This is a genomic window from Chloracidobacterium sp. (assembly GCA_016715795.1).
GTDB lineage: Bacteria > Acidobacteriota > Blastocatellia > Pyrinomonadales > Pyrinomonadaceae > OLB17.
Genome location: JADJXP010000002.1, coordinates 2,010,360 through 2,241,045, shown reverse-complemented (window position 1 = coordinate 2,241,045; position 230,686 = coordinate 2,010,360). Strand labels below are relative to the sequence as shown.

General features: G+C 56.1%; 202 protein-coding genes, 1 tRNA gene, 1 other RNA gene, 8 pseudogenes and 2 riboswitches (2 of these 214 only partly in view). Of the genes and pseudogenes, 113 read left to right on the top strand and 99 right to left on the bottom strand.

Annotated features, from left to right (window positions below; translation table 11 throughout):
* The 3 genes and pseudogenes from rsmI to IPM59_15325 form a co-directional block, all read right to left on the bottom strand.
* Positions 1 to 461, bottom strand: a pseudogene (rsmI, locus tag IPM59_15335) (16S rRNA (cytidine(1402)-2'-O)-methyltransferase); it reaches 490 nt to the left of the window's first position.
* A gap of 113 nt (positions 462 to 574) precedes the next feature.
* On the bottom strand, positions 575 to 1,174 hold the full coding sequence (locus tag IPM59_15330; protein ID MBK9216935.1) for a hypothetical protein: 600 nt from the start codon (positions 1,172 to 1,174) through the stop codon (positions 575 to 577).
* 295 nt (positions 1,175 to 1,469) lie between these two features.
* Positions 1,470 to 1,877, bottom strand: a pseudogene (locus IPM59_15325) (S8 family serine peptidase).
* Between the two features lie 104 nt (positions 1,878 to 1,981).
* Here IPM59_15325 and IPM59_15320 point away from each other — a divergent pair.
* Entirely contained in the window at positions 1,982 to 2,170 is a 189-nt protein-coding gene (locus IPM59_15320; GenBank protein MBK9216934.1) for a hypothetical protein, read from the top strand.
* 115 nt (positions 2,171 to 2,285) lie between these two features.
* Here IPM59_15320 and IPM59_15315 read toward each other — a convergent pair whose 3' ends face one another.
* The 3 genes from IPM59_15315 to IPM59_15305 form a co-directional block, all read right to left on the bottom strand.
* Positions 2,286 to 2,474 carry a hypothetical protein gene (locus IPM59_15315; protein MBK9216933.1) on the bottom strand — a complete coding sequence of 63 codons (189 nt, stop codon included), beginning with the start codon at positions 2,472 to 2,474 and terminating at the stop codon, positions 2,286 to 2,288.
* Positions 2,467 to 2,799, bottom strand: a complete 333-nt coding sequence (locus IPM59_15310; GenBank protein ID MBK9216932.1) for a hypothetical protein — start codon at positions 2,797 to 2,799, stop codon at positions 2,467 to 2,469. Before IPM59_15310 ends, IPM59_15315 begins: the two co-directional genes overlap by 8 nt.
* 285 nt (positions 2,800 to 3,084) lie before the next feature.
* Positions 3,085 to 3,624, bottom strand: a complete 540-nt coding sequence (locus IPM59_15305; protein ID MBK9216931.1) for a DUF2085 domain-containing protein — start codon at positions 3,622 to 3,624, stop codon at positions 3,085 to 3,087.
* A 77-nt stretch (positions 3,625 to 3,701) separates the two neighbouring features.
* On the opposite strand from IPM59_15305, the gene IPM59_15300 reads away from it, so the two are divergent.
* A complete protein-coding gene (locus IPM59_15300; GenBank protein ID MBK9216930.1) occupies positions 3,702 to 3,851 on the top strand; it encodes a hypothetical protein in 150 nt (49 codons plus the stop codon).
* Positions 3,852 to 3,868: 17 nt separating this feature from the next.
* On the opposite strand, the pseudogene ppsA reads toward IPM59_15300, so the two are convergent.
* From ppsA to glpX, 5 genes and pseudogenes are all read right to left on the bottom strand, one after another.
* Positions 3,869 to 6,312 (bottom strand): annotated as a pseudogene (gene ppsA / locus IPM59_15295) (phosphoenolpyruvate synthase).
* Between the two features lie 147 nt (positions 6,313 to 6,459).
* Complete coding sequence (locus tag IPM59_15290) at positions 6,460 to 6,951, bottom strand: hypothetical protein (protein MBK9216929.1); 492 nt, start codon at positions 6,949 to 6,951, stop codon at positions 6,460 to 6,462.
* Complete coding sequence (locus IPM59_15285) at positions 6,920 to 7,381, bottom strand: hypothetical protein (GenBank protein MBK9216928.1); 462 nt, start codon at positions 7,379 to 7,381, stop codon at positions 6,920 to 6,922. Before IPM59_15285 ends, IPM59_15290 begins: the two co-directional genes overlap by 32 nt.
* On the bottom strand, positions 7,362 to 8,132 hold the full coding sequence (locus IPM59_15280; protein ID MBK9216927.1) for a hypothetical protein: 771 nt from the start codon (positions 8,130 to 8,132) through the stop codon (positions 7,362 to 7,364). The genes IPM59_15285 and IPM59_15280 overlap by 20 nt, the downstream gene beginning before the upstream one ends.
* A gap of 18 nt (positions 8,133 to 8,150) precedes the next feature.
* Positions 8,151 to 9,189 (bottom strand): annotated as a pseudogene (gene glpX / locus IPM59_15275) (class II fructose-bisphosphatase).
* Between the two features lie 220 nt (positions 9,190 to 9,409).
* Here glpX and IPM59_15270 point away from each other — a divergent pair.
* The 6 genes and pseudogenes from IPM59_15270 to IPM59_15245 all read left to right on the top strand — a co-directional run bounded on the left by IPM59_15270 (position 9,410) and on the right by IPM59_15245 (position 16,927).
* Positions 9,410 to 9,706, top strand: coding sequence for a ferredoxin family protein (locus tag IPM59_15270; protein MBK9216926.1), 297 nt, complete (start codon positions 9,410 to 9,412; stop codon positions 9,704 to 9,706).
* Positions 9,707 to 9,928: 222 nt separating this feature from the next.
* Positions 9,929 to 11,072, top strand: a pseudogene (wecB, locus tag IPM59_15265) (UDP-N-acetylglucosamine 2-epimerase (non-hydrolyzing)).
* Positions 11,073 to 11,167: 95 nt separating this feature from the next.
* Entirely contained in the window at positions 11,168 to 12,874 is a 1,707-nt protein-coding gene (locus IPM59_15260) for a glycosyltransferase (GenBank protein ID MBK9216925.1), read from the top strand.
* Positions 12,875 to 12,974: 100 nt separating this feature from the next.
* Positions 12,975 to 14,441 carry an NAD(P)/FAD-dependent oxidoreductase gene (locus IPM59_15255; protein ID MBK9216924.1) on the top strand — a complete coding sequence of 489 codons (1,467 nt, stop codon included), beginning with the start codon at positions 12,975 to 12,977 and terminating at the stop codon, positions 14,439 to 14,441.
* On the top strand, positions 14,438 to 15,403 hold the full coding sequence (locus tag IPM59_15250) for a polysaccharide deacetylase family protein (protein MBK9216923.1): 966 nt from the start codon (positions 14,438 to 14,440) through the stop codon (positions 15,401 to 15,403). Before IPM59_15255 ends, IPM59_15250 begins: the two co-directional genes overlap by 4 nt.
* A 9-nt stretch (positions 15,404 to 15,412) precedes the next feature.
* Positions 15,413 to 16,927 (top strand): hypothetical protein, encoded by a 1,515-nt coding sequence (locus IPM59_15245; protein ID MBK9216922.1) that lies wholly within the window; start codon positions 15,413 to 15,415, stop codon positions 16,925 to 16,927.
* Here the strand turns inward: IPM59_15245 and IPM59_15240 are convergent.
* Positions 16,918 to 18,285 carry a hypothetical protein gene (locus tag IPM59_15240; GenBank protein MBK9216921.1) on the bottom strand — a complete coding sequence of 456 codons (1,368 nt, stop codon included), beginning with the start codon at positions 18,283 to 18,285 and terminating at the stop codon, positions 16,918 to 16,920. The genes IPM59_15245 and IPM59_15240 overlap by 10 nt on opposite strands.
* A 105-nt stretch (positions 18,286 to 18,390) precedes the next feature.
* On the opposite strand from IPM59_15240, the gene IPM59_15235 reads away from it, so the two are divergent.
* The 4 genes from IPM59_15235 to IPM59_15220 all read left to right on the top strand — a co-directional run bounded on the left by IPM59_15235 (position 18,391) and on the right by IPM59_15220 (position 21,804).
* The gene (locus tag IPM59_15235) at positions 18,391 to 19,908 is read left to right on the top strand and encodes a glycosyltransferase family 39 protein (protein MBK9216920.1); all 1,518 of its coding nucleotides are present in this window, start codon (positions 18,391 to 18,393) and stop codon (positions 19,906 to 19,908) included.
* Entirely contained in the window at positions 19,905 to 20,105 is a 201-nt protein-coding gene (locus tag IPM59_15230; GenBank protein ID MBK9216919.1) for a hypothetical protein, read from the top strand. The genes IPM59_15235 and IPM59_15230 overlap by 4 nt, the downstream gene beginning before the upstream one ends.
* Positions 20,106 to 20,597 carry a peptide deformylase gene (gene def, locus IPM59_15225; GenBank protein MBK9216918.1) on the top strand — a complete coding sequence of 164 codons (492 nt, stop codon included), beginning with the start codon at positions 20,106 to 20,108 and terminating at the stop codon, positions 20,595 to 20,597. It begins immediately after the preceding gene.
* A gap of 103 nt (positions 20,598 to 20,700) precedes the next feature.
* On the top strand, positions 20,701 to 21,804 hold the full coding sequence (locus tag IPM59_15220) for a hypothetical protein (protein MBK9216917.1): 1,104 nt from the start codon (positions 20,701 to 20,703) through the stop codon (positions 21,802 to 21,804).
* Between the two features lie 34 nt (positions 21,805 to 21,838).
* Here the strand turns inward: IPM59_15220 and trmB are convergent, their stop codons facing one another.
* From trmB to ssrA, 9 genes are all read right to left on the bottom strand, one after another.
* Positions 21,839 to 22,465 (bottom strand): tRNA (guanosine(46)-N7)-methyltransferase TrmB, encoded by a 627-nt coding sequence (gene trmB / locus IPM59_15215; GenBank protein ID MBK9216916.1) that lies wholly within the window; start codon positions 22,463 to 22,465, stop codon positions 21,839 to 21,841.
* A 3-nt stretch (positions 22,466 to 22,468) separates the two neighbouring features.
* Positions 22,469 to 23,209: a rhomboid family intramembrane serine protease gene (locus IPM59_15210; GenBank protein ID MBK9216915.1), complete on the bottom strand. Its 741-nt coding sequence runs from the start codon at positions 23,207 to 23,209 to the stop codon at positions 22,469 to 22,471.
* 13 nt (positions 23,210 to 23,222) lie between these two features.
* Complete coding sequence (fabG, locus tag IPM59_15205) at positions 23,223 to 23,975, bottom strand: 3-oxoacyl-[acyl-carrier-protein] reductase (protein MBK9216914.1); 753 nt, start codon at positions 23,973 to 23,975, stop codon at positions 23,223 to 23,225.
* A gap of 17 nt (positions 23,976 to 23,992) precedes the next feature.
* Positions 23,993 to 24,307 (bottom strand): type II toxin-antitoxin system PemK/MazF family toxin, encoded by a 315-nt coding sequence (locus tag IPM59_15200; protein MBK9216913.1) that lies wholly within the window; start codon positions 24,305 to 24,307, stop codon positions 23,993 to 23,995.
* Complete coding sequence (locus IPM59_15195) at positions 24,294 to 24,491, bottom strand: hypothetical protein (GenBank protein MBK9216912.1); 198 nt, start codon at positions 24,489 to 24,491, stop codon at positions 24,294 to 24,296. The genes IPM59_15200 and IPM59_15195 overlap by 14 nt, the downstream gene beginning before the upstream one ends.
* Before the next feature lie 39 nt (positions 24,492 to 24,530).
* Positions 24,531 to 25,250, bottom strand: a complete 720-nt coding sequence (gene rph, locus IPM59_15190; protein ID MBK9216911.1) for a ribonuclease PH — start codon at positions 25,248 to 25,250, stop codon at positions 24,531 to 24,533.
* Between the two features lie 82 nt (positions 25,251 to 25,332).
* The gene (locus tag IPM59_15185; protein MBK9216910.1) at positions 25,333 to 26,190 is read right to left on the bottom strand and encodes a glutamate racemase; all 858 of its coding nucleotides are present in this window, start codon (positions 26,188 to 26,190) and stop codon (positions 25,333 to 25,335) included.
* Positions 26,191 to 26,235: 45 nt separating this feature from the next.
* Positions 26,236 to 29,715 (bottom strand): VCBS repeat-containing protein, encoded by a 3,480-nt coding sequence (locus IPM59_15180; protein ID MBK9216909.1) that lies wholly within the window; start codon positions 29,713 to 29,715, stop codon positions 26,236 to 26,238.
* Positions 29,716 to 29,818: 103 nt separating this feature from the next.
* Positions 29,819 to 30,194, bottom strand: a transfer-messenger RNA (tmRNA) gene (gene ssrA / locus IPM59_15175).
* A gap of 129 nt (positions 30,195 to 30,323) precedes the next feature.
* Between ssrA and IPM59_15170 the strand changes: the two genes are divergently transcribed.
* The 3 genes from IPM59_15170 (at position 30,324) to IPM59_15160 (ending at position 34,129) form a co-directional block, all read left to right on the top strand.
* Complete coding sequence (locus IPM59_15170; protein ID MBK9216908.1) at positions 30,324 to 31,727, top strand: hypothetical protein; 1,404 nt, start codon at positions 30,324 to 30,326, stop codon at positions 31,725 to 31,727.
* Between the two features lie 64 nt (positions 31,728 to 31,791).
* Positions 31,792 to 33,225, top strand: coding sequence for a hypothetical protein (locus tag IPM59_15165; protein MBK9216907.1), 1,434 nt, complete (start codon positions 31,792 to 31,794; stop codon positions 33,223 to 33,225).
* An 88-nt stretch (positions 33,226 to 33,313) separates the two neighbouring features.
* Positions 33,314 to 34,129 (top strand): hypothetical protein, encoded by an 816-nt coding sequence (locus IPM59_15160; GenBank protein ID MBK9216906.1) that lies wholly within the window; start codon positions 33,314 to 33,316, stop codon positions 34,127 to 34,129.
* A gap of 9 nt (positions 34,130 to 34,138) precedes the next feature.
* On the opposite strand, the gene IPM59_15155 is transcribed toward IPM59_15160, so the two are convergent.
* From IPM59_15155 to IPM59_15115, 9 genes are all read right to left on the bottom strand, one after another.
* Positions 34,139 to 35,530, bottom strand: coding sequence for an amidophosphoribosyltransferase (locus IPM59_15155; GenBank protein MBK9216905.1), 1,392 nt, complete (start codon positions 35,528 to 35,530; stop codon positions 34,139 to 34,141).
* 5 nt (positions 35,531 to 35,535) lie between these two features.
* Positions 35,536 to 36,156, bottom strand: coding sequence for a molybdenum cofactor guanylyltransferase (locus tag IPM59_15150; GenBank protein MBK9216904.1), 621 nt, complete (start codon positions 36,154 to 36,156; stop codon positions 35,536 to 35,538).
* Positions 36,153 to 38,495, bottom strand: coding sequence for an FdhF/YdeP family oxidoreductase (locus IPM59_15145; protein MBK9216903.1), 2,343 nt, complete (start codon positions 38,493 to 38,495; stop codon positions 36,153 to 36,155). Before IPM59_15145 ends, IPM59_15150 begins: the two co-directional genes overlap by 4 nt.
* 124 nt (positions 38,496 to 38,619) lie before the next feature.
* Positions 38,620 to 38,976 (bottom strand): gamma-glutamylcyclotransferase, encoded by a 357-nt coding sequence (locus IPM59_15140; GenBank protein MBK9216902.1) that lies wholly within the window; start codon positions 38,974 to 38,976, stop codon positions 38,620 to 38,622.
* 38 nt (positions 38,977 to 39,014) lie between these two features.
* Positions 39,015 to 39,887 carry a formate dehydrogenase accessory sulfurtransferase FdhD gene (gene fdhD / locus IPM59_15135; protein ID MBK9216901.1) on the bottom strand — a complete coding sequence of 291 codons (873 nt, stop codon included), beginning with the start codon at positions 39,885 to 39,887 and terminating at the stop codon, positions 39,015 to 39,017.
* Between the two features lie 43 nt (positions 39,888 to 39,930).
* A complete protein-coding gene (locus IPM59_15130) occupies positions 39,931 to 40,746 on the bottom strand; it encodes a glycosyltransferase family 25 protein (GenBank protein ID MBK9216900.1) in 816 nt (271 codons plus the stop codon).
* Between the two features lie 13 nt (positions 40,747 to 40,759).
* Positions 40,760 to 41,515 carry a glycosyltransferase family 25 protein gene (locus IPM59_15125; GenBank protein MBK9216899.1) on the bottom strand — a complete coding sequence of 252 codons (756 nt, stop codon included), beginning with the start codon at positions 41,513 to 41,515 and terminating at the stop codon, positions 40,760 to 40,762.
* A 2-nt stretch (positions 41,516 to 41,517) separates the two neighbouring features.
* The gene (gene fahA, locus IPM59_15120; GenBank protein ID MBK9216898.1) at positions 41,518 to 42,849 is read right to left on the bottom strand and encodes a fumarylacetoacetase; all 1,332 of its coding nucleotides are present in this window, start codon (positions 42,847 to 42,849) and stop codon (positions 41,518 to 41,520) included.
* A 77-nt stretch (positions 42,850 to 42,926) separates the two neighbouring features.
* Positions 42,927 to 43,832, bottom strand: coding sequence for a hypothetical protein (locus IPM59_15115; GenBank protein ID MBK9216897.1), 906 nt, complete (start codon positions 43,830 to 43,832; stop codon positions 42,927 to 42,929).
* A 124-nt stretch (positions 43,833 to 43,956) separates the two neighbouring features.
* Between IPM59_15115 and ruvC the strand changes: the two genes are divergently transcribed.
* On the top strand, positions 43,957 to 44,454 hold the full coding sequence (gene ruvC / locus IPM59_15110; protein MBK9216896.1) for a crossover junction endodeoxyribonuclease RuvC: 498 nt from the start codon (positions 43,957 to 43,959) through the stop codon (positions 44,452 to 44,454).
* Positions 44,451 to 45,206, top strand: coding sequence for an SH3 domain-containing protein (locus tag IPM59_15105; protein ID MBK9216895.1), 756 nt, complete (start codon positions 44,451 to 44,453; stop codon positions 45,204 to 45,206). Before ruvC ends, IPM59_15105 begins: the two co-directional genes overlap by 4 nt.
* A 115-nt stretch (positions 45,207 to 45,321) precedes the next feature.
* Here the strand turns inward: IPM59_15105 and IPM59_15100 are convergent, their stop codons facing one another.
* From IPM59_15100 to IPM59_15080, 5 genes are all read right to left on the bottom strand, one after another.
* Positions 45,322 to 46,227, bottom strand: a complete 906-nt coding sequence (locus tag IPM59_15100; protein ID MBK9216894.1) for a pseudouridine-5'-phosphate glycosidase — start codon at positions 46,225 to 46,227, stop codon at positions 45,322 to 45,324.
* Between the two features lie 144 nt (positions 46,228 to 46,371).
* Positions 46,372 to 47,223, bottom strand: a complete 852-nt coding sequence (gene lepB, locus IPM59_15095) for a signal peptidase I (protein MBK9216893.1) — start codon at positions 47,221 to 47,223, stop codon at positions 46,372 to 46,374.
* Positions 47,224 to 47,242: 19 nt separating this feature from the next.
* Positions 47,243 to 47,971: a ribonuclease III gene (gene rnc / locus IPM59_15090; GenBank protein MBK9216892.1), complete on the bottom strand. Its 729-nt coding sequence runs from the start codon at positions 47,969 to 47,971 to the stop codon at positions 47,243 to 47,245.
* 95 nt (positions 47,972 to 48,066) lie between these two features.
* The gene (locus IPM59_15085; GenBank protein MBK9216891.1) at positions 48,067 to 49,338 is read right to left on the bottom strand and encodes a hypothetical protein; all 1,272 of its coding nucleotides are present in this window, start codon (positions 49,336 to 49,338) and stop codon (positions 48,067 to 48,069) included.
* A gap of 320 nt (positions 49,339 to 49,658) precedes the next feature.
* Positions 49,659 to 51,269 carry a hypothetical protein gene (locus tag IPM59_15080; GenBank protein MBK9216890.1) on the bottom strand — a complete coding sequence of 537 codons (1,611 nt, stop codon included), beginning with the start codon at positions 51,267 to 51,269 and terminating at the stop codon, positions 49,659 to 49,661.
* A gap of 179 nt (positions 51,270 to 51,448) precedes the next feature.
* Here IPM59_15080 and IPM59_15075 point away from each other — a divergent pair, with 179 nt between their 5' ends.
* From IPM59_15075 to IPM59_15065, 3 genes are read left to right on the top strand one after another with little or no spacing between them, the layout of a single operon-like run.
* Positions 51,449 to 52,945: a HAMP domain-containing protein gene (locus tag IPM59_15075; protein ID MBK9216889.1), complete on the top strand. Its 1,497-nt coding sequence runs from the start codon at positions 51,449 to 51,451 to the stop codon at positions 52,943 to 52,945.
* 33 nt (positions 52,946 to 52,978) lie between these two features.
* Positions 52,979 to 53,362 (top strand): four helix bundle protein, encoded by a 384-nt coding sequence (locus tag IPM59_15070; protein ID MBK9216888.1) that lies wholly within the window; start codon positions 52,979 to 52,981, stop codon positions 53,360 to 53,362.
* A 34-nt stretch (positions 53,363 to 53,396) separates the two neighbouring features.
* Complete coding sequence (locus IPM59_15065; GenBank protein ID MBK9216887.1) at positions 53,397 to 54,761, top strand: sigma-54-dependent Fis family transcriptional regulator; 1,365 nt, start codon at positions 53,397 to 53,399, stop codon at positions 54,759 to 54,761.
* Positions 54,762 to 54,832: 71 nt separating this feature from the next.
* Here the strand turns inward: IPM59_15065 and IPM59_15060 are convergent, their stop codons facing one another.
* A complete protein-coding gene (locus IPM59_15060) occupies positions 54,833 to 56,956 on the bottom strand; it encodes a VCBS repeat-containing protein (protein MBK9216886.1) in 2,124 nt (707 codons plus the stop codon).
* 25 nt (positions 56,957 to 56,981) lie between these two features.
* The gene (locus IPM59_15055; GenBank protein MBK9216885.1) at positions 56,982 to 57,908 is read right to left on the bottom strand and encodes a hypothetical protein; all 927 of its coding nucleotides are present in this window, start codon (positions 57,906 to 57,908) and stop codon (positions 56,982 to 56,984) included.
* Positions 57,909 to 58,015: 107 nt separating this feature from the next.
* Between IPM59_15055 and IPM59_15050 the strand changes: the two genes are divergently transcribed.
* From IPM59_15050 to IPM59_15005, 10 genes are all read left to right on the top strand, one after another.
* A complete protein-coding gene (locus tag IPM59_15050) occupies positions 58,016 to 58,573 on the top strand; it encodes a sigma-70 family RNA polymerase sigma factor (GenBank protein ID MBK9216884.1) in 558 nt (185 codons plus the stop codon).
* Between the two features lie 5 nt (positions 58,574 to 58,578).
* The gene (locus tag IPM59_15045; protein MBK9216883.1) at positions 58,579 to 61,128 is read left to right on the top strand and encodes a protein kinase; all 2,550 of its coding nucleotides are present in this window, start codon (positions 58,579 to 58,581) and stop codon (positions 61,126 to 61,128) included.
* A 63-nt stretch (positions 61,129 to 61,191) separates the two neighbouring features.
* Positions 61,192 to 61,818 carry a DUF4126 domain-containing protein gene (locus IPM59_15040; protein ID MBK9216882.1) on the top strand — a complete coding sequence of 209 codons (627 nt, stop codon included), beginning with the start codon at positions 61,192 to 61,194 and terminating at the stop codon, positions 61,816 to 61,818.
* Positions 61,819 to 61,821: 3 nt separating this feature from the next.
* Positions 61,822 to 62,010 carry a hypothetical protein gene (locus IPM59_15035; GenBank protein MBK9216881.1) on the top strand — a complete coding sequence of 63 codons (189 nt, stop codon included), beginning with the start codon at positions 61,822 to 61,824 and terminating at the stop codon, positions 62,008 to 62,010.
* 288 nt (positions 62,011 to 62,298) lie between these two features.
* Positions 62,299 to 62,970 (top strand): carbonate dehydratase, encoded by a 672-nt coding sequence (can, locus tag IPM59_15030; protein ID MBK9216880.1) that lies wholly within the window; start codon positions 62,299 to 62,301, stop codon positions 62,968 to 62,970.
* Between the two features lie 77 nt (positions 62,971 to 63,047).
* Complete coding sequence (locus tag IPM59_15025) at positions 63,048 to 64,967, top strand: PEP/pyruvate-binding domain-containing protein (protein MBK9216879.1); 1,920 nt, start codon at positions 63,048 to 63,050, stop codon at positions 64,965 to 64,967.
* Between the two features lie 103 nt (positions 64,968 to 65,070).
* Positions 65,071 to 65,580: a tetratricopeptide repeat protein gene (locus IPM59_15020; GenBank protein MBK9216878.1), complete on the top strand. Its 510-nt coding sequence runs from the start codon at positions 65,071 to 65,073 to the stop codon at positions 65,578 to 65,580.
* 4 nt (positions 65,581 to 65,584) lie between these two features.
* Positions 65,585 to 65,983, top strand: a complete 399-nt coding sequence (locus IPM59_15015; GenBank protein ID MBK9216877.1) for a hypothetical protein — start codon at positions 65,585 to 65,587, stop codon at positions 65,981 to 65,983.
* Between the two features lie 181 nt (positions 65,984 to 66,164).
* On the top strand, positions 66,165 to 66,728 hold the full coding sequence (efp, locus tag IPM59_15010) for an elongation factor P (GenBank protein ID MBK9216876.1): 564 nt from the start codon (positions 66,165 to 66,167) through the stop codon (positions 66,726 to 66,728).
* A 95-nt stretch (positions 66,729 to 66,823) separates the two neighbouring features.
* Positions 66,824 to 68,143: a 3-deoxy-D-manno-octulosonic acid transferase gene (locus IPM59_15005; protein ID MBK9216875.1), complete on the top strand. Its 1,320-nt coding sequence runs from the start codon at positions 66,824 to 66,826 to the stop codon at positions 68,141 to 68,143.
* A 5-nt stretch (positions 68,144 to 68,148) separates the two neighbouring features.
* Here the strand turns inward: IPM59_15005 and IPM59_15000 are convergent, their stop codons facing one another.
* Both IPM59_15000 and IPM59_14995 read right to left on the bottom strand, forming a co-directional pair.
* Positions 68,149 to 68,580, bottom strand: a complete 432-nt coding sequence (locus IPM59_15000) for a DUF4440 domain-containing protein (GenBank protein ID MBK9216874.1) — start codon at positions 68,578 to 68,580, stop codon at positions 68,149 to 68,151.
* A 58-nt stretch (positions 68,581 to 68,638) separates the two neighbouring features.
* Positions 68,639 to 69,433: a peptidoglycan-binding protein gene (locus tag IPM59_14995; protein ID MBK9216873.1), complete on the bottom strand. Its 795-nt coding sequence runs from the start codon at positions 69,431 to 69,433 to the stop codon at positions 68,639 to 68,641.
* Positions 69,434 to 69,732: 299 nt separating this feature from the next.
* Between IPM59_14995 and IPM59_14990 the strand changes: the two genes are divergently transcribed.
* The 9 genes from IPM59_14990 to IPM59_14950 all read left to right on the top strand — a co-directional run bounded on the left by IPM59_14990 (position 69,733) and on the right by IPM59_14950 (position 80,967).
* Entirely contained in the window at positions 69,733 to 70,905 is a 1,173-nt protein-coding gene (locus IPM59_14990; protein MBK9216872.1) for a hypothetical protein, read from the top strand.
* 140 nt (positions 70,906 to 71,045) lie between these two features.
* Complete coding sequence (locus IPM59_14985) at positions 71,046 to 72,098, top strand: flippase-like domain-containing protein (GenBank protein ID MBK9216871.1); 1,053 nt, start codon at positions 71,046 to 71,048, stop codon at positions 72,096 to 72,098.
* Positions 72,095 to 73,459, top strand: a complete 1,365-nt coding sequence (locus IPM59_14980) for a CDP-alcohol phosphatidyltransferase family protein (GenBank protein ID MBK9216870.1) — start codon at positions 72,095 to 72,097, stop codon at positions 73,457 to 73,459. Before IPM59_14985 ends, IPM59_14980 begins: the two co-directional genes overlap by 4 nt.
* Positions 73,456 to 74,928, top strand: coding sequence for an aldehyde dehydrogenase family protein (locus IPM59_14975; protein ID MBK9216869.1), 1,473 nt, complete (start codon positions 73,456 to 73,458; stop codon positions 74,926 to 74,928). Before IPM59_14980 ends, IPM59_14975 begins: the two co-directional genes overlap by 4 nt.
* Positions 74,929 to 75,035: 107 nt before the next feature.
* Entirely contained in the window at positions 75,036 to 76,712 is a 1,677-nt protein-coding gene (locus tag IPM59_14970) for an isocitrate lyase/phosphoenolpyruvate mutase family protein (GenBank protein MBK9216868.1), read from the top strand.
* Positions 76,709 to 77,119 (top strand): sulfopyruvate decarboxylase subunit alpha, encoded by a 411-nt coding sequence (locus IPM59_14965; protein MBK9216867.1) that lies wholly within the window; start codon positions 76,709 to 76,711, stop codon positions 77,117 to 77,119. Before IPM59_14970 ends, IPM59_14965 begins: the two co-directional genes overlap by 4 nt.
* Complete coding sequence (locus tag IPM59_14960) at positions 77,116 to 77,589, top strand: sulfopyruvate decarboxylase subunit beta (protein ID MBK9216866.1); 474 nt, start codon at positions 77,116 to 77,118, stop codon at positions 77,587 to 77,589. Before IPM59_14965 ends, IPM59_14960 begins: the two co-directional genes overlap by 4 nt.
* Position 77,590: 1 nt before the next feature.
* Positions 77,591 to 78,319 carry a phosphocholine cytidylyltransferase family protein gene (locus tag IPM59_14955; protein MBK9216865.1) on the top strand — a complete coding sequence of 243 codons (729 nt, stop codon included), beginning with the start codon at positions 77,591 to 77,593 and terminating at the stop codon, positions 78,317 to 78,319.
* Between the two features lie 71 nt (positions 78,320 to 78,390).
* The gene (locus tag IPM59_14950; GenBank protein ID MBK9216864.1) at positions 78,391 to 80,967 is read left to right on the top strand and encodes a glycoside hydrolase; all 2,577 of its coding nucleotides are present in this window, start codon (positions 78,391 to 78,393) and stop codon (positions 80,965 to 80,967) included.
* Between the two features lie 22 nt (positions 80,968 to 80,989).
* On the opposite strand, the gene IPM59_14945 is transcribed toward IPM59_14950, so the two are convergent.
* Positions 80,990 to 82,726: a bifunctional transaldolase/phosoglucose isomerase gene (locus IPM59_14945; protein MBK9216863.1), complete on the bottom strand. Its 1,737-nt coding sequence runs from the start codon at positions 82,724 to 82,726 to the stop codon at positions 80,990 to 80,992.
* A gap of 417 nt (positions 82,727 to 83,143) precedes the next feature.
* On the opposite strand from IPM59_14945, the gene IPM59_14940 reads away from it, so the two are divergent.
* Positions 83,144 to 84,055 (top strand): tetratricopeptide repeat protein, encoded by a 912-nt coding sequence (locus IPM59_14940; protein MBK9216862.1) that lies wholly within the window; start codon positions 83,144 to 83,146, stop codon positions 84,053 to 84,055.
* Here the strand turns inward: IPM59_14940 and IPM59_14935 are convergent.
* The gene (locus IPM59_14935) at positions 84,032 to 85,624 is read right to left on the bottom strand and encodes an AMP-binding protein (protein ID MBK9216861.1); all 1,593 of its coding nucleotides are present in this window, start codon (positions 85,622 to 85,624) and stop codon (positions 84,032 to 84,034) included. The two genes, IPM59_14940 and IPM59_14935, sit on opposite strands and share 24 nt — an antisense overlap.
* 149 nt (positions 85,625 to 85,773) lie before the next feature.
* Here IPM59_14935 and IPM59_14930 point away from each other — a divergent pair, with 149 nt between their 5' ends.
* From IPM59_14930 to IPM59_14885, 10 genes and pseudogenes are all read left to right on the top strand, one after another.
* The gene (locus tag IPM59_14930; protein MBK9216860.1) at positions 85,774 to 87,378 is read left to right on the top strand and encodes a tetratricopeptide repeat protein; all 1,605 of its coding nucleotides are present in this window, start codon (positions 85,774 to 85,776) and stop codon (positions 87,376 to 87,378) included.
* Positions 87,378 to 89,006, top strand: coding sequence for a tetratricopeptide repeat protein (locus tag IPM59_14925; GenBank protein ID MBK9216859.1), 1,629 nt, complete (start codon positions 87,378 to 87,380; stop codon positions 89,004 to 89,006). Before IPM59_14930 ends, IPM59_14925 begins: the two co-directional genes overlap by 1 nt.
* A 29-nt stretch (positions 89,007 to 89,035) precedes the next feature.
* Positions 89,036 to 90,370 (top strand): hypothetical protein, encoded by a 1,335-nt coding sequence (locus IPM59_14920; GenBank protein ID MBK9216858.1) that lies wholly within the window; start codon positions 89,036 to 89,038, stop codon positions 90,368 to 90,370.
* A 106-nt stretch (positions 90,371 to 90,476) separates the two neighbouring features.
* Positions 90,477 to 91,781 (top strand): aspartate aminotransferase family protein, encoded by a 1,305-nt coding sequence (locus IPM59_14915; GenBank protein ID MBK9216857.1) that lies wholly within the window; start codon positions 90,477 to 90,479, stop codon positions 91,779 to 91,781.
* Between the two features lie 37 nt (positions 91,782 to 91,818).
* Positions 91,819 to 92,757, top strand: a complete 939-nt coding sequence (locus IPM59_14910) for an alpha/beta fold hydrolase (protein ID MBK9216856.1) — start codon at positions 91,819 to 91,821, stop codon at positions 92,755 to 92,757.
* A gap of 13 nt (positions 92,758 to 92,770) precedes the next feature.
* Entirely contained in the window at positions 92,771 to 94,492 is a 1,722-nt protein-coding gene (locus IPM59_14905) for a hypothetical protein (protein MBK9216855.1), read from the top strand.
* Positions 94,493 to 94,999: 507 nt separating this feature from the next.
* Positions 95,000 to 95,206 carry a hypothetical protein gene (locus IPM59_14900; GenBank protein MBK9216854.1) on the top strand — a complete coding sequence of 69 codons (207 nt, stop codon included), beginning with the start codon at positions 95,000 to 95,002 and terminating at the stop codon, positions 95,204 to 95,206.
* Positions 95,203 to 95,688: a hypothetical protein gene (locus IPM59_14895; GenBank protein MBK9216853.1), complete on the top strand. Its 486-nt coding sequence runs from the start codon at positions 95,203 to 95,205 to the stop codon at positions 95,686 to 95,688. Before IPM59_14900 ends, IPM59_14895 begins: the two co-directional genes overlap by 4 nt.
* A 4-nt stretch (positions 95,689 to 95,692) precedes the next feature.
* Positions 95,693 to 97,072: a dihydropyrimidinase gene (gene hydA / locus IPM59_14890; GenBank protein ID MBK9216852.1), complete on the top strand. Its 1,380-nt coding sequence runs from the start codon at positions 95,693 to 95,695 to the stop codon at positions 97,070 to 97,072.
* A pseudogene (locus IPM59_14885) lies at positions 97,072 to 97,882 on the top strand (hypothetical protein). The gene hydA and the pseudogene IPM59_14885 overlap by 1 nt, the downstream one beginning before the upstream one ends.
* Before the next feature lie 163 nt (positions 97,883 to 98,045).
* Here IPM59_14885 and IPM59_14880 read toward each other — a convergent pair.
* Entirely contained in the window at positions 98,046 to 98,501 is a 456-nt protein-coding gene (locus tag IPM59_14880; GenBank protein MBK9216851.1) for a hypothetical protein, read from the bottom strand.
* A gap of 203 nt (positions 98,502 to 98,704) precedes the next feature.
* Here IPM59_14880 and IPM59_14875 point away from each other — a divergent pair, with 203 nt between their 5' ends.
* The 11 genes from IPM59_14875 (at position 98,705) to IPM59_14825 (ending at position 110,637) form a co-directional block, all read left to right on the top strand.
* The gene (locus IPM59_14875; protein MBK9216850.1) at positions 98,705 to 99,277 is read left to right on the top strand and encodes a sigma-70 family RNA polymerase sigma factor; all 573 of its coding nucleotides are present in this window, start codon (positions 98,705 to 98,707) and stop codon (positions 99,275 to 99,277) included.
* Positions 99,278 to 99,284: 7 nt separating this feature from the next.
* Positions 99,285 to 102,218 carry a protein kinase gene (locus IPM59_14870; protein ID MBK9216849.1) on the top strand — a complete coding sequence of 978 codons (2,934 nt, stop codon included), beginning with the start codon at positions 99,285 to 99,287 and terminating at the stop codon, positions 102,216 to 102,218.
* A gap of 13 nt (positions 102,219 to 102,231) precedes the next feature.
* Positions 102,232 to 103,713: an NCS1 family nucleobase:cation symporter-1 gene (locus IPM59_14865; GenBank protein ID MBK9216848.1), complete on the top strand. Its 1,482-nt coding sequence runs from the start codon at positions 102,232 to 102,234 to the stop codon at positions 103,711 to 103,713.
* 20 nt (positions 103,714 to 103,733) lie between these two features.
* Positions 103,734 to 105,191, top strand: coding sequence for a CoA-acylating methylmalonate-semialdehyde dehydrogenase (locus IPM59_14860; GenBank protein MBK9216847.1), 1,458 nt, complete (start codon positions 103,734 to 103,736; stop codon positions 105,189 to 105,191).
* 13 nt (positions 105,192 to 105,204) lie between these two features.
* Positions 105,205 to 106,245 carry a methyltransferase gene (locus IPM59_14855; GenBank protein ID MBK9216846.1) on the top strand — a complete coding sequence of 347 codons (1,041 nt, stop codon included), beginning with the start codon at positions 105,205 to 105,207 and terminating at the stop codon, positions 106,243 to 106,245.
* 2 nt (positions 106,246 to 106,247) lie between these two features.
* Positions 106,248 to 107,117 carry an acyltransferase gene (locus IPM59_14850; protein MBK9216845.1) on the top strand — a complete coding sequence of 290 codons (870 nt, stop codon included), beginning with the start codon at positions 106,248 to 106,250 and terminating at the stop codon, positions 107,115 to 107,117.
* Between the two features lie 88 nt (positions 107,118 to 107,205).
* Positions 107,206 to 108,594, top strand: a complete 1,389-nt coding sequence (locus IPM59_14845; protein MBK9216844.1) for an NAD(P)-dependent oxidoreductase — start codon at positions 107,206 to 107,208, stop codon at positions 108,592 to 108,594.
* A gap of 62 nt (positions 108,595 to 108,656) precedes the next feature.
* The gene (locus IPM59_14840) at positions 108,657 to 108,875 is read left to right on the top strand and encodes an addiction module protein (GenBank protein ID MBK9216843.1); all 219 of its coding nucleotides are present in this window, start codon (positions 108,657 to 108,659) and stop codon (positions 108,873 to 108,875) included.
* Positions 108,872 to 109,174, top strand: a complete 303-nt coding sequence (locus IPM59_14835) for a type II toxin-antitoxin system RelE/ParE family toxin (GenBank protein ID MBK9216842.1) — start codon at positions 108,872 to 108,874, stop codon at positions 109,172 to 109,174. Before IPM59_14840 ends, IPM59_14835 begins: the two co-directional genes overlap by 4 nt.
* A gap of 19 nt (positions 109,175 to 109,193) precedes the next feature.
* Entirely contained in the window at positions 109,194 to 110,441 is a 1,248-nt protein-coding gene (preA, locus tag IPM59_14830; protein ID MBK9216841.1) for an NAD-dependent dihydropyrimidine dehydrogenase subunit PreA, read from the top strand.
* A 28-nt stretch (positions 110,442 to 110,469) separates the two neighbouring features.
* Positions 110,470 to 110,637 (top strand): type II toxin-antitoxin system HicB family antitoxin, encoded by a 168-nt coding sequence (locus IPM59_14825; protein ID MBK9216840.1) that lies wholly within the window; start codon positions 110,470 to 110,472, stop codon positions 110,635 to 110,637.
* A 1-nt stretch (position 110,638) separates the two neighbouring features.
* Here the strand turns inward: IPM59_14825 and IPM59_14820 are convergent, their stop codons facing one another.
* Entirely contained in the window at positions 110,639 to 111,745 is a 1,107-nt protein-coding gene (locus IPM59_14820; protein ID MBK9216839.1) for a phosphotransferase family protein, read from the bottom strand.
* A 351-nt stretch (positions 111,746 to 112,096) separates the two neighbouring features.
* On the opposite strand from IPM59_14820, the pseudogene IPM59_14815 reads away from it, so the two are divergent.
* The 10 genes and pseudogenes from IPM59_14815 (at position 112,097) to pilQ (ending at position 121,144) form a co-directional block, all read left to right on the top strand.
* Positions 112,097 to 113,251: pseudogene (locus IPM59_14815) on the top strand (ISNCY family transposase).
* Positions 113,252 to 113,554: 303 nt separating this feature from the next.
* On the top strand, positions 113,555 to 113,854 hold the full coding sequence (locus IPM59_14810) for a hypothetical protein (protein ID MBK9216838.1): 300 nt from the start codon (positions 113,555 to 113,557) through the stop codon (positions 113,852 to 113,854).
* 4 nt (positions 113,855 to 113,858) lie between these two features.
* Positions 113,859 to 115,049: an acyl-CoA dehydrogenase family protein gene (locus IPM59_14805; GenBank protein ID MBK9216837.1), complete on the top strand. Its 1,191-nt coding sequence runs from the start codon at positions 113,859 to 113,861 to the stop codon at positions 115,047 to 115,049.
* Positions 115,049 to 115,381 (top strand): nucleotidyltransferase domain-containing protein, encoded by a 333-nt coding sequence (locus IPM59_14800; GenBank protein ID MBK9216836.1) that lies wholly within the window; start codon positions 115,049 to 115,051, stop codon positions 115,379 to 115,381. The genes IPM59_14805 and IPM59_14800 overlap by 1 nt, the downstream gene beginning before the upstream one ends.
* Positions 115,350 to 115,745 (top strand): HEPN domain-containing protein, encoded by a 396-nt coding sequence (locus tag IPM59_14795; GenBank protein MBK9216835.1) that lies wholly within the window; start codon positions 115,350 to 115,352, stop codon positions 115,743 to 115,745. Before IPM59_14800 ends, IPM59_14795 begins: the two co-directional genes overlap by 32 nt.
* Positions 115,746 to 116,164: 419 nt before the next feature.
* Positions 116,165 to 117,214: a type IV pilus assembly protein PilM gene (gene pilM, locus IPM59_14790; protein MBK9216834.1), complete on the top strand. Its 1,050-nt coding sequence runs from the start codon at positions 116,165 to 116,167 to the stop codon at positions 117,212 to 117,214.
* A gap of 5 nt (positions 117,215 to 117,219) precedes the next feature.
* Positions 117,220 to 117,936: a PilN domain-containing protein gene (locus IPM59_14785; protein ID MBK9216833.1), complete on the top strand. Its 717-nt coding sequence runs from the start codon at positions 117,220 to 117,222 to the stop codon at positions 117,934 to 117,936.
* Between the two features lie 29 nt (positions 117,937 to 117,965).
* On the top strand, positions 117,966 to 118,634 hold the full coding sequence (gene pilO / locus IPM59_14780) for a type 4a pilus biogenesis protein PilO (GenBank protein ID MBK9216832.1): 669 nt from the start codon (positions 117,966 to 117,968) through the stop codon (positions 118,632 to 118,634).
* A 21-nt stretch (positions 118,635 to 118,655) separates the two neighbouring features.
* Complete coding sequence (locus IPM59_14775) at positions 118,656 to 119,402, top strand: hypothetical protein (protein ID MBK9216831.1); 747 nt, start codon at positions 118,656 to 118,658, stop codon at positions 119,400 to 119,402.
* A 59-nt stretch (positions 119,403 to 119,461) separates the two neighbouring features.
* On the top strand, positions 119,462 to 121,144 hold the full coding sequence (pilQ, locus tag IPM59_14770; GenBank protein ID MBK9216830.1) for a type IV pilus secretin PilQ: 1,683 nt from the start codon (positions 119,462 to 119,464) through the stop codon (positions 121,142 to 121,144).
* A 126-nt stretch (positions 121,145 to 121,270) separates the two neighbouring features.
* Here pilQ and IPM59_14765 read toward each other — a convergent pair whose 3' ends face one another.
* The 4 genes from IPM59_14765 to IPM59_14750 form a co-directional block, all read right to left on the bottom strand.
* Positions 121,271 to 122,698, bottom strand: coding sequence for a VCBS repeat-containing protein (locus IPM59_14765; protein ID MBK9216829.1), 1,428 nt, complete (start codon positions 122,696 to 122,698; stop codon positions 121,271 to 121,273).
* Between the two features lie 350 nt (positions 122,699 to 123,048).
* Positions 123,049 to 123,453, bottom strand: coding sequence for a PIN domain-containing protein (locus IPM59_14760; GenBank protein MBK9216828.1), 405 nt, complete (start codon positions 123,451 to 123,453; stop codon positions 123,049 to 123,051).
* Complete coding sequence (locus tag IPM59_14755) at positions 123,443 to 123,670, bottom strand: hypothetical protein (GenBank protein ID MBK9216827.1); 228 nt, start codon at positions 123,668 to 123,670, stop codon at positions 123,443 to 123,445. The genes IPM59_14760 and IPM59_14755 overlap by 11 nt, the downstream gene beginning before the upstream one ends.
* Positions 123,671 to 123,745: 75 nt before the next feature.
* Positions 123,746 to 125,779: a radical SAM protein gene (locus IPM59_14750; GenBank protein ID MBK9216826.1), complete on the bottom strand. Its 2,034-nt coding sequence runs from the start codon at positions 125,777 to 125,779 to the stop codon at positions 123,746 to 123,748.
* A 539-nt stretch (positions 125,780 to 126,318) separates the two neighbouring features.
* Here IPM59_14750 and IPM59_14745 point away from each other — a divergent pair.
* Entirely contained in the window at positions 126,319 to 130,716 is a 4,398-nt protein-coding gene (locus IPM59_14745; protein MBK9216825.1) for an RHS repeat protein, read from the top strand.
* On the top strand, positions 130,713 to 131,258 hold the full coding sequence (locus IPM59_14740) for a hypothetical protein (GenBank protein ID MBK9216824.1): 546 nt from the start codon (positions 130,713 to 130,715) through the stop codon (positions 131,256 to 131,258). Before IPM59_14745 ends, IPM59_14740 begins: the two co-directional genes overlap by 4 nt.
* Positions 131,259 to 131,633: 375 nt before the next feature.
* Here the strand turns inward: IPM59_14740 and IPM59_14735 are convergent, their stop codons facing one another.
* Entirely contained in the window at positions 131,634 to 132,011 is a 378-nt protein-coding gene (locus tag IPM59_14735) for a hypothetical protein (GenBank protein MBK9216823.1), read from the bottom strand.
* Positions 131,980 to 133,371: a phosphoglucomutase/phosphomannomutase family protein gene (locus IPM59_14730; GenBank protein MBK9216822.1), complete on the bottom strand. Its 1,392-nt coding sequence runs from the start codon at positions 133,369 to 133,371 to the stop codon at positions 131,980 to 131,982. The genes IPM59_14735 and IPM59_14730 overlap by 32 nt, the downstream gene beginning before the upstream one ends.
* A gap of 424 nt (positions 133,372 to 133,795) precedes the next feature.
* Here IPM59_14730 and IPM59_14725 point away from each other — a divergent pair, with 424 nt between their 5' ends.
* The 7 genes from IPM59_14725 (at position 133,796) to IPM59_14695 (ending at position 142,043) form a co-directional block, all read left to right on the top strand.
* The gene (locus IPM59_14725) at positions 133,796 to 137,551 is read left to right on the top strand and encodes a HEAT repeat domain-containing protein (protein MBK9216821.1); all 3,756 of its coding nucleotides are present in this window, start codon (positions 133,796 to 133,798) and stop codon (positions 137,549 to 137,551) included.
* A 94-nt stretch (positions 137,552 to 137,645) separates the two neighbouring features.
* On the top strand, positions 137,646 to 137,888 hold the full coding sequence (locus IPM59_14720) for a 30S ribosomal protein S21 (GenBank protein MBK9216820.1): 243 nt from the start codon (positions 137,646 to 137,648) through the stop codon (positions 137,886 to 137,888).
* Positions 137,889 to 137,965: 77 nt separating this feature from the next.
* Positions 137,966 to 138,718, top strand: a complete 753-nt coding sequence (surE, locus tag IPM59_14715) for a 5'/3'-nucleotidase SurE (protein ID MBK9216819.1) — start codon at positions 137,966 to 137,968, stop codon at positions 138,716 to 138,718.
* Positions 138,715 to 139,389, top strand: coding sequence for a protein-L-isoaspartate(D-aspartate) O-methyltransferase (locus IPM59_14710; GenBank protein MBK9216818.1), 675 nt, complete (start codon positions 138,715 to 138,717; stop codon positions 139,387 to 139,389). The genes surE and IPM59_14710 overlap by 4 nt, the downstream gene beginning before the upstream one ends.
* Positions 139,389 to 140,072 (top strand): VTT domain-containing protein, encoded by a 684-nt coding sequence (locus IPM59_14705; protein ID MBK9216817.1) that lies wholly within the window; start codon positions 139,389 to 139,391, stop codon positions 140,070 to 140,072. Before IPM59_14710 ends, IPM59_14705 begins: the two co-directional genes overlap by 1 nt.
* A 71-nt stretch (positions 140,073 to 140,143) precedes the next feature.
* Positions 140,144 to 140,220 (top strand) — tRNA-Pro (locus IPM59_14700).
* Positions 140,221 to 140,393: 173 nt separating this feature from the next.
* Positions 140,394 to 142,043 carry a hypothetical protein gene (locus tag IPM59_14695; protein MBK9216816.1) on the top strand — a complete coding sequence of 550 codons (1,650 nt, stop codon included), beginning with the start codon at positions 140,394 to 140,396 and terminating at the stop codon, positions 142,041 to 142,043.
* Here the strand turns inward: IPM59_14695 and queD are convergent.
* The 3 genes from queD to IPM59_14680 form a co-directional block, all read right to left on the bottom strand.
* Positions 142,033 to 142,419: a 6-carboxytetrahydropterin synthase QueD gene (queD, locus tag IPM59_14690; GenBank protein MBK9216815.1), complete on the bottom strand. Its 387-nt coding sequence runs from the start codon at positions 142,417 to 142,419 to the stop codon at positions 142,033 to 142,035. The two genes, IPM59_14695 and queD, sit on opposite strands and share 11 nt — an antisense overlap.
* Before the next feature lie 236 nt (positions 142,420 to 142,655).
* A complete protein-coding gene (gene tnpA, locus IPM59_14685; protein MBK9216814.1) occupies positions 142,656 to 143,111 on the bottom strand; it encodes an IS200/IS605 family transposase in 456 nt (151 codons plus the stop codon).
* Between the two features lie 73 nt (positions 143,112 to 143,184).
* On the bottom strand, positions 143,185 to 145,197 hold the full coding sequence (locus IPM59_14680) for an ATP-dependent DNA helicase (GenBank protein MBK9216813.1): 2,013 nt from the start codon (positions 145,195 to 145,197) through the stop codon (positions 143,185 to 143,187).
* A gap of 78 nt (positions 145,198 to 145,275) precedes the next feature.
* On the opposite strand from IPM59_14680, the gene IPM59_14675 reads away from it, so the two are divergent.
* From IPM59_14675 to IPM59_14640, 8 genes are all read left to right on the top strand, one after another.
* Positions 145,276 to 149,283 carry a M36 family metallopeptidase gene (locus IPM59_14675; protein ID MBK9216812.1) on the top strand — a complete coding sequence of 1,336 codons (4,008 nt, stop codon included), beginning with the start codon at positions 145,276 to 145,278 and terminating at the stop codon, positions 149,281 to 149,283.
* Between the two features lie 38 nt (positions 149,284 to 149,321).
* A riboswitch (cobalamin riboswitch) is annotated at positions 149,322 to 149,432 on the top strand.
* A gap of 104 nt (positions 149,433 to 149,536) precedes the next feature.
* Positions 149,537 to 150,451 (top strand): cobalamin-binding protein, encoded by a 915-nt coding sequence (locus IPM59_14670; protein ID MBK9216811.1) that lies wholly within the window; start codon positions 149,537 to 149,539, stop codon positions 150,449 to 150,451.
* Positions 150,424 to 151,434, top strand: a complete 1,011-nt coding sequence (locus tag IPM59_14665) for an iron ABC transporter permease (protein ID MBK9216810.1) — start codon at positions 150,424 to 150,426, stop codon at positions 151,432 to 151,434. Before IPM59_14670 ends, IPM59_14665 begins: the two co-directional genes overlap by 28 nt.
* Before the next feature lie 59 nt (positions 151,435 to 151,493).
* Positions 151,494 to 152,261 carry an ABC transporter ATP-binding protein gene (locus IPM59_14660; GenBank protein MBK9216809.1) on the top strand — a complete coding sequence of 256 codons (768 nt, stop codon included), beginning with the start codon at positions 151,494 to 151,496 and terminating at the stop codon, positions 152,259 to 152,261.
* Between the two features lie 54 nt (positions 152,262 to 152,315).
* Positions 152,316 to 152,462: riboswitch (cobalamin riboswitch) on the top strand.
* Between the two features lie 136 nt (positions 152,463 to 152,598).
* The gene (locus IPM59_14655) at positions 152,599 to 154,866 is read left to right on the top strand and encodes a TonB-dependent receptor (protein ID MBK9216808.1); all 2,268 of its coding nucleotides are present in this window, start codon (positions 152,599 to 152,601) and stop codon (positions 154,864 to 154,866) included.
* Positions 154,867 to 155,225: 359 nt separating this feature from the next.
* On the top strand, positions 155,226 to 155,690 hold the full coding sequence (locus IPM59_14650; protein ID MBK9216807.1) for a hypothetical protein: 465 nt from the start codon (positions 155,226 to 155,228) through the stop codon (positions 155,688 to 155,690).
* A gap of 2 nt (positions 155,691 to 155,692) precedes the next feature.
* A complete protein-coding gene (gatB, locus tag IPM59_14645) occupies positions 155,693 to 157,162 on the top strand; it encodes an Asp-tRNA(Asn)/Glu-tRNA(Gln) amidotransferase subunit GatB (GenBank protein ID MBK9216806.1) in 1,470 nt (489 codons plus the stop codon).
* Between the two features lie 9 nt (positions 157,163 to 157,171).
* Positions 157,172 to 157,888 carry an SDR family oxidoreductase gene (locus IPM59_14640; GenBank protein ID MBK9216805.1) on the top strand — a complete coding sequence of 239 codons (717 nt, stop codon included), beginning with the start codon at positions 157,172 to 157,174 and terminating at the stop codon, positions 157,886 to 157,888.
* On the opposite strand, the gene IPM59_14635 is transcribed toward IPM59_14640, so the two are convergent.
* A complete protein-coding gene (locus IPM59_14635) occupies positions 157,885 to 159,933 on the bottom strand; it encodes a response regulator (protein MBK9216804.1) in 2,049 nt (682 codons plus the stop codon). The two genes, IPM59_14640 and IPM59_14635, sit on opposite strands and share 4 nt — an antisense overlap.
* Before the next feature lie 17 nt (positions 159,934 to 159,950).
* Positions 159,951 to 161,852 carry a response regulator gene (locus IPM59_14630; GenBank protein MBK9216803.1) on the bottom strand — a complete coding sequence of 634 codons (1,902 nt, stop codon included), beginning with the start codon at positions 161,850 to 161,852 and terminating at the stop codon, positions 159,951 to 159,953.
* Between the two features lie 269 nt (positions 161,853 to 162,121).
* Between IPM59_14630 and IPM59_14625 the strand changes: the two genes are divergently transcribed.
* Complete coding sequence (locus IPM59_14625) at positions 162,122 to 163,060, top strand: FAD-dependent oxidoreductase (GenBank protein ID MBK9216802.1); 939 nt, start codon at positions 162,122 to 162,124, stop codon at positions 163,058 to 163,060.
* Here IPM59_14625 and IPM59_14620 read toward each other — a convergent pair.
* The 4 genes from IPM59_14620 to IPM59_14605 form a co-directional block, all read right to left on the bottom strand.
* Positions 163,029 to 163,661: a carboxypeptidase regulatory-like domain-containing protein gene (locus IPM59_14620; protein ID MBK9216801.1), complete on the bottom strand. Its 633-nt coding sequence runs from the start codon at positions 163,659 to 163,661 to the stop codon at positions 163,029 to 163,031. The genes IPM59_14625 and IPM59_14620 overlap by 32 nt on opposite strands.
* Positions 163,648 to 164,640 (bottom strand): GDP-mannose 4,6-dehydratase, encoded by a 993-nt coding sequence (locus tag IPM59_14615; GenBank protein ID MBK9216800.1) that lies wholly within the window; start codon positions 164,638 to 164,640, stop codon positions 163,648 to 163,650. The genes IPM59_14620 and IPM59_14615 overlap by 14 nt, the downstream gene beginning before the upstream one ends.
* 126 nt (positions 164,641 to 164,766) lie before the next feature.
* Positions 164,767 to 165,717 (bottom strand): SDR family oxidoreductase, encoded by a 951-nt coding sequence (locus IPM59_14610; GenBank protein ID MBK9216799.1) that lies wholly within the window; start codon positions 165,715 to 165,717, stop codon positions 164,767 to 164,769.
* A gap of 95 nt (positions 165,718 to 165,812) precedes the next feature.
* Positions 165,813 to 166,652, bottom strand: a complete 840-nt coding sequence (locus IPM59_14605) for a 5'-nucleotidase, lipoprotein e(P4) family (GenBank protein ID MBK9216798.1) — start codon at positions 166,650 to 166,652, stop codon at positions 165,813 to 165,815.
* A 39-nt stretch (positions 166,653 to 166,691) separates the two neighbouring features.
* Between IPM59_14605 and IPM59_14600 the strand changes: the two genes are divergently transcribed.
* Both IPM59_14600 and IPM59_14595 read left to right on the top strand, forming a co-directional pair.
* On the top strand, positions 166,692 to 166,862 hold the full coding sequence (locus tag IPM59_14600; GenBank protein MBK9216797.1) for a hypothetical protein: 171 nt from the start codon (positions 166,692 to 166,694) through the stop codon (positions 166,860 to 166,862).
* The gene (locus IPM59_14595) at positions 166,853 to 167,200 is read left to right on the top strand and encodes a DUF488 domain-containing protein (protein MBK9216796.1); all 348 of its coding nucleotides are present in this window, start codon (positions 166,853 to 166,855) and stop codon (positions 167,198 to 167,200) included. The genes IPM59_14600 and IPM59_14595 overlap by 10 nt, the downstream gene beginning before the upstream one ends.
* A gap of 14 nt (positions 167,201 to 167,214) precedes the next feature.
* On the opposite strand, the gene typA is transcribed toward IPM59_14595, so the two are convergent.
* The 3 genes from typA to IPM59_14580 all read right to left on the bottom strand — a co-directional run bounded on the left by typA (position 167,215) and on the right by IPM59_14580 (position 170,232).
* Complete coding sequence (typA, locus tag IPM59_14590) at positions 167,215 to 169,026, bottom strand: translational GTPase TypA (protein ID MBK9216795.1); 1,812 nt, start codon at positions 169,024 to 169,026, stop codon at positions 167,215 to 167,217.
* Between the two features lie 112 nt (positions 169,027 to 169,138).
* Positions 169,139 to 169,681 carry a BON domain-containing protein gene (locus IPM59_14585; protein MBK9216794.1) on the bottom strand — a complete coding sequence of 181 codons (543 nt, stop codon included), beginning with the start codon at positions 169,679 to 169,681 and terminating at the stop codon, positions 169,139 to 169,141.
* Between the two features lie 80 nt (positions 169,682 to 169,761).
* Positions 169,762 to 170,232 carry a tRNA (cytidine(34)-2'-O)-methyltransferase gene (locus IPM59_14580; protein ID MBK9216793.1) on the bottom strand — a complete coding sequence of 157 codons (471 nt, stop codon included), beginning with the start codon at positions 170,230 to 170,232 and terminating at the stop codon, positions 169,762 to 169,764.
* Positions 170,233 to 170,451: 219 nt separating this feature from the next.
* On the opposite strand from IPM59_14580, the gene IPM59_14575 reads away from it, so the two are divergent.
* Positions 170,452 to 171,228, top strand: coding sequence for a hypothetical protein (locus tag IPM59_14575; GenBank protein ID MBK9216792.1), 777 nt, complete (start codon positions 170,452 to 170,454; stop codon positions 171,226 to 171,228).
* A 1-nt stretch (position 171,229) separates the two neighbouring features.
* On the opposite strand, the gene IPM59_14570 is transcribed toward IPM59_14575, so the two are convergent.
* Both IPM59_14570 and IPM59_14565 read right to left on the bottom strand, forming a co-directional pair.
* Positions 171,230 to 171,649, bottom strand: a complete 420-nt coding sequence (locus tag IPM59_14570; GenBank protein MBK9216791.1) for a hypothetical protein — start codon at positions 171,647 to 171,649, stop codon at positions 171,230 to 171,232.
* Positions 171,649 to 172,950, bottom strand: a complete 1,302-nt coding sequence (locus IPM59_14565) for an amino acid permease (protein ID MBK9216790.1) — start codon at positions 172,948 to 172,950, stop codon at positions 171,649 to 171,651. Before IPM59_14565 ends, IPM59_14570 begins: the two co-directional genes overlap by 1 nt.
* Before the next feature lie 56 nt (positions 172,951 to 173,006).
* Between IPM59_14565 and IPM59_14560 the strand changes: the two genes are divergently transcribed.
* Positions 173,007 to 174,002, top strand: a complete 996-nt coding sequence (locus tag IPM59_14560; GenBank protein MBK9216789.1) for a serine hydrolase — start codon at positions 173,007 to 173,009, stop codon at positions 174,000 to 174,002.
* Here the strand turns inward: IPM59_14560 and IPM59_14555 are convergent.
* On the bottom strand, positions 173,986 to 177,285 hold the full coding sequence (locus IPM59_14555; protein ID MBK9216788.1) for a PAS domain S-box protein: 3,300 nt from the start codon (positions 177,283 to 177,285) through the stop codon (positions 173,986 to 173,988). The genes IPM59_14560 and IPM59_14555 overlap by 17 nt on opposite strands.
* Positions 177,286 to 177,517: 232 nt before the next feature.
* Here IPM59_14555 and IPM59_14550 point away from each other — a divergent pair, with 232 nt between their 5' ends.
* Both IPM59_14550 and IPM59_14545 read left to right on the top strand, forming a co-directional pair.
* A complete protein-coding gene (locus tag IPM59_14550; protein MBK9216787.1) occupies positions 177,518 to 178,801 on the top strand; it encodes a dipeptidase in 1,284 nt (427 codons plus the stop codon).
* A gap of 133 nt (positions 178,802 to 178,934) precedes the next feature.
* Entirely contained in the window at positions 178,935 to 179,756 is an 822-nt protein-coding gene (locus tag IPM59_14545) for a nuclear transport factor 2 family protein (GenBank protein MBK9216786.1), read from the top strand.
* A 53-nt stretch (positions 179,757 to 179,809) separates the two neighbouring features.
* Here the strand turns inward: IPM59_14545 and secA are convergent, their stop codons facing one another.
* From secA to IPM59_14520, 5 genes are all read right to left on the bottom strand, one after another.
* Entirely contained in the window at positions 179,810 to 182,617 is a 2,808-nt protein-coding gene (gene secA, locus IPM59_14540) for a preprotein translocase subunit SecA (GenBank protein ID MBK9216785.1), read from the bottom strand.
* Between the two features lie 91 nt (positions 182,618 to 182,708).
* Positions 182,709 to 183,236, bottom strand: coding sequence for a hypothetical protein (locus tag IPM59_14535; GenBank protein MBK9216784.1), 528 nt, complete (start codon positions 183,234 to 183,236; stop codon positions 182,709 to 182,711).
* 103 nt (positions 183,237 to 183,339) lie between these two features.
* Complete coding sequence (locus tag IPM59_14530) at positions 183,340 to 184,080, bottom strand: hypothetical protein (GenBank protein ID MBK9216783.1); 741 nt, start codon at positions 184,078 to 184,080, stop codon at positions 183,340 to 183,342.
* Position 184,081: 1 nt separating this feature from the next.
* Entirely contained in the window at positions 184,082 to 184,666 is a 585-nt protein-coding gene (locus tag IPM59_14525; GenBank protein MBK9216782.1) for a hypothetical protein, read from the bottom strand.
* A gap of 45 nt (positions 184,667 to 184,711) precedes the next feature.
* Positions 184,712 to 186,106 (bottom strand): hypothetical protein, encoded by a 1,395-nt coding sequence (locus IPM59_14520; protein MBK9216781.1) that lies wholly within the window; start codon positions 186,104 to 186,106, stop codon positions 184,712 to 184,714.
* A gap of 140 nt (positions 186,107 to 186,246) precedes the next feature.
* Here IPM59_14520 and IPM59_14515 point away from each other — a divergent pair, with 140 nt between their 5' ends.
* Positions 186,247 to 187,104: a DEAD/DEAH box helicase gene (locus IPM59_14515; protein ID MBK9216780.1), complete on the top strand. Its 858-nt coding sequence runs from the start codon at positions 186,247 to 186,249 to the stop codon at positions 187,102 to 187,104.
* On the opposite strand, the gene IPM59_14510 is transcribed toward IPM59_14515, so the two are convergent.
* The 18 genes and pseudogenes from IPM59_14510 to IPM59_14425 all read right to left on the bottom strand — a co-directional run bounded on the left by IPM59_14510 (position 187,105) and on the right by IPM59_14425 (position 202,116).
* Positions 187,105 to 188,136: a hypothetical protein gene (locus IPM59_14510; protein MBK9216779.1), complete on the bottom strand. Its 1,032-nt coding sequence runs from the start codon at positions 188,134 to 188,136 to the stop codon at positions 187,105 to 187,107.
* 4 nt (positions 188,137 to 188,140) lie between these two features.
* Positions 188,141 to 188,884 (bottom strand): DNA-3-methyladenine glycosylase 2 family protein, encoded by a 744-nt coding sequence (locus tag IPM59_14505; protein MBK9216778.1) that lies wholly within the window; start codon positions 188,882 to 188,884, stop codon positions 188,141 to 188,143.
* A gap of 8 nt (positions 188,885 to 188,892) precedes the next feature.
* Positions 188,893 to 190,185 carry an adenylosuccinate lyase gene (locus tag IPM59_14500; protein MBK9216777.1) on the bottom strand — a complete coding sequence of 431 codons (1,293 nt, stop codon included), beginning with the start codon at positions 190,183 to 190,185 and terminating at the stop codon, positions 188,893 to 188,895.
* On the bottom strand, positions 190,186 to 190,482 hold the full coding sequence (locus tag IPM59_14495; GenBank protein MBK9216776.1) for a hypothetical protein: 297 nt from the start codon (positions 190,480 to 190,482) through the stop codon (positions 190,186 to 190,188).
* Positions 190,409 to 190,690 (bottom strand): BrnT family toxin, encoded by a 282-nt coding sequence (locus IPM59_14490; GenBank protein ID MBK9216775.1) that lies wholly within the window; start codon positions 190,688 to 190,690, stop codon positions 190,409 to 190,411. The genes IPM59_14495 and IPM59_14490 overlap by 74 nt, the downstream gene beginning before the upstream one ends.
* A gap of 38 nt (positions 190,691 to 190,728) precedes the next feature.
* Positions 190,729 to 191,766 carry an aspartate-semialdehyde dehydrogenase gene (gene asd, locus IPM59_14485; GenBank protein MBK9216774.1) on the bottom strand — a complete coding sequence of 346 codons (1,038 nt, stop codon included), beginning with the start codon at positions 191,764 to 191,766 and terminating at the stop codon, positions 190,729 to 190,731.
* Positions 191,767 to 191,782: 16 nt separating this feature from the next.
* Positions 191,783 to 192,934 carry a pyridoxal phosphate-dependent aminotransferase gene (locus IPM59_14480; protein ID MBK9216773.1) on the bottom strand — a complete coding sequence of 384 codons (1,152 nt, stop codon included), beginning with the start codon at positions 192,932 to 192,934 and terminating at the stop codon, positions 191,783 to 191,785.
* Between the two features lie 4 nt (positions 192,935 to 192,938).
* Complete coding sequence (locus tag IPM59_14475; GenBank protein ID MBK9216772.1) at positions 192,939 to 193,142, bottom strand: hypothetical protein; 204 nt, start codon at positions 193,140 to 193,142, stop codon at positions 192,939 to 192,941.
* A 276-nt stretch (positions 193,143 to 193,418) separates the two neighbouring features.
* Positions 193,419 to 194,249 (bottom strand): 2,3,4,5-tetrahydropyridine-2,6-dicarboxylate N-succinyltransferase, encoded by an 831-nt coding sequence (locus IPM59_14470; protein MBK9216771.1) that lies wholly within the window; start codon positions 194,247 to 194,249, stop codon positions 193,419 to 193,421.
* 253 nt (positions 194,250 to 194,502) lie between these two features.
* A complete protein-coding gene (gene tnpA, locus IPM59_14465) occupies positions 194,503 to 194,949 on the bottom strand; it encodes an IS200/IS605 family transposase (protein ID MBK9216770.1) in 447 nt (148 codons plus the stop codon).
* A 142-nt stretch (positions 194,950 to 195,091) separates the two neighbouring features.
* A complete protein-coding gene (locus IPM59_14460) occupies positions 195,092 to 195,973 on the bottom strand; it encodes a 4-hydroxy-tetrahydrodipicolinate synthase (protein ID MBK9216769.1) in 882 nt (293 codons plus the stop codon).
* A gap of 73 nt (positions 195,974 to 196,046) precedes the next feature.
* Positions 196,047 to 196,685 (bottom strand): phosphoribosylanthranilate isomerase, encoded by a 639-nt coding sequence (locus IPM59_14455; protein ID MBK9216768.1) that lies wholly within the window; start codon positions 196,683 to 196,685, stop codon positions 196,047 to 196,049.
* A gap of 33 nt (positions 196,686 to 196,718) precedes the next feature.
* Entirely contained in the window at positions 196,719 to 197,426 is a 708-nt protein-coding gene (locus IPM59_14450; protein MBK9216767.1) for a 4-hydroxy-tetrahydrodipicolinate reductase, read from the bottom strand.
* Positions 197,427 to 197,474: 48 nt separating this feature from the next.
* Positions 197,475 to 197,710: pseudogene (locus tag IPM59_14445) on the bottom strand (GxxExxY protein).
* Positions 197,711 to 197,753: 43 nt separating this feature from the next.
* Positions 197,754 to 198,761, bottom strand: a complete 1,008-nt coding sequence (locus IPM59_14440) for a M20/M25/M40 family metallo-hydrolase (GenBank protein MBK9216766.1) — start codon at positions 198,759 to 198,761, stop codon at positions 197,754 to 197,756.
* A gap of 13 nt (positions 198,762 to 198,774) precedes the next feature.
* The gene (lysC, locus tag IPM59_14435) at positions 198,775 to 200,133 is read right to left on the bottom strand and encodes a lysine-sensitive aspartokinase 3 (protein MBK9216765.1); all 1,359 of its coding nucleotides are present in this window, start codon (positions 200,131 to 200,133) and stop codon (positions 198,775 to 198,777) included.
* Between the two features lie 49 nt (positions 200,134 to 200,182).
* A complete protein-coding gene (locus tag IPM59_14430) occupies positions 200,183 to 201,268 on the bottom strand; it encodes a PLP-dependent cysteine synthase family protein (GenBank protein MBK9216764.1) in 1,086 nt (361 codons plus the stop codon).
* A gap of 77 nt (positions 201,269 to 201,345) precedes the next feature.
* Positions 201,346 to 202,116, bottom strand: a complete 771-nt coding sequence (locus IPM59_14425) for a 3-oxoacyl-ACP reductase FabG (GenBank protein MBK9216763.1) — start codon at positions 202,114 to 202,116, stop codon at positions 201,346 to 201,348.
* A 97-nt stretch (positions 202,117 to 202,213) separates the two neighbouring features.
* Here IPM59_14425 and IPM59_14420 point away from each other — a divergent pair, with 97 nt between their 5' ends.
* Positions 202,214 to 205,231, top strand: coding sequence for an AMP-binding protein (locus tag IPM59_14420; protein ID MBK9216762.1), 3,018 nt, complete (start codon positions 202,214 to 202,216; stop codon positions 205,229 to 205,231).
* The gene (locus tag IPM59_14415; GenBank protein MBK9216761.1) at positions 205,228 to 205,683 is read left to right on the top strand and encodes a DUF488 domain-containing protein; all 456 of its coding nucleotides are present in this window, start codon (positions 205,228 to 205,230) and stop codon (positions 205,681 to 205,683) included. Before IPM59_14420 ends, IPM59_14415 begins: the two co-directional genes overlap by 4 nt.
* Before the next feature lie 81 nt (positions 205,684 to 205,764).
* Here the strand turns inward: IPM59_14415 and IPM59_14410 are convergent, their stop codons facing one another.
* Together IPM59_14410 and IPM59_14405 are read right to left on the bottom strand one after the other, a co-directional pair.
* Complete coding sequence (locus IPM59_14410) at positions 205,765 to 205,914, bottom strand: LITAF-like zinc ribbon domain-containing protein (protein MBK9216760.1); 150 nt, start codon at positions 205,912 to 205,914, stop codon at positions 205,765 to 205,767.
* Between the two features lie 45 nt (positions 205,915 to 205,959).
* Positions 205,960 to 206,343, bottom strand: coding sequence for a hypothetical protein (locus IPM59_14405; GenBank protein ID MBK9216759.1), 384 nt, complete (start codon positions 206,341 to 206,343; stop codon positions 205,960 to 205,962).
* A gap of 138 nt (positions 206,344 to 206,481) precedes the next feature.
* Between IPM59_14405 and purS the strand changes: the two genes are divergently transcribed.
* On the top strand, positions 206,482 to 206,727 hold the full coding sequence (purS, locus tag IPM59_14400) for a phosphoribosylformylglycinamidine synthase subunit PurS (GenBank protein ID MBK9216758.1): 246 nt from the start codon (positions 206,482 to 206,484) through the stop codon (positions 206,725 to 206,727).
* A gap of 4 nt (positions 206,728 to 206,731) precedes the next feature.
* Here the strand turns inward: purS and IPM59_14395 are convergent, their stop codons facing one another.
* Entirely contained in the window at positions 206,732 to 208,129 is a 1,398-nt protein-coding gene (locus IPM59_14395; protein MBK9216757.1) for a tryptophanase, read from the bottom strand.
* A gap of 83 nt (positions 208,130 to 208,212) precedes the next feature.
* Here IPM59_14395 and purQ point away from each other — a divergent pair, with 83 nt between their 5' ends.
* The 3 genes from purQ (at position 208,213) to IPM59_14380 (ending at position 210,381) form a co-directional block, all read left to right on the top strand.
* Positions 208,213 to 208,914, top strand: coding sequence for a phosphoribosylformylglycinamidine synthase subunit PurQ (gene purQ, locus IPM59_14390; GenBank protein ID MBK9216756.1), 702 nt, complete (start codon positions 208,213 to 208,215; stop codon positions 208,912 to 208,914).
* Positions 208,915 to 209,430: 516 nt separating this feature from the next.
* Positions 209,431 to 209,904 (top strand): hypothetical protein, encoded by a 474-nt coding sequence (locus IPM59_14385; GenBank protein ID MBK9216755.1) that lies wholly within the window; start codon positions 209,431 to 209,433, stop codon positions 209,902 to 209,904.
* Between the two features lie 162 nt (positions 209,905 to 210,066).
* Positions 210,067 to 210,381, top strand: a complete 315-nt coding sequence (locus IPM59_14380) for an MmcQ/YjbR family DNA-binding protein (GenBank protein MBK9216754.1) — start codon at positions 210,067 to 210,069, stop codon at positions 210,379 to 210,381.
* Between the two features lie 31 nt (positions 210,382 to 210,412).
* Here the strand turns inward: IPM59_14380 and IPM59_14375 are convergent, their stop codons facing one another.
* The 9 genes from IPM59_14375 to IPM59_14335 form a co-directional block, all read right to left on the bottom strand.
* Entirely contained in the window at positions 210,413 to 210,952 is a 540-nt protein-coding gene (locus IPM59_14375) for a hypothetical protein (GenBank protein MBK9216753.1), read from the bottom strand.
* 296 nt (positions 210,953 to 211,248) lie between these two features.
* Positions 211,249 to 211,659: a DNA mismatch endonuclease Vsr gene (gene vsr, locus IPM59_14370; GenBank protein ID MBK9216752.1), complete on the bottom strand. Its 411-nt coding sequence runs from the start codon at positions 211,657 to 211,659 to the stop codon at positions 211,249 to 211,251.
* A 3-nt stretch (positions 211,660 to 211,662) separates the two neighbouring features.
* Positions 211,663 to 212,652, bottom strand: a complete 990-nt coding sequence (locus IPM59_14365; GenBank protein ID MBK9216751.1) for an NgoFVII family restriction endonuclease — start codon at positions 212,650 to 212,652, stop codon at positions 211,663 to 211,665.
* Entirely contained in the window at positions 212,649 to 213,743 is a 1,095-nt protein-coding gene (locus tag IPM59_14360) for a DNA cytosine methyltransferase (protein ID MBK9216750.1), read from the bottom strand. The genes IPM59_14365 and IPM59_14360 overlap by 4 nt, the downstream gene beginning before the upstream one ends.
* 80 nt (positions 213,744 to 213,823) lie before the next feature.
* Positions 213,824 to 214,519 (bottom strand): helix-turn-helix transcriptional regulator, encoded by a 696-nt coding sequence (locus IPM59_14355; GenBank protein ID MBK9216749.1) that lies wholly within the window; start codon positions 214,517 to 214,519, stop codon positions 213,824 to 213,826.
* Positions 214,520 to 214,585: 66 nt separating this feature from the next.
* On the bottom strand, positions 214,586 to 214,987 hold the full coding sequence (locus tag IPM59_14350; GenBank protein ID MBK9216748.1) for a type II toxin-antitoxin system VapC family toxin: 402 nt from the start codon (positions 214,985 to 214,987) through the stop codon (positions 214,586 to 214,588).
* Positions 214,988 to 214,989: 2 nt separating this feature from the next.
* A complete protein-coding gene (locus IPM59_14345) occupies positions 214,990 to 215,253 on the bottom strand; it encodes an AbrB/MazE/SpoVT family DNA-binding domain-containing protein (GenBank protein ID MBK9216747.1) in 264 nt (87 codons plus the stop codon).
* 107 nt (positions 215,254 to 215,360) lie between these two features.
* Positions 215,361 to 216,368, bottom strand: a complete 1,008-nt coding sequence (locus IPM59_14340; GenBank protein MBK9216746.1) for a GHMP kinase — start codon at positions 216,366 to 216,368, stop codon at positions 215,361 to 215,363.
* Between the two features lie 42 nt (positions 216,369 to 216,410).
* Entirely contained in the window at positions 216,411 to 217,154 is a 744-nt protein-coding gene (locus IPM59_14335) for a DedA family protein (GenBank protein ID MBK9216745.1), read from the bottom strand.
* Between the two features lie 180 nt (positions 217,155 to 217,334).
* Here IPM59_14335 and IPM59_14330 point away from each other — a divergent pair, with 180 nt between their 5' ends.
* The 11 genes from IPM59_14330 to ctaD all read left to right on the top strand — a co-directional run.
* A complete protein-coding gene (locus IPM59_14330) occupies positions 217,335 to 218,261 on the top strand; it encodes an ROK family protein (protein ID MBK9216744.1) in 927 nt (308 codons plus the stop codon).
* Between the two features lie 240 nt (positions 218,262 to 218,501).
* Positions 218,502 to 219,161, top strand: a complete 660-nt coding sequence (locus tag IPM59_14325) for a cytochrome c3 family protein (GenBank protein ID MBK9216743.1) — start codon at positions 218,502 to 218,504, stop codon at positions 219,159 to 219,161.
* 114 nt (positions 219,162 to 219,275) lie between these two features.
* Entirely contained in the window at positions 219,276 to 222,530 is a 3,255-nt protein-coding gene (locus tag IPM59_14320) for a TAT-variant-translocated molybdopterin oxidoreductase (GenBank protein MBK9216742.1), read from the top strand.
* Positions 222,531 to 223,979: a polysulfide reductase NrfD gene (nrfD, locus tag IPM59_14315; GenBank protein ID MBK9216741.1), complete on the top strand. Its 1,449-nt coding sequence runs from the start codon at positions 222,531 to 222,533 to the stop codon at positions 223,977 to 223,979.
* Between the two features lie 13 nt (positions 223,980 to 223,992).
* Positions 223,993 to 224,526: a DUF3341 domain-containing protein gene (locus tag IPM59_14310; GenBank protein ID MBK9216740.1), complete on the top strand. Its 534-nt coding sequence runs from the start codon at positions 223,993 to 223,995 to the stop codon at positions 224,524 to 224,526.
* Positions 224,513 to 225,232: a cytochrome c gene (locus IPM59_14305; protein ID MBK9216739.1), complete on the top strand. Its 720-nt coding sequence runs from the start codon at positions 224,513 to 224,515 to the stop codon at positions 225,230 to 225,232. Before IPM59_14310 ends, IPM59_14305 begins: the two co-directional genes overlap by 14 nt.
* Position 225,233: 1 nt before the next feature.
* Positions 225,234 to 226,454 (top strand): hypothetical protein, encoded by a 1,221-nt coding sequence (locus IPM59_14300; protein MBK9216738.1) that lies wholly within the window; start codon positions 225,234 to 225,236, stop codon positions 226,452 to 226,454.
* A gap of 4 nt (positions 226,455 to 226,458) precedes the next feature.
* Positions 226,459 to 227,001: a hypothetical protein gene (locus tag IPM59_14295; protein ID MBK9216737.1), complete on the top strand. Its 543-nt coding sequence runs from the start codon at positions 226,459 to 226,461 to the stop codon at positions 226,999 to 227,001.
* A gap of 113 nt (positions 227,002 to 227,114) precedes the next feature.
* Complete coding sequence (locus tag IPM59_14290) at positions 227,115 to 227,966, top strand: SCO family protein (protein ID MBK9216736.1); 852 nt, start codon at positions 227,115 to 227,117, stop codon at positions 227,964 to 227,966.
* 11 nt (positions 227,967 to 227,977) lie between these two features.
* The gene (gene coxB, locus IPM59_14285) at positions 227,978 to 229,015 is read left to right on the top strand and encodes a cytochrome c oxidase subunit II (GenBank protein ID MBK9216735.1); all 1,038 of its coding nucleotides are present in this window, start codon (positions 227,978 to 227,980) and stop codon (positions 229,013 to 229,015) included.
* A gap of 13 nt (positions 229,016 to 229,028) precedes the next feature.
* Positions 229,029 to 230,686, top strand: the 5' portion of a protein-coding gene (gene ctaD / locus IPM59_14280; GenBank protein MBK9216734.1) for a cytochrome c oxidase subunit I. 10 nt of this gene lie beyond the right edge of the window; only the first 1,658 of its 1,668 coding nucleotides appear in the window; it begins with the start codon at positions 229,029 to 229,031; its stop codon lies off the right edge, out of view.

The following is a 230,686-nucleotide window of genomic DNA, read 5'->3' as shown; positions in this document are numbered from 1 at the left end:
GGCAATTCGCTGACAGCCTCGAGACGTTTGCGGCGTTCAGACCGTTTTGACGGCAGGAACCCGCCGAAGAACAGCGAATCCGTGGCAAGCCCCGAAACCACAGCCGCACTAACGAACGCCGCCGGGCCGGTACGGCAACTAACTGAGGCCCTGATCTCGATCGCACGCCCGACGATGCGAAAACCAGGGTCGTTTATGCCGGGCGTGCCTGCGTCCGAAACGACGGCTATCGAGGCACCCGCGAGCAAACGGTCGGCAAGCTCCTCGGCACGCTCGTGCTCATTGTGTTCGTGGTAACTGACCATGCGGTTCGAGATACGCAGGTGGTTCAGTAGATTGCCCGTGCGCCGCGTATCTTCGCATGCGATCAGATCTACGGTGCGCAGCACGTCGAGAGCTCGCAGGGTAATATCCTGCAGATTGCCGATAGGCGTCGCGACGAGGTAAAGCGTTCCGGGCACGGGACTAGGTTAGTTTTATTTACGACAACTCGCAATCCGGACAGCGGCCAGGCAAACAAAAAGGCCCGTATCTCGCGACACGGGCCAAAACGAAAATTGGGAGGTCTATCAGATCAGAACGGCCACCAGTTCGGCAGGTTATTGTTCCCGTTGTTACGGCCGTTGCCCCATCCACCGTTGCGGCGGCCACGATTGTTGTTGTAGCCGTACGCGTTCCCGAGCGTATTCAGGTCATACTGGATCGAGTTCCAAAGCTGGCTCAGGTTACCGTTCAGCCTGAGCCGGGCCATCTGTCGATCGACCTGCCGGCCGAGGTCGAGTACGCGGCGGATCTCGCCATTATTCTGGCGATTTCTGCCCGAATTCAGTTGATCGACGGCGTTGTCAAAATCGCGAACGGTATCCATGATGCGGTCCTCGCGATCGGTTCCGTCATAACGGTCATGCGGTCGAGCCGAACGGTCCATCTGGCGTTCAAATTGGCTGGACTTTCTCTTGAGGTCTCTGATCGTGGAGCTCAAATTGCCATAGCCGCCGTACTGGCCGTTACCATAACCGCCATTGCCCCAGCCGCCGTATTGTCCGTTGCCATAGCGGCCATTGCGGTTGTAATCGTCGTCGTCATTACGCCACTGTGCCGAAGCGATGGCCGGCAAGCTCAGGATCATCAAGGTAAATGCCATTAACCCGATAATTCTCTTAACTTTGTTCATTGTTTTCTCCCTTTTAGTAAAACTAGGCAATGATCTGGCCATTGCTCACCTGTCGTATGGCAAAGGGCGTGCCAAAGTGCTACTCGATCTCGCACTCAGAGCCAAAGCGTGTATTTAGAGCAGGTTACAATCCTATTGACCAGCCGACGGGCCGATAGTTCGTCACAAAGTCGGTCTGGCCTAGACCAAATGGTGAGTTAATGCGGCAGATGGTTTTTGGTGCTCCCGGCCAGGGCGTTCGCGGCACATATGCGGGCCGCCTGAGACCGTGCGGCCCGAAAGGCCATTTAGCTTATCACCGCTCTCGAGTGAGGCGCTCTCGAAGGGCCTTTACCGAGATACGCGGCTCATTGGCGATGATCAGGGCTGCGACGCCTGAGACATACGGCGTCGCCATCGAGGTGCCGGACGCTTCACGATAGCCGTTGTTGAGCCAGGTCGAGAGAATGTCCTTGCCCGGAGCGGCCACATGAACGGTCTTGCCGCCAAAATTTGAGAATGACGCGAGTGCGTCGTTGCGGTCGAGCGCCGCCACGCTGAGGACATTCGGCAGGTCGTAGTTGGACGGGAAATGGCCACGCTTGTCATTGTCCGAGCCATCGTTTCCGGCCGCGGCAACGAACAGGATGCCGGCATCGCCTGCCGCGCGGATCGTATCTTCGAGAGCCTTTGACCTCGGGCGCGAACCCCAGCTCGCTGATGACGCGGACGTTCACGCCCGCTTTCTTGCGGTCGATAGCGTAATTGATCGCCGCTATCGCATCGTCGGTCGAGCCAAAACCGCCGCGGCCGAGGAACTTGAGCGGCATGGATCTTGACCTTCCAATTAATGCCCGTGACGCCGAGCCCATTGTCGCCCTCGGCACCGATGATGCCTGCGCAATGAGTGCCGTGGCCGTTGTCATCCATCGGGTCCGAGGCCTGGTCTGTGCCATTGTAGCCATGCAGATCGTTGAATTGCCCCAGTTCGTCATCGACATAAGCGGGCATATTTGACGGCCGCATCCACATATTTTCCCGCAGGTCCTCGTGCGTGTAATCGACGCCCGTGTCGAGCACTGCTACGACAACCTCTTCGCCGCTGGTCGTGGTCTGCCAGGCTTCTAACGCGTCAATGTCGGCGGCGCGTGCCGCCGTCGGCACCGGTGTTATTCAACGCCCACTGCTCGATGAACATCGGATCGTTCGGGCTGTTTTTGCCTGTCTCACGATGAACGAGGTCACGCGGGCTTTCCTTAACGATCGGATCGTCGAGCTTGATCCTGATATTTGGCTCGGCGTAGGCTACCAGATCATCCATGGCGGCATACTGCCGGGCAACCTCCGCGAAGATCTGCGTTATCCAGGTCGTCGATAACTGTCAATCCGGCAACGGATTCGATCTCGTCATTGAGCCGGTCATTATTTGCTGATGCGACAGCGCGAATGCGATCAAGCGTAACGCCCGGCTTGAAACGCACCAGCACCTCCGGGACACCGGTTTTCCTCGCCGGTAGAGCCTTGGTCTGTGGCGGCGTCGGCACCGCCAGGGTCGCACGCCAACGTTCGATCTGGCCAAGCACGGCTGCGAATACAACCAAAACCACCGCCAGCGTGACGTGTATCCAAATATTATTGCGATTCATGATACTGCTCCCGAAAGTTCAGCGTAAACTCTTATTCTACGACGTAATTTGCTCCCTCAAAGTTGTGCGAACCGAAGCTGATATTTATCGCCCCGATACTCAAACTTCCGCCCGGTCGCTTGAGGCCGATCTGCCAACCGCTCGATATCATCTGTGCCGCCATCTCATCCGCCGCAGGGGCACCGAGCGATGCGTCGGGGAAAGTCTTTATCGGTAACGCCGGCCAGTGTCACCTCGGCGACGGCAGATTCGCGGGTAAAATTCATAGCTTGATCTTGCGTTTGTTTACGAACTTGAGTCAACGAAAGTTCGCCGCCGGGAGAGGTTTCTGGTTATTTCGACGATCGCCGGGACGATGAACGTAGCACACGCGACGCCTAGGATCAGACCTGTAAAAAAACGCGACGCTTGCGTATTCTCCCAAATTCCAAAGAAAGTGAGCGACCAGTCGATGCCGATGGGAATGAGAGCGAGGAAGAGCCAAACCTTTGGTAGCGGTTCGATCTCGTCAATGCGGGCCACAGCGGATAAAATGACAAAGCCGAGCAGAATGCCAAAATAGACGCCGAAGCAGCGCGAGCAGACCGCGAACTGTTCGCCTGCGATATGAACGGAACGCTCAGGGATTTGGTGACAGAGAAAACGAAAGAATGTGTAAAGCGGCGAGGCGACGGCGTCGACGGCATTCGCTTTTGCGACCGGTGCCAAGACGATCAAGAGCACCCAGACCACGACCACTGAGAGACCGACGGCCCACGCCCGCCACGCCTGTCGGCGAAATCGGGACGAGATCTCGACCGGGATGTACTCGACAGGGCGCTGCACGCCTACTAACTTAACATTATCTAGGCCGCCCGTCTCACTCGGGCAGAAGGCCTGGACTTGTAGATGACCTGCAGGAGATGCGCGGCTCCGCCGCTCTATTTGCGGAGGAGCTTGCTCCTCCGAACATCTGTAAACTCAATCGCGGCTTGCCGCTGCCACGCGTTCGGTGGCGGCAAGCCGCGCAGACCACGGCGGACGAACGGAGCAGCAAGCTGCTCCGCAAATAGGGCGGCAAGCCGCGGGACTACTTTACAGCGCGGAGCTTCGGGCTGGCGGCCTCGCCTTCGATGCCCATGGAACGTTCGGTCTCAAGTATGTGCTGGGTTGTCTGGATGACCGTATCCGGGTTTAGTGAGATCGAGTTGATGCCTCGTTGAACGAGGAAGTCAGCGAACTCAGGATAATCGGACGGTGCCTGGCCGCAGATGCCGATCTTCTTGCCGTTTTGCACGGCCGCGTCAATCGCCATCGCGACCATCTTCTCGACGGCGCCGTTCCGTTCGTCAAACAGGTGTGCGACCATCTCGCTGTCGCGGTCGAGTCCGAGGGCAAGCTGAGTGAGGTCATTAGAGCCTATCGAGTAGCCGTCAAAGACCTTGAGAAATTCATCGGCAAAAACGACGTCTGACGGCAGTTCGCACATCGCATATATCTCAAGCTCGTTCTCGCCCTGACGAGGCCATACTCGGCCATCAGTGCGATCACCTTTTCGCCCTCCTCGACCGTTCGGCAGAATGGGATCATCGGCTTGATATTGGTCAGGCCCATATCCTCGCGGGCCCGGAGCAGCGCCTGGCATTCAAGCTTAAAGCCTGCACGATAGCGGTCGTCGTAATATCGCGACGCGCCGCGGAATCCGATCATCGGATTTTCTTCCTCGGGCTCAAACTCGCCGCCGCCAATGAGCATTGCATACTCGTTCGATTTGAAATCCGACATGCGGACGATCACCGGTTTCGGATAGAACGTCGCCAGGATCCGGCCGACGCCTTCGGCCAGGCTCCGGACAAAGAACTCTTTCGGATCCTCTTCGAGGATGCGTTCAGCGATCAGATCGATGGTCCTGCGGTCGCGAAGATTGGGATAATTCACTAACGCCATCGGATGAATGCCTATGTGGTTGTTGATGATGAATTCGAGCCTCGCGAGGCCGACGCCGTCGTTTGGCAGCCGCGAAACGGCGAAGGCGTTGTCGGGATCGCCTACATTCATCATTATCTGCGTCCGTGGGCGCACCGTGTCGTCGATCCTCTGCTTTTCGACCTTAAAGTCGATCTTGCCGTAATAGATGTTGCCCCGCTCGCCCTCGGCACACGAGACGGTTACCGGAGCCCCATTCTTGATCTGCTCAGTCGCGTTGCCGGTGCCGACGATACACGGAATGCCGAGTTCGCGGCTGATGATCGCGCCAGACACGTCCGGCCGCCGCGGTCGGTGACGATGGCTGACGCTCGCTTCATTATGGGTTCCCACGCCGGATCGGTCATCGAGGTCACGAGGATCTCACCTTCCTGAAACGTGTTGAGCTTAGACGGATCGAGCAGGACGTGCGCCGTGCCGTGGCCGATCTTCTCGCCGACCGCTACGCCGGATGCGAGAGGTGCACCGTGTGCCGGTCAGCTTGTATTTTTCAATAAAATTATCTTTTCGCTGAGCATGGACGGTCTCAGGACGAGCCTGGAGAATAAAGAGCTCACCGGTGATGCCGTCCTTCGCCCATTCGATATCCATCGGTCGCGAATGGCCGGCACGCTTTGAATAATGGTCCTCGATGGCGCAAGCCCACTGGGCAAGCCGCAAAGACCTCAAAGCCCGCGAGGCAGAAACGCTTTCGCTGGCTCTCGACAACGTCGCGCACCGCAGTGCCCACGCCGTCGTCGTTAAAGACCATCTTGACCTCTTTCACGCCCAGCTTTCGCGTGACGATCGGGCGGAAGCCCAGCTTGAGCGTCGGCTTGAAGACGATCCATTCGTCCGGCGTCGCCATGCCTTGCACGACCGCCTCGCCAAGGCCCCATGCGCCGTTTATCACGACCGCATCGCGAAATCCGCTCTCGGTATCGAGCGTGAACATAACGCCCGAACATGCCGCGTCTGAACGCACCATCGGCTGGATACCGATCGACAACGCCACATCAAAATGGTCAAAGCCCTTTGCGGTGCGATACGAGATAGCACGATCTGTCCACAGGCTGGCATAGCACTGGTGGCACGCCTCGATAAGGCGGGCCTCGCCACGGACGTTGAGGATCGTGTCCTGCTGGCCTGCAAAGGATGCGTCCGGCAGGTCTTCGGCCGTGGCGGACGAGCGCACCGCAACCTCACAGTTCTTCTTACCGGAACGCTTGCCCAGGCGGTGGTACGACTCGATTATTGCCGCCTCGACATCCTTTGGAAAGGGCGTCTCGACATCAGCCGCCGGGCTTCCGCTCCGACACGCGCAAGCTCATCGAGATCGTTGATATCGAGACCCTTGAGCAGGGCCTTTAGACGCTTTCGCAGATCATTGGTCTCGGCGAAGAGATTGTAAGCATGGCTCGTCGTCGAAAAGCCGTCAACGGCCCGCACACCCTGCGTCGTCAGCTCACGAAACAATTCACCGAGGCTCGCGCACTTGCCTCCAACGAGCGCGACATCATCGGCGCTCACCTCTGAGAGGTCCAGAACGTATGGTTTTGCTTCTGCCATATTGTCAGGCCGCGGCCGCGGCAAATTCAGCTTTTGCGGTATAATATTCTTCCGGAAGGTCGCCGGTATCCTCGCGGACGAACCGCATTTGTTTCGGCTTGAGCGTTGCGATCAGCTCCCGCCGGCTTTTGGTCTGCATCGGTTTGCCTATGTAGATCTTACCGGCATTTGCCAAGCGTTTTCGCTCATCATGCCGGAGAACATCATCAACGGATATGTAAAATTCGGACCGTTGAGACGCCGCAGCTTGTAGAGCCACATACCGATCGAACCGATCCGCCACGCCGTCGGCCCCCACCAACTATACTGTCCCGGCCGCAGGTTCATCTTCCAGCACTTCATCATGAGCTGCCACTGCAACGGGGTGAGTTGGCGCGTCTGTGTGACGCCGCGTTCCATCTCCATACGCGTGTCATGCAGCGGCGTGAAGATCGACGGTATTAAAAACGCAAAAAGCCCGCGGCGTTCCATTTCATAGATAAGGTCGAGCGTAGCCATGTTGTCCTCGTCCGTCTCCTCCGGATTGCCGACGATCAGGGTCATCGCGGGGAACCAGTTGTTCTCATTAAGCACTCGCAGGCCCTCAAGCACAACGCTTGGCCAATCGTCAATTGCAAACGGCACAGCCTTCGACGTCATCACTTTCTTTGCCATCCGGACCGAACCGGTCTCGAGGCCGATAAGCGGAGCGAGGGCCTTCTTCTCCGGATGTGAGCTGAGATACGGGAAATGGATCGGGCTCTTGGGCGAAGAACAGTCGTGAAAGCTCCCTGATCAGAACCGGATCGACCACGGACGGAGCGACCGTAGCATGGCTAAGGACGTGCTGCTCAACGCCCGGCGTGTTGACGACCTCACCGTAGAGGTCGAGCAGAGCTTCGCGGTTTGGAAAATAGAACGGTGTCTCCGTATGCACTTGGCCCCAGATGAACATATCCTCCGTCGCCAGGCTGATCTGTTTGTTGCCCTCGCGAACGTTAGCTCGGACAGCGTCCATGATCTTGTCCTTAGGAAGGTCGATCTGCGGATTCAGGTCAGGTAAGCAAAATTTACACCTGCGGCCGCGCATTCGTGGTCATCTCGACGACGCCAAATGTGGTCCGCGTGTCGGGAAAGAGGATCGCATCGCGATCCTGCGGATGCACGACCGTTACCTCTTTCGGCAGTTCTTCGCCATCGATCGCTTTGGCAAACAGGTCAAGCGTGTCCTGCGATTCACTGCGGCCCTCGACGATGCAATCTATGCCGAGCTCATCGTAAAGGTCCGTTTGAATGATCTGCCATCCGCCTGACCCGCCAACGATCACCTTGAAATTATCCTGATATGGGCTTGCCTTGATCTTTGCGAATAGCTGCCGCGAATAATATGAATTTATCGGCATCTTTGACGAGCCAAAGATCGAGGTATAAACGCCGGCCGCGAACGTTACACCGAGCGGATTGTGCGTTGAAACGGCAATGACGCGGGTCTTAGGCCCGACGAATCTATCGAGATCATCCGGATAGCATGCGACGATATCATCCTTTGAATAGACACGTTCGAGCGACCTCTCAACAAGTCGGACACCGGCAGGCATGTACCTGGCAGATCCGTCGGCGTAATGCTCGACCTCACGCCATTTAGGATACTTGCGGTTAATGATGCCTTCCATCCAGATCGGCAGAGAGGCCATTGCCATCTGGATGAAATACCTGGCGTGATCGATCGCTTCGGTAAGTGGTGCCGTCAGGACGATCAGCTTTCCGCCGACGCTAGGGGCGCGGTTGGAGCCAACTGCTCCGCCATAGGCAACGTCATCGTCGGCAACGTGCTCACCCATCTTGCCCTCAAATCCTTGCTAGAATCGAATCACCGCATCAGGCCCGCCCTCGACATGGACCGTATCCACGAATCGAATGCTCTTGCTGTCTGTCGTCATCACGACAGAATGTGTCCGTTTGCCCGACCCAAAGAAGCGGACACCGCGCAAAGAGGGCGCCGTCAGTCACGCCCGTTGCCGCGAAGATGACCTTCTTGCCGGGAGCCAGATCATCGGTGTCATACACCTTGTTAGCGTCCGTAATGCCCATTTCCCGAAGCCGGGACATGACCTGCTCGACCGGCGGAACCTTTGATCGGTCAACGCCGAGCCGGTCGGGATCGAATACGAGCTTGGCCTGGATCTCGCCGTTCAGGCATTTCATCGCGCTGGCTGTGATGACGCCTTCGGGTGCCTCCGATGCCCATCAGGGCGTGGATATTCGTGCCCGCAACGGCCGCCGAGATGCCTGCGGAGAGGTCGCCGTCGGATATAAGCCGTATTCGTGCCCCCGAACCCCGCACCTCATCGATGAGCTGTTTGTGGCGCGAACGGTCGAGCACGATCACCGTCAGATCGTCGATATCGCGGCCGAGGCGTCGGGCGATGTTCTTGAGGTTGTCCTCAACGGGAGCCTCGATATCGACGGCGCCGCGGCACGAGGGGCCCACGACGATCTTGTCCATGTAGATGTCCGGCGCAGAGCAGGCCCCGCGCTCGGCGGCCGCGAGGACAGCTATCGCATTGTTTGCACCGAGCGCGCACAGATTTGTGCCCTCGAGCGGATCGACCGCTATGTCAACCTCGGGGAAATCGGCTCTTGACTCCTCAGAAAAGATGCCGCCGCCGACCTCTTCACCGATGTAGAGCATCGGGGCCTCGTCGCGTTCGCCCTCGCCAATGACGATGCGGCCGCGATCGGGACGGTATCCATTACCTCGCGCATGGCCTCGACGGCCACATGGTCGGAATACTTCCGGTCGCCCTGGCCCATCGTCTTGGCGGATTCGATGGCCGCGGCCTCAGTTACACGCAGAAAATCAAGTGAAAGGTCTCGTTCAGCTTTGATGGTTTTCATCGGACTCCGTGACAATAGAAAATTTTTGATTTTTTGAGCAAACTGAGGGTAGTTTACCACTTGTTAACAGGTTGCGGAAGCCCGACCCGCAGTGAGGGTGAAATACGCAGCGTGAGCGTGTCACCCTTGCTCACACATGGGCTTCTGCAAGGTGATTTGACATCGCAGGCCGTGAATATTACGGTTTTAATTTATTGTAACTCCTCGAGAGGAAGCCCTAATGACCTACATAGTCACCACACCCTGCATTGACTGCAAATACACTGACTGCGCCGCCGTCTGCCCGGTCGAGGCCTTTCACGAAACTCCGGACCGGCTGTTGATCAATCCCGATAACTGCATCGATTGCGATGCCTGCCTGCCGGAGTGCCCCGTAGAGGCGATCTTTTCGGACATGTCCTATCCACCCGAATACGCGGAATGGCTCGATAAAAATGCCGAGGCTGAAAATTATCCGATCATCTCAACCAAGGTCCCGGCACTGATGGGCCCAAAATGCGAGGGCCCGCCCGAATAAGGGAAGGGAAGCCGCAACCACGCTTATGAAAGTAGCTATTAGCTGTAAGCTATTAGCTACTTTGTCAATACCTGCCGCAGAAAAACATTGCAAAACGGAACACGAGAGTGTTTAGATGTATAGTTATCGCATCAACCTGGCAGTTCTCAGGGTCGAATGTCTATGTTCGATACGACAACTAACACCACCGGCAGCAGACCGCAAACGAACGTCGACTGGCGGATGAAAGTGCTCGTCCTGTTTGGGACGAGGCCTGAGGCGATAAAGCTGGCGCCCGTCATACACGCATTGCGATGGAAATTCTTCCAGACGATCGTGGTCTGCTCGAGCCAGCATAAATGTCGTGCAGCCATTCCTCGAGAGCCTCGCGATCGATGTTGACTTCGACCTCGGCGTGATGAAGCGCAATCAGACGCCGACCGAGGTCTGTTCGCGCGTCATGGCAAAGCTCGACAAGATCATCGCTGCGGAACAGCCGGATCTGATCCTCGTGCAGGGCGATACAACCACGACGCTTGCGGGCGCACTTGCGGGATTCTACCGGCGCATACCGGTAGGCCATGTCGAGGCCGGGCTGCGGTCGGGTAACCTGATGAGCCCGTTTCCTGAGGAAATGAACCGGCGCGTCGTATCACAGATCGCGGCGTTCCACTTTGCCGCAACCGAAAAGAACCGGCGAAATCTGCTCGACGAGGGCGTGACGACGGAAAAGATTTACGTAACGGGTAATCCTGTTGTTGATGCGCTCAAGCATATGCTCAAGTATCTCAAGGTCTCGCCGGAGATCGCAGGCCTGATCGATCAAACCAAGGGCCTCAAACGCCTGCTGCTCACGACGCATCGCCGCGAGAGCTTTGGCGAGACCATGACCGCGAATCTCAAGGTCATTCGCGACTTTGTCGATAGCCACAAGGACGTCTGCCTGTTCTTTCCCGTCCACCCAAATCCCAATGTGAAAGGCGTCGCCAAGGAGATACTCGGCAAGCGCGAACGCATCCATCTGCTGGAGCCGCTGGACTACTCGGACTTTCTGGCAATAATGAAGGCCTCCTGGCTGATCGTTTCCGATTCTGGCGGAGTTCAGGAGGAAGCTCCGAGCCTCGGCAAGCCGCTCCTCGTGCTTCGCGAGAATACCGAAAGGCCCGAGGCGATACGTGCCGGTGTCGCAAAGCTGGCAGGCACCAGCCCCGGCACACTAAAGCAGATGCTCGACGAGAATCACGCCGTAGATAGCTGGATAAGATCGGTCAAGGAGGTCGCCAACCCCTTTGGCGACGGCCGCGCCGCTCAAAAGATCGTCCGCATCATCGAAGAAAAACTTGCCACCAAGGCCGGCGGTCCGACTCTGCAGCAAACACTCTTTTAGGATTTTTCCCGAATTATACCTTTTCTTACCCTAGCGGCCGAAAGTTAAGGCCGCGCAAAGAGGGTTATTCAACCTCTCGCTCACGAGTGCCGACTATGACGATCGAGACAAATCCCCGACGACATCTGCTCACCATTCTGGTCGAGGACTATTTCCACGTTGGAGCGTTTGAGAACCTGATCCAGCAGCGAAACTGGTCCAATTTCGAACCGCGTTATGAGCAGAATACGCTCAAAACGCTCGACTTGCTCGACCGGTACGATACACAGGCAACGTTCTTTGTGCTCGGTTGGATCGCAGAACACAACCCCGCACTGGTGCGCGAGATCGCAGATCGCGGCCATGAGGTCGCCAGCCGCGGATACTATCATCGAAGCCCGCGAAACCTGACGCCAAACGAGTTTCGCGAGGATCTCAGACGTACGAATGCGGTCATCGAGGACGCCTGCGGCCAGAAAGTTATCGGCTACCGTGCGGCGGAAAAGCTCGCGTTCGACCAAAGCGGCTGGGTACTCGACACACTGGCTAACGAAGGTTTTGTGTATGACGCTTCGTTCCTGCCGACGTCCAAGACGGAAAAGGCAAAACGCATCGCCCATGAGATCGACACCGGCGATGGCTCCATCTGGGAATTTCCCTATGCGACCACTGACCTCGGCATCGGGCTGCTGCCGATCTCAGGCGGGAACTATCTCAGGCAACTGCCGTATACGCTGATGCGCAAGGCAGTCAGGAATTGGCACAAGAATCAGGACGATCCGTTCGTTTTCTACTTCCACGTATGGGAACTCGACCCTGAGCAGCCGAGGATCTCGGCTGCATCGAGGCTCAACCGCATTCGCCATTATCGCAAGCTCGACAAGATGGAGTGGATCCTCAATGAGAATCTAGCCCTCTACGACTGTGGCGGCGTCGCCGATCACCTCGGCGTAAAGGGTGGCCTCCGTTCGACTCCGGCTCTTGCGGCCTCGCTGACCGAGGCTCCGGCGGCCGCTGTAAGAGCAGTCGAGGATCTTCGGCCCGTGTCGATCGTGATCCCGTGCTACAACGAGCAGGAATCTCTGCCATACCTCGCAAAAACGCTCGCCTCGGTCGAAGGCCGTCTGAACAACATCGGATTCCGGTCGGAACTGATCTTCGTGGATGACAACAGCCAGGACGAGACCGTTCGGGTCATGCATTCGCTCTTTGGCGAGCGCGAGAATGTAACGATCATCCGGCACGAGGTGAATAAGGGCGTCGCCGGCGGCATCATGACCGGCATACGGGCGGCAAAGACCGAGTTCGTGTGCTCGATCGACTGCGATTGCACTTTTGATCCTCACGAGCTGGCCCGGATGATCCCGCTGATGGCGGACGGTGTCGATATGGTGACCGCCTCGCCGTATCACAAGGACGGCGGAGTGCAGAATGTGCCCGGCTGGCGGCTTCTGCTCTCGAAGGGAGCATCTGTGCTCTACCGCCGCGTTTTGCGGACCAAGATCGCGTCCTACACTGCCTGTTTCCGCGTATATCGCCGCAGCACAATGGTCAATGTAAACCCGACGGCCCCCGGCTTTCACGGCGTTCCCGAGATGCTCGGGCTGCTCGACCTGGAAGGTGGCAAGATCGTCGAATTTCCCACGGTTCTGGCCGTTCGTCTGTTCGGTGCCTCGAAGATGAATACTCTGAAGACGATCGTCGGCACCGTTAAACTCCTCTCTCGCCTTGCGATGCTCCGTATCTTTGGGAAATCTGCCTCCATTGAACCTTCTTTAACCCCAGCAGAGCTAAGCCCGGCCTCGGACAAGCTCCGCAAATAAGAACTCCGGCAGATGTGCCGATCGAACGGGGTAATGCTGCGTATCGTTAGCGATATGCGGTCACACCGCGACGGCATCCATCAAACCGGCTTTTCCAAGAATGCAGCAAAGGATCGCAATCGTCGGCTCCGGCTTTCTCGGCATGACACTCGCAATGCGCTACGCCGACGCGGGAGCGCAGGTCACTCTTTTTGAATCCGCCCCCGAGATCGGCGGCCTCGCCTCGGTCTGGGACATCGGCGACATCGTTTGGGACAAGCATTATCACGTCATCCTGGCGTCTGACAGGCACACGCGCAACCTGATCGAGGAGATCGGACTCGGCGACGAACTGCGATGGGTCGAGACGAAAACGGGTTTCTATACCGACGGCGAACTGCTGTCGATGTCAAACACGAAAGAGTTTCTCACATTTCCCGCTATCGGCCTGATCGACCGGCTGCGTCTCGGGGCAACGATCTTTTATGCGTCGAAGGTAAAGAACTGGCGACGGCTTGAGAGGCTGTCGGTCGAGAAATGGCTGACGCGCTGGTCGGGGCGAAAGACATTTGAAAAGATATGGAAGCCGCTGCTCAAGGCCAAGCTCGGCGACGCCTATAAGGAAACGGCGGCGTCATTCATCTGGGCATCCATTCAGCGAATGTACTCTGCCCGTCGATCCGGAATGAAGCGCGAGATGTTTGGCTACGTTCGCGGCGGTTATGCCCGCGTGCTCGAACGCTTTGGCGAGGTCCTGCTGGGCAAGGGCGTGGAGATCAGGCTGAACTCGCGTGTCGAATCGATACAGCGGCTTGCAAACGGTAAGGTCCGGATCTCAACAAATGCCGCGCGGCGTAATGGCGACGTCAAGCCCAACATCGTCCGCCAGCCGACAAAGTATGCGAATTTCCAGGCCGCAGTGGCTATCGCCCCTGGCTTCTCAGGGGCATTTATCGCGGAACCGCAGATGGACATCGGCGCGGTGGTGCCGTTTCCCGGCGATCGCTCTGTCACGGAATATGACCGCGTGATAATGACCTGCCCGTCAAACACGGCTGAGAAAGTGCTCAAGGGGCTTGACCCGGTCGAGCGCAGAAAACTCAGCAGCATCAGATACCAAGGCATCGTCTGCGCCTCGGTAATGCTAAAACGCTCGTTGTCGGATTATTATGTGACAAACATTACCGACGACACGCCGTTTACGGGCATCATTGAGATGTCCGCAATAGTAGATAAGGAGGAATTTAACCGTAACGCGCTCGTTTATCTGCCGAGATATATCGCACCTGACAACGAGTTGTTTGACAGGTCGGACGACGAGATCGAGGAGTATTTCCTCGATGCGCTTGAGGTGATGTATCCGCACTTTGACCGCTCAGATGTGGTCGCCTTCAAGATCTCACGGGTTCGTCAGGTATTTCCGATCCCGGTCGTCGATTATTCGACCGGCCTCGCCGACATGCGCTCATCCGTTGACGGTGTGCATATCGTCAATTCGTCGCACATTGTGAATGGCACGCTCAATATCAACGAAACCGTTCAGCTTGCTGAACGATTCTTTCGCGAGGACAGCGCAGGAGAAAGATGAAGATCGCCAGCCTGTCATTAGATCTCGATAATCAGTGGTCTTATATGAAGACGCACGGTGATGCGGGCTGGGAATCGTTCCCGTCGTATCTCGATCAGGCCGTGCCGCGAATACTGGATCTCCTCCGTGAGCGAGGCCTTAAGATCACCTTCTTCGTTATCGGGCAGGACGCAGCACTGGAAAAGAATCGCGAAGCCATCGCCGCGATCGCTGCCGACGGCCACGAGATCGGCAATCACAGTTTTAACCACGAGCCGTGGCTGCATTTGTATTCGCGAGATGAACTTGAAGAGGAATTTGACCGGGCCGAATCTGCGATCGAAAGTGTGACCGGTCAGCGTCCGATCGGTTTTCGCGGGCCCGGCTACAGCCTGAGCCCGGCCGTTCTCGATCTGCTCGGCCGGCGAGGATACGAATATGATTGCTCTACGCTGCCGACCTATCTCGCACCATTGGCAAGGGCGTTTTTCTTTCTCAAGTCGCCGACGATGGCGGCGGCCGAGCGTGAGAAGCTGAGCAAGCTGTTTGGCAAGTTCTCGGACGGCTTTCAGACGCTGCGGCCACATTTTATCGAGGCGGCGGGGCGAAACCTCGTTGAGATACCGGTCACGACCTTCCCCTTGATCAAAACGCCGATCCATGCGACCTATCTGCAATACCTGTCGGCGTTCTCGACAACGCTTGCGGCGACGTATTGGAAGTCGGCACTCGCGGCATGTTCAATAACGGGTGTCCAGCCCTCAATGCTGCTGCACCCGCTGGATTTCCTGAGCGGTGAGGACGTGCCGGAGCTGCGGTTCTTTCCGGGAATGAATGTGCCAAGTGCCAAGAAACTCGAATTCCTCGACAATGTGATCGGAGCGTACGCGACGAAGTTCGAGGTCGTGAATATGAGCGGACACGCGAAGCATTTTCGCGATAATGCCCATGCTGCAGTTCCACAACCGGAAGCTCTGCTTTAGGATCAAGTTGTGTTCGGATCTGGATACGCTCGCGATCTACTTCGCTCGGACGGAAGCTCTTCTGCCGGCTTTTGGCTCTGTTTCTCTTTTCTTTGTCTCGGGGTCATTGCCCTGCACGCCAAGCCCGTCCCGTTTGGCAACGAGTTCATTTACCTGATGCGGCTCGGGCCCTATGCGCCGGTAAACGACTGGTCGTTTGCCCACGCCGCGAACGAACATTGGCTCTTTAACCTCATTTTCAGTATTCCGGCAAACCTTGTTCCGCTCGAAGTACTGGGCTGGGCCGGAAGGGCACTTGTCTGGATACTTTGCCTTGCCGGACTTATCCGCCTCGGGCAAAACTGGAAGATCCCATATTGGTCGATCTCCTTTGCCGTCTCGTTTTGGTTGGCGATCGGCCAAGCCGTCGTCAATGCGGAGTGGATGATCGGCACCTTTGAGGCAAAGACAGTCGCTTACGCATGCCTGCTGTTCGCCCTGAACTATATTGCAAGCGAAAAACTGACGCTTGGATCGATACTTCTGGGACTCTCGTTCAGTTTCCATCCGGCCGTCGGCCTCTGGGCCATTCCGGCGGTCGGCATCGCTCTTCTTGCCGAACGCGTGGCGATTCGCGACGTAGCCAAGGTGGCCGGCCTGACGCTGCTGTTCGCTTTGCCCGGCATTGTTCCGTTGATCGGTGAGCAGATCGAAGCGCAGCCTGCGAGCTACACCGATTGGCAGTTCATCGTCATCAAGCACATGCCCTTTCATTTCGATCCGTTCTATTTCTCGACGCTCGGAATGGCACTCTTGGGGCTGATGCTGATCTTCAACGTGATCGCTCTGCGTGGAACAGAGAGCTTCGCGTTGCGTTTTCTGCGCAGTTTTCAGATCGCGATCGCCGGTTTCTTTCTGCTTGGGATCCTATTGAGGGCACTCGAACTCTACCCGCTGCTACGTCTTATGCCGATGCGGCTGTTCCCGATATTGACGCCGTTGTTCTTTATCTTCTCGGCTGTCTATTTTCTTCGTAAGCTTGACGGCCCGCTGCGCAAAGCCATTGCCCTCGCATGCGTATTGGTCATCCTCGGCCTTCTCGATCCGCTGGATGAGGGCATCGGGCGGCTGCGGGAACTCAAGGCGAGTTGGGTCGCCAGGCCCAATGACCTCGAGATGTCTTTGAGGTGGATCGCAAAAAACACGCCGCCCGATTCGGTAATTCTAACCTCGCCGATCGGCAAGGAATTCTGGTACCATTCGCAACGCTCACAGGCCGTCTCGTATATGTATCCGCGGTATGACCGGCTGTCTGAATGGCGCGGGCGGATCGGCGACCTCACCGCCAACGCGCCGATCACAGACCGCGCAAGCTCGCGCGCCGAGATCGAAACGGCATTCGCTGACCTATCGGCTGAGCAGATCGAGGCATTGCAGCAAAAGTATTCGGCGACTTATCTCGTCACCACGACGGATTATTCCTTCCCCGTAGCCTTTCGGGCCGAGACCTACAAGGTCTACCGGTTACCGCAAGCTCACCAGTGATAATTCCCGAATAACTGCATACCTATGGCCTGAGCGAAAACGAACGTTGCGAGTTGCCGCCGTTCCGACGCTCCGGCATCCGAGTCCTCGAGATAATGGGCGACAGGGAATAGCAGAAAAGGATAAAGGAACATGCACGCACGGGCCGTCTCACCGGTTCGGAAGGCCCCGGTCACGAGCATGCCTGCAAATGTTCCGCAGCCGAGAAGCGTGAGCATCAGATGCGGCCGCTCGCGGAATTTTGCGAATCCCTTAAAGAATAGAATGAGAAGGAACGGCCCGAAGAAAAAGGCGATCTCGGCAATGTCCTCGATGCGTGTGAACAGATAGTTTACAGGCTCGACAAAGAGCATAAAGCCATGCGGATTCTCAAATGCAGACGCCGTTCGAAATGCCCGCACCGCGTCGTAGCCGGTGAACCAATACAGCAAAATGTGAAATGCTGCGAGGCCGAGGACCACGACCGCCGAGCGTTTAAGGCTGCGCTTTACGAGCAGTTCAAAACCGGCCAAAACGGGGAGAATAAACAGGCTGACAAACGTCAGAAAAAACGATGTCGAAACCAGAACGGCCGCGGCCGCCGCCGAACCTCGCGATCTGCCAAAGCAAAATAGATAGAGAGCCGCGATCAAGATTGCGGCGATCAGCGCGTCGAGCGTTGCGAGATAATAGATCTGGATGACCGGAAGAAATGCAAAGATCGCCGTCACATAGCGGGCCGTATCATCATCCACCGCAGCGGCCATCAGACGATAAACAGAATACAGGCTCACCGGAAAGGCGATCAGCATTATCGCGACCGCTATGAGAGCGGGGTCACCGAAGATGCGATCCAGCGCGTAAAAGGTAAGCACAGCGCCGGGCGGATGCGTGTGGCTATGACGATGGAGCGTCGGCTGCAGTTCATTGAAACGTGCCAGAAAGTCCATCGCTCCGGTGGTCTTGATCGCGTCGTGATAGTATTCCTGCCCGTCGAGCGAATAGGGCACCAGGACACCCGTCTGAGCATCACCGGCTATGGGCGCATAGAATCCGACCGCAACACCATGTATAAAGCTCAGCCCCACTATCAACAAGATCGCAGATGCGATCACCAGCCGCAGTTCATAGCGACGGGCATCGAGAATTCTTATCAAGATGAAAAAGCCCGCCGCAACCGCACTGGCAACCACGATGTCGCGCACCGTCGGTATCCGAACGTCCATGATGCTCACCGGCCAGTAGTACGGGCAATCGAAGGCGATAAGATCGGAGCAAACGTAGCGCAACAGCCGCTGAATAACGATGGTAGCGATGATGAATATCGCACCGGCCGTCACGGCCTGTTTCCATGTAAATAGTTTTGAGGATAAGGTCATCGTTATCTGTCCGTTGGAAGTATACAGTGAAACCCGTCGTGCAAAGGCGGCGAATTCGCCGTCTTTGACCTGACCGCACGTCCTCGATGGATTATCATTGACGAAATGCCCGACAGAACCGCGAGAGCAGGGACAGGCTCATTCCCGCTCATTCTGCTTCATTTGCTTATCGTTATTCCGCTCGCATTCTCGCTCAATATCTGGGCGGAGGAGGCGGCAACACTCTACTCGACACAGCATGGATTACTGTCAGCTATCCGGCACGCGGCAATAGACGAGAGGCAGGCGCCGCTGTATTTCTGGATCATGAGCCTGTGGAGGTCGATCGACGCATCGATCTTTTTTGCCCGCCTTTTCTCGATCATTTGCAGCGTGGCGGCCATACGTGTCTTTGCCGGAACTGCCCGGCGTATGTTCTCACGCGAAGCAACGCTCCTGGCGACAGCTTTTTTCGCCATTCATCCGGTGCTCGTATGGGCAAGCACTGAGATACGCTCCTATTCGCTTTTAGTGCTGCTGTCGGTGATCTCGGTCAGGTTCTTCCTCGACATATTTTTGGAGAGCGATGGGAGGCGAAATGCACGCTGGCTCTGGCTGGCATTCACGGCGATCGTGGCTGCCTATACGAGCTGCTATCTGCTGCTTCTGTTTGCGGGCTTCCTTGCGGCCTTTCTCGTTGCCGGCAGATGGGAGCAGGCGAGGCGATACCTGCTGATCGCAGCCGTCGCGGCGATAGCGTGCGTTCCTCTCATCTTCATCGTGAAGCCGCAGCCCGGCGGTGATGCTCGATCGGCCCTTCGTCTGATCGACGGCCTTCGGATTCTTTGGGATGGTCTTTTGACGTTTATTCTGCCAACTGAACTATTCTCATCGTCTGCGGTTACGGCGGCCTCGACCACCCGGACATGGATAGTGCTGACCGGTTTGGGAACGATAATTCTTGCCGTGATTCGACGTCGGGATTCGATCTCGCGCCTAACGGCCGCTCTCGGCCCCGTTACGGGTGTCTCAGCGGCGATGTTGCTTGGGGCATGCTTCGCCAGCGGGCCGTTTAGGGAGCCGCGTGGGGTTGTGGTGGTCCTGTTTGTTCCCGTCCTCTTCTTTGCCGCATCACTCCTGACCGACCTCTTCAATAGGACCAACGAACGGACGGCGAGACTGGCGTCGCTCGCCGCAGGTTTCGTCGTCCTTGCATCATTCTCGTACGCGCTGTTGAACCTATATCCCGCCGGTGTCAAACGCGGCGATTGGGCCCGGATCGGTGCCTTCATTCAGGAGAATGAACGTCCCGGCCAGCCGATCGTCGTTTTCCCGGCCTTTGACGCAATGGCCCTGCCATACCATTATCGAGGCCTGAATCATATATTGCCGGTAGGGAATCTCTTCGAGTTTTCGACAGGAACGTCATCGGACCCGGTGTTGAGCCGTGCAAGGGAGGCCGATAGCGTCATCACACAGATCCCGGGCGACACCGAGGAGATCTGGCTTGTCACGGGCGAGATATGCCGGACGACGCGGGACTGCGCCCCGTTGGATAATTTTGTGGCGGCAAATTACACTATAGTCATCGAAAAGGATTTTTATCTCGAGAAGCTCTTTCTCTTGCGCAGAAAAACGCCATGATCGATCCCAAAACCACAAAGAAACCACTGGCGCGATGCTCGGAATGTGACGCCGAGGTCGAGTATTACAACACATTTCTCTCAGCCTCGAATAGGCCCTACGTCGTTTGCTGGCGATGCCTTGCGCGTGAAGAAAAGGGGTTCAACGCACGGCCTGACTATCACCGTGACTCACGGTGGGGTGTTATTCCCAGATAGATGGCGGTTCGACCGATCACTGAATATCCGGCAGACGTTCTGGCCAGCCGCGGCGAGCCTGTGACCGAATTCGGCCCCGATCTGGCTGAACTGTGCCGCGATATGTTTGACACGATGTACGACGCCGAAGGCGTCGGCCTTGCCGCCCCGCAGATCGGACTGGGCCTGCGGCTTTTTGTGATGGATTGCGAGGGTGTAAAGCTGATCGCTGCAAATCCTGAGATCATAGCGGTCGAAGGCGAGCAGTCCGGCCAGGAAGGCTGCCTGTCGGTCGGGAAGGTCCCGGCGGTGGTCGTGAGGCCGTTGCGTGCAACGCTTAAGGCACAGAATGCAAACGGCGAATGGTTTGAGCGCGAGGCCGAGGGCTATGCTGCACGGGCGTTTCTGCACGAGACCGACCATTGTGACGGGCGATTGTTCATTGATCATCTTGCCAGGCTGCGGCGCGATATGGTGATAAAGCGATTCAGGAAAGAGAAGCGATGGGAATAATTGATGGCATCGGCCACGCGTAAACTTTTCATCTTAGAGCACGGATCGCCCACCTAATGGCCGATCCGGTCTTTTAGTTATTTTGGAAAATGGAGGAATCGAAATGAGAAACATATTTTTTGCGGCAGTGATGGGCTGCCTTTTGGCGTTTGGCGGTATTACGGCCGCAGCCCAATGCGACCGGAACACGGCGTCGCCGATCAGGTGCGGATTCTATGACGAAGGTTATCAGGATGGCGTTGACGATGGCCGTGCCAATCGCAGTGACGATTACCGCCGCTATCGAAACAAGTATTCGAACACCAACCAATATGAGGACTTCTATCGGCGCGGCTATTCGGCGGGCTACGATAGCGTGCGGCCGAGAGTCAGGTGGACCGGAGCACAGCGCAACGCTTACGACGCGGGCTACGAACAGGGACAGAATGACCGTCGCTATTCACGCGGTGTTGAGGGCGGCGTCAGCGGACGCTATGACGCAAGCATCGGCCTCTACTATCAGAAGGGTTATGATGACGGATTTAACAACCGTCCTCGCCAATATGATGTCCCGATCGATAACAATCCCGGCTATCCGACGCCGGGCGGATCGACGGGGACCGCATCATGGCGCGGCCGCGTAGATGATCGCGTAAACCTGGTCATTCAGGGCGCAACGCTCAGAACGCAGACGATCAGCGGTAATCCAGCAAGCGTGCACTCTCAGAATATGAACGGCGTGCTGCCGCGCAGGGCGACGACGGTCTCTGCGATCAGGCGTGACGGGCGAGGCACGGTCTCGGTTATTCAGCAGCCGAATCGGGGCAACGACTACACGGCGATCGTGCAAATATATGACCGCAATGGCGGCTCTGATACGTACGGCGTCGAGATCAGTTGGTCCGGCACCGCGCAAAACGTCGAGGAACCGTATCGCTCAGGAAGTGTCCGATGGCGCGGCCGGGTGGACCAGAGCGTGAACATCATGATCTCGGGCAGCGATGTGCAGTCGCAGGACACGGCGGGCACGGGCCTATCGAATGTCAGATTTGATATTAATGGCTACCTTGCACGGCGGCCGGGATCGGTCACGGTTCGCCGGCGCGAGGGCCGCGGCACGATGAATATCCTTCAGCAGCCGTCGTGGGAGAATGATTTCACGGCGATCGTCCAGATCTTTGATCCGAATGGCGGGGCTGACGATTACGAATTGGATATCAACTGGTAACCATTTCAAGTGGGGCCGGCCAACACGCCGGCCCTTACTTTTCCTTCTTGAAAGATCTGCGATATACAGCGAGCCCTTTGTCCAGGACGGCTCGCTCACGTTCTGTCTGAACGAGAAACGGACTCATATCGATCTCAGTCTCCTCAAATTCACCGCTTGCTCGAAACAGGTCGAATATCTCATCAGCCAAAAATTCAATATCTGTTTGGACAAAAACGCTTCCGCCCGGTGCCAGGCGACGAGCAATGGTTCGGATCATTTCGCCATTCACCATACGGCGTTTTGCGTGCTTCTTTTTGAACCACGGATCAGGGAACTGAATGGCCACCGCCTGGAGCGATCCCGTCGGGATCGCCTCGAGCAGCCGATCAAGCCAGAGCATTGCGTTGCAAAAGACGTAGTGGAGATTCTGTGATCCGGCCTCGGCAGCAAGCCTGTTGGCTTCCGTAACCAGTGCTTCCCGGATCTCGATGCCAAGATAGTTCCAACTCGGCTCGGCCTCGGCCATTCGCAGTAAGAAACGTCCACGCGCACATCCGAGGTCAAGAAAGATCGGCCTCGTCGGATCGCTAAAGACCGCCGCGAGATCAATAGGCTCAGGCGAACGGCGAAAATACGGTGCCAGCGGATTGACGTGTTGATGAACTCGGACGCGCCCCATTACCTAGATCACCCTCAGGATCAGCAGGACGCTCATCAAACAGCCCGCGAGATAGGTGCCCACTGCCGCAAGCCCGGCCATCTGCGCGAATGCACCTGCTGCGCGAGGGTCCGTATATTCGTCCGACGGGATCTGAACAAAACCATAAACGGCACCCGTGATGAGTCCGCCGATATGGCCAAAATTATCGATCACTCGAAACAGGACAAGGCCGAAAATGACGATAAAACCGATATTGATCAGCAGGCTCTTTCGAAACTCCGCGGAAATAAATCTCCTGCGGCGAAACGCATAAACAAGCAAATAGCTGACCAGTCCGACAATGCCGCCTGACGCTCCGACCGAAAGGCCGTCAGGAACGAAGACGAGGCTCAGGATGCCGCCGCCGATCGCCGACAATAGAAAAACTATGGCCAGATGGGCGCGATTTGACAGCATCTCGACGATCTTGCCAAAACTGTAGAAGGCGTAGCAGTTCATCGCGACGTGCATCACGCCGCCGTGAACCGTAGCCCCGGTGAGGATACGCCAGTATTCATGGCCGATAAGAAACGCAGGCTTATCAAATCCGGCCGCCATTATCGACGGCTCAAGTCCCGCGATGAACTGAACGGCCGCCACGCCCAGGATCGCGACGATCAGCACCGTCGTGTAGATCGGCGTCGGCTGGTAGATCTCCGCAAATTCTTCGTTGATCGGCTCGTCGGGCCGGGGCTGTTCCTCTTGCTGATATGTGAAAGACATCGCGTGCGGGCGTTTACATAGCCAGGCCGCCGTCGGCTTGCACGACCTGGCCCGTGATATACGACGCCGAAGGCGAGAAAAGGAAGCAGGCTATCTCAGCCACTTCCTGCACATTGCCGAGCCGCCCGAGCGGGATCATCGTCAGATATTTTTCGCGGTAATCCTCGTTCATCTCCGCCGCCATGTCGGTCTCGATCAGGCCGAGTGCGAGTGCGTTGACGGTGATCTTGCGGCTGGCAACCTCTTTGGCAAGCGATTTTGTCAGCCCGATCATGCCGGCCTTTGAAGCCGAATAATTCGATTGTCCGAGCATGCCGACAACGCCCGAGATCGAGGTGATGTTCAGGATGGAGCCGCCATCCTCGTTGCGCATCATTGGCCGTATAGCAGCCTTTGAGAAATTCCACGCGCCTTTGAGATTTGTATCAATGACCGCATCCCAATCGTCCTCTTTCATCCTGAGAATGAGCTGGTCCCGCGTGATGCCGGCGTTATTGACGAGAAAGTCAACGGTGCCAAACGCTTCTTTCACCTGCCCGACAAACTCCGCCGCGGCCTCTGTATTCGCAACATCACACTGAGCCGCGAGCGCCTGAACGCCTAGCTTCTCAACCTCGGCCTTCAACGCCTCAGCCTCGTCTTCGCTCTTTGAATAATTGAACGCAACATTCGCCCCGCGACGCGCCAATTCCAACACGATCGCCTTCCCGATCCCGCGCGTACCGCCCGTTACAATCGCCGCTTTGCCTTCAAAGTTCTTCGTCACTAAACCCTCCGATGATGTTACAACCCTAGCCAAAACCTGACCCTATCTTCGACCTCGGTCATTTGCGACGGGATCAACGAACCTAGCTTTCTAATGAGCTTTGCGTGCGGGATCGTTACGAGGTTCTGTACGTCAAACGCACCTGCGCGGAGATAGCGGACCCGTAATTTCACCTCAAAGCGAGAACCCCTTGTGCTGGTCGTATGTGGAACAAGAGTAGCTAAGGCACGGTCAACGACTTCGGCAGCAACGCTTAGCACCAAACAGGGGCGGACTTTTGCTGCATAGCCGAGATCCACCAACCAAACCTCCCCGCGTTCAGGTTCCGGCATCCTCAGCCTCTTGTTTGTCTAGTTCAAGGAATAATTCCTCTGCCTGGAGGACCATTTCATCGTCGGAAAGGGTCGGAGTATCAACCTCGAGCGAACGCTGAAGAATAACCCTTGTGACCTCCTTTTGATCGCTAAGCGGAAGGTGGTCGAACGTCGCGAGTATCTCTTGGACCGTTTCTGTCATACGTTGATTTTATGCTTTGACCGCGGGTTTCTCAATAGTTTATCCATGCAGCGCGTAGCGCTGTATCGTGAACAACTCGTGTATCCCCTTTTCGGCGAGCACCAGCATTGCGTCCATTTGGTCGCGTGAGAAGGGCTCACGTTCGGCGGTGCCTTGCAGCTCGATGAATTTGCCCTCGCCAGTGCAGACGATGTTCATATCGACCTCGGCCTCGCTGTCTTCGGCGTAGGCGAGATCGAGTATCGGGGTGCCTTCGATGATGCCGACGCTGACGGCTGCGACTTCGCTGAGGATCGGATTTGTCTTGATGACACCGGTTTTTACGAGCTTTCGGCAGGCTAGTGCGAGCGCGACATATGCTCCCGTGATCGAAGCGCATCGCGTGCTGCCGTCAGCCTGAATGACATCACAATCAAGATATATTTGCCGCTCGCCGAGTACTTTAGTATCAACAATGGCCCGCATGCTGCGGCCTATGAGGCGTTGGATCTCGGCCGTCCGGCCCGAAGGTTTCTGCGTCTCGCGCTGCGTGCGAGTATTCGTCGCGCGTGGAAGCATCGCGTACTCTGCCGTCACCCAGCCGAGGCCCTTGTTTCGCATAAACATCGGCACTCGGTCCTCGACCGATGCCGTGCAGATCACTTTCGTCCCGCCTACCTCGATCAGAGCCGATCCCTCGGCATAGGGCGAGATGTTCGGCGTGATCTTTGTCGCGCGGATCTGGTCGTGTGTCCTTTTGTCGATTCTCTCGTAAGTCATCTAGTGCAAACAGGATTTACAGGATGAAGAGGATAAACAGAACAGGAAATTTCTTATATCCCGTTTATCCTGTATATCCTGTTTAATTCTCTAACTGATCCACGCCGTAAACCTCGATCGCTTCGAGTTTTGACGGCTTGACGCCCAGAAAACGTTCTGCCACGCGGCCGAACCTGTCGGCAGCGTCGGTCACGTAAAAATGATCAAGGTCGTCGCAGAGCGTCCGGTGGCCGGCGACCTCATTCGTGTTCGTCAAGCCTTTCTCGTGCAACAGCGCCGCGACCTCGTCGGCCGTTGCCTCGCCCGAATCTACAAGGATAACATCCTCACCGACCGTCTGCTGTATAACCTCTCTGAGTATTGGATAATGCGTGCACCCGAGCACGAGCGCGTCCGGGGCGAATTGTTTCATTCCTGCGAGATACTTTGCGGCGATCGAAGATGTCTCAGGTTCGCGTGTCCAGTTTTCCTCGGCTAGCGGGACGAACAGTGGGCAGCCGGCTTGCAGGACCTCAGCAGTTTCCGATACACGCCGGATCGCTTCGAGATAGGCTTCGCTCGCAACTGTGGCCTCGGTCGCGATCACACCGATACGCGGGCTTTCTTTGTCCCGGGTCATCTCGACCGCCCGTCGCCCGCCCGGCCCGATCACGCCGACCACATCGAGGCCGATCCTTTCGCGGATTGCCGGCAAGGCAAGGGCTGATGCCGTGTTGCACGCAACCACGAGCATCTTGATGCCCCGCGAAGCGAGAAATTGGGAATTCTCTAACGCATACCGCTCGACGGTCGCCAGCGATTTCGTCCCATACGGCACTCGGGCCGTATCGCCGAGATAAACAAAATGCTCATTCGGCAGCCGGTCGTGCAACGCGCGGTAAACCGTCAGCCCGCCCACGCCGCTGTCAAAAATACCGATCGGAAGCTCGTTCTGAGTCACCTGTCAAGGATAACTCAAAATTCGCAAACGCTCATTTGAGCACTGCTAGTTCTGAAACCTCGGCACCGGAATATCGCCGTTCTGTCCCCATTGGATCGCAAAGAAGCCCGCCGTGCTCCGCAGGATGTACCAAATTCCCGTCGAAGGCCGCCAGACGGCAATATCGGTCTTCCCATCACCATCAAAATCACCGTTAACGGGCACATCGCCGTTGGCTCCCCACTGAAAGGCCGTAAACCCGGCCGCGCTCTGGTTCAGATACCAAACCCCAGTCGATGGCCGCCATACAGCGATATCAGCGATCCCGTCACCGTCGAAATCACCCGGCGTTGGGATGTCACCCGCAAGTCCAAAATGATGAAAGATCGCATCGCAGCCAATGCACGGGTTAATCGCCCACAGGCCGTCGCGATAGATCGCCGGATCGGTCCGGCCGTCGCCGTTATAATCGGCCGGAACCAGCTTATCCGTGGCCAGGCCAAAATTCAGAACTACTCCCGAATTGTTAAATGGATTCCTGATATACCAATTCCCCTCGCTTGGCCGAAAGACAGCCTGCTGATTAGATCCGATATCCAAGAAATCGCCCACGACCGGGATGTCTGTCGGAGCACCCCACTGCACAGCGTCAAAATTGGTCGCCGGATCGCCAGTGACCAGCGAGTTGTACCAAGTGCCATTCGAGGGGCGAAAAACCGCGAAGTCCGACACATTGTCGCGCTGATAATCGCCCGGCACGATCACATCGTTACCAAGCCCGAACTGCTGCGCACGAATCGAACTGTCCGAGCTGTTGAGGATGTACCAAAAACTCGGCCCATTGGCACCTGCGGGGCGAAAGACGGATATATCTGTTTTCCCATCGTTGTCGGAATCCGCCACAGGGTCCGGAACCGGGACCGGGTCCGAAAACTCGGAGGTATCTCCCACAAACGTCGCCGGAGCGGTCACGGTAGCAAGCGTAGTTATCGCATCAAATGTGCCTATCAATCCGGCGTCAGCTTCGGTAAACGTTTGGTCGATCGCAGCATTTCCGTTGCCGTCGGTAGTCACGCCGACTCTTATCCCAAGTTCTATCACCGTGCCGTCGAGAACATGCTCGGTTACCTCCGTTATTTTCAAGCCGGATAAGGCGACGTCAACTTGGGCACCAGGAAAACTGTGATAACTGCCGGTAAGGTGATAATCGCCGTTTTCCACCTTAGAGAGCTTCACGTTTGAGGCAAAGTTCTGTGTCCGGTTGGCGCCCCCGTCTGCGTCCAAAGCGTCGTTGATGTCACGGCCATTATTGTTCAGGTCAATGAACGGAGAACCGATTGAACTAGGGAGACCCTCTAGGATCCTGAGGGACTCTAGAAGATTGTTCGTACCCGCTGCGATAATGATCGGAGATGAACTGGTTCCCGCAATATCGAGATTCGCGAAGGTATTGCCGGTTCCGTTGTCGTTATTGATCGCGGAACTAGCGCCAGGCGTAGTATTCGAGTCGGGGTCGTTAGCGGTCCTGTTTATTCTGACACCATTCACATGGTTATCGCTCGCTCCGTTTTGAAAGTAATGCCCACTTGTATCGTGTTCCTGACCTTCGGTTGGACATTCACAGGTACTGTTTGACGTCTGCGTATCCCCAACCATTATGTGACCGCTTGAGTAGGGGAACGGCCGTTCAAAGAAAATGGTACCGTATCCTCTTGCCGATCCCGGAAAGGCAGAGGCTTGCACGTCCGTAGCCTCAAGGACGATCTCGCCCGCGATAGATGTATGGACCCTGCCTGGACTTGGCCCCCCCATTTGGCCCGTCCGACAGTTCTTCCAGGAATATACGCCTGTTTGGTCGTCAAATTTGATGTAGTCGAACGACGTCTCGTCCTGGATGCAGTGAATGGCATTAGGGGAATCCGGTGGTGACCGAAGCGCCGCCGAACGAGCGGGCGTTCCCGCTCTTCCAATCGTGTTCTGGCTCGACCCTACTATCCAGATCGCGCCCGGAAAGTTCACCCCGAGCAATGCATCTGTGCCGGCTGCGTTGAGGCCAATGTAATTGTAATCAACCGTGTTCCGGCCTATCGGGTTGGTGGTGCCGAGGATCCTGACGCCCGGGCCGCCCGAGGGGACGATGAGGTTACAGCCGCCGGTGCAGGCACCGCCGAAGGTCGTGCCCTCACCTGTGCCGATCGTGTTGTCGGTGCCGGTCACGAGGATGCCGCTTGGGATGTTTCCGAGCACCTGCGTTCCTGTGGTGTCCGAGCCGATGTAGTTTCCATGAACGGTGTTGTTGGGTCCATCGAGGACGATGCCGCCCTCGGTATTCTCGAGGCCGCCGGTCGTACCTGAGATCACGTTGCGGCCCGCCGCCGTGCCGTTTCCGATGGTGGTATTAGAGGCACCACCCGTGACCGTCACGCCCCGCACATTGATGATGGCGGCGGTGCCCGCGACATTTGTACCGATAAAGTTGCCGACTACATTGTTACCGGTTGCCGCGGCACCGGTAATGTAAACGCCTCCGTTGGTCCTGTTGCCGGAGATGACGTTGCAGGCACCGGTACAGGAACCGCCCGGCGTGGTGCCGACGGTGCCGCCAACCGTGTTGTCAGGAGCACCGTCGATCCTGACGCCGTTATGGCGATTGCCGTTCGTGCCGATCGCTCCGTCGGCGGTCCCGGCGATGTTCGTGCCGATGTAATTGCCCTGAACGGTGTTCCCGGTCGCGCCGGCACCCGTGATAAAGACGTTTCCCCTGAACAGATTCGACGGCGTTGTCGAACCGCCTCCGTTGTTCGAGATGATGTTGCGTTCGCCCACGGTCGTGCCGCCGATGCGGTTGTTCGGGGAGCCTTCGATCGCCACGCCGACCGTTGTATTCCGGCCGTCCCCGCCGTCAGAGAATAGTCCTATAAAGTTCCCCGTAACGATATTCCCCGATGCCGCTGCTCCGATGATGCGGACACCGTAACCATTGCTGCCGATATTGTTGCTCGCCGCGGCGGTCGTTCCGCCGATCTGATTGTTTGGAGAATTATTGATAAACACTCCGGCCGTCAGGCCTGTCAGCCGACAGCCGATCACCGTGTTCCCACCGCCCGTTTCGAGGATCACGCCCGGACCGCCGGTCACCAAGATCGACCTGACCGTCGAACCGCCGCCGGTGATCTTTATCCCGAAACCCTGCACCTCGACCAATGGAATGCCCGCGAATCCCGGCTGCGTCGTCCCGTCGATCAGCACCGGTCCGGTAATATCGGGCAGGTCCGTCAAAAGATTGATCGAGACCGGCCCGCTGCCGACCGAGAACGCGATCGTGTCGGTTCCCGCCGCCCCATTCGCATCGATGATCGCCTGCCGGAGAGATCCCGCACCTTCGTCAGCGTTCGTGGTAACGGTGAATGTCTGCAGTGACTCGTCTAACGCAGGCAAGGCGGGATCCGAATTGCCCGGCCTTGGCAGCCAAGCCGCAGCCAGCAAGAGAATAATCGGCAAGAGCCCCCGAATGGCAACGCCAAACGCCGAAACCACGTTCTTCATAGCAGGTCCTCCCGTCGCGTCTAATTTGTAGGGTAATTGCCAGTATAGACCGATTAAATGAAAAACGCCACAGGCGAGCCGGCGGCGTTTCGAGAAGGTTAATTGGTGGAGGCGGCGGGAATCGAACCCGCATCCAAAGGTTGCGACCAGTGAAATCTACACGTTTAGTTCGTTCACTTAAGTTTCGCCGCTTATGAGCAGATGAACGAACAAGACCTCATCTGCGGCTAACCTGACTAAATTTAAGGCACCGTTCGCAGGCGGTGAACGGGCCCGAGCCTCTACTGTGTTATGCCTCGGCCGGTCGCAAGAGACGCAACTTCCGGCGAGACATCGCTTGACCTAGTTTAATTAGGCAGCGAGAGCTAATTCTTGATTAGCATTTGTTTCGCATCAAGTGTTTTTAACGAGCTCACCTGTGCAAAGCCCGACGTGCATTCAAAGATCTATACAAGCCCCTGTCGAAGCCTGTCGCCCCCACGCGGGAAGGTCAGTATACGATATTTTGATGAAGATGGGAAGGATCACGTTGACATCAGATGCCCTTGACTCGCGTGATATAATTATCAGACAGGTTCTAGCCTAATGGATTCGGAGGTTACTCGAATATGAATGGCAACACCGGCGTATTGGTGGCACTTTTTGTTCTGCTGACCATCGGCTTCGGCGGAACCGTCTTCGGCCAAAATAAGGGCACGGTGATCACCGTCAACGACATCGGCGATTCTCACGACGCCGCACCCGGCGACGGTCTATGTCGCGACGCAATCGGCAAATGCACACTGCGTGCTGCCCTCGAGGAAGCGAATGCGACGACGGCGACCGACGCTATTATCTTTGACGTACCAGTTCCAGCCGTTATCACATTAACAATTGGCGAATTGCTGGTCACGAACCAGATTGGCATCTTCGGGCGCGGTGCGCGACGGCTGTCCATAATGCGGGACACAACGCCGAATTTCCCGAGCTTTCGCATCTTCAATCTCGCAGCACCCACCTTTCTGAGGGGCATGACGATCGCGAATGGGCATTCGTTCACCAACGGTGGCGGCATCCTCGCCTCGAAAAGAGTTGATCTCAAGGATCTCGCCATCAGCGGAAACCGGGCAGAATTCGGGGCCGGTATCGCTTTCCAAGGCGACGGCATATCGATGACCACGACGATCGTCGAGAGGTGCCTGCTGAACGGGAACACCGCGACCGGACAAGGCGGCGGGATTTTTGTTGGCTCGGGCATGGGCGTCACTATCATGAGTGCAGCCGTAACGAATAACTCCGCGCAGATCGGCGGCGGCCTCGCAAATCTCGGGACGATCGCCATGGCGAACAACACGATCTCAGGGAATCACGCCACGGCGGGCGCTAGCGGCATCAAGAATCACACCGGCGGTACCGTGTACCCGATAAATACGATATTTGGACGCGACACCGGGCAATCCGTGCCGCTGGTCGAAGGCGAGTTTGATTCGATGGGTGACAATCTTGTGACAAACACCTCTGGCAGCGGTGGATGGACGTCGTCGGACATAACGAGTCCCAACAACTCGCTCGATCCGATGCTTGCCCCACTCGCGAACAATGGCGGACAGCTTGACTCGATAGCTCTGATGCCCGGCAGTCCCGCGATCGAGGCCGGTCACCCGTGCGTGACGACCGGAGGATCCGGTTGCGGATCGATGGGATACTATTTTGACCTTTATTACGACCAGCGCGGAGCCAAGCGAGGGGCCGGTTTGAACGTTGATATCGGTTCGTACGAATTTGGCTCCGGGCCCAACACCGCTGTGGCCTCACCGCGCTTCTATGGCCAGTCGCCCGCGAGTTTGGCATATTCACGCGTTATCGTGACGGATGTCGAGACTCTTGAGGAGCGAAGCTTCTTTGTGGTTCCCGGCCTTGGTACCGCCCCCATTCCGATGGATGAGGGTAGCCATTACCTGATCGACGTCCGCACAAAACGCAATATCGGTTATTCCATCTTTCGGTCGCTAAATTGGAACCATACCTATTGACCAAGCCTTCCGCCGTTGGGGCCTTGTGTCGCTCTTTGAGTTGCGACCATCGATTCGCGATGCGATGCGATCAACCATTATCGGAATGCCGCATCAAACGACCGTAATGAAGGTCATATATCTGCTCAGGCTCGGGTTAGCCGTCCTCGGATTCTGCTGCTCGTCGGCCGCCGCTCAGGACGTTACCGGCCTGCTGTTGATCGTCAACAATTCCGGCGATACACATGATGTGCAGCCGGGCGACCGTAGTTGCGCGGATACGGGCGGGCAGTGCTCTTTGCGCGCGGCGATCGAAGAAGCGAATGCCGGCACGACCCGCGACGCGATCATTTTTGACCTCGGGCCGACGGCCGTGATCGATCTGACGCTTGGCGAGCTGAGCCTGACGCAGAACCTCGACATCGTAGGTCCCGGAGCGAGGCGGCTGACGGTGCGGCGAGCTGCGGGAGCGCCGAATTTTCGAATCTTTCACATTCCGCAGGCACCGGTGTCGGTCAATATTCGAGGGCTTACGATCCAGAATGGCAACGGCCTTTTTGGCGGCGGCATTTTTGTCGAGACCAATGGCGTGCTGGGGCTGTATGATGCGCGCGTGACGGGCAATACGGGCATGGGCGGCGGCGTCTTTTCTTCGGGCAGAACGAGCATTTATCGCTGCCTGATCGATTCGAATATCGGCAGCCCCATCGGCGGCGGGATTGTAAACAGCGGCAGCGGCCACGAAATGACGATCGCCAACTCAACGATCACCGGCAACACTGCCCCGGCCGCCGGAGCGATCTACAACGAAGGCATCCTGATGCTCGCCAATAACACGTTTGTCGAAAACACCGGCACGCAGGCAGTCAACAGCATCCAGAACGTCGGCCAGGGCGCGGTCCGCGTAATCAACACCATCATCGGCCGCGATTCGGCGCTCGGCAACAGCCTGCAAGGGGCATTCGTGTCGGGCGGGAATAATATCGTCACTGCCGCCAATGGCAGCACGGGCTTTGTCAATGGCGTGAACGGCGATCAGGTCAGCAACAACGATATCATTGATCCAATGCTCGGCCCGCTCTCAGACAACGGCGGCCAGACGGACACGTTCGCACCGCTCACGGGCAGCCCGGCGATCCTTAACGGCAACGCCTGTGTTAGGACCGCAGAGTGTCCGACGCTTCCCGGAGTCCCGATACCAAACGGCCGACTCGACCAGCGCCGATTTCGCCGAAATCCGTTCAATGCAAATATCGATGTGGGTGCCCACGACACGAATGCGTCAAGCGGCACCGCCGTCGGCAGTTTTGTGCTGAGTGGCTTTGTCACCGGTCCGAAAAGCCGCTTCGCCGGCGCCATTGTCGAACTGATCCACCCGACAACTCTCGAACGCCGTTATGCACATGTTCGCCTCAACGGCGACATCTCATTCTCGAACCTGCCAGGTGACCTTTTTGTGATAAATATCCTCTCCAAACGCTCAGGCGTGGCCACGCCGCTCATCCTCGATATCAATTGAAAGTGGCCTTTACGCTCTATTGCGTTAGAGCACCAAACTGGCTTATACTCGCTCGGAAATATCCATTCAATCGGGGAACTTCATAACAATGAAATTGACGATCACGCGCGTATTCGCGGCTATAGCTTTTTTCACGTTTGCAGGTGTCGGAATGGCCGCAGGCCAGCCGGCAACAACTCCGAAACCGCCGGCCAAACATCCGCTCGATAAGGGCGATTTCAAGGTAGGCTTTTCCCCAAAGACCAAGGCGAAGGATCCGAAAAAGGACATGCCCAAGGAGGTCAAGGATGTGTTTCGGGGCATCGTCGACGAATTGAATGGCCTGCTCGCTATGCCAAAGGACGTCTATATCAACATGGATGCCTGTGGCGAGCCGAATGCGTTTTACAGCCCAAGCACGTCAGAGATCACCTTTTGCTACGAGCTGCTCGAACAATACGAGGCCGAATTCAAAACGATCGAAGAGAACCAGGAGAAGGTTGACTCGATGGTCGAGGACACGCTGGTGCAGACGCTCTTTCACGAGCTCGGCCATTGCCTGATCGACGTATGGGAGCTGCCCGCGACCGGCCGAGAAGAAGACGCTGTCGATCAGCTAGCGACGATCCTAATGCTTGACGGCTCCGACGAAGGCACGCAGAGCACGATCAACGCTGCCCTTGAATTCGAGATCGCCAGCCGCGACCAGGACCCAAATGATATGGTCTATTGGGACGAACATTCATTCAGCAAAACGCGATTCTACGACATGATATGCCTCGTTTACGGCAGTAACGAAAAGAAAAATGCGTGGATGGTCAAGCCGGATATCCTGCCGGCGGACCGTGCCGTCCGTTGCGGCGAGGAACACAAGCGTGCCGAGCGATCATGGCTCAAGCTGCTCGAACCTTACATTAAGAAATAAGTCGCTGGCTCAGCTTGCGGCGCTTTCGCTGTTTGCGATCAGCGTGGGGTATTTGCCGGTCCAGCACGCCGAGCAGGTCGCTGCCGGATCGAGGCCGATCGATTGGAGCAGGCCCGTCAATGACAGGTAGCCGAGGCTGTCGGCACCGATCTGGCGACAGATCTCGTCCACGGGCGTGTGCGAGGCGATAAGCTGATCGCGGTCGGGCGTATCGACGCCGTAGTAACAGGAATGCGTGGTCGGCGGGCACGAAACGCGCATGTGAACCTCGGCCGCGCCGGCCTCGCGGACCATCTGGACGATCTTTTTCGAGGTCGTGCCGCGCACTATCGAATCATCCACCAACACCACGCGGCGGCCGTTGATGAGGTCCTTGATCGGATTGAGCTTGAGCCTGACGCCAAACGAACGGATGTTCTGCGTGGGCTCAATAAACGTGCGGCCGACATAATGATTGCGAATTATCGCCTGCCGAAACGGTATGCTGGACTGGGCAGAATAGCCGATAGCCGCGGCCACGCCCGAATCGGGCACAGGGACAACAATGTCGGCGTCCGCGGGATGCTCGACCGCGAGATGCCTGCCCATCATATGCCGCGACTGATTCACCGAGCGGCCAAAAATGATCGAGTCCGGCCGCGAAAAATACACATGCTCAAACGTGCATACCGCATGCTGCTTCTGCTCAAACGGCATTGATGAATGCAGCCCGCGCCAGTCAATGATCACCATCTCGCCCGGCTCGACCTCCCGAACGTATTCCGCGTCGATGAGGTCAAATGCACACGTCTCGCTAGCCACGCACCACGCATCCTGATATTTGCCCAGCACCAGCGGCCTGAATCCGCGTGCATCACGCACCGCGATCAACGCATCGGTCGTCAGGAAAAGCAGTGAAAATGCGCCTTCGGTCTCGGCGAGGACTTTCTTTATCGCCTCCACGGCGTTCGTGGCCTTCGTTCGAGCGATGCCGTGCAGGATGGTCTCGGTATCAGACGTAGATGAGAATATCGCGCCGTCCTTTTCCAATTCGCGGCGGCGGGCCTCGGCAAACGGCAGGTTGCCGTTATGACATACCGCGATCAGTCCATGCTGGCATTTCACGCGAAACGGCTGAACTTCCTTGATCGTGTTCTTGCCCGCGGTCGAATATCGCGTATGCCCGATCGCCGCCGTGCCGGGCAATTTGGTCAGCACCTCGGGATTCAGCACGTCGGCGATCAGTCCGATCCCGCGCTGCTGGATCAGGTCATCGCCGTCCGCCGATACGATGCCGCACGCCTCCTGGCCGCGATGCTGCAGGGCAAACAGCCCAAGCTGCGTCAGCGTTGACGCCTCGGCATGGCCAAATATGCCGAATATGCCGCACTCCTCGCGAAACTTGTCAGGCCAGATGTCCACAAAGTCTATTTTGCCACACGCGCACGCTCAAGGTCGTCTTGAGTGTTGATGTTCAGAAAAAGCATCTTAGGATCGCCGGCTGCCGAATACTCATCAGCCGCGACGAGTCGCGTTTGCTCTCTCTCCAGAAACTGGACCAGCGGCGGCATAGAATGGCATCGATTCATCAGTCCCTCGATCTCAGCGAGCATCGGCCCGACGCGATACAACGCACAAAGCGGCTGCAGCCTCCCGTCCGGTTGAACCGCAACGATGGCATCGTGCCCGTCGGACGCGCAGCCGGCGAGAAACCTCAATAGCTCGTCCGTCACAAACGGATAATCGCACGCCAACACTAACGCCCATTCCGTTCGCGCATATGCCAACGCCGCATGCAGCCCGCTCCACGCACCAAAGCCGGGCCGCAGATCGGCGATCATTGGGCGGGCAAGCCCGGCAATAGTATCGAGCGGAAACTGCGAGCCGGCTCCGGCAACGAACGTAACGTGAACATCTGGAAATGCCTGCTCGACTGTCCGCGCCGCTCGTTCCGCCAACGTTACGCCATCGACCTCGACGAACGCCTTGTCCTTACCAAGCCGCGACGAGCGGCCACCGATCAGGATGAAACTTTCGAGATCGATCATACGCTTGGCGTGACGGATACGATCACGCATTTCGATGTCGGCGTGCCGCTGCGTTTTGCGGTGCTGCCGAGCGGGATTAGCGGATTTGCCTCAGGAAAATACGCCGCGACGCAATCCGGCGGCATTCGATATGGCACGACCGTGAAACCAAAAACCGACCGTTCGCGATCGCTAAAATGACTCGTGATATCGACGTTTTGCCCGGCCGTCAGGCCGTATTTCGCGATATCGGCCTCACCTATGAACAGCACATGCCGCCCGCCGTCGATGCCGCGATAGCGATCATCGAGGCCGTAGATCGTTGTATTGAACTGGTCGTGCGACCGTATCGTCGTCAACAGCAGCCGGCCCGGCGGCAGATCGATCTTTGAAAGCTCACTCGGCCGGAAAAGGGCTTTTCCGGACCGTGTCGGGAACCGGCCCTCATTCGGCGGATTCGGCATATAAAAGCCGCCGGGCACGCGAATGCGCCGGTTATAATCCTCACAGCCCGGCACGACGCGCGAGATCGCGTCACGAATGAGATCGTAATCGCCGCACATCGCGTCCCAATCAACGCTCGACCTATCGCCCAACACTGCCTTCGCCATCTGAGCGACGATCCAAACCTCGCTACGCAAATGCGGCGAGCCCGGCTCATAGATGCCGCGCGACATCTGCACATTCAGCATTGTGCTCTCAGTGGAGACGAACTGCTCCGTCGGAGTGCGGACACTCTTGTCCGCATCGCCGGTTCCTCCGGCGACTCGAGCTGTGGTTTCACTCACCTTACCCATTCTTACGGAATCGGACGCCGAAGCGGCGTCCATGCGGACAAGAGTGTCCGCACTCCGATCTATTTCTGTCCGGCCAAGACAGGGCAATATCAGCGAGGTTTTGCCCGGGGTCAGAGCCGTGCGGTTGAGCTTTGTGATGACCTGGACCGTTAGGTCGCAATTCGCAACAGCCGCGGCAACCGTCTCGGTGTCCGGTGAGGCGGCGACAAAATTGCCGCCCATCGCGAAGAAAACTCGTGCCCGCCCGTCGCTCATCGCGGCGATTGACTGAACGGTATCAAACCCGTCGTGCTCCGGCGTCTCAAAGCCAAACTCGCGTTCGAGATTCTTACGAAACACGGGGTTCATCCTCTCCCAAATGCCCATCGTCCTGTCGCCCTGCACATTCGAATGGCCGCGGACGGGACACAGCCCCGCTCCGGGCCGGCCGATGGCGCCACGAAGCAGGTGGAGATTTACGATGTCCTGAATGGTTGCGACCGCGTCGGTGTGCTGTGTCACACCCATGGCCCAGCAGGTGATGAACGAACCTGACTCCGCGATCATCGCGGCTACCTCGTCGATCTCGGCACGTCCTAGCCCTGACGCCTCGATGATGACGTCCCAGGAGGTGGCATCGAGCGTCGCGATGAACCTATCGTAACCTTCGGTTTTCCCGCTGATGAACTCGTGATCGAACACCGTTCCCGGTGCCGCTCGTTCACGTTCGAGGAGCGATTTCATCAAGCCTTTGATGACGGCCATGTCGCCGCCTATCCGCACCGGCAGATGCAGGTCGGCGAGCTTTGCCGGCCGCAGGCCCAACACCGACAACGGGTTGCCGTGCTGTGGATTTGGATCGACAAAACTTGTGAGCCCGACCTCCTCGAGCGGATTGATCGCGATCATCTTCGCTCCCGCGGCCTTGGCGGCGGCGAGCGAAGAGAGCATTCGCGGTGCATTCGTGCCCGGATTCTGTCCGATGACAATGACAAGATCCGTCCGCTCAAAATCTTCGAGCCTTATCGTCGCCTTGCCCAAACCGATCGACTCAGCGAGTGCGACGCTTGTCGATTCGTGGCACATGTTCGAGCAGTCCGGCAGGTTGTTCGTCCCGAACTGACGCACAAATAGTTGATAGATAAATGCTGCCTCATTCGACGTGCGGCCCGATGTGTAGAAGATGGCCTCGTCGGGCGACGCGAGCGAGTTGAGATGTTCGGCGACGATCGCGTACGCTGCTTCCCACGACACCGGCTCATAGTGCGTCCCGCCCTCGCGAAGCACCATCGGCTCGGTCAGCCTGCCCTGTTGGTTGAGCCAAAAATCCGTTTGCTCGGAAAGGTCTGCTACAGAGTGCTCCGCAAAGAACTCGCGCCCGATCCGCCGTGTCGTCCCCTCGTCAGCCAGCGCCTTCGCTCCGTTCTCGCAGAACTCATTGATCGTTCGGCGGTCCGGATCGGGCCACGCGCACGACTGGCAATCGACGCCGCCCTTCTGGTTGAGCTTGAGCATGCCCCGCGTGCCGCGAACCACGCCCATCTTGCCGAACACATGCCTGAGCGCATTCGTAACGGCATGCATGCCGGCCGAGACTCGCGGCGGTGGCGTAACTTTTAGGTGCCCAGTCTTCACAGTTTGTTTTCGGAATAACTCATAACGCTTGAGTTAAGCCACGTTGCGACACAACGTTGGCTTGAACGGACTGTTAGGTGCCGCCCGAATGATCCGAACGCACGCCGGAAATGATGTAAATGTGTGCATGAACCGTGGATCCGTCCGCGAGCGTGGCACGAACGAGCACACGCTCATAGCCATCGCCCTCAAACTCATCTAGCCGGTCCCAGTGCGTTGACAGGTCCGCCGAGGTGAAGATGAAGCCATGCACTTCATCGCCGTCGTCGGACAACACGATACCCGGGTAGCCAACCTCTGCACCCCAACCTTCTTGGATCAGACTTCCTCGAACCGTAGCGGGCTCCCACGTGCCAGGCACATCCCCGAGTATGTGCCCGTTCGGACGTCCGGGCGCCAAAGTGCCGTATACGAAAAATCGGTCTGCCATGATGTTTCCAAAGGCTCCTAACTGATGATAATCAGTTCTCAGTTATCTCGGACACTGCTTGGATGACAGTAAACATTGAACCGTCCGTCGCGCACAAACCCGATCAGCGTCATGCCGTAGGCGTTTGCGAGCTCGACGGCCAGGCTCGATGGTGCACCGACGGCGGCCATTATTGGGATGCCTGCCATCAAGGCCTTTTGCACCAGTTCAAAGCTCGCCCGGCCGCTGACAAGCAATACTCGCTCCGACAACGGCAGTCCGCCGTCCAAAAAATTGCGTCCGATGATCTTGTCGAGTGCGTTGTGCCGTCCGACATCTTCGCGGACAATATCGAGCATTCCGTCAGCCGTAAAGAGCGCCGACGCATGCAGCCCACCGGTCTCGTCAAACACCGACTGCGTTTTACGTAGCCTCGACGGAAGTGAATGGATTACATCGTCGCTAACCGTCAAACCGTTGTTCGACAACGGTTTGACGCCCGTTCGCAAAGCCTCGATCGACGATTTACCGCAAACGCCGCAACTCGACGAGGTATAGAAATGCCGCTCGAGCCGTTTGAGGTCGATCTCAACACCATCAGCCAGATCGACGCGAATTGTGTTCGAATTGAGTGCTGCGGCGCGGTCGATAACGCCCCTTCCGGTGCGTATCTTGAGGCCGCAATGACGTATCTGCCTGATCTGCTCCGGCGAAGTAATGATGCCCTCGGTAAATAGAAATCCCGCCGCCAGTTCGCCGTCATCACCCGGCGTGCGCATTGTGATCGAGATCGCGCGATGCGTCTTGTCAGCGAATCCGAGCCGTATCTCGAGCGGTTCCTCGACGGCAAGCACGTCTCTCGAATCACTCGCATCAGACTCGCCCGGAACACGGCGAACCGCCGCCTCGGATAATGCCGGAGATGTTCCCACAAGGGAATTTTACCAAACGCCGATAGATTCGCCACGCCGACGGTCAGTAGTACTTCTGGGTAAGCGATTCGAGCGGATCGTAAGGGTCGATACTTCGCTGGCCGAAGAGCTGTGCTTTCGACACATAGGCCCTAATTTCTCCCGCGAGGGCCGCGTGAATGAACAGATGGTCTGCGTTGAGCCTGATCGGCGTATTCCGCCTGATAAAGGTCTCAGCGGCCGATCTCGTTATCGTGTAAGCGTGGGCAAGAAAATTGACCGATGCAGTATGAAAGTGGTCGTTGTAAGGCCGCATATACAGGTTGCGGATCATCCTATGACTCAGCGGATAGCGGCCGAATGCGCGCCTGACGTGGAACAAAGCCTGCTGTAGGTGCCCCAGCGGCGGCCTGAAACGTCCACCGTTCCAACCCCATTGGATCAGTTCGGCGTTAGCCGGCACATTCGTGAGGATCCTTTCGATCTCCGCATCATCGACCGGAAGGGTTACGACATCATCCTCGAAGATAAGCGCACGAGCGCAGCCATCCTCAAGCATCTTTCGATAGGCTCGCTGATGACCTATCGAACAGCAGATATGGCCAAGCGTCATCGTCCGTCCCTTTGGATCGCTCCGCACGGCAAGTGCCTCATCGTATGTTCCGTCCGCGATCAGGCTTTCCTTTGAAACATCACTCTTATCGACGCTATAAACGAACTCAAACGCGGCTCCCCCAAGCTGTTCGACCGCCGATCGCTGACGACCTTCCGCTGCGGCATTAGTGATGACATACACTTTGTCGTGGAGTGTTTTTAGCAATTCGGCAAGCATATAGCCTTCAGGGCTAGCGTTTGTTTGCACGAGTTTGTGATTTGACACAAACGGCTCAGCCTCACTGTAAGGTGATCATCGTGTCTGACGGGTCAATGCTTCGTTGGTCAATGATCTGTTCTATTGAGACGTATCCGCGGACGTCATTCTTCATTGCGGCATACATCAAATTTGCATCAGCGCTGAGAGCAATAGGTGTGTTCCAATTTATCAACGTCTCGGCTCCTCGGCGCGACACCGTATAAGCATGAGCCAGGAGGTGTTTCCCCGCGATATCAAAATGCTCGTTATACGGCCGGTCATACAGGTTTCGGATCATCGTGTGGTCGTATTTCAGTATCCCAACGCTGCGGATCACGTGATAGAACGCCTGCTTCAAGATGCCGCTCCGCGGACGACGTCCTCCTAAGCTGTAGCCCCAATAGATCAGGTCGGCGTCCGACGGAGCATCGGCCACGATCCGTCCTATTTGATCGTCCGAAAACTCGCTCAGCCGCACATCGTCCTCAAGGATCAGACAACACTTGCCATCCGTCGCAAGAAACTTTTCATAGGCTGTGCGATGGCCTATCGAACAGCAGATCGCACCGAGGGTCATCGGCTTGTCCCGACGGTCGAGCTCTATCGCACGCGACTCATCGTAAACACGACGCGCCTTCAGTTCGTTGATCGATGTCGACGCCTTGTTAATACCATAAACGAATTCGAAGTTGGCCGCTCCCAACGCTCGTCGTACATTCTCGTGACGATCCTCAAATCCTTCGGCCGTAACTACCAGGACGGAATCGTGGATCTCTTTTAGGGCAGGCCAAAGCATTGCTATTGATCGGCAGGCAAGACGCGGCCGCGACATTCGCCAAAGCCAATGCGGCGAAAGCCGTCGCGTTCGCAGTAGCCTTTCATGATGACCTCATCGCCGTCCTCGAGGAATCTCCGCTGCTCGCCGGACGGCAGATCGATAGGCTCGGTGCCACGCCAGGTTAGCTCTAACAAGCAGCCGCGTTCAGACTTTTCACGGCCACTGACCGTGCCCGACGCGATCAAGTCGCCGGTCTGCAGGTTGCAGCCGTTCGACGCGTGATGCGTCAGCATCTGGCCGACGGTCCAGTAGAGGTCTTTGGTGTTTGAACGCGACAGGATGTGCGGCTCGATATTCTCGCTCCTCATCTTTTCGGTCTGGATATAGACCTCAAGATTGATGTCGAGCCCGCCGAATTTCTGGTTCTGCTCGTCATTCAGGTAATCCAAAGGCTGCGGATCGTCTGGGTCGCGCTCGAACGCCTTCGTCCGAAACGGAGCCAACGCCTCCATCGTTACGACAAACGGCGAGATCGTCGTCGCGAAATTCTTCGCCAAAAACGGCCCAAGCGGCTGGTATTCCCAAGCCTGTATGTCTCGCGCCGACCAGTCGTTGACCAGGCACACCCCAAAGATATGCTCCTCGGCCGCGCCTATCGGTATCGCCGTGCCCATCTCGTTCCCACGCCCGACAAAAAAGCCCAGCTCCATCTCGTAATCGAGGCTCTTAGCCGGAATAAACACCGGCGGCTTCTCCGCATCCGACCGATTCTGCCCATGCGGCCGCTTGATGTCCGTCCCCGACACCACGATCGACGAAGCCCGCCCATGATACCCGATCGGCACATACTTATAATTCGGCAATAAGGGATTGTCCGGCCGAAACATCGCCCCAACATTGGTCGCATGAAAGATCGAGCAGTAGAAGTCGGTGTAGTCGCTGATTGAGAATGGCATTTCAAACTCTACGCTATTCATCGGCACGAGCAGGTGTTGCGCCGCTTTGATCGTGGTCGCACTTGCAGAATCAGCGAGTGCTGCCATCGCCGCAAGGCGCAGGTGCAATAACGCCTCGGGCCCGAATACGTTAGAGATAAACGTAGGCTCGCACATGTCGACATCAAACAGAAGGTCGTCGAACCCGTGACCGAAGAGGCATTCGCGAATAGCTCCAAATAGATCAAAGACCTTGTCGCCGATCGCTACGGCAAGCCGGGGATGACCTTCCTCTTCATCGTCTGGCCAGAAGACACAAAACGGCAAATTCTGTATCGGAAAATCCGTCCCCGGATCGTTAGCGCTCTCGACCCAACTCCTCAACTCCGGGTCATGTGTCTCGTTTATCTCGTACATAAAAGATTTGCCGCAAAAAGGCGCAAAAGACGCGAAATAAGAAACCGCCTACTTGCGCCTTTCGCGCCTTTTTGCGGCTATAAAACTCCTAATTTCTGAAGATCAGCGACCGGCTCGTCGAATGAGCATGAGCCGAACGATTGCAGGCCGTATTCGCGCATGCGTTCGATCTGCCAGGTCGATAAGACGTATTCGTCACGCCAGATGGCCGCCTGGTCGTCGAAAGTAAATACCTCTTCGAATTCCTCTTCCATCACGTCCTCAAGCAGCGTCGGGCGATAGCCTTCGCGGGCGAAGCCGGTCATCAGGAACAGATTCAAAAAGCCGTGCATCGTGCCCTTCACGCTCTCCGCCTCATACGTCAGCGGCCGAAAGCACCGTATCGGATGATGCAGCCCGGCGGTCGCCTTAAATCTAACATTCGCCGCGAGACAAGTCTTGACGAATCGAATGACATCTCGCGTCGAGGGGAAGGCCTCGGGCGTCACGCCGCCCGTGCGTATCTTCGCCCGCTGCCCGCGAACGGCGAGCGTCGAGACAAGATCGGGCAGCGTTGCGTCGAGCGGCAATTCAAAATATGCCGTAATATCGCTCGGCATCGAGATGGCCGCGTTCTCGATCACTCCCTGCGAATCGGCCCGTATCTCGAGCACGTCGCACACAATACCGGGACCGTTCACCGCATTAAAATTCTTGACCTGGTCGATCGTTTTCGTGACGTCGTCCCCGGCCACGACCGCGATGCGCCAAGCGTTGTTGCCGTCGCGCGAAATAAAATCCTTTGCGCTCCCACAAAACTCGTCCAGCCGCGCCGCCGTTACCACGAATCGGCCCAGCATCCACGCGTAATTGCTGTTGCGATACGTCGCGTAGTTAATTACTGCCTCAGGCATCGACAAGCCGGCCGGCGGAAATAGTCCCGCATAGTCGATCGCACCCGCCATCAACGCCTTGATCGACGCCTGCGGCCGCGTTTCTGTCATTGAGGTGGTCATCTCGGTAACAAGTCATTTTTGCAAATAGCCTCGTCGAATTAAAGTCACGCTTGCTTTTGCCGAAAAAGGTGCGGTATCTTTGCTTCAAATTCGGCAGCGATTTTTAAGGTAAATGCGCGTTTTAGGGATCGATCCGGGCAGTGAAACGCTCGGCTGGGGCGTCGTTGACGGCAGCGGGACGAAATACACCCTCGTCGAGTTTGGCACCGTCTGCTCTAACCCAAAAGAGGCTTTCTCAAAACGCCTGCTCAACATCTACAACGGCGTGGCCGACGTAATCGAACGTCATTCGCCCGACGTGCTGTCGGTCGAAGACACGTTTTACGCGGTAAATGTCGGCGTGGCGTTAAAACTCGGCCAGGTCCGCGGCACGATGCTGCTGCTCGCGGAACAATGGGGCATTGAGATCGCCGAATATGCTCCGCGGCTTGTCAAACAAACTGTTGTCGGCTATGGCAACGCGGAAAAGCAGCAGGTCCAGCAAATGGTCAAGGCTCTGCTCGGCATGAAGGAACCGCCAAAACCGCTTGACGCGGCGGACGCGCTGGCGATAGCGATCTGCCACTTTCACCACTGCGGCCCGATCGGCCGTCTGACGGCGACACGATGAAAAAGATTGGTCTGATAATTATTGTGACCGCCGGACTTTGCGCGACGATGTCTGCTCAAAAGAAGTCCGCGGGTGTCGCCGCAAAACCTCGCGTCGCCGCGACAAAGTCAGCGGAGATCGGCCAATCGGCGATCGTGATCGATGAGACGCTGTCAGTCCTCAGAAAAAACCCGAGCCTATTCTCAGAGGCGGTCCACCGAATGAGCCGCGGCCGAAAGGTGCAGATCCTCGGCGTCACCGAGGCCGACGGTGTGAAATTTTACAAGGTTACGGTCCCGCCGAAAAACTTCGGCTGGGTGCAGGCCGATGCGGTATTTGGTAAATTTCGGGCCTCGGACGAAGATCGCCTCTCAAAGCTCGTCCAGGCATCAAGCGGCTTTGACCAGATCGAGATCGCCCAGCAATTCTTTGCTCTTTATCCTAATTCTACGACCAAACCCGCACTCTTGTTACTCTATGGCGACCTGCTTGAGGAAGCCGCCGCAAAGCTCTCAAAAGAGGCCGCGAGTCGTCTCGTCCGTCGTGAAATGGCGGCATCCGCGGCACCGATGCACAGTTACTATCTGAATTTCAGCTATCTCGATCGCTATCGTAAGCTCGGCGTGACCTTCCTTTTTGATCCCGGGACGCGGCAATACCACTATGACGGCGCAAGCTGGAAAGAGGTCGCGTCGCGGTTTGCGACATCGGCGCAGGCCGCCGAAGCAAACAAGCGTCTCGAAACATTAAAAATGCGAATGGAAAAGAAGTAGGACGGGCCAGTCGGAAACGCCTGCGTGAGCGGGCGGCCAGTTCGTCCGACTGAACCGAACCGAACCCGCCGCGCTTTCGACAACTCTTAGCGCCACCGCGGAGCTGGCCGCCCGCTTACGCAGGCGGTTCCGACAGTGCCGCCGCTATCGCCGCCGCCACGCGAGCGTTGTTCTCAAGGAGCGCAATATTCGCCGCCAGCGTTCGGCCTGCGGTCGAGCGCGACATCTCGGCGAGCAGGAACGGCGTGATGGCTTTGCCCGAAACATTCTCGGCCTCGGCCCGCCGCAACGCGTCCGAGACCATCGCCTCAAGCTCGGCGGACGGTATCGTAAACTCGACCGGCACCGGCACGGTCACGAGCACGGCACCGGCCATTTCCAATTCGTCACGGGCCCTAATGATCGTCGCCGCCTGCTCCGCGGTATCTACTCGCTGATCGACCGGCAAACTGCTCTCGCCGCTATAGAAGGCGGGCATGGTATCGCATTGCCAGCCGAGCACGGTAATGCCGTGCGTCTCAAGCCATTCGCGTGTGGCGGAAAGATCGAGTATAGCCTTCGCCCCTGAACAAACCACTGTGATCGGCGTCTGTGCCAATTCAGGCAGGTCTGCCGAAACGTCTGCCGAATAGCCGCGATGCACGCCGCCGATCCCGCCGGTCGCAAACACGCGAATCCCCGCGCGATGAGCAATGAACGCGGTCGTCGCAACCGTTGTCGCACACGTAAGGCGATTGCCGACCGCGATCGGCAGGTCGCGTCGCGAGATCTTTCTCACGTCCTTCTCACTCGCCAACCGCTCGATCTGCTCGCTCGACAGCCCGACGCAAAACTCGCCGTCAAACACTGCGATCGTCGCCGGAACTGCGCCGCCTTCACGCACGGCCGCCTCACATTTTCGGGCTGTTTCTATGTTCTGCGGATAGGGCAACCCGTGGGCGATTACAGTGGATTCGAGGGCGACAACCGGCCTCTTGTCCCGAAGGGCGTCATTCACTGTTTGGTTGATAGTGAATTCCATGCTGTATAGCGAAAATGAATTGCCCCCGGCCTCAGCCGGGGGTTAGACCACTCAGTATTGCCGGCTTTAGCCGAAATTGGGCTAAAGCCCCACTTTTTTTCGCATTTGATCCTCCACCTGAAGGTGGAGGCAATTCATCAACGACTACTTCACGAATTTCCCGATCCGGTTCAGCCGTGGGTGCGTCACGCAGCCGAAGAAATCGCCGTTCGACGCTCCTCGGTCGCAGGACCAATAGACGAACATCGCACGTCCGATTATCAACTCGCGCGGCACAAAGCCCCAGTAGCGGCTGTCTTCGCTGTTGTCGCGGCTGTCGCCCATGACAAAAAAGCTGTTGGCGGGCACGACCGACGGCTTGCCCTCGACGCCAAACTGATAGCCGCGACAAGGGTTATCGCCACGTCCCCGCGAGACCTTCATCCCCTCGCGGACGGCATTCATCGACTCGCTGGAATAAAAGACCGTGTACTTTTCGCCATCGTGGGCTTGCTCGAATTCAGCAGTTTTCAACGCCGAAAGGTTGTCCGAGGCGTCGCCCATCATACGGTGCTCTGGCAGCAGCTTGCCGTTGATATAGACCTGATTATCCTTAAACTCGACCGTCTCGCCCGGCAGCCCGATGACACGTTTTACATAATTGATCTGATAAGGTATCAGATTACGCGAATCGTCATTCTCGCGGCAGACCTTGTTGCCCGGATACTTAAAAACAATGATGTCACCGCGCTCGATCTCACGCTGAGGCAGGAACGGCAGCTCGTAGCCGCCGGGCGTAAAGATGAACTTATTGACCAGCAGATAATCGCCGACAAGGATCGTATTCTGCATCGATCCCGTCGGCACAGTCACGGCCTGCAGGATAAACGTCATCCCGAATATCGCCATGATCAGCGTGATCACGAACGATTCGAAATACTCTCGAATGGTCGATTTCGGCGGCCCTTTTGGCTTTACCTCTTTTACTGAAGGTGTTTCCGGTTTCGGTTCGGTCATGAGTTGCAATACGGTGCGCTTAGTTCTTAAGTTTTTGCTTCTTCGCAGGCATCAGCACTTTCAATGCCTCGGCCGCGGCCATCATCTCGGCCGATTTTATCGACGTGCCCTCACCGGAGGCCGTTCCGCCATTCCATGTCACCCGGACGTAGAATGTTCGAGCATGCGGCGGCCCTTCGGTATTCAATAGTTCATATCGCGGGGCTGATACGCCGTTCGACTGAACCAGTTCCTGCAGCGTCGTCTTATGGTCAAGCGAAGTTCCTGGCGTCGCCGCCTTTAGCTCCTTTGCAAACAGCGTCGCTATGAAATGCCTCGTCGATACATAACCGCCATCCAGGAAAACCGCCGCGATAACGGCCTCGAGCGTGTTCGCCAGCAGCGCCTGCTTCTTTCGTCCGCCCGTCTTTTCTTCGCCGCGCCCAAATCGGACAAAATCACCCAGTTTCAGTCGCTCAGCGACGACTGCAAGCGTCGCCGTACTGACGAGGTGATGCTTCATCAGCGTCAGGTCGCCCTCGGTCGCGTTCGAACGCGACGTATAGAGCTGTTCGGCAATCACCAAGCCGAGCACCGAGTCGCCGAGAAATTCCATCGACTCGTTCTCGAGAGAGCGGATTTCCGCCTCGCTCGCACCCGGCAGATTTTCAAACGCCCACGACCTATGCGTCAACGCGCGTTCCAACAGGCCGATATCTTTGAAGCTGTATCCGAGCTTGCTCTCAAGCCTCGCGAGCTGCGCCTGCATCGAGAGCTAATTCTAAAGACTCTGGCCCGAAAAGGAAAGCCGGACGCCAATCAGGCCGCCCGGCATAGATGAAATAGAAAATACAGTTCGTGGGGCTAGGCCTTACGCTTCGTCCTGGCAACCGGCTTTTTGACCGTTGCCTGCGGCTTTGTCACGGTGGTCGACTTGGTCGCCGGTGTGATCGCAGGCTTGGCCGCCGGGCTCGCTACCGGTTTTGTGCCGGCCGGCCCGGTGGTCATCGTCGTTGTTGTCGTCGCCGGCGTAGTTGTTGTGGCCGGCTCAGGATCGCTGATCGGCGTGATCGGAGTCTGCGGATTGATGAAAGGCTTCGCCACCGCTGTCGCGACCCACTGGTCCATTCCGGTCGTATTGCCGAACCGTACTTTATAGGCGGCCTCGACATTGGCCTTCATCTTCGTCTTGTAAGCCGCGGCCTGGCCCAGTTTCTCGGCACGGCCAAAGGCGTCGATCGCGCGTTCCGCCGTCCCATTGGTCATCGCGACCTTGGCCTTGATCTCATCAAGGAGCTGCTTGATCTCTTCCTCAGTGATGCCCGGCTTGTCCTGCTTGGCCTTAAGCACATTGATCTCCTCGACGAGAGCGTTTAACTGATCAAAGTAGTACCCGCCGATAAGTTCGTACGGGATCGGGTTCTTTGCGGTCTCTGAGACGGCCTGGCTCGCCTTGAAAAGGTGCGGCAGAGCCCCCTTCTTGTCCTTGTTTCCAACCTGGGTGATATAGCCGATCGTCAGGTTCAGCCAGCCGAGGGCATTCTCCTTATTCTTATAGCGCCACTGGAAGAGACCGAATTCCTTCGACGCCTTGCCACCCTCGATCTCCGCGATCGCCTGGCGGGCATATCTGAGCGTTTCGTTGTTGAACTTGAAATTGCCCTTGTACGATTCGTCGTATCCGATCGAACCTAACAGGATGACCACGTCAAGCTGGCCCGGCTCGCCTGCAAGGATCTCCTTTCCGACCGCATAGGTCTCATCAAAATTTGGTGCCTTGACGCTGTCATTAAACCGCTTGTAGAGCTTTGCCTTTCGGTCATCTTCGCGGGCCTTGCGAAGCGCGGTCTCCATGCCCGGAAGATACTTATTAAGGTACTCCGTAAGGTCCTTTGTCGTCTCGCAGCTGCCGTACTTCTCAACGAACGCCTTCGCACCGTCGATAATGCGGCCCTTCTCATCCAGCGAGGCCGTGCCATACGCAGTAAAGTCCTGTCGGACCTTATCTCCCGCAGCGTTTCTGGCCTCAGCCTGTGCCTCACCACACACATCCTGAGCAAAGCCCGTCACAGCTCCAACTGCAAGTAAAACGGCCGTCAGCAGGCCAACATTCGCAAATCTAAAGATCGTTTTCATCTACTTCTTTCCTCGGGTGGATCCCAAAAAATTCTAACTGATGGGCGGGAAGGATCGCTCCTTCATTTCCGCGCAAATCAGATGTTAGCCCTGTCAAAATAGTTGCTATCAGTTCGCCAGGGCACAACCCGTCTCTAAATAAAATTTCCAATCAAAAGAAAACTTTTGAAAAGCTAATATAATCCCGTAAGCCGCCTATCCTGTCAAGCCGCAACACGCTTTCCGTAAGGCAAGTTTCAAGTCTCTGCGAAACTCTGTGTGGAACCATCTTCCAGGCAGACGACGCTGAGACAAGAACGCGGAGATCGCTGAGAAGAGATCTACGGCTTCTGTGGGCTCGTTTGCGGTTTTTCCTTATCGTACGTGATCACGACCGGCGGAAATACGGGCTTGGAATCGACGGTCCTTGTCACGAGCTTTTTCGGGGCCGTGTCACGCGGCACACTCGGGACGACGATGACGTTGCCGGGAACGGCATTGGTATCAGTGGCCCCATCCGTATCGTCCTCTTCATCGCCGAGCTTTGCCGTCATCGGATCGAGCCCGCGTTTAGGCTGGATATTGAATTCGGTCATCGCAAGGTTGCGGTTCGTTCGGACTATGTGGTTTCCCAGAGCTCGATAGATCTGAGCCGCGACTGCGGCGGCCTTGCGTCCGCGCTCACTCCGGCCGCGTGTGATGACCACGACGGCGTATTTCGGCTGCTCGATCGGTGCTACTGAGGCAAACAGGCCGACCCACGTTCCTTTGCTGATGCAGGAGCCTGTCTTGCCGGCAACGCCGAGCGACTGGTCCATATTGCGGCGCGCCGTGCCGTATTCCGCAGCGCCCATCATCCCCGGAATAACGCGGCGAACGCTCTTTGTCGGAACGTCCACGTTGTCTCTATAAAAGGTCTTGAAATTTGCCTTCTCGATCGAGTTTCGCGGAACTCGCGGCAGCACGCGATGGCCGCCATTCGAAATCGCCGAGACCATCACCGCAAGCTGAACACCCGTCACCTCAAAGTCGTCGCCGTGCGAATATATCCGCGGATTGCTGTTGCCGTAGGGCAGCTTTCCGGCGTATTCGCCCTCAAGGTTGATGCCCGTCGGCTCGCCTAAGCCGAGCTGCTTGGCGTAAGCGATCATCTTCTCATTGCCAAAGCTCACGCCCGCCCGCTGGAAATATCCGTTGTTAGAGAATGCAAGTGCATCGTCGAGGCCGAGCCGCGACGGCGTTTTCAGCGCTCCTGACTCCTTGTCGATGACGCCCTCGTTAAGGCCTGCAACGCCCGTTACGAGCTTGATCGTCGAACACGGCTTGATACCGCTGCGAACGGCCCAATCCTGATTGATGATCGTCACAACCTTGCCGGTCTGGGCCTCCATCACGACGACCGAGCCGGCATGCTCGCCGAGCGCCGTCACCGCGGCGCTGCGAATATTTAGGTCTTCACCCTCGGTCACGTCCTTTGTAATGTTCGCGACCGTCTCGGTCCGCAGGCCTTTTTCAAAGGCTATCGCCCGCGCAATTGCCTCGCGGCGGGCCTGTTCGCGGCGGCGACGTTCCGCCTCGATGGCCGCACGGCGTTCGGCCTCTTTGCGGCGGCGTTCAGCTTCGGCTTTTCGCTGTTCGGCACGCGAGGGTTTGCCCTTTACGTCCTTTTTCGACTTAGCATCGGCCAGCCGTTCTTTTTCTTTTTGGCGCTTTTCGCGTTCCCGGTCACGTGCGTTCTGCTTCTTATCCTTATTGTCCCGCGCGTTCTTCGCGGACTGCCGGGCGCGTTCGCGTTCCTTCTTAGTATCTCTCGCGTTCTTGGCGGTCTTCGCAGCCGTTGCCTTTTTCCTGTCGTCCCGGGCCTTTCGCGACTGGGCCGTGGTTGAGCCGGAGGCGAACAACAGGCTGACGAGAGTCAGGAAAAATGCGGCAAGAGACACTCTCGGGAACATAAATTTCATGCTTTACCTCGGATCGGAAGAGTTTTATCTTGATTATTTGAGACCGCCGGGAACCGATAAGCTTAGCCGTCTCAGGCGTTTTCCGGAAAAACTATCGTAAACTATAGCATCCAATAATTGACGAGGCAAGCGCTTTTTATAGATGCCATAATGAACACTTACTGAATCGAATGACCTTCTTCAATACCTTTCGGGGCCGCCTACTGCTCATCCTTGCTCTGCTGCTGATAGCCACGCTCGGCGTGCAGTACTACCTAAATCTGCTGACACAGGAGGAGAACAACGAGCTGCTCGAAGCACAAGCACAGGCCCTGGTCGCCGGTATTACGCTCGGATTTACGTCGATACCGATGAAGGACAAGCGCGTGCAGGACCTCGTTGATGAGACCGATCAGTCATATTTTGACGTAGCCACGAAAGAGCGGATCAAGGACATTATTATCATCGACAGCGACTTTCAGATCATCGACAGCCTCAATCCCGATTACCTGCCGACGACGGATAGTAATGACGAACTCGTCTTCAAGAAGATCGGCGATATTCGGGGCCTGCCGCCGCTCATGGAGAGCTCGCGTATCGGTGAAGATCTGAAGTATTTTCCAAATCCGCTGACCGCCGAGAACAGGAATCAGACCGATGAGGCACATGCCATTCCCATCGAGACCAGCCAGGGCCGATGGTATGTGATGGTGCTGCTAAAAAATGACCGCACACAGGCCGCTTGGCGTGCCGCACGGCCGCTGGTCTATACGCTCGGCGTTTTACTCGTCTCATCGATCATCACGTTTCTGCTCGTTTGGCGATTCGGCCGCCCAATAACCGATCTGTCAAACGCCGCCCGCGAGGTCGCCAGCGGCAATCTCGGCGTCCGCGTACCTGACGCAAGGCGAAATGACGAAATGGGCCGTCTCGCTCAAAACTTTAACGAGATGGCTGCCGAGCTCGAGAAGAAGCGCGAGCTTGAGGCCCAGCTCCAGCAGGCCGAAAAGAGCGCCGTCGTCGGCCGCCTTGGCTCTGCCATCGCTCACGAGATACGCAATCCGCTCAATTACATCAATCTGACGCTCGATCATATGCGGCTGAAGTTTGCCCCGGGCGATGACGAGGACAAGGCGATCTTTGAAAAACTGACATCGCAGCTAAAGGCCGAGGTCGCCCGCATCGACCAGCAGATATCAGATTTCTTGAATTATTCACGGCCAGCAAAGGCTGATCTTCAGCCGACCGATGCCCGCAGCATCATCGAAGAAAGTCTCCGCATCGTCGAGCCGCAGGCCGCCGAAAAAGGCATCAAGATCGGCATCGTTGAGCACGAGAACGTGCCGCAGGTGATGGCCGACGCCGAGTTTTTGCGTTCGGTATTTAACAACCTCTTTATCAACGCCATCCAGTCGATGGAATCCGGCGGCGGGCACCTGAACATCAAGATATCGCCCACCGACGACGGCCGCAGCGTAGCGTTCGAGGTCGCGGACACCGGCGGCGGCATCAGCCCCGAGAACGTCTCAAAAATATTCGAGCCCTATTTCTCGACAAAAGAAACAGGCACCGGTTTAGGCCTCGCCATCGTCCAAAAGATCGTTGAGGTTCACCAGGGCACGATTGACGTGGAATCGGTCGAGGGTGAAGGGACAAGATTTACGGTAAGATTACCGATAAGTTCTTAGGGACAAGGGACGAGGGACTAGGGCTCATATATTATGAACGAGGGCGGGGATTACAAATCACTGATCGTGTGGCAAAAAAGTATCGCGCTCGTAAAGTTGATCTACCAGATCACGGCCAAATTCCCAGCCGACGAAAAATTTGGATTGACCTCACAGATGCGTAGGGCCGCAGTATCCATTCCTTCGAATATTGCTGAGGGACAGGCACGCCGAACAACAGGTGACTATGTTCGATTCGTTTCCACTGCTGAAGGTTCACTCGCGGAATTAGATACTCAACTCATCATCGCAATTGATCTTAATTATGCTGACAAAACCGCCACACGCGATTGTCTTGGACTTATGCTAGAGGTGCGCAAGATGCTCAACTCGTTGCGACGCTCACTACTTGCGCGTGCCGCAACCGGGAACCATTGAGCCCTCGTCACTTGTCCCTTGACCCTGTTTTCTTATGGCACGTAAATCAATACTCGTCGTCGATGACGAGAAGAATCAGCGCGAAATCCTCGAAACGATCCTTTCGGGTGAGGGTTATGATGTGACGACCGCGTCCTCCGGTGAGGCGGCGATGAAGTTTGTCGCTGATCGCCACTTTGACCTCGTCCTGACCGACCTCAAGATGACGGGGATGAGCGGGCTCGACCTGCTCAAATCGCTCACCGACTACGACAAATCGATCATCGTCATCCTGCTCACTGCTCACGGCTCGGTCGATTCGGCGGTTGACGCGATGCGGCTTGGGGCGTTCGAGTATCTGCAAAAACCCTACGACAGCGAAAAGCTGCTCAATACCGTGTCGCGGGCGTTAAAAAAGCTCACCACGCTCGACGCCGAGATCATCTCTGTCTCGCCCGAGATGGACAAGGTCAAAAAGCTAATCCTTAAGATCGCAAAGTCCAATTCGACCGTGCTCATCCGCGGCGAATCAGGCACGGGAAAGGAACTGATCGCCCGCTCGATCCACGCAAACAGCCCGCGTTCGAACGAGACGTTCCAGGCCGTAAACTGCGCCGCGATCAACGAAAACCTGCTCGAAAGCGAGTTATTCGGACACGAAAAAGGCTCGTTCACCGGGGCCGTCTCGGACAAAAAAGGACTCTTTGAGATCGCCCACGGCGGCACACTTTTCCTCGACGAGATCGGCGAACTCGACATCTCTCTGCAAGCCAAAATATTACGAGCGCTTCAGGAAAAACAGATCCGCCGGGTCGGCGGCACTCGCGAACTTAACGTGGACGTCCGCGTGGTCGCCGCGACGAACCGCGACCTGCTCCACATGGTCGAGGAAAAACGCTTTCGCGAGGACCTGTATTACCGCCTCAACGTCCTCTCGATCGAGCTTCCCGCCCTGCGCGAACGCCGAACGGACATTCCCGTGCTGATCGACTATTTCGTCAAGAAACACACTCGCGGCACTAGCCGAAAGATCGTGATCCAGCCGGACGCCCGCCGCATCCTCGAAGATTACGCGTACCCCGGCAACGTCCGCCAACTCGAATCCGCCCTCGAACGCGCAATTCTCCTCTGCGAGGATGACAAGGTCACCATAGACGACCTGCCGCCTGAGATGACCAACGGCACCGGCCGGCCCGCCTCATCCGGTAATGGCGATCTGTTCGCTTTGCCACCCGAAGGCGTCAATTTTGAAGACGTCGAACGCAGCCTCATCATGCAGGCAATGTCGCGCACCGATAACAACATAACGAAGTCCGCGAAACTGCTCGGATTGACGTTTAGGACATTACAATATCGGTTAGAGAAGTTTGGCTATAAGAAGGAATCAGGAGAAGGAGACCCAAATCTAAACCAAGATTAGCATCTCCGAGCCGTAAGGGCCGACGGCCTGTTATCCAGGCCATCGGTCGTCGTACGGTCTATCGGTCAAGATCAGGGCACGAACGCACTGGGCGTTGGCCTATCGAATCCGGTCCCGAAGGCTACGTTTAGCAATCCGGCTGTGGTTTGCAGTATCCACCATTGTCCCCCGCGGTAGATAGCGATATCCGTCCTCCCGTCGCCGTCAAAGTCTGCCGGCGAGGCGACATCGGTGTCAATTCCGAATACGGTCGATTGATATCCTGACTGACTGCCCAGTATATACCAGTGTTTTCTTACCCCCACGCCCGGGATCAGTGCGTTTCGCACAAGCGCCAGATCGATCCTTCCGTCGCCGTCATAATCACCAACGACCGGACGATCGCCCGCGATGCCGAACGCTCGACTCTCCGTACCTCCGGATGATCTCACGATCCACCACACACCGTTGCGATATACGGCGAGGTCAGCCCTTCCGTCTCCGTCAAAATCCGCTGGAACCGGCTTGTCACCGGCAGCCCCCCATTGCGACACGGTCATAACGACCGTAAAGAGATTGAGCGAAAACCACGTTCCGGTATCAGGCCTGAAGATCGCCACCTCGGCCCGGCCGTCGCCGTCGTAATCCGCGGGCGTCGGAATATCGCCTGCCATACCAAATTGGAACGCGATGAATCCCTGATGCGACCGCTGCAGATACCAAGTGCCATCTCTGAAGACTGCGACATCCGTCTTGCCATCGCCGTCATAATCCGCCGGGACGATCTTGTCCGTTCCAATGCCAAACTGAACCTGCGTATAGCCCTGCGAAGATCGAGCCAGGTGCCACGTTCCATTGGTACGATAGACCGAGATATCGGCGCGCCCGTCGCCATCGTAATCGAAGGGCGTTCGCTGGGTCACTGCCGCCGTTGGAAAAATATATGCTCCCCCGTTACCGATCGAGCCCGACGCGACCGAACTATCCGAGATCGCAATACTGCCGCCTTGTCTCGAGTAGTAGTTTGGCGATGCACTTGGATCCCAGAGCATCGCATTTTGCACCCACGTTCCGCCTTGAAGGGCAAAGATATACGCTCTGCCTCGCGCCTCCCCATTGATCATGGTCCCGGGTGCTCCGATCGCTACGACCTCGTTGACCACGTCAACGGCGCTCCCAAATTTTTCGTCTGCGGCGCCAATGCTCGAAATGATCTTTTGGCGGAGGGGCCAGTTCTGACCAGAACGTTCGAAGATGAGGGCCGATCCCCGATTTGTGTTGCCGCTGACCGTGTCGCCCGGGGCACCAACCACGACGAGATTGAAATGGATAGCAACGCTGCGTCCAAACTCGTCACCGGCCGAGCCGCCCGGGTCAACGATCTTTGCCCTTTCGGTCCAGGTGGGAAACCGGTCGAAGATATACGCGGCGCCTCGATGGCTGCTCGTGGCTCGTGCCCCTACTACGATCCTCTCGCTATGCATCGAAACTGCCCCGCCAAACTCCGCGCCATGGGTTGGGTCGCTCGGCGATATGCGCATTTCCTGTGACCAAATGCTGCCCGTCCGCAGATATACATAAGCCGCGCCACACTGGATATTATCAACAGATTTATACCTCGCCCCGACTACCAGGCGATTGTTCTCAAGTGCGACCGACTCTCCGTAGCCGTGTCCAAAAAGCGGCGTCGGCTCGTCATTCGGTACTAGTATCTGCTGTAGGACCCAGTTGCTGCCATTGTTGATATAGACATATACAGTGTCCTTTTTCCGTCCGTCAGTTCCTGGCGAACCAATCACCACAGTGTTCCCGTCGATCGCGACCGAAAGCCCAAAAGCGTCGTTCGGTTCCGGCCCCACATTGTTGGTCAACCTGGCTTGTTGAACCCAGTTTCCGCCAACACGAACAAAAATATATGCTGCACCTGCATTAACATCGCCCGTGTACTGAATCGGTGCACCGACGACGGCCGTATCACCGTCGATGTCGATCGAGTACCCGAACGTGAACCGATCACTCGGAGCAAATTTTGCGAAGTTGTACAGGTTCTCGGGCTCACGGCCGATGCGTTCCTCATGCAGCTTCTCAAGCGCGGGCAGCAACGACGCGTAGCGAGCGTCTTTCTTTATTTCGTTATACGTCAGGCTCTGCCCGATTGAGACATGCACACCGAACACAAAGATCATCACGATCATCAGGCTATATTTCTTCAACACTTCTCTTCCTCCTTACGATTACCCGTTACCAGTTCAGCGGGCTTGTGGACGACCGCGAACGGCTGACCTCCCAATAATTCGAATTGCCCATTGAGCCGATCATGTTTGTCCGAGCGATATTGCCATTCATCACTATCTCGTTCAGCAGGCGATCCTTTGCCCTTGAATCGGAAGCGCTCACGCGCCCTGTCCCGGCGGATGCCTGGGGTACGACGTAGCGCTGTCGGTTCTGCGAAATGATCTGTTGCTGCTGGACCGGTGAAAGCTGATTCCAGTTGGCCCTCGTAACATCCCAGATGATCGTCATGGCAGCGAACAGGGCCTTCTGGTCGAGCGGAAGCTGCGAATAACCGTTCGTGACCGTTTTGCGAAACTGCGTCTTTTGAACAGCCGGTATAGCACCGTGTCCTGCAAGTTTTCGCTGAAAATCGAAGTACGCGATAGTTGCATCCAGATCTTTGTCCGTCAGTGCCATTCGAGATGACTGGTCGAATGCCAATACCTTGATATAGCGACGAAGGATCTTGATCGCCGCCGGCATTTCGGACAGTGGCAGGCTCAGCGAAGCTTGATGCAGCTCTCCAAGAAGCCGATTGCGCACTTCAGCGATCTTTAGCGGGTCCGTAAGGCGGTAGGCCCCTTGCATCGAAGAATTTATCTCCCGGATCTGCTCGATCTCGCCCCTCGGATCGGCAGTGAACGATCGCATGATATCGTTCTTCAACTCCGTCTCTTCGGCAGGCTTGATCTGCGAACCAGCAAGAAAATTGATGAACTGCACGCCAACCCGCACGTGGCCGTCGGTCAGAGTTTGTCCGCCCGCGGTCGCGATCGGCCGCCCGTCGATCTTTGACTTTGACGAGTTCTTCTGTCCGAGGGCCGAACCTGTGACCATTAGCTGGAATGCGACGACCACCGCAGCGATGAAGCGGATTCTGGTAAAATGTTTCATAATGAACCTCTAGAAAATTTGGATTCACCCTATAAGCGACGAAAATTGTGGTACGAGATCAAAAAAAGATTGTTGTCGCATTGGATTAGGCTCTTTTGGGAGGATGTTTGGCTAGCAGCGAGATAACCAGACTGCTGAATGAGGCCCGCGCCGGCAACGAGGAAGCGCTCAATGAGGTCTTCCCGTTCGTCTATGACGAGTTAAGGCTGCTTGCATCCAACTACCTCAGTCGCGAGAGGGTGGGACATACGCTCCAGGCGACGGCCTTGGTTCACGAGGTTTACCTAAAACTCACGAATCAGACCGAGTTTGACTGGGATGACCGATCTCATTTCTTCGCGATCGCCGCGCGATCGATGCGTCAAATACTGGTCGATCACGCTCGAGCAAGATCTCGAAGCAAACGCGGCGGCGGTTCAAGGCCTGTGGCGATCGATGCAGAATTGGTGCCGGCTATGGTGCGCGACCCTGAATTGGCGATCGGCATCGACGAAGCGTTAACAAAGCTTGAGGAGTTGGATCCCCGGCAAGCGAAGATCGTCGAACTGAGGATCTTTTCCGGACTTGGCGTGCCTGAAACCGCAAAACTCATCGGTGTCTCCGAGCCTACAGTGAAGCGGGAATGGGCCACGGCGAAGCTCTTTCTCCGGAAAGAGATAGGGTAATCAGCATGGAACCCAAACGCTGGCAGCTGATCAAGGACATACTCGCTACGCTGCTCGAGGTCGATGAGAGTGAACGTGGTTCGAAGCTGGATGCTGCATGCGGGGATGACGATGAACTCCGAAGCGAAGTACTGGCGTACATCGCACTGTCGGAGGATGACCCCGAGACCAGAAGCACTCAGGTCGGAAAGTACCAGTTGATCGAGAAGCTCGGCGAAGGCGGCATGGGTGAAGTGTGGCTTGCTGCCGACCGTGCCGAAGGTTATGAGCGCCAGGTCGCCGTCAAGCTGATCAAGGTTGGCCCGGGCGCCACGAAGATCCTTGAGCGATTCCTCACTGAACGTCGCATTCTTTCGGGATTGTCACATCCAAACATCGCCCGTATGCTCGACGGAGGACGTTCCGACGACGGACAGCCCTACCTCGTGATGGAGTATGTTCAGGGTGTGCCGATCAGTGATTATGTCGCACGCGAGCGGCTCGAATGCCGAGATATTGTCAAGCTCTTCATCCTCGTCTGCCGTGCAGTTGCGCACGCGCATTCAAATCTGATAGTTCATCGCGACCTCAAGCCGTCCAACGTCTTGGTGACAGCCGATGCGGAGCCTAAGCTGCTCGACTTTGGAATCAGCAAGATCCTCGACATCGACGTTGCGGGAGAAGAAAGTGGAGTTACATTCACGCGGATGCTGATGACACCCGCATACGCATCGCCCGAACAACTGAGGGGTGAATCCCCGTCAACCGCGGCGGATGTTTATTCGCTGGGTATTGTTCTGTTTGAACTAGTCACCGGTTCACGGCCCTTCGGAATGTCGAGCGATAATCCGGTCCTGATGTATGACCTCGTTCGGAGCCACGAGCCAGAGCGTCCATCCTCTGTCCTGTTGCGCGAAAGCGGCCTCGTTCGCAACCGGCCCACGTCGAGTCGGGATGCCGGCCCAGTTCCCTCTCCAATCGCGTCAAAGGACCTTGAGGGCGATCTTGACAACGTCGTCCTGAAGGCGATCGATTTCAATATCGCACAGCGGTATCAGACGGTACAGGAATTCTCAGACGATCTGCAGCGGTATGTCGACGGCATGCCTGTCCTCGCTTCCGCGGGGAGTCGAACGTACAGACTAAGAAAGTTTATCGGCCGCCATAGGTCGCTCGCCATTGCGTGGGCGGCCTTTGTCCTTGTTCTGCTCGGAGCCACGGCGACGACAAGCTGGCTGTACGTCAGGGCCGGGAATGCGCAGATCGTTGCCGAGCGGCGATTTAACGATGTTCGGAAATTGGCCAATTCGATCGTTTTTGAACTGCATGATTCTATTCTGGATCTGCCGGGTTCCACTCCCACGCGCGAGGTGCTTGTCAGCCGTGCGCTCGAGTATCTGGACGAACTCTCGGCCTCGCATCCCGATGACCCAAAGTTACAAATGGAACTCGCCGATGCGTACGAGAAGATCGGAGATGTTCAGGGCGGATTGTTCGAGTTTCATCTTGGTCAACGGGAGAAGGCCGCCGAGAGTTATCGGAAGGCCTTTGCTATCCGTGAGCGCCTCGTGTTGTCTGCTCCGAACTCGCTTGAGTTTCGCCGCAAACTCGCTGCGAGCCTTTTTAAATTGGGCAACATGCTATGGGTCGAGACAAAGATGAACGAGAGCCTTGAAGCCTATCGTCAAGCCCTCGACATCTACGACAGTCTCGGTGGTCAGCCTGATGCCGAGGTCCTCGTCGAAACGGCCAAGACACTGACCCGTATCGGTTATGTCAAGGCGGCCGGAGGCGACCTGGACGGAGGGGACGCCGCCCTCGAACGCGCCTACAAGCTGTTGAATGAGGCCCGGACACTTCGTCCATCAGACATATCAGTGCTAATGGCGACTGCGGGCTCTCTCGAAGCGTCGGGAACTATTGAGAATGCCGCAAAGCAGAATTTTGATTCTGCCCGTAGCCTTTACGCCAACGCCCTTGTGATCTGGAAAGAACTATACACAGAACGGCCAAATAGCGTTATTATTAAACGGGGCTTGGCCCGATCCTATCACAACCTTGCGCTCGCACAATACAACATCGCGTGGAAAAGCGGGACGACCGCTGGGAAGGTCGATGCGCTCAAGAGCGTCAATACTGCACATTCGGCTTACGCCGAAATGGCTACGTCCGATCCGTCCAATCAGGAGCTTCGCCGCCAGTTGTCAGACAGCATTTCACTTAAGGCAAAACTCCTTATCGAAATGGGGCAGATCGAGACTGCCAGGTCAATGCTCTTGGATTCGCGTGCCGAACTTGAGAGCATGTGGTCCGCTTCGCCCGCCGATGAAACGCTCCAGATCAACATAGCCTCAATGAGTGAGGAGCTTGGATATAGCCATCTTGCCTCCGCCCGAAGTGGCTCGCGTGTTAGCAGAGAGCACACTCTAAGGGCGAGGGATTACTTTGAACAAAGCCTCAAAACATTCCGGAGCTTCCGTGATGCCGGAAAACTGGTTGGAACTCAGGCAAAGAAGGCCGAACTTCTCGAAAGGCAGATCGCCGAGTGCGATGAGCTATTGTCACGGGCACCGTGAAGTTCGAAGCATGCTATTCCGAGGCACTGATAATCGTGTAGAATTGCTGACGAGGTAAGCGTTATGGAGTGGTTCGCGACCTTGAGTCTAGCACTCGGCTCGGCCTGGACGAGCGGGATCAATCTATACGCGACCGTGACCGTTCTCGGCCTGCTCCAGAAGTTCGGTGCAACCAAACTGCCCGGCGGGCTCGACGTGCTGGATAACTGGTGGATCATCGGTTTTGCGGGCGGGCTGTATCTGGTCGAGTTTTTTGCGGACAAGATCCCTTATGTGGACAGCGTTTGGGACGTTGTTCACACGTTCATCCGTATTCCGGCCGGTGCGGTCGTCGCGTATGCGGCGACAAATCAACTCGATGAGAGCATAACGATCCCGGCGGCGCTGGTCGGCGGCGGGCTGGCGTTTGCTTCGCACGGCACAAAGGCGGCGGCACGCGTCGGGGCGAATTTCTCGCCCGAGCCGGTATCGAATTGGGCCCTGTCATTCGTCGAGGACGGCATCGTGCTGATCGGCGTGGTTCTCGCGGTCTTCGCCCCGATGGTCATCGCTGCGGTGTTGATAGTCTTTCTATTGTTCTTTCTCTGGTTCTTCCCAAAGGTCATGCGTGCCGTGCGAAAACTCTTCCGAGCCGTCGCCGCCTTTTTCCGCGGCGAGAGCTTTGCCGATGTCGCACGCAAGGCAAACTGACGCGTGGAACGCCTATTCCAAATCCTCGCCGTCGTCCTAGCCGCCGCCGCGGGCGTGCTTTTCTGGCTCGGCAATACGGACGGCCTCTTTATCGCAGCTGTGCTGGGAGCAGTCTGTTTCTTCCTGAGCGTTCGATTCCAGATCAAGGAGAGCAACAACCGGCGTACGGCCGAAACCGAAGAAGACTCTTGACTTCTCGTTGACGATGTGATACGTTGTTTCACTGTCGCAATGCACGATTTTTGCCGTAAGAAAAGTTTTTTTCAAAAACAGTGGAACAGGCGACAAAAACGCCCGTAACTATTGAAAACACAGACACTTATGTGTCCCACTTAGGTCTGGGACAGTAGCGGGACACTTTGGCGATGCAATGACCGTAAGTATTGCAGCCAGTATGCTTAGTCCTATACGGTGAAATTGTGGCGACATGCGACACCGAGGGAGTTGTTCGCCGGTTTGAACGCCGTTAGAATAGGTCAAATGAGCAACATCGAGCATCTGCTCGCCAATAACAAACAGTGGGCCGAGAGGTCGCGGGAACAAGACCCGCGTTTCTTTACGCGTCTCGCCGATCAGCAAAATCCCGATTATCTCTGGATCGGCTGTTCGGACAGCCGCGTGTCGGCCAACGTGATAGTCGATCTCGCACCGGGCGAGGTTTTCGTTCACCGCAATGTCGCAAACCTCGTGAATCACACCGATATGAACTGCCTGTCGGTGATACAGTTTGCGGTCGAGGTGCTGCAGGTCGAGCACATTATCGTGTGCGGCCATTACGGCTGCGGCGGTATTGTGGCCGCCATGGACAGCGAACGTCACGGCCTGATCGACAACTGGCTGCGGCACATACGCGACACCGCGAACCTGCATGCAGATCGCCTCGAAGCAATATGCGATCCAACCGAGCGAAATAACAAGCTCTGTGAACTGAACGTCGCCGAGCAGGTGGTCAACGTCGGCGAAACGACGATCGTGCTGGACGCGTGGGAACGCGCCCAGCCGCTCTCGATCCACGGCTGGGTCTACAGCCTCGCTGACGGCCTCATTCGCGATCTCGACATATCGATCGAAAGTGAGGCCGAGCTTCGCGGCCTGCGCAACCGTTTTCTATTCACCGATAAACGCCCGAACGCCGATGGAGCATCAAAATAGGGAGTATGCTGTTTCCAAAAAGAATTGGCCACGAATGCACGAATAAATCTCTTATTCGTGCATTCGTGGCTTACCTGATGCCGTCATTGTTGGTTGCCGCGATGGCCGCGACAACAACGGCTCAAATGTCGCGCAAGCCGACGCCGACGCGCGAGCCGGCCGGTGCAATGGCAAAGCGGCCCGACTCAAAGGCAAATTCTCTGCCGAAGATCGAGTCGCGAAACGCCTTTAACTCCATTGCCCGCGTTTATCATCAGGACACGCCCTACGCGATGCCGCACGTGATGTTCGTCATCGACCGAAAGGCGGGAAACAAGATCTACTTTATCAACTCGCAAAAATTTCGATTTCACAAGGATTTTCTGCTGGCGACGTATCTCATCCCTCGCGGCACCGAGATATTCAAACCTGTTTACATCGACCAGGATCGCCGTTTTCTCGTCGGCACCATCGCGTGGCAGGCGCCGGTCGAGCGTTTTACGTGGGAGCTTTGGGAAGGCGACCTCGCATCGGGCGAGATGATCAAGGCCGCGAACGACGTCATTAACAACCACTTCTACGAAAAGGTCGCCTACAAGCCCAACTCGATCCGACAGGAGGACGCCTCTGCCGATCTCGGCATCGAACGGATCTCGCAGGATGAGCTTAATCGCAACCAGGCGTATCTCGCCCTCAACACAGGCACGGCCGTCGGGCGCATACACATCATCGACAAGCTCGACGACACGGTCGAGATCGGCGACAACGAGATCGTCGTGCTGCGCGAGCTGCCGATCACGCTGCCGCCGGTGCGCGGCGTCATCGTCGCAAAGCCCTCATCGCCCTTGTCGCACATCAACATCCTCGCAAAAGGCTGGAACATCCCAAATGTCTATATCAAGGACGCCGATAAGCTGTTTCGCCAATTCGACACATATGTGATGCGGCTCGAGGCGAGCCTGACTGATTACAAATTCGACATGGCGTCGTCCGATGACATCAAGCAGCGATTCTCTTCGCCCGATCAGCAGATTCCGCCGGTCGATCTCAAGACGACAAGCCTGGCCGGGTTAAAGGAAATGCGAACGGCGGACAGCATCAAATACGGTTCAAAATCGGCCAACCTCGGCGAGATGATAAACAAAAAAGTCGCCGGGATCATCATCCCTGACGGATTCGCCATCCCGTTTCACTGGTACGACGAATTCATGCGGCGCAACGATCTGAACAAGATCATCGAGGACAATATGGACAACAACGATTTTGTCCATAATCCGCGTGTGCGGCGGCAAAAGCTCGAGGAGTTTCGCAGCGCGATACAGAACGGCAAGTTTGACGACGAACTGCGCTCCGCGATCATCACCAAATGGAAGACACAGCTTTCGTCAAAGCCTGTATTTGTCCGCAGCTCGTCAAACAGCGAAGATCTGCCAAATTTCTCAGGCGCCGGATTGTATTCCAGCGTTCCAAACGTGATCGCGGAAGACAAACTGATCGAGGCCGTAAAGAAGGTCTGGGCCAGCTTGTGGAAATTCGAGGCATACGAGGCGCGGGTGCGCAATTACGTCAGCCAGACCGACGTTTATATGTCGGCCCTTATCCAGATCGGCATCGATATGGAGCGGGGCGGCGTGATGATCACAAAGGACCCGTTTGACCCGAAGAGCAAGGACTCCGTCTATATCTCGGCCGTCTGCGGGCATAATTCAAAGGTCGTCGATAACGCAGGCATTCCCGAGCAGATACTCTACAACCCGAAGTCGAACGCCGTTGTCCTGATGACGCTGTCTCAGCAGGAAAGCGCTCTCGCCTTCGACCCAAAAGGCGACCTCAAAACGGTGGATAAATGCGCGGGGGCGAGAAAACGTGTTCTCACCGATGCTCAGGCACGCAGCCTCGCCCGCGTCGCCGGCAGCATCAAACGCGCCTTTGGCGGCAAGCGCGAACAGGACATCGAGTGGGGCATGATCGGCAATCGTATTTACGTCGTTCAGTCGCGGCCATACATTGATAAGTAAATCTGGCAGTGCCTTTGTTTGGATTTATTCGTGCATTCGTGGGCAAAGTTTCTTGAAAACATATTAGCCACGAATGCACGAATTAAGACACTACTGTAAACCTATGAAAAATCTCATTCTGGTTGCCGCAGCTTCGCTGCTCACCGCGTGCATGAACACGCCGCAGCCGATCCCGCAGAACTCGAATTCAACGACTCCGACGAACGAGCGTTCGCAGACCTCCATCGCCCACGGCCCCAATGAGCGCCAGCCGCCCGCGGCAAACTCCGCCGGAGCTCCTTCGAAATGGACGCAGAGCGGTGACGCGATCGACACCTCGACGTTTGACGCCGCGATCGCAAAAGCCGAGAAAGCCGCCGGCGACCAGCCGTCTGACACGGCAGCAAAAAAAGGCCTTGCTGAGGCCTATCTCGCTCGGGCTAATGCCCTGACCGGTGCGCGGCAGTACGCCTCGGCCCTTGGCGACTATCGCCGAACGCTCAAGCACGACCCGACGAACGCCGAGGCAAAGGACTGGGTCGATCAGATCATCAACATTTACAAGTCGATCAACCGCGGCTATCCGGCCGAGGGCGAAGAGCCGCCACCGCTGCCGTTTACAAAGGGGAAGTAGAGCGATGAAGAAGATATTGCCGCTCATGTTCGCGTTCTTGATCGTTGGCCTGTTCACATTGCCCGCTGTCGCCCAGAAGGCCAGTCGTATCACGTTTAAGCCCGGCGCTCGCTCGGCCGTCGTCAGCGGTCGTTTGTCGAGTTTCAGATCGGTTCGCAAATATGCCATTCGCGTCCGAAAGGGCCAGCGGCTGACGACCGAGCCGATCGGCGACGCAAATCCGGTCTCGATCTGGATCACGTCGCCGGACGGAAGTTCATTTGGCGACGACCTCGACCTGTCGTGCCACGCCCGCCGCGAGGTTTTTCCGACGGAGCGCGGCGATTACATTCTGACAGTCCAGGAATGCCAAAAGGCCGACCCGTGGAAGGGGCGATTTCGGTTCCGGGTAACGGTGCGCTAGAGTCTCCTCTTTGCGATCTCCGCGAAAACCTCCGCGATCTCTGCGTGGATCCCAACCGCAGCCAGATTCCACGCAGAGAACGCAGAGATTTTCGCAGAGAGACGCAGAGAAGAAATCAGGTGTGTGCCTAGACAGTTGACGGTCAGGAAACTACACTAACCCTTTTGTAATATTTAAGGTTATGGCAATTTCGGCAAACGACATACGCAAAGGCATGGTAATTCTTCACGAGGGTTCGCCCGTGAAGGTCATGGAATTTCACCACCACACGCCCGGCAACCTGCGGGCAATGGTGCAGGCACGGCTGAGGAACCTACTCACGGGCAACTCGTTCGAGTTTCGCTTTCGCTCGAACGACACGCTCGAAAAGGTGACACTTGAGCAGCACAAGATGGACTACATGTATTCGGACGGCTCGCATCATCATTTTATGAACAACGAGACCTTCGAGCAGGTGGCCCTCACGGACGAGGATCTCGGCGATGCCGCCCAATGGCTGATCCCGAATCTCACCATCGAGGTCGAATTCTACGACGGTACGCCCATCGGCGTCGCTCTGCCCGCCTCGATGGAACTGACCGTGACCGAGACCGAACCCGTGATGAAAGGTGCGACCGCGTCAAACTCCAACAAACCTGCAACCCTCGAGAACGGCGTAACGCTTCAGGTGCCGCCCTTTATCGTCGAAGGTGAAAAGATCCGCGTCAATCCCGCTGAATCGCGGTACATGGAAAGAGTCAAGTAAGCCTGTGAAATGGTGAAAGAGTGAAAAAGTGAAAAGGAAGGAGGAAGACTTCGGCTTTTTCACCTTTTCACTCTTTCACTTTTCACTTTCCGCCAATGTACCTTCTTTACGGCATCATATACACGCTCGGCTTCGTCTTGATGGTGCCGGTGTTTCTTCTTCGCCGAGGGAAGTATGCCGCGGGCTTCAAACAGCGTCTTGGCTTTCTTCCAGCATTCGATCGGAAGGGCAAGAGAGTCGTATGGCTGCACTGCGTCTCGGTTGGCGAGGTTAACGCCGCGCGGCCGCTGGCCGAGAAGATAAAGCAACGCTTCGCCGACTATTCGCTTGTCGTATCGACAACGACGCGAACAGGGCAGAAGGTCGCAAAGGAAGGTTTTGCGGGCGTTGCCGATCTGGTCTTTTACTTCCCTTTCGACTGGCGAAATACCGTTCGGCGTTCGCTGCGGCGCATCAGGCCATCGGTCGTGCTCGTGATGGAGACCGAGATCTGGTTCAACTTTTTCCGCGAGGCTTACAAATCAGGTGCCCGCGTTGCCATCGTCAACGGTCGCCTGTCGGAACGCTCGCTCAACCGCTACACAAAGATCAAGCGGTTTATGAAGCGCGTCCTCAACTATCTCGAACTGGCCCTGATGCAGGACAAATCCGACGCTACGCGCCTGATGGCACTCGGTGCCCGCGGCAGCAAGGTGCGCGTGACGGGCAATCTCAAGTTTGTTCACGATCTCGACGATAAGGCGACGGCATTGACCGCCGAGTTGCGCGAACGCTTTGGGATCACGCCCGACGAGCCGCTCATCATCGCCGCAAGCACGCACTCGCCTGAGGAAAAATGGGTGATCGAGGCGTTTCGCGAGGTCTGGAAATCATCGAGTGAACATCTGCCTCGGCTGATGATCGCGCCCCGACATCCCGAACGCTTCGCCGAGGTTTCGGGGTTGATCAAAGCGAGCGGTTTCTCTTGGGTCCGTCGCAGTGAACAGCCTTCAGGCCGCGACCACACGGCCGAGGTCATATTGCTTGATTCGATCGGCGAACTGCGCGCGGCCTACCCGCTTGCTGAGATCGTCTTCGTCGGCGGCAGCCTGATCCCGCACGGCGGCCAGAGCATCTACGAACCCGCCGCCGCCGGGCGCGCCATCATCACCGGTTCGCACACCGCGAATTTTGCGGCCGCGGTCAAGGAGTTTCTATCAAAGGACGCTTTGAGGCAGATCGGGCGAGTTACAGAAAAGGATGGGTCAGGAAAACTCGCGGATGAATTCCGCGCACTTCTATCGGATGCTGCTCGACGTGATATTTTGGGCCGAAATGCTCTGGCCGTGATGAACGCAAATCGCGGTGCTGTCACCAAGACAATCGAATATCTCGAACCGCTCTTCACTGCGAAGGAGCGTCCCAAGTACCGCTAGTAGTGTCAACTGGAATGGTCGGTAACGATTCGCCAGCCTTCTTTGAGTTTGCGAAAGAGCAGCGTGAACTTGCCTTTCGGATTGTCCTTTTCGCGTTCCAGCGACCAACTGCCGACGACAAACGCGGCACTGCTCGACAGCACAGTAATATCGAGATCCGAAAATGTCAGCTTGCCCATCATGCCGGGCGATCCGTAGGTCTTGCGATAGTTGTCGAGCGTCGGCTCCCAGCCGTATGTGATCCTGTCGCCAGACACGAACTTGAGCTTATCCGATTTCCAATAGCCCTGCATGAATGCCTCAAGGTCGCCATTGTTCCACGCCGTGACCTGCTCGTCCATGACCTTGCGGATGGCGGCTGAGGCTCCAGATCGTTGGGCCGACACGACCGCAGAAAGCATCAATATGAGGGTAAGTGTCAGTAATTTAGTACGCATATCTCAAAAAAATGGCCGGCGGCATATCGCCCCGGCCCGCTTCCCAATTGAACCCATTTTATTGGGCCTTACTCGCAGCTTTGGCCGCGTCGTACGCCGCCTGCGCGGCCACCTGTTCCTTCTGCTTGTCCGTCAGCGCGATTCCCATCTTGTCGAGTGTCGCGGCATTTAACGTCTTGGTCACTTTCATGCCCTTCGCCTCCTGAAAGGCACCTAGCCCTTCGCGCGTCAGATCGTCAAGTTTGCCGTCCTCACCGCCCGTTAGCATCTTTCCGTCGCGCAGTATCTGCTGCGCCGCCTTGATCTGGTCGTCATTCGCACGGAACGGCGCCGGGCGCTTCGGATCGGCGGTCGCTGACGGATTGCTTACCGTCTCGTGGCCGACAATAGTGCCGGCTTTGGAATCGGTCGGCGTAACGGCGCCCGTCTTGCTTGCCTTGGAATCCGTCGGCGTAACGGCTCCGGTTTTGCCTGCTGTTGATTCGACCGGCATGACGATCCCTGTCGCCGCTGCTTTCTGTTTGTCGGTAAAGGCAATGTTCATCTTGCCCAGCGTTGCCTGATTAAAGTTCCCCGTGAGCGCAAGCCCATTCGCCTTCTGATAGCTCTTGATCGCGGCGCGGGTCTCATTATTGTATAGGCCGGTGGCCTCGCCGTTGTAGAGTTTCTGCTCCTTGAGAAACTTCTGCCCCTGCATCACCTGCTCCTTGGTCGGACGAAACGCCGCTGATTTGGCGGCTGTCTCAGTTGAGGTCTTTGCATCGCTGCTTCCCTTGGTCGAGCCGCCTTGGGCAGCCGCCGCCGAAACAAACAGAATGGAAACAATACCGGCAAAAAATAGCCTTTTTAGCATCGCAGTTGGTCTCCTTAGTTCCAAATATTCTGCAGAAGCCCCGTCGCCGAGGTGACATCGTCCTGCGTTCAAAACCGAATCGAAGTTAGGTTGTGAGAGAAGTATTATCCTATTCGGGCAACATGTCAAGAACATGGCCGAGAGGGTAGTGCATCAGTTTGAAGTGGTTTAATGAAACACGACAGAAACAACCCTTACTAAAACCGCAAAGGAGGCTTACTGCGATGCGAGGCCGTCGGCCTTTATGCTATAACTCAGTTGGGGAACAGGATCGATAGTAATTACAAGGAGAAGCAGCGATGAAGATTGTCCCCGTATTTATTTCTATTACCGTTTTCCTATTCCTTACGGGCGATGTATTGGCGCAGCGTGAGGACTACAACGTCCGTGAAGCCAGAGCGACGGCAAAGGTAAAGACCGACCTGAATAAGATCCGGAGCCGAGTTCAGACGAAGAAGTTGACGTTCAAGGTTGGCTATACCCACGCTCTTGAGCGCGGCGTGGAGAATATCACCGGCGGGAAGAAGCCCGATGTCTCGTCGGTGCAGGCCCGGAAACAGTATTCGTTGGCCATGGACGTGTTGAAGATCGATCGTGATGCGCGGTTGGCGGCCGGAAAGCAAATATTACAGCTTCCTTGTTCGGCGAATTTGAAGGCATGGGACTGGCGAAAGCAAGGCAAAATCACGCCGGTCCGCTCACAGAAATGCGGAAACTGCTGGGCGTACGCGTCGTTGGCGGCGTATGAATCAAGCTACCTCATCAGGAATAATAAGTCGGTCGATGGCTCTGAGCAATATGTCGTATCTAACAACAATAACGGTGCCGGCGTCTGCGAGTTTCCTCCCGGCGGACGCTCGGATCTTGCAAGTGAATTCCTGGTCCTGAATGGGACCACGTCCGAGACCATAATGCCCGACCTTGGGATCACCGGCACTGCCGACGCTGGCATTGCGTCGCCATACGATGCCCTTGTTTGGGGTTGGGCAAGTCCCGATGCTCCGGGAGCTCCGGGCGTTCAGAACATAAAACAGTCGCTCTGCGAGCACGGGGCGGTGGCTTCGTGGGTAGATGCCGGCGGCACTTTCGGGGCCTATATCGGCGGAGATATTGCGGCCAACGACGTCTATAATGATGACGATGACAAAGAGGCCGGCCACAAGGTCGGCGGGCATTATGTCGCCATCATCGGTTGGGACGACACCCGCGGCGCCTGGCTGATCAAGAATTCCTGGGGGCAGAACTGGGGATTTGAGGCAGGATGGGGAGATGAGCGCGGTTACGGCTGGATAAAGTACGGCACGCATGGCATTGGAAGCTGGGTTTCCTGGGTCGAGGCCAGAGGCGAAGGCTATAAGCTGCCGCCGCGGTATTTCGAGGTAATGCCAAAGAAGAAATTGCCGACGCCGATTTTGAAGCCGATGATTATTAAACCCGTGGTCAAGCCAAACATCGTCGTAAAACCGAATTAGGGTAGACGTAGGAGTCGGGTTTCCGGCGTATCACTTAAGAGAATCGGCTTCTAACTGATACAATCTATTGCGGTCACGCCTTGCTGCACGCGAAGTAAGGCCGACGGCTATTTTTGCGTTTTTTCTGAAAACGCTTTTCGATGGCGAGAGTTTTAAGACATATCAAGGCCCTTCAGGTCCTGTTCCTGGTATTAGGGCTGATCCTGTTCTATTACGTCGTATCATCGGTCGGTCTGCGCCAGATCGCTGACTCGCTGCGGTTGATGGGCTTCGGCTTTGTGATCGTGATGGCGATCTCGGCCGTGCGGCACTGGCTGAGGTCGATCGCCTGGCTGTACTGCATTGAGGAAGATCACCGCAATATCCGCATCATCGACCTGTTCAACATAAGGCTCGCGGGCGATGCCGTAAGGTTATTGAGCTTTACGGGGCCGTTCCTGGGTGAGACAAGCAAGGCCGTGCTGATCCGCAAGCGGCTGCCGATGGTCCACGGCATGTCGTCGATCATCATAGAGAATCTCGCCTACACCGTCAGTGTTATTCTCGTCGTCATCAGCGGCCTCGCCCTGCTCCTGGCCAATTATTCGACGAAGACGAGCGTCAAGATAATGTCTGCGTCGCTGGCCATCGGCATGGTGCTGTCGATCATCGGCGTCCAGTACGTCATTTCAAAACGCATCAAGGCCTTTACGCGGCTTGGGCATTGGCTTGCTCGCAGGACTGATATTCAGTGGTTCAAAGACCGCACCCACAGCATCGGCCATACCGAGGACAAGGTCCACGAGTTTTACCAGCGAAAGAGCGGCGCGTTCTATGCCGTCTTCTTCCTTGAGATAGCGGCTAATCTTGTGAATGTTGTCGAGGTCTATCTTATTCTCTACTTCATCGGCGCCGCTGTCACACCGCTCACCTCGTATATCGTCGAGGCAATGATGAAGGTCGTCAATATATTGTTCTTCTTTGTGCCCGGCCAGGTCGGCGTCATGGAAGGCAGCAACGCGATCCTGCTCAAGATGCTCGGAATGGGCGTGTCGGCTGGCGTCACTCTCTCGCTGATCGAGAAGATCAGATCGATCTTCTGGGCGGCATACGGCCTGTTCATCTGGATGTACGCCTTTCAGAAAGGACGCTCTGACGCCAAGAAAGCCGTAGCCGTCAGCGAACTAGCCACCGAGGAGGCATTGAACAAATGACATCAACTGCCGTCCTGTTCGTTAATTCACAAGAGCAATTCGAGGGGCAAACGCTTGCTTGCTTCCGGATAACGGACGTGCCGCTGGTTAAGCGTAATGTGATCGACCTCCGGCGGGCCGGTTTTGCGACCATCTTCGTCGTAATGGATGAGCGGACGGCGGAGCTGGAAGCGGTGCTCGACGACATAAGGCGGACGAGTTTTCAGCGATGCACTTTTTCGGACACAGACTGGCGCGATGCGATACGAACGACCTGTGATGACGACGTGCTTGTATTCACATCGGACCGGTTAAGCGAATACCGCTTATTGCACAATTTTGCCACCATGACGCCCGGTAACGGGTTCGATTCGGTGATCGCCGTCGATATAAAGGACATCGATTCTCCGTCTAATGCCGAGAGGCGATTTCATCTGAACGACGGGCAAGTGATTACCGATGAGGAGTTTGCGGCTATTCCGATCGCTCGAGAACTCGGCCTCTATCGGATGCCGGCGGCGGATGTCGCATCGTTCGAGTCGCCAGAACCGGAGTATATTGCGGAGCGTGCCGCGGCGTACCGAAAGAACGGCCGCGTGGAACTCTTCGAAGTAGGTAACGGGTTTGTTGAGAAGATCGAATCGCGCGACAGCGTCCGGCGTGCCGAGCGCCGCCTGATCCGTTACATCTGGAAGTCAACAGACGGCATGTATGCGCGGCGCAATAAGCGCATCCTGAAGCCGATATTGCCCTACATTTTCAAGACGCCGATCACGCCAAATATGGTCTCATTGATCGGTGTGATCGTCAGCATTTATTCAGGCTACCTTTTCTCTCGCGGCGGATATTTTTATGGCGTCGTGGCGGCGCTTGTGACCTATCTGTCAGCGTTGCTCGATCATGTGGACGGTGCGATCGCCCGGATCAAGTCAAAGGAATCCGACTTTGGCGCCCATTTTGATACGTTGTGCGACTATGTGTTCTACGTATCGTTCGGTCTCGGTGTGACAGCTGGGCTTTATCGGGCCAGTGGCAACCCTTTCTACATCTGGTTGGGCGTCGCGGCCCTGTTTGGCACCATCACCAGCCTGATAATGACGAGCTACGCGCGCAATACGAGGGCGACCAATGCCAGCACGTATGCGGCCGAGGCGCACAAGAAATATGAGACACGGTCCCAGGTGACACGCATCGGGCGAAGGATCTATTTTGTTATCCGCCGTCCGGTCGTGCCGTATTTCATCATCTTCTTCTCGATCGTTCATTTGCTCCCGTTCGTCCTCTTTATGACGGCGCTCAGCGCCAACCTCTTCTGGATGTTCCACGTTTATACCAATACACTTTTCAGCCCGGTGAAAAAGCTCAAATCTGACCGCGAATGAGTGATTACAATAATTTTATAAACGGGGCATGGGAAGCATCAGCCTCGGAACAGACCCTTGACAACGTCAATCCGGCAGATACGTCGGACGTGCTTGGCACCGTCAGATCGGCAACCCGCGATGAGGCCCGTCGTGCCGTCGAGGCCGCCGAGGCTGCCCGCCGTGATTGGAAGGCGACTCCGCCGCCGGTTCGAGGCAAGATACTTTTCAGGGCGGCCGGAATCCTTGACGACAACCTCGAGGACCTGGCTCGGATCATGACTCGCGAAGAGGGCAAGACGCTGACCGAGGCCCGCGGCGAAGTGCGGCGCTCGATCAACATCATGGAATATATCGCCGGTGAGGGCCGACGCATTGCGGGCGAGACGATCTACTCTGAACTGCCGTCAAATTTTGCGTACACGATCAAGCAACCGCTCGGCGTAATCGCGTGCATTACGCCGTGGAATTTTCCGGTCGCTATTCCTGTGTGGAAGATCGCGCCCGCACTCGTAGCAGGGAACACGGTCGTTTTTAAGCCAGCGACGGCACTGCCTGCGACCTCGACGCGGCTCGTTGAGATATTTGAGGAGGCAGGCGTTCCGGCGGGTGTCCTGAATTTAGTGATCGGCTCAGGCTCCGAGGCCGGAGACGAGATCGTCGGCCATCCGGCCGTTAGCGGCGTTTCGTTCACGGGATCGAATGATGTCGGCATCAAGCTGTATGAGCAGGTCGCCCGTCGCGGGGCCAAGGCCCTTTGCGAAATGGGAGGCAAGAATCCGATGCTCGTTATGGAGGATGCAGATATAAATCTGGCCGTGGATGCGACCGCGAAAGGGGCGTTCGGAGCGACGGGCCAGCGTTGCTCAGCAACGAGTCGGGCGATAGTTGTCGATTCCATTGCGGATGAATTTGTCGAGAAACTCGTCAAGCGGGCGGACAGCATCGTAGTTGGCAACGGAGCTGACGAGGCTACGCAGATGGGCCCGGTCGTAGATAGACATCAGTACGAGAACGTCCTTCGATACATTGAATCGGGCCGTGAGGACGGCGCCGAGATGCTGTGCGGTGGGGCGATGAATGGCGAGGGGGCAAACGGCTACTTTATTCGTCCGACAGTCTTTGATCGTGTTACGAGCGATATGCGCATCGCCCGCGAAGAGATATTCGGGCCCGTGCTTGCCGTTATGCGCGTGGGCGATTTTGACGAGGCGATGTCGGTGGCAAATGACAGCGAGTACGGCCTGACCTCGGCGATCTTTACTAAGGATAATTCGCGCGTGTTCCGCTTTGTCGATGAGATAGAGACGGGCGTGACGCACATCAACTCCGCGACGGTCGGCGGCGAGGCACACATACCGTTTGGCGGCATCAAAGCAACCGGCGTCGGCAGCCGTGAGCTGGGCTCGATGGCACTGGATTTTTATGTCGATGTTAAGGTCGTTTACGTTGATTACACGGGCGAGAAGCGAACGGCGACGTTCTACTAGTCATGTCGAATTGGATTTGAGGCCATCGAGACGGTATCATTAAAAGTTTGGACTTCCTCAATGCGGCCCGTCCTAGACGGGCGTATTCCGTTAGTAGGTAAAATAAGATGACTAAAGCAAGACAACTGCGTGAACTGCTCGCGACTCGCGAGCCGGTGCTCGTTATCGGGGCACACAACGGCCTGACGGCAAAACTCGGCGAGGAGGCGGGTTTTGACGCCATATGGGCGAGTGGATTCGAGATCTCGGCCTCACATGCTATGCCGGATGCAAATATCTTGACAATGGCTGAGAACCTCGCCATTGCCCGGAGCATGAATGATGCCATCAAGGCCCCGGTCATTGCCGATTGTGACAACGGCTACGGCAACGCGATCAACGTGATGCGAATGGTCGAGGAGTATGAAAAGGCCGGTATTGCCGCCGTGTGTATAGAGGATAATGTCTTCCCAAAGCGGTGCAGCTTCTACGACAGCGTCAAGCGTGAACTTGAATCTGTCGAGGAGTTTGCGGGGAAGATCCGTGCCGCCAAAGAGACGCAGAAGGACCGTGATTTCGTCGTCATCGCCCGCACCGAGGCGTTGATCGCAGGCTGGGGTATGGAAGAGGCGCTCAAGCGCGGCCGTGCATACGCTGACGCCGGTGCTGACCTCGTCCTGATCCACTCAAAGGCAAAGCTGCCGGACGAGATCATTGAATTTGCCAAGCAGTGGGACCGCGAGACGCCGCTCGTGTCCGTTCCGACGACCTACAACACGATCTCTGCTCCTGAACTCGCAGAGAATGGTTTCAAGGCGGTCATTTTTGCCAATCACGGCCTGCGCTCGGCGATCAAGAGCACGCAGGCGACGCTCTCGAAGCTCCGCGAGACACAACGCCTCTCAACGATCGACGAGAATATCGTGCCTATGAAAGAGGTCTATCGGCTGATGGGTGTAGACGAACTGCAGGCCAATGAGGCGCAGTATCTGCCGACGACCTCGCAGAATGTCTCGGCCGTGATCGTTGCGGCGGGCCAGGGCTTTAAGGAGCACCTGATGCCGCTCATCGCCGACCGGCCCAAGTCGATGCTCGAGGTCAAGGGCAAGACCATTCTCCAGCGACAGATAGATTCCCTGATCTCATACGGGGTCCGCAATATCTCTGTCGTTCGCGGCTATAAAAAAGAGATGGTCGATATCGCCGATGTTCGGTACTTTGACAATGACGATTTTGCTAACACGACCGCGCTAGGGTCGTTCTTTACCGCTGAGCAGGTGTTAAAAGGGCGCACACTTCTGCTCTACGGTGACATCGTTTTTGACCGAGGCATCCTCGAACGGCTCCTTCGCTCGGAGGCTGACATAACCGTCGTTGTTGATCACGCTCAGTCGGGTGCCCATGGCTCGCTCAATGGCAGCAGCCCGAGCTACCCGGAAATGATCCAGACTCAGCGGCAGCTTAAGAGCGAGGGGCTCTTCCTGCCGGACGACAGCCTTAACACAGCGCTGAAGGCCGGCCGCAAGCTCGACAAGTCGCACGCCAATGCCGAATTCATCGGCATGGCGCTGTTCTCAGAAGAGGGCATCGAGCAGTTCAAGGCTGCCTATCATGATGCGAAAGCGCGTAATGCGGAAGGGGCGTTTCACGAGGCAGAAACCTTTGACAAAGCCTCGTTTAGCGACATGCTTCAGGAGTTGATCGATCGCGGCATTGCGATATCGTGCCTCGATATCTATAAAGGCTGGGCCGAGGTCGATACGTTTGACGATTACAGGAATATGTGGGTGGAGGTCGAGAATTGAGCCACGGCGAAGACACCGGTCATCTTTATCACGATTTCAAAGCCCAGGGATACGACTTCTTTGTAGGCGTGCCGTGCTCGTTTCTCAAGGGCTTTATCAAAGAGATGGAGGCCGATGAGACAACGGAATTTATTCCCGCAACGCGCGAGGACGTCGCCCTGAGTATCGCCGCCGGTGCCTATATGGCGGGTAAAAAGCCGCTCGTCTATATTCAAAGTTCCGGCCTCGGCCATCTCGTGAATGCGATAACCTCGCTGCTCACGCCCTACGAGATACCGATCCACGTTCTGGTGAGTCTCAGGCGCGCGCCGTTTGAGCATTTTGAGATGTATCGCATCTCGCGCGACCTGCTAAAGCTGATGAATTACGACAATTACACCATCGTCGAGGAGGCCGAACCGAAATGAAGAGGATCGATGCCATCAGGCAGATAATGGAAACGGTCACCGACGAACTCGTGGTTGCGACGACCGGCATGATCGCTCGCGAGGTATTTGTCGCGAAGGATCGAGCGGCTAATTTTTATATGTGCGGCTCGATGGGCTGTGCCTTATCGATCGGCATCGGGCTGGCGATGAATACCGACAGACAGGTGATCGTCATCGATGGCGACGGCGCCGCCCTGATGTCGCTCGGCAGCCTGCCGGTTTCCAAGTATCTCAAGCTCGATAATCTCAAGCACTACATCATCGACAACGGCACCTATGCATCGACGGGCGATCAGCCAACGTGCTCGCACGCCGTTGATTTTGCCGCTATCGGCCACAATGTAGAGGTCATCCACGTGGAGCCGGGCAATGAAAAAGGAACGCCGCGCATTCCCTACGAGCCCGAAGAAATGACACGCCGCTTCCTGAGCGCTGTTGCCGCAAACTAACGTGAAAGCCATCCTTCTGGCCGCCGGACGCTCGACGCGGCTGTATCCGATTACCCTGGCCACGCCGAAATGCCTCTTAGAGGTCGGTGGCCGAACGCTGCTCGAATACCAACTCGACGCGCTCGAAAAATGCGGCGTCGATGAGGTCGTGGTCGTAACGGGATATTGCCGCGAGATGATCGAGGCGAAATTTGCCGAGGTCGGGCCGCGCTATTCGTTTGCGGTCAAGTTTGTCTACAACGAGTTGTTTGCCGAGACGAACAATATCTATTCGCTGTGGACCGCAAAAGACGCTGCACGCGGCAGCGAGTTTCTCGTAATGCACGCTGACGTTCTGTTTCACGCGGACATTTTGGTGAATTGCTGCGAGCAGGCCGGAGACATCGTTCTTGTAGCTGACAAGCATCTGCATGAAGAAACGATGAAGCTAGTCGTCGCAGACGGCCGCGTCACCAGCGTTGGCAAGCATGTTAAGTTTGACGAAGCCTCGGGCACCTTCCTCGGCATCGCGAAGTTCTCATCTCAAGGTGGCGAAGCCATGTTTGACGAGCTTGACCGCGTGATCGAGGCGGGCGAAACGAATGCGTATTTCACCCGTGCCCTGATGGGCCTGATCGCTACCGGTGAGGAGATCGGCGTTAGCTGGACGGAAGGCAAGGCGTGGATCGAGGTTGATTTTCCCGAAGAACTCGAACAGGCGGAGAACGTCCTTCCTCAGATCATTCGGTAGCATGCCTTTTACCGTGATTGGAAATCTGCTCAGTTTTGGCGTTTAATAATTTGGTCTTCTTTCAAGTCCAGATGGCTAAGGTGCGCCGAATATTCATCTTCTTAATACTGACGGCGGCTCTGTCGGTGATTTTTGCAGCCAACACGAGAGCGCAGCGGCGCTTTTATATCTCGCCTGACGACCATACGGATTACTTTTGGGTGGCCGACGACGTGGCATACCGACAGGCATTCCTGTCGATGATCGATTATTACCTCGACAAGATGGACCAGACGGCGGCCAACCCCTCGGACACGCAGATGCGGTGGAATTGCGACGGCAGCCTGTGGATGTGGGAGTACGAGAAGAATCGCACGCCGCAGCAGTTTGAGCGGATGATGTCGCGCGTTCGCGACGGGCATATGAGCGTCGCTCTGAATGCTCTCGTCCTGGTGCAGGGCGGTTCGCCGTCCGAAGCGGTACTGCGCGGCATGTATTATCCGGGCCTGATCGAGCGACGGCACAATGTAAAATTTCCTCTCGCGATCGCGATGGAGGGCCAGACAATGCCCTACGGCTTGACCTCGCTCTGGGCAGGATCGGGCGCAAAGTATAGCTGGAAGGGCGTCTGCAACTGCGCGACACATGTTTCAGGCCTTGAGAACCGTGACCGCGAGATCTATTACTCAGGGGGACGCGACGATAGCAGGATATTAATGAAATGGAACTCGCTATTCGTCGGTAACCAGCATTTTGGCGGCTATGCCGAGGCGTTCAATCCGATGGCGGCGATCACGTTTGCCGAGACGAATTCGAATTTTCAATCGCGGTATCCGTTCGCTGCGGTCGCCGCGTTCGGGCGCGGTTGGGACGAACTCGAATACAAGAGCGATGAGTTCGTGACCGTCGCACAGCAGAATTCGAATGCCAACCGTCGCATCATCGTCTCGAACCAGGAAGATTTCTTTCGAGATTTTGAGAAGTCGTTCGGCGACGGACTCGAAACTCATGCCGCTGCCTACGGCAATGAATGGGACGCTCTGACAGCGTCACTGGCGGAGGTCTCGGCCCGCGTGAAACGCTCGACCGAGAAGCTGCGGACAGCCGAGGCGATGGCGACGCTCGTATCATTGAATCAGCCGTCATTCATGACATCTCGCGTCGCCGCCCGCGACAAGGCGATGCTCGACATGGGCCTCTACTTTGAGCATGACTGGACCGCCGACGGTGCGATCCCGCGCGCAACGCGGGCTAACTGGAACCGCCAGGTCGAGGGTGAGATAACGGCATACGTCGATAAGCTGTACGAAGACGCGCGATTCGAGATGGCAAAGCAGATCTCACGCGACGGACAGTTTCAGCGGTTCTACGTCTTCAACCCGCTGAACTGGACGAGGACCGACTTCGCTGATGTGCCGTTTCGCGGCAACTACAAGGCCCGCGTGATCGATGTCTCGACAGGGCAGGAGGTTCCGTCGCAGGTTGTGAGGACGGGCAATCAGCTGACCCTTCGCGTGCTTGCGTCGAACGTCCCGTCCGTGGGCTATAAGGTCTTTGAGATCCGCGAAGGTGCAGCGGCGGAGTTTTCCGGCGGCCCGACGGCGGTTGCATCAACGATCGAGAACGCAAACTATCGTGTCACGGTCGCAGGCGACGGTGCGATCACGAGCATCGTGGATAAAACGAGAGGGAATCGCGAGCTTGTTCGCAACATCGGCGGCCGCGTGGTCAATGACCTCGGCGGCAACCGAGCGGGCGCCGTTGTCATCGAGAACGCCGGGCCAGTCAGCGTTACTCTGCGTGCGACCTCTGCCAGCCCTATCGCTCACACGACGCGGGTCACGCTCTATCGAGATGTTGACCGAGTCGATGTGCAGAATGAGATCACGGCGAATTTTGGCGATGTAAAGACGTGGGCATACTCATTTGATATCAATACGCCGGACGTGTGGCACGAGGAGGTCGGCGCGGTCATTCGCGCGAAGCTGCTCGCAAACGGCGGCCATTACAGCCCGCGAAATGCGCGTTACGATTGGTTGACGATGAACCATTTTGCCGACATGACCGATGGTACGGGCGGCTTTGGCATTACGCTCTCCAACTGGGACAACCAGTTCATGCGGCTCGGAGCGAGCAGCATATCGACGCTCGATACCACGACGCCGCAGCTAAATGTCCTCGCCGGCGGCCAAACCGACGGCAGCAGCCTCGGCATTCCAGGCCAGGGCGGCGACCGGTATTTCAAGCAGCGGTTTGCCCTTCGGACGCACGGCGCATTTGATCAGACGGCGTCGATGAAGTTCTCACTCGAACATCAAAATCCGCTCATCGCGACCATGATCGACGGCCTCGGAACACGGACAAGGCCATATCCGGCCAGTAGTTTCTCATTCCTGAATATCTCGGATCCCAAGGTCCTGCTCTGGGCGCTGAAGCCCGCCGAGGATGGCATCAGCCGCGGTATAGTCGTTCGCGTGTGGAACCAGTCTAATTCACCGCTCGGCTACACGCTCAGCCTTTCGCAACCGATCACCTCGGCTGAGCGGCTCACCCATATCGAGACGACGCTCTCACCGGCAACGGTCGTGTCGGGCCAGTTGAGCGCGACGATCAACCAACAGCAGATTCAGACGCACCTGTTCCGATTGAACGCCGCGAAAGGCCACTAGGGAATAACATCTGCGGCTGAATTCAAATCAGGCTTAATAGGCGTTGAAGACCCGCTTCAACTTTTGCCCCAATATGAACACGCAATACGCGGCGGCCGCGGTCGATGAGGACTTGGAGATCACCTCGAGCCTGGGCGGCTTTGACGACGCCGAACGTGTATTTCTGCCCGGGCACGGGCAAATCGGCACTGTCGTCGGATGTTATCTGGAGAAATACGCCGTTGTTTGCCCCACCCTTGTAGGCTTGGCCGGTCGAGTGCAGGAACCGCGGGCCAAAGCCGAGACAGGTGGCAACGCGATGCGAATCAAGGACCTTTTCGCGGAATGCCTGAAGCAGGGATTCGTGTTCGGCGGTCATCTCGATAAAGGCGAGCAGAGCGAAGTAATCATTAGGCTCGATATTGTCGAGATGGGCGTTGAGTATCGCCGTGGCGGTCGGTTCGCTGACGGTCGCGGTCAGATCGGCGGCATATTGGTCGCTTGCAAAGAACGATAGTCCGTCCCCCTCGAAGAACGGTGATTCATCGGGCAGTTTCCCGCTCTGCTCGTATTCGTCTGTGATCTTTCGGGCCTCGATCTTTGCGGATTCGACGTCGGGTTGGTTGAACGGGTTGATGCCCATCACAGCACCGGCGACGGCGGTGGCGAATTCCCATCGGAAGAATTCCTGGCCGAGCGTATCGGTCGCTGGTGTTTCGATCTGTATGACCGGATGACCGGCGGCGACGAGCTCTCGTGCGTCATCGGCAAAGCGGTCGTCGCCTGTTAGGGTGATGTATGCGAACAGGCGGTCATCGCCGTAGACGTCTGACAAGCTAAAGCTTGAACTCAGAACAGGTTCGCGGTCGACCGGGATGATCGCGACGCCGTTCTTACCTGTCGATTCGGCTACGAGCTGTTCCATCCATGCGCCGAGGTCGTAGATCTCGGGTGAGGTGAAGATGGTTAGTTTGTCGCGGCCGTGGCGGTGGCAAATGCCGAGTATCAGACCGAGTAGAGCCGCGGGATTCGAGGGCGAATCTTCCGCGTCGGTGCCCTTACTGCGCGTGGGCTTCTGCAACGGGTTGCGGCACGCTTCGATCATCGACTTTGTTTCCTTCAAGAACTGCTCTACATCGAGCCCCATCGAGGCGGCGGCGACCATACCGAAGGCCGACAAGGCTGAGAAGCGGCCGCCGATCTCGGGCTTGCCGTAAAAGATGTGGCGAAACCCATCGTCGCGGGCGACTTGCTCCATCTTTGAGCCGGGATCGGTGATGGCGATGAACTGCTTTCCGGCCTGCTCGCGTCCAACGCGCGTTGCGAGGAGCTCGAAGAAATACTGCTTGAAACAGTTCGGCTCCAGCGTCGAGCCCGATTTACTCGCAACAATGAACAGAGTCCTTTCCAGATCAAGCTTGTTTTCGACCGTCTTGACTTGAGCGGGAACTGTCGAATCAAGGATATGAAAATGCGTCTTGCCAAACGTAATCGCCAGCACCTCAGGGCACAGCGACGAGCCGCCCATGCCCATCAGGAGGACGTCTGTAAGACCGGCGCCGTCGATATCGGCCGTCAGCTCACGATATTTCGCGAGATCGGCCAATTCCTCATCGACAATATCGAGCCAGCCGAGCCATTTGGCCTCGTCATCGCCGGTCCAGATCGAGGCGTCCTTGTTCCAGATGCGAGTGATCTTGTCGGCGGCCTGCCAGGCGGCGACCTCGGTCGTGAGGGCCTCGTGTATCGACGCGGGCAGCCTGTAGTCGAATGTATTCAATTCCATAGGGCAATTCTTACGCAAGATGCCGCATCAGGCAATCTGACCGGCCGTTCCGGAACGTTCCGCCGTGTTCCGTCCGTGTTCCACTATGTGGCGGAACGCTGTAACTGTTGACAGCAAACACAGTTACAGTAGTTTTTTGCGCGTGTTCCGCGGATCTCGCGCAAAAATATGATTTGTACGACACGTGTATTACTGAGCGGCCAGACGCCGATTGTGTCGCGATGTTGCACATGTGCAAGAGCGTAGCACAAAAGGCCGTAAAAATCAAGAACTTTTCAAGCAGCCATTGTCCTAATGAGCTGGATCAGGCCTGTTTTTGAATGTAGCTAATAGCTATTAGCTGATAGCTATTAGCTGCCTCTCCGGCAAGAGGGTCGCGGCAGACGGCCCGCATCTGTTAGAATCACCGCCATGAAACACATGTTAGCGGCTCTTGCTCTTGCTCTATTTGCCGGCGGACTCGCCTATGCCCAGCCCTGCGCAAAGGAGGCGAAAGAGGTCAAACCGCCCCTGTCTGACGAGACGAGACTTGAGTATTCACAAAAACTCGAACGAGCAGGGATAGAATATGCCACGAAACCGACGGCCGATAATCTTATATGGTTCGCACGACGCAAGGGCTATCTTGGACATTACAAGGACGCGGTCGAGGTACTTACGATCGGTATTTCCAAATTTCCGAATGACGCGAGGCTCTACCGTCATCGCGGGCATCGGTACATCACCCTCCGTTGCTTCGATGCCGCCATTGCAGATCTTGAAAAGGCCGCGAAGCTCGTAAAAGGCAAACCCGACGAGGTTGAGCCCGACGGATTGCCAAATGCTCAGAACGTCCCGACCAGCACACTGCAATCTAACATCTGGTATCACCTCGGCCTCGCGTATTACCTCAAGGGTGATCTCAAGCGAGCAATCAATGCCTACAAGGAATGTCTCAAGGTCTCGACCAATCCGGACATGCTCGCCGCGACCTCGCATTGGTATTACATGACGCTCAGGCGGACCGACAATTTTAGAGAAGCGGAGAAAGTGCTCGAACCGATCAATGGCGATTTCGAGGTGATCGAGAATGACGACTATCTCAAACTGCTCCGCCTCTATCGCGGCGAGGTCCGGCCCGAGATGCTGCTTGAGATGCTCGACGACAAGGCCGATACGCTCGCCAATGCGTCACTAGGCTACGGCGTCGGTAACTGGTATCTCTACAACCGCGACAGCATCCGAGCGCGGCAGATCTTTCGAAAGATCGTGAACGGCAACCAATGGGCGAGCTTTGGTTACATCGCCGCCGAAAAGGAACTAGAGCGTCTCGAGAAGCTTTGACAATTCCCGTTTGAGGAGCTTGCCCGTAGGGCCTTTGGGAATGTCCGGTACGAAATGGACTGTCTTGGGGCATTTGTAGTCGGCGAGATGTTCACGGCAAAAGGCCGTCAGATCGTCGGCGGTGGCGGTTGCATTGGCCTTCAGCACTATAAACGCCGCTACTTCTTCTCCGTAAAGCTTGTCGGGGACGCCGACGCATGCGGCGGCCGCAACCGCCGGATGCCGATACAGAACGTCATCGATCTCACGCGGGTAGATATTCTCGCCGCCGCGGATGATCATGTCGGATTTGCGGTCCGCGATGTAGTAGAAGCCGTCTGCGTCGCGATATCCGATGTCGCCTGTGTGAAACCAGCCGCCGCGAAAGGCCTCAGCCGTTGCCTTTTCATTCATGAAATAGCCCTTGAAGATATTCGCTCCGCGCATCACGATCTCGCCAAGCTCGCCGTCAGGGACCTCAATATTGTCGTCATCAACTACTTTCATTTCGTTGCCTATCGGCAAACCGCAAGAGCCCGGGCGGCGATCTTCGTTCGGCGGATTGAACGTCGACCGGCACGTCGATTCCGACAGGCCGTAGCCTTCGATAACGAGAACGCCGAAGGTTTGCTCAAATTTCGCTAATACCTCGACGGGCACCGGTGCGGAGCCACACATGGCGAAACGGAGCGAGTCGGAACCGCCTGCGTGAGCGGGCGGCCAGTTGGTAGAATCTGGCGCCGGGAACTGGCCGCCCCCTGACGGAGGCGGTTCTGACTTTGCGAGGAGCATCGACAGCATTGTCGCGACCGAGCCAAACGACGTAATCTGATATTTTTCGATGATGTCCCAAAATCGTGAAGCAGAGAATTTCGGCGCGATGACGGTTGAGCCGCCTGCGTAGAGAGCGGATATCGTAGTAACCGAGACGGCGTTCATATGGAAAAGCGGCATCACGGTCAGCAGCCGGTCATCGGGGCCAAAGCCCATCCATTCGGCGATCTGGCGGGCGTTGGCGATCAGGTTGCCGTGGGTGAGAAGACAGCCCTTTGGCTTGCCGGTGGTCCCGGAGGTGTAGATGATGATAGCGTCGTCGTCGGTTTGGATATCGACAGGTTCGAGATCGTCGGCAAATGTTCCGGTTGCGGTTTTTACGTCGTCAAATAGGACTATCGGCGGCAGAGCCGTTTCGGGTAGGCCCTGTGTTGTGATCGTTGAGCCCTTACTGACGTGCGGGCTTCGGACATGCTCGCCGTCAACAAGCAGTAGTTTCGATCCGGAGTTATTGACGATCCATGCAATCTCTTCGGCCTTGAGAAGGGAATTGACCGGCCCCGCGATGGCGCCGATCGTCCAGCATGCGAAGTACGCGATGATGTATTCGGGTGAATTTGTAAGCAACAGACTGACAACATCGCCCTTGCGAATACCATTTGCGCGGAGCATATTTGCTGTTTGGCCGACGGCTCGATCAAAGTTTCGATATGTCCACGACCGGTCGTCCTCCGCAGCAAAAAGGAAGGGCTTGTCACCATGCTGTAAGACACGGGTTTCCAACAGTTTGCGGACATTCTCTTTGCGTTCGGCCACTGCTTTTTATAAGATTAACATGTAATCAAGGGGTCCAGCATAGGCCTTTCTCCTCACCATGGCGGGCTGATCCGACATTAATCCTGTTTTGGCAATTTACGGGGACATCGCCTCTCCGTCGATATTGCTGAACTCTAATTTTGTGAATTATGCGACAAGTTTCAATAGCACTTTCTTTCATTATCCTTACGACCGCGGCAAGCCAAGTATGCGCCCAAGCCTACGGAAAGCTGGCAGATGACACGATCAAATACGTCAAGGCCGGAACATTCGGTAAGCCCGACGTGGCCAAGAAGACCGAGAAACTGGCCATCGGCCAGGTACGCGTGCACTTCAAGACCGTGACCTCACGAGCAGCGGCAAACGGCCGCAATGCGGCTGACGTGACCGTGTATCTAGACAGTGACCTCACGACCGGCGATCTCGAAGAGATCACGAATGAGTTTTACCGATCGCTGACGGCTAGTCTAAACAAGATCGGTATCGCGACAACATCGTTCGACGCCGTTAAGACGGCGGAATATTACCTAGACCGTCTCGCGAAACGTGCCGACGACAAGAATGCCGATTACGACGGCAAGAATGGCCAGGCTTGGGTGTCAGTGAATGCCCATGACGGGCCCGTGCTGTTTCGCTGGCGTCCGCAGGGCACGCCGGAGATCGTAGGCTTTGGCCAGCTCAAGAAGATGGCCAAGACGGGCGAGACAGCCGGTGGCGACCTGATGATGATCGACGTCGTACTGGATTTTGCGTCGATAATGCTTTCAGCAGACATCAAGCAGGATCGGCAGGGTTGGTTCTACGGCGACCCCTATTTTCATGCCGATTACAGCATTGGCGGGTTGATGAATGTGCCGGAAAGCTACGTTTTCATGGTCAATGCCAAGAACAAGTTTGACACGTATCGGAGTGAGCTGCCGGTGGCCGAGCGGTTCGGCTTTGCCGACAAGCCGCGAGAGGACGCGAGCAAGGCGGCATACAGCACGGCGAAATACTTTAACGGCGAGCGACACTCTTTCACGCCGCTCGTGATCACGGCAAAACGAGACCTGTACAAGCTTGCGGCGAAAAAGGTTCTTGCCAGATATGCCGACATTCTTGCGGAGAAATTCCGCGTTCTTCGCAGCGGTGAAAAACCGTCTGACAAACTCGTTGCGGACAAACCGCAGGACAACACAACCTTGCAGCAGGTCACCGAGCAGGCGAAGAAGAATAACGACACGACACCGATCACCACCGGAGAGATAACGGCGGCTGCGGCAGACGCTGAGAAGCAGGGCAAATATCAACTTGCAGCGGATTATTACGCCCAGTTGATCAAGCTCGATCCGAAGAGTGCCGATCACTATTTCGCACGCGGAGCATTGTTGCTAAATCATCTCGGAAGGCCGAAGGACGCGATCAAAGACTTTGACCAAGTTATAAAGCTCAGCCCGAACGAGGCCCTCGCCTACTACAATCGCGGCACGGCCTATGTAAAGACCGAAGACTGGAAGAAAGCGAAAAAGGACTTTGACCTTGCGATATCAGGGCGGCCGGATTACGTCGATGCATATCTTAACCGCGGGATCGCACTGATCTACCTAAAGGACCTCGATGCGGCGCTGGCTGATTTCGAACGTGGGATACAACTAAATCCCCGGATCCCAAATCTATACCGTGCGAGGGCGCTGATCTATAAGTCGAAGGGTAATGCCGCGCTCGCGGCTGCCGACGAACTACGGGCCGCGCAGCTCGAGAAGGGAAGATACTGATGAGATTCAAGCAGGCCATTGCGATCGGATTTGTGATAACCGGCACCGTCATTGGGATCAGCGGGCAGACGGCCGAGCAGCATCTGCAGAAGTGTGATGCGAGTTTTGAAAAAGGCAAATATTCTGACGCTTTAACAGAATGCACCAAGGCTCTTGAAGCAAAGCCCGGTTTCGAGGAGGCTCTGATCACGCGTGCCGGAACCTACAAGACCCTGCGGAATTATCCGGCGGCGATCGCAGATTACACCGAACTGATCCGCGTTTCTAACGGGATGGCGATGGCATATTTCTATCGTGCGGGCCTGTACGCGAAGACGGGGCGGAACAACGAGGCCGTCGCTGACCTGACATCATCGATCACGAAGGATCCAAAGGGCCTCTTCGCTGCACGTTCTTACTATGAACGCGGCCTGATCTACGACAAACTCGGTAAGAGCGATGCGGCCCAGGCTGACTATTGGTCGGCGGTCAAGATTAAGCCGGACTACGCTCAGGCAAAGGCGAAGATCAAATATCCGTTCGGCGACAAGACCTTGACCGAAGCGGCGAATGACATCGTCCCGGGTGTGAACGCACCTGACAATATACAGCCTGCAAAGCCAACTCCGTCTCCGGTCGCGACCGCAAAGGCAATACCATCTGTTTTGCCAAAGATCGTGCCTGCCGGTGTTCCTGCGGCCTGGAAGCGAATGGTATTGACCGGAACGGGATTAAGCGTCGCGTCGCCCGTACCGTATGTACTCAAGGTGGACAAGCCCGATCCGGGGCTTGAAAAGATGACGGCACGTGTTCGCTGGGAAATGTTGGACGGCAGCCTGTGGGCGACCGTTCAGTATCTAAAATGGGATCAGGGATTCACAACAATTCGCCAGACTCTCGAAAGTATGGTAGATATAGTTTTCGAAGATCCAACGGCGGGTGCGAAGTTCATAAAAGATACGACATTTCTTGGCGAACCTGCCGCAGTCATCGATCAAGAGCGTTACAATTCGTACAGCAAGAAACAGGTCAGGCAAAAGATGATCAACTTCGGCACGGCAAATACCTACGTGACACTCAACTTTGTTCACGATGCGGGTGACAAGGCAGCGGCGGCAAAGGTCGAGCAGATCATCGCGTCATTCAAAAAAGAGGGCGAAATCGCCGTCGACGTGCCGAAACTTCCTCCGGCGATCTGGAAGACCTTTAATTTTGGAGGGCTGCTATTCGACTTTCCTGCCCAAGTAGCCGAAGGCCCATGCGGCCAGTCTGCCACTTCAAAGGGACAGACCGTTTGCGGGTCTTGGGGCGATAAGGACAAGGAGAATCTCACCATCGATGTCTCATATCGCAACTACGGCGGCCTCACCGCTCCTGAGGTGAAGAAGTTTGCGGCCGATTATCTGGACTCTATGAAGCAGATAATGGCCAAAGATACGAGCTGGAAGGAGTTTAAGAACGAGCCGTATCCGATCAACGCCGGAGAGGCCGTCAAGATCTCGGCCACACAGGCTTACGATGGAACGAATATCATTTTCGTCGCTCGCGGAACAGAGCGGTGGCAGGTGCGAGTTTGGCACTTTAATCGCTGGGACGGTGTGCGCGATGCGCACAAGCGTATTGTAGCTTCCATAAAATTCAAACAGTAGTTTTGGATATCAAAGGACATTCGGCTTCTATGAAAAGTCTTCTTCTTCGATCTGCTGCCGCTATTTTTGCGCTCGTCTTCGTATGTAGCGCGCAAACGGCGACCCCGACACCCACGGCGATGCCGGTTTACAAGACATACGCTGACGCAATCGCTGCCGGTAAGGCGGCTGTAGAGAAGAATACTTTTCCCGCTGCCGAGGCGGCCTATGATCAGGCGGTCAGCCTCGCGTCGAACGACGATCAGCGATATGACGCACTCGTAAAACGGGGCGGTGCACTCGAGAAGGTCATCCGTACCGTCACCACACGCACTGGAAAATACGGCGGGACGACAAAGACGCTTGTATCGTTTCCGGAGGCTGTCGCCGCCTATCGCAAGGCCGCAGACCTCGCGGGCATTACCGTCGAGAAAAAGGCCGAGGCGATGATGCTGATCGGTGATATCTATTCGAGTACTTACAAGAGCGAGTATTTACCGAAACCGTTGTCCGGAGGCAAGGGCTGGAAAGAGACGGCCCGCGACGAATTTACCAAGATCATCAACCTGCCGGGCATCTCGGGCAATATGAAGGCCCGAGCTCTTAACGCTCGGGCAAACGCGTATAGCACAAATAAGATGTTTGGCCGATTCGATGACCAACAGGTCCAGGCGGCGGCGAAGGACTTGGATGCAGCGATCAAGACGGAGAAGGCCTCGGACAAGATCAAGGCCGACGCGCTCAAAGACCTTGCTGAACTCGGAAAGCGGATCAGTGACGTGAGTACGTATTTTGGCGCCAACGAGATGATCACAAAGCTTCCCGCAGCCGAACCAGAACAAAAGATCGACGCCTACGATACTCTTGCTGTCCTGTATATCGACAACGCGAAACTCACCGAGGCCCGCAAGGCTGCAAACGACGGATTGGCCGTGCCTAAAGCTGCACCGGCGGACCGTGCAAAGCTCTATCAAGACCTTGCGGTAACGCAGCTCATCGACCCCGCGAACAAGAGTGCGGACGGGCAAAAAGCCCTCAAGCTAGCGAATGCTGAGCTTGATAAAGCCGTTAAGGCCCGCGAACTCAAGCCGACTGATCGGGCCAAGATATTGATATCGTTTGGCGAATACTTCCAGATGATAAACGCTCCGTGGCGAGTCGAAATGGCTGTCGCCCAGTATCAAAAGGTGCTTGCCCTTAAAGGCCTAACGAACAAGGAACTTGCCATGGCACAATACGGCATCGGCGAGGCATACCGACTGGCGGGCAAGAAAGCTGAGGCAATCGCCGCCTACGAAAAAGTAAGCAGCGAGAACGGGCAATATCACAACTACGCCCGGCAGCGCATCACGGAGGTCAACTCCCCCGCGAAGACCCCAAAGTAGGCGAGCCCGACGATAAATTCCAATCTCGATAGCAACGAAACGTGCAAAAATGGAGTAGAATTGACTACCGTTTTTGTCATATTTCGTGTTTTTGTGAGCAAAGATTATGAGTCAAGCAGAACAGAGATCGTCGCTGAAGAGTGCGATTGAGAAACATCGTGAGTTCCTTTTTCCGGCCGTGCATATGTATTACCAGGAGCCGATTGCCATCGTTCGCGGTGAGGGCGAGAAGGTGTGGGACGACGCCGGCAACGAGTATCTCGATTGCTTTGGCGGAGTCCTGACGGTGAGCCTTGGCCACGGCGAGCCGCGCGTTAACAAGGCATGGATCGATCAGGTGAACACATTTGCACACGGTTCGACGCTCTACGCCAACGGGCCGCAGGGCGACCTGGCGGAGAAGCTGGCTGAGATAACGCCGGGCAAGCTGAAGAGGTCGTTCTTCACCAACAGCGGCACTGAGGCTGACGATACGGCCGTGCTTGCGGCAAAGCTCGCAACGGGCCGCCACGAGATAGTCGTGCTCAGGCACAGCTACGCCGGCCGCTCGGCGACGGCGCTCTCGACGGTCGGACAGTCAAACTGGAAGCCGATCGGCTCGCAGATGGCGGGATTTGTTCATGCCCACGCACCATATTGTTACCGCTGTCCGTTCAATGCGACGCCCGATAATTGCGGCCTCGCGTGCGCGAACGACGTTGAGGAACTGATCAAGACCACGACGACGGGCGAGATCGCGGCGTTTATGTCCGAGACGATCCTCGGCGCCGGCGGATTCATCGTGCCGCCAAAGGATTACTTCAAACGGGTCCACGAGATCACGAAGGCTCACGGCGGCCTCTTTATTTCTGACGAGGTTCAGACTGCGTGGGGCCGCACGGGCGACAAATGGTTCGGTATCGAACACTACGGCGTTGAGCCCGATATGATCACATCTGCCAAGGGCATGGGCAACGGTGTGCCCATCGGCTGGACGATAGCGACCGAGGAGGTCGCGAACGCGTTTCCGGGCCTTACGTTCTCGACCTTCGGCGGAAATCCTGTCTCGACCGCCGTCGGCCTTGCCGTTATAAAAGTGATCGAGGAAGACGACCTCCGCACAAACTGCCGCGTGGTCGGCGACTATTTCCACGACCGTCTGCTCGAACTCCAGCAGAAATACCCCATAATCGGCGATGTTCGCGGAATGGGCATCATGCAGGCCATCGAACTCGTGAAAGACCCAAAAACCAAAGAGCCAAATCCCGAAGCTGTCCTGAAAGTCTTTGAAGAGACAAAACGCCGTGGCGTCCTCATCGGCAAAGGCGGCCTCTACGGCAATGTCATCCGCACCGGAATGATGCTGAATACGACAACAGACACAGTTGATCGGCTTGTCGAGGCATTAGATGCGGGGTTTTCTCTTTGCTAGTTGTCGTGTCGAATATCGAAAATGGTAACTTGAACTGATGATCAGAAATTTTCTTATTTCTATTGCGTTGATGTCGGTGCTCGCAGTCGTTGCTAATGCACAGAAGGCGGCGACGACAAATGGAATTGTCGGTAAGGACCATTATGTTTCAAGCAATGGTTTGAAGGTTTATCTGTGGGAGAAATACCACAAGGATTTTTCGAAGACTCTCGCGAAGACTAAGAAGATCGTGCTGTTGGTTCACGGAGCAACGTGGACGGGACGGCCGGATTTTGACTTGCAGATACGCGACTATTCGCTGATGGATTTTCTCGCCAGGAACGGCTATGACGTCTGGGCGATCGACATTCACGGCTACGGCAGGTCGGAAAAGACCGACAAGGATTGGTCGGACACGTCGTCGGCCGCCGGCGATATTGGCGCGGCTGTCGAATACATCACAAAGCTCCGCGGTGTCGAGAAAATGAATATCCTCGGCTGGTCGTGGGGAACGCAGACAACCGGCCTTTTCACGATGCGGCATCCGGAAAAGGTAGAAAAGCTGATCCTGTTCGCGATGGCATGGAAGCCGCCGCCGGGAATGAGACTTCCCGCGCCGCCAACCGAACAATACCGCAAGACTGACGAAGCCGGTGCGAGGTCGGATTTTATTCCCGGGCAATTTGAGCCCGATGTTGTTGACCTGTATGTCAAAGAAGCCCTGAAAGAAGTACCGAAAGCCCCGAACGGCGTGAGAGTCGATATGCTGACCAAACTGCCGCTTATAGACCCTGCTGCGATTAAGGTTCCTACGCTAATTATTCGTCCTGAAAAGGATTTCCTGGGTACCGAAGCACAAACGCTGGAATTTTTTGAAAAGCTCGGAACCAATTACAAAAGCTACGCCTTTCTTCCCGACGGCGGCCACGCAATTTTGCTTGAGAAGAACTACAGAAAGTTTCAAAATGTGGTGCTCGGATTCCTGAATCAACCTTAACTCAGCTGCGAATATGAAACGCTGCCCTGAATGCCGGCGAAACTACGCCGACGACACTCTGCTCTACTGTCTCGAAGATGGAGCTGCGCTTGTCCAGGGTTCCGTACCGTCGCCCGATGAACCAGCCACGGCGATCCTGTCAGACCGAGCGGCGTCAGCGGGCGGCCAGTTCGATGAGGCAAAGACCCGTCCGTTTATCCACACGACCGAAGCGGCGGCGGAGCCACAAAAAAGTATTGGTGAGGCTTCGGAAAAGCGGAGCCTTTCCGCAAATAGGGCGGCGAAGCCGCTGTTGACTGCGTTGGGGTTGGCGGTGATCGTGCTTGGCGGGTTTTTTGGCTATCGATACTTTGCTTCAAACACCAAACAGATCGAATCTATCGCTGTAATGCCTTTTGTCAATGAAAGCGGCAATGCGGATGTCGAATACCTGAGTGACGGTATGACCGAGACACTGATAAGCAGCTTGTCCCAACTGCCAAATTTAAACGTCAAGCCTCGATCTTCTGTGTTTCGTTACAAAGGCAAGGAGACCGATCCGCAGACTATCGGCAAAGAGCTGAATGTTCAGGCGATCTTGAACGGGCGCGTGGTGCAGCGTGGGCAGGACATCTCACTCTTTGTCGAGTTGATAGATATTTCGCTGGATAAAGTTGTTTGGAGCGAGACCTACAACCGCAAGCAGTCGGATCTTGTCACGCTTCAGGCGGACATTGCCCGCGACGTGTCGGTCAAGATCAAAAACAAACTTACAGGCGAAGATGTAACGAAGGTAACCAAAACTTACACGACTAATCCGGAAGCGTACCAACTCTATCTCAAAGGCAATTTTTATCTGTCAAAATACACAGAAGACGGTTACAAGAAGGGCATTGAATTTTATCAACAAGCAATTGCCATTGACCCGAACTATACGCTGGCATACGTGGGCATGGCGAACGCTTACGCATTTTCAAGTGGATACTATTTGCCTGCCACCGAGGCAGAGTCAAAGACGATTCCAGCGACGATAAAGGCACTTGAATTGGACGATACGCTTGCCGAGGCCCACTATCTACGTGGGAGAAGTGCGTTCTGGTACGAGTGGGATTGGGCGTCGGCCGAAAAACATTGGAAGCGAGCCAACGAACTTGATCTGGCATATCCCGTTTATTATCCGGTGTATCTTTCAGCGATGGGCAGGCTGGAGGAATCCGTCAAAGCACAGGAAGTTGTGATGCAGCGAACGCCGCTCGACTTGCTCGCAAACCTGGACATGGCGGGTAACTTGTTGGCGGCGGGCATGTACGACCGGTCGATCGAACAGAGTCGAAAAGCGCTTGAGATAGACCCTGATTATTGGGGGTCTTATCAAACTCTGGGCTTGGCATATGGGCGGAAGAAACAATATCCGGAAGCTATTGCGGCTCTTGAAAAGGCTCGCTTGGTAGATGCAAATCCGTCAAGTTTGGGATACCTCGGTTTTGTCTATGCTATGGCGGGAAAACAAGCGGAAGCCAAAAAAGTGCTGGAAGAATTGAAGGAATTATCAAAGCATCGATACGTTTCTCCATACAACATCGCCTGCGTTTACGCCGGACTAAATGACAAAGATCAGGCCTTTGAGTGGCTTGAACGGGGATATACGGAACGCACCTTTTATATGGTGCTGCTAAAGACGGAGATCACTCTGGATAATTTGCGCAACGACCCGCGATTCAAAGATCTGTTGAAACGGATGAATCTGCCGGAATGAATCATCAGGAAAATCGGGGGAGGTTTACAATGGGACTGAGAATTATGAAATTACTCGTAAGGTTTGAAGTGTGGAATCGCAAAACGTCCGTACTTGGTATTACGGCGTTGAAAAGCATGGATTCGTATATGTGAACACCGAATTCATTGAAGTACCGTAATTAGTGAAAATACAGTACTCAAAAACAGACGATTTAATATGCGTTCACATCATCCACGCCCCGGCGGCGGCCCTTGGTGGCGATTCGAATTGGCTGCTTGACGGCGCCAGCCATAGAGGGATTGATCCTGACGAAGTCGGCGACTGGACGGTAAATTTAGTCATTGAAAAAAAGATATGAGCACTCTAATCAAGAACGGGCGAGTTGTGACCGCGGGTGACGACTATGTCGCCGATATCTTCATCAACGGCGATGCGGTGACCACAATTGGGAAATCGCTGCTGGGGGATTGATCGCAGCTTGCGGTTTACCGTCTAAATCGCGCTGTCTTGAGTTAGAATAATCCTATGAGAACGCCCGAAGAGAAACTGCTAAACCCGCGTCCCGGAAGCAAGATCGCCGAGGCGAGGGACTACGGCATCGATCTTACGCTGTTGGTCTCGAACCTGCGTCTGACCCCGGAAGAACGGTTGCGAAAGAATGATGACATCAATAATGGTTTAGATGTCCTTGCCGATGCAATCCGTAAAGCGAAAGCAAAGAAGAATAAATGAGCCTGTTGGTCGAAGCCATCATTACACTTGCACAACATCGTGTTGATTTTGTTGTCGTTGGCGGTATGGCGATTCGTAGTCATGGTTCTTCTTACCTGACACAAGACCTAGACATTTGTTACTCCCGCGAAAGAGAGAATCTAAAAAAAATAGCTGAAGCCTTAGCGCCATTTGAGCCAAGGCCGAGAGGAATTCCTGATGATCTCCCATTCGTCTGGGATGTGGCAACGTTGTACAACGGGACAAATTTTACGTTTGACACCACTCTTGGAAACATTGATCTGCTGGGCGAGGTAAAGGGCGTTGGAACCTATCTCGATGCGGTCAACGACAGTGTTATCGTCGATATTGATGGGAACGAGGTTAGAATCCTCTCGATTGATGGCCTGATCCGTGCGAAAACCGAAGCTGGCCGCGAGAAAGATACTCCAGGGCTTAAGGAACTATACGCGCTTAAACAAGCATTCTCGGACGAAGACTGAGTTTATGAGAACCTTGATCAAAAACGGACGAGTGGTCACTGCGGTTGACGATTACATCGCCGACATCTTTATCGATGGCGAGACGGTGACGACTATTGGCAAGTCCCTCGATGTCGAGGCCGATGTCGTTATCGACGCATCGGGCAAGCTTGTCATTCCCGGCGGGATCGATCCGCATACGCATATGGAATTGCCGTTTGGCGGGACTCAAAGCTCCGACGATTTTTTTACCGGTACGCGGGCGGCTGCCCATGGCGGGACGACGACGATCATTGATTTTGCGGTGCAGACGAAGGGCGAATCAATGACTGCGGGTGTCGATGCGTGGCGTAAGAAGGCGGAAGGGAAGACTTGCATCGACTATGGTTTTCATCTGATCACGACCGAGTTTGAGGACGGCAGCGAGAAAGAGATGTATTCGCTGATGGACGAAGGCATCACTTCGTTCAAGCTGTTCATGGCGTATCCGGGCGTGTTTTTGGCGGACGATGCGACGATATTTCGGGCAATGTCTGCGGCGGGAAACAGCGGCGGCCTCATCTGTATGCACGCCGAAAATGGGATCGTCATCAACGAGATCATCAAGCGGTTTCTCGCCGACGGACGAACCGCTCCGAAATATCACGCGGTTACTCGCCCAACCATCGCCGAGGCCGAAGGCGTACATCGCGCTATCGCGATAGCCGAGATGGCTGAGTCGCCGGTTTACATCGTGCATCTGTCGTGCACGGACGCGCTAAACCAGGTGCGGCAAGCTAGAGATCGGGGAATTCCGGCGTTTGCCGAAACCTGTCCGCAATATCTGTTTCACAATATCGACGATTACGGCGACGGCTGGGACGGGGCGAAGTACGTGATGACACCGCCGCTGCGCGAGAAGCATAACTGCGGTGAGCTTTGGAAAGGCCTCAAGATGGACGATCTGCAGGTGATCTCGACCGACCACTGTCCATTCTGCATGAAAGAGCAAAAAGAGCTCGGCCTCGGCGATTTCACAAAGATCCCGAACGGCGCTCCCGGCGTTGAAAATCGCCTCGCCCTCATCTACAACGGCGGCGTTGTCGAGAATCGAATTTCGCTCAATCGCTTTGTTGAACTCACCTCGACTACCGCCGCCAAGATGTTCGGCATGTTCCCGAAAAAGGGAACTATCGCGGTCGGCTCGGACGCAGACATCGTCATCTTCGACCCGAACGACGAGACGACATTTGGCGTCGAGCACGAACACATGAACGTCGATTATTCCTCCTACGAAGGCTGGACGATCAAAGGCAAGGTCGAAACGGTCCTCTCACGCGGCCGTGTCGTCATCCGAAACGGCGAACACACCGGTAAACAAGGCGACGGCCAGTTCATCAAACGCGGCGAGTGCGTGAGGATCTGATGATCCACGCCGACCGTGAACTTGCTCAAAGGCTCGAACGTGCTGAGGCACGCGCGAATGCTGATTTTATCGAGACACGGGCACGTCTGCGACCCGATAGCGGTGCCTGTTGGATCGAGGTCGGCGGGGCGTATGCGATGTTTGATGGAGTTGATTCGCCGTGTACGCAGACGTTTGGCCTGGGCATGTTCGAACCGACGACCAACAAAGTTTTTGACGAGATCGAGGAGTTTTTTTTCTCCCGCGGGGCGGCGACGCACCACGAGATCAGCCCGCTGGCCGATCAGTCGTTGATGTCGATGCTGATCGAGCGCGGTTATCGTCCAATCGAGCAGTCAAATTTGCTCTTCTTAGATCTCAGCACAAGGGAAACCTCGCAAACTGATGGATTGATCGTAACCCGTGTCATTGCCGACGACGAGGTTGAGCTGTGGGCCCGAACCTCGGCAGCGGGCTGGGCGACCGAGCACGAGAGCCTGGCGGAATTCATTGTTCAATTTTGGCCAAGTGAGCGCGCAATGTGCCGGTTCGTTCCCCTGGCTTGCCGAGATCGATGGTCAGGCGGCAGGGACGGGAATCATGTTCGTGTACAAGGACACAGCGCTTCTTGCCGGCGCGAGCACTGTGCCCGAGGCACGCAATCGCGGTTGTCAGAATGCTTTGTTGTCGGCGAGGCTTGAATTAGCCACCAACAACGGCTGCACCCTCGCTATGATGGCTGCCTCGCCCGGGAGCCAGTCGCAGAAGAACGCCCAGAAGAACGGCTTCAACATCGCCTACACCCGTACGAAATGGCAGTTATTGAGCTAGAATAACGTCCTAAGCTTTTCACGTTCAAACGTGCGGTCAGCACGATCTTTTCGTCGCGCATTTTTTTACTCTCTCCGGTTAGAGAGAAACTTACCACAACGCCACAGAGAACACAGAGACCCCGGCTTGATTCCGAGGTTCCCTGTGACTCTGTATTGCTTCCTTATTGCTTTGGCTCAAGCACGATCTGCCGGGCGAGACGGTCGCCCAGTACTTCGCGGATCTGCAATCGGTCGCGATAGCCCTGCATTTGCGCGGCATCGTTGCCGACGACCGTTTGTGCCAGATTGTCTGCCTTGTCTTCATTGGCCTCCATGGTCGCGAGATCCTTGTATTCGGTCAGTAGGAGCAGGTTCCAGTCATTCGGGCTATGGCTCTCGGTCGAGATCACCATATATGACAGGATTATGCCGGCCTTTTTCATGGCTTCCTGGTTTCGTTTCCAGTCGGTGGCGAGATAGTTCATGTATGCGGACCCCATGCCCGGCTTTATCTGAATGACGCCGATCGTCCAAACCGAGCCGTCGTGATACGGCCGCTTGACCTGTGCGGATGTGGCGATGCTCATCGTCAGCATAAGGACGAAGAGCGAACAGACTAGAATAATGCTACGCTTCATAATGATCTCCTTTTCTTATTCAATTTGAGTGCAGAGACTGAGGCTTGTTCTGAGAGGCCGCCGCACTCGTTTCAAGCAGCCGCTCTGCCGTTTATTGTTTCCTGCTTATCTAAACGAGAAACGCTATCAAAAAGGGGCATGACCCAATTCTTTTTTTTCGAGGTGTCGTTCTATAATCACCGTAGAAATTCCTGAGAAAATAGATGGCCATCGACGATTCGCATGAGATTACCCTCTTGCTGGCTGATTGGGCGAAAGGTGACGATCAAGCCCTCGAGCAGCTAATGCCGCTTATTTATGACGAACTGCGTCGCATGGCAAGAAATCATATGCGGCGTCAACCGTCGGGCCATACGTTTCAAACCACTGAGTTGATACATGAGGCGTATCTCAAACTTGCCAAACAGGGCGAACAGAATTGGCAAAACCGCGCGCATTTCTTCGGCGTCGCTGCCTCTGCGATGAGGCATATACTGGTCGATTACGCGCGTTCAAAAAGCAGCCAAAAACGCGGCGGCTGGCAGGAAAAAGTGACGCTCGCGGAGAATGCTCGCGTTGCAACGGATCATTCGAAAGACATTATTGCCCTCGACGATGCTCTAAAGAGTCTCGCGATCCTCGATGGGCGCAAGAGTCGCGTCGTCGAATTGAAATATTTTGGCGGCATCACTAATGAAGAGGTCGCCGAAGTCCTAAAAATTTCGACCGACACCGTCAAACGCGACTGGCGTTTTGCCCGAACCTGGCTGCTGCGTGAATTGACGGTTGAGCAGTGACCTTCGTATGGACTCCAAAAGGCTGAAACAGATCGAAGATATCTACAACGCTGTGGTGGAAAGTCCGCCGGACGAGCGTGAATCCGTCTTGAACAACATGTGCGGCGATGACGCCGCGCTGCGCGGCGAGGTCGAATCTTTTCTCAATGTTGATAGCGAGCCTGACAACTTTTTGGGATCGCGGCCCGAAGCTCTGGCTGCCGAGATGTTTGCGGAAGAGGTAAGCAGGACGGACCTAACGGGTAAGGTCATAGCCCATTACAAGATCATAAAACTGTTGGACACCGGCGGCATGGGTGAGGTTTATCTTGCCGAGGACACAAAGCTTCGTCGCAAGGCCGCTCTCAAAATACTGCCGCCGGAATTTTCGACAGACAATGAACGCAAGAAGCGCTTTGAAAAGGAAGCCCGCGCCGTTTCGGCGCTCAATCATCCGAATATCATTACGATCTACGGGATCGAAGAAACCGAAAACACAAGTTTCATGGCGACCGAGTTTGTTGACGGACACACGTTGCGTCATTTGATCGCCGACAAGCCCATGCCATGGCGGGAAGCCGTCAATATCGCCTTGCAGATCACCGGGGCTCTCGAGTCGGCACACTCGGTCGGCATTATCCACCGCGATATCAAACCCGCCAACATAATGGTCCGCGAGGACGGCATCGTGAAGGTCCTGGATTTCGGGTTGGCGAAACTGATGGCGGCTGATTCGGGAGATCATGATACCCGCGACCTGACGGCGCCAAATCGCGTTATGGGCACGATCAATTACATGTCGCCGGAACAAGCACTCGGCGAACGTATCGATACGCGGACTGACATTTTTAGTTTTGGAGTGGTGTTATACGAAATGCTGACGGGCGTGGTGCCGTTTGGCGGGGTAAGAAATTCGGTAACCAATTCAACGATCAGTCAGACGGTGCCATCGGTTTGTGAATCAAATGCAGAAATTCCAAAGCCATTGGATCAGATGATCAGGCACGCTCTGGAAAAAGACCGCAATGTGCGTTACCAAACATTCGCGGATCTGCGTAACGACCTGAAGAACCTGCTGAGCGATTCTCAGACAGGCTCGTATGATCACGCTTTCACCGGCAAGACGGTGTTACAGACCGATCCGAAGGGCCGCCAACCGACGCGACCTAACAGCGGGATAATATCGAGTTCAAAGTTGTCGGCGGCTTGGCTGATCGCGCCGGTTTTGATCCTGGGATTGGCTGCCGGTGTCTATTGGGTGTATTTCTTGTCGAAAGACTCGTCCACCAACAACTTTCAATCAACTAAGCTGGATGTCCTGACCGCGCATGGCTTGGCTGTGTCGGTTGCCATTTCGCCAGACGGCAAATATATCGCCTACGCCAAAGACGAGGGCGGACGGCACAGCCTCTGGCTGCGGCAGACGGCGAGTGCGGGCGATACGCAGATCGTTCCGCCAGGAAACGCGAAATACGATTATTTGAGGTTTTCGCCGGATGGAAATTATCTCTACTTTGTCGGTCCGGACGGTGTCGGTCAGCCGTCTTCGCTTTTTCAAATGACGACGCTCGGACGCAATCGGCGCAAAATAATCACCGGCGTTGAAAGCCAAATCTCATTTTCTCCCGACGGCAAACAAACAGCTTTTATCAGAGTTTCGGAAGCAGATAATTCGATCGTCATCGCCGACGAAGCGGGCAACGAACGCATCTTAAAGACCCGCAAATACCCCGAAGTTTACGGGGATGAAGTTTCCTGGTCGCCCGACGGAAAACTGATCGCGGTTCCGACCTTGACGCGCGGCGCGACATACGCGGGCGGAATGGCGGTGGTTGATGTGGCCACCGGCACCGAGACGCGAATTCCATTGAAGGAAGAGAAACTGCTTCGCATCAGTCAGATCGCTTGGGTGAATGATGGAAAAGGCTTGATCTATACGCCGTATGCCGCGGATATGGGGCAGCGTTACCAGATACGATACGCTTCATATCCGAGCGGCGAAGTTCAAAATGTGACTAACGATCTTTCCAGCTACGAAGATCTCAGTTTGACGGCTGATTCTCAAACGATCGTAGCGGTTCAGCGCGAATATTCGATGGGCATCTGGCTAACGATGGAAAGTGATTTTTCGAGCGCGGTCGGCATTAATTCAAAAACCGCGGCCGACGATGGCGAACGCGGCATCGCGTGGACAAAGGATGGCAAGATCGTGTTTGTTTCGAGCGAAGGCGGTGCCCAGAATATCTGGCGCATGGATGCGGACGGCGGCAATCCGAAGCCCTTAACCGAGGGTTATGCCTTCATGAAAACTTTCCCATCACTTTCGGTCGGCGGCGACCGGATAACTTTTTTCAGCCGGATAGTTGATCCTGTCACGAAAGAATTATTACCCGGCAACACGTTTTTTCAGATGGATTCCGAAGGGCAAAATGTGCGGCAGGTCGTGGAGAACGGCGATGCGGCTTTTGCGGCGGCTTCGGCGAATGAAGATTGGGTGGTTCACACGAGCCGGGCCGACGGCGTATTCCGCATCTGGAAAACTCCACTCAAAGGCGGAGAGGCCGTCAGATTAACTGATGTAGATTCAATTTCGCCGGCGATTTCCCGCGACGGCAGATCGGTCGCCTATTTTATCCGCGAAAAAGACAAACCCTTAAAGCTCGGCATCGTTTCGATCGACGGCGGCGCGCCGCTAAAAATTATTGAACTGCCCGCCACCGCGAGTATGAACCCCGGCATAGCCTGGAATAGAACCGGCAACGGCATCCTGTTCGTAAACACGCTCGGCACGACGTCCAACATCTGGACTCAACCGCTTGACGGCACGAAGCCGACGCCGCTTACCGCTTTCAAAGAATTCCAGATCGCTCAATTTGCTCTCAACCCCGAAGGCACACGTTTGGCTGTCGCGCGCGGCTCGCGAAATCAAGATATCGTCCTGATAAAAAATATACGCAAGTGAGTCTATCCGGCCTATGAACGAAACCATTCAACACGACGACGGCCGCGTAGAGCTGCAGCCGCATGTTCTAGACGAGATCGAGTCTTCGCCGCTCTATAACGAAGACCTCGCTCCTGTGCCAATCCTCAAACGCAACTGGACGACGTACAACTATGCGGCGCTCTGGATCTCGATGGCCCACTGCATACCGACGTATATGATGGCGTCGGGCCTGATCGCGGCGGGGATGAACTGGTGGCAGGCGCTCGTGACGATCCTACTTGGCAATACGATCGTCCTTGCGCCGATCCTGCTCAATTCGCATCCGGGGACGAAATACGGCATTCCGTTTCCCGTCTTTGCGCGGGCGGCGTATGGAACGGTCGGGTCGAATCTGCCTGCGCTTATGCGCGCACTTGTGGCGTGTGGCTGGTTTGGGATACAAGCGTGGATCGGCGGTGAGGCGTTGCACACGTTCTTTAAGGCGTTCATTCCGGGCTGGGAAACGCTCCTCGGCGGCCCGATCGGCGGGCACACGCCGACGGTGTGGCTGTCGTTTCTGCTCTTTTGGGCAATGAACATCGCCATCATTTATCGCGGCATGGATCTGTTGCGCGTTGTCGAGAATTGGGCCGCACCGTATGTTCTGATCATGACCGCATTGTTGCTCACGTGGATCTTGTATCAGGCGAATGGTGTCGGATTCCTCCTTAACGAGCCTGGTAAGTTTACGACGCTTGGCGAGTTTTGGAAGATATTCATCCCGAGCCTGACGGCGATGATCGGATTCTGGGCGACGCTGTCGCTCAACATGCCCGACTTTACACGCTTTGGCAAAAGCCAACGCGAACAGGTCGTCGGTCAGGTCGTTGCCTTGCCGACGACGATGACGATCTTTGCGGCGATGGGCATACTGATCACGTCGGCGGCGTTGATCGTATTTCCGTCAATGGACCCGAAAGACGCTTGGGACCCGGTGAAACTGGTGGGGCAATTCTCGCAGCCGGTCGTTGTCGCGGTGTCGATGTTTACGGTCGTTGTGGCGACGCTGTCGGTGAATATCGCTGCGAATGTCGTCTCGCCTGCGAATGATTTTGCCAACGCATTTCCCAAGCTCATCTCATTTCGCACCGGCGGACTGATCACAGGCATCATCGGCATTTTGATGCAGCCGTGGAAGCTGCTTGCCGACCCAAGCGGTTACATATTCGGCTGGCTGGTCGGTTACAGCGGCGGTTTGGGGTCGATAGCGGGCGTGTTGATAGCGGATTATTGGCTTGTTCGCCACAAGGGCCTTAAGCTCGCCGATCTCTATCGCAGCAAGGGCGAATATGGCGGCTGGAATTGGCGAGCGGTCATCGCAACTCTGTTAGGTTGCTTTTTTGCGTGGATAGGGTTGATAATTCCTACTCTCAGTGTGCTTTACGATTACGGCTGGTTTGTTGGTTTCGGTGTCGCATTTTTTGTTCATTGGGCGCTAATGAAGGCCGCACTGCCCGCTGAGGAAACAGTCTGATGGAAGAAGCAGCAGTAAAAATGAAGTATTCGACGGTCAAGAATTTTTTGAACGGAGCATTTGTAGAGAGCGGCGCATCCGAGTGGCTCGACGTGACATCACCGATCGACGGCAATCTACTCTCGCGAGTTCCGATTTCCACGACCTCTGAGCTCGATGCGGTCGTCGCTTCGGCAAAAGCCGCGGCCGACGGCTGGGCCCACACGACGATTAAAGAACGAGTGCAGGTATTCTTTAAGTATCGCCAGCTACTCGAGGAGAACCTTGACGAGCTGACGGCGCTCGTTTCTGAAGAGAATGGCAAGACGTGGGATGAGGCAAAGGCCGAGGTCGAGAAATCGATCGAGTTGACAGAGTTTGCCTGTTCGATGCCGCAGCTTGTTTCGGGCGAGATCCTTGAGGTCTCAAAGGGCGTCGAGTGCCGCACGGACCACTTTCCGCTCGGCGTCGTCGCGTCGATCGTGCCGTTCAATTTCCCGCTGATGGTGCCAAATTGGACGATGCCGAACGCTCTCGTTCTCGGCAACACGATGATAATGAAGCCCTCGGAGCTTGTGCCTATCTCGTGCCAGCGCATGGCCGAGTTGCTTAAGGAGGCGGGCCTGCCCGATGGCGTCTTTAACATCATCAACGGCGGCAAAGAGATCGTCGAGGGCATCTGTGACCACGAGGATATCGAGGCCGTGAGCTTTGTCGGCTCTACTAAGGTGGCGAAGCTCGTCTATCAACGCAGCACAAATGCGCTGAAACGCTGCATCGCTCTCGGCGGTGCAAAGAATCATTTGTTCGTTTTGCCTGACGCCAACCCAACGATGACCGCGACCAACGTTACAGCATCAATGTCCGGCTGCGCCGGGCAGCGCTGCATGGCCGCTGCGGCGATGCTTGCTGTTGGCGATGTGGACCACATCGTCAATGGAATTTGCGAGGAGGCTAAGAAGGTCGTGCCCGGCAAGAACCTTGGCGCGGTGATCTCGAAAGCCGCAAAAGAACGCATCGAAAACTACATCTCCGAGGCCGAACGCGACGGGGCGAAAGTTCTCGTCGATGGCCGCAACGCTACTGTCGAGGGCAAAGAAGGCGGCACCTACGTCGGCCCGACCGTGATCGATCATGTGACGCCAGACATGTCCGTCGCGACCGAAGAGATCTTCGGCCCCGTCATCTCGATTATGCGCACCGACACGGTCGATGATGCGATAAAGATCGAGAACGCAAATCCATACGGCAACGCTGCGTCGGTCTTTACGCAAAGCGGCGGCATGGCCCGTCACATCATGGAACACGCCTCGGCCGGAATGATCGGCGTCAACATCGGCGTGCCCGTCCCGCGCGAGCCGTTCTCGTTTGGCGGTTGGAACGAGTCCCGGTTTGGGGCGAACGACATTACGGGTAAAAGCTCGGTAGAGTTTTGGACAAAGTTGAAAAAGACCACGATCAAATGGAACCCAGAGGCGGGTGTGAATTGGATGAGTTAGAAGGAGAATCCTGATGGAATCGACACGACAGCAAACTGAAGTAAGTCCAGCCTCGATAATGCAGGTGGGATTGGGATTTATGGGGTCGAAGGTGCTTCTGACAGCGACCAATGTGGGGCTGTTCACGCTGCTTGCCAGGGGCGAAATGTCGGGAAAGCAGATCGCCGAACAACTCGGTCTTCATGACCGCGGGCTCTATGACTTCCTTGACACTCTGGTCGGACTCGGCTTTCTGCGGCGGACCGGTATCCGTGAAACTTCCGTTTATAGCAACTCGGCCGATTCCGATCTCTTTCTCGACGAGGGTAAACCGACGTACATCGGCGGGATCCTGATAATGGCCGACAACCGGCTGTACCGTTTCTGGGCCGACCTCGAGGAGGGATTGAAGACCGGAAAACCGCAAAATGAGGTCAAATCGGGCCAGGAAGAGGTTTTCAAAATGCTCTATTCCGACCCCGAACGTCTTCGCGAATTCGTCTTGGCGATGGGTGGTATACAGATGGCGAGTTTTGCCAAGTTTGCAGCCGAGTTCGATTTCTCATCGTGCAAGACTCTTTGTGATGTCGGCGGTTCGGGCGGTCATCTTTCGATTCAGGTCGCGTCCCACAACCCACACATGAAGTGCACGTCATTCGACCTTCCCGCCGTAAGACCGATCGCATCGGAGTTGATAGAACGTGCCGGCGTCGCTGACCGAGTGGTAATTGCTGATGGCGACTTCTTCAAGGATCCCCTGCCAAGAGCCGACGTCATCACCATGGGCAACATCCTGCATGACTGGGGCACCCCAGACAAAAAGATGCTGATCGGAAAGGCGTTCGATGCCCTGCCGGAAGGAGGCTCTCTGGTTATTATCGAGAACATAATCGACGATGAAAGACGAGAGAATGTGTTCGGTTTATTGATGTCACTGAACATGCTGATCGAGACGGACGCCGGGTATGATTTTTCAGGCGCAGATTTCGACGCCTTGGCCATGGACGCGGGATTCAAACAGACGCGCGTGATGCCCTTGATGGGACCGGCGAGCGCGGCGATCGCAACCAAATAGATATGTCACGAATTGTCAAAGGGGGCCTAATACAGGCACACAATGTGGGCGGCTCAGATGGGCCGATCGAGGAGATCAAGAAGGCGAACATCGACCATCAGATGAAATTCGTCGAGGCGGCGGCGGTCCAGGGCGTGCAGGTGTTGTGCTTTCAGGAGATATTTACGACGCCGTACTTTTGTGCCGAGCAGCAGACGCGTTGGTACGAGGCGGTTGAGCGAATTCCCGACGGTCCGACGGTCAAGCTGATGCAGGACGTCGCCAAGCAGTACGGCATGGTCCTTGTCGTGCCGATCTATGAGGAAGAACAGACGGGCGTCTATTACAACTCGGCCGCCGTGATAGACGCGGACGGCAAGTTTCTCGGTACATATCGCAAGACTCACATTCCGCACGTCAATCCGGGATTTTGGGAGAAATTCTATTTTCGCCCTGGCAATCTCGGCTATCCGTGTTTTGACACGGCGGTCGGGCGCATCGGTGTTTATATTTGCTATGACCGGCATTTTCCGGAAGGGGCGAGATGCTTGGGCCTGAACGGTGCCGAGATCATCTTTAATCCGTCGGCGACGGTTGCGGGTTTGAGCGAATATCTGTGGAAGCTCGAACAGCCCGCGCATGCAGTGGCGAATGGCTATTTTGTAGGTGCCATTAATCGCGTAGGTACTGAGGCACCATGGAACATCGGCGAATTCTACGGCCAGAGCTATTTCTGCGATCCGCGTGGACAGATGCTTGCCGTAGGAACTCGCGATCAGGACGAACTTGTCGTCGCCGACCTTGATATGGACAAGATCCGCGAGGTGCGGAACACGTGGCAATTCTTCCGCGACCGCCGACCCGATGCATATGACGCGATCGTGGCGGATTAGGAGATCTCACCACAGAGGCACAGAGAGCACTGAGAAAGAAAATCAGCGAATACTCTGTGTTCTCTGTGCCTCTGTGGTGAATATTCTTATGGCTGATTACTGCACACCGCTCGATATAACTCAGATCGAGCAGAACTTTGCCGAGATCAATCCGGCGATGACGGCGGCTGAGGCAATGCAGGAGGCGAATCGCTGCCTGTATTGCTACGACGCCCCGTGTACGCGGGCCTGTCCGACGCATATCGATGTGCCGTCGTTTATCAAGAAGATCGCTAGTGGTAACGTGATGGGTTCGGCCAGGGTAATCTTTGACGCGAATCCGATTGGCGCGACCTGTGCCCGCGTTTGCCCGGTCGATGTGCTCTGCGAAGGCGCTTGCGTCGAGAAAACACTCGTGGATAAGCCCATCGAGATCGGACGACTTCAGCGTTACGCGACCGATCACGCCTTAACGAACGACAAGCAGATCTTTACCAAGGGCGAATCAAACGGCAGGTCAGTCGGCATCGTTGGCTCGGGTCCTTCGGGCCTGTCGTGTGCAACATATTTGTCGCGGCTCGGTTACGACGTGACAGTTTACGAACGCCGCGAACAAGCCGGCGGCCTCGACACCTACGGCATGGCCGAATACAAGATGCCTCAATCGGTCAGCCTGAGTGAGGTCGAACATGTGGCCGCAATTGGTGTAGAATTTCGGCTGAATACCGAGATCGCCGCGGGTTCTGAGGAGATCATCGGGCTCGTAAATCATGTGGGCATTGACCTGCTCCGCGATTGGCATGATGCGATCTTTCTCGGCGTCGGTTTGGGTGAAACGAACAAGCTCAACATCCCCGGTGAAGACCTCGAAGGCGTTTACGACGCACTCGCCTTTATCGAACAGGTCAAGACACGCAATTGGAAGTCCGTCCCGCTCGGCCGCAATGTCGTCGTCATCGGTGCCGGCAATACCGCCATCGACGCCGTCACACAGGCAAAACGCCTCGGTGCCGAAAAGGTAACGATGGTCTATCGCCGTACCGAGGCAGACGCCCCGGCCTACGATTACGAACTGGAACTCGCCCGCAAGGACGGTATCGAATTTCGCTGGCAAACGACGCCCGTCGAGATCACCGGTGACGGCCACGTTGTGGCGTTGCGGTGCACGACAGCCGACGGCGAGATCACCATCGAATGCGACCAGATCATTAAGGCCATCGGACAGCAAAAGATGGCGTCGTTCTTGAGCGACGTGATCGGCGTTGAGACCGACGACAAAGGCCGCGTCGTGACTAGTGACGGCATGCAGACGTCCGATCCAAAGATCTTCGCCGGCGGCGACTGTGCCAACGGCGGTGCCGAGGCCGTCGATGCCTCGCAGATGGGCAAACTCGCGGCAATGGGCATTCACGAAGTGTTGACGGGCGAAAAGGTCGAGTTTGCCGGTGCCGTCGTTCGCGATCCACCGAAGGCACCGGTCGATACGAATCCTCATTAGTCGGCGTCCGGAAGGCGATTTAATGACCGAGCGTCATTAAGGTTGCGGTAAGATATTGAACTATGGACATACTTCTCGAAAAAGCATGTGAACTTCCGATCCCGGAGCGGATAAGACTTGTTGAAGATATTTGGGACAGCATTGCGGCCGAATCGGGCTCGGTTGAACTCACTCAAGGGCAGATGGACGAACTTGAAAGGAGGATCGAGTATCATGTTGCCAATCCCGAGGACACTGTGCCTTGGGAAGTGGTCATGGATGAGGCACTGGCGCGTAAATGATGCCGGCAATCGAATTAGGTCCGGCGGCCCGGGAGGAGTTTGACGAAGCCTCCGATTGGTATGGAGAACATGCAGCGGAATTGAGATCCGAGTTTATTTTAACAATCAACAAGACGCTGACTCAGATCCGACGCTTGCCCCTCAGTTTTCCCGTTGTGTACGGACACGAAATCAGACGGGCACTTGTTCCGACATTCCCGTTCGCTATTTTCTTCGAGCATGAAGACAGCCGGATATACATTCATGCCATCTTTCATACCAGCCGAAATCCAATGATATGGCGGGGTCGGATCAATTGAGCCTAGGGACCGAAGCATCATGGCGGATCTGAGTATAAACTTTGCGGGAATAATGTCACCCAATCCGTTCTGGCTCGCGAGCGCGCCGCCGACGAATATGGGGTCGATGGTCGAGCGGGCCTTTGACGCCGGTTGGGGCGGGGCGGTTTGGAAAACATTAGGCGAACCCATCACTAATGTCTCGTCGCGGCTTGCGGGGCTTGACCAAGGTGCGCTGCGGCTCATTGGGCTCAACAACATCGAGTTGATCACTGACCGGCCGCTTGAGGTGAACCTCAAAGAGGTTGCCGAGTGTAAGAAAAAATATCCGAAAAACGCCGTCATCGTCAGCTTGATGGTCGAGTCGAAGAAAGAGGCCTGGCAGGAGATCGTCAAGCGTTCACAGGACACTGGCTGCGACGGGTTCGAGCTGAACTTTGGCTGTCCGCACGGTATGAGCGAGCGAGGAATGGGCGCGGCGATGGGCCAGGTTCCCGAATATACCTGCATGGTTACGGAGTGGGTGAAGGAAGTTGCCGAAATTCCCGTGATCGTCAAACTCACGCCAAATGTCACGCACATCGTGCCGCCGGGCCGCGCGGCCCAGAAAGGAGGCGGCGATGCCGTCTCGCTGATCAACACCATCAACTCGGTAATGGGCGTTGACGTCGATACGCTCATTCCATATCCAAACGTCAACGGGATGGCCGCTCACGGCGGATATTGCGGCACGGCGGTCAAACCGATCGCGCTCAATATGGTCTCGGAGCTCGCGCGTGATGCGGAATTCAATATTCCCATCAGCGGCATCGGCGGCATCAACACTTGGCGCGACGCGGTCGAGTTCATGCTGCTCGGTGCGGGTTCGGTCCAGGTTTGCACTGCGGTGATGCACTACGGCTACCGCATTGTCGAAGACATGATCGACGGGCTGAACAACTACCTCGACGAGAAGGGATTTGCTTCCGTCAATGACATCATCGGCAAATCCGTAGATCGCGTGACGGATTGGGGCAATCTCGACCTTAACTACGTCGTCAAGGCCCACGTCAACGAGGAACACTGCATCCGCTGCAATCTCTGCTACGTTGCCTGCGAGGACGGAGCGCATCAGTCGTTCGAATTTGTCGAATCTAACGGCATGCGCTACCCGCGCGTGATCGAGGCTGAATGCGTCGGCTGCAATCTCTGCGCCATGATCTGCCCCTCGCCCGGCGCCATCACCATGGAACGCCGCGACGACGGCTCAAATCCTCAGAGTTGGAAAGAACGGACGGCGGGGAATTAATTGCCATCGGTTCTGGTAAAATGATCGTATGACACGAACCTTCAACGCCGTGATCCTAAAGGAAGACGATTGGTTCGTCGCGCAATGTTTAGACATTGACATTGCCTCCCAAGGCGAAACTGAAAAGGAAGCCTTGGAGAATCTTAACGAAGCTCTCCTGCTCCATTTTACGCCGCCAGTCGCCACTGTGCTCTAATCTAAATACCTGTTTCTATTGAGTTTGCCGCGATGCGTCCCAAAGCGGCGACGAATTTGTCGAAGTTCGCAAACCGCGCGTCGCTGGTGAATCCCTTTACGTAACGAGCATAGATCTGCTGGGCTATACAAGCGATCTTGAAGGTGCCGAAGACGTAGTAATAGAGCATGTCGGGAACGGCGCGTCCCAGGCATTCCGAATACATATCGACGAGCTGTTGGCGGGTGATGTTCTCCATCAGGACGCGCGGGTTGAAGGGCATATTGAGCAATTCATCGGGCGCGTCCCTGGACATCCAGTAGCCGAGTGTCGTGCCGAGGTCCATTAGCGGATCGCCGATGGTGACCATCTCCCAATCGAGCACGGCGGTGATGCGCGTGAGGTCGTCGGGGTCTAGCATCACGTTGTCGAACTTGTAGTCGTTATGCACCAGGGACGCGCGCGATTCGGGTGGAATGTTGGCGTTCAGCCAGGTGATCGTTTGCTCGAGTTCGGCGTGTTCATGCGTCTTTGCAGTTTCATAGCGCTTTGTCCAGCCCTCGACCTGACGGCGGTTGTAGCCGTCGATGCGTCCCAAAGACTCGAGACCGCAGGCTTTGTAGTCCAGGGTGTGCAAGTCGCACAGGTTTTGGATGAAGCTGTGGCAGACGGCGAGGCGGAGACTTTCGCTGGTTTCCAACGTTGCCGCTTCCGACGTTGAGCCCTTACTTACGTGCGAGCTACTGACACGTTGCGTCCCAGGAAGTTTGCCTCGGATGATCAGGCCGCGGCGGCGTTCCATTAGGTAGAATTCGCTGCCGATCACTGATGTGTCGTCGCAAAAGAGCGACGGCTTTGGCGCCGGAGAATAAACCGCGGACAGCTTTGAGAGCACGTCAAACTCTCGCCGCATGTCGTGGGCCGTCTTTACCGTGTTGCCGAACGGCGGTCTTCTCAGAACATACTCGGCGCGTCCCTGACGGACGAGATACGTCAGGTTCGAGCTGCCGCCTGGAAATTGCTCTACTTCAAATTCGCCGCCGGCATCATCGAACGTCCCGCGCAGATACTCGCCTAGCTGCGCGGCGTCGATCTCTTCGCCATGTCTCACGGGAACCGTCTCGGGCATGTTATCTATCTTGCCATACCAAATCTCTGCGTGCTTTGCGAGGAAGAAGACGTTCCACGCAGAGGGCGCAGAGAAAAGGACGCGGAGAAACGCTGAGAAGAATTCCTTTGATCTTCGACCTATTTCGGACCGGCCAAATCCGGAATAAGTCAGAAGTTATAAGGGGAAAGTGCAAAGTTCGCGTGCCCTTGTTAAGTTGTCAAATATCCACTGTTGCAACAGTGTATCATAACTTTTACGGCTTGTCAAGTGTTTTTTACATGAATGTAAGTAGCACATCATATGTCCGGTGGTTGTAGCAGGTGATATGTCCGCTTTCGGCGGCAGAGGGTAAGTAGCTTGAATGGAGCTATGAGAAGATACCCGGATGTCGCGATGGAGAAGGCGATGACAAGACAGGAGATCATATTGCGAGCGTTTGCAAAGAAGATCAGTTGGATAGAGGCGGCAGAGATATTAGATATCAGTTGCCGGCATTTACGGAGGATACGGGAGAAGTATGAAGAGGTGGGGTATAGTGCGCTGTTTGACAAGCGAGTAGGCAAAGCGAGTCCGAAGCGGATACCAGTTGAAGTGGTAGAGCAGGTGATGGGGCTTTATCGGGACAAGTATTTTGATCTGAATGTAAAGCACTATCACGAGAAGCTCGTCGAGGAGCACAAGATCGAGGTGAGCTACACATGGGTCAAGGGGCTGCTGCAGGGAGCGGGTCTGGTAGCAAAGGACAGCGTGCGAAAGAAGCACCGGAGAAAGCGGGACAGAAAGCCTCTAAAGGGGATGCTGCTGCATATCGACGGGTCACATCACCAGTGGTTTGGCGATGAGAGCTGGCACGATCTGATCGTGATACTCGATGACGCCACGGGCGAGATCTATTATGCCGCTCTGGTCGATGCGGAATCGACTTCGACGATCATGAGGGCGATCAGGCAAGTTGTTGAAAAAGAAGGCGTTTTCTGCAGTCTCTACTCTGATCGTGGAAGTCATTTCTGGCTGACGCCAAAGGCGGGAGAACCGGTGGATAAACAAACACTCACGCAGGTCGGACGTGCACTGCGCGAGCTCGGGATCACAATGATCCCGGCTTACTCGCCGCAGGCACGAGGGCGCAGCGAACGCAGCTTCAAGACGTGGCAGGGGCGTCTTCCGCAGGAACTGAGGCTTCGAGGGATATCAACGCCTGAGGAGGCAAACAGATTCTTGAAAAGAAGCTATATTCGCGAGTTCAACCGAAAGTTCACCGTCGTGGCCGCCGAGCCTGGTGCTTCGGCTTTTGTGCCATGTTTGAGGGACGATCTCGACCGTGTTTTCTCGATCCAGACCGAGAGGACCGTTAATCGAGACAACACCGTCAAATATCGTAACTTGGTGCTCCAGATCGACCGCCAAATATGGCGCTCCTCCCTCGACGGCTGCCGCGTCACCGTATATCAGCACTTGGACGGCTTTATCTCGATCGGCTACGGGCCCAGGCAGATCGGCCGATATTCAGCCGATGGAAAACCATCTGCCCGAGGTGAGCGGCTCAGACGGCCCGTTGCAGGAAACGGGCGCGCCCCTTTCCTGCAACAAACACAAACCGGACATTTGATGTGCTAACAAAACCGGACATCTTCATTTGCTATCAACAGTGTTTTTTACATGAAACGTGAAAAAGATCCTAAGACCGCACGGTTCTCTTAGCGGCTTGGCGGCTTGGCGGGAAAGCCTCTCCCGCCAAGCCGCTAAGAAAAAACATATCTGGCAAGCCGCATATGTGCTGTGTGGTTGCGGGGGTGCGAATTCTTAGTTAGTATCACCGAAACGACGATGTTTACTTTAGTTTGGAGACTTAAAGGGCTGACCGGCAGCGATGCGGGGCATTTGGAATTGGAGGGCGGCAGGTTAAGTTGGACGCCGCTCGGCGACGACGATCCGGGCTTTGACGTGCCGCTTGCGGAGGTTCAGGACATCAGCTATCCGTGGTACTACTTTAGCGGCGGTTTTAAGATGCGGATCGGTGCGGATAAATACCGCTTCTCGTTCGTCGAGCCCGCGAACGACTCGGCAGATATCTTCGGCGGGCGGCGAACAGGGAAAGAGTGGAAGAAGGCTCTGACAGGGAAGTGACCATATGGACCTGAGGCAGACAGACAATTCAAGACAAATACTCGAACGCGTCAACGCGCTCATGTCGGAGCACGTCTATCCGAACGAGCAGCGGTATCAGGACGAGATAAACGCCGGCGACCGATGGCGGCCGAGTGAACTGGTCGAGGAGCTAAAGGCCAAGGCGAAGGCCGAAGGGCTGTGGAACCTTTTCCTGCCGGACATTTCAGGCCTGTCGAATCTGGAATACGCTCCGCTTGCCGAGGCGATGGGCCGCGTCGCGTGGGCGAGCGAGGTGTTCAATTGCTCGGCACCCGATACAGGCAACATGGAGGTGCTGCATCTTTATGGCACCGACGAGCAAAAAGAGAAGTGGCTCACGCCGCTGCTCAATGGCGAGATCCGCTCGTGCTTTGCGATGACCGAGCCGGACGTGGCGTCGTCGGATGCGACGAACATTGAGGCCTCGATAGTTGCGGACGGTGACGAATATATTATTAACGGCCGCAAATGGTGGTCGACCGGCGGCGGTGACGCACGGTGCAAGCTCGCGATATTCATGGGCAAGACCGATCCGTCGGCCGCGAAACATATACAGCAATCGATGGTCCTGGTGCCGATGGACACGCCCGGCGTCACGGCCACGCGGATGCTAAGCGTATTCGGCTACGATGACGCGCCGCTCGGCCACGCCGAGATCGAGTTTGATAATGTTCGCGTTCCGCGTGGGAATCTGCTTCTCGGTGAAGGCCGCGGGTTCGAGATCGCGCAGGGAAGACTTGGGCCCGGACGCGTTCACCACTGTATGCGGCTGATCGGGACGGCCGAGCGTTCGCTGGAATTGATGTGCGAGCGGGCAAAGAAGCGAACCGCTTTTGGCAAAGCGGTCGCCGAGCAAGGCGTCGTCCGACAATGGATAGCTGAGGCCCGCTGTGCGATAGACCAGGCACGCCTGCTCGTTCTGAAAACAGCGTGGATTATGGACACGCATGGCAACAAGGCCGCCCGCCGCGAGATCGCGATGATCAAGGCAGTCGTCCCGCAAATGGCCCTCAAAGTGATCGACCGCGCGATCCAAACCTACGGAGGAGCAGGCGTCTCGCAAGACACGCCGCTCGCGGGCTTCTGGATCTACGCGCGATCTCTGCGTATCGCCGACGGCCCAGACGAGGTGCATCTTGAATCGGTAGCGAAGATGGAGTTAAATACAAGATAATGAGCCTTGACGAGACAATACAAGATATTTGCGGGCAGATCGTTCGGAAGTTTCGGCCGCATAAAATCATTCTCTTTGGTTCCCACGCCTGTGGCGTCCCGACAAAGGACTCGGATCTGGATTTTCTGGTGATAATGCCTTACACCGGGAACGAACTTCAGCAAATGGCCAACGTTCGGGGCAGAATCGATTCTAAGGTGCCGCTTGACGTATTGGTGAAGACACCAGAACAGATCGAGCGAGATCTCAAGGCTAACAACTTCTTTACGCGAGACATTATTGAGAATGGTATAACGCTGTATGAATCAGGAGATCTTGGCGTGGGTAAGTAAAGCCGAAGAAGACTGGCGGATCGTGTGCCGCGAAAGCGTCGTAACTGACGGCCCGAGTCTTAACGGCATCTGCTTTCACGCTCAGCAGTGTATAGAAAAGTATTTCAAGGCTCGACTTAGACTTGGCGAGATTCCCATACGGAAGACCCACGACCTTATCATTCTTCATAACGAGGTTATTGTACTCGAACCGCACTGGCACGATTTACACGATGGACTGGCAGACGTATCATCATATGCCATTGCACTCCGCTATCCCGGTCTTGATGCGACCCGGGATGAGGCCAACCGCGCCGTAGAGTTCTGTGATCTTGTCCGTAACCTTGTTCGCAAATCGCTTGATCTGGACGACGACGATGGGTAATGATCCGCCCCGTTGAGCCTGGCGACGCGGCCGCAGTAGCCCAGTAACGTCAATTTGACGACAGGCTGCATCAGCCTGCATATTTTTCTTTCATTTTGAAGTTAAACAAGTTAAAAACTTGTTGACACATTCCAAACATTCCTGTAACTTCTAATTGTTGCGACTACTTAGGTCGTGCACCTATCGCCACCAGATGCGGCAAGCTTTCTCAAGTCTGACGAGTTCCCTTAGGTCGCGATTCGCGGCCCAAACATCCGAAAATTCGCGGGTTTTGACACATCTTCGCTAGTTGACCTGTCACGTATTCACCCCGTTCTTTCCGGTTATCACAGGTGGCACAGTTCCTCAAAAATCAGGCCCGCGAAATTTCGGGTGGGAACCGTCAGACGAGAAAAGCCAAAAAAAGGAGCAAATAAGAAATGTTCGGTAAAAAGAAGAGCGTTGCCGGTTTGGACATCGGTTCGAGTTCGGTAAAGATGATCGAACTCGACGGCAAGCTAAACAACCTCAATTTGGTCAGCCTCGGTTTTGAGAACCTGCCTGCCGACACGATCATCGACGGCCAGATCATGGAGATGAACGTCGTCTCTGACGTCATCCAGAGCGTTTGCGCCAATCACCAGGTCAATGCGACGAATGTTGTCACGGGCGTGAGCGGCCATTCGGTCATCTTGAAGAACATTGTCCTGCCGCCGATGTCGCGCGAGGAGCTTGAGGAGTCGATCGACTGGCACGCCGAGGAGCACATTCCTTACGATCTGGCGGACGTGAGCCTTGATTATCAGGTGACGGCCGAGACCGAGGAATCGACAAACGTGCTGATCGCCGCCTGCAAACGCGAACGCATCGACAATATCAAACAGGCCATACAGCTTGCGGGCAAGACGCCGCTCGTCATCGACGTTGACACGTTTGCCCTGCAGAACTGCTACGAGGTCAATTATGAGCCGACCGACGATGAGGTCGTGACGCTGCTCAATATTGGTGCCTCGACGATGAACGTAAACATCGTGAAGGGCACCCGCTCGCTCTTTACGCGCGACATCACGGTCGGGGGCAGCCAGTTTACCGACGTGCTGCAGCGCAGCCTCGGGCTCAACTTCCAGCAGGCCGAGGCCCTCAAGCGCGGCGTGACCGATGCGGTTGACGGCGTCGAAGAAAAATCCATCGAACCGCTGATGAACAACGTCACTGAGATCGTCGCGATGGAGATACAGAAGACATTCGATTTCTATCGGGCGACTACCGATGACAACGAGACGCAGGTCCAGAAGATACTCATCTCGGGCGGCGGCTCAAAGCTCATCGGCCTTGCGGATGAGCTTTCACAACGGCTCGAACTGCCTGTCGAGGTGCTCGACCCTTTTCGCCGAATAAAGGTCGACCCGAAGAAGTTCGATCCGGATTACATGCATGAGATCGTGCCCGAGATGGCCGTTGCGGTCGGCCTGGCGGTCAGAGGAGTTTAACAACAATGATCAAGATCAACCTACTCAATTCGGTAACTGAGCGGCAAAGCGGTGCGGTCTCGGCCGTAGATCGAAAGATCTCGAGCTCGTCGTCTCGCCTCGTGCTGATGTCGGTCGTTATAGCCGTTCTGCTTACCGCGGTCATCGGCTGGGACGTGATCAGCACTCAGATGGCCAAGACCGAGGCCGAACGCCAGCTCGACGAGCAGAAGCAGATCGCTGCCGAACTCGAGGTCGTGATGAACGAACAGCGAGATCTCGAGGCAAAGATCGCAAACATTGATCTACGCATCGATGCGATCAAAAAGCTGCGTGCCTCGCAGGCCGGGCCGAGTGCGGTGCTCGATGCGATGCGCGAGCGCATCGCCATGGTGCCGGGCCTCTATCTTGAGAGTGTCGAGCAGGCCGGCGACAGCCTCATCATCAAGGGCAACAGCCCGGATGAATCGCAGGTGACGCAGTTTGGCCGGAGCCTCGAATTCTCGAACGGCCTGTTCTCGAACCTCAATATTGAAACGGCGCGCTCTGAGGTCGAGAACAAGAACGCCCCGCAAAAGGTGAACGCAAGCGGCGAAACGGCCAAGGTGCAGATCGTCAACTTCACCATCAAGTGCTCATACACGCCGGAAAAGGCGCCCAATCCTGACGGTGCCAATCCGACGACAGCATCCGCTCCGGGTGCTCCGCAGCAGGGCCAGAACGTCCAGGTAGCCAAAAACTAGCCGCAAGACAAACAGAGAAGGTAATCGACATGTTAGAGAAGATCAAGAACCTGAAATGGCACTTTCACCTGATCATGATGGTCAGCATCGCGGCGTTGCTCTACGCGGGCGTCTGGTATTTCTTTACCAGCGAGACACGCGCCGAGGTCGTCGCCCTCAACGATCAGGTCGCCCAGTTGAAGTCAAAGAATGAGGCGGCACGCGTAGCGACGCAGCGTATCAACGAGTTTCGCGCGCTGTTTGCCAGCAAATCTGAAGAGTACGAAGAGCTAAAGGTATTGCTGCCCGAACAGCGTGAGATCACGAACGTTCTGCAGGGCCTGCAGGACACGGCGAACAACAGCCGGATGGTGGTGATGCGCTTTGCGCCGCGCGACGACACGCAGCAGGACATGATCATGGCCAAGCCGGTCGAGGTCGAGGTGGACAGCAACTTTACCAATCTCCGGGCCTTCTTTGAATCAATGGCCAAGCTGCCGCGTATCGTGTCGATCACTGATTTCAAGATCAACCAGCTCGAAAAGCAGACTGACGTCAAAACGCTGCATGCTCAATTTCTGCTGACGGCCTACTACGCCGCTCCGACGGACCTGAACGCCAAGCCCGCCGTGCCCGGAGCTCCCGGTGCCGCTCCCGGCCAGCCGGGCGTCCCCGCACCCGGCGCGGCCGCTCCGCCCGCAGCGCCACCCGCAAAATAGAGAGATTTAGGGAAATTAGCCATGACATACCTCACGACAATCAAACGCCTCGCCGCCTACTCAGCGATCGCCGCCGTCTTTGTGCTCGTGAGCGGTCACCTGTCGACCGCGAACGCACAGCGTGATCCGTTTGCCAAGCCGAGCTTTATGAAGCAGAGGAAAGAGTCGAGCACGACGTCGGCTTCGCCCTCGGGCAAGTCGACGACGCCAAAGGTGCCGGTCAATTACGGCCCGCCGATGATCGAGGCTCGCATCGAGTATTTCAAACGCCTCCGCGAGCAGGCCGCCGCCAACGGCCAGCCGCTGCCAAAGGTCACGAGCGTGTTGACGCTCAGCGAGATGGCCGTCACCGGTATCTTTAAGACGCCGCGCGGTTACGCGGCAATGGTCGAGGCAACGCCGATCAAGCTCTCATACACGATCTATCCTGGCGAGAAATTCTTTGACGGCCAGCTTGTCGCGGTCGAGGAGAACAGGCTCGTTTTTCGCAAGGTGACAAAGACCGGCGAGGGCAAATTCGTCGCTTCGGTCGAGCACAAGCCGCTTAAAACATTCACGCAGCGGGCCCAGATCGAGGGCACGGCACCCAATCAGCCTAACGACAAGCCGATCCAGACGGCCGTCGCCAACGCGCCCGCCGGCAAGGACGGCAAGCCTGCATCGAACCCATTCCTCTCGCCGCTTGACGAGATGAGCCAGCAGCCGGAACAGGCTGAGAAACCGAAACCACAGAAGGGCAAAAAGCCCGTTAAGGTTGCAAAGAATTGAGGCCGGTCCCCGGCCGTTCAATACGGGCCCGTTTGGGCCGAATCAGTAACGGAGGAAACATGAATTCTCTTAACAACATTGGCGAGGCGGTCCGGCGGATCGCGTTAGCACTGACCATCGTCCTAAGTTTCGCGGTGATCGCGGCGGCACAAACCGTTGATGCACAGCAGCAGGGCAAGTACTATGGCGAGCCCGGCTTTCGCGGCGAACCGATCAACCTGAATGTCGTCAATGCCGATATTCGCGACATCCTGTCGTATATCACCGACCAGTACGGTATCAACTTTGTCATCGACAAATCCGTCAAGGAAGTACCCGTAACGGTCAAGGTCAATGACGTTCCGTGGAACCTCGCACTTGATTCGGTACTGCAGTCGCAGGAGCTTGGCGTCCAGGTCAATGGCAACATTCTGCGGGTCGCCGATAACAAGACGCTGGCGGCCGAGGGCGAACTATACCGCGAGCGGATGAATAATCAGCTCGACACGTCGCCGTTGTATACCGAATTTGTTCGATTAAACTACGCTCGCGCGGCCGGCACGCTCGCAGGCGATGCGGGTGGCGGCAACGCCCTCTCGACTGGCACGAGCAATTCGTCGTCAGGCGGCGGCGGGGCTTCAGCCGGTGGTGCAGGTGGGGCCGGAACGGACCAGGGCATCCTCGGGATCGTCAAGAAGCGTCTGTCGCGACGCGGCACCGTCGAGGTCGATGGCCGCAGCAATACGCTGATCATCACCGACGTTCGCCAGAATATCGAGGCGATCAAACAGCTCGTCTCATTACTCGACCAGCCCGAACCGCAGGTCGAGATCGAGGCTCGCATTGTGGTGGCGTCGCGTAACTTCAGCCGCGACATCGGCGTTCAGCTTGCCGGGCTTCTCGTTGGCCGTCAGGCCGGCGGAAGCGTGGGCACGCTGCCGGGAGCGACTACAAGTTTGCCGCTGCCGCCCAGCCTGCCGATACCGTCGATCAACAACAGCCTTGCTTCGAGTATCGCGAATACTGCGATCGGCCTCACGACCGGCATCTTTGGCACGGCGCAATTGAGTGCCCTGATATCGCTCGGCGAGCAAAAGGGGCAGGCAAAGATCATCGCGACGCCGCGAGTATCGACGCTTAACAATCGCCCGGCCGAGATCAAGAGCGGCACCAAGATCCCCGTGACCACGATCCAGCCGGGCAGCAGCACGGGCGGATCGGTGATAGCGACGACGACGTATGTCGATGTGCCTTTGCGGTTGGCGGTAACGCCTCAGATCACTGATCAGGGTGCGGTTATCCTCAATGTCATTGCCGAGAACAGCTCGACGGCCAGCATAGTCGGCGGGGCAAATCCGGCGATCAACACACAGTCGATGCAGACGCAGGTAACGGTTCCGGACGGCGGCACAACGGTCGTCGGCGGCGTTCTCTTTGATGACGAACGCGAAAGCCAGGACCGCACGCCGGGCGTTGCCAGCATTCCGATCCTTGGCAATCTCTTCAAGCGAAAGGGTGTTCAGCGTAATACGAACGAGATCCTGTTCTTTATCACGCCGCGCATCATCCGCCCTGACGCCGTAACGGCCGGCAGCACCGCGCCGAAGCAGACGACGATCATCCAGCCCGTCCCGATGGGCAACCCGCCGTCGAATTCGACCCCCGTCGAACCGACCCCGCAGCCGATCGTCTTCCAAGCCCCCACAATGGCCCGCCCTGAGCAGGCCTCCACCTCAACTCCGCCGAGCAAGCCCAACAACTAGCTCGCATCTCCATTGTTTCTTCCGAAAAAGGCCCGGCGGACATCGCCAGGCCTTTTTGTTTAGAGTGCAAGCTTCAGCTTGTATCTTACGCACGCTGGAGACAAGCCAAAGCTTGCCCTCTGAACCTTAGTTTCCCGCGACCGGCACGTCGCCGTTTGAGCCGAAGACGGTGATGTAGAATTGGCTGTCGGAGCTGCGGGTGACGAACCAGTAGCCGGTCGAGGGGCGGAAGACCGCGATGTCGGTCTTGCCGTCGCCGTCGTAGTCGGCGGGTGCGGGGATGTCGGTCGAGACGCCAAATAGCGTCCCGAACAGCCCGTCCGTCGATTTTACTATGTACCACGCGCCGGTCGAGGGGCGGAAGATGGCAATGTCCGCGCGGCCGTCGCCGTCATAATCGGACTGAACCGGGCGGTCGTCGTCGGCACCGAACGGCATCGCTGTAAAGCCCGCCGTGCTTCGCATCATGTACCAAAATCCTGTTGACGGCCTGAACACTGCAAAGTCCGTTTGTCCGTCGGCGTCATAGTCCGCGGGTGCGGGCTTGTCGCCGTCAAGCCCGAAGGCCGTCGTGATCAGCCCTTGCGTGCTGCCGAGGATGTACCAAACGCCGTTTGACGGGCGAAAGACGCCGACATCCGTCTTGCCGTCGCGGTCGTAATCGCCCGCGACGGGCACATCGCCGGCGGTGCCGAACTGCACGCCGTAAAAGCCCGTCGTACTCCGCCACATGTACCAGCTTCCATTCGACGGCCGGAAAACCGCGAAATCCGTCTCACCATCGCCGTCATAATCGCCCGGCGCGATCACGTCGCCGTCGGCGCCAAACTGGAACTGCGTCACGTCGCCGCTCGCGATACTCATGCTGTACCAAGTGCCGTTCGATGGCCGAAAGACAGCGACATCGCTCACCGTGTCACCGTCAAAATTCGACGCAGCCGAGCCCGCGAGCGTTGCGACGTGTCGTGAATAGATGTAGTCGCCATTCGTGCCGCCGTCGCTGTTGGCGGCGTTGCCGGCGGCGTAAAAGTCGATCTTGCCGACGCGGTCCGCCGGCGCCGTCCATGTGAACGTCCACGTATTCGATCCGAAGACGCCCGGCGTGAAAAGGCCGTCGATGGTGTGCATCACGTAATATCGCGTGTTGCCGCCTATCGGCGTATCTTGTATCTGCGTTTTGGGCGGCATTGTCTGCGGCACCGTGAATGTGCCCGCCGCGCGGCCCAGCCGGTCGATGGCCGTTAACTGAAACCCGTAGATCACGCCGTCGTCCTGAGCTGTGCTCACTGTGACCTCAACCTGCTGGCCCGGCAGATAATCGTGCGGTAATCCTGTAATGGTGACGCTCCCCGTCCCGCTGTCGAGCGGAAAATCAGTGTGGCAGGCGGTGCAGTTGCCCTCAAGCGGCGCATTCGTGTGGCCCGGCGTCGGCCCCGAAGCCGATGCCTTCACGCTGTCTCGCCCGCCCGCGAGCCACACGAACACCAACACCGCGACAAACCCACCCGCCGCCGATAGCTTCACGATCGCCCGCCCTCCCGCGACGACTCTCATAGACAAAACCTCTGTAAATTCAATACTGCGAACCGACCTTTTGACGCGGGAGCACGGCCCAAAGTCTGCAAAATACGCCTAACTATTAGGATATTCGCCGCCAAAACCTCGCGTCAATAGTTTTCTATAGTGGGCCGTGGCTGCGCGAAAAAGCCTCGCCGCTTCCGACGAGGCTTTTCTGATCGCTGAGAGATGAGAGCTGACCGCTACTCCGTCATTGCCAGTTCTTTTTCTTTGTTCTTTTTCTTCATCCCGCCGATCTGGACGAGGTTTTCGCCTTTGATCTGGTTCTTTTCGAGGACCATTTGGTTGTAGAGTTTGCGCATCATCTGCATCTCTTCGGCGAGCCGTTACCAGACTATCGGCAGGAGGGACGAAAGCACGATCTCATTGTCTTTTGTAAGTATTTCGACGGATTCGCCCTGATTTTGAAGATAGATGCCGGTAGCGACGATGAGGCGGTCGTGGATCTCTGGGATCACGGTTAGTGACGCGCTTTCTTCAAGGATTCCCGAAGTCAGCGGAAAGATCTGAATTCTGGCGTCGGCTATGACGTCATCGAGCATATCGCGAACACTTGTGAGTAAACAGCGTCCTCTCTCGACAATGAACATCGCTTCGGCGAGGGCGATCGCGGGGAGGATAAGTTCACTCTTGGGGTCGGTCGTGACGGCCTTTGCAGAGGCCCCTAACAGACGATTGCCTTCGAAGTGCCAAATGAGTGCATGCGTATCGACAATATACTTAGTTGCCATTCAGTTCTTCGTCCGACGGATGCCATTCGGCTATCTTGAAGTCCTCTTCCGTCGACATTCGTCGGCCTGAATTGGCATATTTGCCATACTCGATCATCTTCGGTTGGTGCGGCTTCTGTTCGAGCAGACCGGTCAGGAACTCGATCAACTCGACCTTCTGTTTTTGCGGCAATTCTTGCGAACGAGCTTTGATAATGTCGATCTCATTTGTAGCCATAAAGCCTCACCCCAATATTAACACGAAAGCCTCGCCGCTTCCGACGAGGCTTTTCTGATCGCTGAGAGCTGACGGCTACTCTGCAATTGCCAGTTCTTTTTCTTTGTTCTTTTTCTTCATCCCGCCGATCTGGACGAGGTTTTCGCCTTTGATCTGGTTCTTTTCGAGGACCATTTGGTTGTAGAGTTTGCGCATCATTTGCATCTCTTCGGCGGCGGTCTTGGGGCCTTCCATTTCGGGCTTGTTGGGCCGGGTCAGGTCGACGGCGTTGAGCTTGAGGCTGTGCTCCTGCGACGCCAGCTCGACCTCTTTGCCTCGGGCAAACACCTCGTGGCGGCCGTGCTCTTTGTACCATTCGGCAACGGTCGCGTTCTGGTGCATGTGCTCGATAATGTTACGCCAGCCGATGCCGGTGTTGTAGGCACAGAACGAGATCTCGCCCTCCTGCGTGCCGTAAGGGATGATGCACATCTCGGTGCGGCGGAAATCGTAATTAAAGAGGTCCTGGAACCACATTCCCGCGATAAACAGGAAGTTCCACGGGTCCTGACGACGCTTTTCGATGTCGGCCATCGTGCGGCTGCCGTCAACCTTACCGTAATCCTTGCCTGAGAGGCCGAACGACTTGTCGAATTTCTTCCACATGGCGCCGAGCGTAAACGTCGAAGGCGAACCGTACGGATCGTAGTTCTTGAGCAGGGCAAGGCCCATCATGATGTTCGAGAACCATTTTCCGCGGTTGGTGTCGCTGATGTGCTGCATGTCCTTGACGAGGCTCTGAATGTTAAGGAACTGCGGGACAGGGGCCATCTCGTTCGTTTCCTTGTTGATCATCACGGCCGTGCCGACGCCGCAGTTCGGGTGGCAGCCGCACGAGACCTGGCCAAAATCAGTGTCGGGCCCGTGGACCACGTCCGCAAAGTCAGCGAAGGCCCCCATCAAGCTAAGCGGGAACCAATCCCTCGTCGGCTCGGTGATGCCGACCTGCTTCTTAACGTCGTGTGCCATGTGCGACAGCGTATAACGCTGCTGCAGCCGGCGCTGCTCGGTGATGTGTTCGTCGCGGCCGGTGAATGACACGGGCTGGAATGCGATGAACGATATCTTCTTGGGATTCTCCATCGCGAACCGGATGATCGAGCCGACCTGGTCGTTATTGATGCCGTTGACCAGCGTGGTCACGAGAATGATGTCAACGCCGGCCTCGTGCAGGTTGTTGATCGCACGCAATTTGACGTCAAACAGGTTGCCGATCTGGCGGTGCGAGTTGGCGTCGTTGCCGATACCGTCAAACTGGAGATAGACGAAGCGAAGGCCGGCCTCAGCCGCCTCGCGACAAAACTCTTTGGATTTTGCGAACTCGATGCCGTTCGTTGCGGCCTGGACCGAATTGTAGCCGACCTTTCGCGCGTATCGTATCGAATCGAGAAAGTGCGGGCTGAGCGTCGGCTCGCCGCCCGAGTATTGCACCGACATCTGGCGACGCGGCTTGATCTGGATCGCATTGTCGAGGATCTCGGTGACGTCCTCCATCGACAGCTCGTGGACGAAACCGACCTGATTCGCATCCATAAAGCACGGGTCGCACATCATGTTGCAGCGATTCGTCAGGTCAACGGTCAGCACCGCGCCGCGGCCGTACTTGACCGACGACGAACCGTGATCGTGCAGGCCCTCGTCGTTGTGGGCGTCCATATCGCGTCCGGGAAAGAGGCTTTCGATGTGCTGCAGAAACTTGCTGTCCACGGCCATCATGTCTTCGACCTTGCCGTGCTGCGGGCACTCTTTGATCATCCAGACCTGGCCGTCGCGTTCGATGATCTGAGCCGGTATCTCGCCGACCTTTTCATTGACGAGCGTCGATACATCGCGCTTGCCGCTGATGATCTCTTCGCGTGCCTCGATCACGCACTGCGGACAAAGCGAATCAGTCGTTCGCGGAAATCCAAGCGTCGGCTTGGTCTTTTCCCACGATTTCAGTATCGGCTTGTCGGCCCATTTCGGGGTGAAGCTCGGATTCGGTTTGAATTTGTTTACGCTTCTGATCGCGTTGAACGCCGCTCCGGCGACGTAGCTCAGTCCTTTCTCAAAATGTTTGATCGGTCTCATCTTAGATCTCCAATATAGTCTCAGGCAAAGGCCGTCCAGCGGCGCAGAAACACTCGGTAAAACAATAGCAATGCCCGTGCCATAAAACGCGTCGTCGATCGCATCCGCCGCGTCACCCGTATCTGTTGCATCCGTTGCGTTTATTGCACCAGCCGAATTCTGTGTATCGCCCGCGAAATGCGTCATTACGACACAGAAAGGCTAGATTGTAACGAATTGACACAAAAATGCAAATGACGGTGAATTCAACTTGACAACTGCTCATCATCGGCCCTAGTATCTCCTCACACAGAAACAAGTCATTGGATCACGCTTAATCCAAGGCTGTTGTTGGAAAACGCCCGCACCGTTTTTCGCAATCGGCGTTTTTCCCACGAAAGGAGAAAATCATGTTCCCTACTCGCGCCTTCATGCGTATTGTTGCTTGTGTTTTCAGCCTTCTTTTCGCTCTTTTTCTCGCAACCTCGTCATTGGTCGCACAGTGCTCACCGCCGGGAACTCCAACATTTTCTGCCGCCGCGGGGCCTGGCCATCGGAAAGTGACGCTTACATTCGGCGGTGTTCTGGCGGCAGAACTGCAGCAATTGGTAAATGGGACATGGTACGACGAGGCGTGGATGTATCAGGACGGCACTCGCACTTACGGTAATTACGGTCATAATTACACTGCCACATTCAGAACGCGAAACTGGAACGGCTGTGGGGTATCGTCGGGCTGGGTCACTGCCTCGGCAACGACTTTGGATATTGGGCAACCGTGGATAAAGGTCTATCCTGGCCCCGGAAACTCGGTTTATGTACAGACTGGCGCTGTCGCTGATGTTAATAGCACCCTCTATTGGTCATCCAACAACGGAGTTTCCTTCGATTATCATTCAACCTGGTACAATGGCAGTCTACCCCCGCCGGTGGAAGTCCCTTTGGTTCCCAATCAAACCTACTTCTTTTATGCACAGATCGACCCAGGCGGCGATGATGGCATACGCTACACGCCGATCAAAGGGGTCAGGCTCTCGGCCGATCAGGATTACGGCATCTGCGACCTGACCGTCGCACCGTCGCAAGTAGGGAAACCTGTAAATGTTATCAACGGCAACATGTTTCTCGAGCAAACCGATTTCCGGCTCCCGGGTATCGGTGAGGAAATCGCTATCAATCGAAGCTATAACAGCCTCGTTCAATTTGGCGGAATGTTCGGCTTAGGCTGGTCGACCAAATATGACGTTAGCTTGACGGTGATCGATGCGAGAAACCTTCGTCTGGCCGCTGCTGACGGACGAGCTATCTATTTCGCGCGCGTCGGGCTTAGCGATCCGTTTTCGGGAATCACACCCGGATTTCCAGGATCGTTCATTGCGAACGGCGACGGAACTTACACGCTAACCTTCCCAGATGGAAGATCAAAGAAGTTCGGAACAAACGGAAAGCTCTTGTGGGAAAAGGACCGAAACGGGAATCAGACCACGTTAAATTACGACCGAAACGGTATTCTGACCGGAGTTGCTGATTCGTTCGGAAGGACGCTCACAATCACGATCAGTAATGGGCTGGTCTCCCAAATATCTGATTCTCTTGGCACCATCGCCACATATGCATATTACCCAGCAACCAACCTTCTACAGACCGTTACTTATCAGGACGGCTCAAAATTCGAATTCGAGTACGACTCAACGTCCGCGCCCGGTAAGACTCTTCTTAAAACGGTAAATGACGCCTCGAACAACATTCTGGAAACTCACCTGTATGATTCGCAGGGTCGCGCAACGACCTCTGAGGTTCATGGCACTCACGAAAAATACACGCTTGATTACTCAAACAGTGCCTTTACAAGCGTCACGGACGGACTAGGGCGCATAACCAAATATCATTTCGACCGAACGGCAGCTCGCAATGTTGTGAAGAAGATCGAAGGCCTTTGCGGATGCGGGGGCGGTGGAACCGAGGCGACGGAATACTTCTACGATGCGGAGTTAAACCTTGTTAAAAAAGTTGATGCACTGTCTCGCGAGACTCTGTATACTTATGACATTAGCCGAAATCTGTTGAGCCTCGAGGAAAAGATCGGGCAGACCTCTCTCGGGACGGAAACATTCACTTACAATGCATTTCGGCAGCCTCTAACCCACACAGACCGCATGAACGGCGTTACCACAAACACCTACGACGCCAACGGAAATCTTTTGACGACGAAAGACCCGTTGAATAACGTCACGACTCTCGATTATCCCACAACTAATAACAGGGGGCTGCCGACGCAGATCAAGGACGCGCGGAACAATATTACTAAGTTCAAGTGGTTCGCAAATTCGGGGCTGCTCGAGGAGATCGAGGATCCTTACGGCAAGAAGACGAACTTCACGTACGACGCTCGCGGAAGGACCAATACGATAACTAATCCGCTCGGCCACGTAACCGATTACAACTACCTTGACGACGCGCAGCGAAAGGTCGAGATGATCTATCCGAATCTGGATAAGGTCACTTACAAGTATGACATCCGCCGGCTGCTGGAATCGATCACAGACGAACGCGGCAAGATCACGAACTACGAGTTTGACCCTCAATATCGTTTAAAGAAGATCACCGATCCGCTCGGGCACACGCGAGAGTTCGGCTACAACTCGATGTCGTTCATGACCTCGTCAAAGGACGGCCTGGGTAATATCACGAACTACAGCCCTGACGACTTCGACCGGCTGAAAGAGGTTGAATATCCGGCTCCGACCGTAGGCGCTCCACGTCTAAAGGAAAAGTTTGAATACGACAAAGTCGGGCGTATCAAAAAGGTTACCGACACGGCGAATCGCGATACCGTCTACACGTACGACGATACGAACCGCAAAATAACCATTACGAACGCCGAGCTTGAGAGCACGGAACTCAAGTACAACGCGCGCCTTCAGAACATCGAGGTAAAGGACGCTCTGAATCAGGTTTACACCTTCACCTACGATCCGCTTGACCGGATGCTGTCGCAAACGCGTGCAGGCGCGACGATGTCATTCGAATACGACGCGGTCGGAAACCGCCAGAAGCGAACGGATTACGCAGGCCGTGTCACGCACTACGAATACGACAACCTCAACCGGCTAAAGAAGATCAAGTACGGCGATCCGGTAACGCCCGGCACGCCCGTTCAGGAAGCGACGTACAACTACGACGACATCTCGCGCCTTATCTCGGCTATCAACGGAAGCGGCACCGTCTCATTTGTCTATGACAACCGCAACCGCGTTACGTCGACAACGGACGTTTTCAATCGCGTCGTCGCCTACGAATACGAGCGCACATCGACGGTTAATCAAAAGCGGCTAAAGCTCGACGGCGCACTTTACGCTACATACAACTATGATAACGCCGAGCGGCTGGCGAATATCGTCAACGCGTCCGACAGCACGACGATAACATTCGGGTATGACAACGCCGACAGGATGACCTCGCGGGTTTACCCGAATGGCGTCACAACCACCTACGAATACGACGACATGAGCCGTCTCAAGCGGCTGAAAGACGTTAACGCCTCTGCAACGCTCTTCGACCGGCAGTACCAATACAACGCGGCAAACCAGATCAGCCAGATCACTGAGCCCTCGTTAACGAGGATATTCGGCTACGACAACGTGAACCGCCTGACCAGTGTGTCGAATGGCGGCAGTGGGGAAAGTTATACGTATGACGATGTCGGCAACCGGACGAGTTCGCATCTGGCATCGAGTTACGGCTATCAAGTGGGGCAGTTCAATCAGCTGATATCCGCGACAACGGCGAGCCAGACGCTCGCGTACAGCTACGACGCGAACGGGAACATGACGCGCAAGGCGGAGGGTTCGAATCTGTGGCAATACACCTGGGACCACGACAACCGCCTCACCGAAGCCGCCGCTCGCCGAACGAAAGTCCGCTACCGCTATGACGCGCTTGGCCGCCGAGTGCAGCGTTACACCGTCGCCAATGCCGAAAATACAAAATTCACCCACGACGGCCAGGACGTGCTTGTTGATGACAACTTCGGAACGTTAACGAAATACGTCAACGGCGAAGGCATCGATAACAAACTCCGCGCAACCACCGGCTCGACACCGAGCTACTTCCTGGCTGATCACCTCGGCTCGACAAACGGCCTTGCAAACTCGTCGGGCTTGCTGACGGCATCAACGGGTTACGATTCGTTTGGCAACCCAACGAATACAAGCTTTGCGTCTCGTTATCAATTCACCGGACGGGAGTTCGACTCGGCTGCCAAGATGCAGTTTTCGAGGGCGAGATTCTACGACCCAGCCATCGGGCGCTTCATCTCAGAAGATCCGATTGGGCTTGCCGCGGGTGATGTCAATCTATACGGGTACGTTTGGAACGACCCGCTACAATACACCGATCCCAGCGGGCAGCTAGCGGTGCTGCCAGTCGTTTACCTTGTCTTTGAGGTATGCGCGACGGGGTACGATATCTACGATTTCGGCTCTACGCTCGTGGATCCGAATGCCGACTGGTTTGACGTAGGTATCGGGGGCGGCGGACTTGTCCTTGGGGCCGTTGCACCTGGGGGCGGTTACGGTGCTGTTGGTAAGGGTGTTAAGAGGTATGGCAGAAGGGGGTCCCCCGCGACTCGTGACCAACTTGATGCTGTTAGGGACCAATTCCTTGACGCCAACCCTAGCTACCGGCAGGTTGGTGGAGGACGTGACCGAGTCACCGGTGCCGACATTCCAGAGGAGTATATCCCGAACATAAATGGTGGGAGAAAGGGCGGTTCCTACCCAGACTTGACGTTTGAAGGGCCCGATGGATCGCGAATAAGGTTTAATACCTACGATTCGAACAAAAGCGGGTTCCCTACGAGGCGAGAAGCCGACGGGGGAGATCGCTTGTTTGATAATAGTGGCGGCTCACCGCTCGTGATGATACCCAAGCAAAAATGTGCGCCCTGCAATAAATGAAAAAATCACTTGAGATCCTGTTTACTCGTGATGATGAAAGGGTCTTGTCTGAAAAGATCCGTGCCATTTATCCCGACGTCGCATTCATAGATGACGTCTACTGGCCGTCGCCAACTCCGGCGGCTAAAGCGTCTATCGCAGAATGTGACTCAAGATTTGTCCTGATCTGGAATAGAGAGATGTTCCCGATCCTTCCGAGCTTGCCTCGCAGAGACGGGACGTTTCACGGCCCTCAATCGGGGATGGTTCTTCAGTTGATTCGGTCGACAGGTACGGGAGAAGAAATGCTCTCGGGCTCGCTAGGAGTAGGTTTCGATCCATCCGATGTAAGAATGAAGGTGTTTGTTGAGGACATCTGGAAAATCGTTAAAGAGCTTACGCATAACGAGCTAGTGCAGATAAGTCCAGATACTCGTGAAGTCGTTGGCCCTCGCACCGATATTCTGCTAGGCGATGATGCTCGCGCGTGGTGTAATGAGAAACCCGAAAGGGTCTTTCGTTTCTTTAACAGCCGGCGTATCGTAATGCGACCCTCCAATTGAATAAGGCCGCGAGTTAATCAATTGCCCCCGTTCTTCAGAGCGGGGTCAAGAACATCACCGGTCGATATTACGATTTCCCGCGAAGGTTTCGGGCATAGGGCGGAAAGCTCGCGACAGAAGGCAGTAAATTCGGGGCTAGTCGTGGAATTGTGGCACGTGTCACACTCAGAAATGTGGCACGTGCCACATTTTCAATAACACAATTTGTTCACCCCAAAAAACCGCATTCGGGGCAAAAGAAGAGCGGCCGTCGGTTCGGGAAACCGGCGGCCGCGATACTACCAGAAAGGCTTTACTGTAGGCCTTGCGGAGGTGTAGGCAAAAGGCGGATTTTCAAAGGGCAGGGTGTGTGCCGTTCGATTCGACTTCTCCGCATTATCGAACCGTCGGCACGGGAACTTTCGTATCGTGCTCAAGGGCGATCCCGATGCGCTTTGCTTCGCGTTCGATGACGCGGGGATCGGTCCTCAGCGTGTGTATCTCGTCCTGCAGGGCCAGGTTCTCGTCCTTCAGGCTCTGCAATTGAACGCCGAGGCGTTCGTTCTTGTCGGCCTCATCCCGGGCCTCGGTCAATGCCCGATAGTTTATCGAGACCGTTAACATTACAAAGATCGACGTGACTATCGTGAACGATATCCAGAACGGGGCCGCCCGACGCTCTCGCACCTTGGCCGCCGTTCGACGGCGTGTTCGGGTGCGTCCGGCCGATGTGCCATTCCCGCTATCCCAGTAAATATTTGCGGCCTTGCTCAAGCAGATCCTCCAGATCGTCCTTGGTCTCGCTCTCGGCGTAGATCCTAACCAGCGGTTCGGTCCCCGAGGGCCTCATCAGCATCCAGGCGTCGTTCGCAAAAAGGAACTTTACGCCGTCGATGCGGTTGATCTTTTCAATTCGCCGCCCACCGATCTCGGTGGGCTCCTCGGCGAGCTTTTCTTTCAGCTTGCCGGCGACCTCGGGCGTGAGCTTTACGCCGATCCGTCCCGATTCGAGCTTGCCGACCTTTGCGTAAAGTTCGTCAAGCTGCTCTGTCAAACTTGCCCCACGGGCGGCCACCGCTTCGGCGGCCAGAAGGCAGGCCAGAATGCCGTCCTTCTCGGGGTAATGGCCTCGGATCGATAGCCCTGCGGATTCCTCGCCGCCGAGCACGATCTCGTCCTTATTTATCAATTCGCCTATGAACTTGAATCCAACAGGCGTTTCGTAAAGCCTTATGCCTCTTGCATTTGCAACGCGATCGACCATGTGCGTCGTCGCGACGCTGCGGGCCACGCCAAGCGTCCACCCGCGGCTTTCGACCAAATAATCTGTCAATAGGGCGATCAACTGGTTCGGCGTGATGAACGCGCCGTTTGAATCGATAACGCCAAACCGGTCGCCGTCGCCATCGGTCGCGAGCCCAAGCGTTAAACCCTTCTCGGTGACGGCCGCTCTCAATTCGTCGAGGTGTTCCTCGCCCGGCTCGGGCGCCCGGCCGCCGAATGTTACGTCGCTCCAGTCGTGGATCGTCTCGACATCAATTCCATGGTCGCGAAGTGCCTTGTCAAGATATCCTCGGCCCGTCCCGTAGATCGCATCGTATGCGTATCTGCCATTAGCGGCCGCGACCGTGTCAAATCGGACCTTCGCTTTCAGATCGTCGAGATATGCCGGACGCGGATCGTGGTCTTCGATACTGCCGCCAGCCGCGTCGCTCGCAACGACACCGGCCGCGAGGTTCGCCTCGATCTGGCCCGTGATGTCGGGCAGCGCCGGTGCACCGTCGGCCGTCGAGAACTTGATCCCCTGATACTCGGGCGGATTGTGCGACGCCGTAAAGTTGATGCCGCCCGCCGCGCCGTTTGCTCTGATCGCATGGCTGATGGTCGGCGTCGGCGTCGGGCCGGTGCATCGCAGCACGGTGAAGCCCTTTTGCGACGCGATCTCCGAGGCAACATCGGCGAATTGTTCGCCCATGAACCGCGAATCGTGACCGACGATGAGCTTTGTGCCGCCGGCCGCCCCTTCAGTTTTCAAATATCCGCAGATCGCTTCTGTGACTCGCCGCACATTCTGGAAAGTGAACTCGTCGGCGATGGTCGCCCGCCAGCCCGATGTCCCAAAGCGGATTGTCATGTGATCCGAATTTTTACCGATTACTCTCGGAAAAAGAACGGGCAAGCATCTCGCCACCTTGTTTTTCCTAAAGTGTCTGAAAGCATAGCATAGCGATTAAGCATCTGTAAAGCGCAAAGTGATATTTTTTTCAGATTTATAACTGTAAGTATATCAATAGGTTACAGAGACAAAAATGATGTATGAAGCTAATTATGCGCTTTAGAGGGAAGCTAGAACGTGAATTTCTGTTAAGCGCGGCCTAAAGCGCTCTCGCTAGAACCAGGACAATCTTAAGCGCCTGATCGGGACGAAGATAAGGACGCAAGGGCCGGATCGGAAGGGTGCCGATGCTCATTCTCATGCATCAAATCGGTTGTCGCCGCACGCGAAAGATATATAATCTGATGAAATCACAATCGAAGCTTGCCAAAGGGCACCGTGTATGACTTCACAACTGAAGAGAACCGTTCGCTCAGCGGCGTTCTGCTGTGCGCTTCTGGCCGCCGGGCTGTTTGTCCTTGTAAGCGTGTCATCCCAGCCGGAGAATGCGATCGACGCCCTGCTTCGCCTGCCGGCACCGCCGCCGCCGAATCCGGATGCAGTATTTTACGGGCGGACGCGGCCGGCCGAGTTTTATGATAAAAACAAGCCGCCCGCTGACAACGCCCCGATAGCCGACCTGATGGAATATTGGCGTGCGATCAGTGGTGAGGCGACTCGGCTTCGTTACAGTCCAACGCCATCGGAGCGAACGACAGCTCGACTCATTGCAGAGATCCAGAAGGATCCAAGGAAGCTGATCGAATACCTCGGCATTATGCCTGATGACGAGCGGACGGGTGATCTCGTCAAAGACCTTTACGACCGGAATTCTGGCGAAGACGGTTACGACAAGAATGAGCAGCAGCAGATCAAGCGGTGGCTGACGTACCACACGCCGCACTTCAGCCACGATCTGGCCCGTGTTGCTCAGCGTGCCGGTGCCGACGGCGAGAATGTCCGAGGTGAGGAAGAGTTGTTGGCACTCACCCGCGTCGATTACCTCAAGGCCGAACCGATCGTCGACCGGCTATACCTCGACTCGAGCAATCCGGTAGCGCAAGTGCTCGGTACATGGGCACGGTATCGCCACGCGCTCGACGAAGGTTCGACCGGCGATATTGAGAGATATCGTGATGAATTGCAGAAGTTCGTCGAGAAGCGTGACGCCTCAAACCGCACCCGTGACCTCGCGCTCGACGCGCTCGTTCTTGAGAAGGATTGGGGCAGCCGCGACGAATGGTATTACACGCTGTTGGCCGATCCGACACTGGCCGATCTGGGCGGATTTACCGGGCTGACGACCATTATCCTCAATTCGCCCGACGACAAGTACATCGACAAGATGCTCGAACTGGTCAAGAGCGACGATCCCCATGTACGTGCGGCCGCGGTCCGCAATCTCGTCCTTAAGGTCGACTCGGGCCGTCCGGAAGTCATAGAAGCTCTACTGCCGTGGCTCGAAGACCCAAACTGGGCCAAGGATCCCGGCACGGTGCGCATCTCGATCCTCAGGGCGCTCAAGAATATCAAGCTGGCTGAGAGCGTGCCGGGGCTGATCAAGGCTCTCGACGAGAGGGGCAAGCGGCCCGACTATATGTCGAATGTCGCAATGGCGAACACGAACGTGGCCTCAAACCGGTGGGTCAACTCCAACCGCTCAGCGAGCCCAAATGTCCCGGCTGACTACCTGCACCTGCGCTATGACGCGATCGCCGCTCTCGGAACCCAGGCTGACCAGCGGGCCGTGCCGGCTCTGAGACGTATATTGAACGAGGGCGAGTCACCTGCGCAGTTGGTCATCGAGGCTCTCGTTAAGTCAAAAGGATTTACCGTTGCTGAGCAGGTCGAGGGATTGGACCTTGCGGTTCGGGGGCAATCGGAAGCGCAGGCAAAGGCCGAGGCCATGGCCGCAGCGGCGAACGCCGCCGGTGCGGCAGCGAATGACGCCTCCTCGTATTGGGACCACGAATACACACTTTACGGATCAAACTCCGTTTTCAACCGCAAATACGATCGTCCGCCGACGCAGCTCGAGATCAAGAAGATGGTAGGCGTCCATCTGCTCGAAAGTACGGAGGTCAGCGACGAACTGGCCGCCGGCGTTGTCGACCATATCGAAATGCTGGACAAACGCGAGCCTAAGGTTGCGCGTGCGTTTCGCGACGTCGTACAACGTTGGCAAAATTCGGCGATAGATCTATTGCTGCTGCGCGACGTAAAGCATGGCATAGCCAACGCAGATTCGATCGTAAGATTGCTCGCGGTCAGGAAAAAATTGCAGGCCGAGCAGTCAGCTGCCGTTCACGACCTACGCACCGGGACGCCGACAGCGGTGGGCATTGCGGCGTGTTTGCTCGAGGACAATCCCGACTACAGTGTGATACTCGACGAGGCTCCGGTCGAGACAAAAACCGCGATGCTCGCGTGCGCACGTTTGATCCGCGCCGAACTGCCGCTCGATAAGGTCGCCGAGGCCACACGCAGTGCTGACAGGCGGCTTTTTACTGCGGCTGAGCTTTACGCAGAGTCTGAAGACTCGCAGGCGGCCCGCACGATAGTGCTGAGCCGACACCTGGGCGAGGCAAAGATAACCGGAGCGACGACGGCGTTTTTTGTGACGGAAGAGTTCCCCGGCGATTCCGGTATGCTCTGGCAGTTGTTTCAGAGCATCGGGGACAGCTCCGCCGGCTACAACGGCTGGATCTACGACAGCGCAGAACACCTGCGGGTGATCGAAAAACGCTTGCAGGATGAGGTCAAGAAGGACGACAAGCTGCTCGGCGTTTATGCCTATGAGCGAAACTACGTACGTATATATAAGGACAAGGTCATTTTCAGCTGGGACGAGGATGATTCGCGATTTCGCGAACGCGCGTTGAGCAAAGAGGAGTTTGATGAACTGCGCGCATATCTGACCGTCAACAATGTCGATGAAATGCGGCCCTATTTACAGTGCGGCGGCGAATACTGCGAGGCGCGCGAGCTTCTGATGCTTGGGCGTAACGGTGGACGCCGCGTCTTTATGAACGGTTCTCCTCCGCCATTCTTTGCCGGCCTCGACAAGTACTTTGCCGCGCTGAAGAAAACGCCGGCCTCGATAAGATATGCCCTTGGCCGAGATATTCCCGGCCTTGAGGTGCTGCTCGCGGACGATTACCTTCACGTCGAGACCGTTTGGAAGGACGGCGCTGACCTGCGCGTTGCGGCGAGCGATATGACCGTGCGGAAAAGGGTCTCGGATGAGATAGAAAGGGCCATTCAGGCCGAGGCTCCGGATGATGGTATCGAAACGGAGGCCGATTACACGAGCTATCAGCAGAAGCAGGAGACAGGCGCGAAGCTTGCGAAGAAGCGCGAGTTTGAAGGCGTCGGCTGGCATCAAGTGGTTGACGGCCGTGACGCTGGCCCGGCCGCTCAGCCGGCAGGCGTGGATTATGTTCCGGTCGCTGACAGTTTTCCCGTCAAGGCGACACAGGAATCGTGGAAGGCTCGCGCCGGCGGCATAGAGCTGCGCGGCCATTCCGACGGGCTTTATAAGATACAGGCCGGCCGGATGAGCAAGATAGCGGCAGGTGAATTCTATTGGCCGGTGATCACGCCGAACGCGCGCTGGGCTATAGTCAACCGTGGCGGCGATGAAGAAGGCGGCGGCAGGCTTGTCCGCGTTAACCTGTTGAACAACCGGATCACACCGGTGCCCCTTCTTGAGAGTTATCTTGAGTTCGGAGCGGCCTCATACATTCCCGCCACCGGCGGCATCCTCGTGGACAGCTACGATTCCTATGATTATGAGTACGCGGGCCTGGAGATCGACGACGAGGTCTCGCGTGATTCCGCGCCGACGGCGATGCGGGTGATCTCACCAGAAACGGGCGAGGTAAAGCCTGTGATCGGGGAGATGCGTCCCCTGGCACAGCAGACATATCGTCCGCTGCAAGAGACCGCGAAGCCGAACGAATTCTGGGCGGCGCTGCCGAACCATAAAAAGAATCTGACTGAGGTCGGCGTTTACAATTCCGCGACGCTATCGTTCAGGCTCGTAATGACGGTGCCAAAGATCAAATTTAACAGCATGACGATGTGGGTCGATGAGGCGGGATCGAAGGTCTATTTTGTCTATCGCGGACATCTTCTCGCGGTCCCGCTGCCAAAATAGGCGACGTCGGGCTTGATTTTGGTGCGGAAAACCTGTGTAATACTTGTTTGCTCATGAGAGCATGATCTTTAGCCGAAAGGAGGTGAGACGATAAATGGCTTTTATTACAGTAAACTCGAACGAATCGATCGAGTCAGCGCTTCGGCGCTTCAAGCGCAAGGTTATTTCCGAAGAGATAATCAAGGACCTTAAGAAGCACGCTCACTTTCTTCCGCCGGCCCAGAAGGCGAAGCTTAAATCGGCAAATGCCCGAAAGCGTAACCGCCGACGGTTCCGCCAACAGCGTCCCGCCGGAGCGGCCGGGGCACGGCCCTCAACGCCGTCTGCGCCACGCTAGTAGATTTTGGACAATGCAAAAGTGAGAAGGTGATATAGGCGGCGACGCCGAACACCTTTTCACTTTTTCTTTTTTTGATGATCCGCGAAAGGCCACGTATCCTGCTCACGAATGACGACGGTTACCACTCCGAGGGCATTATCGCGCTCGAGGAAGGCCTAAAGGTGATCGGCGACGTTTATGTGGTCGCGCCGGAATCAGAGATGAGCGGAGCGGCGCACAGCCTGACGCTGGCGCGTCCGCTGCGTATCCGTCAGCTCGACGAGCGCCATTGGACCGTGGACGGCACGCCGACGGACTGCGTGACGTTGGCACTGAATCAGATACTGCCGCCGGAACTCAGGCCGCACATTTGCTGCTCAGGCGTCAATCACGGTGCAAACCTCGGTGATGACGCGACCTATTCGGGAACAGTAGCCGGAGCGATGGAGGCGACGATACTCGGTGTGCCGGGCCTTGCCTTCAGCCTCGTGGCGTATCGCGACCACGACTTTACAGAATCCGTCCGCATCGCTCACGAGATCACCGAGAGAGCATTGAACGATGGCATTCCGGACGGAACTCTGCTCAATGTGAACGTGCCGAAGGGCGTGCCTTCGGGTATTCGAATAACAAAACAGGGCTTTAAGTCGGCACGGCCCGTTATCAGCGAACAGATCGATCCGCGGGGCAAGCCGTATTACTGGATCGGCGAAGTGCGCGAGGGCTTTCGAGCGGAGGGCGGAACGGATTTTGAGGCGATCGACGAGGGTTATGTCTCGGTTACGCCGATGCGCAGCGACCTTACGAGCCATACGGCACTAGAGGCATTGAGAAGCTGGAATACATGAACGGTACGGCTCGTATCACGGACGAGATGACGATGCAGCGGCTGAGAATGGTCGAGCGGCTGCGGGGCCATTACCGGATCGGCGACGAACGAGTGCTCGACGTCATGGCGAAGCTGCCCAGGCATCTGTTTGTTCCCGATGCGATAAGGCCGCAGGCATACAATGACAGCGCTCTTCCGATCGTCAGCGGCCAGACCATCTCTCAGCCGTTCATTGTTGCGAGGATGACCGAACTGCTGGAACTGACCGGAACGGAGAAAGTTCTCGAGATCGGTTCGGGTTCCGGTTATCAAACGGCTGTCCTGGCGTCGCTGGTGCGGAGAGTTTTTGCGGTAGAGCGGCTGCCTGCCCTTGCTGCGACGGCCCGGGAACGGCTCGAAGAGATTGGATTCCGGAATGTTACACTTAAGGCCGACGACGGCACCGAGGGCTGGAATGCGTACGCACCCTACGACGCGATCCTGGTCGCAGCGGGCGGCCCTGAAATACCGGAGCCGCTGGTCACCCAATTGAAGAGAGGCGGACGATTGGTCATACCCGTCGGATCGGACCAGAGATCACAAGAGTTGATCCGTGTGGTTCGCACCGAGACAGGGCGGCGAACCGAGAACTTTGGCCCGTGCGCATTCGTCCCGTTGATCGGCGAACACGGTTGGGAAAGTAAGAACTAATGGAAACAATTTACGATCTTATTCACTATTTGAATCCGAAGGTTTTGATCGACACACTGCTCGGCATCTTTGGCAACTGGGTCTATCTCGCGCTGTGGTTCATTATCTTTGCCGAAACAGGCCTCGCCGTCGGGTTCTTTCTTCCGGGCGATTCGCTGCTCGTAGTTTCCGGCCTGTTTGCCGCGGCGAATAAACTGAATGTGTTTCTGGTCTTGATCTCTTTCTTTTTGGGTTCAGTGATAGGAGACAACACTGGTTATTGGACCGGTAGAAAAATGGGCCATGCTCTATTCACTCGAGAGGACTCACGGATCTTCAAGCCGAGCCGTGTAAAGAAAGCTCACGAGTTCTTCGAAAAGTATGGGCCGAAGACCGTGATCCTGGCCCGCTTCGTTCCGATAGTCCGGACCTTTGCTCCGCTCGTGATCGGGGCGGCGGAAATGAAGTATTCGACGTTCCTCACATACAGCATCCTTGGCGGGCTCCTGTGGATCAATAGCATGGTGCTGGCCGGCTATTTTCTCGGCGGTGTTATTGAAAATGCGCTGGGCATCAAGCTCGAAGACCACATTGAAAAAGTTGTCATTGTGGTCGTATTTCTATCACTGCTTCCGCCGATCATTGAGTTCTTAAAGCACAGGTTTGTCAGGAAGAACGTAGTCGTCTCAGAACCGCCGGCCTGAACGGGCTTTGCATCGTCAGGATCGACTTGCAGTATATTGAGCAGTAACCTAAACTCTAGTACTTGACTTATCGGGGCGTGGCTCAGCCTGGTAGAGCGCACGGTTCGGGACCGTGAGGTCGGAGGTTCAAATCCTCTCGCCCCGACCAATTTAGTGATAAGAGAAGCTTCATTTGAAGCTTCTTTTTTTGCGCCAAAATGTGACATTCATCACAAATTTTTGGTGAGTTTTGTGATAAAGAGAGACCGATATGACAAGGGGAACTTAAGCGGCCGGATGTTTCGGGCGATTTAGGCATTTGTTTTTTGGAGGAACGAAGCGATGAGGACACATATTCTAAAGGTGGCCCGGCAACTCCCGGTTGTGGCGATATTTCTATTTGGTTCGGTCTCAATGGCGAGCGTCGGGACCTTGAGCCATACATTTGAGAACAAGACGGGCAAGACGGCGTATGACCTGCACATAAAATACAACAGGCAGGCAAAAGTTGTCAGCCAGGACCCGGAGGCATTCGACAAGGTCGATGACGGCGGCGAGGCTGGGAGTAATATTGTTGATCTGTCGAAAGGTTCGGTCCTGAACGGCGACAAGGTCAAGGTAAAGGCCGAAGCCAAATCCGGCGATCTCGAGATCAATAAGTGGTGGTGGACAGATAAGGACCACAATCGAATTGGCAAGGAATATGACGGGTGCCAGGCCTCGGACGGTTGCAGTTCGGGCGCTTCGGACCCTGTCGGCAGCTCGGGTGTGGTTTCAACCGGGTCAGGCCTGACAGATGTGATATTTGATCTGCCGCAGGCGAAGGTAACAGTTCATCTGCCGGATGACATGGCCGCGGGAGACACCATCTCGGGCACCGTGATCGCGGAGCCGAAAGCGGGATACGTCCAGGACAACTCGCCAAACGCCGAGACGCTCACGGGCGTCGTTGTCGACCTCGGTGACGGGCAAAAGGTGCCGGTGTGCGATCCTTGTTCGGCACTACGCTCGTTTGTGTTGCCCCACGTTTTTGATCAGCTAGGTAGGGTGATAAATGTTTCGCTGGTTGGGCCAGGCCGCAACACGATCACGAAGAAGGTGCCGGTGCAGCCTGCAGGGGTATTAGCCACAACGGACCCAAACATTCCTACATTTGCACAGACAGGCCATCCATTGCCGATATCGGGCCCGTTTGATGGCAATTCGTCCAACACGCTAAGCACGATCGGATCCCAACAGGCCGTGATACTCGCTGAGTCACGGAGAAAGTTGATCCTTAGGACCCCGGGGAACCTGACTGGGCCAGTGCAGGTGAGCGCTACTGATAATGGCAAGACCACGTCCGGACAGGTGCGGATACTGAGCGTTCAGTTGACCTCGCAAAAGACCAAGCTGAAGAGTGGCGAGGAAACGAAAGTGCACATGGAGATCAAAGGGCTGAAGGGTGAGAAACGCAACGTGCCGGTCCGCCTTGTGACGACGGGCACCGCGAATATGCAGGGCGGCAACCAGCAGGACATCACCATCGCACCCGGCCAGATATCGTCCGCCGGGACCTTTGTTAAGGACTTTACACTGGTTGGCACGTCGACCGGGGCCTTCAGCGTAACCGCAACGGTGCAAGCCAACCCACCAACTGTCGGAAGTGACGGGAAATGCAAATGCGTGTGCGAGTTTGCAAACCCGGAGATCATTACCGCGGGGACAAAACAGGTAAAAGGCGGATGGCAGCACTCGTTTGAGCCCAACATGAAGAACGCGGCGTGCAATGGCAATCAGTGCAGCGTCGCAAAGATCGACTACGCATGGTCGGTAGGCTCCGGCAGCACCGCGACCTACACGATCGTCGGCGGCATCTCGACGGCCAAGATACTTACGATCGAGGCGACCAAGGCGGGTACGGTCGATCTATCAGTAAAGGTCACGGTCACGTGCAGCGACGGCACATCGTGTTCGGCAACAGGGAGCAAGAGCTTCAGGGTCAAGGCATAATTGTGTAGGTAGCGACGCTCGTCGGCGTTTCAAAACACCTGACCTTATATACGTTCACGCGCTCATCGGCGACGCGTGTGTTGAGGTATTCGAGAAAATAGCGCGCAAGGTTTTCGGCCGAGGGATTGAGTTCTTCGTCAAAAGGTGGCAGTTCGTTGATGTTGCGGTGGTCGAGATATTTGACGATCTCGTCCGCCGCATCTTTTAGGTCGCCAAAGTCGATCAACAGGCCGATGTTGTTCAGCTCCTCACCGCGGGCATAGATCTCGACCTTATAGTTGTGCCCGTGCAGGTTCTCGCACTTTCCCTTGTAGCCGCGCAATTGATGAGCGGATGAGAAATTGCGTTCGATCATTACTTCGTAATACGCCGACATAGTATCAAATCGCTAAGCACCGAAGGTGCGGCAGTAATTCAGCTTGGGGCATCGCCCCAAGAAAACGATAACCGAACAAATTAGAGCCGCAACGCGGCGACGTAATCTCTTCGCGACACGTCGCTCTCCGATATTCATTACGCCGCCGCGTTGCGGCTCGATTTTTGATATCGTTGCCACGAGCTATATTACGTCGCACCTTCGGTGCTGGGAATGCGTCGCGGTGGCATTGCCATTCAATCCCAAACGTACCGTTCATCGTATCCGATACCGTGTTTCTCAAGGAACCCAATAAACTCATCTTCAAATGTCTTTTTTTGATGATGTTCCTTCTGGTTTTCGATGTACTTCTTTACCGCCGGGACACTAGATTTGCTCACCGAAAAGGCCCCATAACCAGTTTGCCACTGAAACGGGGCAAATTCCTTACCCTTAGTTTTTATCCATTTCGAACTGCGTTTCTTTATCAACTCGATGACCTTAGCGATCGACCAGATACGAGATAGCGCAAGCAGAATATGCAGATGATCCTTGTCACCACCGATAATGACGGCAGGCGAATGACATTCATCGTACAGGATCTTGGCGACATAGGCGTAAAGCTCGGGTTCGATCTTTTCGGAGATTAAGGGTTGGCGGTGTTTAGTGGAAAACACGATGTGTATGAACAGATGAGCGAGTGATTGGGGCATCTTGTTTTACTCCGCCGCGTTGCGGCTTGCCTCCATCTGGGACGTCATGCCAGGGACGATGTCCCTGGCTAGATTACGTCGCACCTTCGGTGCTTTGTATCAAAAAACTTTCGAGGTCATTAGTATCTCCTGTTATCCGCATTCGCGGCAAGCTCGCCAGGAAATCGCGGCCGTAGCCTTTCGTCCGCAATCGCGGGTCGAGCACCGCTATCACGCCTCGGTCGGTGCGGCTCCTGATCAATCTGCCGATGCCTTGTTTTAACGCGATGATCGCCTGCGGCACGCTGTAATCGACAAACGAGCGGCCACCGTTCTCGTCGATAAATCGACTGCGGGCAGCTACTAGCGGGTCACTGGGAACGGCGAAGGGAAGCTTGTCAATTATCACGCACGAGAGCTGTTCGCCCCGGACATCGACGCCTTGCCAGAAACTTTGCGTCGCAAAGAGCACCGCATTCGGCGTCGATCGAAACCTCTCAAGCAGGCCCGCCTTTGACATCGATCCCTGCAGCAAACAAGGATAATCGATCCTCGACCTCACTAATTCGTAGAGTGCCGTCATGGACTGGTTGCTGGTGCACAGGACAAAGGCATGGCCGCGCGTTGCCCCGAGGATCCGCACGATCTCGGTCGCCGCCATCGGCGTGAACTCGGGCGAGCGTGGATCGGGCATTGCCTTGGGCAGATACACGATCGCCTGATTCTCGTAGTCGAATGAGGACGGGGCGATGAGCGTGTTCGTTTTACCGGCGGCCAGGCCCAGACGGTCACGGATAAAATTGAAACTCGAATTTGTCGCAAGCGTCGCTGACGTCAGAACGCACGTTTCGACCTTGTCAAAGAGCTTTTCGTGGAGCAAGGCAGAGACATCGACGGGTGAAGCCTGTAGGAAGATGCCGCGTCCGCGACGTTCGAGCCAGTAAACAAAATTGCCGTCGCGCTGTCCGACAATGAATACCAGATCGAATCGTGCCTGCCGGACCCTGCGAACGAGCGACTCAGCCTCGGGGATCTTTTCGGAATAAACGTCGATCTCAGAATCGAGCCGCTTGAGAGCGTCATCCAGGGCGTGAAGGGCCTCACCGAGCGGTGACGGCTGCGTCTCGCCTCCTTCCACAAACTCAACGGCGGCGTTCTCTTCGAGAGCGAAACGGCCTTCCATGCCGCGTCCTTGCCGAAAATTTAACCAAAATTGTTCAGCAAACCCGACGACACGAGCGCATGAGCGCATTATTGCCGAGGTGGCGATCGCGTCCGGTATCGGAAGGCTGTCGGCATCGCGGACAAGCTCGTCGAGCTGGTAATTAGAGACTTGGCAGCCGAAATAGTCCGCCGCGATGTCCTCGATCAGGTGAGCTTCGTCAAAGATGACTGCGCCGTAATCAGGTATCACCTTGCCAAACTGGTTGCCTCTCACGCTCAGGTCGGCGAAGAACAAGTGGTGATTGACGATAACGATCTCAGCCGTCTCGGCCCGGGCACGCATTCGCGTGATGTAGCACGGTTCGAAATCAGGGCACTTCTGGCCGATGCATGTCTCGCTTTTGGCATTTACCCGGCCCCAAAAAGATAGGTTCTCAGGCAGATATGTCAACTCGGCGCGGTCGCCGGTCGGGCTCGACCGGGCCCATTCGCGGACCTCGCGAAAATGGTCGATCTCATCGATGCCGTCGAGGATCGGTTGATCGTCCGATTTGCTGAGGCGATAGATGCAGGCGTAATTTGCCCGTCCTTTCATGTAGGCGGCCGTAAATTTTCCTGGGAATACACGCTGCAGGAATGGGATGTCCTTTTCCATCAGCTGTTCCTGAAGATTTTTGGTGCCGGTTGAGATAATGACGCGCGTCTTGCGGCTGATAGCCTCCTCGATGGCGGGCAGCAGATAGGCGAGCGTCTTACCGGTCCCGGTGCCGGCCTCGACGATCAGATGCTTCTTGTCGGCGAATGCGCGGCTGATAGCCGCAGCCATTTCGATCTGGCCCAAGCGGTGCTCGTAATGGTCATGAAATCGCGATATAACACCGTCGGGGCCGAAGACCGACTCGTGCGAGATGCCTGCTGGCTTTGCTCCTTTTTTAGCCGCCATTTCGTTGACTTGCGAGTGTCCATCTGGGACAATCATCGTTTCACCTATCTTAATGTTTTCCTGAGGTTATCCCGAATCATGACGTTGAATTCAAATCGCTCTGCGTTGCTGACCATTCTTGCCCTTGCATTGGTCGCGCTGGTTTTGTCAGTCCCGTTTCAGTGGCGTTCGCGCGCCGCGAACGGCCTTATCGAGAGGACATCGAGCCAGGTGCCCGAATTGCCTAACTACGATATCCGCTCGGACAAGAAGAAAGCCGATCAGATAGCTGCATTCCGGACGGCGGCCGGCAAAAGCGCATCGCAGGTCGCCGATCTGCGCGATGGCTTCGTCCGCGGCGAAGCGGCGTTGAGGCAAAGCGTCCCATCGCTCAAGATCGTCTATAACGACGACATCCGCATCCCAGAGGTGATAGGCCCGGACGTGCAATTGGGACGCGTGTTTTTGACGGCTCCGGCTTCAATCCAGCGGCCGCGCATCCTCAGCGATTTTCTCAAACAGAACACCGAATTGGTCGGAGCGACCGACGAGCAGATCGACGCCCTCAAGGTGACCGCAGATTACACAAATCCTGACGGCAACCTGTCATTCGTGGTGCTTGAGCAAGAGATCAACGGCATTCCGGTATTTCGCGGCGAGGTCAAGGCCGGATTTACCAAGCAAGGTGAGATGGTTCGTGTGATCAATAATCTTGCACCGGCATTGGACTACGGCTCTTTATCGACAGACTTCGGCGATCCGCTAACGGCGGTCAAGAAAGCAGCGGCGTTCATCAACAACGATGGTTCGCGATTGGATCTGCGATTCAACGCAGCCGACTCGACGGAGATCAAGGCAACGTTTGGGACAGGCGACTCGGCCACGACTGCTGAAAAGATGTATTTTCCGACCGAGCCGGGCGTGGCCGTGCCTGCGTGGCGAGTCCTGATATGGCAGCCGGTGAATGCGTTTTACGTCATCGTCGATGCCCGCACAGGCGTGATGCTTTGGCGCAAGAATATTACGGCAGATCAATCGCAGGCGGCGACCTATGAGGTTTACGCCAACCCGAACGCGATGATCCAGGTGGCGGACAATCCGTTCCCGATGACGCCCGGCCCGACATCGCCAAATGGCGCACAAGGGCCCGCTCTTGCTCGGACCTTGATCACGCGGATCGGTAACGAGCCGCCATACACATTCAATAACAACGGCTGGATCACCGATGGCGGGACGAAAACCGACGGAAACAACGTCCAGGCCGGACTCGACCGCGCTTCGCCGGATGGTGTCGATACCGACAGCGAAGCGACGAGTCCGACTCGCCTCTTCTCGTTCACTTACAGCCCCTTTGATCCAAACACCAACACGGGCGAGGCCCCGCTTCCGGCGACGCAGACATATCCGGGGTCGGCGTTCCAGCAAGGGACCGTCACGCAGCTCTTCTACATCACTAACTGGTATCACGACGAGGCTTACCGGCTCGGATTTACCGAAGCTGCCCGAAACTTTCAACATGTAAACTTTACCGGCCAGGGTAACGGGAACGATCGCGTTCGTGCCGAGGGGCAGGATTCGTCAGGATCGAACAACGCAAATTTCTCAACGCCTGCCGACGGCGGCCGCGGCCGCATGCAGATGTATCTATGGACCGCGCCAAACCCTGACATTGACGGCAACCTTGACGCCGATGTTGTGATTCACGAGCTAACGCACGGCACATCAAACCGCCTGCACGGGAACGGTTCAGGCCTCTCGACCCAGCAGTCCGGGGGCATGGGCGAGGGCTGGGGCGATTTCTTTGGCCACGCAATGCTCAGCCAGGCGTCAGATCCGATCAACGGCATCTACTCCACCGGCAGCTACGACACATATCTCAGCGGCCCCGGCGTGAACAATTACTATTACGGCATTCGTCGGTTTCCAAAGGCAGTGATGGCTTTCACGGGCGGCCCGAACAACCGGCCGCACAATCCGCTGACGTTTGCCGATGTAGATTCGACTCAGATGAATCTCAGCGATGGAGCGTATGCTCCGCGATTTACGGGCACCGCCGATCAGGTGCATAACCAGGGCGAGGTGTGGAGCACAACATTGTGGGAAGTCCGTGCAAAGTTTGTCGCCCGGCTTGGCTGGGAGGAAGGTAATCGAAAGACACTGCAGCTGGTAATGGACGGAATGAAGCTCGCGCCGCTCGGGCCAACGTTTGTTACGGAACGCGATGCGATCCTCGCGGCTGCTCAGGCGAGTTCGCGTGCTCCCGAAGCGGACGCCGATGTTCGCGATGTGTGGGCAGGTTTCGCTATCAGAGGCGTTGGCGCCAATGCGGCCGTTCTGGTGAACGGCAGCGGTGGCTCGACACGTGTCGTAGAGTCATTCGCGCTTCCTAATGTGACCCAATCGCCGACGCTCACCGTATCAGACGCGCAGGGCAATAACAACGGCTTTCCGGAACCGGGCGAACCGGTAACGCTTACCGTGCCGATCAGCAATGCGACTGGCGTTCCGGTCACAGCGATGACGCTGATGGTCGCGGGCGGAGGCTCAGCCAATTACGGCCCGATCGCGAGCGGATCGACGGTGACGCGAGACATGTCGTATACCGTGCCGGCGAACACGCCTTGCGGCAGCGTGCTTACGCTCAACTTTACGGGCGACAACAATATTGGCGCTGTCCAGTTCTCACGCACGGTCGTGATCGGTGCACCGACGACCACAGCTACCGAGAATTTTGACAGTGTGACTGCACCGAATTTTCCTGCGGGCTGGACGGCAACGCCGGTCGCGGGCGGAATCAATTTTGTGACCACCGCCACGAATCCGGATACAGGTATTAATTCAGCGTTCGCGGCCGACCCGACATCGGTCGGCGGCGGGACAGACCTTACGACCCCGGCCCTGCCGATCAGCTCTGCCGCCGCGCTCGTTTCGTTTAGGAACAGGTATAACACTGAAGACGGCTGGGACGGCGGCTTGCTTGAAGTGAGCGTCGCGGGCGGCCCATTCCAGGATATCGTCACCGCCGGCGGAGCGTTTGTCCAAAATGGCTACAACGGCTCACTTGGCGGCGGGACGAATAATCCGTTGTCTAACCGGCCGGCATGGACCGGTAACTCGGGCGGATACCTGACGACGATCGCGAGATTACCGTCCGCCGCAGCCGGACAGAACGTCCAGTTGCGATTCCGTTTTGGTGCCGACGACAATACGGCGCCTGCGGGCGGCGGGTGGAACGTCGATTCCATTATCATTTCGGGGAGTTTTACCTGCGCATCTGTCGCGGTCAGGTCGCGTGCCGATTTTGATGGCGACGGCAAGACGGATGTTTCGGTCTATCGTCCGAGTAACGGCGATTGGTATCTCGACCGTTCGACACAAGGGTTCCTCGGCACGCAGTTTGGCACGGCCGAAGATATTCCGACACCGGGCGATTTTGACGCCGACGGCAAGACGGATATCGCCGTATGGCGGCCTTCAGATGGCACATGGTATCGGCTTAACAGCAGCAACGGTGCCTTTGTCCAAACAAGCTTCGGGACCGCCGGTGATATTCCGCAGGCCGGCGACCGCGACGGTGACCAGAAGGACGATGTCGTCGTATTTCGTCCGACCGAGGGCACATGGTATTGGCAAAACAGCAGCAATAGCCAGTATGGCTCATCGCAATTTGGCCAGAATGGCGACTTGCCGGCCGCGGGTGATTACGACGGTGACGGCATTGATGACCTAACTGTTTTCAGGCCGTCGAACGGTGTGTGGTTCCGGGCAAACAGCACCGGTGGCTTCTATACCGTCGGTTTTGGCCAGAATGGCGATATGCCCGTCCACGCGGATTATGACGGCGACAACAAGGAGGACGTCGCCGTGTTCCGTCCGGCCGACGGCTTCTGGTATCGACTGAACAGCACAAATGGCCAGTTCGTCGGGGCACAATGGGGGATCAACGGAGATGTCCCGGTGCCGGGCGATTATGACGGCGACGGAAGCGACGACATCGGCGTATTTCGCGGTGGAGCGTGGTACATCAATCGCAGTACCGCCGGCTTTATGCAGGCGAATTTCGGCGTGCCGTCTGATACGCCTGTACCAAAGAAGTACATTCCGTGAGGCCGACGGTTTGACTTGCGCCCATTGAGGCGTAATAATTCCAACCTTGTTCTTTGAGTAAATAGTGTTCGATAGGGGAAGCGGGTGAAAGTCCCGCGCGATCGCGTCACCGTATAGCCGGGCAGCCTGATCGGACACTTATTGCCAAGAGAGATGTTTCGCGTCAAAACATCGCAGGCAAACAAGGTTACAATGCCCTGTTTTCCGCATCGTGGACGCGGAGAACAGGGCGTTTGCTTTTAAGGGACGAGGGATGAGGGATGAGGTAAGATACAGAACGAGCTTGGTGGCGCTCCTGGTGCTTGTCCTTGTGGGCTGCCAAAAACCGTCGGCAGTCGAAGCCCCCGAAACGAGTGCTAAGCCGATTCGTGTCGTCACCGACGATCTGGGCAGAACGGTCACCGTGCCGGTCAAGATCATGCGGGTTGTTTCGACTGCGCCTAGCGTGACCGAGAATATCTTCGCCGCCGGCGCCGGCGACCGTCTGGTCGGTGTCACGACATTCTGCAATTATCCTGTCGAGGCCAAGGCGATACCCAAGATCGGCGACACGATTACGCCAAATATGGAGTCGATCATCGCCCTCAAGCCCGACGTCGTTTTCGTCTCTACCGCGTCACAGATCGAGGCATTTACTCAGACGCTCGCTGACAACGGAATTGCGGTCTATGTGACGAACCCAACGTCATTCGATGATGTCATCGACGATCTTGGCAAGCTCGGCGACCTATTCGGCACGACCGATCGTGTCGGGCAAATGCTGCCTGAGCTAAAACGCCGCGTCGAGGCAGTGCAGGACAGTGTCAGGGGCGAAGAGCAGTTAGGCGTCTTTGTCCAGATATCGCGCGAGCCCTTGTTTACAGTCGGGAAAGGGTCGTTTCTCAACGTCCTGATCGAAAAGGCCGGCGGCCGGTCGGTAACGGTCGATATTGAGACGGCGTATCCAAAATTGAGCAAAGAAAGCGCCATTGCTCTCGAGCCGGACGTGATAATTATCTCCGAGAGCCCGGACAACGAGGGCCCGAACGAGGTCTTTCGCAACTCTCCGGCGTTGAAAAGCGGCCGCGTGTATAAGATAAACGCCGACCTGCTCTCGCGGCCCGGGCCGAGACTGGTCGATGCATTGGAGCAGATCGCAAGGTGTTTACACCCGGAGAAGTTCAACTGAGAACGGAAAGTGGAAAGCGGAAAGTTGAGAACGGCAAGCGAGCTATCAAGCTCGGCCTTGTCCTCGTCGGCATATTGACTATCGTGCTGATCGCGGCCGCGAATTTGGGCGCGGAGCGGCTGTCGATTTTTGATCTCAATGAGCAGCAGCGGTCGATATTGTTTGATATACGAATTCCGCGGATCCTGCTCGGTGCGTGTGTCGGGGCGAGCCTGGCTGTCGCGGGTGCGGGGCTGCAGTCGCTGTTGCGAAATCCGCTGGCCGAGCCTTATCTGTTGGGCGTATCGAATGGCGCCGCATTGGGCACGATGCTGGCGTTCGTGTTGTTTGAGAATCTGGAATTCGCACGGCCGGTGATGGCGTTTGCGGGCGCGGCATTAGCGTCGGTCGCGGTCTATCAGATGGCTCGCAGCCGGGCCGGGATGAATGTCGAGCGGCTCGTGTTGTCGGGCGTGATCGTCACGACCTTTTTGTCGTCAGTGATTGTGATGCTGACGACGCTGCTGGATGCCGCAAAGCTGCGGAGTTTTACGTTCTGGCTGCTCGGCGACCTGTCACAGGCGACGTTAAATGGTGTATATATTAGCTTTGCGGCGATGCTGATCGGTGTTTTGGTAATGACGTCACAGTCACGGGCATTGAACCTGATGATGATCGGCGAGCGTGACGCTTTTGATTTCGGCGTCGAGGTCGGACGTGTGCGGCTGCTCGTTTTCGGCGCGGCAAGTTTGGTCGTAGGTGCAGCGGTCGCGGCAAGCGGCTCAGTCGGTTATGTCGGCTTGATCGTTCCGCATCTGTTGAGAATGGCGGTCGGCAGTGACAATCGCCTTGTCGTCCCGTTCTCCGCCATTGCCGGTGCGATCTTTGTAATTGCGGCCGATACGGTCGCGAGGACCGCGATAGCACCGAGGGAATTACCGGTCGGAGCGGTGACAGCGTTGATAGGGGCACCGTTGTTTATCTATCTGCTGAGGAGAAATTGAGGCCCTCGCCTGAATTAATTAGTAATTACCAAATTGCTAATTCTTAATTACTTTGACGGATGCTTACGGTAACGGAAATCTCGGTTGTCTATGGTCAGCGTACTGTTCTGGCGGAGGTTTCTGTGGAGTTGAGTGGCGGCAAGACCATCGCTTTGCTCGGGGCTAACGGTGCCGGGAAGACGACGTTGATCAAGGCGATGAATGGAACAGTGCCGGTCTCGAAAGGAAGTATTGAGATCGACGGACGCGGCCTGACGATGCTGTCGCGGCGAGAGGTAGCGGCGAATATTGCTGTTGTCGCTCAGGAGAATGAGACTCGCTTCCCGGTGACGGTTTTGGAATTTGTCCTGTCGGGCAGGTTTGTTCACGGCGGAACGTTTGGCTGGGAGACGGCGGAGGATATCAAGCTCGCAGAGCAGGCATTGGCCGAATGTGATCTCGACGGCTATGCGTTGCGGCTGATGAATGAGCTGTCGGGCGGCGAGCGACAGCGAGTTGTGCTGGCAAGAGCAGTAGCCACGAATGCACGAATATTATTGCTTGATGAGCCAACGGCGAATCTTGACCTCGCGCATCAGGCGATGATGTTTCGGCTGGTGCGAAAGCGCTGTGAGCAAGGCGCATCCGTGGTCGTGATAACACACGACCTGAATCTCGCCGCCGAATTTGCGGATGAGATCGTGATGCTAAGGGACGGCCGGATCGCGGCGAAAGGCCACCCGGCAGAGGTTTTGACGGCGGAGAATGTACGCAATGTCTTCGCCGTCGATGTAATGCTGGACACAAATCCGGCTAGCGGTAACGTTCGCGTGACGAGCGTTTTCTGAACTTAACCGCGAAAAAAGCGAAAGCGACGAAAGACATCCTTTTTAGGATCTTTCGAGTATTTCGCGGTTGATCGTTGGCAAATGTGCGGAGGAAGTCCGGTGAGAGGCCGGCACTGCCCACGCAACCGTGAACATTGAGCAATGATCATTGATCAATGCTCAATGCACAGTCGGGAACTCACGCCCATTTGCCTAGGTTAGAACCATTCTGCGTGTGGGCAGAAGAGGAGAGAAAATGAAGTCTTTCGTAAGTGTTGTTCTTCTTGTAATTATCGGGGTGGCCTCTAACGGCGTCTCCGCGCAACAACGTGCAACCGTCTCCGGTCGAGTAACCTCGTTGCCTGACGGTGGTGGCGTGAATCGGTCAGACGTAACTCTCACGTCTAAGGCCGATCGGTCGCGGATATATGAACTCGAAGCTGATCGGGATGGCAATTTCAAGTTCGACAATGTCATACCAGGAGAATATCGAATCGTCGCTGGACCTGGGATCAGTTCTAATGATCTTTATGGGGAAGCGAAGCTCACTGTCAGCGCCGGCGAGAATTTGACTCTCAACTTAGTTGTCCGGCCAGTCGGCATTGACGTTAGTGCATTTGTAACGATCGCCGCCGATAAGGGGCAGCCCGTCGAACAAGTTTCCAAAACCGTTGACGTTATCGACGCGCCGCAAATGCGCGACCGGGCGGATTTTGCGTTGATCGAGAGTGTGCGGACAATTCCCGGATTTCGGGTGCAGCAGTTGGGCGGGTTTGGCAAGGCGGCGTCGATCAAGACGCGTGGTTTGAGGAACCAGGACACGGCGGTGCTGATCGACGGTATTCGGTTTCGCGATCCGGCGGCGATCACTGGTGATGCGTCGCCGTTTCTGAGCGATATCACGCTGACGAGCGTTGAACGCATGGAGGTGCTTCGCGGGTCGGGTTCGTCTCTCTACGGGACGAACGCTATTGGCGGTGTGCTTGATTTCCAGACGCCGAGTGCGAGACACGGCACGCATGGACAGCTGAGCGGTGCATTTGGCGGGCTTGGCTTGGGACGTTTTCGAGGGAATCTCTCGCACGGCGGTGCGAAATTCGGTATCGGCGGCGGCGTTTCCCACACGACCTACAGAAAAGGCATCGACGGCAACGACGACGCTGACAATACAAATGTGCAGGCTCGTCTTGATGCCGCGCCGAACGCGAAAACGAATATCTCGGGCCGTATCTTTTTGTCCGATGCGGATGTGAAGCTCAACGTCAGCCCCGACACGCTTGGCACTCTGCCGACGAGCACCTCGACGATCATCAACGCGTCGCCGGGCGTCAATTTCACGCCCGACGTTGATGATCCGGACGCGCGGCAGAACTCGCGTTTCATTAGCGGGCAGATCGCCGTGAACCAGATCATCAACTGGAACCTCTCGATCGGCGGTCATTATCAGGGGCTCGACACGAGCCGCCGGAATATCGACGGGCTGCTCGGCCCGGGCTTTCAGAGCGCGTATTCGAGCGCCTTTGACGGACAGATCCATACGGCGAATGCCCATCTGATCTGGACCGCAGGCCGCCGCAATACGCTGACCGCCGGCTATGAATTTGAGTCGGAGAGATTCGGGAACGACAATACGACGCCGGCGGGAACCGACAATTGGTCAGCGAGAACGCGACAGGACAGCAACACATTCTATGTACAGGACCTCGTGAGTCTGCTCGGAGGTGATCTTCAGTTTGCCGGCGGATTTCGGTTTCAGTCGTTCGATCTCAAGCAGCCGCAGTTCAGCGCGGCGGTGCCGTCAGTGTTGACGCAGACAGCGATCTCGCCGCCGTCGGCCCGGACGTTTGACGGCGCTGTTTCCTACTTTATTGAGAAGACCGGCACAAAGCTGCGTGCCCATGTCGGGAACGGCTATCGCGTCCCGTCGCTGTATGAGCGGTTTGGCAGCTACTACTTTCTGGGCGCGTTCTTTCCGCTCGGCAACCCGGCCCTGAAACCGGAAAAGTCGATCGGTATTGACGGCGGCATCGAGCAGTACTTTGCCAAGGAACGTGTAAAAGCATCGGCGACTTACTTCTACACGCGGATCAAGGACGAGATCACATACCTGCCCACCGACGATTTCGGAGCGTCAGCCTATTACAACTTTGACCGTCATTATTCGCGCGGGCTTGAGACGAGCATCGATATCAGGCCGGACAAAGGGCCGACATTGTTCGCGTCATACACGTTCACAAACAGCGATCTGCGGGCGCACCGCCGACCGACATTTCCGGTGGGCCCGGTCACGAGTATAGAGCAGCCGTCATTCGGGATCCCCGAGCATCAATTCACGTTTGTCGCAACACAGCGGTTCAAACGGTTCTGGGTAAATTTTGACCTGCTTGCCACGTCGAGCTACCTAGCGAGGATGTTCAGCAATTCGACATTCAATACGTATATCTATCGTTTTCGGGGCAATCGTCGTGGCGACGTGACGGCGGGATACACATTTCGCCTAAAGGACGAGAGTATGACGCTCAGGCTCTATGGGACTATCGAGAACGTCTTTGACAATGACTATTACGAGAACGGCTACCGCACGGCCAAGGCTAATGGACGTGTTGGGCTGACGTTCGGGTTTTAGTCAACAGGTCTTCTCCGGCGCAGTCGGAAAAGGCCTTGCCAGCGATGTTGCACATATGCTAGAATGTTGCACATGCTAAGTTGTTCAGAAGGGCGATCAGGAGCTGTCTATTTGCTACCGACTTTTTTTGCGCGAAATTCTGAAACAGAGGTCAAAAAGCGATGTTAACTATCGTTGTTTCAATAGGTTGCGGTGTTTCAGACGGGCCTGAAACACTCTGAAACACGCGAAACACATGGGCGAGGCTAAATATTGCAATATTGGAGGTTACGCGTTTCAATGTGTTTCGGAAGAAAACCCTACTTGCTTCGTGTTATGATGAACGAAACAGGTAGGATGTGCTCATGAGGAACTTGACCTTGAGTTTATCGCTGGCCCTGATGGCGAGCGTTGCCGGTTATGGCCAGACGCCGACCGTAACCAATATTGATCTGGAAAAGTATCGCGCTCAGCGCATCAAAGCCGAGGCCGATCTGCGTGAGAACTACGAACGGCTGGGCTTTCCGTCACCGGAGGAACGCGCTCGACGCGATGCAGAATCGGCGAAGGCCGTGGCGGAACTTTCCACCAAGCTGCGTGCCGCGCGACTCGAACGCGAGCGGATCGAGGCGGCCCGCCGAGAGCAGTCGGTGCAGAACACTCCGATCCAGGTTGTACAAGTGCCGGCCCTCGATCAAGGTTTCTATTGGATGGGCGGCCATTGGCGCGTGCCGCGGCACGGCCGACGGGTTTGGGTGCAGCCTGGCTATTTTGCCGGCGGTGCGTTCTGGCCTACGGGCAGCCGCACTCGGCCACGACCGATGATCGTTCAGGTTCGAAAGTAGATATGAAACAAGGTTGGGAAGCCGTTATCGGCATGGAGATACATACGCAGCTTGCGACCGCGAGCAAGATATTCTGCTCGTGCGCGGTCGAGACCGGTGGCGAGCCGAATGCGAATACGTGTCCCGTGTGTTTGGGGCTACCGGGAGCATTGCCGGTTTTGAATAAGCGTGTGATCGAGCTTGGCGCGAGGGCGGCGTTGGCGTTAGGGCTTGAGATTCAGGAAGCATCCGTTTTTGCCCGCAAGAACTACTTTTATCCTGACCTGCCAAAGGGCTATCAGATCTCGCAGTATGACAAGCCATTCTCTGCCAACGGCAAGCTGACGATCTTGACGGCCGAGCGTGACGAGAGCGGCCATGCACGCGATTGGCGGCCGATGACGATCAATATACAGCGGATGCACCTCGAAGAGGACGCGGGCAAGAATGTTCACGAAGGGCTCCCTGAGACCGATCGCTACTCATACGTCGATCTCAACCGCGCGGGCACGCCGCTTGGTGAGATCGTGACCGAGCCGGACTTTCGCACATCGTGGGAGGCATTCGATTACGTAAATCACGTTCGTCAGGCATTGCGCTGGGTCGGTGCGAGCGATGCCGACATGGAGAAGGGAAATCTGCGCTGCGAGGCGAATGTTTCGGTGCGAAAGGTAGGTGAGACCTCATTCAACAATAAAGTGGAGTTGAAGAACCTTAATTCCGTCCGCTTTATGCAAAAGGCGATCGAATACGAGATCGAACGCCAGGTCGCGGCCCACGAATCGGGCGAGGGCGTCAATCAGGAAACGCGGCTGTGGGACGAAAAGAACAACCAAACACGCGTAATGCGATCAAAAGAGGACGCCCACGACTATCGATATTTTCCGGAGCCCGACCTGCAGCCGCTTCTCGTATCGAGTGACTTTATTGAGGACGTAAAGCGACAAATGCCGGAAATGCCTGATGCGATGCGTGAGCGATTTACCGCTACATACGGGATCGGCTTTAACGAGGCGACGCAGTTGACATCGGACCGGGCGATGGCGGAGTTCTTTGAGACAGCAGCCCGGATCACGGCGAAGCCGAAGGTTTCGGCCAATTGGATCCTCGGCGAATTTACGCGTGAATTGAACAACTCAGGGACTGAGATTGCCGATTCGCGTGTGACCGCTGAGGATCTGGCCGAACTGATCGCGATCGTCGAGACGGGAAAGATCAGTAACAGTCAGGCGAAGGAGGTATTCGCCGAGATGTTTGCGAGCGGGCAGGCGGCGGCAGAGGTCATTAGCGCGAAAGGCTTTGAGCAGGTTTCAGACACGGCGGCGATCGAGAAGATCGTGGACGACGTGATCTCGGCGAATCCGGGCCAGGTTGACGCCTATCGTGGTGGCAAAGACGCCCTATTCGGGTTTTTTGTCGGCCAAGTGATGAAGGCATCGCAAGGCAAGGCGAATCCAAAGGTCGTTAATGACATATTGCGAGCGAAGCTCTGACGGAGGGAAATGGAACTTACAGCTAAAGTAGCCGTGGTCACCGGTGGGACGAAAGGCATCGGTTACGCCATCGCCGAACGACTCGCCGGCGCAGGGGCCAGCGTCTTTATTTGCGCCCGTTCTCGCGAAGAGATCGAGACGGCTATCGAGGGGCTCTCGTCCATCGGCACGGCCGCAGGCAAGCTGTGCGATGTCCGCAATGAACAAGAGGTCAAAGCTCTGCTCGAAAGCTGTGAAAAACGTTTCGGCGGCGTCGATATTCTCATTAACAACGCGGGCATCGGCATCAATGGTAAGACGATCGAGGAGATCTTGCCCGATGAATTCAGGGAGACGCTCGAGACAAACCTGTTTGGCGTATTTTACGCGTGCCACTATGCGGTCCCGATGCTCAAACGGCGTGGCGGCGGTTATATAATCAACATCTCATCGTTGGCAGGACAGTATCCGCATGCGCGCATGGCGGCATACAATGCTTCAAAATTTGGCCTCAATGGTTTTAGCGAAGCGCTGATGCAAGAGGTGCGGCATGACAATATAAAGGTCAGCTATATCTGTCCGGGCAGCGTGAATACAGAGTTTGGCGGCGACAAGATCACCGATGAAAAGGCTTGGCAGCTTCAGCCCGAAGACATTGCTCAGGTCGTGATGGGCCTGTTGGCGATGGATGCGCGGGCGTTGCCGAGCAAGGTAGAGGTCAGGCCAAGCAGGCCGCAGAAAGCCTAGGCCGCGACCGGCGCTTTTATGATGCTTAGGGCCCGCTCGACATCGCGCGTGCCAAACGGCTTTACGATGTAATCCGACGCTCCGAGCGAGAAGGCACGCTCGCGGTGTTCGTCAGCATCAAGCGACGTGACCATTACGACCGGAATGCGGCCAAAGTTGTCGTCAGTTTTGACGTATTCCAGAAACTGCCAGCCGTCGATCTGCGGCATCTCGATATCTGAGAGGATCAGATCAGGCTCTTTGTTATTCAGGAGCAACTCAAGCGCGTCGGCTCCGTTGTTGGCGGTGATCACGCGGAAACCGGCCTGTTCGATGAGTCTTGCCAACTGGCTCCGGATGGTTGAGCTATCATCGACCACCAGTACGAGCGGTGTCGTGTCGATGATATCTGAGACGGGAGCTTCGTCGGCCGGCTCGTTTGGCTCAGGCTCCGGCCGGGCCGAATGCAGCGGCAGCAAGATCGTAAATGTTGTTCCCACCTGAGGCTTTGAGTCAACCATCACAGAACCGCCGCGCGACTCGACCGATTCCTTGACGATACTAAGGCCGACACCGCGGCCGGCATTCAGATCGAGTTTTTCAGCCGTCGTCAGGCCACGTTCAAAGATGAGCTTAAGTGCCTCGCTATCATCATCCAAGGGATCGCGGCCGATCGAGGCCGCCTTTTCCCTAAGGCGGGCAAGCGGAATGCCGGCACCATCGTCTGCGACCGTCAGGATGATCGCGGCCTCGTTGGCATCGATACGTACCCGCACGGCCCCTTTCTCAGGCTTGCCGATCAGGCGGCGCGTCTCAGGCCGTTCGATCCCGTGGACGACAGCGTTCTTGAGCAGATGCAGCAGCGGTTCGATCAGGGCATCGATGTGGCGCGTATCGATCTCGACCTCACCGTTCTCGATCTCGAGCGAGGCCTTTTTGGCTTCGTCGGTGCAGGTGACATTCACCGCGCGCGCGAGGCGCGTTTCGAGCGTCGAGAATTTGACCATTCGGATCTGCGTCAGTTTGTCCTTCAGTTCGCCGGTCAGGCGGCGGCCCACCTCGAAGAGTTCGTTTACCTTCTCTGCACGTCCGTTGAGGTTGAGTTCGGCGAAACGTTCAACGAGGGCCGAACGGTTTACTAAGAGGCCGTTGCAGATCCTTAGCAAGTCATCGAGACGCTCAAGCGAGACGCGGACAACCGGGCCGGCCGGAGTGTGTACCGATTCCGGCAGAGGTTTTGACGAAGTGAAATCAGTGTTTACAGGCTCTGCCGACCGATCATCAGGAAGATCAAGGCACGCGAGAGCGCGGGCGTACGATTCGTCGGCCGCGTCGTTCGACGCTTCGCCAAACCTGACGATGGAATTAAGACGGACGGCGGCCCCGTTGAGAAATTCCATTACCTCCGGCGTCGCATCTCTCTGGAGTTCGACCATCTTGTCGAGCAGGTCTTCCATCTGGTGGGCGACAGCCGCGGCGTTGGTTAGCCCGACAATGCCTGCGGCCCCCTTGAATGTATGCGAACTCCGGCGGATCTCCCAGAGAGCGGCCCGGCTGCCGGGAGCGTTGGCCAACGTGCGCAGATTGGTGTCGATGCTCGCGAGCAGATCGCCTGCCTCGTCACGAAAGACGTCAAGGGTTTCGTCGTCGATGTCAAAGGCCTCGGGCGGTGCGGGTGACGGCTGCGTTTCAGATGTCTCGGGCAGCAGGCTGTCAAAGGATGACTCGACAAATTGGCCGACGTCCGCGATGAAGTCAGCCGACCCGATCGGAATGCTCAGCAGCGCGGCCTCCATCGCGGCGACTAGGTCTAGTGTTCTGCCGATGGCCAGCCCGGACGTGTCGCCACGCGCGACGACAGCCGACGCAGTCGCACAATCGGCGGCCATTACCGCCAGTGCCGGCTGCATGTTTGTGAAAGCCTCTGTCTTGAGGTGTTCCAGGCACCGGGCCGACGCGGCTAGGTCAGCTTCGCCTCCCTGGCCGGCAATAAGCAGCGAACTGCGGACCGACGCAAGGTCAGCCGCAGCAGACGAGACGAATTTCTGTAGTTTTTCGCGGTCCATCAGATGCCGCAGGAGAATTAGGACGCCGGCGTTTGTTCGTTGGCTGGGGCCAGATAAGTCTCGAGAGCTTTCATTAGAGTCTCCGGGCCGAATGGCTTTGTCACATATCCGGTCGTACCGGCCATCCGGCCGCGGACCTTGTCAAAGAAGCCGTCTTTGCCTGAGATCATCACGACCGGCAGATCACGCGCCTCGGGGTTTGCTCGGATCTGTTTGCAGACCTCGTAGCCGTCCATTCGAGGCATTGCAATGTCGAGCAGAACGAGGTCGGGCAAGCCAGCTTCAAGCTGGTCGAGGGCCTCAACGCCGTCGGCCGCACAAATAACGGTGTGCCCGCATTTCTCGAGCTTGCCGGCGATAAGCTTGCGAACTGTGGGGCTATCGTCAACTACTAATATGGTCCGGCCGCCCGGCATGCTGCCGTGGAGTTCTACCTGTCGCTGCATCTCGTCAAGGCGGATCGCTATCGCGTTTACCTCACCGGCGAGGATCACGTCGTTCGGTTCCAGCCGTGATGCCTCGTGCAAGTACTTGAGGCCCGCGTCATGGTCGCCCAGATTAAAGTGGCCGAGACCGAGAACTCTGAGTTCCTCAACGCTGAATTCGCGCAGGTTCCACTCTCCTTCCATCTCGGTCACGGCCTGCTGGACGACGTCATGTTCTGCCTTTGGGTCTGAAAGGAGGGCGTCCAGGTCGGTGTAACTTAGCAGAGCCTTGCACGTCTCGCACTCGAACGCCTGCTGAGCATTTTCCGCTCGGCAGAAAGGGCACGGCAGACCGGGATTCGGCATTTGCCCGGCAGGGTCTTCGGCTTTGAAGCCCTCGACAGCAAGTGCCGCAACGGTCTCGGCAAAGGGGTCGTCTCCAACCTTGGCGTCGACGGTGCTGTCGATAACGTCGGTCGGTAACTGCACGCTCTCCGCAGTAAGTCCATCAGGATCTGCTTCATGGCCGCCGCCGAAGAGCTCTTCTACGCTCCGATGAGATTCTCCGTGTTCTGCGGCTTCGGAGGCAGGCGACTCATGTTCTTCTGGTACGGCTTCGATCTTGAGTACGTCCTTCTGTGGCTCTTTGGGCGGTTCGACGGTCTCGATATGTTCAACCACCGGCTCGGGCCGCAGCGTCGTCGTAAGAAAGTCGTACATTGCGCGTGCCGTCAGGTTGTACTCGTCGATCTTTAGTGCTTCTTCCAGCGATTGGATCTTATCGTTGATATCGATGGCGAGGTTCGATCTCAGCACCCAGGCCTCGGCATTGTCAGGGACGGTCCTTAGGAATTCGTCCACGAGTTCGAGGGCCTTCTTCCTCTTACCAGCCACCGCCGCTGCCTTGGCATCGGAGAAGGCGGCATTCGACCGTTGCCGGTCGAACTCATCAAGGGCGGCGCGGGCCTCGACATTTTCAGGATCGATCGTGAGGACGCTTTTGTAGGCGGCAGTGCGCAGGGCCTCATCATCGGCCCATTCAGCTTGCTTTAGCCAAGCAGCGATGCAGTTTGCGTCGTGAGCTAGTGCCTGCGCCAACGACTGTTCAGCCAGGTCGAAAGCACCGTCCTCTCGAGCAGCGATCGCGCGTTGGACGAAGGTTTTCGCAAGGAGAGCGTTCGTCGCCCGACGCCATTCGGCCGCCTTCTCGTTTGCGGGATTGATGTCCAGGACGCGGTTGAGAAACGCGAGCAGTTCCTCAGGATACTCGCTGATCGACGCGAGCCACATCCACGCGGTCTCAGACGCAGGATCGACTTCGGCTGCCTCTGTCAGCAGCCTGCGGGCAAGGCTTCGGTCGCCGCACTGTGCGGCAGAGATGCCCTTTTTGAGCAGTGAGTCGAGGTCGTGCTCCTCGCGATGCCCCAGATGCTCAAATACCTCATTTTCGACCAGCGGGATGGCCGCAACATTTGGTTCGAATTCTAATCTCATAATGTGTGAAAGGGTGAAGTCAGGTTACAATCGGCCGTTGGCGTTGCAGGCGCACGCCTAGTTTCAATGTAAGGTCAACAGCAATACCAATGCCAGAAAGCGGTGCTATCCCATCGTTGTTTCGAGGGGCGAAAGTGCCTAAAATACAGGATGCCAAGCCAAACGGTTGGTTGACCGACGTTCGGTTGCCCACTGGCACAGTAGTTGTGACAAAAAACGGCAGTTTGACGTTAACAAAAAGTAGTAATTTCGGGCATTCCAGGTGATCTTTGCGGAGTGAAACAACCAATTTTGACGTGATCGTTATTGGTGGCGGGCCGGCAGGTCTGTCCGCCGCCTTTTGGTGCGCCGACCTTGGGCTGAAGGTCGCGATCTTTGAACGCGAAAGCGAATTTGGCGGCCAACTACTGTGGACATTTGGAGCTATCGAAAACTACCTGGGTGTTACGGTCAAGAATGGTAGAGCACTGCGTGACCTCTTCCTTCAACAGGTTGAAAACAGTAAGGTTACGCGATTCGTTGATTCTCCGGTCGAGACGATCGACTTTAGTGCAGGTGTGATTGGGCTGGCAGATGGACGCACCTTTTCGGCTAGAGCTGTCGTTCTCGCGACGGGCGTCAAGCGACGCACACTCGATGTTCCCGGTGAGCGCGAGTTTCTGAGAAAGGGCATTCTCGCATCGGGCCAGGCGTCTCGGGACGAGGTCGCCGGCAAGCAAGTCGTCATTGTTGGCGGCGGCGATGCGGCGCTTGAGAACGCCGTGATCCTGAGCGAGACTGCGGAACTGGTAACGGTCGTTCACCGACGCGAGCAGTTCTCAGCCCGGCCGGACTTTGTTCGACAGGCGGCCGAGCAAGGCAATGTGGTGTTCCGTTTTGCCACTAGAGTAGCTGCATTTATTGGGGATGAACGAGTTACGGCCGTTGACATTGCTGATGTAACAACAGGAATGACGGATCGCATCGACGCGAACCATGTGCTCATCCGTATTGGTGTTGAGCCGAGTAGCTCCTTATTCAAGGGCCAGATCGATCTCGATGAACGGGGTTACGTTCGGGTAGGTGCGGACTGTTCGACGAGCGCGGAGAGCGTGTTTGCGGTTGGCGACGTTGCGTGTCCTGCGTCGCCGACTATTGCCACGGCCGTCGGCATGGGAGCGTCGGCGGCTAAGGTCATCACTGCTCGGCTCGTGAGAGATCGAGCGTGAGTGTCAGCCGATACACAGCGGGCGATTCGGTCTCGACAGTTTTCTCAGCCGAAATGCCTTTGTAGGTGGCTTTCACGCGGAATCGCTTGATCTTCCCCGGCTGAACGAATCCGAATTCGCCCATTTGATTGCTCGTGCCGGTCGCTACCTTGCGATAGCTGCCGTCGGAGTTCACCGCAAACAGCTCGACCATTGCGCCGTGCAGGCTGAGCAGTTCCTTAAAGAATACAATGCCGCGGATAAAGGTCTGTGTGCCGCGATCGGGCGAGAGCATAAGGCGGCTGCCGAGGTCGCGGACCTTTTTCTTCTTGACCTCGACGTTATGCATTACACCGGTCGAATAGCCGTCGGCGTCAACAGCGAAGTTATACATTCCTTCGGCAAGCCCATCAAGGACAAAATCGCCTTTGGCGTTCGATCTCGTCGATCTGACGACCTCGCCGCCCTGACGCGCCTCTATCGTCGCACCGGCGATGAACGTCCCTTTAAGGTCGCGAACCTTGCCTTTGACGCCGCCGGTTGTCTGGCCGAACGCGGGCGTAACGGCGGCGAGTGCAAACAGCACCGAGGCAGCGAACCAGATTCTCTTAACTATTTGCATGAAGCGTCGATTCGAGAAGAGTCGAGCGAAACTCGCGCGCTACATCATTGATGATGTCGTCGAACGATTTGGTTGGCTGGTAACCGACCAGGCGGGCAGCCTTTTCGAGCGACGGAACGCGTCGCTGCATATCCTCAAAGCCTTCGCCATAGACCTTATCGTAAGGGATGTATCTGATCTCGCTGGAGCTCTTTGTGAGTTCAATGGTGCGGTTTGCGAGGTCGTTGATCGTCACCTCAGTGTCGCTGCCAAAATTGATCACCTGGCCAAAGCAATCGGGCGTTTCGAGGGCGGCAGCAAGGCCATTGACAACATCGCTGACGTGGCCGAAGCACCGCGATTGCGTGCCGTCGCCGTGGACGTCGATCGGCTCATTCTTTATCGCCGCATGCACGAATCGCGGCACGACCATGCCATATTGGCCCGTTTGCCGCGGGCCGACGGTGTTGAATAATCGCGCAACGACGACCGGCAGCCGTGTTTCCTTGAAATGTGCCAAGGCGAGGAATTCATCGAGCGTTTTTGCGCACGCATAAGCCCAGCGATGCTTGTCGGTCGCGCCGGTCAGGAGGTCGTCGTCCTCTTTGAACGGTACCGAAATGCCCTTGCCATAAACCTCGCTGGTTGACGGTATCAGCACGCGTTTACGGTATTTCGCACAGCGGCCGAGCACGACGTCAGTGCCGTGAAAGATCGTTTCGATCGTTTTCACGGGCTGCTCCATTATCAGCCTGACGCCCACGGCCGAGGCCATATGATAGACACGGTCGGCGTCGCGGATCAACTCCTCCATAAGGTCGCCATTGAGGACAGTGTCGATAATGAGGCGAAAATTGGCGTTCTCTTCGAGGTGGCCGATATTTGAATAGCGGCCTGTCGATAGGTCATCGATGACCGTGATCTCGTGGCTTTCGCCGATCAGTTTGTCCGCAAGATGGCTGCCGACAAAGCCGGCCCCGCCTGTTATGAGTATCTTCATATCAATTGCCACTAGCTTTAGCTAGTGGTTAAATGACCAAAAAGAAATCCGGCTTCAGCCGAACTTGGGCTAAAGCCCAATGTCTTTTTAGCATAGGTTCCACTAGCTAAAGCTAGTGGCAACTTATCAAACCGTCGCTTTCTTTCCGACGACGCCACGAAAGTAATCAACGGTCTTTTTCAACCCATCGGCCAACTGCACCGTCGGCGACCAGCCAAGCAGTTTGTTGGCTCGTTCGATGTTTGGCTGGCGTTGCTTTGGATCGTCTTGTGGCAGGGGCAGATATTCGATCTTGACGTCACGGCCTGACGCGATTCCGACCTGCTCGGCGAGCTCGTTCATCGTGAATTCGCCGGGATTGCCGAGATTTACCGGCATATGGACGTCATCGCCCTCGACGTTCATCAATCGGATTATGCCGTCAACAAGGTCGCTGACGTAGCAAAACGAACGCGTTTGATTGCCGTCGCCGTAGATCGTCAATTCCTCGCCACGCAGTGCCTGGACGATGAAGTTTGACACAACACGGCCGTCATTCTCGAGCATTCGTTCACCGTAAGTGTTGAAAATACGCACGATACGCGTATCGACGCCGCTCTGGCGATGGTAGTCCATCATCAGCGTTTCGGCGACGCGTTTGCCTTCGTCGTAACACGACCGGACGCCGATCGGGTTTACGTTTCCCCAGTAATCTTCCGTCTGAGGATGCACGACCGGATCGCCGTAAACCTCGCTCGTAGAGGCTTGCAGGATGCGGGCACGCACGCGTTTTGCCAGGCCCAGCATATTGACCATTCCCATCACATTGGTCTTGACGGTCTTGACAGGATTGTATTGATAATGGACCGGCGACGCGGGGCAGGCGAGGTTGTAGATCTGATCGACCTCAAGAAAGATCGGCTCGGTCACATCGTGGCGAATGATCTCGAATTGCGGGTTACCGGCAAGATGGGCAATATTCACCTTGCGGCCCGTAAAGAAGTTATCGAGACACAACACCTCGTTGCCTTCGTTCAATAGCCGCTCACAAAGGTGCGACCCAATAAACCCCGCCCCGCCGGTCACAAGTATTCTCATCAGATAGATTTAACCACATAGATCACATAGGACACATAGAGATCGACCGATTCTCGGCCTATGTAGCCTGTATACCAAGTGTGGATTTGTCGCTGTTACGGCATTTCCAACGCCGTCGCACGCTTTTCCGCCTTCTGCTTATCGTTCAGCCGCTGGTATTCGTAGATCGCGCTTTCCCACGTGCCGTACATCGGGTTTGGCAGGACGATCCAGCGTTTGCCCCATTCGGTTTTGATCTTATCGGTCTCGGCAAAGCGGTCGGCGACGCTTTTCTGTTCAAAAATGTCCGAAAAATCGTCCAGGTTATCGCCCATAAGCAGGACGATGCGGTAATCTCGGGCGACAAACTCGCGTCGAGGTGTTTTTGTGGAAATACTGGAGCCCTTAGCGTCCTTTTGCCGCATCAGGACATTTTCAGAGGATACGTCGGCAAACCCGACACTCTTGAGATTGTCGATCGTTGCGGCCTTGTGCGGTTCGTCGCGATTCGATATGTAGAAGATCTTTACACCTTTGCTTACGGCATAGTTCAGAAACTCGACCGAGCCTGGGACCGCTTTCGCCTTTCGCATCTCGACCCATGTAAGCCAATCGTTCAAATTGAACGGCGTTTTCGTCTTTATTCCCTCAGCTTGTGCCGGAGAATTGTCGAGCACCGTTTCGTCGATATCGACGATGATCGCCCGAGGGCGTTTGCGTTCTGCCTTTGGCAGGTTTTTAACACTCTTTTTGTCGAGATCCGAATCGAGTTGCCAGCGTGCGAGGTTGAATGCCTGATGAGCAAGGGCCCGGTACTCGGCAGCCTTTTGGATCCAGAGTGTTGCACCCTCTTGATAATCATTGTCCGCCGTCCCCCGCTGTGCGTAGGTGATGCTGGCCAAGAGCACCAAAAGCGGCAGGGCGGCGATAAAATTGAGTTTCCGTAATTGCTTCATATTTGAGTTTTCTGTCTCTAAGGGATTATAAACGATTAGATGCAAGGCACGCCGAAAGAGAAACCAAGTGATGGCCCGCCCGCAGGCGATCCGGGGGCTGACGACGCACACGAAAGCTCGTACTATTACGACGACGCACACGGTTATGAATCGTATGAGCCGGATGATGAGGAGGAAGGGCCCGACCCAGAGCCGGGAATATGCGTTTGAAGATCAAGAGAGCTTATGACGAGCCGGACGCCTCAGACGGGAAGCGCGTCCTGGTCGACCGATTGTGGCCGCGAGGTGTCTCAAAGGACAAAGCTCACATCGACCTTTGGTTGCGCGAGATCGCTCCGAGTACGGAACTCAGAAAATGGTTCGGCCACGACCCGGAAAAATGGGCGGTGTTTCAATCTCGCTATAAGAAGGAACTCGAGGGCAACAAGGAACTGGTCGATTCGATCCGGACGATGGCGAAGGCAGGTCCGGTGACCTTGGTCTATGCCGCGAAAGACGAAGAACACAACGATGCAGTTGTTCTCCTCGACTACCTAACAGAGCGTTGAGCGACGCTGACCCGTTACTTCTTGGGCCGCTCGTTCGATTTTAGAACGCGTTTGCGTAATCGGATGGATTTTGGCGTGACCTCGATCAGTTCGTCGTCGGCGATGAATTCCAGAGCTCGTTCGAGCGACATTTCGCGAACCGGGACGAGCCGCATGGCTTCGTCGGCTGAGGTTGTGCGCATGTTTGAGAGTTTCTTTTCCTTGATCGCGTTGACGTCGAGATCGACCGAGCGGGCATTCTCGCCGATGATCATCCCTTCGTAAACCTTGATCTGTGGGCGGACAAAGAGAGTGCCGCGTTCCTGTAAATTATAGAGAGCATACGTATTTGTTTCGCCCATGCGGTCGGCTACGAGGCTGCCTGTTTGCCTCGAACGCATCTCACCCTGCCATTTGTCGAATTTCAGGAACAGCGTGTTTAGCAGGCCAGTGCCCTTTGTCTCGGTCAGGAACTCGCCACGAAAACCGATCAGCCCTCGCGACGGCGTCTCGAATTCCAGCCTGACGCGGCCCGAACCGTTATTGATCATCTTGGTCATCTGGCCCTTTCGCCGGCCCATCGCCTCGGTGACGACGCCGATGAATTCGTCGGGCACATCCACGACGACCAACTCGATCGGTTCGAGCGTCTCGCCGGTCGTTTCGTCCTTCTTGGTGATGACCTCGGGCTTTGAGACCTGCAATTCGTAGCCCTCGCGACGCATCATCTCGATCAGGATAGCAAGCTGCAATTCACCGCGTCCTGACACCTTGAATTGTTCCGCAGCTTCGGTTTCGTTGACACGCAATGCAACGTTGCCGAGTATCTCGCGGTCGAGCCGTTCCTTGATCTGGCGCGAAGTGACGTATTTTCCTTCGAGCCCGGCAAACGGCGAAGTGTTGACGCCAAAGATCATCGAGATCGTTGGTTCGTCAACGGCGATCACCGGGAGCGGCCGAGGATCGTCAAAGAGGGTTATCGTCTCGCCGATCTCTACATCGTCAAATCCCGCGAGGGCGACGATCTCGCCAACTCCTGCATTGTCAACAGTTGTGCGTTCCAAACCTTCGAATACGAACAGCTCCTTTACGCGAGTTTTCACGAGCGAGCCGTCGCGCTTTGAAACGGCGACTTCCTGGTTCTTTGCGATCTTGCCTGAAAAGATACGCCCGATCGCGAGTCGGCCGACGAATGGATTGTAGTCGATGTTCGCGACCAGCAATTGCAGCGAATCATCGCGGAGAGCATGCGGCGCAGGGATCGTTTCGATCACCTGTTCCAACAAGGGCTCTAGCGTTTTTGATTCATCCGACAATTCCTTTTTTGCCACGCCGTCGCGCGAGATCGAATACAGAATGGGGAACTCGATCTGATCGTCGTTGGCTCCGAGGTCGATGAACAGGTCATATATCTCATTGACCACCTCGTCGGGCCGCGCGTCCTGGCGGTCGATCTTATTGACGAGGGCAATGGCGGGGAGCTTCAATTCCAATGCCTTGCGCAGCACAAAGCGTGTCTGCGGCAGGCAGCCCTCGGCCGCGTCAACGAGCAGCACGATACCATCGACCATCTTGAGTACCCGTTCGACCTCGCCGCCAAAATCCGCGTGTCCCGGCGTATCGACGATATTGATCTTGTAGTCGCCATAGCGAACCGACGTGTTCTTTGCCATGATCGTGATGCCGCGCTCGCGCTCAAGGTCCATCGAGTCCATCACGCGTTCCTGCACGGCCTCATTCTCGCGGAATGTCCCCGACTGCTGGAGCATGGCATCTACAAGCGTCGTCTTTCCATGGTCAACGTGCGCGATGATCGCGATGTTGCGTATCTTGTCAGCAGTCAGCATAAAGTCGAAAATTCCGGCCCGAAGGCAAACGGATATAATGCCGTATCACTCAGCGAATAGCAAAAGGGCCGGACCATACGGCCCGGCCCCTGGCTTCGGGTGTGGTGAATGGCTAAACCACGGGCTTACCGACCAGCAGATTGTTTGTCACCTCAAAAACGTCCGACAGGCCGTTTGCATAGATGCCGAGCGCATCGCGGTCGCCCTTATTATAGACGTATCCTTCGAGCGTGATGCGGCCGCCGTCCACAATGATCCGCACGTCCGGATTCACCTCCCAGAAATATCGGCCTAGCCCACGGGCATCGAATGTCCTCAATGCCTGTCGCCGTATCCGGTCGTCATAGGGCGATGGAGGCAGATTCTCGATGTTGTCAATGACCTCGCTCACGCCAGAGATCTTGCGAACCGAACGAACCGCCAGGCTGTGGGTACCGAGCGAATAGACCTTGCCCGTAAGCGTTACGCGGCCGCCGTCAACCTCATATTTGATGATGTCAAAGACGCCGTAATTGGGCAGTGAGAGTATCGTTTTACGCACCTTCTGTTCGACCGAACGACTACCATTGTCCTGAGCGGCGATGCCGCTGAACGCGGCCAGCGACAGGGCCACCATTATTGTTGAAAATCCAATTGTTGCTCTAATTCCTCTCATAGTGTGAATGTCCTCCTTGGGGCGAGCTATTAACATTCTTCACTGAATTAGACGCGTTCAGGATGCTGGGCGGTGTCCGGCTATTTTGCGGATTGTAAAGATTTGTCGATCTGTCGTAACGCCTCATAGAGCACGATACCGACGCTGGTTGCCAGATTGAGGCTGCGGACGGCAGGATTTGCCATCGGGATCGTCAGGCAGCAGTCCGCATTGCTGCCAAGCACGCTGTCCGGCAGGCCGCGAGTCTCAGGCCCAAATACCAGGCAATCGCCGTCTCGGAATGTCCATTCGGTATAGCACCGCTTGGCTTTTGTCGTGAGATAGACGAAGCGCGAACCGTGCAGGCGGTTGTACAGGGCGTCGAGGTCAAGATGACGTTCTAGGTAAACCTCGTCCCAATAATCCAGCCCTGAGCGGCGCAGCGTGCGGTCGTCCATTCTAAATCCGGTAACCCCGACAATATGCAGCGGCGAATTCGTCGCGGCACACAGCCGGGCAATATTGCCCGTATTCGGCGGTATTTCAGGTTCAAAAAGCGCTACATGTATCATGGCCGGCCACAGCTAACTATTCACTATTCATCGGCATAGTGCATCTTTTGGCCTACAGAATACATCAATTTTTCGTGATCCGTCGGTCTGCCCCATAATGCCCGGCCCCGACGGATATGCTACAATCCGCATTTACCCGTGATGAGACCAAACCGACGAATTAGTCCCGGAATATCTTCATTTTTCAGGCTCCCGTCACTGACGATCACCTTCGTTTTTGTGTTTTCGGTTGTCGGGCTGGGCCAGACGCCGCGGACAGTTTCAACGCCGGTGGCGACGCCGTCACCGACCGCGACGCCTGTGGCCAACCTCAAAATAGACCCCAGCAATCTGACGGCTGATCAGGTCGCAGAGTTTTCGATCGTCTTCTATGGCGGGCGAACGGCGCTCAATCAGATACGCAAGACAACCCGGGAACGAGGTGTATCGACCATCGCAGCTGCTGACGGCAAGACTGACCGCGTGCCCTACACACGTTATATAATTCGGGCCGAAACGCTCGGCAAGGAGCGGATCCGGCTCGAACAGGAATACCCATCGGCTCGCTTCTCGCTTGTGCAGACGGCCGAGAACACGTTCGGCATCTACAACAACTCAACCTTTACGCCTGCCGAGGAAGCCCTACGAACCTTTCGCAACCAGATCTATCACGGACTTGAGGCACTGCTTCGCTACAAGGAGAACGGATCGCAGATCGCCCTCGCCGGCCGTGAAAAGGTGCTCGGCGTCGAGTATCACCTGCTCGACGTGACCGATCCGGAGGGCCGAAAGACGCGATTTTTCATCTCGGTCAAGACCTTACGCGTGATGATGCTGACCTATGAGGACAACGGCGTGAAATACAGGCGGCGATTTTACGATTACAATGCTGCGCAAGGGACGCTTGTCCCGTTTCGCACGGTCCTGTGGGCGAATGACAAGCAGGTCGAGGAAACCGAGATCGGCACGATCACGTTCGGACAAAAGGTCGACGAAGGCCTCTTTAGCGCGTCCTAGTTCACTTTTCCGGCTTAAAGAAAAAGAAGAAAAACAGCGCGGCGTGCTCCATCTTTACGCCCTCGGCGTAGCCGACGGTCGAGCGGCTGCCATTCTCGATGCGGCCATTGGAATTGACATAGCCGATGGTCGATCTGCTGCCATTCTCAACACGGCCGTTGTCGTTGATATAGCCGATGGTCGAGCGTGAGCCGTTCTCGACGCGGCCGTTGTCGTTGAGATAGCCGATGGTCGAGCGTGAGCCGTCTTCGACGCGGCCGTTCGAGTTGATATATCCTATCGTCGAGCGGCTGCCGTTCTCGACACGTCCGCTAGAATCGATATAGCCGATCGTCCGACGGCTGCCGTCCTCAATCCGCTGCGCGGTTGCAGCGGCAGCCATCACAAAAACGAGTATCAATAGTATTGAGATCTTCTTCATCACGATCCCTCCTTATGAGTTGAACGTTGGTAGAGCCAATATCCTGCATAGATCATCAGCCCAAGGCCACCCGCCGCTATCACCGCCAAGCCTTCTTTCGCATAATCGACGTTTGTCAGCAACCAAAGAATCAGAGCGACGGAGAGGAAAGAGCATACTACTCCGAGCGGAGCCGAATACGGGGCAGGCGGCATTCCTGCTCGGCGCCGGAATATTGGCAGAGCGAGACAGGTTGTGGCATAGAACAGCAGCCGAGCTATGGTCGCGACAGCAACCGCAGTCAGAAAGGACGACTGAACGGCCAAAATCCACATTACGACGGCCGTGACCAGGATCGAGACATAAGGTGTCTTGAAATTTGGATGCACTCGGTCAAACAGACGCGGCAGATCTCGCTGCTCTGACATGCCAAACAGAGTCCTTGTTGCGGCAAGCATGCCGGCGTTCAAATTGCCAAGGATCGAGATTATTACGCCGACGGTGATAAAGGCACCGCCGACTGGCCCCATGAATCCCTTGGCTGCATCTGCGATCGGCCGTTCCGATGCAGCCAGTTCGGGCAGCGTGCCAATCGACACGATCTGGACAACAAGGTAGAGAAGCGTGACGAGGATGATCGCCGAGATAAGGCCAAACGGGATCGTCTTTTGTGGTTCTTTGGTCTCACCCGAGACGGCGACCGATCCCTCAAAGCCGACAAATGCGTAGATCAGCAGCAGCACCGCACTCGAGAACGCGGGATACGCCGGCACGGTGTCAAAATTGAAGTTCGCTCCGTTGACAAAAAACATCCCGACCACGGCGAACACAAGCAGTGGCAGGAGCTTACCGACCGTGAATACATTGATCAATAATGCTGACTCGCGAACGCCGCGAATGGTGACAGCCGTTATCGTGGCGAGAGTCAGAGTTACGAGAATGACTCGCAATGCACCCTCATCAGCACCTGGAATAAAGAAGCCCAGATACGTGACCATGAGGTTGCAGTTCGCCGAGAACGTGGCGATTCGCACGATCCAAAAGAGCCAGCCGACCTCAAAACCAACCGCCGGGCCAAATGCCACTCTGGCGTATAGATACGAGCCGCCCGTGATGTTAAAACGGCTCGCGACCTCAGCATAGCAGAGGATGATCAATCCGACGATCAACGCACACAAGACGAAAGCGAACAGGCTGTAGGATCCGATCTGTGCGTAGACTTTGCCGGGTAGGCCGAAGATGCCCGCTCCGATGATCCCGTTGATCACGATGGCCGTGAAGTCCCACCGTCCGAGGCCGCGTATCAGTCTGTCGTCACTCATTATTGGATATACTTGTCGGAGAGCGTTCGATAAACGATAACACAGGTGAAACGATCATGATGTCATTCTTCCGAATCGCAATAGCCGCTTGCTCGATCACGTTCGCTGTCACAGCCGTTGCCGCTCAAAGGCGAGAGATCGTTAAGCCGCGCGACTACAGTCCACCAGCCCTCACGCACTCAGATGAACTAGGCAAGTTGATCCGCACTGCCGTGGCCCGTATTGTCGATGCCAACAGGCCATCGCCTGTAAAGGGTACAGAACTCGCGGTAACGGTGATCGACCTGACGGAAATCGCAAATATCCGTTGGAGTTCATACCGCGGCGATGAGCCGATATATCCGGCGAGCGTAGTGAAGATGTTCTACATGGCTGCGCTCGAGCGGCAGCTTGAGGACAAAAAGATCACAATGACCGCCGAGCTTGAACGCGGCCTCAGGGACATGATAGTCGATTCGAGCAATGAGGCGACCCAGTATATCCTCGACGTTCTGACCGACACATCAAGCGGAGCCGAGTTGCCCCAAAGGCAGTTTGAGACGTGGCAATTCAAGCGAAACCGTGTCAATCGCTGGCTCACATCGATGGGCTATACAAATATCAACGTCAACCAGAAAACTTTTTGCGAGGATGCCTACGGCATCGAGCAGCAGTCGCGTGCCTACAAAGGCCAGAATCGCAATATGCTGACGACGAACGCGACCGCAAGGATGTTGGCCGAGATCGTGACAGGACGGATCGCGAAGCCCGAGCGGACCGCTCGAATGATGGGCCTGCTCAGGCGTGACCCGTTCGCAAAGGCTACGGATCCGGACAGCCAGGCAAACGGCTTCAGCGGTATAGCTCTGATAGAGCGCAAGATGACGAGCGCAAAGCTGTGGTCAAAAGCCGGCTGGACGAGCAAGGCGCGTCACGATGCCGCCTATATCGAAACACCCGACGGGTCGAGGATGGTAGTCGCCGTTTATACTGAGGACCACGCCAACGAACGCGACATCATTCCGACGATCGTCGGAACGATCATTGACGGCATTGTTACTGAACGTCGCTGACCTCGATGGTCGGGCCGGCCGAACTTAGGATGAGCGTTGCCTTGTCTGCGAATGCATTTGCACCGCCCTCGATAAATGCGGCCGCGGCTTCGCGGTCGATCGGGCGCGAGAACAGGTAGCCTTGGCCGACGCCGCAACCGAGCTGACGAAGTTGTTCTAATTGCTCGGCCGTCTCGATGCCCTCGGCCACGACCTCGATGCCAAGGTTCTCACCAAGCATGAGAATGGTCTTGACGATGGCGCCGCTCTTTTCATCGTCGTCCATAACGCGGACGAACGAGCGGTCGATCTTCAGCCGTTCGAATGGGAACTTCTGCAGATAGCTCAGGCTCGAAAAGCCGGTGCCGAAATCGTCGGTTGAGAGCGTGACGCCCAATTCATCGAGCTCGGAGAGGACGTTCATTGACCTTTCGCTGTGCTCCATTACGGTGCTCTCGGTGACCTCGAGCTTTAGTTGGTTGGGGGCAAGGCCGCTCTCGAACAGCACATCGCGGACCTGCGCCGTCAGCGTAGGATGCATTAACTGCTTTGCCGAGAGGTTGACGCTGATGCCGAGATCCCGGCCAAAGCGGTGCTGCCATTCTGCAGTCTGGCGACACGCCTCCTCGAGGATCCATTTGCCGATTGGGATGATAAGCCCCGTTTCCTCAGCGACGTGGACAAATTCGTCCGGCGTCACCAGCCCGTGCGCAGGATGCCGCCAGCGAATGAGAGCCTCAAATTCGTTTGCCTTTCCCGTCGCGAGATCGACGATCGGCTGATAGAGGACCTCAAATTCCTGTCGCTCCACGGCGTGCCGGAGGTCGGTCTCGATCTGAAGCAGATTCATGTTACGGACATGCATCTCGCGGTCAAAGACCTCGTATCGGGCCTTACCGGCCTCTTTTGCCCGATACATTGCGGCGTCGGCATCTCGCAGGAAATCTTCCGCGCTTCGCTCAACGCTCGATGAGACCACGATGCCGATACTGGCGGTCGTGAACACCTCGTAGTTATTGATCTTGATCGGTTCAGAGATTCGCGCTTGCAGGCGTTCCGCGACGCCGCCGACCTCGCTCAGGTCTCCGCTGCGGTTGAGCAGGATCGTAAACTCGTCGCCACCGAGCCGAGCGACGACATCGCCGGGACGCACGCAGGCCGTGAGCTTCTCGGCGATCGCGACCAGCAGCTTGTCGCCCACAGCGTGGCCGAGACTATCGTTGATGACCTTGAATCGGTCGAGGTCGAGAAATAGGACCGCGAAACGCGCATAGTCGTTGCCCGTGGCTCGGTCAACTGCCTGTGTCAGATGGTTCATGAACTGTACGCGATTCGGCAGGTCGGTCAGGGCATCATGCAGTGCGTAATGCCGCAGCCGTTCCTCGGCTTGAGTGCGTTCGGTTATATCGCGGAAACAAGCCACTCGGCCTACAGGTTTGTCCTCGAGCATCTGCGGCTGCGAATATCGCTCGAAGATCCGGCCGTCCTTAAGCTCAAGCAGCTGCGATGCGGTTGCCATAGGATCGTCGTAGACCTTGATCAGGTTCTCGAGGAGTTCGTCGGGGTCCTTCAACCGGCTGGCAACATACGCGATAAGCCGCGCTCCGTCCTCTGAATCAATAATCTCCTCATCGACGCCCCACATCTCAATGAACTTGCGGTTGCAGGTCACAATCTGCTGATCGAGACCCATCACGACGATGCCGTCGGCCGTCGATTCGAATGTAGAAGAGAATAGCGATAATGCCTTGCGGAGTGATGCCTCGGTCTCTCGCCGCTGCGTGATATCGCGGCCCAGGCCCTGGACGCCGAGCGGAAGCCCGTCGGGCGATACTATCAGACGCGTACTGAGTTCAAGCGTGACACGCCGGCCGTCCTTGGAAATGACCTCCAACTCGTAGGTCGTCGGCTTATCACCATCGAGTTTCTTCGCGGTCATGGTGCGGGCTCCCTCAAGGAACTCGGGGGCGACCACCTCAGCAATGTTCTTGTGCAGGGCCTCTTCGCGGGTGTAGCCGGTGATGAGCTCGCCCGCACGGTTCAACGACGTAAAGTTGCCTGCCAGGTCATGTGTGTAGATCAGGTCGTTGGCGTTCTCAAACAGGTCGCGATAGCGCTCTTCGCTCTTCGTAAGCGCCTCACGGGCCTCTTTTCGTTCAGTAATATCTCTCGCGATCCCCTGAACGGCAATCGGCTCACCGTTTGCCATGATGAGGCTGCTGTTGACCTCCAGCGTCGCCCACGAACCGTCCTTGCGAAGGCAGTCAACCTCATAGATCGTTTGTCCAACGTCGCCATCAAGCTTTTGCGATAACTTTTCGCGGACCATTTCGAGCTGCTCGGGAGCGACGATTGCCGTCATGTTCATCGCGAGCGTTTCCTCGCGGCTGTAGCCAAGAACGCGTTCGGCGGCCTGGTTCATTGAAATGTAATTGCCGCTGAGGTCGTGGGCGTAGATGATGTCGTTGGCATTCTCGAACAACTGGCGATATCGTTCCTCGCTTTCGCGAAGGATGTCATCGGCTCGCTTCTCCTCGGTTATGTCCTGCCACATCACCATACCGGCAAAGATCTGGCCATCTTCGCCATGGACCGGCAGGACGTTTACTCGAAATGCGCCCTCATCATTGTCCAGATCGACCGTGACCCGCTCACCGGCCAATGCCCGCTCATAATAACCCGACCATTCGTCGGCGATTTCAGGCGGAAACACCTCAAACAGTGTCCTGTCCTCAAACATCGCCTTCGACCACTGATGATTCTTGAGTTGTTCGCCCTCGGCCAGCGTGTAGCGGTAGTCGTGATCGAAGAGCAGCACGGCCGTGCGTGGAATGGTCTGTGCCAGTGTCCGATAGAGCTTCTCCCTTTTCTGTAACTCGCTCTCGGCGGCCATTCTTTCGGTTATGTCAAGGATGATGCCCTGCCAGCACAAGGGTTTTCCTTCACGGTCATGGATAAAGCAGCTACGGTCACGCACCCAAACGACGCGGCCGTCAGCGCAAACGACTCGGTACTCAAAGTCGATACTGTCTCCCGATTCCATTGCCTTGCGGGTTGCGACGAGTACGCGCTCGCGATCTTCCGGGTGGATAACCTTGTCCCAAATGTCCGAATCGGTCATCCATTCCTCGAGCGGATATCCGAAGCTCTCAAAGGTCGGGCTGATATAGATCGGCCGGTGCGGCGCAGACGGCGTGACCGCATAAAACATCACCGGCAGGTTCTCTATGAATGCCTGAAAGGTCGCCTCCGAGGGCATCACCGACGGCGCTTCGCATTTACTTTTTGGCGTTTTTCGAGCCATCAGATCAGGAAGGGTCGAGTGAGAAAATAGACTTTGCTAATGCTCAGCGTAAACCCGGACGAATCGTGCAAACTACTGTGATCAGGATATTTAACGGGCCTGTAAACTGCGAGAGACAGCAACGTCGAACGCGTCGGCCGATGGGCGGCCAGAAGTTGCCATTAATGATATTAGCATTTTCGCAACCTTCACGGCTACCTTTTTTTGGTGCCCGATACCTTATAATTGATTTATGAAAACACTAGTTTCTCTGCTTCTCCTTGTCGGCTGTGCTGCGGCCGGTTTTGCCCAAACAATGCCCGTCGGGGGCGATGCGGTCGTGTGGGCAAAGGCCCTTAAGATCCACCGGAAGGCGATCGTCGTTGACGGCCACAATGACATCACGTCACCGATGGTCGATGAGGACTTTGACCTTTCGACGAATACGGTAGGCAAATATCACAAGGACGGCGACCCCTTCCACACTGATATTGCCCGTTTGAAGGCCGGAGGCATTACCGGCGAGTTCTTCTCAATCTACGTCGGCGGCAATCGAATGAAAACTCACGACGCGATGCGCCGCGCGATGGAATTGATCGACGCGACCTATCGCGAGGCCGAACGGCATCCGAACGATCTGTCGATGTGCACGACAGCGGCCGAGATCCGGCGTGCAAAGAAGGCTAAGAAGGTATGTGCCCTGATGGGTATCGAGGGGGGCTATGCCATCGAGAACTCGCTAAATGCTCTACGCAATTTCTATCGCCTGGGCATTCGCTATATGACGCTGACGCACAATGTCACGCATGACTGGGCGGATTCACACGTGACCGAGCCAAGGCACGGCGGACTTAACGACTTTGGCCGCGAGGTCGTAAAAGAGATGAACCGGCTCGGTATGCTGGTCGATATCTCGCACGTCTCGGTCGATACGATGAACGACGTCCTTGACGTCACAACGGCGCCGATCATCGCATCGCACTCGTCCGCCCGGGGCGTCCACGATCATACTCGCAACGTCCCTGACGACGTGCTCAAGCGGATCGCCAAGAACGGCGGCGTCGTGATGATAAACTTCCTGCCGATGTTCCTCGACGCCCGTTCCGCAAAGGAATCGACGGAACGCTCCTCCCGATTGCGTCCTCAGCTCGAGGAGCTTAGGAAGCAGTACAAGGATGACGCCGTGGGCCTTAATGAGGCCGAGCGACGCCTGTTGGCGGCGAATCCGATCTATACTCCATCCTACACGCGGATCGTAGACCACATCGACCACATCAAGAACCTGCTTGGCTCGGTCGATAACATCGGCCTCGGCAGCGATTATGACGGCATTCCGTCGCTCCCGGCCGGAATGAACGGCGCCGAGGACACGCCGCTGGTCACATACGAGATGCTTCGCCGCGGCTACAGCGAGACTGACATTCGCAAGGTGTTGGGCGAGAACTTCCTCCGCGCCTTTGCACAAGCCGAACGCGTCGCCGGAAACCGCCAGATCAGCGGACAGGGAAGCCTGATGAAGATGCCGCGGCCCAAGTAGGAGGCTTGACGCCGACGCCTCCGCGGGCGTATAAAGTAGGCTGAACAGCTCATTAACTTTATCTCGGGAAGTCCGCTGGCGCCGATGCCGCCAGTAGACTGTATTTTCTCGTCTTGCATCGCTAGGGGGAACAATGAAGAAGATAATATCGATCTCGATCGTGATACTTGTGTCCGCGTTCGCGGCGGTCGCTCAATGCAGCGATGCTGATAAGAAGGCGCTCGAGGCGCTTGACCATGCCTGGAGCGAAGCGGGGCAGAAGGGGGACCGGGCCGCCCTTATGGCATTTTATGCTGACGATTATGTCGGCCTCCCCGGAATGGTGAGCAAAACCGTTGCTATTGACAATGCGATGCGGGCGTTCGAGCGGAACAAGGCCAATCCCGCGGGCGCCGATAGGACGACTTATGACAATTACATCATCAGCTGCACGCCAAACACTGCGACGGTCACGCATCGGAACACCGTATGGACGCCGATGGGCGAAGGCGGCAAGCCTGAGACATATTATTCACGAAGCGTTCACGTGCTGGAGAAACGCAGCGGGAAATGGCAAGTAGTAAGCAATGCCGGGAACGACCTCGATGAGTATGCCATCATTTGGTATCTCGAACAGGATTGGAATACCGCGTTCTGGAAGAAGGACGGCGAGTGGTTCAAGAAGAACTTTGCCGCCGACTTTAGCAATATCGGAAGCGATACGGGCGCCGTGACCGGCAAGGATGCCGCCATCGGAGAGATAGTAAACGACAAGAGCACATACGACCTTGTCGAAACGCAGGATATGGACATTAGCCTGGAAGGAAGGACGGCCCGCGTAACAGGCATTTTCCACCTCAGAGGAAAAGGTAGTGACGGCAAGGCATTTGATACCAAGATCCGCTACACCGATATTTGGGTCAAACGCGACGGCCATTGGGTCGCATGGTCGTCACAGGGGACGATCATGAAATAGCTTAGGCGACACGCTAAGAAAATGAGGCGGCTTGTGAGCCGCCTTTTTTGTGATCAACCACCTGCGCCGTGGCATTTCTTGAATTTCTTCCCGCTGCCGCAGTAGCATGGTTCGTTGGGTTTCATTTTTGGCGTGTCGCGGACAAAGGGCGTGTGTCTGGCGGCCTCGGCACCTGCGGCGTCGGCTGTTGCCATTGCGCCGGTGAATGCCATGCCGGCGGCCTGTCGGCGGGCACGCTGCATCTCCAATCGTTCGAGCCGCTCGCGTTCCTCGCGATCGTCCTGTGAGACGACCTCGAGGTTAAAGAGAGCCTTTGTCGTGTTCGTGTCGATGCGGTCGAGCATGTCCTGGAACATATCGAACGATTGCTTCTTGTATTCCACGAGCGGGTCTTTTTGCCCATAGCCAACGAGGCCGATGCCCTGTTTGACGTGGTCGATCGACAGCAGGTGGTCTTTCCACTGGCTGTCGATGATGTTGAGCATGATGTATCGCTCGTAGGCGCGCAGTGATTCCGTTCCGGCGAGCTTCTCTTTTTCTTCGTAGCTCTTGATCGCTTTTTGCCAGACTTTTTCTTCTACAGTGTCAGGGCCATCGATACTGAAATCAACATTGGCATCTTTTGCAGGATCGATCGAGTAGATGCTTTCGATCTCGGCTGCGTATGTATCGATCTCCCAATTATCGACGCCCGTGTCGAGTCGGAGGAAACTCGCGGTCAGGTCGTGGAGCAGGTCTTTTGCGACGCCGCTCTCGCCGAGCAGATACTCACGGTGTTCCGGTTCGAACATCAGCTGCCGACGCAGGCCGTAGATGGTCTCGCGCTGGCGGTTCATCACATCATCGTATTTGAGGACGTGTTTGCGTGTCTCAAAGTTACGCGCCTCGACCGCACGCTGGGCGCGCTCGATCTGACGCGAGACCGTTTTTGATTCGATGGCGACGCCATTCTCCATGCCGAGCCATTCCATCATCGAGCGGACCTTGTCGCCTGCGAAGATGCGCATCAGATCGTCTTCCAATGACAGCACGAATCGCGAACTTCCCGGATCGCCCTGACGGCCGGCGCGTCCGCGAAGCTGATTGTCGATACGCCGCGATTCGTGGCGTTCGGTGCCCAGAATGTGCAGGCCGCCCGCGGCGATCACCTCTTTTGCCTCTTCTTTGACGACGGCTTTTGCCTTCTTTAGCTCCTCCTCAAACTGCTCCTCGGTCGCCTCATCAGGATTTATCTCCTGACGCTTTAGATAGTCGCGGGCGAGCGATTCCGGATTGCCGCCGAGCAGGATGTCCGTTCCGCGGCCGGCCATGTTGGTCGCGATCGTGACGGCACCTTTTCGGCCCGCCTGGGCGATGATCTCAGCCTCGCGCTCGTGATATTTGGCGTTGAGGACGTTGTGAGGCACGCCCATGGCCTTGAGCTTGGCGGCGACGAGTTCAGAGTTCTCGACCGACACAGTGCCGACCAGGACCGGCTGGCCTTTTTCATGAAGCTCCTTGATCTCTTCACAAACGGCGTCCCATTTTTCGGGCAGCGTGCGGTAGATCATATCTGACGAATCCACGCGGACCATCGGCATGTTTGTCGGGATCTGAACCACGTCGAGGCCGTAAACCGTATTGAATTCCTCAGCCTCGGTCTCGGCCGTTCCGGTCATGCCGCCGAGCTTTTCGTACATGCGGAAGTAATTCTGCAGCGTAATGGTCGCGAGCGTCTGATTCTCTCGCTCGATCTGGACACCTTCTTTCGCCTCCACAGCCTGGTGCAGTCCGTCAGACCAACGGCGGCCGTGCATCAGACGGCCGGTAAAATCGTCAACGATAATTACCTCACCTTCCTGCACGACGTAATGATGATCGAGCTTGTAGAGCGTGTGTGCCTTCAAGGCCGACTCGACGCAATGGAGCATGTCCATGTTTGACGGGTCGTAGAGGTTTGAGACGCCGAGAAGTTTCTCTGCCCGCGTGACGCCCTGCTCGGTGAGTACCGCCGAGTGATTCTTTTCATCGACGAGATAATCGCCGGTCGTCACCTTTGTCTCCTCGTCCTTAGTGCCCTTCTCGAGCTGCGGGATGATCTGGTTGGCGGTGTAGTATTTGTCGGTCGCCTCGTCCGACGCGCCCGAGATGATGAGCGGCGTTCGAGCTTCGTCGATCAGGATCGAATCGACCTCATCGATGATGGCGAAGTAATGGTCCGGCTGGACGAGCGATTCGACGTCGAACTTCATATTGTCACGCAGATAATCGAAGCCGAATTCGTTATTCGTCCCGTACGTGATGTCGCATGCGTAGGCGTCCTTGCGGGCGACGTCGTCCATGTCGTTCTGGATGCAGCCGACCTTGAGGCCGAGGAATTTGTGAATGCGGCCCATCCACTCGGCGTCGCGCGATGCGAGGTAATCATTGACCGTCACGACGTGAACGCCCCGGCCGGTGAGGCCGTTGAGGTAAGAGGGAAGCGTCGCGACCAGCGTCTTGCCTTCACCCGTGCGCATCTCGGCGATGCGGCCCTGATGCAAGGCGATACCGCCGATCAGCTGCACGTCAAAATGGCGCATTCCGGTGACGCGCTTCGACGCCTCGCGTATCGTAGCGAATGCTTCGGGCAGTATCTCGCTCAGGATACTCTGCTCGGCCTTTCGGCGTTCGTCCTTGTCGTCAATGCCGTCGAGATGCTGTTTGATGTTCTCTTTGAACTTCGGCGTCTGCGCCTTTAGCTCGTCGTCGCTCATCGCCTGCATTCGCGGCTCGAACGCGTTGATCTCAGCGACCGTTGACTTTACATTTTTGAGAAAGACATCGCTCGATGAGCCGAATATCTTCTTGACTAACTTATCTGCAAACTTGTTCGTTGCCATTGTATATCTCTCTAAATTCTCTTTACGTATCTGTGGCTCCGTGTCAGTAGCCCGCACGTAAGTAAGGGCTCAACTCCCCCAAAACTCAACGTCAATCAAACCTCGGCAGCTCACCACCCTGCCCGCTCACAACATACTCGACAGCCTGAGAAATGTGCTCCTCAGTCCATAAATACCGAGTGCTCCCATGCCGGCTCCAAGCCTTCTGACCTGTGCCAAGCATACCAGCCGCACGCAACGCTTTTGTCGAATACGCCTTAAAGCTATCCATGATCCTCTCAGGCTTTGCCGAATTACTGACAACGGTGTGAGCGTGGTTCGTTCTCACATGAATTCCGTACAAGCCATAACCACGCACCTGACAGACCTCTCTGATCGCTGCTTCTACGATACCTCTTTCGCGTGTTCCGAGGATGAACGCGTCGTGGGTTAGCATGTTTTTCTTTCGCTCGACCATCTCGGAGCTAGGAGCTATCTTCGCTGTCCCGAAACGATTGTAATGTCGCCGATCGACCGAACCACGTTCGTCGCCGTGGAGCCATGTGCCGTAGCAACGAAAGGTTATCAGATACGCCTTCGCCAGCGAGCGGTCCTGGAATTCTATGTAGTCTCGTTTCATTTGACGATGACTATGAACTGCGTTGAGCCCTTACTTACGTGCGGGCTACTGACACGGTGACCTGTTTTCTGGAATGGCGAGTTGAAATTCGTGATGCTCGCCGCTACTGTGCGTTTGACGCAAGCAGCGTATCTAGCGAGCCGCGGGGAAGGGCGGTGTGGATAAAAACCGCATCGTTACCCGCGCCCGAGCGAAAGTTGGAATGCTTCAGCAATAGAAGCCGGACCTTGCTGGTATCCGACGAATCATGTTTGCTTAGTGCTGATTCAAGGTCTCGCAACAGAGCTTGGGCACGGACCCATGATGCTTTTCGAACATTAAGTTCGATAACGAGTTGACCGTCATCGAACAAGACCCGGCTATGGGTGATGGTACCTGGGCGGCCGTCGTGAAAGAAACTCGGCAGGCAGTCACCGAGACTTGTACCCCCTGAGAGTAGGCGGTTCGAGAAACGTATAACTGAGTCCCATAAAATCTCAGGTGCAACCAGCTTCTCGGCGAACCCAACGCCAGTGCGGCCGCCTGCAACACACGGCACCGCCGAACTTTGGGCAACCTCGATGTATGGACTCCCAGTGGTTGGTTCAACCGACGGGGCGAATTCGTGCAAGCGCTCCAAGAACTCTTCGACGTGAAAAAAGTAGTTTTCGAGAGCCTCGGCCGAGGAATTCAGATTAGGATTATCGTCGAGGTTGTCCGCCTTCTCGATCTCATCCTTAACATTGAACTGCTTCGCCGTTGCCGCTTGGGCCAAAACCTGCGGCGTGGCGCCGACCAGGACGAGGCCTAGATAGACGCCGACCGTTGTCAGAAAAAGGATCGAGTTGTGGTTCTTACGGCTCAAGCTATTTCTTCAATTCCTTTTCAACCATTTCACGAAACGTCGCTTTTGGCAATTCGAGGGCGATGATAAGCGAACGCCCGCTACTGCTTGCGGTGGTGCCGTTGAGCAGCGTCAGGTCACGACGATCCGCCTCTGAGGCGTTCTCACCGGACTTTTGTGCTCTAAGGAGCGCGATCATTGCAGATGCCATCGTCTTGACGGTGATCGCCCGCAGGACATTTGACATCTCTGAGGTGAGCGTCGCATTGAAAAGCGAATCGTCCTGACGCGTGCGGACGACTATCTCGCTCGCACCTATCTCGGCCAGATGCCGCGTATATCCGCTCTGATCGATAGTAACGAGATAGCCCTTGACGAGTTCTGTCATCCCGGCGTTTCCTTCGCTGCGGGGGAAAGTGACGGATGCCGGGTCGATCTTTCCGTCGGGGCCCAGGCGAGCTTTCATCTCTACGTCGAAAGGGGCTCCCACATCGAGCTTGCCGTCAGCGTATGCCCGCCTGGCCGCAATGCCGGCCGATCCTGCCTGGTACTTCGTCGTTGACGAGTCAGAGGCCGTCTGGGCAGTCGCCGAAATGGCATATGCCATGACAGCAACAATGAGGTACGGTAAACGAAAAGCGTGATCCATCGACTACTCAGGCGATCCCGTATTCTCAACCGGGCGCGCGGGTGACGTGCCGTTAGGTTGTTTAGGGGTGTTTCTCTGTTCGGCGAGCTTGCGCTGGATCATTGTCTGCAGGTCGGCCTTCGGGATGTTGAAAAGGATCTCAAGCCTCTTTCCGCTCGGTTTCACGGCCGCATTCTGCAACAGTACGAGGTCGTCACGATCGTTCTGATCGGCCTCGGGGCGTTCCTTGGCCTTTTTCTTATCACCGAGCAGCAAGCCGAACGCCGTCGCTACGGACTGGGCCCTGAGATCGTTCTCAAAGTCGGTTTGGATCATTGCGACCACGTTCTGATCATCCTGCTGTATCTGGATCGTGAGCTGTTTGCCTCGCAGCAGGCTCAGATATTGCAGGAAATTACTGTCGTTCATCGCCTCGATGGCTTCTTTGACCACGTCCACCATCTTAGGGTCGGCACCTTCGGCACGGACATAGCGGAACGTTTTAGCGTCGAGCTTGCCCTCCTTGTCGAGCTTGCCGGTCGCGGCTATGACGAACGCCGAGTCGAGCCTGACCTGCTTCTTGTCCAGAAGTTCATTGATCGAATTTGCCAGATCGACGAAGGGCCGTTTATTGATCTCGACCTCGGCGACGGCATCCGTCGGTGCGGTGGCAGGCGACGGCGACGGTGATGGCTTGACCTCAGCGACCTGGTTCGGATCTGGTGTTTCCGAAGTCGTCACGGGCGGCGTCTTCGCAGGCCTTTTACGATTGAGGCGTGGCCGCGGAATATTACCGCCGGCTGTCGGATCATTGCTTCCGAAGCCCGAAGGCAGGTCGCCCTCAACCGAATTTGGGTTTGACGGCGGAAGATTTGGCTTTGTATCGAGCATGCTGCCGCCATTTACTGACGGCGGCGTAATAGGGATACCATCCGGAATGCCCGGGATGCCGCTGGTCAGGGTCGGATCATTAGCGAGGCTCGCCATCATCGCAAGTTCGTCACGGTTTGCGACCTGAAAGTAGCCATCAGGATAGGACAAAGGCGGCGTCGAACCGGTCATATCAACGAACGTTACGTCGTAATCCTCACCGAGGTCTGTCTTGTCGTAGGCTGCATCAACGTATTCGCGGTCGGTTCCGAAGAGCATTGCTCCGACATAAACCGTGTCGAGGACCTGGCAAACGCCGCCGACGAGCGGGCTGTCGCAGCCCTTCATTGTCAGTAGCGATGTCTGGGCAACGACGAGCAGGGCCAGCAGGTTAGCGGCGGCCGAGATGCCGAGGATCTTGTATATCCGCGGGCCGATCTCCCAGTTCTTTACCTCATAGCCGTAGAGAAAATCGCCCTCTGCGGGCGGGGTCGGCACACGTTCGGGCTGCACGGGCTGCTGAGGTTCGTATAAAGACTGCTCAAACATATAAAAATGAACTTCCGTCCGTCTGATTTAGACGCCGTGCCACGCAAAATCGTTGCGAGGCAAATAGATATGTTAACACCAACGACTGGTGGTTTGAAAGATTAGACTTCTGCCTCTCAAACCTATACCATCGGCGGTAAATGCGCCGCCGATATGATGACAAACGCCGGAGCCACAAAAGCTCGCGGCCAAGAGAAGAACGAAGAAATAAACGCTCGTTTGCAGGCGAAAGTTCCGCAAAGAGCGTCGTTCAACCAGAAACGCCGCAACAATTACGTGCCGTCGAACGCCTCCTGAGCGGCATCGGCGTGCCCGAAGAGCGACCGTTCGAGGCCGATCCGTTCCAGATAGAGGCTCTTACGGCCATCGAACATGAGGACGTTCTCGTGACCGCGCCGACCGGCAGCGGCAAAACCTGGATCGCCCGCGAGGAGATTCGCCGGTTGCTCGCCGACGGCAAACGAGCATGGTACACAACGCCGCTTAAGGCTCTCACAAACTCGAAATACGCCGAGTTTCAGGCCGAATTCGGTGCCGAGAACGTCGGCATACTTACCGGTGACCGCAAGGAGAACTCGAATGCCCCTATCATCGTCGGGACGACGGAGATCTACCGAAATCAGCTATTCGACGCCCTGCGCGAGGGCTTTGAAGTTGACGCCGACTTTGTCATCCTCGATGAGGCCCACTATCTCGCCGACGAAGAACGCGGGCATGTATGGGAAGAGGCGATCATCCTGTCACCGCCGCGGATCCGGCTGTTGCTCCTATCGGCAACTGTCGGCGGAGCGGAGGACTTCGCGGCTTGGATAGGCGAGATCCGCGGCACAAAGGTACGCGTGGTCAAGGCCGGGCCGCGTCCTGTCGAGCTTCGGGCTGCGTATCTCTCGGGTGATCTGCAGTTGTTTCCACTGCTCGGCCCGGACGGCAAATTCAACCGTGACCTTGAACGGTTTGAGAAGCAGCGGCAGCATTTTGGTCGACGTCGCCGGCGTTAGCTATTTTAGCTTGCCTGCCAAAATGTCGATATCGCTTTGCGGGATGGTGACATCGAGCGTGACGTCCGCCCCCCGTGTACCGAGCTTCACGGCCCTCAGCGAGCGGCTGTAGAGTTGCTTGTCAGCGTTCTTCGACTGGCCCCAGACCAAACCACCCATATCGCGGAGCACCTCGAGGAGGTCCTTTAGTGAAAGTGCCTCAGCGGCTGTTGGTGTTTTAGCTGTCGCCGCTATCGTCAGGCCCGTCGAGGCCAAGTCGATCGAGCCGGACAGGACCTGAATCGCTCCGACTTTCTTGCCAAGTTCGTCGTTATCGACGGGGAGCAAAGTGGAGAGCAGCCCTCCGTTGCGGACGGCGAAGTTAATGGCTGCGCCTTTTGTCGGCAAGAGGCGGTTGATGTCCCGTGCGACATGCGTGTGGCCTGAAAGCGTTTCGCGAACGCGAGCGAGCGAACCGACAGCGATCGTCTGCGGATCGATCACGGCCATCGCGATCTCCTGTCTGAGCGCCTTTGCGAGTGTATCTCTGATCGCGTCGCCGGATTTTACATTTGGATCACCGGCGGCCTGTGGCCGGAAGATCAGGATCGTTCTCCCGTTCATTGCTTCCTCGCGGATCGAACCGGCTGCAGCGGACCTTGCGGCCGCAACGATCGCATTCAGATCAGCCGTTCCGCTGGCCACTGCGACCGCATCGATATCAAGATCATTGGTCAGGCCCTGCTTCACGGTCATCCCGACCGCGATCTGGTCGAATGAGCGAAGATCGACGCCGGTTCGGGTGCGAATACCAGAGATATTCTCTGTGATCTTGGTGAGCAAAGATTGATTTGACAGGAGAGCAGTGGGCAGCGCCGTATCGAAGAGCCGCCGAGTGTCGATCATCGCGACACCATCGGATGCCGGCAATATGGCAACAAGACGGGCCGCACGCGCCTTTGCCTTTCCGCTGCGGTTGTCAACGCCCGCCATTACGGCGACATTAAGGAACAATGCCGCGGTCGCGGCGGCTGCAAAAAGCCGATCTCTCATTGAATCACACCTCGCATCTCTCGTCGTTACGATAACAGATGCCTGAGAGTTCTGAAATGTTTGCCCGCATAGGCAGGCGAGAACTCGGAAGCATCTCGCCGGCACCCAGCGTCTTTGGTCGGCGCTGAGCGGCGCGCTCACTGAGGTAGTAATGCCACAGCAGGCGTGCAGCGACCGAACGAAACGGCCGCCATCGCTTTGCGATATCAATAAACTCGTCCGACGACGGCTTCGGCTCGCCGGAGAGCCGATGCCAAGCCGTGTGCAGGGCGATATCGCCTCGCGGCATCACGTCGCGCCGCAGCAAAGCCATCAGCAGGTAAATGTCGCTGGTCCACTCGCCGATGCCCTTTAGGGCGAGTAGTTGGGTCTTTACCTCCGCATCGGGCAACAGATAAAGGCTGTCGAGTTCGAGTCGTTCTTCCAAGAGTGCTTCCGACAGATGGCGGGCATAGGCGGTTTTCTGCCGGCTAAAGCCGACCTGCTTCATCTCGGCGTCATTCAGCGTCAACACATTCTCGGGCGACACGTCGCCGAGGCGGGCGGTGAGCTTATCAAAGCAAGCCTTGGCGGACGCGAGAGACACCTGCTGTTCGAGGATGATATGCAAGAGCGTCGGAAAGCCCGGCTCGCGGTCCCACAGCGGTGGCGTCCCGTAGTTGTTGTGAACAAATGCCAATTCGCTGTGCTCAGCCGCGAGATTTCGGCACGCGGCCGCGAGCGTTCGACTTGTGAGTGTCTTAGCCATCGCCGCCTTCAACCAAATACGCGGTCAAAGACCGTACGGACGTTACGCAGGTAGTGATTCAGGTCAAAGACACGGGAGATCTCGTCGGCGGATAGATGAGAGGAGATGTCGGTGTCATTATTGACCAATGCCGGATAATCGCCTCCCTCATCCCAGACCTTCATCGCGTTGCGCTGTGTCCATGTGTAGGCGTCCTCACGGGTGACGCCCTTTTGCGTCAAGGCGAGCATCAGTTGACCGCTAAAGACAAGCCCGTGAGTGAGTTGGAGATTCTTCAGCATGTTCTCCGGATAGACGACCAGCGTGTCGAGCAGGGATGTCGTTTTGGCGAGAATGTAATCGGTCGTCGCAGACGAGTCCGGAAGCACTATGCGTTCGGCGGATGAGTGCGAAATGTCACGTTCGTGCCAGAGGGCAACATTTTCGAGGCCGACAACGGCATTGGCCCTAACCGTTCGGGCCATGCCGCAGATGCGCTCAGAAAGGATCGGATTGCGCTTGTGAGGCATCGCGGACGAGCCTTTCTGGCCCTGCTTGAATGCCTCCTGGGCCTCGCGGACCTCTGTCCGCTGCCAATGGCGGACTTGCAACGCGATCTTCTCAAGCGACGATGCGATTATCGCGAGCGTCGTCAGATATTCGGCGTAGGATTCGCGTTGAATGACCTGTGTCGAGACCTTCGCCGCCGTCAGGCCGAGCCGTTCGCACACGCGCTGCTCGACATCGGGTGAGAGATGCGCAAACGCGCCGACCGCACCGCTGATCTTGCCTCTTGAAACCGCTTCTTTCGCCCGATCGAGCCGTTCACGGTTGGCTCGCATGTCCTCGTACCACAACGCCCAAACCAAACCGAACGACGTCGGCTCGGCGTGAATGCCGTGCGTGCGGCCGATCTGCGGCGTGTCCATGAATTCGAACGCCCGGCGTTTCAGAACTACCATCAGAGCATCGACCTTGGAGAGCAATAGATCGCATGACTCTTTTAACAACAGTGCATTCGCCGTATCGACGACATCGCTCGAAGTGAGGCCGTAGTGGACAAATCGCGACGCCGGGCCGATATTCTCGGCGAGGTTCGTCGTAAACGCGATTACGTCGTGATCGGTCGTCTTTTCAATCTCGTTGATCCGCTCGACGGTGAACGCGGCCTTTGCCTTGATCTCGGCGAGGGCATCGGCGGGAATAGTGCCGTCCTCAGCATGCACTTCGCACACGGCAATCTCAACATCGAGCCACTTTTGAAACTTATTCTCCAGCGACCAGACCGCGCCCATTTCAGGCAATGTGTAACGTTCGATCATTTACACACGTTTACGTGACACTGCCTCCTCTATCAGTTCATGCAGGTAGGTCTGATACGGAGTTTCGTGTTTGGCGGCCAATTTTCTAATCCGCGATAGAAGACTTGGCGCAATGCGAAACGCTATCATCTGCTTCGCATCTCCGGTTGCCGGACGGCCGATGCGTACGGCCCGTTTAAGTTGGGCCGGTGTCAATTCAGGGATATCGGAGAAGTCGATATCCTTATCCGAAATATCCTTTTCGCTCACGTCGCGACGCACGCCGCGCACTGATGATTCGTGTAGTTTCTTTGCCATTTTCGAAGATTCTGTTTGTGTAAACGACCAACAGAAGCCGTCCTGATTCCGAGGATGCGAGACGCAGGCGACGAGTTTCGGCATACGAATGCTCAACATCTTCGACATCTAAACCGAGAGGATCATCGAAAGCCGTTGCAGCCTCCTCAAACGAAACACCGTGCTTTTCAAAGTTCAGAATGGCTTTACGGATATCCCAACTGAACATATCTTATTGTATATACACTAAGTATTTTCTGCAACGATTTAGATCAGCCCTTTTGAGATCAGCAACTCCGCATTCAACACCGCACAGCCGGCGGCCCCTCGTACGGTGTTATGACTCAGGGAAACGAAACGGTAATCAAAGACGTTGTCTGGAAATACACGCCCCACGGTTATCGTCATTCCCTTGCCGCTGTCTCGGTCGAGCCGCGTTTGCGGACGTGACGGCTCATCGGTTACGTCTATGAATGTCTCCGGCGCCGAAGGCAGATCGATGGCCGGGAATCCACGCATGGCCGCGACCACTTCTTCGAGCGTGGCCTTCTCATTGAGATTGACACGCACCGAAACCATGTGGCCATCCACGACATTTACGCGAAAACACTGTGCGGACACGGGAAAGTCCGCTTTTATGATCACGCCATCGCTAAATTCACCAAGGATCTTTTGCGCCTCGGTCTCGACCTTTGGCTCCTCGCCGGCGATGTACGGCACCACGTTGTCAACGATATCGAGCGAAGCGACGCCCGGATAGCCCGCTCCCGATATCGCCTGAAAGGTGGTCAGAATGACATCTTTCACACCGAACTTGCGATGCAATGCGGCGAGCGGCGGTGCAAACGAGATAACTGCGCAGTTGGGATTTGTGACGATGAACCCTTTTGACCATCCGCGGTTAGTCTGCTGCGTTGCGATCAGTCCCAGATGGTCGGCGTTGATCTCAGGTATCAGCAGCGGCACGTCCTCGTCCATCCGATAGCTGGAGGAGTTAGAGATTACCGGATAACCGGCACGCGCGAACGCCTCTTCGGTCTCGCGGGCGACATTCGACGGCAAACTCGAAAAGACGAGGTCGCAATCCAGCGGCGGCTCGATCGGTTGGACAACAATGTCACGAACACTCGTCGGTATCGTCCCCGGCAATTTCCACGCACACGCTTCGACAAACAGTTTTCCGGCTGAGCGATCAGACGCCGCCAATGCCGTTATCTCAAACTGCGGGTGCCCGTCGAGCAGTTGACAGAACCGTTGTCCAACCGTGCCCGTAGCGCCCAAGATTCCTACTCTGTGCTTTTTCACCGCTCTGTATGCTCCCTTATGCCTGGAGCGCCTGTTTCATCCTACCAACCCCTTCGGCCATGCGCTCCTCGGTGTTGCAGAACGAGATCCGTAAGAATCCTTTCGCTTCTTCACCGAAAGCCACGCCCGGAACGGTCACCACTCGGTTTTGCAGGCACTTCTCTGCGACCTCAAGGTCGTCTCCTAACGTGCGAACGTCGAGCATTGTGTAGAACGCGCCTTCGGGCGATGTGGCGTGCAGGCCTAACTCTTTTGCAAGGAGATCGACCAGAAACTCGCCGCGTTCACGGTAAACGTCGCGGGCATACTGTTTTGCGGCCTCGGCCTCATCGGTCCACGCGAGCAGACTCGCCTTTTGAACGATCGTCGCGGCGCAGACGGTCGTGTAGCCGTGCAATACCTGTATAGCTTCCATCACGTCCGCATCCTTGCTCGCTGCCCAGCCCAGGCGCCAGCCGGTCATTGACAGTGATTTTGACAGGCCGCTGACAATGATCGTCCGGTCATAGAATTCGCTGGCCGACCGCGGCCGCTCGCCAAAGTAAAGGTCGCTGTAGATCTCGTCCGATATGAGCCAAATGCCTGTTCCGTCGAGTACCTCGGCGATGTCACGGAGGTTCTGTTCGGTCAGTATCTTGCCGGTCGGGTTCGATGGCGAAATGACGACCGCAGCTCTGGTCTTTTCCGTGATCTGAGATCTGAAATTTGAAATATCAAAGCCGAATTCTTCATCGGCCGGCATCCTGTAATAAACCGGCTTGCCCTGAGCGATCCGAGTGCAGGCGTCATACGCCGGGAAACTCGGGTCGGGCAGCAGTACCTCGTCGCCTTCGTCAACGACGCACATAAATGCATCCGTCATCGCCTCCTGCGAGCCGCAGGTGACGACCACGCCCGTGCGGGGCAGGCCAAGATGCGGATACTGCTCGGCGATCTTGTCGCGCAATGCGGGAAGTCCGGGATGCGAGGTGTAGCCGTTCTGCTCGCCGGCCGCAACTCTTGCCGCCTCGTCGCGCATGAACTGCGGCGTCGGCAGGTCAGGCTCACCAAGGCCGAAATTGATACTGTCGGGCAGCGCCCGTTCGAAGAACTGGCGGATCAGAGTCGGCTGGAGTCCGCGCATGCGCCGGGCGGGCGTGAACTCTCGCTGTGTCTTTGCGTCAATCATTCGCTTATCGGTCGTCGGATCCTTCCGGATCCTCCAGATCTTCGCGCATCTCGCCAATCTCTACGTTTAGCTCGCCCTCGGCAATTGTCGTAGGGTCGCCGGTGAGGGCGCCGCCGATCTCTTCGATCTCACCGATGATCTTCTGTCCGAGGCCGGTGATCTTGTCTTTTAGGGTTTCGGCCGGCCCATTCTCGTCAGGTTCTGCCATACGACATTATCTTAAGTCATTGAAAACGAAACAAAAAACCGGCTTCCGGGCCATGAAAGCCGGACGATGCGGCTTTGCCCGAACTGTCCCACGCTGGGACAGCTTTGGGACAGTCCGAAACGGGCGTAACTGTTGTAGTTAATCGTGTTATATCGTTTCTGCCTCACTGTCCCACTGTCCCGCATAGATTTCTGATCGAAAGTAAATTTCCGGCACGAGTGTTGCAAGGATAACACCTATTTTCAACGTCAGTCAAGACATTTTTGTTTCGGAAAACTAGCGAAGATAGTCCTCAAGCCGCGTCGCGGCGTCGGTCCGCTCATCGCGGTATTTGACGATGATCGGGCAGTAGATCGACAGGCCGTTGTCGCGGCCGAATTCGTTCGAGACGGTGCGGGAGCCCTGCACCACGACCGCACCGGCGGGAATCTCGAGTGAACCGCCGTCGTCAGCTTTAATTATCCGTTGGTTTGGCAGGTCAAAAACCGGCGTCGAACGTGTGAGGATGACACCGCTCGCCAGGACGACCTTTTCCCTGACGATCGTTCCCTCGTAAACACCCGTGTTGCCGCCGACAAGAACGTCGTCTTCAATGATAACGGGCGTCGCATTCACCGGCTCGAGCACGCCGCCGATCTGAGCAGCGGCAGAAAGATGAACACGCTTCCCGATCTGCGCGCAACTGCCGACGAGCGCGTGGCTGTCAACCATCGTGCCTTCATCGACGTACGAACCGACATTGATATACGCCGGCGGCACGACCACGACACTCGGCGCGACATACGACCCGTCGCGTATCGCCGACCCGCCCATCACGATCCGCACGCCGTCATACAGCGTCATCGGCCGCAGCGGGAAAGTGTCTTTATCAAAGAACTGCAAGGTCTCAGTCGATTTCGACATCTCGACCATCTTGCCCATCCTAAAGCCGAGCAAAATGCCCTGTTTGACCCAAGCATTCGCCCGCCAGTTCCCGTCCGCGTCCTTCTCAGCCGAACGTATCTCGCCGCAACGCAGCGCGGATTTGAATTCCTCGTAGATCTCGCGGTCGTCCGATGTGAAATCGGACTTTGTAAATAGGGCCTCGATGTTATTTTGTAACTCCATAAGAGCATTGCGTGAAACGGTCGTCGCATGCCCGCGTAGCGGGCCAAAGCATGTAGCCCATAGCGAAGCTATGGGTTATCGTCACCACCGGACCAAGCTATCGTAGATAGCGGCAGAACTCAGCTCAGCGACTCAGCGACGGTCAATTCTGTCACCCGCTACGCGGGCTGGTTCGTGATTCATTCAATTTTCCCATACCGAAGCGGTATGGGCTACACGCCGACGGCCGTTACACGGCCTAGCCGTTCTTCTCTTATTTCCACAAATAACGTGCATCAAACTCGATCCCCGCCTGCGCTAGCATCGTTTTGAACTCGTCCTCAAACGTCTGCTTCTTGTGATGTTCTTTCTGATTCTGAAGATACTTCCGCACGCCCGGAATCTGCGATTCGCCAATCGAGAATGCTCCGTAGCCATCCTGCCATTCAAATTTTGGATGGATGACTGTTCTCGCCCAGTTAGTAACGGATGGTTTTAGCTTTTCGAGAAACTTTGAGACGTTTAGCGTCGGTCTAAGCACGACGACCATATGAATATGATCGGCCATACCACCAATCTCGAGGCAAATGCCGCCAATACCGCGAATAGTGCCTCCGATGTAATCGTAGAGACGCTCCTCAAACTCAGGCAGGATGAACGGATAGCGTTCCTTGGTCGAAAATACGATGTGGAAAAGCAGGTTGGTGTAGGTGTGTGGCATCGTTCCGTCGCCCGTTACACGGCCCAAGAGAATACAAGTTCACGTTTCATTTGTTGGGTATCCGTGATGTTTGCAGCACCGTCAACTGCCAATGGCCGCCGCGTTTTTCCCAGACGAAAGGCGCGCAATGCAGACGAGTAGTTCATCCGATCACCTCTTTGATCACAGCTTTGAGCTTTGCACGGGCTGTTGCGGAGACCGGCACGAGCGGCAGGCGAAGGTTCTCTTCGCAGAGGCCGAGTTCCTTCATTACGAACTTGCACGGAGCGGGCGAAGATTCGATAAAGTTCGCCTCCATCAGCGGCAGGATCTTGTAATTGATCTTGCGGGCGAAGTGGAACGAGCCGTTAAGGGCGTGCTCGACCATCTTGGCGGTTTCCTTTGGAATTTCGTTAGCACAGACCGAGACGAGGCCGTCGGCACCGAGCGAGATCAGCGGCAGCGTCGATGCGTCGTCACCCGAGAAGACCTTGAAGTGCTTTGGCCGCCCGCTAAGGATCGCCATCACCTGCGAGAAATTGCCCGACGCCTCTTTGGTAGCAACGATGTTCTCGTGTTTCTCAGCGAGTTTCAGCGTAGTCTCGGCCGAGATGTTTGACGACGTCCGCGAAGGTACGTTGTAGAGCATTATCGGCAGGCCCTTGACGCTCTTCGCGATCTCGCTAAAGTGCGCGAACATGCCGTCCTGCGTCGGTTTGTTGTAATACGGCGCGACGACGAGCGCGGCGTCGGCACCGGCCTCGCGAGCTTTTCGCGTAAAGTCGATCGCCGACGCTGTATTGTTGCTGCCCGTTCCTGCGATCACGTGAACGCCCTTGTGTTTCTTCGCCACGTCGACCGCCGATCTGATCACGCCAAGCCGTTCAGCCTCGCTCATCGTCACGCTTTCGCCCGTCGTGCCGCAAGGCACGAGGATCTTGACGCCAGATCTGATCTGCCGCTCGACAAGCGCACGAAAACACTCATCATCGACTGAGCCGTCCCGCTTGAACGGCGTCGCAAGCGCGGTCGCGCAGCCGCGCATCCAATCTAGTCTAATAGTCATAGATCAATAGAAGGAACAACTGATGGACACAGATTAGCACAAATATTCTAGACTAGATGGCTGAGAAGAGGGCTTCCAGTTTCTGCAGGTCGAGCCTTCCGTCCGTCCGCACGCCGGAGCAGAGATCCAGGCCGAATGGCTGGACGGCGTCGATGGCTTCGCGAATGTTGTCGGCGTTGAGACCGCCGGCGAGGAAGACGGGTTTGCCGCAGATCTCGACGATCTTTCTCGATAAACGCCAATCGTGTCGACGGCCGGTGCCACCCAGTTCCTTGACCGCGAGTCGCGGGTTGCCGCTGTCGAGCAGGATAGCATCGACGTGCTCGGCCAATTCACACGCCTCGTCCACGGATGAATCGTCGATGACGTGGATGACCTGGACTAGCTTTACCTGAGGCAGCGCGGTGCGGATGGCCGAGTATTCGCGTCCGATCAGTTCGTCGACGATCTGGATGGTGTTGGTTTTGGTGCGGTGGTGATGGTCGATGATGCCTTGGACGGTTTGTTCGCTCGTCAACAAAAATGTCGCAATGGGTGGTGGAACGGTTCGAGCGATGCGATGTATCTCTTCGTCCGAGATCGGCCCCGGCCCACTCGGCATCTTACCGACGAGCCCGATGGCCGACGCGCCAACTGAAATCGCATCCGCAGCCTCCTGTTCGTTTTGGATACAGCAGATCTTAACTCTCACGGCAGCGTCCTCGTCAACGAACTGGCCGCCCGCTTACGCAGGCGGTTCCGACACGATCTCGTCCATCACATCGGTGAACTCATAGAAGCCTTGTCTTCCTATGATCCACTCGGCGGCCATGATCGAGCCGATGGCAAAGCCCTCGCGCGAGCGCGCCGTATGTTCCAGCAGTATCTGATCGGCGGGGCCGTCAAAGCCGACGCGGTGTGTTCCTGGAATGTTGCCGGCGCGCGTTGCAGAGACAGTAAACTCAGACCTGATATGTCGCGAGACGATCTCGTGCAGTTTTAATGCCGTGCCGCTCGGGGCGTCGAGTTTTCGCGAGTGATGCTGTTCCTCGATAAAGGTCTCGTACTGCGAGAATCGGGCGACGAGCTCGGCCGCGTGTTCGACTATGCGATAGAAGAGATTAACGCCGATAGAGAAGTTGGCGCCAAATACAAACGCACCATTGCCGTCGCGAACGATCCGTTCGATCTCGTCACGCTCGCCCTGCCAGCCGGTCGTGCCCTCGACCAACGGCACTCCTGCGGCGACGCACGCTTCGACGTTTCGTCGGACAGCGTCGGCGGTAGTGAAATCTATTGCCACATCCGAGCCTTGCAGCTTGTCCGCCAATTCCTCGGACGACAGCCCCGCGTCCGTGTCGTCGATGACAGCGGCGATCTCGTGGCCGGCCTCAACGGTAAGGCGTTCGATGAGTCGTCCCATTGCTCCGTGACCGATAAGTGCAATTTTCATTTTCTTAACCACATAGGAACATAGAACACATAGAAAAAATGTTCAGGTCTACTCTTCAGGAAGGCATCGATACAACCCATTCACGAGTGTCTTCTGTCCGTCCTTGAAGAGATTGACACAATGGAAATTGAGCAACAAGCCCTTGCGATGTTGCGAAGTGAAAACTCGCGCTTCAGACACTCATGATAGACGCTTTCCAGGAGCCCCAGACCGATTGCCTTGTGAACTTCGATTGCCGCACCCACAACCTCGTAGCTCAGTCGGTCGAGATATTTCTTAGTTATCGTACTCACTTCGGCAAATCCGTTTTCTATGTGTCCTATGTTCCTATGTGGTTAAAAGTCGTTTCGTGAGGTTCGAGTAGAGACTCACGGCATCCTCAAGGTCCTTTTTCAAAACAAACTCGTCCTTTGTATGCGCCACGAGGATCGAGCCGGGGCCGAGGAGCAGCGGTTGGCCCCAGTTGGTCAGGTATGGGATATCGGTCGTGAAACGGACGGTCTTTTGTTTGAAACCATCGACTGCGATCATTTTCACAGGTTCGCTGCATGACAATACCTCGATCTCGCCGCGGCCGCGGATGACGTTTAGCAGAGCGTCCTCAATGATCGCTCGCGGCGTGGTCAGGCGAATAAGGATTCCGGCTTCGGCGGTGGGCGGAATGACATTAAGCGCCGCGCCGCCTTCGATCGTGCCGATGTTTACGGTCGTCTCGCCGTAGAACTCGTCGCTCGGGAACTTCGTGTGCCGCACGTCGTCGAGGATGTCCAGAAGTTTCTCAATGGCTGAATCGCCTTGTTCAGGATAAGCCGAGTGCGCCGCCTTGCCGGTGGTTTTGATCTTAAGCCGAAATGAACCTTTCGAGCCAATAGCGAGATCATTGTCGGTTGGTTCGCCGTTGATCATATACTCGCACTTTGCGGCAAGCGGGTGATCGTTGGCGGCCCTTGCGCCGGCCGACGACGCCTCTTCCTCAACGGTATAGAGCAATCCGATGTCATTGATCCCGTCCGATCGCAATTGTTCGGCGGCGGTGATCTGGGCGGCGATGATACCTTTGGCGTCGCACGCGCCTCGGCCGAATATCCTCTCATCGTCCTCGGTCGGTGGGATGAATGGTGGGACCGTGTCGAGATGTGTCGAGAACCACACCCGCGGCGTATCGTTGAGCCAGGCAATGACATTGCTCTGATTTTTCGAGACCGGCTGCAACTCGACCGTCCAGCCAAGCGATTTGAGGTGGTCACGCAGCCATTCACCGACCGCTTGTTCGTCGCCCGATATTGACGGGATCGACATCAATCGTTTTGTAAGGTCAAAAAGATCTATACTCATTCTCCTTCCGCGGTTAGAAGAACTCCGCGTGCAGGCGCTTGATGACAGCGGACACGCTTTCTTCCACGACCACGAACGTTAGATTGACGGCGGATGCCCCGTGCGACACCAGCGCGATATGCACGTCGTGGATCGTTGAAAAGATCTTTGACGCTAGCCCGGTCGAGGCGCGCAGGCCCTCGCCGACGACACAGATGACGGCATAGCCCGGAGCGATCTCAACATCACCCAGACGCTCGAGTTCGGGCACGATCTTATCGAGTTCGCTCGTGTTATCGAGGGTAAGGGCTATCGATACCTCGCTCGTCGAGATCACGTCGATCACGGTTCGAAAGCGCTCAAAGACCTGAAACACGGCGCTCATAAAGCCGTAGCTGCCGAGCTTTCGCGCGGACGTAATTCGCAGGATCGTGATGCCTTTTTTGTGAGCGATGGACTTGATCCTGTTCAGTGTCTCGGCCGGATCTGCCAGCACCATGGTGCCGGTCTCGGCCGGTTCGAATGTATTACACACCCTGACCGCGATCGAGCTGTCAACGGCGGGCTTTATGGTCTTTGGATGCAATACCTTAGCACCAAAGTAGGCAAGCTCGGCCGCCTCCTCATACGAGAGCACGGGGATCGTTCGGGCATTCTCACAAATGCGCGGATCACAAGTCATCACACCGGTCACGTCGGTCCATATCTGCAATTCGTCCGCTTCGAGGGCGGCCGCTACGATCGCCGCCGAAAAGTCTGAGCCGCCGCGGCCGAGCGTCGTAGTTTCGCCGGCCCGATTCGCGGCAATGAAGCCACCCATGATCGGAACTTCGCCCGCCGCGATCATCGGTTCGAGTTCGACGCGGACGAGATCGTTTGTCTCATCTACTATCGGCTGCGCTGCCCCGTATTCATCGTCGGTAACGATCAGGCGGCGCGAATCGACCTGACGAGCATTTACGCCCTTGGCCTTAAGGACCTCGCTGAGCAACCTCGACGACAACTGCTCGCCGTAGGCCTGTATCGCGTCACGAAGCATCGCTAGCGGCAGGCTGCGCCGCGAAACGCGCATCAGCAGATCGGACAGTTCGCCGCGTGCAAGGTCAAGCTCGCCGTTGAACAAGTTTGGGCCGTTGTCCGGGATGAAGTGTCTCGATACCTCAAGATGCCGATCAAAGTGCGGATCGAGTGATGCAAACGCCTCGGCAAAATCACCCTTCTTCGCAATATCGAATGCTCCCAACAGGGCGTCCGTGACCTTAGTCATTGCCGAGACGACTACAACAGGCCGACGGTCGATCAGCGACGCTACGATGCCGCACACGCGCTCAAAAGCGGCCACGTCGCCCACCGACGTGCCGCCAAACTTCATTACCGTTGGCTGATTGCTCACCGAAAAGGATTTTGCCACGAATTACACGAATTGCACGAATCAGGAGTGCCTATTTCGCGGTTTCGACGGCCTCGGCCTGTGACGGAACGCGGCCGATCGTCTGATAACCAAAAAGTTCTACGTGCTGTGAGAGATACTCGGGCTTTACGCCCTCGTCGCGGACGAGGTCGGTGCTGAGGTATTTCTTATTGTCGTCAGCAAAGACGGTCGCGACGACGGCATCGCTGCCGAGACGTTCCATGGCGATGAGGGCACCCAGGAAATTTGCTCCCGATGAGATACCGACGGCCAGGCCGAGCCGTCTCGCCAGTTTCTGTGCCATCAGGATCGAATCGCCGTCCGACACTGAGATGATGTCGTCGAGTTTGCTCAGATCACAGATAGCCGGTATGAATTCGTCCGAGATGCCCTGGATCCTATGGCTGCCGACCTTATGGCCGGTCGAGAGCGTGGGCGATTCGGCAGGTTCGAGCGGATGAAGCTTGATGTCCGGATTTTGCTCCCGGAAATAGGCCGCACAACCCATGATCGTGCCGCCCGTGCCGACTCCGGCGATGAAGGCATCAGGCTCGAAACCGAGTGTTTGCAACTGTGACCATATTTCCGGCGCGGTCGTCGCGTAATGTGCCTCTGCGTTGGCGAAATTCGAGAACTGATGCGGCAAGAACGTCCTGCCCTTGTCGCATCGGTAGGCATCGGCCATCTCGATACTTCCAAGAAAGCCGCCTTCGTCGCGGCTGACGAGCGTCACGTCAGCACCGTAACTCTTGATGAGCGAGATGCGCTCCTGGCTCATCCACTCGGGCATGAAGATGTGGACCGGATTGCCAAACGCATGTCCGAGCGCCGCAAACGCGATCCCCGTATTGCCGCTCGTGGCTTCGGCAATGACGTCGCCTTTGCGGATCTGGCCGTCGCGATAGGCTGAACGAAGGATGTGAAATGCCATTCGGTCCTTGATGCTGCCCGAAAGGTTGAGGTGCTCGGCCTTGGCAAAGACCGTTCGCCGCTGGCCCTTAAAATGACAATGCACCGCCAGCAACGGCGTGTTGCCGATTAGGCTCTCGACATAGGTCGAACTGACCGGCAACGAGCTAAAGCTCTGTTGAAAATCGCAGAGGCTGTTAGTATTCATCTCCTGGCCCTGATCGGCCTCACTAGCTTTCATAAACCAATAGGTGTCACAAAGAATATGCGGCGGATCATATTCTGCTATCCGCAGAGGACTGCACCGCCGTTTATGTTGAGGATCTCGCCGGTGATGTGACGCGACCAATCGGACAGTAGAAAGCATATCGATAGGGCCACGTCGTCAGTCGTTGCGATGCGTTTGAGCGGAATGGAATCGATTACGCTTTGTTCGTAATCACCGTCTTCGAATACGGGCCTGACCATCGCCGTCTCGATCCAACCCGGCGCAACGGCGTTAACACGGATCTTAGGCGCAAGTTCCGTTGCGAGCGCTTTTGTGAACGAGATCATGCCGCCCTTGCTGGCCGAGTAGTTCGAATAGTTCGCCTCGCCACGCTGGCCTGAGGTTGACGAGACCATCACTATCGCAGCCGAGTCGCGCTTCTTCATCGCCGGCGTACACGCCTTGACCGAGGCCCATGCGGACTTGAGATTGGTGTTGATGACCTTGTTCCAAAGCTCCTCGGACATCTCCTCGATCGGGGCACCGTCCCAGACGCCGGCGTTGCAGATGAGATAGTCGATGCCGCCGAAATTGTCGGTCGCGGCCTTTGCGACCTCACCCGCGCCCGAGAACTCCGAAACATCGGCCTTTACGGCGATCGCTCCGACGCCTTTCGCTTTACATCGCTCGACGGTCTCGTTCGCTTCCGCGTCGTTGCTCAGATAATTGACTACAACATTCGCCCCTCCCTCGGCCAGCCGTAAAGCTGTCGCCCGTCCTACCCCGCGCGAGGCGCCGGTGACGATGGCCGTTCTTTGTGCAAAAAGATCCTTTGGGAGTTCTATCACAGAAGAAGAATTAACCACAGATAGACACAGATTAGCACAGATGCGGGCAAATTCTTATCAGTGTCTATCTGTGTTAATCTGTGGTTTCAAACGCTTTATGCGCGACGTGAATCTGCTTGAGGACCAGCCCATCGCCTGGACGCCGACGCCTGACGTAATGACGCGTTCGCGCCTGACACAGTTCATGCGCCAGGCCGGCGTCGAGACGTGGGACGAGCTTTATGAATTTTCGATTCGCGACGTTGAGAAGTTTACCGAAGAGGTCCTGAAGTTTCTCGAAATCACATTTGATCCGCCGTACGAAAAGCTGCTCGACACATCGAACGGCATTGAGTTTCCGAGGTGGTTTGCACGTAGCGCGGACACTCCTGTCCGCATGAGCGTCGCTTCGACGCGAACCGACGCGAATAATGATGAGGACGCGATAAGTGACGAGAGTTTCGCCGGAGGACCCGGCGATGCGGACATGAGTGTCCGCGCTCCATCCGCCGGCCTCAACATCACCGAAATGTGCCTCGACCGCTGGCAGACGGACGAGATGAAAGACCAGCCGGCGGTGATCTGGCAAGGCGAGGAGGGCTATTCTCGCGTGTTCAGCTTCGGCAAATTGTTTGCCGAGGTCGGATCATGCGCCTTGAAGATACGGACTCTTGGAATTGGCAAGGGTGACGCAGTCGGGATCCATATGCCGATGCTGCCCGAAACGATCGTTGCCCTATTGGCGATCAATCGTGTCGGAGCTATCGCGGTTCCGGTCTTTTCCGGTTACGGGATCGATGCCATCGCAAGCCGGATGGAAGCTGTTACGGCAAAGGCGCTGTTCACTTGTTACGATTTTCCGAGGCGAGGCAAACCGTTTGACATGTTGGCTGTGGCTTCAGCTGCGGTCGCGAAAGTGGCTTCTATCGAAGCCGTTATGGTGTGTGAAAGGGACACCGGCGAAAGGCGCGAGCAACAGCCCGTGGTGTGCGGAACACCGTTTATAATGGCTACTTTCGAGGAACATCAACGCCTTGTAAATGACGTGTTTCCCGGGAAGAATGTGCATAAGTGGTCCATCGCCGACGATGACGACATCACCGACGACTTTCGGAATGCTCTGTTTACCGACGCTCGTCGAGAAGCCACCTCTGCCGAAGACCCGCTCATTATCCTCTACACCTCCGGCACGACCGGCAAGCCGAAGGGTATTGCGCATACGCACGCGAGTTTTCCGATCAAGGCGGCGCAGGATATGGCGTTTGGAACGGATGTCGGTCGTGGGACGCGGATCTGCTGGTACACAGACATCGGCTGGATGATGGGGCCGTGGCTGATCTACGGGGCTCTGATCAACGGAGCGACGATCTGCATCTACGACGGCGCCCCCGATTATCCAACGCCCGACCGAATGTGGGAATTCTGCGCGAAACACAAGGTCGAGGTGCTTGGCATTTCGCCAACGCTCATTAGAGCCTTGGCGGCGAGCGAGGATCGGAGTGCGGACACTCTTGTCCGCATGGACGCCGCTTCGGCGTCCAGAGATACTCTCGCCGGAGGAACCGGCGATGCGGACAAGAGTGTTCGCACTCCATCCGAACGCCGAGGTTGGTATCGGCACAAGCTGCCCCATTTTGACGGCGAGGTGACCCAGTTTATTACCATTAGGTTAGCCGATTCACTTCCCGGCTCGGTGCTGGATCGCCTTCGACGGCAGCTGGCTGGCAACGAGATCGAAGGCGACCCAGAGGAGTTCCGCAGATTGGTCGAAGATTACCTGGATTCGGGGGCGGGTTCGTGTATACTTCGCGATCCGAGATTTGCCGAGATAGTCCAGGAGACGATCCTGCGCGAGCACGGGCAAAGTTGTGATCTGAAGGCCTGGGTGATCATGCCCAATCATGCGCACTTGCTGCTCAAGCCCTATGACGGACACGAGCTAGCCGGTCTGATGAAACGCATCAAGGGCGTTTCGGCACGGAGGGTCAATGAACTCAGGGGCACGACAGGTAAGGTCTGGCAGGCAGAATACTTTGATCGCTATATTCGCGATGCAGACCATTATTCAAGAACCGTTGACTATATCGAAAATAACCCTGTCATCGCGAAATTGAGCACAAAACCGGACGGATATCGATTTGGGAGCGCGTTTTATGCTGGCGGATGTAGTTCCGGTCACGTTGAGGTTCGCGAAGGTGCTGTCGCCGGAGGAACCGGCGATGCGGACAAGAGTGTCCGCACTCCATCCGAACGCCACGATCTGTCGTCGCTGCGCATATTTGCCTCGACCGGCGAGCCGTGGAATCCGGCGCCGTGGTGGTGGTTGTTTGAGAAGGTTGGTAACTCGAAACTTCCGATCATCAACTACAGCGGCGGCACTGAGATCGCGGGCGGTATTCTGATGGGCAATCCGCTGCTGCCGATCAAGCCGTGTTCGTTCCCGGCTCCGTGTCCGGGAATGGACGTCGATATTCTTGACGAGAACGGCAACTCGGTCGACCCGGGCAAGGTCGGCGAGCTTGTTATCAAACAGCCCTGGATCGGCATGGCGCGCGGCTTTTGGCAGGAGAATGAGCGTTATCTCGAAACTTACTGGCGGCGATTCAAAGACATCTGGGTCCACGGCGATTGGGCGATGCGCGATAAGGAAGGCCACTGGTTCATCCTCGGCCGCTCGGACGATACGCTCAAGGTCGCCGGCAAACGCGTTGGCCCGGCCGAGGTCGAATCGCTCCTCGTCGCCCACCCGCTCGTCACCGAAGCCGCTGTTATCGGTATTCCCGACGAAGTGAAAGGAACGGCGATGGTGGCGTTCGTAGTGCGGAGTGCGGACACCCCTGTCCGCATGGACGCCGCTTCGGCGTCCAGAGATCTCCGGGCCGGAGGAACCGGCGATGCGGACAAGACTGTCCGCACTCCGTCGCTGGAAACGGAGTTGAAAGCTCTTGTTGCAAAAGACATGGGCAAACCACTCGCGCCGTCAAGGGTCCATTTTGTGTCGGCATTGCCAAAGACGCGCAACGCTAAGGTGATGCGCCGCGTCATCAGGACGGCTTATCTCGGCGAGGACGCCGGCGACCTGTCGGCCCTTGAAAACCCACAGGCTGTCGATGAGATAGCACGGGCCGGGAAATGACCACGCTCTACACTATCGGCCACGGGCGGCATTCGTTTGAGGATTTTCTAGCGCTGCTGAGGCAGCATAACATTCGGTTCGTGTGCGATGTCAGGGCATTTGCGAGGAGCCGGTGGCCGCAGTTCAACGGGCTGGTGCTGGGGGAATTGCTCAGGGAGAACGGCATCGGCTATGAGCATCTGCCCGAAACCGGCGGCAAGAACACGCCAAACCCGGAAGACCTCGAATGGGGCCTGAATCGGATCGTCGAGATCGCCACCGAGTTGCCGGCCGCGATCATGTGTTCCGAGTCAAAGCCGCTGTCGGACCACAAGATTCCGCGTGCTAATTGCCATCGTGTCGGGATGCTCTCGCCGCTGCTGCGTGCCAAAGGCGTCGAGCGCATCCTTCACATCTTGCCGAATGGAGACGTGATCGAGCTTGATGAATCGGCGGTGCCATGGCTTCCGTGATCCTGGCCAAAATACGACGAGGGCAAGCGGTAAGGCTCGTCCCTCGTAGTGGTTAAGTTACTGTTGCGCCCGTTCGCGCTTTCAGCCGATCCGGCTGCCACAGTGCGAACATTTGCGAATCTCGTCCTTACAGCCGTCAATGACGAACGGCAGCCAACACAGCGGGATGCAAAACAGGAGCATTACGACGAATAGCACCCATCCTGACCCGTTTACCCGCTTTTCAATCATCGGGTATCCCTGTTGGTGGCACAACGGACAAGTGATCATCTCGCTCTAGTTTGACCAGTTATCGGCCATGTTCCCGATGACCGGAAGCTTCACGATCTGACCCATAAATGCCTTAATGCAGCAAAAGATCACCGCGCCGAGGATACCTAGAAGCACGACGAAATAGAGAAGCGAGCCGAGCAATGCGAGCGCTCCCGAATCGGCCGCAGCCGCAACGCCGACGATCAATCCGACCACGAGATAAAGTACGATGCTGAGGGCCATCAGCAACAGCGATTGAAACGCATGGAAGCGAGCCAGCTTGTTCGTCTTGTCGGTTGCAATGATGATAATGCTCATGACTATCCCAACCAAGCAGATCGGAATGTATGCGAGGCCCGCGGCTACATTTGCATCCAGCCCGAGGGCCGACTTTCCAGAATTTTCCATAACCTTATACAGTTCTCCTTAGTGAAGTTATTTGATCAGAACCAATTGTCACACCTGAAATTTAGGTGAAATCTAGCACAACCCTTTGCCAAATACAAGAAAGTCCGTCAGAATCTACAACTTATTTTGGAGCCCCAGATGAAAGCACGGATCTATGTCACGCTCAAGCCCGGAGTGCTCGACCCGCAGGGCAAGGCGATACATCACTCGGTCGAGCTCATCGGCCATAAGAATATCAACGATATCAGGCAGGGAAAATACTTCGAGGTTGACTTTGCTGACGGTGTCTGCATGGACGCCGCGCGTGAAACGGCCGAAGCGATCGCGGCGGATGTGCTGGCGAATCCCGTTATCGAGGATTTTCGCGTCGAACTGGCTGATTGACCGGCTAGGCCGTCTTCGTCGCCGATGTCTCAGCGATATCGAAATGCGCGGTGAAATGCCGTAGGAATGGCGTTTCCTTGACGATCCTGAGGCCTTTTGTGCAGCCGGCCTCCGCCTTTATCTCCTCGAATACCTCGATAACATAATCGATATGGCTTTGGGTATAGACCCTACGAGGGATCGCGAGCCTGACGAGTTCTGACGCGGCGGGAATCAGCTTGCCGTCGCCGTCGTATTTGCCAAACATTACCGAGCCTATCTCGACGGCGCGGATGCCGCCCTTCTTATACAGTTCACAGACCAGGACCTGGCCCGGATACTCGTCCACAGGGATATGCGGATAGAGAAGTGCAGCATCGACATATACGGCATGTCCGCCGATCGGATACAGCACGGGAATGCCCATTTCGCGCAGGTGCTCGCCGAGGTATCGCGTGCTGACGATGCGGTAATTCAGATAATCGGGCTCAAAAACTTCTCGCAGCCCCTGCGCCATTGCCTCCATATCTCGGCCTGACAGGCCGCCGTAGGTGACGAAACCCTCGGTGATGATGAGCAGATTGGTGCAGGCGGCGGCGAGCTTCTCATCGCGCAACGCGAGAAAGCCGCCCATATTCACCAGCGCGTCTTTCTTAGCGCTCATGATGCAGCCGTCAGCGAGCGAGAACATCTCCTGCGCGATCTCACGATAGGTTTTTCCTGCGTAACCTTCTTCGTATTGGTTAATGAACCAGGCGTTCTCCGCGATACGGCAGCAGTCGATGATAAAGAGGATCTTATGCTGCCGACATATCTTGGATGTGCGGCGGGCATTCTCCATGCTCACGGGCTGGCCGCCGCCGCTGTTGTTTGTGACCGTTAAGATCACGGCGGCGATATTCTCAGCGCCGTGTTCCGCGATCTTCTGTTCGAGCAGTTCGAGGTCGATGTCGCCCTTAAAGTGATATTCCGACTCGTGATCGGCCGCAAGTCGCGTGGGTATGTCGATCGCGGCGGCCCCGCTGTATTCGATGTTTGCCCGCGTCGTATCAAAGTGCGTGTTGCTCAGGAAAACACGGCCCTTTCCGCCGATCTGCGAGTACAGGATGCGTTCGGCCGCACGGCCCTGATGCGTCGGCAGGACGTAGCGAAAGCCGGTCAGCTCGTGTATCTCGCTGTCAAGGCGTTCCCAACTCGACGCGCCGGCGTAGGATTCGTCGCCGCGCATGATGCCGGCCCACTGTTCGCTGCTCATCGCCGACGTTCCGCTGTCGGTGAGCAGATCGATTATCACGTGGCGCGAATGAAGCAGGAACGGATTGTAATGGGCCTCTTTTATATAGCGAACACGCTCTTCCTCAGTTGACATGAAGATCGGTTCGACAGATTTGATGCGGAAAGGTTCGATTATCGTCTTTGGCATAATTATTTTGCTTCGCTTAAAATAACCGTTTCGGCCGGGAGCGCGGTGTGATCTCGGTCATGTTTTGACGAAGTTTGCGTGCTATGAAATTCGGCGTAGTAGTTTTTCCCGGCTCGAATTGCGATCACGACGCGTATCACGTCGTTTCAAAACACGTCGGCCAGCCGGTGGATTTCATCTGGCACAAGGAGACGGACCTGAGCTGCTTTGACGCGGTGATCATTCCGGGCGGGTTCTCGTATGGCGATTACCTGCGGGCCGGTGCGTTGGCGCGGTTTTCGCCGGTGATGGAATCGGTAAAGAAATTCGCCGCCGAAGGCAAGTTCGTGTTCGGCATCTGTAATGGCTTTCAAATACTTTGCGAGGCGGGCCTGCTGCCCGGTGCACTCAGAAGAAACGCCGGTTCGCTCTTTATCTGCCGCCACGTCGATCTCAAACTCGAGAACGCGAAGACGCCGTTCACCGAGAACGTCAGCCCCGAACGCGTTCTCTCAATTCCCATCGCCCACGCCGAAGGCAACTACACCTGCGACGACGCGACCTACACCTCGCTTGAGGAAAATGGCCAGATCGTCTTTCGCTACTGCAACGCCAAAGGCGAGGTGACCGAAGCCGCAAATCCCAACGGCTCACGCGGCAATATCGCGGGCATCTGCAATCAGGACCGCAACGTCCTCGGCATGATGCCCCACCCCGAACGCGCCTGCGAAGAAGCCCTCGGCTCCAACGACGGCCGCGACATCTTCCGCTCGCTGACCAACACCATCGACCGCCTTGCCGCCTGAATGCGGAGCTGTCAGCTATCATCCTAAACCGCAGACCGATTTCTGTTCCGCTGACGGCTGACTGCTGACGGCTGATAGCGATTTTGTATCGACACGTAAGCCATTTGTCGCGCAAAAAACCCTGAATTTGGCATATGTGTATCGACACCGTCACCGCCGGTTGATAACGCCGCTAATAAGGTCGCGAAGCTGCCGTAATAATAATAGATATGAAGGCGATCATTCTGGCAATCAGCTTCCGGCCGCCAGATATGAGCCGGAGCGATCTGCCGACGGCCGAAGGCTGATCGCCGGAAGCCGCTATGGTAATGGTTCAGTTTGAAATTGTGATCGCCTCTCCGATCTCTGCGAAACTCTCTCCGCTCTCCGCGTGGAATGTTTGCAAAGGTTTTTTCCACGCAGAGAACGCAGAGAATGAAACGCAGAGTTTGCGGAGAGGCGGTTTTTCAAACTGAACCACTACCCCACTATTGCATACTTGACACAGACGCAAATCTGTGCTAACGTGCATTTATCATGAAAAGAAACTGGAAAGAGCTGCCGAAGGACGATACGGCGGCGGCGTGGGCGGGGCTCTATGTGACGATGAATCCGAAGGGGCGGATATCGATGTCGCGGGTGACGTATCACCGTGTGGGGGCTCCGGCGGCGTTCCTGATACTGTTTGACGCGGTGAACAACGTGATCGGCCTCAAGGCGACGCACCTCGCGGCCCGCAACGCCTATCGACCGTGCGCCGTCAATTCGAATGGCGGCCGCGCGATATTCGCCAACCGCCTCATCAACGAATACGCCATCCGCCTGCCCGATACCATTCGATTCCAGGACCCCGAGATCGACCAGGACGGCGTGTTGGTCCTCGATCTGCGCACTGCAAAGATATCGGAGCGGTCGTGGAAGGTGAATGGGCGGCGGAAGCGAGAGCAGTCGCAGCCGCCGGCGGCCGTACCTTCCGATCTGTCGCCGCAGGTGACAACTTCAATAGCGTAGGGTGCAACCCTACGTTGGCGATGCGCGAACGATCCGTCCCTGTATGGGACGAATCCGACGCGTCGATATTGTTCCCTTACAGGGAGCGTGAGGCTTGCTGCTGTTTCCGTAGGGTTGCACCCTACGCTATTATAGGTGTCCCCGTCAGGGACAGGAGGTGCTATGACCGCTGAGGAATTTAGGGAATTGGCTTTGAGCTTTGAGGGCGCGGTCGAGGGATCGCATATGGGCCATCCGGACTTTCGCGTGGCCGGCAAGATCTTCGCCACCCTCGGCCCCGACCTGACCTGGGGAATGGCCAAACTCACCCCCGACCAACAATCCGACCTCATCCGCCAGCACCCAAAAACCTTCGAGCCCGCCCCAGGCAAATGGGGCGAAGGCGGAGCGACCAAAATAATCCTAGCGCACGCCGACGCCGAAGCTGCTGGCGAAGCGATAACGCTCGCGTGGCAAAACACCGCCGTGCGAAGCTAGCCGCTTATTCTTGAGAGTTATCGGAATTGTCCTACAGGGTCGACAAAAGAGCGGCCCAATCAGCCCGCGTCTTCGGAAGGGCACCGGTTCGGACGATGTAGCTCGGTTGGATCGTCGTTTTTTGGCCGGGAAGTTCGGTCTCTAGTTTTGTGCGTAAGAGCCGAGATTTCTCGACGAACCCGCACACTTCTGCTTTCATCTCCGCGAACTGAGGAATTTTAGATCTAAGCGATTTTAACGATTTGTGATCACGCAGGAACCGGATCAAATGGTCAAAATACAAATCAACCCGCGAAAAAACATAGATATCCGATGTTCTAGTTGCATCGGTAACTTCTTTCTCGGGTACGATGAGCCACACGTTCTTCAATTTCGACGTCTTTATGGCGACCCGTTGGCGAATTGGGTTGAAAACGCGGCCACCCTTTCGCGGTGGGGCTATCTCAACAATATCCTGGCCGACGACAGCGGATCGCATCGCAAAATCCAACGATATCTCGGTATCGAATTCACGGAGGAGAAATCGCTGTAATGCGATCTCGCCGAGCTTCCCGATTACAAAGTCCGTCACGAACTTTCCTGCATCCCGTTGCGTGGCGGTCCCGAAGTTCGAGCTCGAGGAGTACGCATAAAAGCTCTCAATAGCAAACTCTAGGCATTGAATGTAGTCGTTTCTGTTGAGGCTAACGGAGGCGAAGCGATGTTGCTTTAGCCACTCTTCAAATCGATCTTCTCGGATTCCTTTGTACGGTTCCTTTTCTAATTCACGACCTACCTTTATATAATTTTCGAGATATTTAGGCGGAAGCCCTGCCATTTCTGCGGCCACATCAATACTCAGTCCTTTTCGCATAAACCCGGGTATTCTTATTTAGAAAGGAACGCTAGGAGCCGCGCAGCAAGTCTCTCAATATCCTTAATTTGACATTCCCAGACAATCATCGTTTGCCATCCGTGTTCAGTATATCTAATTCGATTAGCGCGATCTCTGGTCCTATTTCGGGCGATCTTTTCGCTCCAGTATGAGGCATTCGTCTTGGGGCTCACCCGTCCGCGCTTGCAATTATGACCATGCCAAAAGCATCCGTTCACAAGTATGATCTTTCTGTACCGTGGAAGCACAATGTCGGGCTTTCCCGGCATATTGGGATGATGCAGTCTGAATCGATATCCACGGCTGTGTAATAAAGAGCGAACCAACATTTCGGGCTTCGTATCACGACTCCGAATGAGGGTCATGTTCTTGCGTCGCTGCTCCACGGTCAGGTTGTCGGCCATATATCAGACAGCGTTACGGAAATCCATGAAGTAAGTCTCGTCGTCGATCTTGTAGAAACAGACATCGGAACGGCCATAGTTTTCAAGATCTTGCCTTGTGACGGCATCATCGAGCGGGACGCCAAGTCGCCTGCGAAAATACACGCCGATTTCGCTGTTATTGTGTGGCGTGTGGATAGCCTTCCCGTTCTGTTGCGCCCTCGTGCAAATCATTACTTTTCTATCATCGGTTAGTACCGTAAAGTGGACTGCGACTGGAGGGAAGAAATCTCCATGATAGATACTAGCTGGAAGCTTAATGTAAGCCTGATTAGGCTCTCGCCCCTCACGTTGGCCCCAATTCAGCCCCGAAGTTTGCGGTAATTCTCCGTCATTAGCCAAAAATGAAACGCAACGCCTCGGTAGGCCCGCGAGTTCTTCAAGCCCTACCAACGTCTGCTGCAGTTCCGCTTCTTCTGAGGCTTTGGCCATCTCTTGTCGCCTGAGTATTTCTTTATCATTATAGACCTGCACAAGATGTTCGGCATCATTGTGATCACAATAGATTGTTTCCGGAACAATGCTGTCAAAATAGTCGAAGCTGTCAACGGGATCACACGAAACCACGAGTTCACGTTGTTGCCCAAAAGCCTGCTGAGTATAATTCGCAGAGCCGGCAAAGGCCCTAAATGGTTCCCCTTCTCTCAGCCAGATATAGAGCTTAGAATGAATGCTAGGCGGACGATGTACGTAGCTACACTGAAATGTTCCGGCAAAGTCATCGGTAACAAGTTTCTGAAATCCCCTGTGGTTTGTGAGAGATATTCCATCAAACGGCGTCATGCCGATGACGAGGTCGAGCAGAAGCGGCCGCTTCCATTCCCTGATGGTTTCAAGGTGCCGGAACGCCATCGCTGAAGTGGCGTACGCTGACAGGATGCAAAGCCGATCACCTCCGTCAAGAATAGGCTTCATCAGGACATCGTGAAAAATTGTGTCCTTGTCGATAATCATGCCGCGAGGCTCTCAAGACGCACTGGTAAGGCTATGTTATTTTCGATTGCCGCATACTTCACCCCGGCGAATGTCTTCAGGATTGATTCAAAAATTATTTGCAAGCCTCTCGGTGGCACGGCCATTCCGATCTGCTTTCTAACACTCTGTTTCGAGCCGTGAAAGACGTAGGTATCCGGGAATGTCTGAAGCCTTGCTCGTTCACGGTTTGTAAGGGCTCTGTTTTCCTCCCAGTGGTAAACATAAGTGCCGCCTCCGCCGCTTCCAGTAACCGTATAAGATGGCTTGTTCGGGTCGAGTCGCTTATAAATCACGCTAATTGATGCAGACTTCACGTTGAGACGCAAACTAGCAGGCAAATCTGCCGTAAAAGCGTTTTCGCCAGGCTTAATGTGCTTTAGCCGGTCGATCACGGATTGAGATTGGTTGGTTAGTTCGTGGTTTGGTGCATTGTCAGGGATTGGCGGCACCGTAAGTGCGGTTCTAGCGGTAACATCTATCTCAGCATACGGTTCCGGAGACGGGACTCGAAACTTCAGGCCTAGCTCGCGTTTTATGCCGACGATAATGATTCTATGTCGAGCCTGCGGAACGCCGTACTTTTCGAATTTATATAGGTGTGGAACAACATCATAACCAGCTCCTACAAGTTCTTGAAGAATTTTCACAAGGGCCTGACCGTCATTCGAATTTCGGAGGCCGCCAACGTTTTCCGCGAGAAACCACTGCGGCGAAAACCGGTGAAGAGCCGTGACTCCGTATTCATACAGCGGTCCAAAAACTCCGTCAATCCCCTTCTGCTCACCTACCACACTAAAATCGTTACATGGAAAACCAAATGCTAACCCGTCGATTGCGGAGATATTTTCTAGTCTCGAAAAGGGCAATCTGCGTATATCAGCGCACACAACGCTGTCCGGATTGTCAGGGCATATGTTTTGGCGGAACGTATCGCAAGTGTCCCTATCGTAATCTGTGGCCCAAGCGTGCCCAATCGAGAATTCCGCTCCGTTCAAGTTGAGCTTTGCCGATTTCGCTGCGAGCCCGATTCCACCCGGGCCGCAAAAGAGTTCACCAAGTCGAAAGTTCATGGTTGTGTTGAGCCTCGCGTTGAGGGATTGCTGTCGACTCATCATACACTAGTCGGTCGTGTTGCGACAATGAAACGAGTCTAATTGTCGGCATAGTGGTCAAGGTGATCGGGCGAAAGGTCGGTGAGTAGGTGCCAGTGTTTGGCTTCTTTTGTGCTGTTTTGAGCGAGCCAGTTTCGTTCGGCTTGGGTCATTGTTTCGTTACATAGCGTAGCTTTCTTTTCCAGCTTTGAGGCCGCCAGTTTGTCCTCGACCGTTGCGAGCTTTTCTGCAGCAGCCGCTTTCCCATACCTTTTGGCCATTCGTTTGGCGACGTTGGTCACAAATCCGAGCCGGTTTTGCAGATCGTGGGCTTTGGCGGTCATTACGAGCGCGTTCCAATCGAGGTCGGGGAAACTGAAGAGGAGCCAGGGCAGGGCTTCGACAAGGCGGGCGGCGCGTTTGTCGGAATTCAGGCCGGAGAGCAGAACGTCGGTTGGGTTCTTCTGGCGTGAAGGCTTCAAATACGCAAAGCCCGGGTAGCCGAGGGTAGCGAGGTCCGTGGTTAGTTGGTCGTCGGTGACGGGGGCGACCTTGTATTGGGCGGCGAGGGACGGGAGTTCGGTGACGGAGAGGTTGAAAGTTTTTACGGCGCGTCGTTTGAGCACGGGTGTGAGCGGTCGGTCGCCGTTTTCGAGCAGGGAAAGGTAGGGCTGCGAGACGCGGAGATAGCGGGCGGCCTGTTTTTGGGTGAGGCCGGAGCGTTTGCGGTGTTGATGTAGTTGTTGGCCGGTCATGTGAATATTACTGGCTTGTAATATTATCGGAGTCAACGAATGACTTGTCAACAAGAATGTGCGAGATCAGAGCCATTCGATATCGATCTCGGATTCGACTTTTTTAAACTCGCGATCACCGGTGATGAGGGTGGCGTCGGTTTGTTTGGCGAGGGCGGCGGCGAAGCAGTCGGCGTAGGAGATGCCGCCGCCGGTCTTGTAGCGGGCGGCGATCTTTGCCATGGCCCAATCGGCATCAAAGATATCGATCCCCAGGTTGCGAATGACGGCGATCGCGCGGTCGGCATTCTCGGCGCCATTACGCAGGGCAATGATGTACCAGACTTCTCCGGCATTCACGGTAGAGATGGCGAGTGACGAGCCCTGAGCGTGGGCCGCACTCAGTATGTCGATGACACGTTGAGTTGCCGCTTCGCCTTGCAGGTAAGCGATCAGCGGCCACGAATCGAAAACTATCCTGGGCTGCATTGTCATTTACGCCCGGTTCGTTTGATCTTGCGCTCTTCGCGTTCCCTGTCGAGCTTTCGCTCACGCATCAGATCTTGCAGGAGGGGGGTGCCGCGAAACATCCCGGCCATCCGTTCGATGTAATCTCGCGTGACGGGCGTGAGAATGATCTGCGCGTTTGCTTCGTCGAGCTCGACCTGGATACGCGTGCCCGCGGTGATGCCAAGCTTTTTACGGACGGCGGACGGAATGACGACTTGGCCTTTAGTTGTAGCTGTTGTCTCCATTGGTAATGCCATAGACAAAGAGTATCACACCGTCAAAAAGTAAGTCGATAGGCAAATGTATTACTATTGGGCATGGCAGGGTGCTTGACACAGAGACAAATGGGCGGCTACGAGATCTTGAGCGTTAGGCCGTTTGGGTCGAGATGCCAGGCAAGGACACGCGCTCCCGGCTGAGCCGAGAGAGCGTTTTCGACGTCGGGGCGTCGGCCTTCGTGGCAGTAGAAGGCGATGCACCCGCCGCCGCCGGCGCCCAAGACTTTGGGTGCGATGGCGCCGTTCGCGAGCGCAGTGTCGATCAGGTGGTCCATTTGGGGCGTCGTGATGTTTGGCGACAGGCGTCGGCGTGCCGGATGGCCTGCTGCAAGTATCTCGCCGACGGCGTCCCAATCGCTGTTGAGGAGCGCGATTCGCATCGCGACGGCGGAATCGCGAATGCCGTCGAATATCTCGAATATCTCGCGGTCGCCGTCTATGTGGCGTTTGGTGACGTCCCAGTTGTTGATGCCCGAGTTGCGTGGCTCGCCCGTGTAGCACACGACTATGCGCGATTCGAGTGTCTTGGTATCGATGTCGAGCGGTTCGCGGTCCATGCCCGCCGGGCCGAAATGGATGCATGCCGTGCCGCCGTATTGGGCCGAGTAGTAATCCTGATAGCCCGTGGGCACGCGTATGACCTGACACTCGACGGCCGCGGCGATGGGAATGAATCGCTCGGACGCGTAGCGGTCGCCGACGAGCTTATTGAGGGCCGCGATGCAGGCGATGTTGAGTGTCGAGGACCCCGCAAGGCCCGCGCCGGCGGGAGCTTCGGAGCGGGTTGTCATGTGAAAACCGGTTTCGGGGCGGAAGAAATAGACAAGCTTTGAGAGCAATTCGAGCTGCGGCTCGTCCTTGAGCGATGCGATGTCGTCGAGCGTCGTCTCGACCGTAGCATTCTGGTCGATCGATTCGAGGATGATGGATCGATCGTCGCGGGTTTCGATACGGCAGTGAGCACGGATCGAGAGCGCGAAATTTACCGTCGCCGCACCCTCGTGAAACAAGAAAAGCGGCGGAATATCGATCGTGCCGCCGGCGAGGTCAACACGGGTTGGGGCAGAGGTCTCAATGATCATTTATCAGTGAACAGTAAACAGTAAACGGCGACAAGTAAAGAGTCAGGATTTGTTTTCGTGTGTTTCGACGGCGGTCTTTGTTTCCACCCCGTCGCGGCTCGGCTCGCGGGTGAGGTGGAGACGTTCGCCCAGGTCGTGAAGTTTCTCCTGCGCGACCTCTTCCACGGCGAGCAGTTTTTCTTCGATCTTCTGGATCGTCTCAGGCATCGCGGCCTCGACGCGTTCGCTGAGCCAGTAGCGTTCGAGCACATAGAAGACGATTATCCCGATCATCACGATGATGAACAGAGCGATCCCGATACGCTGGTAATCACCGATCAGAGACGTGATGGCTCCGCTGAAGAAGTATCCGACGCTTGAGAGCAGCAGGACCCACAGGAAACAGCTCAGGGCACTCAAGCCGAGAAACCGTCCGAAGGTCATCCGGCCGACGCCGTAAAAAACGCACATTGCGACGCGGATGCCGTAGATGTATTTCGAGATGATGATGGCCGAGCTGCCAAACTTCTCGATCAGCTTCTCGATACGCGGCTGGGCGACCTGGTAGAAGCGATAGTCCTTTGCCTGTTCGTGAAAGATGCGGCCGACCCCGTAGCCGATGCAGTCGCCAACGATGCCGCCAAGCGTTCCGAAAAAAATCACCTTAAAATAACTGTAAGGCCCAAAGAAACCGCTGTGAGCGAGAATCCCCGAAAGCAGGAGCGTCATGTCGCCCTCGACCGTACACAAGGCAAAGACGGCGAAGAGGCCCCATTCGGCAACGAGTTCGTAAAACTGTTGTTCCATAACGCTCGGCCTATTCGTGTGCCGGACAGCCTTTCGCGATCAGTGCATAATGAGATTAGCCCTTAAGCACGCGTCGCGTCAAAGCACTTTCACGGCTTCAGAGGTCGGATGGCGTGTTTGACAGTGTCGTTGCCACTGACTAAAATCGCGGTAAGTTTCGGGCAGGAATACCAGAGAACTATGTCTGAGCCTTCAGGTGCCGCTAATGGCCGATTGGGCATCGAGATAACGTCAACGACGCTAAACGCGGCGGTAGTAGGTAAAAGCGAATCGGTGATCGAGACGCATTCGACTGCGATCACGGACGCGGCCAATGTCGTTTCGCAGGTCGTGGACCTCGCCACGGGAATGACGACGCGGCACGGAGCATTTGCCGGCGTGGGTATCGCCGTGCCAGGCCTCGTTGATCGAGCGAGCGGCCGCGTTGCGTATTCGGCAAATATTCCGGAGCACTCGAATATCGATCTTGGCCGTGAGGTGAGTTCAGCGATCGGTGTCGATGTCTTTGTTGAGAACGACGCCAACGCCGCCGCGTATGGCGAATATCGCTCCGGCGCAGGGCGCGGAAGTCGCAACCTTTTCTATGCGACGCTCGGCGAGGGCGTGGGCGGCGCGTTCATTTTCAATGGTGAGATCTGGCGAGGGGCCTCAGGCTACGCCGGTGAGTTTGGGTATGTGACGATCAATTCCGAGGGGATGCGCCTCGAGGAGGTCGCATCGGCCGCGAGCATCCTGAGGCGGACGCGAAGCCGCTTTCACCAGGACAGCACGTCATCGCTCAATAAGCTCGGTGAAGAGGGCATCAGGCTGGGTGACATCATCGCTGCGGCTGCGAAGGAAGACGATTTTGCACAGATGATGTTGGGCCGGACCGGAGTATATGTCGGTTCGGCGATAGCGAGCGTTATCAATCTGCTCAATATCGAGAAGATCGTCATCGGCGGCGCCATAATGGAGGCCAAGCATATAGTGCTGGATGCGATCATCGAACGGGCAAAGGAATTCTCGTTTGCTCCTGCATTCGACTCGACAAGTATCGTCGAGGGCGAACTCGGTCCATCGGCCGCGGCAATTGGTGCCGCCTACCTGAGCCGGCAGTCGACGTAATTTTAGCAGGATTAATCCGGCTTATAACTTTGGCTAATCTGTGGGGCCTTGCATCGTTGAGGACGGTTTCTTATTTTAGGATTTGAGCGATTTGCGGATCTTAGGACTTTTAGTAGAATCATACTGTTTTACGGTTACGAATTCTTAACAATTGGTGTGGGCCGTCAGCCAAGGTCCTGATAACGCGGGATGCGGAGGAGCCCGGTTGTAAGAGTTTGTCCGTGCGCATCTTGAACCGGTATGGCACAGTTTTTCAGAAAGAGCGCGAATAACATTGCCCGGATCAGCATCGTTGCCGCGGTCGTGGCGGCCGGCACGGCCTTTTTTGCCTATACGCAGATCGCCCGCTCGTCGTACCTAACCGGCCGCTATGTCGAGAAGCAGCAGCCGGTCCAGTTCAGTCATAAGCATCACGTCGGAGACGACGGTATCGATTGCCGCTATTGCCACCAGACAGTAGAGACGACCGCGTCGGCGGGAATGCCTTCGACGCAGACCTGCATGAATTGCCACAGCCAGTTGTGGGCGGACAGTCCGTATCTGGAACCCGTGAAGGCCAGTTTCCGCGACAATAAACCCATCGAATGGGAACGCGTCCACGACCTTCCGGAATATACCTATTTCAATCACAGCATCCACGTAGCGAAGGGTGTCGGCTGCTCGACGTGTCACGGCCAGATCGACAATATGCCGGCGGTATTTCAGGAGAATACACTGCTGATGGAATGGTGCCTGGCCTGTCATCGCGAGCCTGAAAAGTTCATTCGGCCGAAGAGCGAGATCTATAACATGCAATGGCAGGATGGCGATGCGGACGAAACCGAACGAAAACAGCTAAAGGCAGACTATAAGATAAGGAGCAGAGAGATGATGACAAGCTGCTCGACCTGCCACAGGTAAGGACAAGAATGCAAAATTCGGAATGCAAAATTCAAAATGCAGAACGTGGCGGCAATGCTGAGTGCGTAGTGTATTTTGTTTTGAATTTTGAATTTTTGTTTTGAATTGACTTTTATGCCCAGCCCTGAGAGCAAACAGAATTTTGCCTTGCTTCGTGACAAGATATTGTCACAGAACGGCAAGGAATACTGGCGCAGTGTCGAGGAATTTGTTGACGCGCCGGAGTTTGAGGAATTCGTCGCACGCGAGTATCCCCACGAGATCGAGGAATGGGACAACTCGCTAAGCCGCCGCAATTTTGTAAAGGTGATGGGCGCGTCGCTGGCCTTTGCGGGGCTTACGGGCTGCGTCATCCAGCCGGCTGAGAAGATCGTTCCCTATGTCCAGTCGCCCGATGGCATGCTGCCGGGCGTGCCCAACTTCTTTGCGACCGCAATGTCGCTCGGCGGCGTCGCCACGGGACTGCTTGCAAAATCGTTTGAGGGTCGTCCGATCAAGGTCGAGGGCAATCCCGACCATCCCGGCAGCCGCGGCGCGACGGATATCTATGCGCAGGCGTCAGTTTTGGGGATGTATGATCCCGACCGGTCACAGGAGATCAGCTTTCGCGGGAGTTCAAAGACGTGGGAGGCCTTCATGGGCGAACTCCGCACCGCGATCGAACAGAACCGCGGCGACGGCGGAGCCGGCATCAGGTTCCTTACCGAAACGGTTACGTCGCCGACGCTGATCGACCAGTTCACAAAGCTAAAGGCAGAACTGCCGAATGCTAAATGGGTGCAGTACGAGCCGGTAAATCAAGACAACGCCATGGCCGGAGCGCGGATGGCGTTTGGCTCGGCGGTGCAGACGATCTACAAGTTTGACAAGGCCGAGCGGATCTTGTCGCTCGATCACGATCTCTTTTCGGGCTTTAATGTCGGTTACATCAAGGATTACGCCAAGGGCAAGCACTTCTCGGAAGAGCACAAGGACATCAACCGTCTTTATTGTGTCGAAACGACGATAACGCTGACCGGAGCAAAGGCCGATCATCGGCTTGCGGTAAAGCCGAGCCAGTTGAGCGACGTTGCCAAGGCGATCGCTAAGGCCGCCGGTGTTGCCGGTGCTAATTCGACATACGCGGAGAATGCTCAGTGGATAGCCGGTGTTGCCAAGGACCTCGTCGAGCACAAGGGCAAGTCGCTCGTCGTGGCCGGCGATAATGCTCCGCCGATCGTCCACGCATTGGCCCATGCGATCAACGCGACGCTCGGGAACGTAGGTGAGACAGTCGTTTACGCCGATCCATTTTCGCCGGGCACGGAGAAGACGCAGGTCGAACAGCTTCGCGAGCTTGTTGCCGACATCGATGGCGGCAAGGTCAGGATGCTCGTAATGCTTGGCGGAAATCCGGTCTACAATACACCGTCTGACCTTCGGCTCGACCGTGCTCGGCTCGATAAAGTGCCGATGCGCGTCCATCTTGGACTCTATTTTGATGAGACGGCGGAGCAGTGTCACTGGCATGTCGCCGAGAAGCACTACTTTGAGGGCTGGAGCGATGCACGTGCTTACGACGGAACGGTCTCGATCGTCCAGCCGCTGATCGCTCCGCTGTATGACAGCAAGAGTGTCCATGAGGTCGTGCAGTTGTTCTTTAAGGAGAACTACGACAAGAAGGACATCGATATCGTGAAGGCATACTGGCAGACGGCAAACATAACGCCCGTCGTCGCCGCAAAGGCCGAGCCAAAAGCCGCTCCTACAGCAAGTAACACAGAAACGAAAACTGAGCCCGTAAAGGAAACGCCAAAGGCGTCGCCGGCCGCACCTGCTGCCGGTGCGGCGCCGCGAGGCTTTGAAGACAACTGGCGAAAGGCCGTTCACGACGGTTTTATTCCAAACACGGCCGCGACGGCAAAGACCGTAACCGTTAATGCCGCATTTCTCGGCCAGTCGGAGACCAAGCCTGCGTCGAGCGGTTCGATCGAGATCTCGATACTGCCGGATCCGAGCGTTTATGACGGCCGATTTGCCAATAGCGGCTGGCTGCAGGAGCTTCCGAATCCGCTCAATAAGATAACCTGGGCGAACGTCGCCCTCGTGAGCCCTCGAACGGCAAAGAAACTCGGTGTCAATCCGGGGAATGATCCCCGCGAAATGGTTGGCGGCGAGCAGGGCACCAGCTTTATTAATACATACGGCGGTAATCAGTTCTCGGACCTCGTGACGATCAAATACCAGGGCGGTGAGGTCAAGGCAGGCGTGCCGATGTGGATCTCGCCCGGCCAGCCCGATGATGTCGTGACGATCTTTATGGGCTACGGCCGGACGCGGGCCGGGCGTGTCGGGACGGGCCTTGGCTATAACGCATTTGACGTAAGGCGCTCGGACGCAATGGATCACGGCTTTGGTGAGGTTGCCAAACGCGGCGAGACGACGTCGATCGCGTCAACCCAGATCCATTTCAATATGGAAGGCCGCGATCTGCTCCGTGTGTGGGACCTGGAAGAGTTTGAAAAGAACCCGGCCATGGGCCACCAGCACGATGAGTACCCGATGTCGATGTATCCGACCGAGCAGCATCAGGAAACCTACGCCAAGAACCACAAATGGGGAATGACGATCGACCTCAATTCGTGCGTTGGCTGTAATGCGTGCGTCCTGGCCTGTCAGAGCGAGAACAACATTCCCGTTGTCGGTAAGGAACAGGTTGACCGCAGCCGCGAAATGCACTGGATGCGCATCGACGCCTACTACGGCGGCGATATGGAACACGCCGAGGGGCCAAATTTCCAGCCCGTGCTGTGCCAGCAATGTGAACAGGCCCCGTGCGAAGTGGTATGCCCTGTCCACGCGACCGTTCACAGTGCCGAGGGGCTCAACGACATGGTGTATAACCGCTGTGTCGGAACGCGTTATTGCTCGAATAACTGCCCTTACAAGGTCCGTAGGTTCAATTTCCTCCTATATCAGGATTGGGACACGCCGCAGTATAAGCTGATGCGAAACCCTGAGGTCACTGTCCGCAGTCGCGGTGTGATGGAGAAGTGCAATTATTGCACGCAGCGTATCGCAGCCGCCCGCATCGAGGCCGAAAAGGACGGCCGTCCGGTCCGCGACGGCGAGGTGGTCACGGCCTGCCAGTCGGTGTGCCCGACGGACGCCATCACCTTTGGAGACATGCACGACAAGGACAGCAAGGTCGCCAAGACGAAATCGGACCATCGAAATTACAAGCTTCTGAACGAACTGAATACGCAGCCGCGGACCACCTATCTTGCGGGGCTAAAGAATCAGAATAAGGAAATGCCGGACTATAAGGCGCCGAAAAAGGACGACCATGCGGCCCCGGCAGCCAAATCGACGGGAGGAGACGCGCACTAAATGGCGGCAGATAAGGAACTCCAGCAAAAACTCCACCCGGCGATGGTCGAAGGCGACCACACCTACGCGTCCGTCACGGACAAGATCAGCGACGTCACGCTCAAGAAGCGCACGCCGTTCCACTGGTTCATCGGGTTTGCGATCGCGTTCATGGTCGCGCAGCTCCTGCTGTTCACGACGATCTGGCTTCTTGCCAAGGGCATTGGCATATGGGGCACTAACCAGCCTGTCGGCTGGGCCTTCCCGATCATCAACTTTGTCTGGTGGATCGGTATCGGGCACGCCGGAACACTGATCTCCGCGATCCTGCTGCTGCTCAACCAGAAGTGGCGAACGTCGATCAACCGCTTTGCCGAGGCGATGACGCTATTCGCCGTGGCGTGCGCGGCGATCTATCCGGTTTTCCATACGGGCCGCCCGTGGCTGGCAGCCTATTGGCTGTTCCCGTATCCGAACACGATGGGCCTGTGGCCGCAGTTTCGCTCACCGCTGATATGGGACGTCTTCGCGGTCTCGACCTACGCCACGGTCTCGCTGCTGTTCTGGTATGTCGGACTGATCCCCGATCTTGCTACGCTGCGCGACAGGGCAAAGAATAAGTACTTCAAGTTCGTTTACTCGATCTTGTGCTGGGGCTGGCGCGGCAGCGCGCGACACTGGCACCGTTATGAGTTGGCATACCTGATACTCGCCGGCCTTTCGACGCCGCTCGTCCTTTCGGTCCACTCGATCGTGTCCCTGGACTTCTCGGTGTCGCAGATACCGGGCTGGCATGCCACATTCTTCCCGCCGTACTTTGTTGCGGGTGCGATCTATGCCGGTTTCGCGATGGTACTGATCCTGGCCATTCCGCTGCGTCATCTGTATCGGATGAAGGACTTTATCACCCACCAGCACCTTGTCTATTGCGGCAAGGTGATGCTGGCGACGGGGCTTATAGTCTTTTACTCCTACATAATGGAGTTTTACTTCGGATGGTACAGCGGCTCGCAGTATGAATGGTTCATGGTGAAGAACCGCATCTGGGAGGGGCCCTACTGGCTCTTTTACTGGATGCTGATCGTTTGCAACGGCCTGTCGCCGCAGCTTCTCTGGTTCAAGCGGTTCCGCGAGAGCGAGTTTTGGCTCTTCGTGGTCTCGGTGATCGTCAGCATCGGCATGTGGCTTGAGCGGTTCGTGATCATCGTGACGAGCCTGCACCGGGACTTTCTGCCGTCGTCATGGGCGATGTACAGCCCGACGATCTTTGATATTTCGATGTTCGTGGGCACACTCGGGTTCTTCTTTACCTTGATCTACCTGTTCGTCCGATTTGTGCCGGTGATCTCGATATTTGAGGTGAGAACGCTGTTGCCCGAGGCAAATGTTCACGGCCATCAGCAGGATTTTGACGAGAGCGTGCTCGAGATCGAATACACGTACGATAAGACGGATCCGCCGAATGAGTAGGCAGTAGGCAATTATGGCTGAAAAGCTACATGGAGTAATGGCCGAGTTTGACACGGCGACCGAACTGGTCGACGCGGCGAGAGCGGTGCGCGATGCGGGCTATCGAAAGACGGACGCATTCTCGCCGTTTCCGCTGCATGAGATCGATGAGGCCTTGGGCATCAAGCGCAGCGTGCTGCCGTTCTTGATATTCGCCGGCGGCCTGACCGGCCTGCTGACGGGCCTCGGCCTGCAGTATTTCGTTCACGTTTATGATTTTCCGATCATCGTCGGCGGCCGGCCGCATTTCAGCCTGCCGGCGTTCATTCCGCCGATGTTCGAGCTGACGATCCTTTTTTCGGCATTCACGGCTGTCTTTGGAATGCTGTTCCTCAACGGGCTGCCGTCGCCATATCATCCGGTATTCAATATCCCGAGATTCGCGCTTGCGACGCGAGAGAAGTTTTTCCTGATCATCGAATCCGACGATCCTAAATACGACCACGACGAGACCCGTGCATTTATGGGGACCTTGGGCGCACAGGAGGTGTTCGATGTTCCTGAATAGAAGTCAGAAGTCAGAATTCAGAAGCCAGAAAGGAAGGATCGGCATCTACGGTGTCATTCTGATCTCTGCCTTCTCTATCCTCACTTCGGCGTGTGGCGTGCGTTTCGACATGCAGGACCAGCCGCGTTACAAGGCGTACAAGAAGAGTGATTTCTTTGCTGACGGCCGGGCTTCGCGCGATCAGGTTGAGGGAACCATCGCCCGCGGCCAGCTACGCGAGAATAAGGCGTTCTACACCGGTAAGATCGACAATCCGGACGCGAGCGCGCCGGTGCAATCGACGACCGACGCAACCGGGAACACGCTCGTAACGACATTTCCGAACTCTATTGATGAGTTTCCAGTTCCGGTGACAAAGGAGTTGGTCGAACGCGGCCGCGAGCGATACAACATCTACTGCATCGTCTGTCACGGACCCGTAGGGAACGGTGACGGAATGGTCGTGCGTCGCGGCTTTCCCCAGCCGCCGACGTATCACGATGACCGGCTTCGAAATGCTCCGGTGGGACATTTCTTTGATGTGATCACGAATGGCTGGGGCAAGATGAGCTCATATGCTTATCAGGTGCAGCCGGCGGATCGATGGGCGATAGTGGCGTATATCAGGGCGCTTCAGGTCAGCCAGAATCCGGAAGAGAATTTGAGGAGCATATCGGCACCAGCACCTCCGAAAACAGGCGATACCGCCCACGGAGGCAAACCGTAAGATGACGAATCTCGATAATTACCAAGCTCCTGCCGTGATCAGCCGCTGGCGAGCGCTTGCGCTCGGTATCGGCGGCGTCGCTCTGATCATCTGGGCGGTAGGGTTGTACTTCAATACGGAACAGGCACTGCGGTCTTGGCTGCTCGGATTCATATTTTGGGGCGGAATCGGTATCGGCTGCCTTGGCGTGCTCATGCTCCAATACCTGACCGGCGGGGCGTGGGGCGTGGTCATTCGCAGGGCACTTGAGGCCGGAAGCCGGACATTGCCGCTGATCATCCTGCTGTTTGTACCATTAGCGATAGGCGTCTATACCAGAAACATATACGAATGGACCCATCTGCCGCCGACCGATCATGTGATGGAGCATCGCGGTATCTTTATGACGCCGTGGGCGTGGGTCGGGCGCAGCATCATATATTTCTTTTTGTTCTACATCATGGTCTATCTGCTCAATAAGTGGGGCAGCGACCAGGACAAGACCGATTCGGTCGAATCTTCGCGGCTGGTACTCGAAAAGGCATCGCGCTTCTCCGGCCCGGCGATGGTCATTTATTGCCTGATCGTCACGTTTGCCGCTGTTGATTGGGTGATGACGCTCGATCCGCACTGGTTCTCGACGATCTGGGGGCTTCTTTTTGTCGCCGGTTGGGCCCTGAGCTGTTACTGCTTTATGGTAGCTCTTATGGCCTACCTGCTGGATACGGCGCCGATGAATGCGGTGCTCGGCAAACGCCATTTTCACGATCTCGGCAAGCTCATGCTCGCTCTCGTGATGGTCTGGGCATATTTCAATTTCTCGCAGTTCCTCATCATCTGGTCAGGGAACATCCCGGAAGAGACCGGCTGGTTTCTCGTCCGGATGAAAGGCGGCTGGGGCTGGATGGGAGCGGTCCTGATCATCTTCCATTTTGCGTTCCCGTTCGTGGTGCTGCTGCAGCAGGATTTCAAGAGGCGTGCAAAGTGGCTCGCCGGCATTGCGATCTTTATTCTTTTTATGCGGCTCGTAGATATGTTCTATTTGGTCGGGCCGTCAGCGCGTGTTGATCCGCGCGGCATCGAGGCCGGGGCATTCTATGTGAGCTGGCTCGATATCGTGGCCCCGATAGCGATCGGTGGTATCTGGCTTTGGTGGTTCTTCGGGCAGTTGGCAAAGCGGCCGATCGTGCCGGCAAGGGACCCGTATTTCGAGGGTGCGATCAAGCACGGTCGGGGGCATTAGCAATATGTCATCAAAGAGAAACAACGATCCGGGTGAGGACATGAATAAGGCGTACGAAAGTAACGAGATCCAGCTCAAGGGCATCGTGTACTTTGCCGGCGGACTCTTGGTACTGATCGTTATCACCTTTGCCCTGATGTGGGCCCTGCTCGATGTGATGCAGGACGTTCACCGCGAGGAGAACGCCCGACAGCCGAATCCGATGCTCGAGAGCGACAAGGAGCGTCTGCCGCCCGAGCCGCGCCTGCAGCTCGCACCGGGATTCGGTGTTGAATCACAAAAAGGCTGGGTGAATATGGAGCTTGGTGCTCCGCAGGCCGAATATCGTGAATTGAAGAAGCAGTGGGACGAGCTTTGGGAACACGGGCTTAAGGACCCGAAGACAGGGGCCGTGACCATAATGCCGATCGAGCAGGCGATCGACCGCTTTTTGGCCCAGAACGTAAAGGCGAAGACCGGCGAAGAGGCCGAGAAACAGTTCAAGGCGTCGCACACGATCATATCTGATTCGAGCGCAGGTCGGATGGCGTCGGAGATCCATCGTTAGTGTGAATAGTGAATAGCGGAAGAATAAAAGTCTCTGAGTTCTTGAGCCGTCACGGTTTCCGGCGGCGGCTTAGGTGCGGCCTCCTTCTGACACTGTTCGTCGTTCAATGTTCGTTGTTTACTGCCTACGCGCAGAAGACCGAGCATTACAATTCGCCGCTCTATTCGCCAAAGGTATACGATCCTTCGGCGGCGGCCTCGGCCACCAGCGGACTGCCGGAAGCTTTGAAAACTGTCGGGATCGAGCAGAAGCTCGGCGAGCAATTGCCGCTCGACACCGAGATGAAGGACGAGACCGGCAAACTCGTCAAACTCGGAAGCTTCTTTAATAATGGCAGGCCCGTGATCATTGCTTTTGTCTATTACGAATGCCCGATGCTGTGCAATCAGGTGCTCAACGGCCTGACCGGTTCGCTCAAGGGCATTAACCTCAACGTCGGTAAGGACTTTGACGTTGTGGCGATCAGCTTTGACGCTCGCGAGTTTGATTCGCCTGACGTCGCGAAAGCCAAGAAGGAGGGATACATAGAACGTTACGGCCGTCCAGGATCCGAGAACGGCTGGCACTTCCTGACCGGTACCCAAACGTCGATAGACGCCGTGACAAAGGCGGCCGGTTTCGGCTACCAGTGGGACGAAAGGACGCAGCAATTTGCTCACGCCGCCGCCGTGATGGTAACGACGCCGGATGGCAGGCTTTCGCATTACTTTTACGGAATCGACTATGCTCCGCGCGATCTAAAATTCGGTCTCATGGAATCTGCCGATAATAAGGTCGGCAGCGCCGCGGAGCAGCTATTGCTCTATTGCTATCATTATGATCCGGCGACGGGCAAATATGGCTTGGCCATCCTTAGAGTAATGCGGGCGGGCGGCATTCTGACGCTTATTGCCATGGGAGCGATGGGGTTCATTTTTTGGAGACGGAACAAGAAGCGAGTGAATAGTGGCAAGTCCGATCACTGACCACTGACCTTATGCAGAGCACTACGTGGATACCATTTTTTCCTGAAGCAGCGTCCAGCTTTGCCTGGCAGGTAGACCTGCTTTATTTCTACCTTATTGCGGTGTCGGTGGCGTTCTCGATCCCGATCGTGGTGGCGATCTTCTTCTTTGCGATCAGGTATCGCGAGGTAGAGAAATTTGCCACGCCTGACGAGATGCACGGCTCGATGGTGCTCGAGACGGTCTGGTCGATCATACCGTTTGTCGTGTCGATGACGATCTTTCTTGGCGGTGCGATCGTCTACTTTAATCAATACGAGCCACCCGACGATGCGATGGAGATCTTCGTGGTCGGCAAGCAGTGGATGTGGAAGGTCCAGCACCAGACAGGCCAGCGAGAGATCAACGAACTCCACGTTCCCGTGGGCAAGAAGATCAAGCTCACGATGACCACCGAGGACGTGCTGCACGACTTTTTTGTGCCGGCCTTTCGGACCAAGATCGACGCGGTTCCGGGCCGATATACATATCTATGGTTCGAGCCGACGGTCACGGGTAAGTTTCACCTGTTCTGCGCCGAGTATTGCGGCCTCAACCATTCGGGCATGGGCGGCTCTGTCTATGTGATGGAGCAGCGTGATTTTGACAATTGGCTGAGCGGCAATGTCGCGGGCCAGACGCCGGTGGAGCAAGGCAAGGACCTCTTTATGAACAAGCTGGGCTGTGCCTCATGCCACACGGGCGGGCCGGCCCAGCGTGGAGCTAAACTCGAGGGCATCTTCAATCATGAGGTCAAGCTCGTTGGCGGCCAGACGGTCACGGCGGACGATCAATATATTCGCAATTCTATACTGAATCCGACATCGCAGATCGTTGACGGATTTCAGCCGATCATGCCGACATTCAAGGGCCAGGTCACCGAGGAGCAATTGAATGCGTTGGTTGCATACATCAAGTCGCTGAGCCCGAACGCACCAGCCGCGTCCGCTCCGGCGGCACCCGCCGCAGGTGCCAACACGGACTCGGCCAACAAGGCCCCGGCCAGATCGGCGGCGAACAGCAGTAAGTAGGTTTTATTGGATTATGAGCGCGGAAGAGACGATCACATCAGGCTACGGCGGGACGAAGCTCAACTATCTGACCAATGGCACGACGCTTAAGTCGTGGCTATTGACAAAGGACCACAAGCGCATCGCGATCATGTATCTGATCACGGTATCGCTGTTCTTTATGATGGGCGGGTTGTATGCCGCCGCGATCCGGCTAGAGCTTCTCACACCCAATAGTGACCTGTTTCAGACGGCGACCTACAACAAGGTCTTCACGCAGCACGGCGTGCTGATGATCTTCTTCTTCCTCTTGCCCGCGATCCCAGCGGTATTGGGCAACTTCCTGCTGCCGCTGATGATCGGTGCAAAGGACCTCGCCCTGCCGCGCATCAACTTGTTGAGTTTGTATATCTACTGGATCGGCGGAGTTCTCGCTCTGTGGGCCCTGATGCAGGGCGGCGTTGACACGGGATGGACGTTCTATACGCCTTACAGCACGACATTCTCGAATTCTTATGTGATGCTCGTCGGCCTGGGCGTTTTCATCAATGGATTCTCGTCCATCCTCACGGGGCTTAACTTTATCGTTACTATCCATACGATGCGTGCGCCGGGAATGACATGGTTCCGGCTGCCGCTATTCGTCTGGGCCCATTACGCCGTCAGCCTCGTGATGATACTCGGAACGCCGGTCGTCGCGATCACTATCCTGCTGCTGGCAATTGAGCGCGTGGCGCATGTTGGCATCTTTGATCCGGCCATCGGCGGTGACCCGATACTGTTCCAGCACCTGTTCTGGTTCTACTCGCACCCGGCGGTTTACATCATGATCCTGCCGGGCATGGGCGTCGTGTCCGAGCTGATCTCGAATTTTGCACGAAAGAAGATCTTTGGCTACGAATTCATCGCGTTCTCATCGATCGCTATCGCGGTGTTTGGCTTCTTGGTCTGGGGACATCATATGTTCGTCAGCGGCCAATCGATCTATGCGAGCCTAGTGTTCTCGTTCCTGACGATGGTCGTGGCGGTCCCATCGGCGATCAAGATGTTCAACTGGACGGCGACGCTTTATAAGGGATCGATCTCATTCGATACGCCGATGCTGTATGCGATCGGCTTTATGGGCTTGTTCCTGATCGGCGGCCTGACAGGGCTGTTTCTCGGATCGATCGGCCTGACTGTTCACCTGACAGACACATACTTTGTCGTCGCACACTTTCACTACGTAATGGTCGGCGGCCAGGTGATCGCTTATCTCGGAGGCATCCACTACTGGTGGCCAAAGATGACGGGCCGAATGTACTCGGAGTTTTGGGGCAAGATCTCAGCGATGCTGGTTTTTGTCGGGTTTAACCTGACGTTCTTCCCGCAGTTCATTCTCGGCTATTTGGGGATGCCGCGCAGGTACGCGGCGTATCCGCCGGAATTTCAGGTGCTGAACATCTTCTCGACCGCAGGTGCCTCGGTGCTCGGTATTGGTTTGCTGCTGCCGGTGGTATATCTCGTTCATTCGCTCTTCTTCGGTAAGAAAGCGGGTGATAATCCGTGGATGCACCCGGGCCTCGAATGGCGAACGAGCTCGCCGCCGCCGACGGAGAATTTTGAGAAAATGCCCGTCGTAACATGGGACGCCTACGAATTCGGTGAAGGGAGCGGTATGGACCTTGAGGGAGCGAGACAACGCGAGGCACT

Bases quoted from the DNA above. Each gene is read 5' to 3' on its own strand.
- IPM59_14680 (MBK9216813.1), bottom strand. From the start codon at position 145,197: ATGGCGGCTAAAAAAGGAGCAAAGCCAGCAGGCATCTCGCACGAGTCG.
- IPM59_14850 (MBK9216845.1), top strand. From the start codon at position 106,248: ATGTCACGAATTGTCAAAGGGGGCCTAATACAGGCACACAATGTGGGC.
- IPM59_15020 (MBK9216878.1), top strand. From the start codon at position 65,071: ATGAAAAATCTCATTCTGGTTGCCGCAGCTTCGCTGCTCACCGCGTGC.
- IPM59_14860 (MBK9216847.1), top strand. From the start codon at position 103,734: ATGAAGTATTCGACGGTCAAGAATTTTTTGAACGGAGCATTTGTAGAG.
- IPM59_14900 (MBK9216854.1), top strand. From the start codon at position 95,000: ATGAGAACGCCCGAAGAGAAACTGCTAAACCCGCGTCCCGGAAGCAAG.
- hydA (MBK9216852.1), top strand. From the start codon at position 95,693: ATGAGAACCTTGATCAAAAACGGACGAGTGGTCACTGCGGTTGACGAT.
- tnpA (MBK9216770.1), bottom strand. From the start codon at position 194,949: ATGCCACACACCTACACCAACCTGCTTTTCCACATCGTATTTTCGACC.
- IPM59_14470 (MBK9216771.1), bottom strand. From the start codon at position 194,249: ATGGAGTTACAAAATAACATCGAGGCCCTATTTACAAAGTCCGATTTC.
- IPM59_14835 (MBK9216842.1), top strand. From the start codon at position 108,872: ATGATGCCGGCAATCGAATTAGGTCCGGCGGCCCGGGAGGAGTTTGAC.
- IPM59_14440 (MBK9216766.1), bottom strand. From the start codon at position 198,761: ATGAGTATAGATCTTTTTGACCTTACAAAACGATTGATGTCGATCCCG.
- rph (MBK9216911.1), bottom strand. From the start codon at position 25,250: ATGACTTACGAGAGAATCGACAAAAGGACACACGACCAGATCCGCGCG.
- IPM59_14545 (MBK9216786.1), top strand. From the start codon at position 178,935: ATGAAGAAGATAATATCGATCTCGATCGTGATACTTGTGTCCGCGTTC.
- IPM59_14360 (MBK9216750.1), bottom strand. From the start codon at position 213,743: ATGAACTTTCGACTTGGTGAACTCTTTTGCGGCCCGGGTGGAATCGGG.
- IPM59_15180 (MBK9216909.1), bottom strand. From the start codon at position 29,715: ATGAAGAACGTGGTTTCGGCGTTTGGCGTTGCCATTCGGGGGCTCTTG.
- IPM59_14740 (MBK9216824.1), top strand. From the start codon at position 130,713: ATGAAAAAATCACTTGAGATCCTGTTTACTCGTGATGATGAAAGGGTC.
- IPM59_15150 (MBK9216904.1), bottom strand. From the start codon at position 36,156: ATGATCGATCTCGAAAGTTTCATCCTGATCGGTGGCCGCTCGTCGCGG.
- IPM59_14990 (MBK9216872.1), top strand. From the start codon at position 69,733: ATGAAGATTGTCCCCGTATTTATTTCTATTACCGTTTTCCTATTCCTT.
- IPM59_15255 (MBK9216924.1), top strand. From the start codon at position 12,975: ATGCAGCAAAGGATCGCAATCGTCGGCTCCGGCTTTCTCGGCATGACA.
- IPM59_15115 (MBK9216897.1), bottom strand. From the start codon at position 43,832: ATGACAGAAACGCGGCCGCAGGCGTCGATCAAGGCGTTGATGGCGGGT.
- IPM59_14535 (MBK9216784.1), bottom strand. From the start codon at position 183,236: ATGAAACGAGACTACATAGAATTCCAGGACCGCTCGCTGGCGAAGGCG.
- IPM59_14525 (MBK9216782.1), bottom strand. From the start codon at position 184,666: ATGGCATATGCCATTTCGGCGACTGCCCAGACGGCCTCTGACTCGTCA.
- IPM59_14460 (MBK9216769.1), bottom strand. From the start codon at position 195,973: ATGCGCGGCTGCGCGACCGCGCTTGCGACGCCGTTCAAGCGGGACGGC.
- IPM59_14395 (MBK9216757.1), bottom strand. From the start codon at position 208,129: ATGCCAAAGACGATAATCGAACCTTTCCGCATCAAATCTGTCGAACCG.
- IPM59_14825 (MBK9216840.1), top strand. From the start codon at position 110,470: ATGACACGAACCTTCAACGCCGTGATCCTAAAGGAAGACGATTGGTTC.
- IPM59_14500 (MBK9216777.1), bottom strand. From the start codon at position 190,185: ATGATCGAACGTTACACATTGCCTGAAATGGGCGCGGTCTGGTCGCTG.
- IPM59_15165 (MBK9216907.1), top strand. From the start codon at position 31,792: ATGCGATCAACCATTATCGGAATGCCGCATCAAACGACCGTAATGAAG.
- IPM59_14295 (MBK9216737.1), top strand. From the start codon at position 226,459: ATGTCATCAAAGAGAAACAACGATCCGGGTGAGGACATGAATAAGGCG.
- pilQ (MBK9216830.1), top strand. From the start codon at position 119,462: ATGAATTCTCTTAACAACATTGGCGAGGCGGTCCGGCGGATCGCGTTA.
- IPM59_14755 (MBK9216827.1), bottom strand. From the start codon at position 123,670: ATGGCTACAAATGAGATCGACATTATCAAAGCTCGTTCGCAAGAATTG.
- IPM59_14805 (MBK9216837.1), top strand. From the start codon at position 113,859: ATGGACCTGAGGCAGACAGACAATTCAAGACAAATACTCGAACGCGTC.
- IPM59_14320 (MBK9216742.1), top strand. From the start codon at position 219,276: ATGCCCAGCCCTGAGAGCAAACAGAATTTTGCCTTGCTTCGTGACAAG.
- IPM59_14925 (MBK9216859.1), top strand. From the start codon at position 87,378: ATGAGATTCAAGCAGGCCATTGCGATCGGATTTGTGATAACCGGCACC.
- IPM59_14340 (MBK9216746.1), bottom strand. From the start codon at position 216,368: ATGATCATTGAGACCTCTGCCCCAACCCGTGTTGACCTCGCCGGCGGC.
- IPM59_14910 (MBK9216856.1), top strand. From the start codon at position 91,819: ATGATCAGAAATTTTCTTATTTCTATTGCGTTGATGTCGGTGCTCGCA.
- IPM59_15210 (MBK9216915.1), bottom strand. From the start codon at position 23,209: ATGTCTTTCACATATCAGCAAGAGGAACAGCCCCGGCCCGACGAGCCG.
- nrfD (MBK9216741.1), top strand. From the start codon at position 222,531: ATGGCGGCAGATAAGGAACTCCAGCAAAAACTCCACCCGGCGATGGTC.
- IPM59_15240 (MBK9216921.1), bottom strand. From the start codon at position 18,285: ATGACCTTATCCTCAAAACTATTTACATGGAAACAGGCCGTGACGGCC.
- IPM59_14980 (MBK9216870.1), top strand. From the start codon at position 72,095: ATGACATCAACTGCCGTCCTGTTCGTTAATTCACAAGAGCAATTCGAG.
- IPM59_14920 (MBK9216858.1), top strand. From the start codon at position 89,036: ATGAAAAGTCTTCTTCTTCGATCTGCTGCCGCTATTTTTGCGCTCGTC.
- IPM59_15170 (MBK9216908.1), top strand. From the start codon at position 30,324: ATGAATGGCAACACCGGCGTATTGGTGGCACTTTTTGTTCTGCTGACC.
- IPM59_14335 (MBK9216745.1), bottom strand. From the start codon at position 217,154: ATGGAACAACAGTTTTACGAACTCGTTGCCGAATGGGGCCTCTTCGCC.
- rnc (MBK9216892.1), bottom strand. From the start codon at position 47,971: ATGCAGGCGCAGCTCGCGAGGCTTGAGAGCAAGCTCGGATACAGCTTC.
- IPM59_14960 (MBK9216866.1), top strand. From the start codon at position 77,116: ATGAAGAGGATCGATGCCATCAGGCAGATAATGGAAACGGTCACCGAC.
- IPM59_14840 (MBK9216843.1), top strand. From the start codon at position 108,657: ATGGACATACTTCTCGAAAAAGCATGTGAACTTCCGATCCCGGAGCGG.
- IPM59_14330 (MBK9216744.1), top strand. From the start codon at position 217,335: ATGTCTGAGCCTTCAGGTGCCGCTAATGGCCGATTGGGCATCGAGATA.
- IPM59_15260 (MBK9216925.1), top strand. From the start codon at position 11,168: ATGACGATCGAGACAAATCCCCGACGACATCTGCTCACCATTCTGGTC.
- IPM59_14785 (MBK9216833.1), top strand. From the start codon at position 117,220: ATGATCAAGATCAACCTACTCAATTCGGTAACTGAGCGGCAAAGCGGT.
- IPM59_14515 (MBK9216780.1), top strand. From the start codon at position 186,247: ATGCGCCGCCGATATGATGACAAACGCCGGAGCCACAAAAGCTCGCGG.
- IPM59_14970 (MBK9216868.1), top strand. From the start codon at position 75,036: ATGACTAAAGCAAGACAACTGCGTGAACTGCTCGCGACTCGCGAGCCG.
- IPM59_14720 (MBK9216820.1), top strand. From the start codon at position 137,646: ATGGCTTTTATTACAGTAAACTCGAACGAATCGATCGAGTCAGCGCTT.
- tnpA (MBK9216814.1), bottom strand. From the start codon at position 143,111: ATGCCCCAATCACTCGCTCATCTGTTCATACACATCGTGTTTTCCACT.
- IPM59_14875 (MBK9216850.1), top strand. From the start codon at position 98,705: ATGGCCATCGACGATTCGCATGAGATTACCCTCTTGCTGGCTGATTGG.
- IPM59_14605 (MBK9216798.1), bottom strand. From the start codon at position 166,652: ATGAAGCAATTACGGAAACTCAATTTTATCGCCGCCCTGCCGCTTTTG.
- pilO (MBK9216832.1), top strand. From the start codon at position 117,966: ATGTTAGAGAAGATCAAGAACCTGAAATGGCACTTTCACCTGATCATG.
- IPM59_14555 (MBK9216788.1), bottom strand. From the start codon at position 177,285: ATGGCTCGAAAAACGCCAAAAAGTAAATGCGAAGCGCCGTCGGTGATG.
- typA (MBK9216795.1), bottom strand. From the start codon at position 169,026: ATGCTGACTGCTGACAAGATACGCAACATCGCGATCATCGCGCACGTT.
- IPM59_15310 (MBK9216932.1), bottom strand. From the start codon at position 2,799: ATGAATCGCAATAATATTTGGATACACGTCACGCTGGCGGTGGTTTTG.
- IPM59_14660 (MBK9216809.1), top strand. From the start codon at position 151,494: ATGCTTACGGTAACGGAAATCTCGGTTGTCTATGGTCAGCGTACTGTT.
- queD (MBK9216815.1), bottom strand. From the start codon at position 142,419: ATGTCGGCGTATTACGAAGTAATGATCGAACGCAATTTCTCATCCGCT.
- IPM59_14635 (MBK9216804.1), bottom strand. From the start codon at position 159,933: ATGGACCGCGAAAAACTACAGAAATTCGTCTCGTCTGCTGCGGCTGAC.
- IPM59_15235 (MBK9216920.1), top strand. From the start codon at position 18,391: ATGCCCGACAGAACCGCGAGAGCAGGGACAGGCTCATTCCCGCTCATT.
- IPM59_14985 (MBK9216871.1), top strand. From the start codon at position 71,046: ATGGCGAGAGTTTTAAGACATATCAAGGCCCTTCAGGTCCTGTTCCTG.
- IPM59_14310 (MBK9216740.1), top strand. From the start codon at position 223,993: ATGGCTGAAAAGCTACATGGAGTAATGGCCGAGTTTGACACGGCGACC.
- IPM59_14560 (MBK9216789.1), top strand. From the start codon at position 173,007: ATGATGTCATTCTTCCGAATCGCAATAGCCGCTTGCTCGATCACGTTC.
- IPM59_15280 (MBK9216927.1), bottom strand. From the start codon at position 8,132: ATGGGTGAGCACGTTGCCGACGATGACGTTGCCTATGGCGGAGCAGTT.
- IPM59_14565 (MBK9216790.1), bottom strand. From the start codon at position 172,950: ATGAGTGACGACAGACTGATACGCGGCCTCGGACGGTGGGACTTCACG.
- IPM59_15250 (MBK9216923.1), top strand. From the start codon at position 14,438: ATGAAGATCGCCAGCCTGTCATTAGATCTCGATAATCAGTGGTCTTAT.
- IPM59_15080 (MBK9216890.1), bottom strand. From the start codon at position 51,269: ATGTTCCCGAGAGTGTCTCTTGCCGCATTTTTCCTGACTCTCGTCAGC.
- IPM59_15005 (MBK9216875.1), top strand. From the start codon at position 66,824: ATGTACCTTCTTTACGGCATCATATACACGCTCGGCTTCGTCTTGATG.
- IPM59_14585 (MBK9216794.1), bottom strand. From the start codon at position 169,681: ATGAGAGGAATTAGAGCAACAATTGGATTTTCAACAATAATGGTGGCC.
- IPM59_14345 (MBK9216747.1), bottom strand. From the start codon at position 215,253: ATGGAGACAACAGCTACAACTAAAGGCCAAGTCGTCATTCCGTCCGCC.
- IPM59_14725 (MBK9216821.1), top strand. From the start codon at position 133,796: ATGACTTCACAACTGAAGAGAACCGTTCGCTCAGCGGCGTTCTGCTGT.
- IPM59_14995 (MBK9216873.1), bottom strand. From the start codon at position 69,433: ATGCTAAAAAGGCTATTTTTTGCCGGTATTGTTTCCATTCTGTTTGTT.
- def (MBK9216918.1), top strand. From the start codon at position 20,106: ATGGCGGTTCGACCGATCACTGAATATCCGGCAGACGTTCTGGCCAGC.
- IPM59_15065 (MBK9216887.1), top strand. From the start codon at position 53,397: ATGGCACGTAAATCAATACTCGTCGTCGATGACGAGAAGAATCAGCGC.
- IPM59_14550 (MBK9216787.1), top strand. From the start codon at position 177,518: ATGAAAACACTAGTTTCTCTGCTTCTCCTTGTCGGCTGTGCTGCGGCC.
- IPM59_14870 (MBK9216849.1), top strand. From the start codon at position 99,285: ATGGACTCCAAAAGGCTGAAACAGATCGAAGATATCTACAACGCTGTG.
- fahA (MBK9216898.1), bottom strand. From the start codon at position 42,849: ATGTACGAGATAAACGAGACACATGACCCGGAGTTGAGGAGTTGGGTC.
- IPM59_14775 (MBK9216831.1), top strand. From the start codon at position 118,656: ATGACATACCTCACGACAATCAAACGCCTCGCCGCCTACTCAGCGATC.
- lepB (MBK9216893.1), bottom strand. From the start codon at position 47,223: ATGACCGAACCGAAACCGGAAACACCTTCAGTAAAAGAGGTAAAGCCA.
- IPM59_14895 (MBK9216853.1), top strand. From the start codon at position 95,203: ATGAGCCTGTTGGTCGAAGCCATCATTACACTTGCACAACATCGTGTT.
- IPM59_14420 (MBK9216762.1), top strand. From the start codon at position 202,214: ATGCGCGACGTGAATCTGCTTGAGGACCAGCCCATCGCCTGGACGCCG.
- IPM59_14705 (MBK9216817.1), top strand. From the start codon at position 139,389: ATGGAAACAATTTACGATCTTATTCACTATTTGAATCCGAAGGTTTTG.
- IPM59_14505 (MBK9216778.1), bottom strand. From the start codon at position 188,884: ATGGCTAAGACACTCACAAGTCGAACGCTCGCGGCCGCGTGCCGAAAT.
- ruvC (MBK9216896.1), top strand. From the start codon at position 43,957: ATGCGCGTTTTAGGGATCGATCCGGGCAGTGAAACGCTCGGCTGGGGC.
- IPM59_14795 (MBK9216835.1), top strand. From the start codon at position 115,350: ATGAATCAGGAGATCTTGGCGTGGGTAAGTAAAGCCGAAGAAGACTGG.
- preA (MBK9216841.1), top strand. From the start codon at position 109,194: ATGGCGGATCTGAGTATAAACTTTGCGGGAATAATGTCACCCAATCCG.
- IPM59_14350 (MBK9216748.1), bottom strand. From the start codon at position 214,987: ATGCAGCCCAGGATAGTTTTCGATTCGTGGCCGCTGATCGCTTACCTG.
- IPM59_14915 (MBK9216857.1), top strand. From the start codon at position 90,477: ATGAGTCAAGCAGAACAGAGATCGTCGCTGAAGAGTGCGATTGAGAAA.
- IPM59_14695 (MBK9216816.1), top strand. From the start codon at position 140,394: ATGAGGACACATATTCTAAAGGTGGCCCGGCAACTCCCGGTTGTGGCG.
- IPM59_14880 (MBK9216851.1), bottom strand. From the start codon at position 98,501: ATGAAGCGTAGCATTATTCTAGTCTGTTCGCTCTTCGTCCTTATGCTG.
- IPM59_14405 (MBK9216759.1), bottom strand. From the start codon at position 206,343: ATGGAAAATTCTGGAAAGTCGGCCCTCGGGCTGGATGCAAATGTAGCC.
- IPM59_14380 (MBK9216754.1), top strand. From the start codon at position 210,067: ATGACCGCTGAGGAATTTAGGGAATTGGCTTTGAGCTTTGAGGGCGCG.
- IPM59_15220 (MBK9216917.1), top strand. From the start codon at position 20,701: ATGAGAAACATATTTTTTGCGGCAGTGATGGGCTGCCTTTTGGCGTTT.
- purS (MBK9216758.1), top strand. From the start codon at position 206,482: ATGAAAGCACGGATCTATGTCACGCTCAAGCCCGGAGTGCTCGACCCG.
- IPM59_15045 (MBK9216883.1), top strand. From the start codon at position 58,579: ATGGAACCCAAACGCTGGCAGCTGATCAAGGACATACTCGCTACGCTG.
- efp (MBK9216876.1), top strand. From the start codon at position 66,165: ATGGCAATTTCGGCAAACGACATACGCAAAGGCATGGTAATTCTTCAC.
- IPM59_15055 (MBK9216885.1), bottom strand. From the start codon at position 57,908: ATGAAACATTTTACCAGAATCCGCTTCATCGCTGCGGTGGTCGTCGCA.
- IPM59_15320 (MBK9216934.1), top strand. From the start codon at position 1,982: ATGGATCTTGACCTTCCAATTAATGCCCGTGACGCCGAGCCCATTGTC.
- IPM59_14415 (MBK9216761.1), top strand. From the start codon at position 205,228: ATGACCACGCTCTACACTATCGGCCACGGGCGGCATTCGTTTGAGGAT.
- IPM59_14855 (MBK9216846.1), top strand. From the start codon at position 105,205: ATGGAATCGACACGACAGCAAACTGAAGTAAGTCCAGCCTCGATAATG.
- IPM59_14810 (MBK9216838.1), top strand. From the start codon at position 113,555: ATGTTTACTTTAGTTTGGAGACTTAAAGGGCTGACCGGCAGCGATGCG.
- IPM59_15145 (MBK9216903.1), bottom strand. From the start codon at position 38,495: ATGCATGCCGTTACGAATGCGCTCAGGCATGTGTTCGGCAAGATGGGC.
- IPM59_15100 (MBK9216894.1), bottom strand. From the start codon at position 46,227: ATGGAATTCACTATCAACCAAACAGTGAATGACGCCCTTCGGGACAAG.
- IPM59_15040 (MBK9216882.1), top strand. From the start codon at position 61,192: ATGGAGTGGTTCGCGACCTTGAGTCTAGCACTCGGCTCGGCCTGGACG.
- IPM59_15200 (MBK9216913.1), bottom strand. From the start codon at position 24,307: ATGCCGGAACCTGAACGCGGGGAGGTTTGGTTGGTGGATCTCGGCTAT.
- IPM59_14430 (MBK9216764.1), bottom strand. From the start codon at position 201,268: ATGAATACTAACAGCCTCTGCGATTTTCAACAGAGCTTTAGCTCGTTG.
- IPM59_15290 (MBK9216929.1), bottom strand. From the start codon at position 6,951: ATGACGTCGAAGGCTGTGCCGTTTGCAATTGACGATTGGCCAAGCGTT.
- IPM59_14905 (MBK9216855.1), top strand. From the start codon at position 92,771: ATGAAACGCTGCCCTGAATGCCGGCGAAACTACGCCGACGACACTCTG.
- IPM59_15195 (MBK9216912.1), bottom strand. From the start codon at position 24,491: ATGACAGAAACGGTCCAAGAGATACTCGCGACGTTCGACCACCTTCCG.
- trmB (MBK9216916.1), bottom strand. From the start codon at position 22,465: ATGGGGCGCGTCCGAGTTCATCAACACGTCAATCCGCTGGCACCGTAT.
- IPM59_14450 (MBK9216767.1), bottom strand. From the start codon at position 197,426: ATGAAAATTGCACTTATCGGTCACGGAGCAATGGGACGACTCATCGAA.
- vsr (MBK9216752.1), bottom strand. From the start codon at position 211,659: ATGGCCGACAACCTGACCGTGGAGCAGCGACGCAAGAACATGACCCTC.
- IPM59_15000 (MBK9216874.1), bottom strand. From the start codon at position 68,580: ATGCGTACTAAATTACTGACACTTACCCTCATATTGATGCTTTCTGCG.
- IPM59_14495 (MBK9216776.1), bottom strand. From the start codon at position 190,482: ATGGCAAAGAAACTACACGAATCATCAGTGCGCGGCGTGCGTCGCGAC.
- purQ (MBK9216756.1), top strand. From the start codon at position 208,213: ATGAAATTCGGCGTAGTAGTTTTTCCCGGCTCGAATTGCGATCACGAC.
- IPM59_14365 (MBK9216751.1), bottom strand. From the start codon at position 212,652: ATGATTATCGACAAGGACACAATTTTTCACGATGTCCTGATGAAGCCT.
- IPM59_14730 (MBK9216822.1), bottom strand. From the start codon at position 133,371: ATGACAATCCGCTTTGGGACATCGGGCTGGCGGGCGACCATCGCCGAC.
- IPM59_15105 (MBK9216895.1), top strand. From the start codon at position 44,451: ATGAAAAAGATTGGTCTGATAATTATTGTGACCGCCGGACTTTGCGCG.
- IPM59_14300 (MBK9216738.1), top strand. From the start codon at position 225,234: ATGACGAATCTCGATAATTACCAAGCTCCTGCCGTGATCAGCCGCTGG.
- IPM59_14940 (MBK9216862.1), top strand. From the start codon at position 83,144: ATGAAACACATGTTAGCGGCTCTTGCTCTTGCTCTATTTGCCGGCGGA.
- IPM59_14820 (MBK9216839.1), bottom strand. From the start codon at position 111,745: ATGCCCGAGACGGTTCCCGTGAGACATGGCGAAGAGATCGACGCCGCG.
- IPM59_15160 (MBK9216906.1), top strand. From the start codon at position 33,314: ATGAAATTGACGATCACGCGCGTATTCGCGGCTATAGCTTTTTTCACG.
- IPM59_15070 (MBK9216888.1), top strand. From the start codon at position 52,979: ATGAACGAGGGCGGGGATTACAAATCACTGATCGTGTGGCAAAAAAGT.
- IPM59_14410 (MBK9216760.1), bottom strand. From the start codon at position 205,914: ATGATTGAAAAGCGGGTAAACGGGTCAGGATGGGTGCTATTCGTCGTA.
- IPM59_14305 (MBK9216739.1), top strand. From the start codon at position 224,513: ATGTTCCTGAATAGAAGTCAGAAGTCAGAATTCAGAAGCCAGAAAGGA.
- IPM59_14615 (MBK9216800.1), bottom strand. From the start codon at position 164,640: ATGAAGATACTCATAACAGGCGGGGCCGGCTTTGTCGGCAGCCATCTT.
- IPM59_14950 (MBK9216864.1), top strand. From the start codon at position 78,391: ATGGCTAAGGTGCGCCGAATATTCATCTTCTTAATACTGACGGCGGCT.
- IPM59_14595 (MBK9216796.1), top strand. From the start codon at position 166,853: ATGCGTTTGAAGATCAAGAGAGCTTATGACGAGCCGGACGCCTCAGAC.
- IPM59_14600 (MBK9216797.1), top strand. From the start codon at position 166,692: ATGCAAGGCACGCCGAAAGAGAAACCAAGTGATGGCCCGCCCGCAGGC.
- surE (MBK9216819.1), top strand. From the start codon at position 137,966: ATGATCCGCGAAAGGCCACGTATCCTGCTCACGAATGACGACGGTTAC.
- IPM59_14520 (MBK9216781.1), bottom strand. From the start codon at position 186,106: ATGTTTGAGCAGTCTTTATACGAACCTCAGCAGCCCGTGCAGCCCGAA.
- IPM59_14975 (MBK9216869.1), top strand. From the start codon at position 73,456: ATGAGTGATTACAATAATTTTATAAACGGGGCATGGGAAGCATCAGCC.
- IPM59_14765 (MBK9216829.1), bottom strand. From the start codon at position 122,698: ATGAGAGTCGTCGCGGGAGGGCGGGCGATCGTGAAGCTATCGGCGGCG.
- IPM59_14480 (MBK9216773.1), bottom strand. From the start codon at position 192,934: ATGATTGACGCAAAGACACAGCGAGAGTTCACGCCCGCCCGGCGCATG.
- IPM59_15125 (MBK9216899.1), bottom strand. From the start codon at position 41,515: ATGCTTTGGCCTGCCCTAAAAGAGATCCACGATTCCGTCCTGGTAGTT.
- IPM59_14610 (MBK9216799.1), bottom strand. From the start codon at position 165,717: ATGAGAATACTTGTGACCGGCGGGGCGGGGTTTATTGGGTCGCACCTT.
- IPM59_15315 (MBK9216933.1), bottom strand. From the start codon at position 2,474: ATGGATGATCTGGTAGCCTACGCCGAGCCAAATATCAGGATCAAGCTC.
- IPM59_14760 (MBK9216828.1), bottom strand. From the start codon at position 123,453: ATGGCAACTAAGTATATTGTCGATACGCATGCACTCATTTGGCACTTC.
- IPM59_14475 (MBK9216772.1), bottom strand. From the start codon at position 193,142: ATGGCAGAACCTGACGAGAATGGGCCGGCCGAAACCCTAAAAGACAAG.
- IPM59_15140 (MBK9216902.1), bottom strand. From the start codon at position 38,976: ATGGCAGACCGATTTTTCGTATACGGCACTTTGGCGCCCGGACGTCCG.
- coxB (MBK9216735.1), top strand. From the start codon at position 227,978: ATGCAGAGCACTACGTGGATACCATTTTTTCCTGAAGCAGCGTCCAGC.
- IPM59_15330 (MBK9216935.1), bottom strand. From the start codon at position 1,174: ATGAACAAAGTTAAGAGAATTATCGGGTTAATGGCATTTACCTTGATG.
- IPM59_14570 (MBK9216791.1), bottom strand. From the start codon at position 171,649: ATGAAGAAGATCTCAATACTATTGATACTCGTTTTTGTGATGGCTGCC.
- IPM59_15025 (MBK9216879.1), top strand. From the start codon at position 63,048: ATGCCGTCATTGTTGGTTGCCGCGATGGCCGCGACAACAACGGCTCAA.
- IPM59_14865 (MBK9216848.1), top strand. From the start codon at position 102,232: ATGAACGAAACCATTCAACACGACGACGGCCGCGTAGAGCTGCAGCCG.
- IPM59_15015 (MBK9216877.1), top strand. From the start codon at position 65,585: ATGAAGAAGATATTGCCGCTCATGTTCGCGTTCTTGATCGTTGGCCTG.
- IPM59_14710 (MBK9216818.1), top strand. From the start codon at position 138,715: ATGAACGGTACGGCTCGTATCACGGACGAGATGACGATGCAGCGGCTG.
- IPM59_14845 (MBK9216844.1), top strand. From the start codon at position 107,206: ATGGCTGATTACTGCACACCGCTCGATATAACTCAGATCGAGCAGAAC.
- IPM59_14620 (MBK9216801.1), bottom strand. From the start codon at position 163,661: ATGCAAATAGTTAAGAGAATCTGGTTCGCTGCCTCGGTGCTGTTTGCA.
- IPM59_15075 (MBK9216889.1), top strand. From the start codon at position 51,449: ATGACCTTCTTCAATACCTTTCGGGGCCGCCTACTGCTCATCCTTGCT.
- IPM59_14355 (MBK9216749.1), bottom strand. From the start codon at position 214,519: ATGACCGGCCAACAACTACATCAACACCGCAAACGCTCCGGCCTCACC.
- IPM59_15300 (MBK9216930.1), top strand. From the start codon at position 3,702: ATGCGCGGCTCCGCCGCTCTATTTGCGGAGGAGCTTGCTCCTCCGAAC.
- IPM59_14490 (MBK9216775.1), bottom strand. From the start codon at position 190,690: ATGTTCAGTTGGGATATCCGTAAAGCCATTCTGAACTTTGAAAAGCAC.
- IPM59_15230 (MBK9216919.1), top strand. From the start codon at position 19,905: ATGATCGATCCCAAAACCACAAAGAAACCACTGGCGCGATGCTCGGAA.
- IPM59_14800 (MBK9216836.1), top strand. From the start codon at position 115,049: ATGAGCCTTGACGAGACAATACAAGATATTTGCGGGCAGATCGTTCGG.
- secA (MBK9216785.1), bottom strand. From the start codon at position 182,617: ATGGCAACGAACAAGTTTGCAGATAAGTTAGTCAAGAAGATATTCGGC.
- pilM (MBK9216834.1), top strand. From the start codon at position 116,165: ATGTTCGGTAAAAAGAAGAGCGTTGCCGGTTTGGACATCGGTTCGAGT.
- can (MBK9216880.1), top strand. From the start codon at position 62,299: ATGAGCAACATCGAGCATCTGCTCGCCAATAACAAACAGTGGGCCGAG.
- IPM59_15285 (MBK9216928.1), bottom strand. From the start codon at position 7,381: ATGCGCGGCCGCAGGTGTAAATTTTGCTTACCTGACCTGAATCCGCAG.
- IPM59_14750 (MBK9216826.1), bottom strand. From the start codon at position 125,779: ATGAGACCGATCAAACATTTTGAGAAAGGACTGAGCTACGTCGCCGGA.
- IPM59_15270 (MBK9216926.1), top strand. From the start codon at position 9,410: ATGACCTACATAGTCACCACACCCTGCATTGACTGCAAATACACTGAC.
- IPM59_14385 (MBK9216755.1), top strand. From the start codon at position 209,431: ATGAAAAGAAACTGGAAAGAGCTGCCGAAGGACGATACGGCGGCGGCG.
- IPM59_14670 (MBK9216811.1), top strand. From the start codon at position 149,537: ATGAGGGATGAGGTAAGATACAGAACGAGCTTGGTGGCGCTCCTGGTG.
- IPM59_14580 (MBK9216793.1), bottom strand. From the start codon at position 170,232: ATGATACATGTAGCGCTTTTTGAACCTGAAATACCGCCGAATACGGGC.
- gatB (MBK9216806.1), top strand. From the start codon at position 155,693: ATGAAACAAGGTTGGGAAGCCGTTATCGGCATGGAGATACATACGCAG.
- IPM59_15085 (MBK9216891.1), bottom strand. From the start codon at position 49,338: ATGAAAACGATCTTTAGATTTGCGAATGTTGGCCTGCTGACGGCCGTT.
- IPM59_14640 (MBK9216805.1), top strand. From the start codon at position 157,172: ATGGAACTTACAGCTAAAGTAGCCGTGGTCACCGGTGGGACGAAAGGC.
- IPM59_14630 (MBK9216803.1), bottom strand. From the start codon at position 161,852: ATGAGATTAGAATTCGAACCAAATGTTGCGGCCATCCCGCTGGTCGAA.
- IPM59_14675 (MBK9216812.1), top strand. From the start codon at position 145,276: ATGACGTTGAATTCAAATCGCTCTGCGTTGCTGACCATTCTTGCCCTT.
- IPM59_14510 (MBK9216779.1), bottom strand. From the start codon at position 188,136: ATGAGAGATCGGCTTTTTGCAGCCGCCGCGACCGCGGCATTGTTCCTT.
- IPM59_14930 (MBK9216860.1), top strand. From the start codon at position 85,774: ATGCGACAAGTTTCAATAGCACTTTCTTTCATTATCCTTACGACCGCG.
- IPM59_14325 (MBK9216743.1), top strand. From the start codon at position 218,502: ATGGCACAGTTTTTCAGAAAGAGCGCGAATAACATTGCCCGGATCAGC.